General features: G+C 65.5%; 212 protein-coding genes, 5 tRNA genes and 1 riboswitch (2 of these 218 running past the window's edge). Of the genes, 93 read left to right on the top strand and 124 right to left on the bottom strand.

What is annotated here, in order from left to right; translation table 11 throughout:
- From SJY12_RS08320 to SJY12_RS08330, 3 genes are all read left to right on the top strand, one after another.
- Positions 1 to 328: the 3' portion of a phytoene/squalene synthase family protein gene (locus tag SJY12_RS08320; protein WP_397506674.1), read on the top strand. The gene continues 587 nt to the left of window position 1, outside the view; 328 of the gene's 915 nt are visible here — the last part of the coding sequence; its start codon lies beyond the left edge, outside the window; the stop codon is at positions 326 to 328.
- Between the two features lie 75 nt (positions 329 to 403).
- Complete coding sequence (locus tag SJY12_RS08325; protein WP_397505047.1) at positions 404 to 2275, top strand: acetyl/propionyl/methylcrotonyl-CoA carboxylase subunit alpha; 1872 nt, start codon at positions 404 to 406, stop codon at positions 2273 to 2275.
- 108 nt (positions 2276 to 2383) lie between these two features.
- Positions 2384 to 3934, top strand: a complete 1551-nt coding sequence (locus SJY12_RS08330) for an acyl-CoA carboxylase subunit beta (RefSeq protein WP_397505048.1) — start codon at positions 2384 to 2386, stop codon at positions 3932 to 3934.
- Here SJY12_RS08330 and SJY12_RS08335 read toward each other — a convergent pair.
- Positions 3931 to 5202, bottom strand: a complete 1272-nt coding sequence (locus tag SJY12_RS08335) for a multidrug effflux MFS transporter (protein ID WP_348030808.1) — start codon at positions 5200 to 5202, stop codon at positions 3931 to 3933. The two genes, SJY12_RS08330 and SJY12_RS08335, sit on opposite strands and share 4 nt — an antisense overlap.
- Before the next feature lie 65 nt (positions 5203 to 5267).
- Between SJY12_RS08335 and dinB the strand changes: the two genes are divergently transcribed.
- Positions 5268 to 6395 carry a DNA polymerase IV gene (dinB, locus tag SJY12_RS08340; protein ID WP_397505049.1) on the top strand — a complete coding sequence of 376 codons (1128 nt, stop codon included), beginning with the start codon at positions 5268 to 5270 and terminating at the stop codon, positions 6393 to 6395.
- Here the strand turns inward: dinB and SJY12_RS08345 are convergent.
- From SJY12_RS08345 to SJY12_RS08360, 4 genes are all read right to left on the bottom strand, one after another.
- The gene (locus SJY12_RS08345) at positions 6392 to 6862 is read right to left on the bottom strand and encodes an NUDIX domain-containing protein (protein ID WP_063506362.1); all 471 of its coding nucleotides are present in this window, start codon (positions 6860 to 6862) and stop codon (positions 6392 to 6394) included. The two genes, dinB and SJY12_RS08345, sit on opposite strands and share 4 nt — an antisense overlap.
- The gene (locus SJY12_RS08350; RefSeq protein ID WP_348346329.1) at positions 6850 to 7470 is read right to left on the bottom strand and encodes a 6-phosphogluconolactonase; all 621 of its coding nucleotides are present in this window, start codon (positions 7468 to 7470) and stop codon (positions 6850 to 6852) included. Before SJY12_RS08350 ends, SJY12_RS08345 begins: the two co-directional genes overlap by 13 nt.
- A gap of 85 nt (positions 7471 to 7555) precedes the next feature.
- A complete protein-coding gene (locus tag SJY12_RS08355) occupies positions 7556 to 8017 on the bottom strand; it encodes a Dps family protein (protein WP_050600927.1) in 462 nt (153 codons plus the stop codon).
- Between the two features lie 109 nt (positions 8018 to 8126).
- Entirely contained in the window at positions 8127 to 8690 is a 564-nt protein-coding gene (locus SJY12_RS08360; RefSeq protein WP_348346330.1) for a hypothetical protein, read from the bottom strand.
- 79 nt (positions 8691 to 8769) lie between these two features.
- On the opposite strand from SJY12_RS08360, the gene SJY12_RS08365 reads away from it, so the two are divergent.
- The gene (locus tag SJY12_RS08365) at positions 8770 to 9564 is read left to right on the top strand and encodes an SDR family oxidoreductase (RefSeq protein WP_050600929.1); all 795 of its coding nucleotides are present in this window, start codon (positions 8770 to 8772) and stop codon (positions 9562 to 9564) included.
- Between the two features lie 16 nt (positions 9565 to 9580).
- Here SJY12_RS08365 and SJY12_RS08370 read toward each other — a convergent pair.
- A tRNA-Gly gene (locus SJY12_RS08370) sits at positions 9581 to 9654 on the bottom strand.
- A 116-nt stretch (positions 9655 to 9770) separates the two neighbouring features.
- Here SJY12_RS08370 and SJY12_RS08375 point away from each other — a divergent pair.
- The 10 genes from SJY12_RS08375 (at position 9771) to mmsB (ending at position 18952) form a co-directional block, all read left to right on the top strand.
- Positions 9771 to 10841, top strand: a complete 1071-nt coding sequence (locus SJY12_RS08375; RefSeq protein WP_397505050.1) for a PLP-dependent cysteine synthase family protein — start codon at positions 9771 to 9773, stop codon at positions 10839 to 10841.
- A gap of 35 nt (positions 10842 to 10876) precedes the next feature.
- On the top strand, positions 10877 to 12091 hold the full coding sequence (locus tag SJY12_RS08380) for a DUF819 domain-containing protein (RefSeq protein ID WP_397505051.1): 1215 nt from the start codon (positions 10877 to 10879) through the stop codon (positions 12089 to 12091).
- 88 nt (positions 12092 to 12179) lie between these two features.
- Positions 12180 to 13676, top strand: a complete 1497-nt coding sequence (locus SJY12_RS08385; RefSeq protein WP_397505052.1) for a CoA-acylating methylmalonate-semialdehyde dehydrogenase — start codon at positions 12180 to 12182, stop codon at positions 13674 to 13676.
- Positions 13677 to 13708: 32 nt separating this feature from the next.
- Positions 13709 to 14179 (top strand): hypothetical protein, encoded by a 471-nt coding sequence (locus SJY12_RS08390; RefSeq protein WP_397505053.1) that lies wholly within the window; start codon positions 13709 to 13711, stop codon positions 14177 to 14179.
- 11 nt (positions 14180 to 14190) lie between these two features.
- Positions 14191 to 14496 (top strand): I78 family peptidase inhibitor, encoded by a 306-nt coding sequence (locus SJY12_RS08395; RefSeq protein WP_397505054.1) that lies wholly within the window; start codon positions 14191 to 14193, stop codon positions 14494 to 14496.
- Complete coding sequence (locus SJY12_RS08400) at positions 14493 to 14879, top strand: RidA family protein (protein ID WP_397505055.1); 387 nt, start codon at positions 14493 to 14495, stop codon at positions 14877 to 14879. Before SJY12_RS08395 ends, SJY12_RS08400 begins: the two co-directional genes overlap by 4 nt.
- Positions 14880 to 14927: 48 nt before the next feature.
- Complete coding sequence (locus tag SJY12_RS08405; RefSeq protein WP_397505056.1) at positions 14928 to 16073, top strand: acyl-CoA dehydrogenase family protein; 1146 nt, start codon at positions 14928 to 14930, stop codon at positions 16071 to 16073.
- 30 nt (positions 16074 to 16103) lie between these two features.
- The gene (locus SJY12_RS08410) at positions 16104 to 17156 is read left to right on the top strand and encodes an enoyl-CoA hydratase/isomerase family protein (protein ID WP_397505057.1); all 1053 of its coding nucleotides are present in this window, start codon (positions 16104 to 16106) and stop codon (positions 17154 to 17156) included.
- Positions 17157 to 17261: 105 nt separating this feature from the next.
- On the top strand, positions 17262 to 18044 hold the full coding sequence (locus tag SJY12_RS08415; protein ID WP_397505058.1) for an enoyl-CoA hydratase-related protein: 783 nt from the start codon (positions 17262 to 17264) through the stop codon (positions 18042 to 18044).
- Entirely contained in the window at positions 18044 to 18952 is a 909-nt protein-coding gene (gene mmsB, locus SJY12_RS08420; RefSeq protein WP_397506676.1) for a 3-hydroxyisobutyrate dehydrogenase, read from the top strand. The genes SJY12_RS08415 and mmsB overlap by 1 nt, the downstream gene beginning before the upstream one ends.
- Here mmsB and SJY12_RS08425 read toward each other — a convergent pair.
- Complete coding sequence (locus SJY12_RS08425; protein ID WP_397505059.1) at positions 18939 to 19661, bottom strand: hypothetical protein; 723 nt, start codon at positions 19659 to 19661, stop codon at positions 18939 to 18941. The two genes, mmsB and SJY12_RS08425, sit on opposite strands and share 14 nt — an antisense overlap.
- Before the next feature lie 64 nt (positions 19662 to 19725).
- Between SJY12_RS08425 and SJY12_RS08430 the strand changes: the two genes are divergently transcribed.
- Together SJY12_RS08430 and SJY12_RS08435 are read left to right on the top strand one after the other, a co-directional pair.
- Complete coding sequence (locus SJY12_RS08430; protein WP_063513170.1) at positions 19726 to 20535, top strand: NTP transferase domain-containing protein; 810 nt, start codon at positions 19726 to 19728, stop codon at positions 20533 to 20535.
- 13 nt (positions 20536 to 20548) lie between these two features.
- Complete coding sequence (locus SJY12_RS08435; RefSeq protein ID WP_160765992.1) at positions 20549 to 21817, top strand: lipopolysaccharide biosynthesis protein; 1269 nt, start codon at positions 20549 to 20551, stop codon at positions 21815 to 21817.
- A 76-nt stretch (positions 21818 to 21893) separates the two neighbouring features.
- Here SJY12_RS08435 and gcvPB read toward each other — a convergent pair whose 3' ends face one another.
- The 9 genes from gcvPB to SJY12_RS08480 form a co-directional block, all read right to left on the bottom strand.
- Positions 21894 to 23465 carry an aminomethyl-transferring glycine dehydrogenase subunit GcvPB gene (gcvPB, locus tag SJY12_RS08440; protein ID WP_050600942.1) on the bottom strand — a complete coding sequence of 524 codons (1572 nt, stop codon included), beginning with the start codon at positions 23463 to 23465 and terminating at the stop codon, positions 21894 to 21896.
- Positions 23462 to 24829, bottom strand: coding sequence for an aminomethyl-transferring glycine dehydrogenase subunit GcvPA (gcvPA, locus tag SJY12_RS08445; protein ID WP_397505061.1), 1368 nt, complete (start codon positions 24827 to 24829; stop codon positions 23462 to 23464). Before gcvPA ends, gcvPB begins: the two co-directional genes overlap by 4 nt.
- Positions 24830 to 24864: 35 nt before the next feature.
- Positions 24865 to 25236 (bottom strand): glycine cleavage system protein GcvH, encoded by a 372-nt coding sequence (gcvH, locus tag SJY12_RS08450; RefSeq protein ID WP_050601021.1) that lies wholly within the window; start codon positions 25234 to 25236, stop codon positions 24865 to 24867.
- A gap of 5 nt (positions 25237 to 25241) precedes the next feature.
- Positions 25242 to 26417, bottom strand: a complete 1176-nt coding sequence (gene gcvT, locus SJY12_RS08455) for a glycine cleavage system aminomethyltransferase GcvT (protein WP_397505062.1) — start codon at positions 26415 to 26417, stop codon at positions 25242 to 25244.
- Between the two features lie 152 nt (positions 26418 to 26569).
- Positions 26570 to 26666: riboswitch (glycine riboswitch) on the bottom strand.
- A gap of 56 nt (positions 26667 to 26722) precedes the next feature.
- Complete coding sequence (metH, locus tag SJY12_RS08460; protein ID WP_397505064.1) at positions 26723 to 29326, bottom strand: methionine synthase; 2604 nt, start codon at positions 29324 to 29326, stop codon at positions 26723 to 26725.
- A gap of 4 nt (positions 29327 to 29330) precedes the next feature.
- Positions 29331 to 29858: a GNAT family N-acetyltransferase gene (locus SJY12_RS08465; protein ID WP_397505065.1), complete on the bottom strand. Its 528-nt coding sequence runs from the start codon at positions 29856 to 29858 to the stop codon at positions 29331 to 29333.
- Positions 29855 to 30895 carry a homocysteine S-methyltransferase family protein gene (locus SJY12_RS08470; protein WP_160765997.1) on the bottom strand — a complete coding sequence of 347 codons (1041 nt, stop codon included), beginning with the start codon at positions 30893 to 30895 and terminating at the stop codon, positions 29855 to 29857. The genes SJY12_RS08465 and SJY12_RS08470 overlap by 4 nt, the downstream gene beginning before the upstream one ends.
- On the bottom strand, positions 30892 to 31818 hold the full coding sequence (gene metF / locus SJY12_RS08475; protein WP_397505066.1) for a methylenetetrahydrofolate reductase [NAD(P)H]: 927 nt from the start codon (positions 31816 to 31818) through the stop codon (positions 30892 to 30894). The genes SJY12_RS08470 and metF overlap by 4 nt, the downstream gene beginning before the upstream one ends.
- A complete protein-coding gene (locus SJY12_RS08480; RefSeq protein ID WP_348346355.1) occupies positions 31815 to 32786 on the bottom strand; it encodes a metalloregulator ArsR/SmtB family transcription factor in 972 nt (323 codons plus the stop codon). The genes metF and SJY12_RS08480 overlap by 4 nt, the downstream gene beginning before the upstream one ends.
- Positions 32787 to 32913: 127 nt before the next feature.
- Between SJY12_RS08480 and SJY12_RS08485 the strand changes: the two genes are divergently transcribed.
- From SJY12_RS08485 to SJY12_RS08495, 3 genes are all read left to right on the top strand, one after another.
- Complete coding sequence (locus SJY12_RS08485; RefSeq protein WP_397505067.1) at positions 32914 to 34932, top strand: glycoside hydrolase family 3 C-terminal domain-containing protein; 2019 nt, start codon at positions 32914 to 32916, stop codon at positions 34930 to 34932.
- A 64-nt stretch (positions 34933 to 34996) separates the two neighbouring features.
- Positions 34997 to 35974, top strand: coding sequence for a GTP 3',8-cyclase MoaA (gene moaA / locus SJY12_RS08490; RefSeq protein ID WP_397505068.1), 978 nt, complete (start codon positions 34997 to 34999; stop codon positions 35972 to 35974).
- Positions 35975 to 36086: 112 nt separating this feature from the next.
- A complete protein-coding gene (locus tag SJY12_RS08495) occupies positions 36087 to 36884 on the top strand; it encodes a DUF1499 domain-containing protein (RefSeq protein ID WP_397505069.1) in 798 nt (265 codons plus the stop codon).
- Here SJY12_RS08495 and SJY12_RS08500 read toward each other — a convergent pair.
- From SJY12_RS08500 to SJY12_RS08515, 4 genes are all read right to left on the bottom strand, one after another.
- A complete protein-coding gene (locus SJY12_RS08500; protein WP_348346362.1) occupies positions 36874 to 37479 on the bottom strand; it encodes a CDP-alcohol phosphatidyltransferase family protein in 606 nt (201 codons plus the stop codon). The two genes, SJY12_RS08495 and SJY12_RS08500, sit on opposite strands and share 11 nt — an antisense overlap.
- Positions 37480 to 37496: 17 nt before the next feature.
- Positions 37497 to 38771 (bottom strand): NupC/NupG family nucleoside CNT transporter, encoded by a 1275-nt coding sequence (locus tag SJY12_RS08505; protein ID WP_397505070.1) that lies wholly within the window; start codon positions 38769 to 38771, stop codon positions 37497 to 37499.
- Between the two features lie 122 nt (positions 38772 to 38893).
- Positions 38894 to 41032 (bottom strand): FAD-dependent oxidoreductase, encoded by a 2139-nt coding sequence (locus tag SJY12_RS08510; RefSeq protein WP_397505071.1) that lies wholly within the window; start codon positions 41030 to 41032, stop codon positions 38894 to 38896.
- Positions 41033 to 41077: 45 nt separating this feature from the next.
- Entirely contained in the window at positions 41078 to 42232 is a 1155-nt protein-coding gene (locus SJY12_RS08515; RefSeq protein ID WP_397505072.1) for an FAD-dependent oxidoreductase, read from the bottom strand.
- A 267-nt stretch (positions 42233 to 42499) separates the two neighbouring features.
- Here SJY12_RS08515 and SJY12_RS08520 point away from each other — a divergent pair, with 267 nt between their 5' ends.
- The 4 genes from SJY12_RS08520 to SJY12_RS08535 are packed head-to-tail and all read left to right on the top strand — an operon-like array spanning position 42500 to position 44502.
- Positions 42500 to 42682, top strand: a complete 183-nt coding sequence (locus SJY12_RS08520; RefSeq protein WP_050601024.1) for a hypothetical protein — start codon at positions 42500 to 42502, stop codon at positions 42680 to 42682.
- The gene (gene gntA, locus SJY12_RS08525; protein WP_063504965.1) at positions 42679 to 43380 is read left to right on the top strand and encodes a guanitoxin biosynthesis heme-dependent pre-guanitoxin N-hydroxylase GntA; all 702 of its coding nucleotides are present in this window, start codon (positions 42679 to 42681) and stop codon (positions 43378 to 43380) included. The genes SJY12_RS08520 and gntA overlap by 4 nt, the downstream gene beginning before the upstream one ends.
- A complete protein-coding gene (locus SJY12_RS08530; RefSeq protein ID WP_397505074.1) occupies positions 43377 to 43955 on the top strand; it encodes a DUF1989 domain-containing protein in 579 nt (192 codons plus the stop codon). Before gntA ends, SJY12_RS08530 begins: the two co-directional genes overlap by 4 nt.
- 10 nt (positions 43956 to 43965) lie before the next feature.
- Positions 43966 to 44502: a DUF421 domain-containing protein gene (locus tag SJY12_RS08535; RefSeq protein ID WP_397506679.1), complete on the top strand. Its 537-nt coding sequence runs from the start codon at positions 43966 to 43968 to the stop codon at positions 44500 to 44502.
- Here the strand turns inward: SJY12_RS08535 and SJY12_RS08540 are convergent.
- Genes SJY12_RS08540 through SJY12_RS08550 form a run of 3 tightly spaced genes read right to left on the bottom strand, consistent with a single transcriptional unit; the run spans position 44499 to position 46891 of the window.
- The gene (locus SJY12_RS08540) at positions 44499 to 45269 is read right to left on the bottom strand and encodes a Crp/Fnr family transcriptional regulator (protein ID WP_397505075.1); all 771 of its coding nucleotides are present in this window, start codon (positions 45267 to 45269) and stop codon (positions 44499 to 44501) included. The two genes, SJY12_RS08535 and SJY12_RS08540, sit on opposite strands and share 4 nt — an antisense overlap.
- A 33-nt stretch (positions 45270 to 45302) precedes the next feature.
- Positions 45303 to 46133 (bottom strand): sulfotransferase family protein, encoded by an 831-nt coding sequence (locus tag SJY12_RS08545; RefSeq protein ID WP_397505076.1) that lies wholly within the window; start codon positions 46131 to 46133, stop codon positions 45303 to 45305.
- The gene (locus tag SJY12_RS08550) at positions 46130 to 46891 is read right to left on the bottom strand and encodes a Crp/Fnr family transcriptional regulator (protein WP_397505077.1); all 762 of its coding nucleotides are present in this window, start codon (positions 46889 to 46891) and stop codon (positions 46130 to 46132) included. The genes SJY12_RS08545 and SJY12_RS08550 overlap by 4 nt, the downstream gene beginning before the upstream one ends.
- Positions 46892 to 47022: 131 nt before the next feature.
- Here SJY12_RS08550 and SJY12_RS08555 point away from each other — a divergent pair, with 131 nt between their 5' ends.
- Positions 47023 to 48144, top strand: coding sequence for a glycosyltransferase family 4 protein (locus SJY12_RS08555; protein WP_397505078.1), 1122 nt, complete (start codon positions 47023 to 47025; stop codon positions 48142 to 48144).
- On the opposite strand, the gene SJY12_RS08560 is transcribed toward SJY12_RS08555, so the two are convergent.
- The 11 genes from SJY12_RS08560 to SJY12_RS08610 form a co-directional block, all read right to left on the bottom strand.
- Positions 48051 to 48992, bottom strand: coding sequence for a glycosyltransferase family 2 protein (locus SJY12_RS08560; protein WP_397505080.1), 942 nt, complete (start codon positions 48990 to 48992; stop codon positions 48051 to 48053). The two genes, SJY12_RS08555 and SJY12_RS08560, sit on opposite strands and share 94 nt — an antisense overlap.
- Entirely contained in the window at positions 48989 to 50128 is a 1140-nt protein-coding gene (locus tag SJY12_RS08565) for a hypothetical protein (RefSeq protein ID WP_397505081.1), read from the bottom strand. Before SJY12_RS08565 ends, SJY12_RS08560 begins: the two co-directional genes overlap by 4 nt.
- Positions 50125 to 52188: an HAD-IIB family hydrolase gene (locus tag SJY12_RS08570; protein ID WP_397505083.1), complete on the bottom strand. Its 2064-nt coding sequence runs from the start codon at positions 52186 to 52188 to the stop codon at positions 50125 to 50127. Before SJY12_RS08570 ends, SJY12_RS08565 begins: the two co-directional genes overlap by 4 nt.
- Positions 52189 to 52315: 127 nt before the next feature.
- Entirely contained in the window at positions 52316 to 52879 is a 564-nt protein-coding gene (locus tag SJY12_RS08575; protein WP_397505084.1) for an NTP transferase domain-containing protein, read from the bottom strand.
- The gene (locus SJY12_RS08580; protein WP_397505085.1) at positions 52866 to 53732 is read right to left on the bottom strand and encodes an XdhC family protein; all 867 of its coding nucleotides are present in this window, start codon (positions 53730 to 53732) and stop codon (positions 52866 to 52868) included. The genes SJY12_RS08575 and SJY12_RS08580 overlap by 14 nt, the downstream gene beginning before the upstream one ends.
- Positions 53717 to 55906, bottom strand: a complete 2190-nt coding sequence (locus SJY12_RS08585) for a xanthine dehydrogenase family protein molybdopterin-binding subunit (protein ID WP_397505086.1) — start codon at positions 55904 to 55906, stop codon at positions 53717 to 53719. The genes SJY12_RS08580 and SJY12_RS08585 overlap by 16 nt, the downstream gene beginning before the upstream one ends.
- Positions 55903 to 56889 carry an FAD binding domain-containing protein gene (locus tag SJY12_RS08590; protein WP_397505087.1) on the bottom strand — a complete coding sequence of 329 codons (987 nt, stop codon included), beginning with the start codon at positions 56887 to 56889 and terminating at the stop codon, positions 55903 to 55905. Before SJY12_RS08590 ends, SJY12_RS08585 begins: the two co-directional genes overlap by 4 nt.
- Positions 56886 to 57395, bottom strand: coding sequence for a 2Fe-2S iron-sulfur cluster-binding protein (locus SJY12_RS08595; RefSeq protein ID WP_050600968.1), 510 nt, complete (start codon positions 57393 to 57395; stop codon positions 56886 to 56888). The genes SJY12_RS08590 and SJY12_RS08595 overlap by 4 nt, the downstream gene beginning before the upstream one ends.
- Positions 57396 to 57471: 76 nt before the next feature.
- Complete coding sequence (gene ligD, locus SJY12_RS08600) at positions 57472 to 59988, bottom strand: DNA ligase D (protein WP_397505088.1); 2517 nt, start codon at positions 59986 to 59988, stop codon at positions 57472 to 57474.
- A 3-nt stretch (positions 59989 to 59991) separates the two neighbouring features.
- Positions 59992 to 60822, bottom strand: coding sequence for a Ku protein (locus tag SJY12_RS08605; RefSeq protein ID WP_397505089.1), 831 nt, complete (start codon positions 60820 to 60822; stop codon positions 59992 to 59994).
- Positions 60823 to 60892: 70 nt separating this feature from the next.
- Positions 60893 to 61465 (bottom strand): TetR/AcrR family transcriptional regulator, encoded by a 573-nt coding sequence (locus tag SJY12_RS08610; RefSeq protein WP_082835548.1) that lies wholly within the window; start codon positions 61463 to 61465, stop codon positions 60893 to 60895.
- A 114-nt stretch (positions 61466 to 61579) separates the two neighbouring features.
- On the opposite strand from SJY12_RS08610, the gene SJY12_RS08615 reads away from it, so the two are divergent.
- The 3 genes from SJY12_RS08615 to SJY12_RS08625 are packed head-to-tail and all read left to right on the top strand — an operon-like array spanning position 61580 to position 67355.
- Positions 61580 to 62743, top strand: a complete 1164-nt coding sequence (locus SJY12_RS08615) for an efflux RND transporter periplasmic adaptor subunit (RefSeq protein ID WP_397505090.1) — start codon at positions 61580 to 61582, stop codon at positions 62741 to 62743.
- 2 nt (positions 62744 to 62745) lie between these two features.
- The gene (locus SJY12_RS08620) at positions 62746 to 65955 is read left to right on the top strand and encodes a multidrug efflux RND transporter permease subunit (RefSeq protein ID WP_397505091.1); all 3210 of its coding nucleotides are present in this window, start codon (positions 62746 to 62748) and stop codon (positions 65953 to 65955) included.
- The gene (locus SJY12_RS08625; protein ID WP_397506681.1) at positions 65955 to 67355 is read left to right on the top strand and encodes an efflux transporter outer membrane subunit; all 1401 of its coding nucleotides are present in this window, start codon (positions 65955 to 65957) and stop codon (positions 67353 to 67355) included. Before SJY12_RS08620 ends, SJY12_RS08625 begins: the two co-directional genes overlap by 1 nt.
- Positions 67356 to 67541: 186 nt before the next feature.
- On the opposite strand, the gene SJY12_RS08630 is transcribed toward SJY12_RS08625, so the two are convergent.
- The 6 genes from SJY12_RS08630 to SJY12_RS08655 form a co-directional block, all read right to left on the bottom strand.
- Positions 67542 to 67835, bottom strand: coding sequence for a PRC-barrel domain-containing protein (locus SJY12_RS08630; protein WP_397505092.1), 294 nt, complete (start codon positions 67833 to 67835; stop codon positions 67542 to 67544).
- 18 nt (positions 67836 to 67853) lie between these two features.
- Entirely contained in the window at positions 67854 to 68363 is a 510-nt protein-coding gene (locus SJY12_RS08635; RefSeq protein ID WP_397505093.1) for a hypothetical protein, read from the bottom strand.
- Positions 68364 to 68534: 171 nt separating this feature from the next.
- Complete coding sequence (locus tag SJY12_RS08640) at positions 68535 to 69881, bottom strand: efflux transporter outer membrane subunit (protein WP_397505094.1); 1347 nt, start codon at positions 69879 to 69881, stop codon at positions 68535 to 68537.
- Positions 69878 to 72979: an efflux RND transporter permease subunit gene (locus tag SJY12_RS08645; protein ID WP_397505095.1), complete on the bottom strand. Its 3102-nt coding sequence runs from the start codon at positions 72977 to 72979 to the stop codon at positions 69878 to 69880. The genes SJY12_RS08640 and SJY12_RS08645 overlap by 4 nt, the downstream gene beginning before the upstream one ends.
- Positions 72969 to 74042 carry an efflux RND transporter periplasmic adaptor subunit gene (locus tag SJY12_RS08650; RefSeq protein ID WP_397505096.1) on the bottom strand — a complete coding sequence of 358 codons (1074 nt, stop codon included), beginning with the start codon at positions 74040 to 74042 and terminating at the stop codon, positions 72969 to 72971. The genes SJY12_RS08645 and SJY12_RS08650 overlap by 11 nt, the downstream gene beginning before the upstream one ends.
- 70 nt (positions 74043 to 74112) lie before the next feature.
- Positions 74113 to 75987, bottom strand: a complete 1875-nt coding sequence (locus SJY12_RS08655) for an ABC-F family ATP-binding cassette domain-containing protein (RefSeq protein WP_063505970.1) — start codon at positions 75985 to 75987, stop codon at positions 74113 to 74115.
- A gap of 104 nt (positions 75988 to 76091) precedes the next feature.
- Between SJY12_RS08655 and SJY12_RS08660 the strand changes: the two genes are divergently transcribed.
- Complete coding sequence (locus tag SJY12_RS08660) at positions 76092 to 76352, top strand: hypothetical protein (RefSeq protein ID WP_050600979.1); 261 nt, start codon at positions 76092 to 76094, stop codon at positions 76350 to 76352.
- A gap of 80 nt (positions 76353 to 76432) precedes the next feature.
- Here SJY12_RS08660 and SJY12_RS08665 read toward each other — a convergent pair whose 3' ends face one another.
- On the bottom strand, positions 76433 to 78136 hold the full coding sequence (locus SJY12_RS08665; protein ID WP_397505097.1) for a diguanylate cyclase: 1704 nt from the start codon (positions 78134 to 78136) through the stop codon (positions 76433 to 76435).
- Positions 78137 to 78318: 182 nt separating this feature from the next.
- A tRNA-Ser gene (locus tag SJY12_RS08670) sits at positions 78319 to 78409 on the bottom strand.
- A 306-nt stretch (positions 78410 to 78715) separates the two neighbouring features.
- Here SJY12_RS08670 and SJY12_RS08675 point away from each other — a divergent pair.
- Positions 78716 to 79720, top strand: coding sequence for a peptidylprolyl isomerase (locus SJY12_RS08675; RefSeq protein WP_397505098.1), 1005 nt, complete (start codon positions 78716 to 78718; stop codon positions 79718 to 79720).
- Positions 79717 to 80034 (top strand): DUF1905 domain-containing protein, encoded by a 318-nt coding sequence (locus SJY12_RS08680; protein WP_397505099.1) that lies wholly within the window; start codon positions 79717 to 79719, stop codon positions 80032 to 80034. Before SJY12_RS08675 ends, SJY12_RS08680 begins: the two co-directional genes overlap by 4 nt.
- On the opposite strand, the gene SJY12_RS08685 is transcribed toward SJY12_RS08680, so the two are convergent.
- Complete coding sequence (locus tag SJY12_RS08685; protein ID WP_397505100.1) at positions 80031 to 80393, bottom strand: VOC family protein; 363 nt, start codon at positions 80391 to 80393, stop codon at positions 80031 to 80033. The two genes, SJY12_RS08680 and SJY12_RS08685, sit on opposite strands and share 4 nt — an antisense overlap.
- The gene (locus SJY12_RS08690) at positions 80390 to 82480 is read right to left on the bottom strand and encodes a bifunctional (p)ppGpp synthetase/guanosine-3',5'-bis(diphosphate) 3'-pyrophosphohydrolase (RefSeq protein WP_063512120.1); all 2091 of its coding nucleotides are present in this window, start codon (positions 82478 to 82480) and stop codon (positions 80390 to 80392) included. Before SJY12_RS08690 ends, SJY12_RS08685 begins: the two co-directional genes overlap by 4 nt.
- 125 nt (positions 82481 to 82605) lie before the next feature.
- Between SJY12_RS08690 and fumC the strand changes: the two genes are divergently transcribed.
- Entirely contained in the window at positions 82606 to 83991 is a 1386-nt protein-coding gene (gene fumC / locus SJY12_RS08695) for a class II fumarate hydratase (RefSeq protein WP_397505101.1), read from the top strand.
- Between the two features lies 1 nt (position 83992).
- Here the strand turns inward: fumC and SJY12_RS08700 are convergent, their stop codons facing one another.
- On the bottom strand, positions 83993 to 85897 hold the full coding sequence (locus SJY12_RS08700) for a M1 family metallopeptidase (protein ID WP_397505102.1): 1905 nt from the start codon (positions 85895 to 85897) through the stop codon (positions 83993 to 83995).
- 77 nt (positions 85898 to 85974) lie between these two features.
- Positions 85975 to 86847 carry an oxygen-dependent coproporphyrinogen oxidase gene (hemF, locus tag SJY12_RS08705; protein WP_397505104.1) on the bottom strand — a complete coding sequence of 291 codons (873 nt, stop codon included), beginning with the start codon at positions 86845 to 86847 and terminating at the stop codon, positions 85975 to 85977.
- Positions 86848 to 86892: 45 nt separating this feature from the next.
- Here hemF and pdeM point away from each other — a divergent pair, with 45 nt between their 5' ends.
- The 5 genes from pdeM (at position 86893) to SJY12_RS08730 (ending at position 92319) form a co-directional block, all read left to right on the top strand.
- Complete coding sequence (pdeM, locus tag SJY12_RS08710) at positions 86893 to 87597, top strand: ligase-associated DNA damage response endonuclease PdeM (RefSeq protein ID WP_063535019.1); 705 nt, start codon at positions 86893 to 86895, stop codon at positions 87595 to 87597.
- A gap of 155 nt (positions 87598 to 87752) precedes the next feature.
- On the top strand, positions 87753 to 88271 hold the full coding sequence (gene infC / locus SJY12_RS08715) for a translation initiation factor IF-3 (protein ID WP_082835772.1): 519 nt from the start codon (positions 87753 to 87755) through the stop codon (positions 88269 to 88271).
- Between the two features lie 135 nt (positions 88272 to 88406).
- Entirely contained in the window at positions 88407 to 89816 is a 1410-nt protein-coding gene (locus SJY12_RS08720; protein ID WP_397505105.1) for an SLC13 family permease, read from the top strand.
- Positions 89817 to 90118: 302 nt separating this feature from the next.
- The gene (locus SJY12_RS08725; protein ID WP_050600988.1) at positions 90119 to 91426 is read left to right on the top strand and encodes a cystathionine gamma-synthase family protein; all 1308 of its coding nucleotides are present in this window, start codon (positions 90119 to 90121) and stop codon (positions 91424 to 91426) included.
- 182 nt (positions 91427 to 91608) lie between these two features.
- On the top strand, positions 91609 to 92319 hold the full coding sequence (locus tag SJY12_RS08730; RefSeq protein ID WP_397505106.1) for a RimK family alpha-L-glutamate ligase: 711 nt from the start codon (positions 91609 to 91611) through the stop codon (positions 92317 to 92319).
- Positions 92320 to 92367: 48 nt separating this feature from the next.
- On the opposite strand, the gene SJY12_RS08735 is transcribed toward SJY12_RS08730, so the two are convergent.
- A complete protein-coding gene (locus tag SJY12_RS08735; RefSeq protein ID WP_050600989.1) occupies positions 92368 to 92901 on the bottom strand; it encodes a J domain-containing protein in 534 nt (177 codons plus the stop codon).
- A 153-nt stretch (positions 92902 to 93054) separates the two neighbouring features.
- Between SJY12_RS08735 and SJY12_RS08740 the strand changes: the two genes are divergently transcribed.
- Positions 93055 to 93204, top strand: a complete 150-nt coding sequence (locus SJY12_RS08740; RefSeq protein WP_156488666.1) for a hypothetical protein — start codon at positions 93055 to 93057, stop codon at positions 93202 to 93204.
- Between the two features lie 59 nt (positions 93205 to 93263).
- On the opposite strand, the gene pal is transcribed toward SJY12_RS08740, so the two are convergent.
- The 7 genes from pal to galE all read right to left on the bottom strand — a co-directional run bounded on the left by pal (position 93264) and on the right by galE (position 98794).
- Entirely contained in the window at positions 93264 to 93770 is a 507-nt protein-coding gene (pal, locus tag SJY12_RS08745) for a peptidoglycan-associated lipoprotein Pal (RefSeq protein ID WP_063505004.1), read from the bottom strand.
- 76 nt (positions 93771 to 93846) lie between these two features.
- On the bottom strand, positions 93847 to 95235 hold the full coding sequence (tolB, locus tag SJY12_RS08750; RefSeq protein WP_050600991.1) for a Tol-Pal system beta propeller repeat protein TolB: 1389 nt from the start codon (positions 95233 to 95235) through the stop codon (positions 93847 to 93849).
- Positions 95232 to 96047 (bottom strand): energy transducer TonB, encoded by an 816-nt coding sequence (locus SJY12_RS08755; protein WP_397505107.1) that lies wholly within the window; start codon positions 96045 to 96047, stop codon positions 95232 to 95234. The genes tolB and SJY12_RS08755 overlap by 4 nt, the downstream gene beginning before the upstream one ends.
- A gap of 9 nt (positions 96048 to 96056) precedes the next feature.
- Positions 96057 to 96536: an ExbD/TolR family protein gene (locus tag SJY12_RS08760; RefSeq protein ID WP_397505108.1), complete on the bottom strand. Its 480-nt coding sequence runs from the start codon at positions 96534 to 96536 to the stop codon at positions 96057 to 96059.
- Entirely contained in the window at positions 96536 to 97234 is a 699-nt protein-coding gene (tolQ, locus tag SJY12_RS08765) for a protein TolQ (RefSeq protein WP_050599409.1), read from the bottom strand. Before tolQ ends, SJY12_RS08760 begins: the two co-directional genes overlap by 1 nt.
- A complete protein-coding gene (locus SJY12_RS08770; RefSeq protein WP_050599512.1) occupies positions 97231 to 97695 on the bottom strand; it encodes a thioesterase family protein in 465 nt (154 codons plus the stop codon). Before SJY12_RS08770 ends, tolQ begins: the two co-directional genes overlap by 4 nt.
- Positions 97696 to 97783: 88 nt before the next feature.
- Positions 97784 to 98794 (bottom strand): UDP-glucose 4-epimerase GalE, encoded by a 1011-nt coding sequence (gene galE, locus SJY12_RS08775; protein ID WP_397505110.1) that lies wholly within the window; start codon positions 98792 to 98794, stop codon positions 97784 to 97786.
- A 161-nt stretch (positions 98795 to 98955) separates the two neighbouring features.
- On the opposite strand from galE, the gene SJY12_RS08780 reads away from it, so the two are divergent.
- Entirely contained in the window at positions 98956 to 99561 is a 606-nt protein-coding gene (locus tag SJY12_RS08780; protein WP_348032667.1) for a DUF4136 domain-containing protein, read from the top strand.
- Complete coding sequence (locus tag SJY12_RS08785) at positions 99558 to 100697, top strand: M14-type cytosolic carboxypeptidase (RefSeq protein WP_348032666.1); 1140 nt, start codon at positions 99558 to 99560, stop codon at positions 100695 to 100697. The genes SJY12_RS08780 and SJY12_RS08785 overlap by 4 nt, the downstream gene beginning before the upstream one ends.
- Positions 100698 to 100848: 151 nt before the next feature.
- On the opposite strand, the gene SJY12_RS08790 is transcribed toward SJY12_RS08785, so the two are convergent.
- Genes SJY12_RS08790 through SJY12_RS08805 form a run of 4 tightly spaced genes read right to left on the bottom strand, consistent with a single transcriptional unit; the run spans position 100849 to position 103521 of the window.
- On the bottom strand, positions 100849 to 101868 hold the full coding sequence (locus SJY12_RS08790; protein ID WP_397505111.1) for an LD-carboxypeptidase: 1020 nt from the start codon (positions 101866 to 101868) through the stop codon (positions 100849 to 100851).
- Positions 101865 to 102269, bottom strand: a complete 405-nt coding sequence (locus SJY12_RS08795; RefSeq protein ID WP_050599414.1) for a cytidine deaminase — start codon at positions 102267 to 102269, stop codon at positions 101865 to 101867. The genes SJY12_RS08790 and SJY12_RS08795 overlap by 4 nt, the downstream gene beginning before the upstream one ends.
- A gap of 10 nt (positions 102270 to 102279) precedes the next feature.
- The gene (locus SJY12_RS08800) at positions 102280 to 103008 is read right to left on the bottom strand and encodes a glycoside hydrolase family 25 protein (protein WP_397505112.1); all 729 of its coding nucleotides are present in this window, start codon (positions 103006 to 103008) and stop codon (positions 102280 to 102282) included.
- A 9-nt stretch (positions 103009 to 103017) separates the two neighbouring features.
- Positions 103018 to 103521, bottom strand: a complete 504-nt coding sequence (locus SJY12_RS08805; RefSeq protein ID WP_050599416.1) for a UPF0262 family protein — start codon at positions 103519 to 103521, stop codon at positions 103018 to 103020.
- A 128-nt stretch (positions 103522 to 103649) separates the two neighbouring features.
- Here SJY12_RS08805 and SJY12_RS08810 point away from each other — a divergent pair, with 128 nt between their 5' ends.
- Positions 103650 to 105170, top strand: coding sequence for a replicative DNA helicase (locus SJY12_RS08810; RefSeq protein WP_050599513.1), 1521 nt, complete (start codon positions 103650 to 103652; stop codon positions 105168 to 105170).
- Position 105171: 1 nt separating this feature from the next.
- Here the strand turns inward: SJY12_RS08810 and SJY12_RS08815 are convergent, their stop codons facing one another.
- The gene (locus SJY12_RS08815; RefSeq protein ID WP_397505113.1) at positions 105172 to 106359 is read right to left on the bottom strand and encodes a phosphatidylserine/phosphatidylglycerophosphate/cardiolipin synthase family protein; all 1188 of its coding nucleotides are present in this window, start codon (positions 106357 to 106359) and stop codon (positions 105172 to 105174) included.
- A gap of 112 nt (positions 106360 to 106471) precedes the next feature.
- Between SJY12_RS08815 and rpoZ the strand changes: the two genes are divergently transcribed.
- Positions 106472 to 106816, top strand: coding sequence for a DNA-directed RNA polymerase subunit omega (gene rpoZ, locus SJY12_RS08820; RefSeq protein ID WP_050599418.1), 345 nt, complete (start codon positions 106472 to 106474; stop codon positions 106814 to 106816).
- A 107-nt stretch (positions 106817 to 106923) separates the two neighbouring features.
- Entirely contained in the window at positions 106924 to 108105 is a 1182-nt protein-coding gene (locus SJY12_RS08825; RefSeq protein ID WP_397505114.1) for a DUF3667 domain-containing protein, read from the top strand.
- Between the two features lie 63 nt (positions 108106 to 108168).
- On the opposite strand, the gene ftsH is transcribed toward SJY12_RS08825, so the two are convergent.
- The 10 genes from ftsH to SJY12_RS08875 form a co-directional block, all read right to left on the bottom strand.
- Positions 108169 to 110127 carry an ATP-dependent zinc metalloprotease FtsH gene (ftsH, locus tag SJY12_RS08830; protein WP_397505115.1) on the bottom strand — a complete coding sequence of 653 codons (1959 nt, stop codon included), beginning with the start codon at positions 110125 to 110127 and terminating at the stop codon, positions 108169 to 108171.
- An 80-nt stretch (positions 110128 to 110207) separates the two neighbouring features.
- On the bottom strand, positions 110208 to 111179 hold the full coding sequence (locus tag SJY12_RS08835) for a HupE/UreJ family protein (protein WP_397505116.1): 972 nt from the start codon (positions 111177 to 111179) through the stop codon (positions 110208 to 110210).
- Positions 111176 to 111961, bottom strand: coding sequence for a peptidyl-prolyl cis-trans isomerase (locus SJY12_RS08840; RefSeq protein ID WP_397505117.1), 786 nt, complete (start codon positions 111959 to 111961; stop codon positions 111176 to 111178). Before SJY12_RS08840 ends, SJY12_RS08835 begins: the two co-directional genes overlap by 4 nt.
- Positions 111958 to 113901, bottom strand: a complete 1944-nt coding sequence (locus SJY12_RS08845) for a DUF3604 domain-containing protein (RefSeq protein WP_397505118.1) — start codon at positions 113899 to 113901, stop codon at positions 111958 to 111960. The genes SJY12_RS08840 and SJY12_RS08845 overlap by 4 nt, the downstream gene beginning before the upstream one ends.
- Before the next feature lie 85 nt (positions 113902 to 113986).
- The gene (locus SJY12_RS08850) at positions 113987 to 114616 is read right to left on the bottom strand and encodes an exopolysaccharide biosynthesis protein (protein ID WP_397505119.1); all 630 of its coding nucleotides are present in this window, start codon (positions 114614 to 114616) and stop codon (positions 113987 to 113989) included.
- A gap of 68 nt (positions 114617 to 114684) precedes the next feature.
- The gene (locus tag SJY12_RS08855; RefSeq protein WP_397505120.1) at positions 114685 to 115137 is read right to left on the bottom strand and encodes a MaoC family dehydratase; all 453 of its coding nucleotides are present in this window, start codon (positions 115135 to 115137) and stop codon (positions 114685 to 114687) included.
- Positions 115137 to 116555 carry an aldehyde dehydrogenase family protein gene (locus SJY12_RS08860; protein ID WP_397505121.1) on the bottom strand — a complete coding sequence of 473 codons (1419 nt, stop codon included), beginning with the start codon at positions 116553 to 116555 and terminating at the stop codon, positions 115137 to 115139. Before SJY12_RS08860 ends, SJY12_RS08855 begins: the two co-directional genes overlap by 1 nt.
- A gap of 25 nt (positions 116556 to 116580) precedes the next feature.
- Entirely contained in the window at positions 116581 to 117657 is a 1077-nt protein-coding gene (locus tag SJY12_RS08865) for a CaiB/BaiF CoA-transferase family protein (RefSeq protein ID WP_063505329.1), read from the bottom strand.
- A gap of 28 nt (positions 117658 to 117685) precedes the next feature.
- Positions 117686 to 118852, bottom strand: coding sequence for an acyl-CoA dehydrogenase family protein (locus SJY12_RS08870; RefSeq protein ID WP_348346466.1), 1167 nt, complete (start codon positions 118850 to 118852; stop codon positions 117686 to 117688).
- Positions 118853 to 118903: 51 nt separating this feature from the next.
- A tRNA-Gln gene (locus SJY12_RS08875) sits at positions 118904 to 118977 on the bottom strand.
- 193 nt (positions 118978 to 119170) lie between these two features.
- On the opposite strand from SJY12_RS08875, the gene SJY12_RS08880 reads away from it, so the two are divergent.
- Positions 119171 to 120385, top strand: coding sequence for a Ppx/GppA phosphatase family protein (locus SJY12_RS08880; RefSeq protein ID WP_063505073.1), 1215 nt, complete (start codon positions 119171 to 119173; stop codon positions 120383 to 120385).
- A 69-nt stretch (positions 120386 to 120454) separates the two neighbouring features.
- Positions 120455 to 121114, top strand: a complete 660-nt coding sequence (locus SJY12_RS08885; protein ID WP_050599447.1) for an RlmE family RNA methyltransferase — start codon at positions 120455 to 120457, stop codon at positions 121112 to 121114.
- Between the two features lie 63 nt (positions 121115 to 121177).
- Here the strand turns inward: SJY12_RS08885 and SJY12_RS08890 are convergent, their stop codons facing one another.
- A complete protein-coding gene (locus tag SJY12_RS08890) occupies positions 121178 to 121879 on the bottom strand; it encodes a c-type cytochrome (protein ID WP_397505122.1) in 702 nt (233 codons plus the stop codon).
- A gap of 135 nt (positions 121880 to 122014) precedes the next feature.
- On the opposite strand from SJY12_RS08890, the gene SJY12_RS08895 reads away from it, so the two are divergent.
- Complete coding sequence (locus SJY12_RS08895) at positions 122015 to 122908, top strand: prephenate dehydratase (RefSeq protein WP_050599449.1); 894 nt, start codon at positions 122015 to 122017, stop codon at positions 122906 to 122908.
- Positions 122909 to 122950: 42 nt separating this feature from the next.
- Here SJY12_RS08895 and SJY12_RS08900 read toward each other — a convergent pair whose 3' ends face one another.
- Positions 122951 to 124048, bottom strand: coding sequence for an isoaspartyl peptidase/L-asparaginase family protein (locus SJY12_RS08900; protein WP_063511602.1), 1098 nt, complete (start codon positions 124046 to 124048; stop codon positions 122951 to 122953).
- Positions 124049 to 124157: 109 nt separating this feature from the next.
- Between SJY12_RS08900 and SJY12_RS08905 the strand changes: the two genes are divergently transcribed.
- The 4 genes from SJY12_RS08905 (at position 124158) to SJY12_RS08920 (ending at position 128064) form a co-directional block, all read left to right on the top strand.
- Positions 124158 to 125399 carry a mechanosensitive ion channel gene (locus SJY12_RS08905; protein WP_397505123.1) on the top strand — a complete coding sequence of 414 codons (1242 nt, stop codon included), beginning with the start codon at positions 124158 to 124160 and terminating at the stop codon, positions 125397 to 125399.
- A gap of 167 nt (positions 125400 to 125566) precedes the next feature.
- On the top strand, positions 125567 to 126715 hold the full coding sequence (gene ispG / locus SJY12_RS08910) for a flavodoxin-dependent (E)-4-hydroxy-3-methylbut-2-enyl-diphosphate synthase (RefSeq protein WP_063505071.1): 1149 nt from the start codon (positions 125567 to 125569) through the stop codon (positions 126713 to 126715).
- 73 nt (positions 126716 to 126788) lie between these two features.
- Entirely contained in the window at positions 126789 to 127295 is a 507-nt protein-coding gene (locus SJY12_RS08915) for a TIGR02281 family clan AA aspartic protease (RefSeq protein ID WP_397505124.1), read from the top strand.
- A 61-nt stretch (positions 127296 to 127356) separates the two neighbouring features.
- On the top strand, positions 127357 to 128064 hold the full coding sequence (locus tag SJY12_RS08920) for a murein L,D-transpeptidase catalytic domain-containing protein (protein ID WP_341858667.1): 708 nt from the start codon (positions 127357 to 127359) through the stop codon (positions 128062 to 128064).
- A 21-nt stretch (positions 128065 to 128085) separates the two neighbouring features.
- Here the strand turns inward: SJY12_RS08920 and SJY12_RS08925 are convergent, their stop codons facing one another.
- Positions 128086 to 129513: a L,D-transpeptidase family protein gene (locus tag SJY12_RS08925; RefSeq protein ID WP_397505125.1), complete on the bottom strand. Its 1428-nt coding sequence runs from the start codon at positions 129511 to 129513 to the stop codon at positions 128086 to 128088.
- Between the two features lie 175 nt (positions 129514 to 129688).
- Between SJY12_RS08925 and SJY12_RS08930 the strand changes: the two genes are divergently transcribed.
- The 4 genes from SJY12_RS08930 (at position 129689) to SJY12_RS08945 (ending at position 135267) form a co-directional block, all read left to right on the top strand.
- Positions 129689 to 130546: a DMT family transporter gene (locus tag SJY12_RS08930; RefSeq protein ID WP_397505126.1), complete on the top strand. Its 858-nt coding sequence runs from the start codon at positions 129689 to 129691 to the stop codon at positions 130544 to 130546.
- 202 nt (positions 130547 to 130748) lie between these two features.
- Positions 130749 to 133424, top strand: a complete 2676-nt coding sequence (gene acnA, locus SJY12_RS08935) for an aconitate hydratase AcnA (RefSeq protein ID WP_063512958.1) — start codon at positions 130749 to 130751, stop codon at positions 133422 to 133424.
- A 29-nt stretch (positions 133425 to 133453) separates the two neighbouring features.
- Positions 133454 to 134173 (top strand): 2OG-Fe(II) oxygenase, encoded by a 720-nt coding sequence (locus SJY12_RS08940; RefSeq protein WP_397505127.1) that lies wholly within the window; start codon positions 133454 to 133456, stop codon positions 134171 to 134173.
- Positions 134174 to 134247: 74 nt separating this feature from the next.
- Complete coding sequence (locus SJY12_RS08945) at positions 134248 to 135267, top strand: hypothetical protein (protein WP_397505128.1); 1020 nt, start codon at positions 134248 to 134250, stop codon at positions 135265 to 135267.
- 142 nt (positions 135268 to 135409) lie between these two features.
- Here the strand turns inward: SJY12_RS08945 and ruvB are convergent, their stop codons facing one another.
- Entirely contained in the window at positions 135410 to 136435 is a 1026-nt protein-coding gene (gene ruvB / locus SJY12_RS08950; RefSeq protein ID WP_397505129.1) for a Holliday junction branch migration DNA helicase RuvB, read from the bottom strand.
- Positions 136436 to 136497: 62 nt separating this feature from the next.
- Here ruvB and SJY12_RS08955 point away from each other — a divergent pair, with 62 nt between their 5' ends.
- Positions 136498 to 136833, top strand: a complete 336-nt coding sequence (locus SJY12_RS08955) for a GIY-YIG nuclease family protein (protein ID WP_397505130.1) — start codon at positions 136498 to 136500, stop codon at positions 136831 to 136833.
- 41 nt (positions 136834 to 136874) lie between these two features.
- Here SJY12_RS08955 and SJY12_RS08960 read toward each other — a convergent pair whose 3' ends face one another.
- Positions 136875 to 137405: a DsrE family protein gene (locus SJY12_RS08960; protein WP_397505131.1), complete on the bottom strand. Its 531-nt coding sequence runs from the start codon at positions 137403 to 137405 to the stop codon at positions 136875 to 136877.
- A complete protein-coding gene (gene ruvA, locus SJY12_RS08965; protein WP_050599462.1) occupies positions 137402 to 138004 on the bottom strand; it encodes a Holliday junction branch migration protein RuvA in 603 nt (200 codons plus the stop codon). Before ruvA ends, SJY12_RS08960 begins: the two co-directional genes overlap by 4 nt.
- Positions 138005 to 138083: 79 nt before the next feature.
- Here ruvA and aroC point away from each other — a divergent pair, with 79 nt between their 5' ends.
- The 5 genes from aroC (at position 138084) to SJY12_RS08990 (ending at position 146506) form a co-directional block, all read left to right on the top strand.
- Positions 138084 to 139151, top strand: a complete 1068-nt coding sequence (aroC, locus tag SJY12_RS08970; RefSeq protein ID WP_063505786.1) for a chorismate synthase — start codon at positions 138084 to 138086, stop codon at positions 139149 to 139151.
- 336 nt (positions 139152 to 139487) lie between these two features.
- Positions 139488 to 140054, top strand: coding sequence for an alkyl hydroperoxide reductase subunit C (ahpC, locus tag SJY12_RS08975; RefSeq protein WP_050599515.1), 567 nt, complete (start codon positions 139488 to 139490; stop codon positions 140052 to 140054).
- 168 nt (positions 140055 to 140222) lie between these two features.
- Positions 140223 to 141812, top strand: coding sequence for an alkyl hydroperoxide reductase subunit F (gene ahpF, locus SJY12_RS08980; RefSeq protein ID WP_397505132.1), 1590 nt, complete (start codon positions 140223 to 140225; stop codon positions 141810 to 141812).
- Positions 141813 to 142008: 196 nt separating this feature from the next.
- Positions 142009 to 144225: a catalase/peroxidase HPI gene (katG, locus tag SJY12_RS08985; RefSeq protein WP_397505133.1), complete on the top strand. Its 2217-nt coding sequence runs from the start codon at positions 142009 to 142011 to the stop codon at positions 144223 to 144225.
- A gap of 187 nt (positions 144226 to 144412) precedes the next feature.
- Complete coding sequence (locus SJY12_RS08990) at positions 144413 to 146506, top strand: catalase (protein ID WP_397505134.1); 2094 nt, start codon at positions 144413 to 144415, stop codon at positions 146504 to 146506.
- Between the two features lie 92 nt (positions 146507 to 146598).
- Here SJY12_RS08990 and SJY12_RS08995 read toward each other — a convergent pair whose 3' ends face one another.
- The 4 genes from SJY12_RS08995 to SJY12_RS09010 are packed head-to-tail and all read right to left on the bottom strand — an operon-like array spanning position 146599 to position 149691.
- A complete protein-coding gene (locus SJY12_RS08995; protein WP_397505135.1) occupies positions 146599 to 147261 on the bottom strand; it encodes an HAD family hydrolase in 663 nt (220 codons plus the stop codon).
- A 2-nt stretch (positions 147262 to 147263) separates the two neighbouring features.
- Positions 147264 to 147827: a Smr/MutS family protein gene (locus SJY12_RS09000; protein WP_269420639.1), complete on the bottom strand. Its 564-nt coding sequence runs from the start codon at positions 147825 to 147827 to the stop codon at positions 147264 to 147266.
- Positions 147824 to 149008, bottom strand: coding sequence for a murein transglycosylase A (locus SJY12_RS09005; RefSeq protein ID WP_397506683.1), 1185 nt, complete (start codon positions 149006 to 149008; stop codon positions 147824 to 147826). Before SJY12_RS09005 ends, SJY12_RS09000 begins: the two co-directional genes overlap by 4 nt.
- Before the next feature lie 29 nt (positions 149009 to 149037).
- Positions 149038 to 149691: a Tim44/TimA family putative adaptor protein gene (locus SJY12_RS09010; RefSeq protein ID WP_397505136.1), complete on the bottom strand. Its 654-nt coding sequence runs from the start codon at positions 149689 to 149691 to the stop codon at positions 149038 to 149040.
- Between the two features lie 255 nt (positions 149692 to 149946).
- On the opposite strand from SJY12_RS09010, the gene secB reads away from it, so the two are divergent.
- From secB to SJY12_RS09030, 4 genes are all read left to right on the top strand, one after another.
- Positions 149947 to 150480: a protein-export chaperone SecB gene (secB, locus tag SJY12_RS09015; RefSeq protein WP_050599471.1), complete on the top strand. Its 534-nt coding sequence runs from the start codon at positions 149947 to 149949 to the stop codon at positions 150478 to 150480.
- Positions 150481 to 150510: 30 nt separating this feature from the next.
- Entirely contained in the window at positions 150511 to 152076 is a 1566-nt protein-coding gene (gene murJ / locus SJY12_RS09020; protein ID WP_397505137.1) for a murein biosynthesis integral membrane protein MurJ, read from the top strand.
- Between the two features lie 59 nt (positions 152077 to 152135).
- Positions 152136 to 153149 (top strand): tryptophan--tRNA ligase, encoded by a 1014-nt coding sequence (trpS, locus tag SJY12_RS09025; protein WP_160766063.1) that lies wholly within the window; start codon positions 152136 to 152138, stop codon positions 153147 to 153149.
- 163 nt (positions 153150 to 153312) lie between these two features.
- On the top strand, positions 153313 to 153999 hold the full coding sequence (locus SJY12_RS09030) for a DUF4136 domain-containing protein (RefSeq protein ID WP_050599474.1): 687 nt from the start codon (positions 153313 to 153315) through the stop codon (positions 153997 to 153999).
- Between the two features lie 69 nt (positions 154000 to 154068).
- Here the strand turns inward: SJY12_RS09030 and dut are convergent, their stop codons facing one another.
- The gene (gene dut / locus SJY12_RS09035; protein WP_397506685.1) at positions 154069 to 154530 is read right to left on the bottom strand and encodes a dUTP diphosphatase; all 462 of its coding nucleotides are present in this window, start codon (positions 154528 to 154530) and stop codon (positions 154069 to 154071) included.
- Complete coding sequence (locus tag SJY12_RS09040) at positions 154523 to 156229, bottom strand: phosphopantothenoylcysteine decarboxylase (protein ID WP_397505138.1); 1707 nt, start codon at positions 156227 to 156229, stop codon at positions 154523 to 154525. The genes dut and SJY12_RS09040 overlap by 8 nt, the downstream gene beginning before the upstream one ends.
- A 185-nt stretch (positions 156230 to 156414) precedes the next feature.
- Between SJY12_RS09040 and SJY12_RS09045 the strand changes: the two genes are divergently transcribed.
- A complete protein-coding gene (locus SJY12_RS09045) occupies positions 156415 to 156807 on the top strand; it encodes a hypothetical protein (RefSeq protein WP_063506850.1) in 393 nt (130 codons plus the stop codon).
- Here SJY12_RS09045 and SJY12_RS09050 read toward each other — a convergent pair.
- The 4 genes from SJY12_RS09050 to SJY12_RS09065 are packed head-to-tail and all read right to left on the bottom strand — an operon-like array spanning position 156761 to position 161248.
- Positions 156761 to 157801, bottom strand: a complete 1041-nt coding sequence (locus tag SJY12_RS09050) for a hypothetical protein (protein WP_397505140.1) — start codon at positions 157799 to 157801, stop codon at positions 156761 to 156763. The genes SJY12_RS09045 and SJY12_RS09050 overlap by 47 nt on opposite strands.
- A gap of 53 nt (positions 157802 to 157854) precedes the next feature.
- Positions 157855 to 158985 carry a hypothetical protein gene (locus SJY12_RS09055; RefSeq protein ID WP_397505142.1) on the bottom strand — a complete coding sequence of 377 codons (1131 nt, stop codon included), beginning with the start codon at positions 158983 to 158985 and terminating at the stop codon, positions 157855 to 157857.
- On the bottom strand, positions 158952 to 160514 hold the full coding sequence (gene ubiB, locus SJY12_RS09060; protein ID WP_397505143.1) for a 2-polyprenylphenol 6-hydroxylase: 1563 nt from the start codon (positions 160512 to 160514) through the stop codon (positions 158952 to 158954). The genes SJY12_RS09055 and ubiB overlap by 34 nt, the downstream gene beginning before the upstream one ends.
- 2 nt (positions 160515 to 160516) lie before the next feature.
- On the bottom strand, positions 160517 to 161248 hold the full coding sequence (locus tag SJY12_RS09065) for a class I SAM-dependent methyltransferase (protein ID WP_397505144.1): 732 nt from the start codon (positions 161246 to 161248) through the stop codon (positions 160517 to 160519).
- 123 nt (positions 161249 to 161371) lie between these two features.
- On the opposite strand from SJY12_RS09065, the gene mutM reads away from it, so the two are divergent.
- Positions 161372 to 162187 carry a bifunctional DNA-formamidopyrimidine glycosylase/DNA-(apurinic or apyrimidinic site) lyase gene (gene mutM, locus SJY12_RS09070; protein ID WP_397505145.1) on the top strand — a complete coding sequence of 272 codons (816 nt, stop codon included), beginning with the start codon at positions 161372 to 161374 and terminating at the stop codon, positions 162185 to 162187.
- A gap of 4 nt (positions 162188 to 162191) precedes the next feature.
- On the opposite strand, the gene SJY12_RS09075 is transcribed toward mutM, so the two are convergent.
- Together SJY12_RS09075 and SJY12_RS09080 are read right to left on the bottom strand one after the other, a co-directional pair.
- Positions 162192 to 162863, bottom strand: a complete 672-nt coding sequence (locus SJY12_RS09075) for a glutathione S-transferase family protein (RefSeq protein WP_063507133.1) — start codon at positions 162861 to 162863, stop codon at positions 162192 to 162194.
- A gap of 119 nt (positions 162864 to 162982) precedes the next feature.
- Positions 162983 to 163348, bottom strand: a complete 366-nt coding sequence (locus tag SJY12_RS09080) for a hypothetical protein (RefSeq protein WP_397505146.1) — start codon at positions 163346 to 163348, stop codon at positions 162983 to 162985.
- 117 nt (positions 163349 to 163465) lie between these two features.
- Between SJY12_RS09080 and SJY12_RS09085 the strand changes: the two genes are divergently transcribed.
- Positions 163466 to 163858, top strand: a complete 393-nt coding sequence (locus SJY12_RS09085) for a VOC family protein (RefSeq protein ID WP_050599481.1) — start codon at positions 163466 to 163468, stop codon at positions 163856 to 163858.
- A gap of 71 nt (positions 163859 to 163929) precedes the next feature.
- On the opposite strand, the gene metW is transcribed toward SJY12_RS09085, so the two are convergent.
- Both metW and SJY12_RS09095 read right to left on the bottom strand, forming a co-directional pair.
- Positions 163930 to 164514: a methionine biosynthesis protein MetW gene (gene metW, locus SJY12_RS09090; protein WP_397505147.1), complete on the bottom strand. Its 585-nt coding sequence runs from the start codon at positions 164512 to 164514 to the stop codon at positions 163930 to 163932.
- The gene (locus tag SJY12_RS09095) at positions 164511 to 165614 is read right to left on the bottom strand and encodes a homoserine O-acetyltransferase (protein WP_397505148.1); all 1104 of its coding nucleotides are present in this window, start codon (positions 165612 to 165614) and stop codon (positions 164511 to 164513) included. The genes metW and SJY12_RS09095 overlap by 4 nt, the downstream gene beginning before the upstream one ends.
- 95 nt (positions 165615 to 165709) lie before the next feature.
- Between SJY12_RS09095 and hisC the strand changes: the two genes are divergently transcribed.
- Both hisC and SJY12_RS09105 read left to right on the top strand, forming a co-directional pair.
- Positions 165710 to 166828, top strand: a complete 1119-nt coding sequence (hisC, locus tag SJY12_RS09100) for a histidinol-phosphate transaminase (protein WP_397505149.1) — start codon at positions 165710 to 165712, stop codon at positions 166826 to 166828.
- A complete protein-coding gene (locus SJY12_RS09105; RefSeq protein WP_397505150.1) occupies positions 166825 to 167730 on the top strand; it encodes a prephenate/arogenate dehydrogenase family protein in 906 nt (301 codons plus the stop codon). The genes hisC and SJY12_RS09105 overlap by 4 nt, the downstream gene beginning before the upstream one ends.
- Positions 167731 to 167759: 29 nt before the next feature.
- Here SJY12_RS09105 and SJY12_RS09110 read toward each other — a convergent pair whose 3' ends face one another.
- The 5 genes from SJY12_RS09110 to ftsE all read right to left on the bottom strand — a co-directional run bounded on the left by SJY12_RS09110 (position 167760) and on the right by ftsE (position 173334).
- Positions 167760 to 170303 carry an EAL domain-containing protein gene (locus tag SJY12_RS09110; protein ID WP_397505151.1) on the bottom strand — a complete coding sequence of 848 codons (2544 nt, stop codon included), beginning with the start codon at positions 170301 to 170303 and terminating at the stop codon, positions 167760 to 167762.
- A 161-nt stretch (positions 170304 to 170464) separates the two neighbouring features.
- Positions 170465 to 171145: a lysophospholipid acyltransferase family protein gene (locus tag SJY12_RS09115; protein WP_397505152.1), complete on the bottom strand. Its 681-nt coding sequence runs from the start codon at positions 171143 to 171145 to the stop codon at positions 170465 to 170467.
- Positions 171146 to 171152: 7 nt separating this feature from the next.
- Complete coding sequence (locus SJY12_RS09120; protein ID WP_050599487.1) at positions 171153 to 171683, bottom strand: YdcF family protein; 531 nt, start codon at positions 171681 to 171683, stop codon at positions 171153 to 171155.
- The gene (locus SJY12_RS09125) at positions 171680 to 172612 is read right to left on the bottom strand and encodes a cell division protein FtsX (protein ID WP_397505153.1); all 933 of its coding nucleotides are present in this window, start codon (positions 172610 to 172612) and stop codon (positions 171680 to 171682) included. Before SJY12_RS09125 ends, SJY12_RS09120 begins: the two co-directional genes overlap by 4 nt.
- Positions 172609 to 173334, bottom strand: coding sequence for a cell division ATP-binding protein FtsE (gene ftsE, locus SJY12_RS09130; protein ID WP_050599520.1), 726 nt, complete (start codon positions 173332 to 173334; stop codon positions 172609 to 172611). The genes SJY12_RS09125 and ftsE overlap by 4 nt, the downstream gene beginning before the upstream one ends.
- 154 nt (positions 173335 to 173488) lie before the next feature.
- Here ftsE and SJY12_RS09135 point away from each other — a divergent pair, with 154 nt between their 5' ends.
- Both SJY12_RS09135 and SJY12_RS09140 read left to right on the top strand, forming a co-directional pair.
- Positions 173489 to 174355 (top strand): MJ0042-type zinc finger domain-containing protein, encoded by an 867-nt coding sequence (locus tag SJY12_RS09135; protein ID WP_397505154.1) that lies wholly within the window; start codon positions 173489 to 173491, stop codon positions 174353 to 174355.
- A 110-nt stretch (positions 174356 to 174465) separates the two neighbouring features.
- Positions 174466 to 174552: transfer RNA gene (locus SJY12_RS09140), tRNA-Leu, on the top strand.
- A 20-nt stretch (positions 174553 to 174572) separates the two neighbouring features.
- Here SJY12_RS09140 and SJY12_RS09145 read toward each other — a convergent pair.
- Together SJY12_RS09145 and SJY12_RS09150 are read right to left on the bottom strand one after the other, a co-directional pair.
- Complete coding sequence (locus SJY12_RS09145) at positions 174573 to 175919, bottom strand: patatin-like phospholipase family protein (RefSeq protein WP_397505155.1); 1347 nt, start codon at positions 175917 to 175919, stop codon at positions 174573 to 174575.
- Positions 175920 to 175980: 61 nt separating this feature from the next.
- Positions 175981 to 178761 carry a phosphoenolpyruvate carboxylase gene (locus SJY12_RS09150; RefSeq protein WP_397505156.1) on the bottom strand — a complete coding sequence of 927 codons (2781 nt, stop codon included), beginning with the start codon at positions 178759 to 178761 and terminating at the stop codon, positions 175981 to 175983.
- Positions 178762 to 179002: 241 nt separating this feature from the next.
- Here SJY12_RS09150 and mtnP point away from each other — a divergent pair, with 241 nt between their 5' ends.
- The 6 genes from mtnP to SJY12_RS09180 all read left to right on the top strand — a co-directional run bounded on the left by mtnP (position 179003) and on the right by SJY12_RS09180 (position 187230).
- Positions 179003 to 179875, top strand: a complete 873-nt coding sequence (gene mtnP / locus SJY12_RS09155; RefSeq protein ID WP_063506067.1) for an S-methyl-5'-thioadenosine phosphorylase — start codon at positions 179003 to 179005, stop codon at positions 179873 to 179875.
- Positions 179872 to 181359 (top strand): glycerol-3-phosphate dehydrogenase, encoded by a 1488-nt coding sequence (glpD, locus tag SJY12_RS09160; protein ID WP_397505157.1) that lies wholly within the window; start codon positions 179872 to 179874, stop codon positions 181357 to 181359. Before mtnP ends, glpD begins: the two co-directional genes overlap by 4 nt.
- Positions 181360 to 181455: 96 nt before the next feature.
- Positions 181456 to 184593: a bifunctional proline dehydrogenase/L-glutamate gamma-semialdehyde dehydrogenase PutA gene (putA, locus tag SJY12_RS09165; protein WP_397505158.1), complete on the top strand. Its 3138-nt coding sequence runs from the start codon at positions 181456 to 181458 to the stop codon at positions 184591 to 184593.
- A gap of 60 nt (positions 184594 to 184653) precedes the next feature.
- Positions 184654 to 185208 (top strand): dCTP deaminase, encoded by a 555-nt coding sequence (dcd, locus tag SJY12_RS09170; protein WP_050599494.1) that lies wholly within the window; start codon positions 184654 to 184656, stop codon positions 185206 to 185208.
- Positions 185209 to 185218: 10 nt separating this feature from the next.
- Positions 185219 to 186001, top strand: coding sequence for a hypothetical protein (locus SJY12_RS09175; RefSeq protein ID WP_397505159.1), 783 nt, complete (start codon positions 185219 to 185221; stop codon positions 185999 to 186001).
- A gap of 53 nt (positions 186002 to 186054) precedes the next feature.
- On the top strand, positions 186055 to 187230 hold the full coding sequence (locus SJY12_RS09180; protein ID WP_397505161.1) for a saccharopine dehydrogenase family protein: 1176 nt from the start codon (positions 186055 to 186057) through the stop codon (positions 187228 to 187230).
- Between the two features lie 74 nt (positions 187231 to 187304).
- On the opposite strand, the gene SJY12_RS09185 is transcribed toward SJY12_RS09180, so the two are convergent.
- Positions 187305 to 189377: a TonB-dependent receptor gene (locus tag SJY12_RS09185; RefSeq protein WP_397505163.1), complete on the bottom strand. Its 2073-nt coding sequence runs from the start codon at positions 189375 to 189377 to the stop codon at positions 187305 to 187307.
- 295 nt (positions 189378 to 189672) lie between these two features.
- Positions 189673 to 189747 (bottom strand) — tRNA-Gly (locus tag SJY12_RS09190).
- A 196-nt stretch (positions 189748 to 189943) separates the two neighbouring features.
- On the opposite strand from SJY12_RS09190, the gene SJY12_RS09195 reads away from it, so the two are divergent.
- Both SJY12_RS09195 and SJY12_RS09200 read left to right on the top strand, forming a co-directional pair.
- On the top strand, positions 189944 to 190870 hold the full coding sequence (locus tag SJY12_RS09195) for a tetratricopeptide repeat protein (RefSeq protein WP_348031548.1): 927 nt from the start codon (positions 189944 to 189946) through the stop codon (positions 190868 to 190870).
- An 8-nt stretch (positions 190871 to 190878) separates the two neighbouring features.
- Positions 190879 to 191490: an LON peptidase substrate-binding domain-containing protein gene (locus tag SJY12_RS09200; protein WP_397505164.1), complete on the top strand. Its 612-nt coding sequence runs from the start codon at positions 190879 to 190881 to the stop codon at positions 191488 to 191490.
- Positions 191491 to 191513: 23 nt separating this feature from the next.
- Here the strand turns inward: SJY12_RS09200 and SJY12_RS09205 are convergent, their stop codons facing one another.
- From SJY12_RS09205 to argB, 5 genes are all read right to left on the bottom strand, one after another.
- Complete coding sequence (locus tag SJY12_RS09205) at positions 191514 to 192137, bottom strand: MarC family protein (protein ID WP_050601698.1); 624 nt, start codon at positions 192135 to 192137, stop codon at positions 191514 to 191516.
- A 1-nt stretch (position 192138) separates the two neighbouring features.
- Positions 192139 to 192840: a hypothetical protein gene (locus tag SJY12_RS09210; protein WP_397505165.1), complete on the bottom strand. Its 702-nt coding sequence runs from the start codon at positions 192838 to 192840 to the stop codon at positions 192139 to 192141.
- The gene (gene folD, locus SJY12_RS09215) at positions 192837 to 193733 is read right to left on the bottom strand and encodes a bifunctional methylenetetrahydrofolate dehydrogenase/methenyltetrahydrofolate cyclohydrolase FolD (protein ID WP_063511216.1); all 897 of its coding nucleotides are present in this window, start codon (positions 193731 to 193733) and stop codon (positions 192837 to 192839) included. Before folD ends, SJY12_RS09210 begins: the two co-directional genes overlap by 4 nt.
- Positions 193733 to 194023 carry a YggT family protein gene (locus SJY12_RS09220; protein WP_397505166.1) on the bottom strand — a complete coding sequence of 97 codons (291 nt, stop codon included), beginning with the start codon at positions 194021 to 194023 and terminating at the stop codon, positions 193733 to 193735. Before SJY12_RS09220 ends, folD begins: the two co-directional genes overlap by 1 nt.
- 80 nt (positions 194024 to 194103) lie before the next feature.
- Positions 194104 to 195000, bottom strand: coding sequence for an acetylglutamate kinase (argB, locus tag SJY12_RS09225; RefSeq protein ID WP_348347208.1), 897 nt, complete (start codon positions 194998 to 195000; stop codon positions 194104 to 194106).
- A 214-nt stretch (positions 195001 to 195214) separates the two neighbouring features.
- Here argB and SJY12_RS09230 point away from each other — a divergent pair, with 214 nt between their 5' ends.
- Together SJY12_RS09230 and SJY12_RS09235 are read left to right on the top strand one after the other, a co-directional pair.
- Positions 195215 to 195589, top strand: coding sequence for a hypothetical protein (locus tag SJY12_RS09230; RefSeq protein WP_397505167.1), 375 nt, complete (start codon positions 195215 to 195217; stop codon positions 195587 to 195589).
- Between the two features lie 361 nt (positions 195590 to 195950).
- Positions 195951 to 196610: a hypothetical protein gene (locus SJY12_RS09235; RefSeq protein ID WP_397506714.1), complete on the top strand. Its 660-nt coding sequence runs from the start codon at positions 195951 to 195953 to the stop codon at positions 196608 to 196610.
- Positions 196611 to 196676: 66 nt separating this feature from the next.
- Here SJY12_RS09235 and SJY12_RS09240 read toward each other — a convergent pair whose 3' ends face one another.
- Positions 196677 to 196898, bottom strand: coding sequence for a hypothetical protein (locus SJY12_RS09240; RefSeq protein WP_160766096.1), 222 nt, complete (start codon positions 196896 to 196898; stop codon positions 196677 to 196679).
- A gap of 142 nt (positions 196899 to 197040) precedes the next feature.
- On the opposite strand from SJY12_RS09240, the gene SJY12_RS09245 reads away from it, so the two are divergent.
- Positions 197041 to 197628, top strand: coding sequence for a thermonuclease family protein (locus tag SJY12_RS09245; RefSeq protein ID WP_397505168.1), 588 nt, complete (start codon positions 197041 to 197043; stop codon positions 197626 to 197628).
- Between the two features lie 138 nt (positions 197629 to 197766).
- Here SJY12_RS09245 and SJY12_RS09250 read toward each other — a convergent pair whose 3' ends face one another.
- The 3 genes from SJY12_RS09250 to SJY12_RS09260 all read right to left on the bottom strand — a co-directional run bounded on the left by SJY12_RS09250 (position 197767) and on the right by SJY12_RS09260 (position 200023).
- On the bottom strand, positions 197767 to 198390 hold the full coding sequence (locus SJY12_RS09250) for a hypothetical protein (protein ID WP_397505169.1): 624 nt from the start codon (positions 198388 to 198390) through the stop codon (positions 197767 to 197769).
- A 65-nt stretch (positions 198391 to 198455) separates the two neighbouring features.
- Entirely contained in the window at positions 198456 to 198959 is a 504-nt protein-coding gene (locus SJY12_RS09255; protein WP_397505171.1) for a Panacea domain-containing protein, read from the bottom strand.
- A gap of 2 nt (positions 198960 to 198961) precedes the next feature.
- Positions 198962 to 200023, bottom strand: a complete 1062-nt coding sequence (locus SJY12_RS09260; protein WP_397505172.1) for a ribonucleotide-diphosphate reductase subunit beta — start codon at positions 200021 to 200023, stop codon at positions 198962 to 198964.
- Positions 200024 to 200217: 194 nt separating this feature from the next.
- Between SJY12_RS09260 and SJY12_RS09265 the strand changes: the two genes are divergently transcribed.
- Both SJY12_RS09265 and SJY12_RS09270 read left to right on the top strand, forming a co-directional pair.
- Positions 200218 to 200523: a hypothetical protein gene (locus SJY12_RS09265; protein ID WP_397505174.1), complete on the top strand. Its 306-nt coding sequence runs from the start codon at positions 200218 to 200220 to the stop codon at positions 200521 to 200523.
- Between the two features lie 234 nt (positions 200524 to 200757).
- Positions 200758 to 200994 (top strand): DUF2171 domain-containing protein, encoded by a 237-nt coding sequence (locus SJY12_RS09270; RefSeq protein ID WP_050601687.1) that lies wholly within the window; start codon positions 200758 to 200760, stop codon positions 200992 to 200994.
- A 134-nt stretch (positions 200995 to 201128) separates the two neighbouring features.
- On the opposite strand, the gene SJY12_RS09275 is transcribed toward SJY12_RS09270, so the two are convergent.
- A complete protein-coding gene (locus tag SJY12_RS09275) occupies positions 201129 to 203153 on the bottom strand; it encodes a ribonucleoside-diphosphate reductase subunit alpha (RefSeq protein WP_050601837.1) in 2025 nt (674 codons plus the stop codon).
- Between the two features lie 585 nt (positions 203154 to 203738).
- Positions 203739 to 204629 (bottom strand): alpha/beta fold hydrolase, encoded by an 891-nt coding sequence (locus SJY12_RS09280; RefSeq protein ID WP_050601686.1) that lies wholly within the window; start codon positions 204627 to 204629, stop codon positions 203739 to 203741.
- A gap of 254 nt (positions 204630 to 204883) precedes the next feature.
- Here SJY12_RS09280 and SJY12_RS09285 point away from each other — a divergent pair, with 254 nt between their 5' ends.
- Positions 204884 to 205231 (top strand): PilZ domain-containing protein, encoded by a 348-nt coding sequence (locus SJY12_RS09285; protein ID WP_160766102.1) that lies wholly within the window; start codon positions 204884 to 204886, stop codon positions 205229 to 205231.
- A gap of 17 nt (positions 205232 to 205248) precedes the next feature.
- Here SJY12_RS09285 and SJY12_RS09290 read toward each other — a convergent pair whose 3' ends face one another.
- Together SJY12_RS09290 and nadB are read right to left on the bottom strand one after the other, a co-directional pair.
- Positions 205249 to 206088 carry a GGDEF domain-containing protein gene (locus tag SJY12_RS09290; protein WP_397505176.1) on the bottom strand — a complete coding sequence of 280 codons (840 nt, stop codon included), beginning with the start codon at positions 206086 to 206088 and terminating at the stop codon, positions 205249 to 205251.
- Positions 206089 to 206189: 101 nt separating this feature from the next.
- A complete protein-coding gene (gene nadB, locus SJY12_RS09295) occupies positions 206190 to 207776 on the bottom strand; it encodes an L-aspartate oxidase (RefSeq protein ID WP_063511305.1) in 1587 nt (528 codons plus the stop codon).
- Positions 207777 to 207914: 138 nt separating this feature from the next.
- On the opposite strand from nadB, the gene SJY12_RS09300 reads away from it, so the two are divergent.
- Positions 207915 to 208103: a hypothetical protein gene (locus tag SJY12_RS09300; RefSeq protein ID WP_156488705.1), complete on the top strand. Its 189-nt coding sequence runs from the start codon at positions 207915 to 207917 to the stop codon at positions 208101 to 208103.
- 9 nt (positions 208104 to 208112) lie between these two features.
- Here SJY12_RS09300 and SJY12_RS09305 read toward each other — a convergent pair whose 3' ends face one another.
- Positions 208113 to 209051 (bottom strand): ABC transporter ATP-binding protein, encoded by a 939-nt coding sequence (locus SJY12_RS09305; RefSeq protein ID WP_050601681.1) that lies wholly within the window; start codon positions 209049 to 209051, stop codon positions 208113 to 208115.
- A gap of 84 nt (positions 209052 to 209135) precedes the next feature.
- On the opposite strand from SJY12_RS09305, the gene SJY12_RS09310 reads away from it, so the two are divergent.
- The 4 genes from SJY12_RS09310 to SJY12_RS09325 all read left to right on the top strand — a co-directional run bounded on the left by SJY12_RS09310 (position 209136) and on the right by SJY12_RS09325 (position 212441).
- A complete protein-coding gene (locus tag SJY12_RS09310) occupies positions 209136 to 209396 on the top strand; it encodes a zinc-finger domain-containing protein (RefSeq protein WP_063505437.1) in 261 nt (86 codons plus the stop codon).
- A gap of 98 nt (positions 209397 to 209494) precedes the next feature.
- Positions 209495 to 210916 (top strand): metalloprotease TldD, encoded by a 1422-nt coding sequence (gene tldD / locus SJY12_RS09315; protein WP_397505177.1) that lies wholly within the window; start codon positions 209495 to 209497, stop codon positions 210914 to 210916.
- Positions 210917 to 210972: 56 nt separating this feature from the next.
- Positions 210973 to 211380 (top strand): hypothetical protein, encoded by a 408-nt coding sequence (locus tag SJY12_RS09320; RefSeq protein WP_397505178.1) that lies wholly within the window; start codon positions 210973 to 210975, stop codon positions 211378 to 211380.
- Positions 211381 to 211475: 95 nt separating this feature from the next.
- Positions 211476 to 212441, top strand: a complete 966-nt coding sequence (locus SJY12_RS09325) for an oxidoreductase (RefSeq protein ID WP_397505179.1) — start codon at positions 211476 to 211478, stop codon at positions 212439 to 212441.
- Here the strand turns inward: SJY12_RS09325 and nth (SJY12_RS09330) are convergent.
- The 5 genes from nth (SJY12_RS09330) to guaA are packed head-to-tail and all read right to left on the bottom strand — an operon-like array spanning position 212425 to position 217561.
- On the bottom strand, positions 212425 to 213087 hold the full coding sequence (gene nth / locus SJY12_RS09330) for an endonuclease III domain-containing protein (protein WP_397505180.1): 663 nt from the start codon (positions 213085 to 213087) through the stop codon (positions 212425 to 212427). The two genes, SJY12_RS09325 and nth (SJY12_RS09330), sit on opposite strands and share 17 nt — an antisense overlap.
- On the bottom strand, positions 213084 to 214376 hold the full coding sequence (locus SJY12_RS09335) for an NRAMP family divalent metal transporter (RefSeq protein ID WP_397505182.1): 1293 nt from the start codon (positions 214374 to 214376) through the stop codon (positions 213084 to 213086). The genes nth (SJY12_RS09330) and SJY12_RS09335 overlap by 4 nt, the downstream gene beginning before the upstream one ends.
- 37 nt (positions 214377 to 214413) lie before the next feature.
- Positions 214414 to 215118 carry an endonuclease III domain-containing protein gene (nth, locus tag SJY12_RS09340; protein WP_397505183.1) on the bottom strand — a complete coding sequence of 235 codons (705 nt, stop codon included), beginning with the start codon at positions 215116 to 215118 and terminating at the stop codon, positions 214414 to 214416.
- A gap of 11 nt (positions 215119 to 215129) precedes the next feature.
- Positions 215130 to 215996, bottom strand: coding sequence for a DMT family transporter (locus tag SJY12_RS09345; protein ID WP_397505184.1), 867 nt, complete (start codon positions 215994 to 215996; stop codon positions 215130 to 215132).
- Entirely contained in the window at positions 215987 to 217561 is a 1575-nt protein-coding gene (gene guaA / locus SJY12_RS09350; RefSeq protein WP_397505185.1) for a glutamine-hydrolyzing GMP synthase, read from the bottom strand. Before guaA ends, SJY12_RS09345 begins: the two co-directional genes overlap by 10 nt.
- A gap of 211 nt (positions 217562 to 217772) precedes the next feature.
- Between guaA and SJY12_RS09355 the strand changes: the two genes are divergently transcribed.
- Positions 217773 to 218084, top strand: coding sequence for a UrcA family protein (locus tag SJY12_RS09355; RefSeq protein ID WP_050601673.1), 312 nt, complete (start codon positions 217773 to 217775; stop codon positions 218082 to 218084).
- A gap of 448 nt (positions 218085 to 218532) precedes the next feature.
- Here the strand turns inward: SJY12_RS09355 and SJY12_RS09360 are convergent, their stop codons facing one another.
- The 3 genes from SJY12_RS09360 to SJY12_RS09370 are packed head-to-tail and all read right to left on the bottom strand — an operon-like array spanning position 218533 to position 222202.
- A complete protein-coding gene (locus SJY12_RS09360; RefSeq protein WP_230832108.1) occupies positions 218533 to 220086 on the bottom strand; it encodes a class I adenylate-forming enzyme family protein in 1554 nt (517 codons plus the stop codon).
- Positions 220087 to 220118: 32 nt separating this feature from the next.
- A complete protein-coding gene (locus SJY12_RS09365) occupies positions 220119 to 220823 on the bottom strand; it encodes a ZIP family metal transporter (protein ID WP_050601671.1) in 705 nt (234 codons plus the stop codon).
- Positions 220817 to 222202 carry an L-serine ammonia-lyase gene (locus SJY12_RS09370; RefSeq protein WP_397505186.1) on the bottom strand — a complete coding sequence of 462 codons (1386 nt, stop codon included), beginning with the start codon at positions 222200 to 222202 and terminating at the stop codon, positions 220817 to 220819. The genes SJY12_RS09365 and SJY12_RS09370 overlap by 7 nt, the downstream gene beginning before the upstream one ends.
- A 119-nt stretch (positions 222203 to 222321) precedes the next feature.
- Here SJY12_RS09370 and gyrB point away from each other — a divergent pair, with 119 nt between their 5' ends.
- Positions 222322 to 224862, top strand: a complete 2541-nt coding sequence (gene gyrB, locus SJY12_RS09375) for a DNA topoisomerase (ATP-hydrolyzing) subunit B (RefSeq protein WP_397505187.1) — start codon at positions 222322 to 222324, stop codon at positions 224860 to 224862.
- A 5-nt stretch (positions 224863 to 224867) separates the two neighbouring features.
- Positions 224868 to 225935, top strand: a complete 1068-nt coding sequence (locus SJY12_RS09380) for an AI-2E family transporter (protein ID WP_397505188.1) — start codon at positions 224868 to 224870, stop codon at positions 225933 to 225935.
- 15 nt (positions 225936 to 225950) lie between these two features.
- Here SJY12_RS09380 and SJY12_RS09385 read toward each other — a convergent pair whose 3' ends face one another.
- From SJY12_RS09385 to SJY12_RS09400, 4 genes are all read right to left on the bottom strand, one after another.
- Positions 225951 to 226577, bottom strand: coding sequence for a hypothetical protein (locus tag SJY12_RS09385; protein WP_397505189.1), 627 nt, complete (start codon positions 226575 to 226577; stop codon positions 225951 to 225953).
- A gap of 72 nt (positions 226578 to 226649) precedes the next feature.
- Positions 226650 to 227453, bottom strand: a complete 804-nt coding sequence (locus SJY12_RS09390) for a DUF1295 domain-containing protein (RefSeq protein WP_341859002.1) — start codon at positions 227451 to 227453, stop codon at positions 226650 to 226652.
- Positions 227443 to 228069, bottom strand: coding sequence for a lysophospholipid acyltransferase family protein (locus tag SJY12_RS09395; protein ID WP_063506235.1), 627 nt, complete (start codon positions 228067 to 228069; stop codon positions 227443 to 227445). Before SJY12_RS09395 ends, SJY12_RS09390 begins: the two co-directional genes overlap by 11 nt.
- A gap of 46 nt (positions 228070 to 228115) precedes the next feature.
- A protein-coding gene (locus tag SJY12_RS09400; RefSeq protein ID WP_397505190.1) for a carboxyl transferase domain-containing protein crosses the window boundary here: on the bottom strand, positions 228116 to 228139 show its final stretch. The gene runs 1587 nt beyond the window's last position; the window shows 24 of its 1611 coding nt (coding positions 1588-1611); the start codon falls outside the window, past its right edge; it ends in the stop codon at positions 228116 to 228118.

Consider the following 228139-nt stretch of genomic DNA (forward strand, 5'->3'; position numbering starts at 1 on the left):
CGAAAACCGCTTTCGCCTCGCCAGCCTGATGCCGCGCCTTATCGAACTGATGGAGAAGCACGAGGCGGCGGCCAAGCTCGGCGCGCGGAAATTGCGCTTCCGCCAGCGCTGGGCGGTGCTGTCCGCCGCGCGGATCTACGGCGCGATCGGCCGCAAGGTCTTGAACCGGGGCCAGCTGGCGTGGGATACTCGCACGCGCGTTTCGGCCGCCGAAAAGACCTGGCACATGGTCGCCGCGTTCTTCGAAGCGGTCCGCAACCGCCCGCCCCCGCTCGCGGAGCCGATCACCTGGAGCCGGCACGACTTCAAGCCGCTGGCCGGCTGGTAGAGGCCTTCGCTCGTCCTTGCCAATCGGCAGTTACGGGAGTTTCCTTTTCCCCCGGCGGAAGCTAATCCCCGCCGCATGATTGCAAAGCTCCTCATCGCCAATCGCGGCGAAATCGCCTGCCGCATCATCCGCACCGCGCGCGCAATGGGTATTGCCACGGTCGCGGTCTATTCGGACGCCGACGCCCGCGCACTGCACGTGCGGCAAGCCGATGAGGCGGTGCATATCGGCCCCTCACCCGCCGCCGAAAGCTATTTGCTCGGCGAAAAGATCATCGCTGCGGCCAAGCAGACCGGAGCGGAAGCCATCCACCCGGGCTACGGCTTCCTGTCCGAAAATGCCGGTTTCGCGCAGGCCGTGATTGATGCCGGGCTGATCTGGGTGGGCCCCAAGCCGTCGAGCATCGAGGCGATGGGGCTCAAGGATGCTGCCAAGACGCTGATGATGGAAGCGGGCGTCCCGGTTACGCCCGGCTATCTGGGCGCAGACCAGTCGGCCGAACGGCTGAAGAAGGAAGCCGACGCCATCGGCTACCCCGTGTTGATCAAGGCGGTTGCGGGCGGCGGCGGCAAGGGTATGCGGAAGGTCGACAAGGCCGAAGATTTCGAAGCGGACCTGCAAAGTTGCCGCCGCGAAGCCAAGGCCAGCTTTTCCAACGATGAAGTGCTGCTGGAAAAATGGATCACCTCGCCCCGCCATATCGAGGTGCAGGTGTTCGGCGACAGCCACGGCAATGTCGTCCACCTGTTCGAGCGCGATTGCAGCCTCCAGCGCCGCCACCAGAAGGTGATCGAGGAAGCCCCCGCCCCCGGCATGGACGAGGCGACGCGCGAGGAAATCTGCGCCGCTGCCGTGCGCGCCGCAAAGGCAGTCGACTACGAGGGTGCGGGCACGATCGAATTCATCGCCGATGCCAGCGAAGGCCTGCGCGCCGATCGCATTTTCTTCATGGAAATGAACACCCGCCTTCAGGTCGAGCATCCGGTGACCGAGGAAATTACCGGGGTCGATCTGGTCGAGTGGCAACTGCGCGTCGCGAGCGGCGAGCCGATCCCGCTTAAGCAGGGTGAACTGCGCATCGACGGCCACGCCATCGAAGCGCGGCTCTATGCCGAGGACCCGGCCAGCGGCTTTCTCCCCTCGACCGGCCCGCTCGACCATTTCGACCTCGGCAGCACGGGACGGATCGAAACGGGTGTCGCCGAAGGCGATATGATTTCCCCGCATTACGATCCCATGGTCGCCAAGCTCGTCGTGTGGGAAAAGACCCGGGCGGACGCGATCGAGGCCCTGGCCGATATCGCCGAAAGCGTCGAGGTCTGGCCGGTGAAGACTAACGCCGCCTTCCTCGCCAACGCCCTGCTGGAAGACGATTTCGTCGAAGCCCAGCTCGACACCGGATTCATCGAACGCAAGCTCGAACGGCTGGTCGGCAACGATGCGCCAGATGATGCGATCTGGCAGGCTGCCGCCGACTTTACGGTCCTCGACGCGATCGAGGAGAACGCCCCCCGCCCGATCGGTTTCCGGCTCAATGCGGATCCGCGGGTCGCCGCGACCCTGTTCCACAAGGGCGAAAGCCGCACGGTCGACGTCATCGGCGAAAGCGAGGCCGCGCATGCCACAGGTTTCGTCGAAGATGCGCGCACGGTGGTTTTTGCCGATGGCCAGGGTTTCGAGTTCGCGCTGGAAAGCCGCGGCAGCGGCGCGGCGGCGGCCGGTAGCGGTGCTATCCTCGCCCCCATGCCGGGCAAGGTCATCGCGGTCGATGTGGCCGAGGGCGACCGGGTGACTGCGGGACAGCGGCTGATGGTGCTCGAGGCGATGAAGATGGAACACGCGCTGACCGCCCCGTTCGACGGGACCGTGACCGAGCTTTCGGCCGCGACCGGCGGACAGGTGCAGGTCGAAGCCGTGCTGTGTTTGGTAGTGCCTGCAGAGGAATAGTCTCCTTCCGTCACCCTGAACTTGTTTCAGGGTCCATTTCGCCGCATGCATCTTCGCACGAAGCCGAAGAATGGATGCTGAAACAAGTTCAGCATGACGGGAGTGTTTTTGAGCTGGGAAGCTGAACTCGAGGAACTGCGCCGGCGCGAGGCGCTGGCCGAGCAGATGGGCGGTGAGGAAAAGGTCGCCCGCCAGCATGGCCGGGGCAAGATGGATGCCCGCGCCCGGCTCGCCGCGCTGTGCGACGACGGCACCTTCCGCGAGATCGGCAAGATTGCGGGCAAGGGCAGCTACGACGAGGACGGCAATCTCGAAACCGTCCTTCCTGCCCCCTTCCTGTTCGGCAAGGCCCGGATCAACGGCCGCCCGGTGGTTGCCACCGCCGATGATTTCACCATTCGCGGCGGCGCGGCGGATGCCGGGATCAGCCGCAAGATGGTGCAGGCCGAGAAAATGGCGCATGAGCTCAAGCTGCCGATCATCCGCATGATCGACGGCACTGGCGGCGGCGGATCGGTCAAGACGCTCGAACAGATCGGCGCGACCTATATCCCCGCGGTCCCCGGCTGGGGCGACGTGGTGACCAATCTCGACACCGTGCCCGTGGTCGCGCTTGCTCTCGGACCCACCGCGGGCCTTGGTGCGGCGCGCGTGGTAGCGAGCCATTATTCGGTCATGGTCAAGGGCCTCAGCCAGATCTTTGCCGCGGGCCCCGCGGTGGTCGATGGGCTCGGCGAAGGCTACAAGGGTTCGGCCGACCACCAGCAGGCCAAGGAAGACCTCGGCGGCAGCGCCATCCATACGCGCAACGGCGTGGTCGACGACGAGGTTGCCAGCGAGGCGGAGGCTTTCGCGCGCGCACGGCATTTCCTGGCGTTCATGCCCGAACATGTCGGCCAGCTCGCCCGCCGGTCCAATTGCACCGATCCGGTCCACCGGCGCGAGGAGGCGCTGCTGGACCTCGTCCCGCGCGATCCCAAGGCGGTCTATTCGATGCGTCGCTGCATGGAGATGGTGTTCGACCAGGGCACCGTGTTCGAAATCGGCCGCATGTGGGGCCGCGCCTGCATCACCGCGCTCGCCCGGCTTGACGGCTGGCCGGTGGCGGTGCTTGCCAGCGACCCGTCCTATCTCGGCGGCTCATGGGATGCGAAATCGAGCGAGAAGGTCGAGCGCTTCGTCAAGCTGGCGGAGCAGTTCCGCCTGCCGATCGTCCATCTGGTCGACAATCCCGGCTTCATGATCGGGCGCGAAGCCGAAATGGCGGGGACGATCCGTTACGGGGTGCAGGCAATGAACGCAGTCTACAAGGCCAGCGTCCCGCTCGCCTCGGTCGTCCTGCGCCGCGCCTACGGGATTGCGGGCAGCGCCATGTCGAATGCCGAGACCTACCAGTACCGGTTCTGCTGGCCTTCGGGTGACTGGGGCAGCCTGCCCATCGCGGGCGGTCTGGAAGTGGCCTATAAATCCGAGCTCGAAGCCGCCGCCGACCCGGAAGCCGAACTCGCCGCAATTCGCGCGCGGCTCGACCAGGTCACCTCGCCCTTCCGCAGCGCCGAACGCTTCAATGTCGAGGACATCATCGACCCGCGCGACACCCGTCCCTTGCTGTGTGAATATGCCGAGCTTGCGTGGCGCAGGCTGGCCAGCGAAGCCTAGGTTTCCTCGACATCCGGATCGGGCGGCCCGAACAGCGCACCGCGTTCGGAAAAGAGCACCAGCAGCAGGCTGACGGTGGCCGTGACCAGCAGCGCCAGCGCCAGCGGACGCGCGGTGCCGTCATAGGCATAGCCGATACCCGCGCCCAGCAGCGCCCCGGTGGTCATGCGCAGGAAGCTCTGTGCACTCGACGCGGCGCCCGCAATGTGCGGGAACGGCTGCATCGCGATCGAACCGAAATTGGCCCCGATAAAGCCGAGCAGGCTCATGTTCGCCGCCATCAGCGGAATGAAGGTCCACAGGCTTTCGTTCGGCTGATAGGCGAACCACAATTGCAGGCCGGCGACGAAGATGAACACGAACAGCGCGGTATGGCTGACGCGGCGCGCGCCAAGCCGTTCGACGATGCGGCTGTTCGACCAGTTCGCCAGCGCCATACACCCCGCGCACAGCGCGAACAGCAGCGGGAACATGTCGCCCGCCCCGAAAGCCTCGCCGATGAGCTGCTGCGAGGAATTGATGAAGCCGAACAACCCGCCGAACACCAGTGCACTTGCCAAGGTGTAGCCCATGGTCGAGCGCAGCGTGACAGCGCTGCGCATGTTGCGCGCGATGACCGCGATATCGATCCGCTGCCGGTCGCTTTCATGCAGCGTTTCGGGCAGGCGGATATAAACCCAGACCGACATCAGCGACCCGAACACCGCCATCGTCACGAAGATCCAGCGCCAATCGCCCAGCAACAACAGCACGCCCTGCCCGATGCTCGGCGCCACGGCGGGGACCAGCAGGAAGATGACAAAGATCAGGCTCATCATCCGCGCCATCTTGTCGCCGCCGACGCGGTCGCGAATGATGGCCGGCGGCAACGCGATGATGCCCGCAGCAAAGAAGCCCTGCAGGGCCCGCAACGCGATCATGGAGGTGAAATCGGTGACCAGCGCGCAGGCCAGCGACAGCACGATGTAGAAGCCCAGCGCGGTGAACAGCACCGGCCGGCGACCGAAGCGATCGGCGAAAGCCCCCGGAATCAGCGTCCCGATGCCGGCCGCGAGCAAATAGACCCCGACGATGAACTGGCGATCGTTGCCCACGGCGCCCAATGACAGGGCGAGATCGTCTAGCGCGGGGAGGATCGCATCGATGCCGAAGGCATTGCAGGCCATCAGTAAGGCCATCATCGCGATAAGTTCACGCTCGCCGATGCGTTTTACCGGGGCCGCCCCGGCTATCGGGCGTTCGCCGCCGGCAAGGGGATCGCTTCGCATCTGCACAAAATGTCAGGTGGCGGACAAGGTTCCGCTTTGCAACCCGCAGGGCTATCTAATCGCGCATGAGCGAAGGCGAAGCGGGTACGGATGACACAGCGGGCGAGGCCGACGGCCTGCGCAAGATCATCCATGTCGACATGGATGCGTTTTTCGCCAGCGTCGAACAGCGCGACAATCCCGAATTGCGCGGCAAGCCGGTGGCAGTGGGCGGTTCCAGCGGCCGCGGCGTGGTTGCTGCCGCCAGTTACGAGGCGCGCCGGTTCGGCGTGCGTAGCGCGATGCCCTCGGTCACTGCGCGGCGGCTGTGTCCCGACCTGATCTTCTGCAAGAGCCGCTTCGACGTCTATCGCGAAGTCAGCCAGCAGATCCGCGCGATCTTCCGCCACCACACCGACCTGGTCGAACCGCTCAGCCTCGACGAAGCCTATCTCGACGTGACCGAGGACAAGCTCGGCATCGGCAGCGCGACCCGCATTGCCGAGCTAATCCGGCAGGAAATCCGCGCCAAGACCCGGCTGACCGCGAGTGCGGGGGTGAGCTACAACAAGTTTCTCGCCAAGATCGCCAGCGATCAGAACAAGCCCGACGGGCTGTGCGTGATCCGGCCCGGCGAAGGCGCGCGCTTCGTGGCCGAGCTGCCGATCCGACGGTTCCACGGCGTGGGTCCGAAGGGCGCGGAAAAGATGGCCCGGCTGGGTATCGAGACCGGCGGCGATCTGGCCGCCAGGGATATCGCCTGGCTCCGCGCGCATTTCGGCAGCTTTGCCGAATATCTGTTCCGCGCGGCGCGGGGGATCGACCTGCGCCCGGTGCGTTCCAGCCGCATCCGCAAGTCGGTGGGCGGCGAACGGACCTTCAGCCGCGACCTGTCGTCGGGCGGCGAACTGCGCGAAACGCTGGAGGACATCATCGACATCGTGTGGACCTCGATCGAACGCGCGGAGGCCCGCGGCCGGACGGTCACGCTCAAGCTGAAATACACCGATTTCCAGATCTTCAGCCGGGCGAAAACGGTCGATGTCGCAATTGCCGAGAAGGCCCAGTTCGCAACGCTTGCGCGCGCGCTGCTGGAAGAGGTGCTGCCGCTGCCCATGCCGATCCGGCTGATGGGGCTGACCTTGTCCAAGCTCGAGCAGCAGGGCGGCGAGACGCAGTCTGCCCGTCCCGACGCGCAGCTATCGCTGCTCTAGCAGCTGCGCGCCTGCCACAGCGCGAAGCGCGCCCGGGTCCGCTTGCTCAGCGGTTCGGGCAGCGAATGCGTCGGGAAGAAACGCGCCTCGACGATCTCGCGCCCGTCGGGCTGCGGCACGGCATCGACCACTCCGTCGAAAACATGCGCGCGATGAGGCGCACCGGCAAGCTCCTCGTCGATGATCCCGACGCCCACCAGGCCCGACACCGTGCAGCCGGTTTCCTCTTTTATCTCGCGCAAGGCCGCCTGTTCGGGCGTCTCGCTGCGCCGCTTGCCGCCGCCGGGGAAGTACCACCCCTCGGGCCCGTAACTGTGGCGCACCAGCAGCACCCGCCCGTTGAGATCGCGGGCAACGATGCTCACCCCCACTCCCGTCCGTCCGCTGACCCGGCGCCAGTGATGGCGCAGACGGTGCCCGATTTTCAGCGCCTGCCGGTGTAACGGCTTGGGGATCAGGTAAAGCATGTGACCGGCTGTGTAGCTGCGCGCAGCAGCCGCGCAACCGGAAAATCATGTGTTCCTGCAATAGCTTGGTTAAGAATTTCGCGCTTGTCGTCGCCGCGTATGACGAACACCAGCGCATCGCTGGCAAGCAGTGCCGGCAGCGTCAGGCTGATCCGGTCGAACGGTGCTTCGGGCGGCAGCGGATCGGGGGTCAGCCGCACGACTTGCCGCGGATCGTCCACCTGTGGATCGGTGTTGGGGAACAGCGAGGCGATGTGCCCGTCGGTGCCCATCCCCAGCCATGCGAGCGCGAAATGCGGGACGGCTTCCATCTCGGTCAGCGTGACCACTTCGGCACCTGCCGGTTCGAACAGGTCGCGCAGCTTGCCGGTGTTGGACGCAGCGTGGTCTTCGGGAACCACGCGGTCATCACCCGGCCAGACGACCAGCCGCGTCCAGTCGAGATCGTGTTTCAGCAGCGCGGCCATGATCGGGAACGGGGTCGATCCGCCTGGCACGGTGATCGTCACGGGGCCACCTTGTGCTTCCATCGCCTCGCTCAGCCGCGCTGCAATCCAGTCGGCGATGGCGGCGTCGCTGCGCCCTTCGATGATCGTGGGAGTGTTCATGACCCCCTGATACACCAAGGCCGCCCTTCCCCAACAGGAAAGGCGGCCCGATCATGTGCCCGTTGCCGGGTCAACGTTGGCGCGGTTACTTGCTCGTCTGGTTGAGGAACCAGACACGCTCCTCGCACTCGTCGATCCAGTCGTCGACGACACCACTGGTGGCGTTGTCGCCCGCTTCTTCGGCGGCTTCCTTCACTTCGAGCAGACGCCCGTGCAGCGTCTTGTTGTCGTCGCGCAGTTCCTTGACCATCGCATCGGCGGTCAGCGACACATCGTCCTGGTCCTTGATACGGGTCGCCTTGGCAACACTGCCGATCGACGTGAGCGTGTATTCATCGTTCTTGCGCACGCGCTCGCCCAGATCGTCGACCGTGCCGACCAGCTGCGCGGCCTGCTCGTCGAACAGCACGTGGAGATCGCGGAACCGCGGGCCCGCCACATGCCAGTGGAAGTTCTTGGTCTTGAAATAGAGTGCCACGGTGTCGGCAAGCGCCCCGTTGAGTGCGCTGACGAGACCGGCTTTCGAATTGTCGCCTGCTTCGGCCATAAGATTTACCCCTTTTGCTGAGATGATATCGACCCGATTGGGATGTTCACTACACCAACACGCGAGATGCTGTAGGGTTTCTCGATTATAGCCGACCAGACTAATCGCTTCATCCGATTATCCCGCGCGCGCTCAATCCCGTGATCGCCGCCAGAACGAACAGGATGATGGCCAGCGCGATCCGGATACCGCGCAGCGGCAGCCGCTCGTCCAGCTGCGCCCCCAGCATCCAGCCCAGCGCTACCGCAGCGCCGCCGCCCAGCGCGCCGCCCATCCCGGCGAGCGGCCAGGATGCGAAAACCACCGCAAAGGCCGCGACCATGAACCGCGAGGCATCGGTCAATTGCCGAACGAACAAGACGATGGCGATCGCCCCCAGCGAACGGGTCGGTTCGCGGGGCGTTTTCTCGCGATTGGGCCAGCCGCATTCGAAACTGGCCAGCAACAGCGCGATGGCCACGAACATGGTCGCGGCATTCACCGACATCGTCTGCGCCAGTTGCGCGCCGAACCACGCGGCAATGCCTGCGGTCAGCGCGGAACTGGCAAGCGCCACGGCGAGGAGCGCTGGCGAAGCGCCGAGACTGCCCGCCAGCCGTGCGACGAGGATCTGGTCGCGCGCGCCGGTCGCCGCCAGAAAGCTGGCGACCATGGCAAACAGCAGCGGTGTCACGGCGCGATGCCCTCCCCCTTCCTAAGCTTCGCGGCTTGCGATAGCACGCGCCGCAACGAAACACAGGGGGAGAGCAGACATGGAACTCACGCAGGGTATGGCAGCGGTTGTCACGGGCGGCGCTTCGGGCCTGGGCAAGGCGAGCGCGCAGGCGCTGGCCGACCTCGGCCTCAAGGTCACCATCTTCGACGTCAACGAGGAAGCCGGTGAAGCGCATGCGCAGGCCATCGGCGGGACCTTTGCCCGTGTCGATATCACCGACGAGCAATCGGTCGTCGACGGGTTTGCCGCAGCGCGCGCCGCGCATGGGCAGGAACGCGTGACCGTCCACTGCGCGATGACCAGCCGGCGCGGCAAGACGCTCGGCTGGGACAAGCAGAACAATTGCTACAAGCGGCTATCGACCGAGGACTACGCCTTCGGGGCCGAGGGCATTCTCGTCTCGTCCTACCGCGTGGCCAGCCTGTCCGCGCTGGGCATGGCCAATGCCCAGCCGGTCAACGAGGATGGCGAACGCGGCTGCATCACGCTGACCGCCAGCGTCGCGGCGCAGGACGGGCAGATCGGCCAGACCATCTACGGCAGTTGCAAGGCCGGGGTGAACGGGCTGGTGCTGCCGATGGCGCGCGACCTGATGGATCTCGGCATCCGGATCAATTCGGTGATGCCCGGTATCTTCGCCACCCCGCTGATGCTCGGGATGAAGGATCGCAACCCGCAAATGTGGGACCAGCTCAACGCCAGCGTGCCCTTCCCCAAGCGGCTCGGCCATCCGGAGGAATTCGCCTCGCTGATCTGCGAGATCGCCCGCAACAGCTATATCAACGCGCACCAGTTCCGGCTCGACGGCGCCATAAGGATGCCACCGCGATAGATGCCGAACGTGACGGTGGAGCGGGTGAAGGGAATCGAACCCTCGTCGTCAGCTTGGGAAGCTGCTGCTCTACCATTGAGCTACACCCGCGAGGCGGCGCGGCGCTTGCCACGGAACGCGCGTGGCGGTCAATACAAACCGGCGGCCACGGCGGAAAACGGCGTGCGCGCCCTTCCCCCGCGGGCAGCACGCCCTACAAGGCCCGCATGACGAACAAGCGCGCATGGGTGAACTGGGCGATCGGCCGGATAGAGGCCGACTTCAACCGTTCGGCCGACACGCATCTGATCCCGCTGCCGGTCCCCGCGCTGCCTGATATCGCGATCTATCTCAAGGACGAATCGAGCCATCCGACCGGCAGTCTCAAGCACCGGCTGGCGCGATCGCTGTTTCTCTATGGCCTGTGCAACGGCTGGATCTGCGAGAACACCCCAGTGGTCGAGGCATCGAGCGGATCGACCGCGGTTTCCGAAGCCTATTTCGCGCGCATGCTGGGGCTGCGGTTCATCGCCGTGGTGCCGCGCAGCACCGCGCAGGCCAAGATCGATGCCATCGCATTCTACGGCGGCGAATGCCATTTCGTCGGCGCGCCCGGCGAAGTCTACGCAGCGGCGCAGTCGCTCGCCGACGAATTGGGCGGCCATTATATCGACCAGTTCACCTATGCCGAACGCGCGACCGACTGGCGCAGCAACAACAATATCGCCGAATCGATTTTCGCGCAGATGGCGCGCGAGCCGCATCCGGTGCCGCGCTGGGTCGTCTGCGGTGCGGGAACGGGCGGCACCTCCGCCACCATCGGCCGCTTTGCGCGCTACAATCGCCATGACACCGGCGTCTGCGTCGCCGATCCCGCGGGATCGGTGTTCCATCGCCACTGGGCCGAGCGCAGCGTGGGGCGCGTCGATCATTCGGCCGGATGCATCGAAGGCATCGGCCGGCAGCGGGTCGAACCCAGTTTCCTGCCCGATATCGTCGACCGGATGGAAGTGGTGGCAGACGCCGCCTCGATCGCCGCCGCCCATGAAGTCAGCGCCCGCCTGGGGCGGCGCTGCGGGGGTTCGACCGGGACCAATGTGTGGGCCTGCGCGCGCATCGCCGCCGAAATGGCCGCGCGCGGCGAAACGGGCTCGATCGTGTCGATCCTGTGCGACGACGGCGCGCGGTATGCCGACACCATCTTCGACCCGGAGTGGCTGGCGGCGCGCGACCTCGATGTCGCGGCACCGCGACAGGCGATCTCCGACTTCTTCGAAACCGGCCGCTTCGCCGGCTAGACACTGCATCTCCAGAACAAGGGCTGCCGCATCACATGATCAGCGACGACAGGATTATTCTCGGGCTGCTTGCCCTGGTGCTCGGCTTTGTATTCGCCACGCGCGACCGGCCCGGCTGGCAGCGCTTCTACGTCTTCGTGCCGATCATCCTGGTCTGCTATCTCGTCCCCAGCCTGATGACGACCTTCGGCCTGATCGACGTATCCGAAAGCAATCTGTGGCCGGTGGCGAAGGATTATTTCCTGCCCGCCGCGCTGTTCCTGATGACGCTGTCGATCGATATCAAGGGGATCCTCGGCCTCGGCAACAAGGCGATCGTCATGTTCCTGACCGCCACGATGGGCATCGTCCTCGGCGGGCCGCTGGCGCTGTGGATCGTGGCGCAGTTCGAACCTTCGATCATCGGTTCGGGCGACACCGCCGCATGGCGCGGGCTGGCGACGCTGGCGGGAAGCTGGATCGGCGGCGGCGCCAACCAGACCGCCATGCTCGAAGTCTATGGCTACCCGCTCGAAGGCTTTGCCGCGCTGCTGGCGGTCGACATCATCGTCGCCGAGATCTGGATGGTGTTCCTGCTCTATGGCGCGGGCGCGCACGAGCGCGTCGACAAATGGCTGGGCGCGGACAGTTCGTCGATTGCCCGACTGCGCGACACGATGGCCGATTACACCGCGAGCATCGAACGCGTCGCCAAGGCGAACGACTACGTGCTGTTGTTCGGCGTCACCTTCGCCATCGTCGGGCTCGCGCATCTGCTCGGCGGCTGGCTGGGCGGCTGGTTCGCCGCGATGCAGGGCGAAGACGCCACGCTGGCGAGCGAATTCTTCTGGGTCGTGGTCATCGCCACCACTGCAGGCCTCGCCGCCAGCTTCACCCGCGCCCGCGAGCTCGAAGGTATTGGTGCCAGCAAGTTCGGCGTGCTGTTCATCTTCCTGCTGGTGGCGGTGATCGGCACGCGGATGGATGTGACCAAGATTGCCGATGCGCCCGCTTTCATGGCGATCGGCTTCATCTGGATGCTGTTCCACGTCATCCTGCTGCTGGGCGTGGCCAAGATCATCAAGGCGCCGTTCTTCTTCGTCGCGGTGGGCAGCAAGGCGAATATCGGCGGCGCGGCGTCGGCGCCGGTGGTGGCGGCGGCGTTCCACCCCGCGCTTGCCCCCGTCGGCGTGCTGCTGGCCGTGCTGGGCTATGCACTGGGGACCTATGGCGCGATCCTGTGCGCGCAGATGATGGCGGCGGTCGGCTAGCCGCGCGCGGCAAAGGTTTCACCCGATACCGGTTGCTTTCGGACCTTGCGCGCGTATGGGCCGTTGCAAAGAAAAGAGAGGAACTTTCATGCGTCAGCTTGACCATTTCATCGTCGGCGGAGCGAGCGCTCCCGCGGCCCGCACCCACCAGATCTGGAACCCCTCGACGGGCGAAGTCCAGGCCGAGGTTCCACTGGGCAATGCCGCCTTGCTCGACCGCGCGGTCGCCGCCGCCAAGAAGGTCCAGCCCGAATGGGCGGCGACCAATCCCCAGCGCCGCGCGCGGGTGATGTTCGAATTCAAACAGCTGGTCGAAGCCAACAAGCAGGAACTGGCCGAACTGCTCGCCAGCGAACACGGCAAGGTCGTGGACGATGCGCATGGCGACGTGCAGCGCGGGCTCGAGGTCATCGAATATGCCTGCGGCATCCCGCAGGCCCTGAAGGGCGAATATTCGCAAGGCGCGGGCCCCGGCATCGATGTCTATTCGATGCGCCAGCCGCTAGGTATCGGCGCGGGCATCACCCCGTTCAACTTCCCCGCCATGATCCCGATGTGGATGTTCGGCATGGCGATCGCGGTGGGCAACGCCTTCATCCTCAAGCCGTCCGAACGCGATCCCAGCGTGCCGATCCGGCTGGCCGAACTGTTCGTCGAGGCCGGCGCGCCCGAGGGGCTGCTGCAGGTGGTCCACGGCGACAAGGAAATGGTCGATGCGATCCTCGATCACGAGGACATCGCCGCGGTCAGCTTCGTCGGGTCGAGCGATATCGCGCATTACGTCTACAAGCGCGGCGTCGCTGCGGGCAAGCGCGTCCAGGCGATGGGCGGCGCGAAGAACCACGGCATCGTCATGCCCGATGCCGATCTCGACCAGGTGGTGGGCGATCTCGCCGGCGCCGCCTTCGGTTCCGCAGGTGAACGCTGCATGGCGCTGCCGGTGGTCGTGCCCGTGGGCGAAGACACCGCCGAGAGGCTGCGCGAAAAGCTGATCCCCGCGATCAATGCGCTGCGCATCGGCGTTTCGACCGATCCCGACGCGCATTACGGCCCCGTCGTCACGCCCGAACACAAGGCGCGGATCGAACAGTGGATCGACACCGCCGAACAGGAAGGCGCCGAAGTCGTCATCGACGGCCGCGGGTTTACGCTGCAGGGCCACGAGAAGGGCTTTTTCGTCGGCCCGACGCTGCTCGACCGCGTGACCCCCGACATGGAAAGCTACAAGGAAGAGATTTTCGGACCCGTCCTGCAGATCGTGCGCGCCGACGATTTCGAGCATGCACTCCGGCTGCCGAGCGAGCACCAATACGGAAACGGTGTCGCCATCTTCACGCGCAACGGCCATGCGGCGCGCGAATTCGCCCACCGCGTCAATGTCGGCATGGTCGGGATCAACGTTCCGATTCCCGTCCCCGTCAGCTATCACAGCTTCGGCGGATGGAAACGTTCGGGCTTCGGCGACACCGACCAGTACGGCCAGGAAGGCCTGAAGTTCTGGACCAAGGCCAAGAAGGTCACCCAGCGCTGGCCCGATGGCGGCGGTGACGGATCCAACGCCTTCGTCATCCCCACGATGGGGTAAGCGCCGCGGCAGGCGGTAGGGAGAGAGACACGATGAAACGATCACTGCTTACCGCCGCCCTGCCGCTGGCACTGCTGGCTGCCGCCTGTTCGGACGGGCCGGACGAGGCGGCTGCGCCCGAGCCGGCCGAAACGATGATGCCGGTCGAACCCGATGGCGGGATTGGTGACGGCGCCGGACCGCCGGGCCCCGTCACTGCCGAAACCATTCCCGCCGCGTTTCGGGGCGTGTGGGACTATGTCGAGGGCAGCTGCGATCCGGCTTCCGATCTGCGCGTCGAGATCGGGCCCGAGACCATGCAGTTCTACGAATTGTTCGGCGAAGTGACACGGATCGAAGTCGCAGGCCCGCAGGACATCGTCGTTTCGCTGGCGATGGAAGGTGAAGGCGAGACATGGGAGATGGCGCGCCGCTTCACGCTGTCCGACGACGGGCGCAGGCTGACCCCGGCGGCGGTTGGCGACGACCAGTTCGAGCCCATGCCGCTCAAGAAATGCGAATAGGAGTGTTGCCCATGCGTATCCTGGCCCTTTCCGTCCTGGCGCTGCCGCTGGCCGCCTGCGCGGGATATTCCGAACCCGCGCCCTCCCCGTCGAATCCCGGCGATGCGATGCGCGGCAGCTGCAATGCCGAACCGGCACAGGCCCATGTCGGCCAGCAGGCGACCGAGCGGACCGGCGCAGCCATCCTTGCCGAAAGCGGCGCCGAGGTGCTCCGCTGGGGGCCGCCGAACTCGGCCTGGACGATGGACTACCGCACCGACCGAGTGAACGTGCGCTATGACGAGGCGCGGCAGATCACCGAGATCACCTGCGGGTGAAGCGCCGCCACACCTCCAGCGGATCGCCCTTCGAAGCGCAGTTCGGCTTCGCCCGCGCGGTGCGCCAAGGCGATCGCATCCTGGTGGCCGGCACCGGCCCGATCGAGGATGACGGCACCTCGACACCGGGCAATGCCGCGGCTCAGGCCGAACGCTGCTTCACGCTGATCCTGCGCGCCATCGAAGACCTGGGCGGCAGCGCGAAGGATGTCGTGCGCACGCGCATGCTGCTGACCGATCCGGCCGACCAGCAGGCGATCGGCGAAGTCCACGCGCGGTTCTTCGGCGAGGCCCGCCCCGCCGCAACGATGGCAGGCGTGGCATGGCTCTGCCGACCGGAATGGAAAGTCGAGATCGAGGCCGAAGCAATCATCGAAGGCTGACCGCCGCAGCCCTTTTCACCTCCCCCCACCACCGCTAGGTCACCCGCCATGACAGGACAATTTCAGCTTACCGACGAGCAGCTCGCGATCCAGGAAGTGGCGCAGCGCTTCACCGCCGACAACATCACTCCGCATGCGGGCGAATGGGACGAGAAATCGCATTTCCCGCGCGACGTGATCAAGAGCACGGCCGAACTCGGTTTCGGCGCGATCTACGTTTCGGAAGAAAGCGGCGGGATCGGGCTCGGCCGGCTGGAGGCTGCGCTGATCATGGAGGCGATGGCCTATGGCTGCCCCACCACCAGCGCCTTCATCTCGATCCACAACATGGCCAGCTGGATGATCGACAGCTTCGGCAGCCAGGACGTGAAGGACCGTTATCTTCCCGACCTCGTCAGCATGGACAAGATCGCCAGCTACTGCCTGACCGAACCGGGCAGCGGTTCGGATGCCGCAGGCCTCAAGGCCAACGCGGTGCGCGACGGCGATCACTACGTTCTCAACGGGACCAAGCAGTTCATTTCGGGCGGGGGCGTCAACGATGTCTACGTCACCATGGTCCGCACGGGAGAACACAAGACCAAGGGCATCACCTGCCTCGTCATCGACAAGGACACGCCGGGCGTTTCCTTCGGCAAGCCGGAGAAGAAGCTCGGCTGGAACGCCTCCCCCACCGCGCAGGTCATTTTCGAGGATGCGCGCGTACCGGTTGCCAATCGTGTTGGCGACGAAGGCGAGGGGTTCCGCTTTGCGATGATGGGCCTCGACGGCGGGCGGCTCAACATCGGGGCCTGTTCACTGGGCGGGGCGCAGCGCTGCCTCGACGAAGCGGTGGCCTACACCAAGGACCGCAAGCAGTTCGACACACCCATTGCGGATTTCCAGAACACGCAGTTCATGCTTGCCGACATGGCGACGGACCTCGAAGCGGCGCGCGCGCTGCTGTATCTCGCAGCGGCCAAGGTGACCGACAACGCACCCGACAAGTCGCGTTTTTCCGCGATGGCCAAACGGCTCGCGACCGACAATGGCAGCAAGATCGTCAACGATGCGCTGCAGCTGTTCGGCGGCTATGGCTATCTCAAGGAATACCCCATCGAACGCTTCTGGCGCGATCTGCGCGTGCATTCGATCCTCGAAGGCACCAACCAGGTCATGCGCATGATCGTGGGCCGCGATTTGCTGCGCCAGTGACCGCGACCGGCGGCAGAATGAGAAGACCCCATGACTGAGAACCTCAACATCCACGCGCATGGCCGCACCGGCCATATCTCGCTCAACCGCCCCAAGGCGCTGCATGCCCTGACGCTCGACATGTGCCATGGCATAAGCGCCGCGCTGGCAGGCTGGGCCGAAGATGACGCGGTCGAGGCCGTCATCCTCGACCACGCCGAAGGGCGCGGCTTCTGCGCGGGGGGCGACATCAATCTGCTGCGCCATTCCGCGCTCAACGATGGCGGAAAAAGCGGGCGCGAATTCTTCCACGACGAATACCGGCTCAACCACCAGATGTTCGAATACGGCAAGCCCATCGTCGCCTTCATGGACGGCATCACCATGGGTGGCGGCGTCGGTATCGCGCTGCCGTGCAAATATCGCGTCGCGACCGAGAACACGCGCTTTGCCATGCCCGAAAGCGGCATCGGCCTATTCCCCGACGTCGGCGGCGGCTGGCACTTGTCGCGGCTGGGCGGGCGGCTCGGCCAGTTCCTCGCACTGACCGGTGCGCGGCTCGACGGTGCGGAATGCGTCTGGGCGGGTATCGCCACGCATTACCTGCCGGCTGAGAAACTCGCCGAAGCCAAGGCCCGGATTATCGAACATCCCGACCGGATCGGCGGGATCCTGTCCGAACTTTCCACCACCCCGCCGCCCGCGCGGCTGGAAGAGAATGCCGCGCTGATCAAGAAACACTTCGCCTCGGATCGCTATGAGGACATCCTCCGCAGCCTCGAGGCAGACGACAGCGAATGGGCGGCGAAGGAGCTCGCCACGCTGCGCGGCAAGAGCCCGCAGACCTGCAAGGTCGCGCTGCGCCAGCTGAGCGAGAGCGAACAGCTCGGCAGCTTCGCCGACAACATGCGCATGGAATATCGCATCGCCAGCCGGGTGCTGACCCGCCCCGACTTCGCCGAAGGCGTGCGCGCAGTGATCGTCGACAAGACGAACGACCCGCAATGGGACCCCGCAGCGCCCGAGGACGTCAGCGAAGGGCTGATCGACAGCATCTTCGCCCCGCTTCCCGAGGGCGCGGAATGGACGCCGCTGGAGCCGTGAAATCCGTCGCCCCTGCGCAGGCAGGGGCCCATACGCCGTTGCGGTTCCGCGCGGCCGACAAGTCATCTAGGCTCCTGCCTTCGCAGGAGCGACGTGGAGAGAACATTGGCTTACGAAACCATCACCGTCGAAAAACGTGACGCGGTCACGCTGATCACGCTCAACCGTCCCAAGGCGCTCAACGCGCTCAACAGCACGATCCTTGCGGAATTGACCGAGGCCTTCGCCGCCTATGAAGCGGACAAGAGCCAGCTTTGTGCAGTCCTGACCGGTTCGGGCGACAAGGCCTTTGCCGCAGGCGCGGACATCAAGGAAATGAGCGAGAAGGCCGCGGCCGATTTCTACCTCGAGGATTTCTTCAGCCCCTGGACCAGCGAGATCGTCAAGAAGACGCGCAAGCCGTGGATCGCGGCGGTCAACGGCTTCGCGCTGGGTGGCGGCTGCGAGCTCGCCATGATGGCCGATTTCATCATCGCGAGCGAAAACGCCAAGTTCGGCCAGCCCGAGATCAAGCTGGGCGTCGCGCCGGGCATGGGCGGATCGCAGCGTCTGACCAGGGCGGTCGGCAAGTCGAAGGCGATGGAAATGTGCCTGACCGGCCGGATGATGGATGCCGAGGAAGCCGAGCGCAGCAATCTGGTCGCGCGCGTCGTGCCGCATGACACGCTGCTCGACGAAGCGCTGAAAACCGCCGCGCAGATCGCCAGCATGCCGCCGATGGCCGCGATCGCGAACAAGGAAATGGTCAATGCGGCCTTCGAAACCAGCCTCGATCAGGGCCTGATCATCGAACGGCGCATCTTCCAGATCCTGGCCGCGAGCGAGGACAAGGCCGAGGGCATGGCCGCCTTCGTCGAGAAGCGCGAGGGCAAGTGGAAGGGGAAATAATCCCTCCTGTCACGAGAAAAGAATACGCGGAGAGAGAGAACATGAAAATCGCCTTCATCGGCCTCGGCAATATGGGCGGCGGGATGGCCGCCAACCTCGTGAAGGCGGGGCATGCCGTGAATGCCTTCGACCTTTCGGAAGGAGCACTCGCGACAGCCAAGGACAACGGTTGCACGCCCTTCACCGATGCTTCCGAGGCCGTGCAAGACGTCGATGCGGTGGTTTCAATGCTGCCCAATGGCGGGATCGTGAAGTCGGTCTACGAAGGCAACGTGATCGGCAAGGCGCCCGCAGGCGCGGTGCTGCTCGACTGCTCGACCATCGATGTCGCCACCGCGAAAGAGGTGATCGCCCAGGCCGAGGCCGCCGGTTACGACATGGTCGACGCCCCCGTTTCGGGCGGGATCGCGGCCGCGAATGGCGGCACGCTGACCTTCATGGTTGGTGGCACCGAAAAGGCCTTCGCCCGCGCCGAGGAGGTGCTGCAGGCCATGGGCAAGGCCGTGATCCACGCGGGCGACGCAGGCGCCGGCCAGACCGCCAAGATCTGCAACAACATGCTGCTCGCCATCTCGATGATCGGCACGGCCGAGGCAATGAAAATGGCCGAGAAGCTCGGGCTCGATCCGCAGAAGTTCTACGAGATCAGTTCGCAGTCCTCGGGCTATTGCTGGTCGCTCAATGCCTACACCCCCCTGCCCGGCGTCGGCGTCGAAAGCCCGGCGGACAAGGATTACCAGAGCGGTTTCGCCACCGGCCTGATGCTCAAGGATCTCAAGCTGGCGATGGAAGCCGCCGAGACCGCCGATGCCTCGACCCCGCTCGGTCGCCACGCGAAGGAGCTTTACGAGCAATTCGCCGAGGACAATGCCGGGCTCGATTTCAGCGCAATCATCAAGTCGCTCTGATCTCTTCCAGCACCCGCGCGAGCCATTCGCGCGGGGCCTTGCGGCGGCCGATATCGGCCACGAATTCCTGCCCACGCGCCACGCTCTTGAGCCGTCCGCCACGCAGCCAGCGGTCGGCGCGGTCGTGATAGCTCAGCCCGCCGCGCTTCAACCATGCGGGGCGATCCCATAAGGATGGTGGGCCTTCGGGCACCGTCAGCCGCAGCGCATCGCTCGCTTGCCGGGCTTCCACGCCGGGGCCTGCGTAGATCACGTCGTTGCGCGCATGGAGCGCCAGCGCATGCGGATGGCCGCGCTCGACCAGATAGTCGGGTGCGCCACGTGTAAGATCGACGATCTCCGCGACTTCGAGATAGCCGAAAATCCGGTGGTGGAGATCGCCGCCTTCCTCGCGGAAGAGGCCGAAGAACAGGAACACGTCCCCCGGCCCCACCCCCCGGTTCGCCAGATGCGTCTGCGCCGCACCGCATTGGCCGAACAGGCAGGTGCGATCGGCAAGGAACATCGGGTCGTGGTGGCACAGCGTGCCCGCATCGACCCGCCCCCGGCTGGCACGTGCGGCATGTTCGCCCAGCCCGAGATCGCCATAGGTGGTGCGCGAGGCGGTGCCTGCGGGGATCGGCAGGCTGACCGGCCGACTCTCCACGATCGGCGACGCTCCGCCACCCGAAGCGCTGTCGAACCCCTTGCGAGAGAAGATAATTCGCACGCCAACCCCGTGCCTTAAGCGCGCGGCAGTGACAACCGCGCCATTCGGCCCTATCTGCGCGCCCATGACACACGACAACAATGGCAAGGTCACCGCGCTGATCATGGCAGGCAAGCGTTCGGGCGTGCTCGATCCGCTCGCCGAGCGCGCTGGTGTCGCGCAGAAATGCGTCGTTCCCGTCGGCGGCATGCCGATGATCGAACGCGTTGTGATGAATGTCGCCGCCAGCCCGCGCATCGGCGAGATCCGCGTCGTGGCGCATGAGGCGGACGAAATCGCCGCCATTCCCTCGATCGCCAAGCTCCAGGCCGAGGGCCGGCTGGTGTTCAAACCGGGTGCGTTCAATCTGGTCGACAGCGTTTTTGCCGGGGCCGAGGGTGCGGACTATCCGCTGCTGATCACCACCGCGGACAACTGCCTGTGGCTGCCCGAGGACTTCACCGAGTTTGCCGATAAGTCAATTGCCAGCAAGGCAGGCGCTGCGGCTGCACTGGCGCATAAGGAAGACGTCCGTGCCGCCGATCCGCAGGGCCAGTCGCGGTTCTACGAATTTTCCGATGGCGGATATTCGAACTGCAATGCCTATTGGATCGGTACCCCGCAGGCGCTCGCGGCAGCCGAAATCATGCGCGGCGGCGGGCAGTTCGTGAAATTCCCGCGCCGGATTGCCAAGGCGTTCGGCGTGATCAACCTGATCCGCTTCTTCCTCGGCTGGGGAACGAAGGAAAAGCTCTTCGCGCAGGTTTCGCGCCGCTTCGGGTTCTCGATGGTGCCGATCGAGATGAGCCATGGCCACTGCGCCATCGACGTCGACAACGAGCGCACGTTCCAGGTTACCGAAAAGCTGCTGGCGAAGCGGCTCGCAGCCGCCTGACACCGGCCGCACGATGCATCGTCTGCTGCGCAATATCGGCTGGCTCCTGACGGGGCGCGGTCTCAACGCCCTGCTGAGCCTCGTCTACCTCGCGCTCGCCACGCGCACGCTCGGACTCGACAATTTCGGCTATTTCGCGATCATCCTCGCGCTGGGCCAGACGGTCACCGGCATAGCCAACTTCCAGACCTGGCAATTCGTCGTGCGGTGGGGCGCCGATGGCGACGGGCCGGCCGATGCGACCGGTTTCGCCATCGCGCTCGACTTGCTGTCGATTGCGCTCGGCCTGGTGCTGGCCGCCGTGCTGGTCGGCACCGCGCCGCTGTGGCTCCCGCTGCCCGACGAGCTGCTCCCCGTCGCCTTCGGCTATTGCGTCGTTTCGCTGCTCGCCATCCGTACCACACCGACCGGCCTGCTGCGCCTGCGGTTTGCCTATGCCCGCACGACCGCCGCCGAAGCGGTGCAGCCGGTGGTCCGGGCCGCAGGCGCCGCAGCAGCAGCCATTGCCATGCCGACGGTGACCGGCTTCATCCTCGCCTGGGCGGCGGCGGAAGTAGCGGTGGCCGCCGCGCTGTGGATTGCCGCCGGACGGCTGGAACGCATCAATTTGTCGCGGATCAGCCTGCGCCATATTCCGCGGGCGCACCCAGGTGCCTGGCGCTTCGTCTGGTCGACCAATCTGTCGGGCAGCCTCAATGTCGGATCCAAGCAGGTGCTGATCCTGCTGATCGGCGCCATCGGGGGCGAAACCGCCGCGGGCGGCTATCGCGTCGCGAGCCAGCTGGGGCAGGCGCTCGTCAGCCTTGCACAAACCGTGTCCAAGGCGATCTATCCCGAACTGGTCCACGCCAAGGAAACGGCCCACGCCATGGCCCGGCGAATGGCAAACATCGCGCTGATCGCCGGCGTTCTGGCCGTGCTCGGCACGCTGTTCCTGGGGCGGCCGGCGCTGGCACTGATCGCGGGCCCCGAATTCCGGGTGTTCTGGACGATGGTGATCCTGGCGATTGCCGGGGCGATAGAGCTGGTCGGGGCCAGCCTCGAATCCCTACTGGTCAGCGCGGGCCGCGCGGGCACCGCCTTTTTGATCCGCGCGATCCCGACCGTGATCGGGCTCTCGCTGCTCGAAGTGGCGATGGGCTGGAACGGGCTGAAGGGCGCAGCCTTCACGGTCATGGGCGCATCCGCCTTGTCGGTGCTGGGTTTCTGGGTCGCGATCATCTCGCTGTCGCAGATCACGATCACGGTCAAACCCAAACCCGAGGTACCGCCCGAACGCTAGCGCGGGCACCGGACCGCAGGTCCGACCCGGCAAGGCGCTGCTGCACCCCGGCCGGGTCGGCAGACAGCATACAGGGTCAGGTCAGATTGGCGTCGTTCCAGGCCAGCACGGGCTTGCGCGCGGCCTGCGTTTCGTCGAGCCGCTGGCGCGGCGCGTAATAGGGCGCGGCCTTGAGTGTCTCGTCGCCCGCAATCGCCCGCTCGGCCACGCTGCGCAGCGCGAGGATGAACTGGTCGAGCGCCGCCTTGCTTTCGGTCTCGGTCGGTTCGACCAGCATCGCGCCGTGCACCACCAGCGGGAAATACATCGTCATCGGGTGATAGCCCTCGTCGATCAGGGCCTTGGCCAGATCGAGCGTCGAGACATCGTCGGCGAAGCCTTTGTCGCTGAACAGCGCTTCATGCATGCACGGCCCGCTGTGGCCGAAGGGTGCATCGAGCACGTCTTCGAGGCTGCGCAGGATGTAATTGGCATTGAGCACGGCGTCTTCGGACACTTGCTTGAGGCCATCGGCACCGTGGCTGAGGATATAGGCCAGCGCGCGGGTGAACATGCCCATCTGACCGTGGAACGCAGTCATCCGGCCGAAGGCCTTGGTGTGGTCGAATTCGGCGGCGTTTTCTTCCTCGACCAGGTGGACCACGCCATCCCTGGTCCGCGCGGTAAACGGCAGCGGGCCATAGGGGCAGAGCGCTTCGGACAGCACGACCGGGCCCGAACCCGGGCCGCCGCCGCCATGCGGGGTGGAGAAGGTCTTGTGCAGGTTGATATGCATCGCGTCGACGCCGAGGTCGCCGGGGCGCACCTTGCCGACGATGGCGTTGAAATTCGCGCCGTCGCAATAGACGAAGCCGCCGGCCTCGTGCACCGCGTCGGAAATCGCCTTCATGTCGCGTTCGAACAGGCCGCAGGTGTTGGGATTGGTGATCATCACCCCCGCGACATCGGGGCCGAGGCGTGCTTTCAGCGCTTCGAGATCGACCCTCCCGTCGGAATTGGCCGGAATGTCTTCGACCCGGTAGCCGGCGAAGGCCGCGGTGGCTGGGTTGGTGCCATGCGCGCTTTCGGGGACGAGGATGACCTCGCGCGCATCGCCGCGCGCTTCGAGCGCGGCGCGGATGCACAGGATGCCGCATAACTCGCCATGCGCCCCGGCCTTGGGGCTCATGGCAACGCCCTGCATGCCGGTAAGCTCGATCAGCCAGTGCGCCAGTTCGTTGATCACTTCCAGCGCGCCGCGCACCGTATCGACCGGCTGCAGCGGATGGACATCGGCGAAGCCGGGCATGCGCGCGACCTTTTCGTTGAGCCGCGGATTATGCTTCATCGTGCACGAACCGAGCGGGAACAGCCCGAGATCGATTGCGTAGTTCTGCCGGCTCAGGCGCGTGTAGTGGCGCACGGTCTCAGGCTCGGACAGGCCGGGCAAGCCGATCGGATCCTTGCGGTCGAACCCGCCGAGGCGATTGGCGCCCGCTTGCGGTTCGGGCAGGTCCACCCCGGTGGTTTCGGCATGGCCGATCTCGAACAGCAGCGGTTCCTCGAGCATCAGCGCGCGGTTGCCGGTGGCGGTATCGGGGCCGCTCATCGCGTTGTGTCCTTCGACGGGGGTGCCGGGCTTCCAGCCCGAAGCGTTGGGAGCGTTCATGCCAGCACCTCCTCGAGTGCGGAGGCGAGCGTTTCCACGTCCTCCTCGGTAGTGGTTTCGGTAACCGCGACGAGCAGCCCGTTGGACAGCGCATCATGGCCGGGGAACAGCCGTGCGAGCGATACGCCCGCGAGGATATCCTGCTGCGTCAGTTCACGCACGATACTGCGCGCATCGCCATCGAGCAGCAGCGTGAATTCATTGAAGAACGCGTCGTTGAGCAGCTTCACGCCCGGCACCTTAGCCAAGCGGTCGGCGGCAAAGCAGGCGAGCCGGTGGTTCTCCATCGCCAGCCGGCGCAGCCCTTTCTCGCCGAGCAGCGTCATATGGACATTGAACGCCAGCGCGCAGAGCCCCGAATTGGTGCAGATGTTCGAGGTCGCCTTTTCGCGGCGGATATGCTGTTCGCGCGTCGACAGCGTCAGCACGAAGCCGCGCTTGCCCCCGGCATCGACCGTCTCGCCGCACAGGCGGCCCGGCATCATCCGCACGTGCTTTTCATCGCGTACGGCGAACAGCCCGAGATAGGGTCCGCCGAATTGCAGGCCGACGCCGATCGACTGGCCTTCGCCGACGACGATGTCCGCCCCCAGCTCACCCGGCGATGCGATCGCGCCCAGCGCTACGGGTTCGGTATTGACCGCGATCAGCAGCGCGCCCTTGTCATGCGCGGCCTCGGCGATTTTCGCGAGGTCGGGCAGGCGGCCGAGGATATCGGGATATTGCACTACGACGCAGCTGGTGTCCCCGTCGATCCGCGCAATCAGCCCGTCATCGTCGGGCCTAGCGGTCAGGCTGGGCGGCGCACCGGCGATCTCGTCGTCGGTGAACTTGGCCATCGTCCGCACCACTTCGGCATAGTGCGGGTGCAGCGCGCCCGAGAGCACGACCTTGCGCTTCTTCCCACGGGCGACCCGGCCCGCCATGGCCACCGCTTCCCAGCACGCGGTCGAGCCGTCGTACATCGACGCATTGGCGACCGCGCAGCCATAGATCCGCGCGACTTGCGTCTGGAATTCGAACAGCATCTGGAGCGTGCCCTGCGCGATTTCGGGCTGGTAGGGCGTATAGGCGGTCAGGAACTCGCCGCGCTGGATGATGTGATCGACGCTGGCCGGGATATGGTGCTTGTACGCTCCTGCCCCGAGAAAGAACGCCGCGTCGGATGCGGCAAGGTTCTTCTTGCTCAGCCGCCGCATATGCTTTTCGACCGCCATTTCGCTGGCGTGCATCGGCAGGCCTTCAATCGGGCCGGAAAGCCGCGCTGCCTCGGGTACATCGGCGAACAGCGCATCGATATCCGGCGCGCCGATCGTATCGAGCATGTCCGAACGGTCGGTATCGGTCAGGGGTAGGTAACGCATCTTGGTTCCTTCAGGCCCCGCAGGGCGTCAGAAAATCAAAGCCCGTCGCAGAAGCTCTTGTAAGCGGCCTGGTCCATCAGACCGTCGAACTGCGACTTGTCGCCGATGGTCATCTTGAAGAACCAGCCGTCTTCTTCGGGCGAGGTGTTCACCAGCGCCGGGTCGTCTTCCAGCGCCTCGTTGGTTTCCATGATCTCGCCGCTGATCGGCGCGTAGACGTCGCTGGCCGCCTTGACGCTTTCGACCACGGCAGCGTCCTTGCCCTTGTCGATCACGCTGCCGACATCGGGCAGCTCGACAAAGACGATGTCGCCCAGTTGGCCTTGTGCGAAATCGGTGATCCCGACGGTGGCGGTGTCGCCCTCGACGTCGATCCATTCATGTTCATCGGTAAAATAGCGGGCCATTTCGATCATTTCCCTCTGTGGTAGCGATGGGGGACGAAGGGGAGCGAGGCGACCGTGGCGGGCAGCCTTTTCTTCCGCACCTCGACTTCGAGTTCGGTGCCTTCGGCGGCAAACGCGGTGTCGACATAGCCCATGGCGATGGGCCGTTCGAGCGTGGGCGAGAAGCCGCCGCTGGTGATACGGCCGACCTGCGTATCACCCGAATAGACCAGCGCGCCTTCGCGGGCGGGCATCCGGCCGTCGATGGCGAGGCCGACGCGCTTCTGCGCGGGTCCCTCGGCGAAAGCCTGCATTACCGGCGCATGGCCCATCCAGCCGCCCTCCTCGCGCCGCCGCTTGGTCATCGCAAAGCCGAGATCGGCAGACACCGGATCGGTTTCGGTGGTGATGTCGTGCCCGTAGAGCGGCAGGCCCGCTTCGAGCCGCAGGCTGTCGCGTGCCCCCAAGCCGACGGGACGCACTTCGATTTCGGCGCACAGGCGGTCGGCAAAGCTTTCGGCGAATTCGGCCGGCAGCGAAATTTCGAACCCGTCTTCGCCGGTATAGCCGGCGCGGGTGATGCGCAGCGGCCATTCGCCGAAGTCATGGACCACGCTTTCCATGAAGACCATGTCGTCGATGACGTTGCGCATCACGCGGTTGAGCGCGGTCGCTGCGCTGGGGCCCTGCAGCGCGATCAGCGCGTGTTCGTCCATATGCGTCAGAGTGACATCATCGTCGAGATGCTCGCGCAGATGGGCGATATCGTCCCATTTCATCGCACCGTTGACGACGAGGTAATAGGCCGGTTCGCCCCAGCGTCCCTCGGTGCCGGCTTCCTCGTCGCCCTCTATCCACGGCGTGGCATTGGTGACCATCAGATCGTCGAGGATACCGCCGTCATCGTCGAGCAGCAGCGAATAGCGCACCTTACCCGGCTTGAGCGAAGCGATCGCCCCGGGGAGCAGTTTCTCGAGCTCGGCCGCAGCCTTGTCGCCGGTGACCATGAGCTGGCCCATATGGCTGACATCGAACAGGCCCGCCTGGTTGCGGGTCCAGTTGTGTTCGGTGACGATGCCTTCGTACTGGATCGGCATGTGGTACCCCGCAAAGGGCACCATCCGCGCGCCCTTGCGGCGATGCCACGCATCGAGCGGCAGCGTTTCGGTTTCGGCAATCGTGTCTTCGGTGTCGTCGCTCAAGTCCCGTCCTTCGCAAGCATGGGGGCGCCCCTTCGCGGTGCGCCGAAAACCCATGCCCCCTCTGTCGGGAAACCTGAGAGACTGGCGCACGGATGGGTGCGCTTACCCCTTCGGTGGCCACGCGCAGGCGCGCGGCGCTTTCCAGAGTGCCGATGGAGCGCACGGTCCGTTTAGCCTGAGAGTTTCCGGGGCGGTTGCTCCTTCGGCGCCGGGTGGACGCCGCCACCCGAACTCTCCCGTGCGCGCCTGCCGCAGAATTGCTTCCGCAGCCGACGTGAGTGCCCTGCGCGATAAGCGCCGCCCGGTCAATCCAGGTTCGGGCGCAGCCAGCGTTCGGCAGTGGCAATATCCACATTACGACGCGTGGCATAATCCTCGAGCTGGTCGCGTCCGACACGCGCCACGCCGAAATACTCCGCCTGCGGGTGGCCGAAATAGAACCCGCTCACTGCAGCGGTGGGATACATGGCGAAGCTTTCGGTCAGCGTGATCCCGGTGTTGGCTTCGGCGTCGAGCAGGTCGAACAGGATCGGCTTGAGGCTGTGGTCGGGACAGGCGGGGTAGCCGGGCGCGGGACGGATGCCGCGGTATTCTTCCTTGATCAGCGCGGCATTCGTCAGCTGTTCCTGCGGCGCGTAGCCCCACAGATCGGTGCGCACGTGCTGGTGCAGCCGTTCGGCAAAGGCCTCGGCGAAGCGGTCCGCCAGCGCCTTGAGCAGGATGTCTGAATAATCGTCCTTGTCGGCGAGGAAGCGTCGCGAATGTTCCTCGATACCGTGGATGCCCACGGCGAAGCCGCCCAGCCAGTCGCCCGCCGGATCGATGAAATCGGCCAGACACATATTGGGGCGGCTGCGCGATTTCTTCACCTGCTGGCGCAGGAACGCCATCACCGTAGGCGATGCGCCCGCCGGATCGGCGATCACGACATCGTCGCCGTCACGGGTGCAGGGCCACAGCCCCGCCACTCCGCGCGCGGTGAACCATTGTTCGGCGACGATCCGGTCGAGCATGGCGTCGGCATCCGCCTTGAGGCTGCGGGCGCTTTCGCCGACGACCTCGTCATCGAGGATCTTGGGATAGGTGCCGTGCAGTTCCCACGCCCGGAAGAACGGGGTCCAGTCGATATATTCGCGCAGTTCCGCGAGGTCCCAGCCATCGAACACATGCAGCCCGGGCTGCAGCGGCGCGGCGGGCTTTTCGGCCATGCTGGCTACGAAACCGTTCGCGCGCGCATCGGCCAGCGGCATCAGTTCGCTCTGCCCCTTGCCAGCGCGCGTGTCGCGGACCTGGACATATTCCGCCGCGGTCCGGTCGACGAATTCATCGCGCTGCGTGTCGGACAGCAGGCGGCTGGCGACGCCCACCGCCCGGCTGGCATCGAGCACGTGGATAACCGGCCCGTCATAGGCAGGATCGATCCGCAGCGCGGTATGGACCTTGCTGGTCGTCGCCCCGCCGATCAGCAGCGGCATGGTCATCCCGGCGGTTTTCATCTCTTCGGCAACGGTGACCATTTCATCGAGCGAGGGCGTAATCAGGCCCGACAGGCCGATGATGTCGGCATCGTTCTCGTTCGCGGCTTCGAGGATTTTCGACCACGGCACCATGACCCCGAGATCGATCACCTCGTAGCCATTGCATTGCAGCACCACCCCGACGATGTTCTTGCCGATGTCGTGGACGTCGCCCTTCACGGTGGCCATCACGATCTTGCCCTTCGCGCGGGCGCCCGCTTCCTTCTGCGCCTCGATGTAGGGGATCAGGTGGGCGACCGCCTTTTTCATGACGCGCGCGGACTTGACCACCTGCGGCAGGAACATCTTGCCGCTGCCGAACAGGTCGCCGACAACGTTCATGCCGTCCATCAGCGGGCCTTCAATGACCTCGATCGGGCGGTCGAACTGCTGGCGCGCCTCCTCGGTGTCGGCCACGACATGCGCGTCGATGCCCTTGACCAGCGCGTGTTCGAGCCGGCGGCGCACGTCCCAGCCGCGCCATTCCTCGGCGGCCTTTTCGTCGGCCGCACTCTTGCCCTTGTAGCTTTCGGCAAGGTCGATCAACCGCTCGGTGGCATCCGGCCGCCGCATCAGGATCACGTCTTCGCAGGCTTCGCGCAGCTGCGGATCGATCTGGTCGTAAACGTCGAGCTGGCCGGCGTTGACGATCGCCATGTCGAGCCCCGCGGGGATCGTGTGATAGAGGAAGATCGAATGCATCGCGCGGCGTACGGTTTCATTGCCGCGGAAGCTGAAGCTGAGGTTGGACAGACCGCCGCTGGTCTTCGCCTGCGGACACGCCGCCTTGATCTCCGCCACCGCCTCGATGAAATCGAGACCATAGCGATCGTGTTCCTCGATCCCCGTCGCCACCGCGAAGATATTGGGGTCGAAGATGATATCCTCGGGCGGGAAGCCGATCCCGGTCAGCAATGCATAGGCGCGCTTGCAGATTTCGACCTTGCGCTCCTTGTTGTCCGCCTGCCCGGTCTCGTCGAACGCCATGACCACCACCGCGGCGCCGTAATCCATGCATTTGCGCGCATGATCGAGAAAAGCGTCCTCGCCTTCCTTCATGCTGATCGAATTGACGATCGGCTTGCCCGAAACGCATTTGAGGCCGGCCTCGATGACCTCCCATTTGGAACTGTCGATCATCACCGGGACACGCGCGATGTCGGGTTCGGCCGCGATCAGCTTGAGGAAAGTGGTCATGGCCTGCTCGGCATCGAGCAGGCCTTCGTCCATGTTGACGTCGATCACCTGCGCGCCGTTTTCGACCTGCTGGCGCGCGACTTCGACCGCGGTGTCGTAATCGTCCGCCATGATCAGTTTCTTGAACCGCGCCGAGCCGGTCACATTGGTGCGCTCGCCGATATTGACGAAACGGGCGGTGGTCAGATTGCTCATGGATTCAATTCCGGTCGAGGTCGCGCGCCAGCACGACATCGTCATAAAGGGTTCCGCCGACATCGAAACGGCGCGTGGCGATCTGCCGGAAACCCTGTTTGGTATAGAAGGCGATGGCGCGGTGGTTGTCGTCTTTCACGCCCAGCAGCAGCCGGCGATGGCTCTGCGCCCCGAGTAATACGGCATCGAACAGTGCGGCGGCGATACCGCTGCCGTGGAAGCGCGACAGCAGGTAGATCTTCTTGAGTTCGATATCGCCGTCCTGCGCGGCATCGAGTTCGGGCCGGGTGAGCAGCGCGTAGCCGATCGGCGCCCGGTCGATTTCGGCAAGCCAGGCACGGGCACCAGCAGCCAGCAGCCCGGCGAGATGATCGGGTGCATGCTTGGCCGCGCAATGCGCGACGAGTGCCTCGCCGCTGATCATCCCGGCGAAGGTCTCGAGGAAGGTGGCATCCGACACCAGCGCGAGCGCGCGCACGTCCGCTGCCCCCGCCTCGCGGATTACCGCCCCATGGAGGCCCCCGCCGCTCATGCCGCGATCGTGAACGGTTCGAGCCCCGCCAGATGCATGTCCGGGTCAGGCTTGGGCAGCACGCGCGGCGCGCAGTTTTCGACCGCCTTGGCCATCGCGGCGATATGCGCGGGCGTCGAGCCGCAGCAGCCGCCCAGCGCGTTGATCCGGCCATTCTGCGCCCAGACCTGCGTCAGCGACGCAGTCGTTTCCGGCTGTTCGTCATACTCGCCGAGATCGTTGGGCAGGCCGGCATTGGGATAGGCCATCAGCCAGGTATCGGCGATATCGGACAGCAATTGCACATGCGGACGCAGCTGTTCGGCACCGAAGCTGCAGTTGAGGCCGATCGTCAGCGGCTTGGCATGGCGCACGGTGTACCAGAACGCTTCCACCGTATGGCCCGACAGATTGCGGCCCGACAGGTCGGTCAGCGTCAGCGAGATCATCAGCGGTATGTCGCGGTCAAGTTCGCGCGCCAGCTGCTTCACGGCCATGATAGCAGCCTTGCAGTTGAGCGTGTCGAATACCGTCTCGACCAGGATGAAATCGGCCCCGCCAGCGACAAGCGCGCGGCATTGTTCGACATAGACGGCGACGATTTCGTCGAATGTCACTTCGCGAAACCCGGGGTCTTCGACATCGGGCGAAAGCGACAGCGTCTTGTTGGTCGGCCCGACAGCGCCCGCCACGAACCGCGCAATGCCGTCGTTCCGCGCATCGACCGCTTCACGGATGATTCGCGCCGCGGCGACATTGATCTCATGAACCAGGTGTTCGGCACCATAATCGGCCTGACTGATGCGATTGGCGTTGAAGGTGTTGGTGGCGAGGATATGCGCGCCCGCATCGATGTAGCTGTCACAGATCCGGCGGATAACCTGCGGCTGCGTCAGATTGACGAGGTCGTTATTGCCCTTCTGCTCCTGCGCGAGATCGGTGCCCGCGGCATAGTCTTCGGGCGTTAGCCCGGCCTGCTGGATCGCGGTACCGTAGGGGCCGTCCTTGATCAGGATCCGCTGGGCTGCGGCGGCTTCGAATTCTTCGCGCTTGGTCATTGGCCTGCCTTCGCGCGCAGCCCGAGCATGTGGCAAATCGCATAGCTCAGTTCGGCGCGGTTGAGAGTGTAGAAATGGAATTGCCGCACCCCGCCTGCATATAGCCGGCGACACAGTTCGGCCGCGATGGTCGCGCTGACGAGCTGACGGGCGGCGGGGCGATCGTCGAGCCCGTCGAACAGACCTTCCATCCACGGCGGGATGGCTGTGCCGCACAGCCCCGACATCCGGCGCACCGCCGCGAAGCTGAGCACGGGCATGATCCCGGGTACGATCTCGCCGTCAATTCCCGCCGCTGCGGCCCGGTCGCGAAAGTCGAAGAAACATTGCGGATCGAAGAAGAACTGCGTGATCGCCCGGGTCGCCCCGGCGTCGAACTTGGCCTTGAGATTGTCCAGATCGGCCTGGCGATCGGGCGAATCGGGATGGACCTCGGGATAGGCGGCGACCGATATCTCGAAATCGGCGACCTTCTTCAGTCCCGCGATCAGCTCGACTGCGTTGGCATAGCCGCCCGGATGCGGCGCATATTGCGATTGCCCGTCGGGCGCGTCGCCGCGCAGCGCCACGATATGGCGGATGCCCTCATCCCAGTAATGGCGCGCCACCTCGTCGACCTCTTCGCGGGTCGCCTCGACGCAGGTCAGGTGCGCGGCAGCAGGAATGCGCGCTTCGTTCTGGATGCGGACGACCTGCTGGTGCGTCCGCTCGCGGGTCGACCCGCCCGCGCCATATGTGACGCTGGCAAAACGCGGCCCGAGCGGGGCCAGCGTCTCGACGCTTTGCCACAGCGTCTCGCTCATGGCCGCATTCTTGGGCGGGAAGAATTCGAAGCTGACGTCGATATCGCCCGGCAGCCCTGAAAACAGCGGCGCTTCGAGTGCGCGCTGCGCTTCGCGCATCTGGTCCATCGTCGGGCTCATGACGCGGCCTTCCGGTCATCGACGCGCCGCGGCGCGATCCAGATCTTCACCACCAGTTCTCCATCTTCCAGTGCCGTCGGCGCGGCCGGGTCGAACCCGGCATCGCTGAGCAGGCCCATCATCTGTGCATCGTCGAACCCCAGCCGGGCATGCGCATGGCGATTGCGCAGTTCCTCGCGCTGGTGCGCTGCGAAATCGACGATTGCGATCCGTCCGCCCGGACGCAGCACGCGGGCGGCCTCCGCCAGCGCGGCACCGGGCATCTGCGCGAAATGCAGCACCTGGTGGAACAGCACGCTGTCGAAACTCGCCGCGGCAAATGGCAGCGCCCCGAAGTCGCCCTGCACCAGTTCCACTCGCTCGGTCGGGAGGTGCTGCAGCTTGGCGCGTGCGACCCGCAGCATCGCCAGGCTCTTGTCGAGTGCAACGATCCGCTCTGCCCGCTCGGCAAACAGTTCGGCCATGCGCCCCGTGCCCGTGCCGATATCGAGCAGGCGCCCGAGCGGTTCGGGCCCCAGCGCACGCGCCAGTTCGGCCTCCACGGCCTCGTCCGAGGAATGCAGCCGGCGCAATTCGTCCCAATCGTCCGCATGCGCCGAGAAATAGGCCTGTGCCTCGCTTTCCCGGTGCTGGCGGATCGCGGCCAGCTTGCGCCGGTCCTGTTCGCACTGTTCCGCAAAGGCGGCGTCGGCAGCCTCCGCATCGACCAGCAGATCGCCGATAGCCGCGCAAAGCGGCGGCGCCTCGCTCGAATCGGCGCAGGCGCGCAGGAATACCCAGCTGCCTTCGCGCCGTCGTTCGGCCAGACCCGCGTCGCACAGGATGCCGATGTGCCGCGACACGCGCGGTTGGCTCTGCCCCAGCACCTGCGCGACTTCACCCACTGCCAGCTCCATCGAGCCAAGCAGGCGCATGATCCTGAGCCGGGTCGGATCGGCAAGGGCGCGGAAGAGGTGTTCGGTTCGCATTACGAAGAGGATATAAAGATATTTTTATATCTGTAAATCCGCCTTGCGGTGCAGTTCAGCAACAGCCCCTGACCAATCGGTGCATCCACACCGGATGTTTACCTCTAAGGACCACGCTGCCGCCCAAATGGTCCGCCATCCGCCCGATCACGCCGCCGAACGCGAGCGTTTCGTCGAAGACCTGCTCGCCATCATGTCGGTGGCGGAGAAGGCCGGGCAGCTTGTCCTGTTGCCCATTCCGGAAGCCGGCGGCGATAGCGAAGGTGCCCCGCTGCGCGCAGAAATGTTGCAGGGCCGTGTAGGCGGGCTTCTCGGTTCGGGCGCCGCAGACCAGCTTGCCGCCTTGCAACGCCTGGCCGTCGAGGAAACGCGGCTCGGCATTCCGCTGCTGATGGCCAATGTTCCCGGCCGCGGCACCTCGGTCACCATGCCCGCCCCGCTTGCACTGGCCGCGACATGGTCGCCGCACATCGTGGAACGCGCTGCCCAGATCGTGGCGGGGGAAGCGCGAACGCACGGGATGAACTGGCTCATGGGGCCCCAGGTCGCCCTGACGAGCGATACCGAAACGGAGGAACTGGCTGAAAGCTGGGGCACTTCAGTACATTTGGCGCGCGCCCTGGCCGCGGCCACCGTGCGCGGCCTGCAATTCGAGGGGCAGGATGGCGACGGCGTGCTGGCTTGCCTGCGCACCGACGCGCCTGGCTGGATCGAGCGGCGCGATCCCGACATACTGACCGACAAGCTCCGGCTGGTGGCCGGCGTGCTGCGCGAATCGCCCCCGGCGAGCATCGCGCTGGGTCTACTCGCGCAGGGGGTGCGTGACCGCGAGGAGACTGCGGATGGCGACCTGCCGATCGGCGGCCCCGCCAGCTTCGACGGGATCGACCTGGCCGAATGGGTCGCGATCGGCCGGGCTGCGGGACAGGAGGCCGGTGAAACGCCTTACCAAATGCTGCCAGTGGACAGCATCGTGAAAGCGGTGGGCGACGGGCGGGTCGGCATGCGCCAGCTCGACGACGCGGTGCGCAAGGTACTCGGCGCGAAATACGATCTGGGCCTGTTCCGCGCCGATCTGCGCGATATCGCCCCTGCCACCGACTGGTCGGCGGATCACGCGCGAACGGTCGCGCTGGACACTGCGCGCCACGCGATCGTCCTGCTGCGCAACGATCCCGCGCTGTTGCCGCTCGATATCGCGTCGGGCGAAATCCTCGTTGTCGGGCATGCCGCAACCGACCGGGCGCTTCCGACTGGCGGAGCGCAGGGTGACGCCGCCAACCTGCTCGACGGGTTCGACGCACTGGGCCTCGCGCACAGTTTCGTCCCCGGCCTGGCGGTCCGCGCCGATGCCAGACCTGCCGGACTGCTCGACGCCGACCACATGGCAATCGGCATGGCCTGCAATGCCGCGCGGCGGGTGGGCACGGTGATCGTCACGCTCGGCGACTGCGAGCGTGTGGGAGAAGCGGAACAAACGCTCCTTGATTCGCTCCATGCGGTCAATCCGAACATCGTCCTGATCAGCCTCGGCTCGCAGCCGCTCGACCCCGACGCGCGCGGGACCAAGCTGCCTTGCGTGCTGCATGCCGGGCAACTCGGCACCATGTCGGGCCATGCGCTGGCCGAAGTGCTGACCGGCGAATTCGCGCCACGGGGCCGCCTGCCACTGCCGCTGACGGAGAAGGGGCAAGCGGGTTTCACCTTGGGACACGGGCTGGGCTATTCCGATTTCGGCCTCGGCGAAACCGCGGTCGAACTGAGCCACGACCGGATTATCGTCAGCGCCACGCTGTACAATGTCGGCAAGCGCGAAGGCACCGAGACGGTCCAGCTCTATGTGCGCAGCCCGGGACAGAACGGAGCGCAGGCGCGCAGGTTGGCCGACTTCCAGCGCGTCTCGCTGCTGGCAGGCGAAACGCGGAGCCTGCTGTTCGAAGTCGGCGGCAACCAGCTGGGCCATTTCAGATCCGATGGCAGCTTCGTGATCGAAGCAGGCACTTACGAGATCGCGGTCGGCCTCAGCGACGATCGCGCGCATGTTTCGAAGATCACCGTATCGACCACGCTTGCCCGGACCTTGGAGCGGGCGCTTTCTTCCGAACCCCTGCCCGCGCTGTTCGGCCGCTTGCGCAACGCGGGCTGACCGCCTGCCGGCACGACGCCCGATTTCGGTTTGGGCCTCGGCCCGCCTCGTGTAGGGGGCCCGCATGCGCGACGCCCACGGCCGTCAGATTGACTATATCCGCCTCTCGGTCACCGACCGCTGCAACCTTCGCTGCACCTATTGCATGGCCGAGGAGATGGAATTCCTCCCGCGCCGCGACCTTCTGACATTCGAGGAAATCGAAACGCTGGCGCATCATCTGGTGGTCCGCGGCGTTCGCCGGATCCGCCTGACCGGCGGCGAACCGCTGGTGCGCAAGGGTGTGCTCGAACTTGTCGAGCGGCTGGCACGGTTGCGCACGCACGGGCTCAACGAACTCACGCTCACCACCAATGGGACGCGCCTGCCCGAAATGGCGCAGGACCTGTTCGATGTCGGGGTGCGGCGTATAAACATCAGTCTCGACACGCTCAGGCGCGACCGGTTTGCCGAGCTCACCCGCCGCGACGAGTTCGAGCGGGTGGTTAGCGGCATCGACGCGGCGCGCGATGCCGACCTGGCAGTGCGCATCAACGCCGTGGCGATGCGCGGTACGAATGACGACGAGATGCGCGACTTGCTTGCATGGTGCGGCGCGCGTGGGCTCGACCTCGCGCTCATCGAAGCCATGCCGCTGGGCGAGGTCTCGGTCGATCGTTCCGCCGCGCACCTGCCGCTCGACGCTGTGCGCGAGGAACTCGAACGCCATTTCACGCTCGTCCCCTCGCTCCACCGCACCGGCGGGCCCGCACGCTACTTCGACGTCGCAGAGACGGGCACTCGGATCGGGCTCATCACTCCGCTCAGCAACAATTTCTGCGCCGGGTGCAATCGCATCCGTATTTCAGCGACCGGGACCGTCTATGGCTGCCTGGGCCATGACCAGAAGGTCGAACTGCGCGATATCGTGCGCGCAGGTGGCGAAGCCGCGCTCGACGAGGCGCTCGAACGCCTGCTCGCGGGCAAGCCGCTGCGCCATGCCTTCGATGCCGCGCAAAGCGAACCTGCCCTGGCGCGCCACATGAGCGTGACGGGCGGCTGACACGCCCCGCCCTACGGCGGCGCGTGCCTTCCATGACCCCATTGCCGCGGTGCTGTTGCATATCCAGCGATTAGCATGATTGCAGCGCCGCGACTTGGCGCTACGATGCGGCATGACCAAAACGCCCTGGCACAGCCGCCTCGCCTTCGCCCTTGCACTCGCGCTACCAGTGTATTTCGCCATCGCCGCGCTGGGGACCAAGTTCGGCCTGTGGGATTGGCGGACCGGCCTGCTTACCCTTACCATCAAGGCCGGGCCGATCCTGCTGGGCATCGTGGCGCTTATCGGTCTGATCTCGCTGATCGTCGTCCTGCTGCGCAAGCCCCGCAAGGGCTGGCTGCTGTCGCTGATCGCGCTGCTGGTCCCGGTCGGCATCTTTGCCGTTCTGGGCGCCATTCGCAGCCAGGCGGCCGACATCCCGCCGATCCACGACATTGCGACCGATAGCGCCAACCCGCCTGTCTTCTCGCAAACCGTGCTCGATCAACGTGCCGCTGCGGGTGCCAATCCACTGAATAACTACGCCACGCCGCTGGGCGAGCTCGAAATGTGGTCGGAATCCGAGCCGCCGCTGGCCGATCGGTCGCATGCGCAGGTTATTGCCGCCGCCTATCCCGATCTCGCGCCGCTGCCGCTGGGTTCGACCAGCCCGGCCGAAGCCTCGGAACTGGTGGTATCCGCGATGGAGGAAATGGGGTTCGACCAGGTGACCGCCGATGCCGAAACCGGCCGGATCGAAGGGGTCGCGGAAACATTCTGGTTCGGCTTCAAGGACGATATGGTCGTGCGAATTGCCGATGGTGCGATCGATTTTCGCTCGGTTTCTCGCGTGGGCGTGAGCGATCTGGGTGCTAATGCGGCGCGCATTGCCGCCTTGCGCGATGCCATTGCCGAACGGCTCAATCGCTGAATTGGACGATCGCCAGCGCGCTACGCTGGAACACGGTCAGCACGCATAGCGCGGCATATGCGTAGGCCAGCGGGACGAACCACGCAGGAAACAGCGCGAAGGCGATGAAGACGGCGATTGTTTCGCCGCCTTCGGCCAGCCCGGTCGAATAAAAGAAGCTCTTCCTGCCATGCGCATCGGTCCGCGCGCCGCGTTCCGCCGCGATCACGGCGTAGGCGAGGAAGCTGACGCCGGTCAGGACGAAGCTGGCAACCAGCACCAGTGCAGCCTGCGTGTTGGCCGGATCGACCAGCCCGAAGCCGAGCGGCACCGACACGTAGAAGGCGAAATCGGCGACGATATCGAAATAACCGCCCAGCGCGGTCGGGCCGTTCGCCCGCGCGACCGCGCCGTCGAGCCCGTCGAGCAGGCGGTTGGCGAGGATGAGGCCCAATCCGGCGCCGAAGTAGCCGCCGGAAATCGCCGCCGCGCCGGCCAGCCCCAGTGCAAGGCCGAGAAAGGTGATCGCGTTGGCAGTCACTCCCCGCCGCGCCAGCGCGCTGCCCAACCGGTTGAGCGGCGGGTCGATCAGCGGGCGCAGTTTCGCATCGAACATGGCCATATCCTATCCGCTCAAACCCAGGTGATCAGCCCGATCCATGCGCCGGTCATCGCCGTCGCCATATTGCCGGCGATCCAGCTGCGCACACCCAGTCCCGCGACTTCGGCGCGCCGTTCGGGACACAGCGTGCCGATGGTCGACACCAGCAGCCCGATGCTGGCCAGGTTCGCGACCCCGCACAGCGCATAGGTGACGATCAGCAGGCTTCGCGGCGCGAATGTGCTGGGCGGCAGTGCGGCAAGCTCAAGATAGGCGACATATTCGTTGAGGATCGCCTTGGTGCCCATCAGGCTGCCGGCGGCCTGCGCTTCGACCCAGGGTACGCCGATCAACCACATCAGCGGCGAAAACAGCCAGCCGAAGGTCCGCTTCAGGCTCAGCGGCTCGCCATCGACCATGGGCAGCAGCGCCAGCAGTTGGTCGGCCAGCGACACCAGCGCAAACACCACGATGATCACTGCGATCACGGCAAGGAACAGCTGCATGCCGTCCATCGTCCCCTTGATGATCGCATCGATGCTCGATTCGAACTTGAGCCCCTGGCTGCCGGCATCGGGCCCCTCGCCTTCCGCGCTCGCTTCGCCGGGCACCATCAGCTTGGCGATCAGCAGGGCTGCGGGAAGCGATATCAACGAGGCGGAAATCATGTGCCCCACCGCATCGGGCACGGTGCGCGACAGGGTGGTGGCGTAGAGGATCAGGATCGCACCGCTGATCGTCGCCATGGCCAGCACCATGACCTGGAACAGGTCAGCCCGGCTCATCCCCGCAAAATAGGCGCGCACCACCAGCGGGCTTTCCACCACGCCGAGAAACATGTTCGCCCCGCCCGACAGACCGACCACGCCGCTTACCCTAAGCGTGCGCCGCAGCAGGAAGGACAGGCCATCGACCAGCCAGCGCAGCACCCCCCAGTGCCACAGCAGCGCGGCCAGCGCTGAAAAGACGATGACCAGCGGGAGAATCTGGAAGGCGACGATCACCGGCGCCTCCGCGCCCTGCGCCAATTCGAAGGGCAGCGGCGCACCCCCGAGATAGCCGAACATGTAGGACGACCCGTCGAGCGTTGCGCGTTCGATCGCGGCGACCGCCTCGTTGGCCAGCGTCACGGCATCCCAGACGAACGGCACGCGGACGATCAGCAGTGCGAGGCCCGCCTGCAGCGCCAGCGCGCCCGCGATCCAGCGCCATGTCGGCCTTGCGCTGCGGTCTTCCGAAATGACCCAGGCGAACAGCACCATCAGCGCAATGCCCAGCAGCCCGCGAAACTGGTCGAAAAACTCCATGCGCTTCCCCGTTGGGCCTCAGCCCGTGCGGCCCGGCAGCGAGCCCAGCATCCGCCTGTCATGTTCGCGAAAGGTCGGCAGCGCAAGAGCGCCGCAGCGCGCAGCGGGAACCCGCCCCGGCGCTAGCCACGACGCCAGGTGTGATACCTCTCCACCAGCGATAGCAGCGTTTCGGGCTTGTGCTTCTTCTTCCATTCGCCCGCGGCGAATTTGTTCGCTTCCGCCAGCGTCGGATAGGAGTGGATCGTGCCGAGGATCTTGTTCAGGCCGAGCTTATGCTTCATCGCTAGGACGTATTCGACAAGCAGTTCGCCGGCATGCGCACCGACGATCGTCGCCCCGAGAATGGTGTCCTTGCCCGGCGGGGTCAGCACCTTGACGAAGCCCTGCGTCTCGCTCTCGGCGATAGCGCGGTCCAGCCCGCCGAGCTCGTAGCGTGTGACCTCGTAGGCCACGCCCTGCGCTTCCGCCTCGGTTTCGTTCAAGCCCACCCGGGCGATTTCAGGATCGAGGAACGTCACGGCGGGGATCACGCGGTAATCCGCCTTGAACCGCTTGAGTTGGCCGAACAGGGCATTCACGCTGGCAAACCAGGCCTGATGACTGGCCGTATGCGTGAACTGGAACGGACCGGCGACATCCCCCGCGGCGTAAATGTTCGGGAATTTGGTCGCGAGGAATTCATCGGTCACCACGGTCTTGGCCGTGTCGATCCCGATATCCTCCAGTCCGTAGCCCGAAAGGCGCGCCGCACGGCCCACGGCGACGATCAGCGTATCGAAGGCGATCTCGACTTCCGCGCCACCATGCTCGGCGATCAGCTTGCCAGTCTCGACCCGCAGCGCGCGGTGAGCGGTCAGCACGTTCACTCCCGAGCTTTCGAGCGCCGCCTGCGCCTCGAGCGACACGTCGGGATCCTCGCGCCCGAGAACACGATCGGCCATTTCGACCTGCGTCACCTGCGAACCGAGCCGGGCAAGCGCCTGCGACAGTTCGCACCCGATCGGCCCGCCGCCCAGCACCGCGACGCGCGCCGGGGCATGGTCCATTGTCGCAAGCGCGTCCCACATCGTGTCGCTGGTCAGATAGCCGCTGGTTTCCAGCCCCGGGATCGACGGGATCAGCGGACCGGCACCCGCGGCGATCACGATCGCGCGCGTGGTCAGCCGCTGCACGCCGCCATCCTTGCGCGCGATTTCGACGGTCCATGGATCGACCACCCGGCCGTAGCCTTCGACCACATCGACACCGAGCCCGGTGTAGCGTTCGACGCTGTCATGCGGCTCGATTGTCCGGATCGCGCCCATCACGCGTTCGATAGTCGCGCGAAACGGCACTTCGGGTTCGACCGGTTTCAAACCATATCTATCGGCATGGCGCATCTGCTCGGCAACCTTGGCGCTCTTGATCAGCGCCTTGGACGGCACGCAGCCAGTGTTGAGGCAATCGCCCCCCATCTTGTTCGCTTCGATTAGTGTGACCTTGGCCTTCACCGTCGCCGCGATCAGCGCGGACACCAGCCCGGCCGATCCCGCCCCGATCACCACCAGATTGCGGTCGAAGGATTTGGGCCGGGTGAACCCGGAATAGACCTTGCGCCGCTTGATCCAGCCGATGATCGCCTTGGCGATCCACGGTGCGATTCCGAGCAGTGCGAAGGACACCAGCACGGCCGGCAACGCGATCCCCGCCAGGCTGTCGATCTGCGCCAGCTGGGTGCCCGCATTCACATAGACGATCGTCCCCAGCAGCATGCCCACCTGGCTGACCCAGGCGTAGGTCCACAGCCTGATCCGCGTCAGTCCCATCACCAGATTGACCACGAAGAAAGGGAACAGCGGGATCATGCGGATGGTGAAAAGGTAGAACGCCCCGTCGCGTTCGAGCCCGGCATTGACCGTGCGCAGCCGTTCGCCGAAGCGCGTTTCGATCGCGTCGCGCAGGACGTAGCGCGAGGCAAGAAACGCCAGCGTGGCGCCCAGCGTCGAGGCGAAGGACACCACGACCGTACCGAGCAGCACGCCGAACAGCGCGCCCGCCGCAAGTGTCATCACCGCCGCACCGGGCAGCGAGGCCGCAGTCACCGCAACATAGGTCAGGAAGAACAGCCCGACGACCTGGACGGGATGACGCTGGTAATAGCCATCGACCTCGCCCGCGACGCGCTTGATTCCATCGACGGTCAGATAGTCTCCGACCCCGAAGAACACATAGGCTGCGATCAGGGCCGCCAGCGCCAGTATGATGAGAAGCTTTTTCATGATGTCCCTGTATCGTGCGCCGGATCGCCGCCTGTCCGCAGCCGGTTACACCGACTGCGCCAGCTTTGCGAAGCTTTCGACCCAGCGCCGGTCGATCCAGCGCTTGAGTGCACCCGGCCATCGCCCGCGCAAGGTGATCGGACCATAGATAGCGATGGCCGTGCGGGGGCCGGTCGACAACAGGTAAAGGCTCGCGGGCCGCGGACGATAGGAGCGCAATTGCCCTCGCCCCGTCGCCAGATGGCGCAGATTGGCCGCCAGAACCTTCCCGCTGTGCACGGCATGGACCCCCGAACGCGCGACCAGCATGTCCTGCCGCACGGCTACATCGCCTGCCGCGAGCACATGCGGGTGCGACAAGGATCGCTGGTGGCGATCGACCGCAATAAAGCCGTCCGGATCGACCGCCAGCCCGCCTTGCGCAGGCCATTCGGGCGCAGCAGCGCCAAGCGAAGCAATCACGATGTCGAGCGGTTCGAGGGACTGGCCGCCGGCGTAGCACGTGCCCCGTTCAGCACGCGCATTGTCCGCCACTGCGCCGATAGCATGTCGGACAAGCTCGCGTTCCAGCAATGCACGGGCACGGTTGCCGAAACCGGGCAAGGCGCCATCTGCGCCGGTTACCAGCGTAATCCGCGGCGCGCTGCCGAAGCGCCGTCTCAGCGCGAAAGCGAGCTCGACCCCTCCCGCGCCGCCGCCGACGACCGCCAGATGGCGCGGGCGGTGCGCCACACCGGCGATCCGTTCGTCAATTCGCGCCAGGAACGTGCCGATCGGTCGCACATCGACAATCCGCGGGTCTTCGCCGATGGTGCCGGTCGCCTGCCCCACGCCGCCGGTGTCGATCGAGCAGTAATCGAATGCGATGCGCTGTCCCGACGCGGTGGCGAGAGTTCGCCCGGCGGGATCTATCGCGACGCATCGGTCCTCGACGAATTCGGCCCCGGCGCGCCCTGCCAACGCAGCGACATCGATCAATCCTTCTTCCCGGCCATATTCACCCGCGAGGGTGCCGGGGATCATGCCCGAATACCGCGCCTGGCGCTGCGGAGAGACCATGATCGTCCGCGCTTCCGGCGACCCGCGCCGTATCCAGTCCGCCAGCACCCCGAGGTGCGCGTGCCCGCCCCCGACGAGCACTATGGTGGGTGAGGCTTTCGGCATGATGCAGGCGATGTCGCGCAGCGAAAGCGATGTCAATCAGGGGCCGCGCAAGCCGTCCGCAAGCCCCGCAACCGAGCCGCGCCGCATGCGCCAAGCTAACCGATGTCAGTCGGGAAACCATCGTATCGGCTCCGCGTTCTCTCCCCGACCGACGCCTGCAGCTCCGACTGCGTGCGTCGTTCATTGCACAGCCGACCATGACGGTCCGCACTGCAATCCGTTTCGGCCCTATCGCGAGGTTTCTCTGTGTTCACGCAACTCAATCCTCCGCTCCCGGTTCTGGTGACCGACAAGGGCACCGGCATGGCTTTCGCAGTCATCGACTATGGCGCGGAACACAATCTGCTCTGGGTCACCGCGCTCGACCAGTCGGGCGAGATATGGTGTGCGCCAAACCCGAAGGTCCGCATGCAGGCGAACTGGTCGATGGGCCGCGTACCCGACAGCGCTCTCGTCTGCAGCGCCGAGAGGGGGGCGACGCAATGAAACCGGGTCTTCTCGCCGTCGACGAAGCGAAGTCGGCAGACATCACCGAACAATTCCGGGCGCATGTCGCGCATGCGGATTTCCCCTGCGTGGGCGCCAAGTCAGCACAGGCCCGCAATATGCTCGACGTGGTCATCGCCCACGACATGCGCAGCGGATGGGACGATTTGCGGATCCACGACCGCCTGCTTGAATGGGCCGATCGCTATCGCAATGACCCTGAAGGGCTGCGCAGCATGGCGGTAATTTTCCAGCAGCCAGACGAGATCGACGAGCCGACCTTCGAGCGGCTGCTGTGGCAGCGCCTGCAATCCTTTGCCGAGAAGGACAACTGGCTGGGCCAGTCCTACGATACCAGCGTCAGCGCGGATCCGACGGACCCGCATTTCTCGTTGAGCTTCGGCGGCGAAGCCTATTTCGTGGTCGGGCTCAACCCGTCTGCCTCACGACCGGCCCGTCGTTTCGCCTATCCCACGATGGTCTTCAACCTGCACGACCAGTTCGAAACGCTGCGCGAGGACGGGCGCTACGAACGCATGCGCGATGCCATTCTCGAGCGCGACCGCGACCTTGCCGGCGACATCAACCCCATGCTCGCGCGCCACGGCGAAAGCAGCGAAGCGCGGCAGTACAGTGGCCGCGCGGTCGACGAGGGCTGGGAATGCCCCTTCCGCGATCCCCGACTGGAGGAAAAATGAACCGTATAGAACCGCGCAGCGGCGTGGCTTTCAAGCTGCCCAGGGGCGCCGAACTGACCGTCTGCGATCCCGAGGGCCGTCAGGTTTCGGACTTGCTGGCGTACAATGCGCAGGACGTACGCGAAGTGATCTCGAACGGCCGCACCTTCGATTACGAGGAAACCTTGCGGCTGGGCAAGGGCAACAGGCTGTGGTCCAACCGGTCGAACCCGATGCTGACGATCATCGAGGATACGGTGAAGCAGCACGACTTCCTGCTGACCCCGTGTTCCGAAGACACATTCCGCCATTTCTACGCCGACAAGCCCGTGCACCGCGGGTGTTTCGGCAATCTGGCCGAAGCGCTGAAGCCTTTCGGCATCGAACCCGATGCCATTCCCACGGCGTTCAACATCTTCATGAACGTGCCCGTCGATGGCGACAGCGGGCTGATCGCGGTGAAGCCGCCGGAAAGCCGGCCGGGCGACCGGATCGTGCTGCGCGCCGAAATGGATCTGGTGATCGGGCTGACCGCCTGTTCCGCCTACGATTCGAACGGTGGAACCTTCAAGCCGATCGATTACGAGGTGAATTGAGTTGGCCGAGGTGCTGAATATCTGGTCCGGATGGCCGCGGATCGTCGAAATCGCGGGCAATGCCTTCCTGTTCTACGCGCTGATCATTGTCATGGTCCGGATGGTGGGCAAACGCACAACTAGCGAGCTCAACAATTTCGACTGGATCATCAACGTAATGATCGGCAGCCTGGCGGCCAGCGGCGTTCTGCTGCGCAATGTCGCCACCGCCGATGCGATCGCCGCGATCGTGGTCCTCGCAGCCTGCCAGTACATCACGACCAAGCTCGTCCAGCGCAGCCGGACCATCGCCAATATCGTCAAGGCCGAACCCACCTTGCTGACGCACAAGGGGGAGTATCTGCGCGATGCCATGTTGCGCACACGTATTTCCGAAGAAGAGATCAAGACCGCGCTGCGGCAGAACGGGATCACGCACAACGCCGATGCCAACTGGGTCGTGCTGGAGACCAATGGCCAGCTGTCGGTCATCCCGCGGCAGGAGGTCGCGTGGGCCGAAGCCGAGGCGCTGTCCGATGTCCACGCTCCGAAAGAACTGAAGGGCTAGTCCCAGTCCTCTTCGACTTTCAACGGACCGTCGCCGTAGAGGTAGTCCGGATCAAATTGCGCATAGCGTTTCAGCGCCGCCCAGTCGGCGGTGTAGAGATCGCCGCGGCGGATTTCGGCAATTCCCAGCTCGCGCAGCTTGCCCACTGCCCGGTTGGCATGGATCGCACTGACACCGCACATGTCGGCCATGTCGAACTGCGTGAAGGGCGTGCGCAGGGCGCGCGTGACATTGCGGCCCACCAGTTCCAGCCGCGTGTGCAGTTCAGCATAGAGATGCGCGATCCGCCGCGGCGCGTCGAGCTGTTCGAGCATCTGGATCCACTTGCGGTGAATTGCCGCGTCGAGCAGCGTCGCAAACCACATGGCCCGCGCGACGCCAGGGCGGTCGCGCATGACCCTGCGCAGCGTGTCGTGGCTGACCGAACCCACCGTTACCCGGCCCGCAGCATCGATATTGTGATCGAGCCGCTTCAGTGCGAACCCGTGCAGATCGACGAAATCCCCGGGGACGTGGATCCCGGTTATGAACCGCTTGCCCGCGCTTTCGATCGTGCGGAAGATATAGCCTTCGATCAGGATCGTGCTGCGGTCGGTTTTCGTACCCCGCGCAAGCAGGCGCGCGGTATCGCCATATTCGGCGACCGTATCGACCAGCCCTTCGATATATTTCAGATCATCGAGGCTGAGGTTCTGCCGCAGGCGCCCGGCAAGAAAATCGCCGGTCAGGGGGAACGCTGGAGCCTCCGAACTTGCAGTCAGAATCATGGCCGACAGTTAAGCTAGCCGATCAGAACGCGTCTATTGACGGATGTTAGCTTTCTGTTCTTTCTGTTCGCTTTCCAATTCTTGCTCCAGCGCAGCCGATACCGCATCGCGCACGCTGCGCAGCGGGTGCGCAATGCGCAGCGCGAAATCGTGCACCTCCCCGCCCGGCGCATACCCCCAGCGCGCCATGCGGCGGACCGCGTCTTCCTCCGCCGGTTGGCCGACCCGGTAGTCGCGATTGCCGTCACGCAGTTCGATCTGCGGATCGTGGTCTTCCAGCGACAGGAAAGCGAACACCGCCCGGCGCACCGCGTCGGGGCGCGACACCAGATCCTCATAGCGCAAGACCAGCGACGCATGCAGTATGGGGAGGTCCTGCGCCACCGTGTCGTAGGCGTCGATGCCGTACCGCAGGAGCGCTGCGGGATCGTCCGTGACCCATTTGCCGAGTGCTGCGGCCATCAACTGCGGGTGGCGCAGGATGACGATGAACTGCGCGGTCGGGAAAAGCTGCTGGTACAGGCGCATACGGGTGAGGTTGACTGGCGACTTTTCGAGCCACCAGGGCTTGTCCGGGTCGAACCATCCGCCCCAGTCCGACAGGAGGCGGTGCTGCGTCTCGAGCGTGTTCCACAGCGATTGTTCGGTGTGGTGCTGCAGGGGATCGGTGGCATAGTGTCCCGGCCGACCGTCCAGCGCGGTGTGCGGGATCGCACCCTGGAGATAGCAGCCCTCGTTCTCCGGCACGGGAGCGTTCTCTATCGCGCTGATGGCGGGATGCGCGGCGATGATGCGGGCGAGCAGGCTGGTGCCGGTCCGATGCAGCCCGGCAACGAATACGAAACGGCTGCGCGGCGGGCTCATGCCGTTTTTCTCAACGCCAGCGCGCCATCGGAATAGAGGTAGGCAGGATCGAAATCGGCGTAGGCTTCGAGCTTCCTGCGATCCGCGATGCGGACCTTGCCTCGCTGGAAATCGGCGAGGCCGTTGCGCCGCAGGTCCGCCAGCGCGCGATTGGTGTGAATGGCAGTGGCGCCGCACATTTCCGCGATGTCGGTCTGCCGCAGCGGCGTTTCGAAGCCGTCGGGGTAACCCAAGCCGACCATGTCGAGCCTTCGCCAGATTTCGGCGAAGACATGCGCAATGCGCTTGGGCGCGGTCAGTTGTTCAAGCTTCATGATCCATTCGCGGTGCATCGCCGCATCTAGGAGGGTGGAGAACCAGAACAGGCGTGCTAGATGCGGCCGTTCGGCCATCACCCGCGTGATCGCCGAATGCGGAACCTGGCCGATCGTGGCCCGGCCGACGCAATCGATATTGTGATCGAGCCGCTTCAGCGCGAAACAATGCAGATCGACGAAATCGCCCGGCACGTGGAAACTGACCGCATAGCGCCGCTCGCCACTGTCGAGCGTCCGCAGGACGAAACCGTCGATCAGGATGGTCGACCACTCGCAGGCATCGCCGCGCGCGATCAGCCGTTCGCCATCCTCCAGCGTGCTGGTCCGCACGACCAGCTGCTCCAGTTCGGTCTTCTCGGCATCGGTCAGTTCATGCCGTAGCCGTCCGGCGAGAAACCGCCCCGTCAGGGGATAGCGATCGAACTCTGCGCTGAACGCCATCACGTCCTCCTGCGAAAACAAATGCAATTCGCAACCGGGCGTTCCGGCCATGCTTTGCATTAATGTTAGCTTTCGGGAACAGGCCCGCACCCGCGCGTTTCTCGAGGATATATCTCCAGGGTCCCCCATTCATGAAAATCGCCGTTCTCGCCCATATTCGCCATGCCATCGCCGAACCCTTCGGAGGTGGAATGGAAGCGCATTGCGACATGCTGTGCCGGGGGCTGCGGGCCGCGGGCCACCAGGTCGACCTTTTTGCCGCCGATGGTTCGCAGGACGAAAGCCTCGTGCCGATCTGTGCCGCCCCTTATGACGAAGTACTCCCATGGCGCGTGTTCCGCGGGACCAGCGAACTGGCCGCCTATCAACGCGACGCCTTCGAGCGCGTCCTGCTCGCCGTCGGCGCGGGCGCCTATGACGTGGTGCACAACAATTCGCTGTTTCCGGAAATCATTGAATGGTGCGCGCGGGCGGGGATCCCCTGCGTGACGTCGCAGCATGTCCCCCCGTTCGGGGCGATGTTCGACGCGGTCGCCGCCACGCGCGAACGGCCGAATGTCGGGTTCACCGTAACCTCGCAGGACCAGCAGGCGCTGTGGGCCGATCGCGGCTGCGCGGGGCTCGACGTCGTCCCGAACGGGATCGACACGGATCGCTGGGTGCCCCTTGGCGAGCCGCAGGATTATCTGACCTGGGTGGGCCGCATCGTGCCGAACAAGGGGCTGGCCGAAGCGATCCAGGCCGCGCGCAAGGCGCGCGTCAGGCTGAGGATCTTCGGACCGGTCGAAGATGCCGGCTATTTCACCGAAAAGGTCGAGCCCTTCCTTAGCGAGGGAATTGAATTTCACGGGCACCGTTCGGGCGATCGCCTGCGCGCCGAAGTGGCCGGGGCGCAAGCAGCGCTGGTAACCCCGCTGTGGGACGAGCCCTTCGGACTGGTCGCGGCCGAGGCGCTGGCCTGCGGCACGCCGGTCGCTGGTTTCGATCGCGGTGCGCTATCCGAAGTGGTCGGCGACTGCGGCGTCCTGGTGCCCGGCGGCGATATCGGCGCGCTGGCGCACGCTATCCGCAAGGTACGCAGGATCGACCGCGCGGCCTGCCGTGCACGCGCGGTCGAGAAGCTGTCGATTGCGGCGATGATCGCCGGTTACGAGCGCTGCTATGCAGGCGCCATCGCCGGAGCCCGGCTGGCGTCGCTTCCGCGCCTGGCCTGGGATTCAAGCTGTTCGAGGACCAGCGAGCTGCTGGCATAGGGTTGATGTTCCTGCTGGCGGGTCAGCGCCAGGTGGCTTTCATCGGGATCCTGCAGCTTGGTCCAGCCGCCCGCCGGATCGGGCTCGATCAGTCCCATCAGGCGGAACGCGCGCAGCCAGTGCTGCATCGTCGGCTCACCCCATTTGTCGGCGAAGACCTGCGCATTGGCGAGGACGCTGTCGAGGTGATGGACCGGGGGCATGTGGTGCTTGTGATACTGGTGATAGGCCTTCGCGCCGCGCACCCACCACAGCGGCAAGTCATGGGCGGCGATCGTCCGACCGAAATCGGTATCTTCGCCGCCATAGCCGACATAGCGCTGGTCGAACCCGCCCACCTCTTGGAAGGTCCGGGCCGAAAGCGCAAAATTGAGCGACCAGAAGCAACGGTAATCGCCGCAGCGCCCGACCATGTCGCGCGGCGGCCCGGCCCGGTCGGCGTGTTTGACGGCAAGCCGTTCGAACGCTTCGTAATCGATGCCTGACGCGGTTGCGCCTTTTGGCAGATAGCCGACCTCTCCCATCAGCACGCCGTCGTTGGCCTCGGCAGCGGCCGCATAATCCTCGATCAGCGAAGACGCGGGGATGCAGTCGACATCGAGGAACACCAGCAGTTCGCCGTTTGCATGCTCGGCGGCAGTGTTCCGCGCCTCTGCCAGGCAGATGTCGCCGCTGCCCAGCATCACCTGCCGAACGGGAAACCCCGTTTCGGGCAGTTCGTATCGCTGGTCCTGCATTACCGCGACCACCAGTTCGCAAGGCGGGCGATGGGACCGGTTGAGACCGCGAACGAGGTTGCACAAATGGTCTTCGCGCCCATGCGCGAGCGTACAAACGGAAATCTTCATGCCACTATCTCCAGCGCGGGGCGGTTTTCAGTGCCCTGCCACAGCTCGCGAACGAGCCCGTCGAGCCATTCGGCCGCTTCCTCGGAAGGGTTGGTAGCGATGATCGAGCGCTGGTTTTCGACATCGATCATGCGCGCCGCGGCCCAGAGGCGCTCCCATGCAGCGGGATGCGAGGGCCAGTGGCGCGAAACCGCCGCCAGCCCTTCGCGGTCGAGCACTTCCGCCTTGCAGAACTGTTCGTCGAAATACCGCCACTCGGGAATGACGACCCATGGTTTGCCGGCAGCCAGGACCATTTGCACCGTGGTGTTCCCGCAGGACGACACGACGCGGTCGGCAGCTGCGATCCAGTCGCGCGGATTGTCGACCCAGCCGCGATGATCGAGATTGCCGGGCGGCGTCTCATGCCATTCGCTGCGCACCTGGCCGATGCTGATCCAGCGGCTCCCCGGCTCGGCGCGCGCGCCGAGCGTCAGCGGTGCAGAAGGTGTGCCCTCCCCGCCGCCGCCGGCAAGCACGAGCACGAGATCCTCCTGCAGATCGATGCCCAGTTTCGCGCGCGCCTCCGCCCGATCGGGAAAACCGGAACAATCGATCCCCACTCCCGAAGCATAATGCGTCTTGCGGCGCATGGCCGCCGGACGATCATACTGCTCGAGCCGCTCCGAATAAGGCGCCAACAGGCCGACGGCACTGTCATAAGCCGCCATGTGCCCGGGATCGCTGCGCTCGCCATGCTGCAGAACCGCGACATGCGGGACCGAGCACAATCGCGCGAGCTGGCCGAGTTCGGCAGACACGTCAGTAATGAACAGCGCCAGCTGAGCTTCCGCGAACCATTGCGCGATTGCGGCGAAGGCCTGCGTTATCGATGGCCAGCCGAGCGGCGCGCAGTGGACGGTATCGGGGGCCGGCAGTGCGGCCATGGCCGGTGCCTCCTGCCCGGTGGGTTCGAACAGCGATGGAATGGTTTGCACCACTATACGCTCGTCGAGCGCGGCGAAGATGTCGTCCCGGGCGCAGAACAAAGTCACGCCGCGCGTTTCGATCAACGCGTTGGCAATCGCGGCCGCGCGTTCGGCGTGGCCCCGCCCCTGATGGTGAACGAAATATCCGATCGGGCCGTGCTCGCTCATGCCGGCACCCTCCCCGCCTGGCGTCCACGTACGCGCTGCGCCCGGTGATGCGCGAGTATCCCTTCCAGCGTCCCCGACGCGTGGCTTCGCCGCGCAAGGTAGACATTGGGCCGCGATGCGAGCGCCGCGACTTCCTCGGCATGATTGCCGACGAGGATGGCGTTGCGGCACGCGGTCAGCATATCGGCATCATTGCCGCTGTCGCCGGCAGCGAAGACACGGTCGAGCGGAATACCCAGCATCGCCGCGACATGGCGCATGGCTGCCGCCTTGCCCGCCTGCCGAGGCATGATGTCGAGCAAACGGTCATGGCTGAACACCACCCGCGCCGGGATGTCGCATTGCCGCAGCCGTTCCTCGACCCGCTTGGCGAGGCCCGGACACTCGGCATAATAGCTGCGCTTGTATGCCCGCTGGTCATAATCGGGCTGGGGCACGAGGCCCGGCAGCCCGGCCAGCGCGCGTTCGATCGCGCCGGGATGCCATTGGTGCCGGATCCGCTCGGCGAAACCCTGGTCGAGCGCCAGTTCGCCATCGCGTTCGACATAGATCTCGGTGCCGACCGCGGTGATCCATGCCAGCGGCAGCGGCAGTTTCCAATCGCGCACCAGCCGCCGCGCTTCCACGATCGAACGCCCGGTGGCAATCACGAAACCGAAGTCCCGCTGCCGCCGGAAAAACTGCCCGATCCGGGTCACCCCGTGATCGCAACCGGTCAGAGTGTTGTCGAGATCGCTGACCAGCAGGCTGGCCGGCGCGATGCAGCGGGCGGGCGTCGCTGCGACGATATCGCGCGCAATCGCGAGAAAACCCGCGGCATAGGCATCCCAGTTCACGCCGAGACTGTTGGTCCGCGCGTTGCGAGCGCAGCGCTTCCACAGCGCGGTGTCGGTGACCAGTCGCTCGATCGCTCCTCCGATCGCCGTCTCGTCCTGCGGGTCGACCAGCAGTCCATGCTCGAGTTCGCCGATGATATCCTGCGGGCCGCCGATCTTGGTCGCCACGACCGGAAGGCCATGCGCCGCAGCTTCCACCAGCGTAAGCCCATAGGGCTCCATCAGCGCCGGATTGACGAAGACCCCGCCCGTCCGCGCGGCGAGTTCGTAAAGCGCGCCGACCTGTTCGCGCGTATGGGCTTTGGGATAGGCGACCCGTCCGTATAGATCGTGCCGGTCGACCGCGTCGACAAGACCCTGCAGCACCTGCTGCTGCTCGACCTCGCCCGATGACAGGTCGTCGCGTAGGCCCGCGAGGACCACCAGGTTGCAGCGCTCACGCAGCACCGCATTGGTACCGAAGGAATTGATCAGCCGGACGAGGTTCTTCTTGTGCACCGGGCGCGCGATCGCCAGCACGATCGGCTTGGACGGATCGCGCAGGAACGGCGAGACGAGTTCGCGCGCCGGGGTATCGTCATAGCCGCCGCGTCGCGAGACGCCGGGAACCAGCCGATGGATTTTGCCGATGCGGGAAGAGGGATAGGCGGTCAGCTGCCGTTCGCATTCATCGCGCGACGAACCGATGACCGCACGTGCATGCGCGATTGCACGGTCTTCCTCCTCGATCCTCGCATCGATCGCCGCGCTTGGGCTGGCAAGAGCGCGGCGCTTGTCCATGCCGAGCGAATGCGCCGTGTAGACGAACGGTATGCCCAAGGCATCTTCCACTCGCCGCGCGACATCGGCAGCGTCAGCGAAATGCGCATGGATGAGGTCGGGAAGCCGCTCGCGCTGCGCAAGTTCGGCAATCAGCGCTTCGGCAAAAGCGTCGCGGTCCGCGCTGAGCGCTTCCTTGGCGAGGTACCGGCGGTCACCGCTGTCGATTTGCCGGATGACGAGCTTGGCACCCAGCCATTCTTCCGGCTGCGCATGCGCTGTCCCCAGACGAGGATCGTCGAACCGCCGCGTGACGATCTCGGCCATTTCGACATCGTCGCGGCGCGCCAGCGCTTCCATCTCGCCGAGGATGTAGGTGATATGTCCACCAGTATCCTCTGTGACCCCATAGCGGACGGGTTCACCCTTCAGGCAGCCACCAAGCGCGACCGATACAATATGCACAACACGTTCCTTAATGACCCTGCGTGCCTAACGGTCGCGGTGCAGTCCGGGTCCCCCAACCAACCAATGTTTATGCTGGATACGCAGCGGCGGCCGGGTGTTTGCCAATGCCGCGAACGGCGCGTGGCTATCGGGAAAGCGCGTCGAGTGCAGCAGGCGTGTCGACATCGGCCAGCATGTGACCATTCGCAGGCACCAGCGTGGCGGTTTCGCTCAGGTTGAGATGCTTGGCACCGCGTTCGCCGGTAAGCGTCTGCAGCGCGGCGAATGCTTTCTTGGGGAATGCCGCCGGAGGCCCTTCCGCCCCGTCGTCATAACGCGTGAACACGGTTCCCCTAAGCCGGGCAAGATCACGAAAGTGACCGGGTTCGACCAGCGGCATGTCTGCAAGGGCAATCACCAAGCGTTCGCACTTCGGTGCTGCAGCGGCGACACCGGCCGCGATCGAACTGCCCATGCCTTCATCGGCATGGTGGTTAATCACTGCCTCCCACCCCGCGCGCGGGCACAGCGACGAATCCGGCCGGCACACGAGATAACGCTGAGAGAAACCCGCCTTTTCGGCGGCCCGGGCCGCCCAGTTCCACAGCGGCTTGCCGCGCAGGTCCCAGGAGAGCTTGTCGCCGCCGAAACGCGTACCGCGCCCGGCAGCGAGCAGGATGATGCCGATCCCTCGATCAAGCGGCGGCACGCAACTGCTCGTACTCACCGACGATTTCCGCGAGCGCCGAGAGCGCGAGCGCAGTGGGATTCTTGCAGCCGGGAATGAGTTCGATCGGGCTGCGGATGCGGGCACGGCCTTCTTCGCTCACGCCCCTTGCCGCCAGAGCCATCGCGCGTTCGACCCGGGCATTCTCGCCCCCCTGCGCGCCAATGTAGAACATTTGCGAAGCAAGTGCCTGCTCGAGCAGCGCCGCTTCCCATTCGTGGTCGTGGAACAGCAGCAAACCCGCGGTCCAGCGGTCGCCCGTCAGTCCGCGCGCAGCTTGCCCAATGACCAGATCGGCGCGGCTGAACGGCCGGCACCGCACGCCCATCGCAGCGCAGAGCCCCGTGACGGCGGCAAGTTCCGGGCCTTCACCCAGTACGTTGAGCTGCATGCGCGGAATATAGCTACGGCGTGCCAGCGGCGATGTTGCGGGCAGGACCAGGGAGGCGGGGTCGCGCTGCTCCAGAGCATCCACCGCGGCACGGATGGCGTTCCGGTCGGGCGCGGGATCGAGCAGTATATCGAGCCCCCCGCCGCACGGCAGGCGGAAATCGATCTTCGGCGATCCGCGTCCATAGCGGACCACTTCGGGGGAATGCAGCGCGGATACATCCGTCGCCAGCTGCGCTTCGAGACATCCGTCCGAAAGGCTTCCGACAGTGGAACCGTCGGCGCGAATTGCCAGCTGCGCCCCCACGCGCCGCGAAAAACTGCCTTCGATCCCTACGATCGTACACAAGGCTGTTCCCGGTTCGCACGCGGCGTAAAGCGCGGCATGGTCCTCGTCGGCGGAAAGATGGAGAGCCGGGTCGGCCAGCATCAATCGGGCATGCACGCCAGCACGCGGTCGGGCGTCATCGGGTAATCGAAAAGCCGCGCACCGCAGGCGTTGTAGATCGCATTGCCGATCGCCGCGGCGCCGCCGCACATTCCCAATTCGCCGATCCCCTTGGCCTGGATCGGGCTGGCCGCAGGATCGCGTTCCTCGACCATGATCACTTCCAGATCGGGCACGTCGCGGTGCACCGGGACATGGTATTCGGCAAGATCGCAGTTCACCAAATGCCCATCGCGCGGATCGAATTCGAGCGCCTCGGTCAGCGCGGCGCCGATGCTCCAGGTAATCCCGCCGAGGCACTGCGAACGCGCCGTCTTGCGGTTGAGCACGCGGCCGAAGCCGAATGCGCCCAGCATCCGGTCGACCCGGCTCTCGCCAGTGAAGTGGTTGACGCGGACCTGGGCAAAGAATGCCCCGAAGCCCGCTGCAGTGAAATCGTCGGCGATGGCGCCGGGCTCGTAATGCCCTTCGCGCGCCAGCGGTTCACCCGCCAGCACCTGCGCCAGCGATTGTCCGCCCACGACCTTGCCGTCGGCAAGATCGAGCTCGGTTTCGGTAACGCCGACCCGATCGGCCAGCTCTTCGCGCAGCGCCTTGCACGCGACGTAAACCGCCGAGCCGCTGGACGATGCGCCCCAGCTACCGCCCGAACCGGGACCACGCGGATGGCGCGTGTCACCCAGGTCGACCAGCACGTTTTCGGGATCGAGTCCGAGCATTTCGCCCGCGATCTGTGCGAGGATCGTATAAGTCCCGGTGCCGATATCGGTCATGTCGGTTTCGACCAGCGCAGTGCCATCGGGCTTGAGCGTGACGCGCGCCTTGGCTTCGCCGACATTGTGAACCCGGGCAGCGCTGGCCATCCCGGTCCCGACCCACCATTCGCCTTCGCGCTTCTGCCGCGGTTTGCGCGGGCCGCTATCCCAGCCGAACGCCTCCGCCCCTTCGCGCAGGCATTCGGCCAGCTTGTGCGAGGAGAACGGCAAGCCTTCTTCGGGGTTTTCCTTGGGTATGTTGCGCAGGCGCAATTCGACCGGATCAATGCCAGCCCGTTCGGCGAGGACATCCATGGCGCCTTCGAGCGCGGGCATGCCCACCGCTTCACCCGGCGCACGGACCGAGCCCGCGGTCATACGGTGGATCCGTGCGACTTCGAGCATCAGCTTGCGGTTCTGCGCTGCATACAGGAAGTGCGAGGACTGCAGCACCGGTTCGGCGAAGGTTTCGCCGGGCAGGTTCGAGACCAGCGCCTCGTGGCCGAAACCGATAAGCCGGCCTTTCTGGTCGGCGGCGAGACGCAGCCGCTGCGTGGTTTCGGACCGGCGCATGATGCACTGGAATACCTGCTGGCGCGACATCACCACGCGCACCGGCCGTTCAAGCTGCATGGCGGCGATGGCCGCGGCTACCGTTTCCTCGCTCACCCCCAGCTTCGATCCGAAGCCGCCGCCGACGAAACGCGACACCAGCCGCACCTTTTCTTCGGGCAGGTCGATCGCATCGGCCAGCTCCGAAATATTGTAATTGAGCATTTGCAGCGACGCATGAACCGTCAGCTGATCGCCGTCCCACTCCGCGATCGCGGCATGCGGCTCCATCGCCGCCGAGGCGTGGCCCTTGGTTGTGAAAGTGACATCGACGCTGTGCGCAGCTTCGCTCATTGCATGGACGAGATCGCCCTGCCGGACGGTTTCGTCTTCCTGTTCCTCGGGCTGGACTGCGTCCGGCGACAGCGGCGCGTCATCGTCTGGGCGGTATTCCACTGCCAGGTGCTTCGCCGCATCGCGCGCCTGTTCGAAGGTTTCCGCGACCACGAGTGCGATCGGCTGCCCCCAGTAGCAAACCGTGCGCGGCGATTGCTGCGGGGCTTCGTCGGCAGTGCCCTGCGCCGCGCGCGTGGTCAGCCGCGGATCGTCTATGACCGCGATGACCCCGGGCATGCCGAGGACACTGTCCTTGTCGATGTTCAGGATTTCGCCGCGCGTGATCGTCGCTGTGGCAAGGACGCCTTCGACGCAGCCTTCGATCGGGTATTCGGCCGCATAGGGCGCCGTACCGGTAACCTTGGCGAGGCCTTCGACACGCGAAATCGGCTGCCCGATCACGCCCTGTTTCATCCCGTCGAGGCGGTTCGAGGTATCGGGCTCGTCCTGCTTGAGGTGCACCGTCATGCCGCGTCCTCCACCGCCTGGGCCAGCACCGCGTGGAGCGTGCGGCGCGCCAGCGGTATCTTGAAATCGTTCTCGCCGTAACCGCGGGCATCTTCGAGCAGCAAATCGGCGGCCGCGTCGTAAAGCTGTGCCGACGGGGCGGCACCTTCGAGCAAATCGCTGATCCGCGGATCGTGCCAAGGCTTGTGCGCCAGACCGCCGAAGGAAAGGTCCGCGCGGGCAATCACCCCGTCACGCATTTCGACGATCGCTGCAATCGATACGAGCGCAAAGGCATAGGACGAGCGTTCGCGCACCTTGCGATAGAGCTGCACGCCCGCGACCGGAGCCGGCAGCGTGACTGCAGTGATGACTTCACCGTCCTCGAGCACGTTTTCGCGCCACGGGGTATCCCCTGGCAGGCAATGGAAATCGCGGACGGGGACCGAACGTTCGGCGCCATCGACCGAAGCGATCTGCACTGTCCCATCGAGCGCACTGAGCGCGACCGCCATATCACCCGGATAGGTGGCAATGCATTCGTCGCTGGTGCCGAGCACGGCGTGCAGTTTGGCCACCCCGTCGATCGCGCCGCAGCCGCTGCCCGGTTCGCGCTTGTTGCAGGGCTGGTCGATATTCATGAAATAGAAGCAGCGGGTGCGCTGGCACAAATTGCCGCCGGTGGTCGCCTTGTTCCGCAGTTGCTGCGTCGCGCCGGCAAGGATCGCCCGCGCCAGCACCGGATAGTCGGACCGCACGCGCGGGTGAACCGCAGTCGCAGTATTGGTAGCAAGTGCGCCGATCCGCAGTCCGCCATCGTCGGTATCTTCGATTTCGGCAAAACCGGCGCGGTTGATGTCGACGAGTTCGCCGGGGGTTTCGACCTGCAGCTTCATCAGGTCGAGCAAGTTGGTGCCGCCCGCAATCGCCATCGCATCCGCACCGGCGACCAGCCTGGCGGCATCGCCCAAGGTGCGGGCACGTTCGTACTGGAAGGGCCTCATGCGCTCGTCTCCGTCGCCGCGTCGCGGATCGCAGCGACGATGTTGGCATAGGCACCGCAGCGGCACAGATTGCCGCTCATCCGCTCGCGGATTTCTTCGCCCGATATCTCGATTTTTCCTTCGAGATCGTCGCTCGCATCGCTCGGCCAGTCATTGGCGAGTTCTTCGAGCATGGCGGTGGCGGAACAGATCTGACCGGGCGTGCAATAACCGCATTGGAAGCCGTCATGGTCCACGAAGGCACGCTGCAACGGCGATGGATCCTCGGGCGTGCCAAGCCCTTCGATCGTCGTCACGCTATCGCCTTCGTGCATCGCCGCCAGCGTCAGGCAGCTGTTGATGCGGATGCCGTTGACGATGACCGTGCAGGCCCCGCACTGGCCGTGGTCGCAGCCCTTTTTCGAGCCGGTCAGGCCGAGATCGCGGCGCAGGAAATCGAGCAGGGTGATCCGCGGATCGTCGGGAAGGGAACGCTGGGTTCCGTTTACGGAAATGGTCTCGCCCAAGAAGGCCTCCTTTTATCCGACAAAGCCCCAAACTGCGAAAGGTGCCCGCATTTCTGGCGCGCACAAAGCACTGCAACTAAAGATCGGGCAGCCGCTGCTCGGCAAAACCCCATCCCTGCAATGATTTAGAAGCTGCCCGGTCGAGCAGGGTCTTGGCATCATCGATCGAATAGGGATGCGCGTTCTCCATCGCCTTGAGCTCGTTCCATGCCAGCGGGATCGCTACCGGCGCACCCGAACGCGCCCGCGCCGAATAGGGCACCACTGCCGTCGCCCCGCGCTGGTTGCGCAGCCAGTCGATGAAGATCCGCCCCTTGCGCTTGGCCTTGCTCATGGTGGCGGTGAAGCGGTCGGGCTCGGCCATGCTCAGCGCCTCGGCGAACCGGCGGGCGAAATCCTTGTGCGCCTCCCAGTCATGGCCGGGCGTCAGCGGCACCACCACATGGACGCCCTTGCCGCCCGTCAGCATGGCAAAGCTGGTCAGGCCGAGATCGGCCAGCTGGGCGCGAATGTCGCGTGCCGCCAGTTTGACCTCGTCGAACCCCAGCCCCTCGTCGGGATCGAGGTCGAAGATCATCCGGTCGGGCCGTTCGACCGCATCCGAGCGCGCGCACCAGGCGTGGAACTCGATCGTCCCCATCTGCACGCATTGCAGCAGCCCGCGCGCATCGTCGACGAACAGGTAATCCTCGTGCCCGCCATCCTTCTCGCGGATCGGCACCGGGTGCACCGCATCGCCAAAGCTGCCGCTGTCATGCTTCTGGAAGAAACACTTCTTCGCCCGGCCCGAAGGGCAGCGCACCAAGCTGATCGGGCGCCGCGCGGCGAAGGGCAGCATGATCGCCGCCACCGCTTCGTAATAGTCGGCCAGCGCGCCCTTCGTCTGGCCGCTGTCGGGAAAGATCACCCGGTCGCGGCTGGAAATCTTGACCACGTCGCTGGTTTCGGCCGATTTGGCCGGCTTCTCCGGCTGCACACTGCTCGCATCCTTGTCGCCGCGCAGCCCCAGATAGCTGCCGTGTCGGACATTCCCGTCGGCGGTAAACTCGGCAAAGGCGATTTCCGCGACCAGCTTGGGCGTGACCCAGGTGACCCCGCGCGACGAGGCCCGGTCGACTTCCGCCGGCGGGGTCTTGCGCGCCAGCCGCTTCATCTTGCCCGCCAGTTCGTCGAGATCGTCGGCGGAAAATCCGGTGCCGACATTGCCTTTGTAGACGAGGTCGTCACCCTCGTGCTGCGCGACCAGCAGCGAAGCGAACGGGCGCCCCTTCGCGCTCGATTTTTTCCACCCGATAATCACGAATTCCTGCCGCCGCGTGCATTTGACCTTCACCCAGGCCTTGCTGCGGCGCCCGGCATATTTACCATCGACGGTCTTGGAGATAATCCCTTCCTGTCCCGCATCGCACATCGCGCGGTAGAGGTGTTCGCCCGCGCCCAACACGTGTTCGGCGACATGGATCGGCGGATCGGCGGAATTGAGCAGCGCTTCGAGCCGCTCCTTGCGTTCGATATTGGGCAGGCCGGTCAGATCCTCGCCATCGAGTTCGAGCAGGTCGAAGGCATGCAGGGCAAGCTTGTCCTCCTTGCCCTGCGATCCGTGCCCGCGCTTGAGCACCTGTTGCAGGGTGGAGAAATCGGGATTGCCCTTGCCGTCGTAAGCGACGACTTCGCCGTCGATCAGGCACGAGGGTAGGTCGAGCGCGGCAATCGCCTCGACCAGCGGGCCGAACTTGTCGGTCCAGTCCTTGCCGTTGCGGGTGAACACGCGGACAGTATCGCCCTTGACCGCCACCAGTGTGCGATAGCCGTCGAACTTGATCTCGTGCATCCAGCGATTGCCGGCGGGCACGTCGTCGACCAGCGTCGCGAGCTGCGGCTTGCGGTAATCGGGCAGCGGGGCCGCCTTGCGGCGTTTGGGCCTGGATTTGCCGGCATTGCGCGCAGAGGCTTTCTGCATCTGCGCAAGGAAGGCTTCGTCCTTCTTTCCTGCCAGCGGGTATTCGCCCTGCTTGTCGCTGGCGATCTCCGCCATCGAACGCCCGGTCAGCACGCTGGTCAATTCGCGCTGGACCAGCCCGTCGCCCGCTTCGGCATTGTCGTCCTGCAATTTGCGCAGCAGCCAGTTCTCGCGTTTCTCGCCGGGTTTCTGCTTGAGCCGGATCAGCAGCCATTCGCCCTTCATCCGCTCGCCTTCGAGACAGAAGTGCAAATGCCCTTCCTCCAGGTCGCTCGCGCTCTTGCCCTCGATCGGCTGCCACGTCCCGCGGTCCCACAGCATCACCGTGCCGCCGCCATATTCGCCCTTGGGGATCACGCCTTCGAAATCGGCATAGGACATAGGGTGGTCTTCGGTCCGCACCGCCAGCCGCTTGATATCGGGATCGGGGGAGGGCCCCTTGGTCACCGCCCAGCTCTTGAGCACGCCATCGACCTCGAGCCGCAAGTCCCAGTGCAGGCGGGTCGCATCATGTTTCTGGACGATGAAGCGATTGCCGGTCTCGCTGGCGAGCGGCTTGCCCGCCGGTTCGGGGGTCAGCGAGAAATCCCGCTTGGCGTTGTATTCGGCCAAGGGGTTCTTGCGCGCAGCCATAGCCTAGGCGGACTTCTTACGCCGCGAGGTCTTCTTGGGCTTCTCCTCCCCAACCGACTTCTTGAGCGCTGCCATCAGGTCGATGACGTTGGAGCCGCCACCGGCATCGGGATCGTCGACATCCTCGATCGCCGCGGTCTTGCTCTTCGACTTCGCTTTCTTGTCGATCAGCTTGCGCAGCGCCTGACCATAGCGATCCTCGAATTCACTCGCATCGAAGGGCGCGCTCTTCTGCTCGATCAGCGTGTTCGCCAGCTCGAGCAGTTCCTTCTTCGGCTTGGCATCGTCGATATCGTCGAAAAACGCCTGCCCTGCGCGCACTTCATCGGCATAGCGCAGCGTTTCGAGCAGCAGTCCCTTGCCGCATGGCTTCACCGCGACCAGTTTTTCGCTGCCACGCACCGACAGCTGGCCCAGCGCGACCTTCTTCGCCTTGCGCAGCGCCTCGCGCAGCACGATGAACGCTTCCTCGGCAAGTTCGTCCTGCGGCGCGACGTAATAGGGCTTCTCGAAATAGAGCGGGTCGATTTCGCACGCATCGACGAACTGCACCAGTTCCAGCGTCCGCTTGCTTTCGATCCTGACCGCGTCGATCTCGTCCTCGTCGAGCAGGACGTAATTGCCCTTCGAAACCTCGTAGCCCTTGATGATCTCGTCGCGGTCGACGGGGCCGATCCCGGGCACGACCTTCTCGTAGGAGATGCGCTTGCCGCTGGGTTCGTGGATCTGGTTGAACCGGATCTTCGCCCCCGATTTGGTTGCCGAGTAGATTTCGACCGGGATCGAAACCAGTGCCAGCCTGATCTGCCCCTGCCAATATGCGCGTGCTGCCATGTGCCTTCCCTTCAGGCGAAACAGCGCTCCATGCCCCTATGCGTTCCGGAGCGCAGCCCGCTGGACGAGGTCACGCAGGCTGAACAGGGGCGGTCAAGGCCATCAGGCAGGCATGCATCGTGGCCACGACGGATTCAATTTCCGCGCGCGTCGTCGTACTGAGTTTCAGGCCCACGATCGAATGGTGCAGCATCTCGCCAAGGCCGCGCGGGGTGATCGAACGGCGTTCGAGATCGGCCTCGTAAGGCAGCAGGAATTCACACAGATTGCGCCGCGCGCCGAGGTGGACCTCGGTCAGTTCCTGCTTGAGCGTCGTGGCCAGTTCGAGCTCGAGCTCATCGGCATGCGGCATCGCCTGGATCGATTCCCACGATTCCAGAACCAGCTTCTCGAGCAAGAGCCGGAACCGGGCATCGCGGGGCGCGTCGTCGTCGCAGCCTTCCCGGATCGCGTTCCATTTCGATGCGAAGTGATACCGCGACACCGCGACCAGCAACGCCTCGCGGTTGGGGAAGATATTGTATATTGTCTGGCGCGAAACCCCCGCCGCTGCGGCGATGTCGCTCATTGTCGCACGGCGGACACCATATTGGCTTATGACTGCGTATCCCGCCGCCGCGATTTTGCAGGCTCTCTCTTCCATGCAGGTTATTTCGACATCCAATGCAAAAATGTCAATTTACAGTTGTACCGAAAATGTAAAAACGCGCCAGTAGCCGAACGCCGTCGCAGGGTGATTCGCATGTAAGGAATTCCAATGACGCACCTTCGCACTCTGCTCCTGTTCGTTCTCGGTCTGGCCGCCGCCGCATGCTCGTCACCCGATCAGTTGCCGCAGGGCCAGGCAATCCCGGTCCGCACCATCACCGTCGCGCAGGCGGATATCGACAATGTCCTCGAACTGCCTGGCCGGGTGGAACCGGTCCGCGTCGCCGAAGTGCGTGCGCGCGTCACCGGCATCGTCCAGCAGCGCCTGTATGAAGAAGGCACCGACGTCGGACAGGGACAGCCACTGTTCCGCATCGATCCGGCCGAATTGCGCGCCAGCTACGCGCAGACGCAGGCCAGCCTCGAACGTGCGAAGGCTACGGCGGCCAATGCCAATGCCGTAGTGCAGCGCTATCGCCCGCTGGTAGAGGAAAACGCCATCAGCGGCCAGGAATTCGACGCCGCACAGGCCGCCGCGCGCGAGGCGAATGCCAATGTCGCGCAGATCCAGGCCCAGCTGAAATCGGCATCGCTCCAACTGGGCTACACCACCGTGCGCGCGCCGATCGCCGGGCGCGCGGGGCGTGCCGCAGTGACCGAAGGCGCGCTCGTCTCGCAGCCGGAAGGCACGCTGATGACGCGGATCGAGCAGGTTTCGCCGATCTACGTATCCTTTTCGCAGTCCGCTACCGAAGTGCTGCAGATCCGCCGCGCGATTGCCGCTGGCGAGCTGGCACTGTCGGCCGATGACGCCGTCGAGGTCCGGCTGGTGTTCCCCGACGGGACCGAATACGAGATTCCCGGGCTGATCGAATTCCTCGACTTTACCGTCGACGAAGCCACCGGCACCATCGAATTGCGCGCCGAATTTCCCAATCCCGACGGGCTGCTGCTGTCGGGCGAATTCGTCAATGCGCGTATTTATGCGGGCAAGGCGACCGACGTCATCGCGATCCCGCAGGCGGCGGTTACCGTGGCCGATTCCGGTGGTACGGTGATGATCGTCGACAAGGACGGCAAGGCCGCGCTGCGGCCGATCAAGCTGGGCCGGCTAGTGGGTGACAAATGGGTCGTGGAAAGCGGCCTCCAGCCGGGCGACAGGGTCATCGTGTCGAACCTGCAAAAGTTGCAGCCGGGCATGCCGGTGCAGATCGCCAACACTCCCAATGGCCGCGCCGTCGCTCCTGCCGCACCCGCCGCGAAGGCTGACTGATCATGGCTCGCTTTTTCATCGATCGGCCCATCTTCGCATGGGTCGTCTCGCTCGGCATCCTGCTCGCCGGTTTCATCTCGCTGCGCGCGCTGCCGATCGAGCAATATCCGGAAGTCGCGCCGCCTTCGCTGGCGATCAGCGTCGTCTATCCCGGCGCCGACGCCGCCACGCTCGAGACCAATGTCACGCAGGTGATCGAGCAGCAGCTCAACGGGGTCGAGGGCTTTCTTTACATGTCCTCCTCCAGCCTCTCCAACGGCACGGCGTCGATCACGCTGACCTTCGAGGCCGGGACCGATATCGATATCGCGCAGACCGAAGTGCAGAACCGGCTGAGCACGGTCGAAGCCCGCCTGCCCGAGGAAGTCAGACGCCAGGGCATCACCGTCCGGCAGGCCAATGCCGGCTTCCTGATGATCGTAGCGCTGACGTCGAAATCGGGCGCGCTGGATTCGACCGACCTCGGCAATATCGCCTCGACGCAGGTGATCGATGAATTGCGCCGCGTGGCGGGTGTGGGCGACGTCACGCTGTTCGGTTCGGAATACGCCATGCGTATCTGGCTCGATCCGGACAAGCTGGCCTCCTACAACCTTTCCCCCAGCGCCGTCGTCGCCGCGATCCGCGAACAGAATGCGCAGACTGCAGGCGGTTCGCTGGGCGCTCTTCCGCTGCAGGAAGGCCAGCAGATCACGGCCACCATCACCACTGCCAACCGCTTCGAGACCGAGGAGGAATTCCGGCGGGTGATCCTGCGCGCGGACGAAGGCGGGGCAAGCGTCCGGCTGGGCGATGTCGCCCGCGTCGAGATCGGCGCGCAGACCTATGCCACCTCGACCACGCTCGATGGCCAGCCGATGGCCGGCATGGCGGTCCAGCTGGCCACCGGCGCCAACGCGCTGGCGACGGCCGAAGGGATCGAGACGCGGATGGAGGAACTCGGTGCCGGCCTGCCGCAGGATGTCGCCTGGTCGATCCCCTACGACACCACTCCCTTCGTCGAGGTTTCGGTCGAGGAAGTGGTCAAGACGCTGGTCGAAGCCATGGCGCTGGTCTTCCTCGTCATGTTCCTGTTCCTGCAGAACTGGCGCGCGACGCTGATCCCGACGCTGGTCGTGCCGATCGCGCTGGCGGGGGCGTGCCTCGGCCTGTGGCTGTTCGGCTTCTCGATCAACGTGCTGTCGCTGTTCGGCATGGTCCTCGCAATCGGGATCCTCGTCGACGACGCCATTGTCGTGATCGAGAATGTCGAGCGGATCATGCGCGAGGAAGGGCTCGGTCCGCTCGAGGCGACCCGCAAGGCAATGGACCAGATCACCGGCGCGATCGTCGGCATCACGCTGGTGCTGATCGCGGTGTTCGTGCCTATGGCCTTCTTCCCCGGATCGACCGGCGGGATCTATCGCCAGTTCTCGGTCACGCTGGCCATTTCGATTTTCTTCTCTGCCGTGCTGGCCCTGTCGCTGACCCCGGCGCTGTGCGCCACCTTCCTGCGGAAGGAAGACGTCCAGGATCACGACGGTGCAGCTACGCCCGACGATGCCGATCAACCGCTGCGCGATGGCTGGCGCGGGCAGCTGGATCGGGCCCGCACGGTATCAGGGCGGTTCTTCCACCGCTTCAATCAGTGGTTTGCGCGGATGACCGAGAAATACGGTCGCACCAACGAGGCGATCCTTGCCCGGCCGATCCGCGGCCTGGCGGTGTTCCTCTTGCTGGCCGCGATCACCGGCCTGCTGTTCGCGCGCCTGCCGGGCGGGTTCCTGCCCACCGAGGACCAGGGTTATGTCATCACCGTGGTCCAGTCGCCCGCGGGGTCGACCCGCGAACGGCTGGAAGAGGCAATCGAACCCGTCGAAGGCTTCTGGCAGTCGCGCGAAGAGGTCGCGCGGACGGTGGTCGTGCGCGGCTTCAGCTTCTTCGGCCAGGGTCAGAACAACGCGATGATGTTCACCCCGCTCGAGGACTGGAGCGAACGCAGCGCCCCGGAAAGTTCGGCCGGTGCCCTGGTCGGACAGGCCATGGGCACTTTCATGGGGCTGGACAATGCGCTGGCCTTTGCCATCCAGCCGCCCGCCATCCAGTCGCTCGGCCAGGCCAGCGGTTTCACGATGAAGCTGCAGGACCGCGGCGGCGTGGGCCGCGATGCGCTGGTCGATGCACGCAACCAATTGCTCGGCATGGCGTCGCAAAGCGCGCTGCTGGCCAATTTGCGGCCCGAGGACCAGCCACCGGCCCCGCAATTGCATGTCGAGGTCGACCGCGTCCAGGCGCGTGCGATGGGCCTGTCGATGGACGATGTGAACAACGCGCTGTCGATCAATTTCGGCTCTGCCTATGCCAATGACTTCAACCGCCAGGGCCGCGTGCTGCAGGTCCTCGTCCAGGCCGACGCGCCCCACCGGATGGAGCCGGAGGACGTGCTGTCGCTGCGGATCCCCAATGCGCAGGGGGGGCTGGTTCCGTTCAGTTCCTTCGCCACTGCCGAATGGACCGCGGGTCCGCCCAGCCTGTCGCGCTACAATGGCTATCCGGCGATGACCTTGTCGGGCACTGCGGCTCCGGGCGAATCCTCGGGCGCCGCGCTCGAAGAAATGGAACGGTTCGCGAGCCAGCTGCCCGACGGCATCGGCTTCGAATGGACCGGCATCAGCTACGAAGAAAAACAGGCCGGCGGCCAGATCGGGCTGCTGCTCGGACTGTCGGTGGTGATCGTCTTCCTCGTGCTTGCTGCCTTGTACGAAAGCTGGTCGGTGCCGCTGTCGGTGCTGCTGATCGTGCCGATGGGCGTGCTGGGAGCCGTGCTCTTCACCATGCTGCGCGGCCTGTCCGCCGACATCTACTTCAACGTCGGGCTGATCACGATCATCGGCTTGGCAGCGAAGAACGCCATCCTCATCGTCGAATTCGCAATCGAGCAGGAGGCCGAAGGCAAGAGCCCGCTCGAGGCGGTAAAGGCCGCCGCGCGCCTGCGGTTGCGGCCGATCATCATGACCTCGCTCGCCTTCATTCTGGGCATGGTTCCGCTGGTTCTGTCTTCGGGCGCCGGCGCCGCCAGCCGCATCGCGGTCGGCACGGGCGTGATGGGCGGCATGATCGCGGCCACGGCAATCGGCATCTTCGCCATCCCGCTGCTTTACCTGCTGGTCCGAACCCGACTGGCGAAGGGCAAGCCCACCCCGCCCGGCGAAGCCGAAGGAGAACCCGCATGATGCGTCCGCTATCCGCCAGCATGCTGGCGCTGGCCCTTGCCGGCTGCGTGAACATGGCACCCGCGCACGAGCGTCCGTCGCTGGCGAGCGCTCCTGCCTATGACGGCGAGTACCGTCCCGATGGGACTGTGGTCGCCAGCACGCTGTCTTACGGCGAATGGTTCGACGACGCCCGGCTGGTCGCGCTGATCGATACTGCGGTTGCCAACAATCGCGACCTGGTGGCGGCGACCGCGCGCATCGAACAGGCGCGCGCCCAATACCGGGTCCAGGATAGCCGAAGGTTGCCCGCCCCCGTGGCCAGTGCCGCTGCCGGACGCAGCCGCACCCCGACCGGGGCGGCAATAGCCGGCGCGGCGCCGACCGTGACGGCGGACCGTTTCGAAGTCGGCGTGGGCGTGACCTCGTTCGAACTCGATTTCTGGGGCCGGGTGGCCAATCTTTCCGAAGCTGCGCGCGCCCGTTATCTTGCGACCGAAGCGAACCAGCGGGCGTTCTATCTTTCGCTCGTCGCCGATGTCGCCTCGACCTATTTCGAAATCCTCGAAACCGATGCGCAGATAGACCTAGCACAGGCGACGCTGGAGAGCCGCCAGGAAGGGCTGCGGATCGCGCGGTTGCGGCTCGATGCCGGGGTCACCTCGGCCCTGCCCTACCGTCAGGCCGAAACGCTGCTGACGACAGCGGAACAGCAGCTGGCAGCGCAGCGTCTCGACCGGGCACGGCTGAACAACCAGCTTGCCGTGCTGGTGGGCGGCGCCGTTCCCGCAAACCTGCCGCAGCCGCTTGCAATGCAGGCGCAGGACGATGCCATGATGCTCGACGCCGGGCTGCCGTCGGACCTGCTGTTGGTGCGCCCCGACATTACCGCCGCCGAAGAACAGCTGCGTGCCGCGCGCGCCGACATCGGTGCCGCCCGGGCGGCTTTTTTCCCGACGATCTCGCTCACCGGCAATGCGGGTTTCGCCTCCAGCGACCTGGCTAACCTGTTCGGTTCGGACGGGTTCACATGGTCTTTCGGCCCGTCGATTTCGCTACCCATCTTCGATTGGGGAGCGCGCGAGGCAGATCTCGATCTGGCCCGGGCGCGGGAGACCGAACAGGTCGCACTGTACGAAAAAGCGGTCCAGACGGCATTCCGCGAAGTGTCCGACGGCCTCGCCGGGCGGCGCTGGCTGGCCCAGCAGGTTGCCGCGCAGGAGCAGGGTGTTGCCGCGCAGGAACGCATCGCGCGGCTCGCCCGGCTGCGCTACCGCGAGGGCGTGGCCGATTATCTCGAAGTGCTCGATGCCGAGCGCAATCTGTTCTCCGCCCAGCAGCAATTGCTCACCACGCAGCGGGCCTATCTGCAGAACGGCGCGACGCTGTTCGTCGCGCTGGGCGGCGGCCTCCCGCGCTGAGCGGAGCCGCGCATGAGGCAGATATCTTTCGGGCAGTCTGTTCTCCGCAAAGCCTGAACGCGAAGACCCCCATCCTGGCGGACGGGGGTCTTCAAGCGTGCCGAACAATCGTGATGGCTCGACCTTCTGGCGGGTCCGGGAACGGGGGAACCGCGCATCGCGATCCCCCGCTATGCGGCCTGAAAATCAGACGGCCGGCCGGCGTACCTTGGTGTAATTCACCCGGGACGCGGCGAGGTCGTCGTGATAGATCACGTCCCGGCCCCTGATTTCGAGATTGTCGGCGGCAACAATCCGGCCATCGTCGAGCCGTACGGCTGCGACATGTTCCTTTTCCTTGTCCACCAGCATATCCTCGATTGTTCCGTAATGCGTCCCCGTGACCGAGGCCACGGTGCAACCACGGATGTCCTGCTCGTCATGGACGAGTTGCCAGGAATTGAGGGCTTCGAGTTCGCCGAAGCGATCATCGTTCTTCATAATAGGTCCTTTCTAGTCTTACGGACGCTCGAGGATCTCGACATTGTCCTCGTCGACAATCAGGAACACGTCCTGATCGGCAAGAACCGCGAGAGTGTCGTCATCGAGCGGAACACCCTCGACATCGGAGACTTCGCCGCCTTCGCGGATCATGCCGTCCGAAATGCGCAGTTCCTGTCCGGGATTGATGTCGATCTCGACTTCGCGGGGTTCGTCGATGATCAACGCGAACATCCGCGCGCCGTCGTTCTCAACCCAGAAGCCCCGGTCGGTCAGCGGTCCGGCAACGCTCACCTCGCCTGCGAATTCCTGTCCGATATACGACTGGGGATTGGCCAAGATGGCAGCCAGCGTCATCGGCATCGGATCGGCACCTGCGTCGGCTTCGATGGGGGTCTCGGCGAGCACGGGATCGGCATCGTCTTCGTCGGCGGTGATCCACCAGATCAGCAACGCTGCGAGTATTGCTGCCAGTAGCAGCCAGAGCCACGTCATCGATGATTTCTTCTCGACTGGAATTTCAGCCATAAGTTTCCTCCTGTTGCCTGCGCGGGATGAGCGCAGTCTATCAGCGAGCAGCCAAGCCGTTCGTTCCGAAAGAGAATTTCTTCACCGGATACGGTGGCTCCAACCCGGTGACTTTAAGGACGCGGGGGATTTAGGATACGGCAGCCGCAGCGCGAGTAATGCGGGCGGCGTTTACTGCGATCCGATAGCCGAATGAAAAGCGACGAAGGAACTGGCCAGTGCCGCCTCGCTGTCGATCAGCGCCTGCCTGCTGGCGATCAGCTGGCGCTGCGCATCGAGCACATCGAACAGGGAGGCCAGGCCCTCGCGGTACAGCGCGTTCGACTGTGCGAGCGCGGTCTCGCTCTGGTCGATCGCTTCGGTGAGCGCGGCATTGCGCTGGCGATAGGCCTCGATCGATACCAGCGCATTCTCGACCTGGCCCAGCGCGTTGAGGAACGTGGCGCGATATTCGGCCACGCGTGCCTCGGCCACGGCCTCGGCCGCAGCGACTTCGGCACGGCGGCGTCCGCCGTCGAAGATCGGAATGTCGATCGCGGTGGCTATCCCGATCAGGAAATCGCCGAACAGCCCGCTCAGCAGCCCGTCGCCGATGCCGATTTCACCGGGTATCGTCAGCGACGGGCGCAGATCCGCCTGTTCGATTCCGATCTCGGCGGCCGCCCGCGCGAGCCGCGCTTCGGCAGCGAGGATATCGGTCCGCCGGCGAAGCAGGTCGGCGGGCACGCCCGCTGGCGGCCCCGCGCCATATCCGGGTATCCGGGATCCATCGGCGAGCGGCTCGATCGCGAAGGCCCCGGGGGGCTCTGCCAGCAGGATCGCGAGCGCGCTGAGCGCATTGGCGCGGGCAATCTCGACCAATCCCCGGCGAGCCCGGGTCTGGGCGAGGTCCGCTGCCGCGCGGCGCACGTCCAGATTGGCAGCCAGTCCGGCCTCGAACCGCAGGGTGACGATGCGCAGCGTCTGGTCCTGCAGGTCGGTCGATTGTTCGAGCAGGTCGAGTTGCGTCTGCGTCCGGCGGTATTCGATATACTGGCTGGCGATCGCAGCAGCGACCAGCCGGCGCTGCTCGGCCAGCAGATAGTTCGTCTCGGCGTAATCGGCCACGGCGGCGCGCACCTCGGCTGCCAGCCGCCCATTCAGATCGGGTTCGAACAGGGCGAACAGGCCGGCCGCCGCCGTATCCTCTCCCTCGCCCACCAGCGTGGTTCCGATTTCGGCCGATCCGTCGAGCCCCGGCAGCCGGTCCGCCCGTTCCGCGCGCAACAGGGCGGCCGCGGCGGCGAGCCGTCCGGACGCGGCATCGATATCGAGATTAGCTTCCAGACCGCGCCGGATCAGCCGGTCGAGCACCGGGTCACCGAAGCCGAGCCACCATTCTTCCTGCAACCCGGCAGCGGGCAGATCGGTCGCATAGACAGCCGGGGCAGCGATGGGCGGCGCGATTGCGACCGGTTCGCTACCGGCGCAGCCGGACATCGCCAGCGCGAGGGGCAGAATTGCACCGGGGTGCTTCATAGCTGCGCCACGGAAAGATCCTCGTCGACCTCGTCGATTTCCTTGTGCAGGCGGGCGAGGTCGACATTGCGCGGGTTCCCGTAGCGCGCGATGGCCAGATAGATGACCGGGGTCAGGAACAGCGTGAAGATGCCCGCGATACCCAGTCCGCCGAAAATCACCCAGCCGATCGACTGGCGTGCTTCGGAACCCGCGCCGCTGGCGAGGATCAACGGCAGGGCGCCCAACACGGTCGAGATCAGCGTCATCACGATCGGCCGCAGGCGGATCGCGGCGGCTTCCTCTACCGCTTCGCGGACGCTGTGCCCCTGGTGCCGCAACTGGTCGGCGAATTCGACGATCAGGATGCCGTTCTTCGCCATCAGCCCGATCAGCATCACCAGCCCGATCTGCGAATAGATGTTCAGCGAGACCCCCGACAGGAACAGCGCGAATACTGCCGCGGCAAGCGCGAAGGGAATGGTCAGCAGTACCACCAATGCGCTGGTCACGCTTTCGAATTGCGCCACCAGCACCAGGAACACGATCACCAGCGCGAAGATATAGGTCAGCAGCAGATCGCTCGACGCTTCCTCGAGGCTCGCCGCATCGCCCTGCAGCAGCATGTCGATCCCCGGCCCCAGCGCTTCCTCGCCCAACCGCTCAATCTCGTCGACCGCATCGCGCAGCGGCGTACCGGCTGCAATATCCGCGGAGACCTCGATTGCACGCCGTTGTTCGGTGCGGTCGAGTTCGGCGGCGATGCCCTGCTCTTCGATCACGGTGACGCTGGACAGCGGGATCAACGCCCCGCCCGACCCGCGGACGTAGAGATTGCGCAGGTCCGACGGATTGGTGACACTCACGGCCTGGGCGGTGAGGAAGATCGGGACCGCCTGGTCGCCGACGTTGAGATCCACCAGATCGTCGCCGCCGACCATCGCGCGCAGCGTCTGCGCCAGGTCGTCCAGCTCGACGCCGAGATCCGAAGCGCGCTGGCGATCGATCTGTACCGAGAGCTGCGGCTGTGTCGGCTGGTACGAAATGTCGGGATTGAAAAGGATTTCGGAGCGGGTGTCGATCGCCGTGGCAAGCGCCTGCGCGGACGCGTAGATCGTCGGGTATTCGGCGCCGGTCAGCGCCACCTCGATACCGTCGCCCCCGCCGCCGAAACTCAGCGTGCCGCGGCCCCGGGCATTGGTGCGCGATCCGGGAATTTCCTGCAGCGGCGGGTTGAGTTCCTCGACAATCTCGGTCTGGCTGCGGTCGCGCTCGCTCCAGTCGGCGAGTTGTGCAGTCACCCGGACACGATTGGGATCGTAGCGGCCGACGATCGAGAAGGTGCTTTCGATCTCGCCGCTGGCAAGATACGGCGCGATGACCTGCTCCACCTCGTCGAGCTCGCCATCCATGAAATCGATGCCGACCCCGTCGGGGCCCGTCGCGTCGATCGTGATGACGCCGCGATCCTCGTCGGGGACCAGTTCGTTATCGAGCTGGGTGTAAAGCAGCGCTGCCAGCACCGCGAGCGCGACCGACACCGCCCCAACCAGCTTGGGCCGGTCGAGACACCGGCGCAGCGCGCTTTCATAGCGGTGGTTCGCCGCATGACCCCAGCCCGCCAGCCTGCCCGGCGCGCTGTCGTCAGTCGCCAGGTCGAATTTCGCCGCCAGTGCCGGGACCAGCGACAGCGCGACGAAACTGGAAATGATCACCGACACGGCCAGCACGAAGCCGAATTCGCGAAACAGCCGCCCCGCTTCGGACGGCAGGAAGCTGATCGGGACGAACACCGAAACCAGCACCGCCGTGGTCGCCACGACGGCGAAGAAGACCTGCCGCGTACCCAGCACCGCCGCCGCGCGCCGGCCCAGCCCCTTGTTCTGCAACCGCTGCGCGTTTTCCAGTACCACGATGGCATCGTCGACGATCAGCCCGGTCGCCAGCACTAGCGCCAGCAGCGTGAGCAAGTTGATTGAAAAGCCCATCAGCCAGATGCCCGCGATCACCCCGACCAGCGCGACCGGGATGGTGGCGCTGGGCACGACGGTGGGTCGCCAGGCGCGGAAGAACACCAGCATGGTGCCGATGACCACAGCGATGGTGAAGGCCAGCGTGATCAGCACTTCGCGGACCGAAATGCGGATGAACTGCGCATCGTCCGACACCACGTCGATCCGGACATCGTCGAACCGCGCGTTCAGGCGTTCGACATCCGCGCGAATGGCGCTGGATATCTCGATCGTGTTCGAGCTGGCCTGCCGCACCACGCCCAGCCCGACGATCGGCTGTCCGTCGAGGCGGACAAAGTTGGTCGCATTGGCGGGGGCGAAATCCGCCTGCGCGACGTCGCCGACGCGAGTGGTGCCTGAAATGACGACATTCTCGATCTGCGCGGGATCGACTGCGCTGGCTTCGGCGCGCACCACCAGTTCCTGCGCGTCCGAGCGGAACGAGCCGACCGGCACGTCGAAGGGGGCCCCCCGCAGTGCCGCGGCGACATCGGTCATCGTCAGCCCGAAGCGGTTGAGCCGTGCCGGGTCGACCGACACGCGCATCTGCCGGGCGCGGGTGCCGAACTGTTCGATGCTGGCGACCCCTTCGGCGGCGAGCAGTTCGGGCACGATGTCGTTTTCCACCAGCCGCGTCAGCGAGGCCTGGTCGTAGCTGTCCGACAGCACGGCCAGCGTCATGATCGGCTGCGCGTCCTGGTCCGCCTTGACCACCGTCACCTGCTCGACGCGCTCGGGCAGGTCGCGGGTCGTCCGGCTGACCGCCTCGCGCACGTCGGAGGCAGCGGTATCGAGATCGGTGCCGGGATTGAATTCGACACGGATGCGGCTGTTGTTCTCCTCGCTCGACGCGCGGATCTGGCGCACGCCCGAAACCCGCGCGACGGCATCTTCGAGAAGGCTCGTGACCTCGGAATCCATGGTCTCGGGTGCAGCGCCGGGCAGGCTGGCGGTGACCGACACGACCGGCCGGTCGACATTGGGGAGCTCGCGAACCTCGACGCCCATCAGCGCAGCGATACCCGCAATCACGATCAGCAGGTTGAGCACGCCGATCAGCAGCGGCCGCTTCACCGCCAGCATGGGGAGGTCGGCCCTATCCTTCATCGGCGGCTACAGCAGCGCCCGATCGGGGCTGGCGGACCTCGACATCCTGCCGGTCCGCATTCCCGCTGCCCACCACGCGGATGGCCTGCCCATCGCGCACCTTCTGCACCCCTTCGACGATCACCCGGTCGGTCCGCTCGAATTCGCCATCCACGAAGACCTCGCCTTCGCGCCGCGAGGTGATCGTCACCGGGACGCGCCTGGCTGCGCCTTCGCGAATGACGAACAGGTGCGATCCATCCCCGCCCCATACGATGGCCTCCTCGGGGACCACCGGACGTGCTTCGCCATTGCGGGTGAATACCACGCGGAAGCTCATCCCGGGGCGCAGGCGGTCGCCCTCGTTAGGGATGGCGGTGCGCACGATGAAATCGCGGCTGTCCTGCGATATCCGGTTGTCGGTCGCCACCACGCGGGCGTCGATGGTCCGCGTCGTATCGGAAAAAGGCACGACCTGGACAACCTGACCGGGACGCAGCGCATTGAAGACCGATTCAGGCGCGGGGAAATCGACATAGAGCGTGCCGCGCTGGTCGATCTGCGTGATCGGCGTGGAATCGTTGACGCGGTCACCGGGATCGACTTCGGTCAGGCCGACGTGGCCCGAGAACGGCGCGCGGACTGTCCGGTCGGCCAGCGCCGTCTGCGCCTGTTCCAGCGCCACGCGCGCCGAAGCGAGCGCGGTCACGCCGGCTTCGATCTGGCTTTCGGACAGCGCACCGGTATCCTCGATGCGGCGATACCGGCCCAGCAACTGGTCGGCTTCCTGCACCTGCACCTGTGCCGCTTCGACCGCGAGGCGTTCCTGCCGCGCGTCGAGCCGGACCAGCGCCTCGCCCTTGCGCACGAAATCGCCCGCCGCGAACAGCACTGCGGTCACTCGCCCCGCCGTTTCGGCGAAAATCTCCGCCGATGTTGCCGCGCGGGCCGAGCCGATGGCTTCGATCTCGATCTGTTCGGGAAGCACGCTGATGTCCTGCGCAACGACCGGCACCGCCTCGCGCGCAGGATCGCGTTCTGCTTCACCGCAGGCGGTGACAAGCAGCAGTGCGGCGCAAGCCATTGTACGGAAAGACGCGGCGGACACGCTGCGCAGGTAACGAATAAGGCCTCGGGGGGGAAGCGCTTCTGTGTCAGCCCTGTTCGATGGCTTCCAGTTCGGTCCCGGCGGCCAGCCATGCCGCTTCGGCTTCGGCGAGAGCATCGGCCGCTTCCGCGCGCTGGGCGAGGAGGCTTTCGATGCTCGCCCCGCCGCCCGGTCTCGCCCCGGCCGTCCCCTGTTCGAGGATGGCACTGTCGAGCCGCTCGACATCGGCGGTCAGCCGCGCCATCGCCTGTTCGGCCTTCGCCAGTTCCGCCTTGGCCGTGCGCGTCCGGGCAATGATATTGGTGCCATTGCTGCCGCGCGCCTTGCTGGCCGCATCGCCGCGGCCGTTCTTCGCCGGTTTGCGGCCCAGCACCAGATCGATGTAATCTTCCATGCTGCCGGAATATTCGCGCGCGGTGCCATCATCCACCAGCACCAGACGGTCCGCCGTCAGTTCGACCATGTGGCGATCATGGCTGATGAGGATGACCGCGCCCGAGTAATCGTTCAGCGCCTGGATCAAGGCTTCGCGCGCATCGACATCGAGGTGGTTGGTCGGCTCGTCCAGGATCAGCAGGTGCGGCGCATCGCGGGTGATCAGGGCCAGTGCCAGACGCGCCCGTTCGCCGCCCGACAGCTTGTCGACCCGCGTTTGCGCCCGCGCGCCCGAAAAGCCGAACCGCCCCAGCTGCGCGCGAACGGCGCCCTGCGCCGCGCCCTCCATCGCGCGGTTCATCAGGTCGAGCGGCGTGTCCTCACCGGCCAGTTCCTCGACCTGGTACTGGGTGAAATAGCCTACCTTCAGCCGCCCCGGGGCGTTCACTTCGCCTTCCACCGGGTCGAGCTGCGAAGCCAGCAGCCGTGCCAGCGTGGTCTTGCCGTTGCCGTTGCGACCCAGCAGCGCGATGCGATCGTCGGCATCGATCCGGAAATTCAGCCGCTTCAGGATCGGCGGGGCATCGCCATAGCCCACGGCCGCCTGTTCAAGCGTGATCATGGGGGATTTGAGTTCCGCCGGATCGGGAAATCCGAAAGTGAGCGTCGGGTCTTCCATCATCGCGGCGACGGGCTGCATCTTGGCCAGCATCTTGGCACGCGACTGCGCCTGTTTGGCAGTCGATGCACGCGCGCTGTTGCGGGCGACGTAATCCTGCAATCGCGCGCGCTGTGCATCCTGCGAAGCCTTGGCCGCCGCCAGCTGGGCCGCCCGCTCGGCGCGCTGCTTTTCGAACGCGTCGTATCCGCCATTGTACAGCGTCAGCGCCCCGCCCTGCAGATGCAGGATATGGTCGACCACCTTGTTCAGCAGGTCGCGTTCATGGCTGATCACCAGCAGCGTGGCAGGATAGGACTTGAGGAAGTTCTCGAGCCACAAGGTCGCTTCGAGATCGAGGTGGTTCGACGGTTCGTCGAGCAGCAGGATATCGGGTTCGGAAAACAGCAGCGCGCCGAGCGCGATGCGCATCTTCCAGCCGCCGGAAAAGCTTTCCACCGGACGTTGCTGCATCTCCTCGTCGAAGCCTAGCCCGTTGAGGATCTTCGCTGCGCGCGCCGGCGCGCTGTAGGCATCGATGGCGAGCAGGCGATCATGGACATCGCCCATCCGGTACATATCGGTACATGTTTCCAGTTCGGCCAGCAGCTCGGCGCGTTCGGTGGCCGAAGCCAGTACCACTTCCTCGGGCGTCATCGTCCCGCTGGGGGCTTCCTGCGCGATATAGCCGATCCGCGCGCGCGACGGTTTGGCGATCTCGCCCTCGTCGGGTTCGATTTCGCCGATCAGCGCTTTCATCAGCGTCGACTTGCCGGCGCCGTTGCGCCCGATCAGCCCGACACGCGCGCCCACCGGCACGGCAGCGCTGGCGCGATCGAGAATGGTCCGGCCGCCAAGCCGCACTGTGACACCGTCGATGGTAAGCATGCGCGGCCCCTAACAGCCTATTGCCGTTCCCCAAAGCAATTCTGCCGCCGTGCAGCGGGGTGCAAGCGCCTTGCACGATCCGCCCGGTCCGCTAGCGCGGTGGAATGAAGATGGAAGACCTGCTGCAACGCTATTTCGGCACCCAGGACCTGGCCGAGGTCGATCCGGCCGCGCTCCCCGCCGGGGTCGAGCGAATGCGCGTCGATTTCGGGCTCGAACGCGATCGTGGCCACCGCTTCGCGCTGTGGACCCTGCTCTACATGCTCGATGCCGCACCGGATCTGGACGTCGCCTTCGAAGACCCCGCCGACCGCGATGCCGCGCGCACTATGATGGATATGCTCGCGGCGCAGGCTCCCGAGTAGCGCGGAGGCCGTAGCGGTGTGGACGTTGCCGCAGCACTACCACACCCTTGAGCCAGTGCAGCCGCGCGCTGAAAAACCAGTCAGGACACCTGCTGCAACGCCGGTGCGTGGTCGCTATCGATATCGCGATCGGCGCAGACCACCCGGTTGCGGCCTTCGCGCTTGGCGGCATAGAGTGCTTCGTCGGCTTTCCGGTACAGCGCCTGGAACGGCCGGTCGGCCGCGCCCTGCGCCACGCCGATGCTGACGCTGATCCGATGCCCCGGCGCGGTTACGCCGAAATCGCATTCCGCCAGTTCGGACCGCACCGTTTCCGCAAGCTCGACCAGCCCGCCATCGGCAACCCCGCTCACCCCCAGAACGAATTCCTCGCCGCCCAGCCTGCCCGCGCGGCAGCCGAAACGGTCCTCGAACGATGCCAGCCGGCGCCCGAGCGTCACGAGCACCTCGTCGCCCGCCTGATGCCCGAACTCGTCGTTGACGGCCTTGAACTTGTCAACGTCGATGAGCAGCAGGCCGACGGGCCTGCCGGCCGCGCCGCCGAATGCCTCGGCGTATTTGCCGAGGAAGCCTCTGCGGTTCAGCAGGCCGGTAAGCGGATCGCGTTCGGCAAGTTCGGCCAGGGCCTTGCCGATCTCCACCGCCCGATCGCGCTGCATCCGCAGGGCGCGCAGCCGCACGGTCGCGAAACCGGTCAGGCACACGACCTGCAGCGCCGAAGCATACAGCATCAGGACCTTGTCGCCCCCGCCCCACAGGATCGCGTCGAGATCGACGATCTGGGTCATCGCCAGCGTCACCATGGGGATCGCCCAGCTGATCGCCAGATCGCGGGCGGCGCCGTGGCCCTTCCTCCACCCCGCGGCAATACAGGCGGTGGCCAGAGCAAGCGATGACAATGTGCCGATCATCAGCACCGGCGCGAATTGGCCGATATCGACGCCGGGCAGACCGCTGGCGAGGCCTGCCGCGAGGACAAGCACCCCGAGCGCGCCCAGCAGACGCAGCGGCCAGCGGGGCAGCGCGTCGCGCAAGGCGGATGCGGTGGCGAAGGTCGCGAACATGATCGCCAGGCAGGCAAGCACCGTTGCCAGCCGCGCCGACACCGTGCCCGCGGCTGCAGGAAAGACCGCCAGTCCGGCCTGGGACCAGACCAGGCCCCAGACCATCACGGTCGCAGCCCAGCCGCCATGCCACAGGAAGAAGCTGCGCCGCATGCTGGCGGCGAGGCCGATGTTGAACAGGGCGGCTATGCCCAGCAGCGCCAACGCGGCGCCGATGGCAAATGCCGTCAGCTCGAACTGACGCTGGGCAGCCTGCGCGGACACTATGCGCAGCGACAGCAGGTTGTAATCCTCCAGCCCCGCGATCCGCAGCCAGACCGCCGATGCGGGCTGGTCGCCGCGCGCGCGAAAAGCGACCTGCCCGCCAATATGCCAGCTGTCGGCGAAATCCCCCCGGCCGATCGCCTGCCGCGGACCGAGCGTATCGGCATATTCGAACATCACGCTCATTCGCTCGAACCGCGTGGTGTGCATCGCCAGCGACGCATCGCGGGACTGGCTGGCGGGAACCGGCAGCCGCAGCCACAGGACGCTGCCGCGATAGCCGGCCGGCGCCCCGGCGCACTGCAGATCGGACCGATCGGGCGCGGCGACCGAAGAAGTGACGGCGAAGCAGGTGCCGGCCGGTGGCTGCGCGGCCAGGCGGGGTCCCGCGATCAGGGCGCAGGCCACCGCCATGACCCATAGCGTGCGCCGCAGACTGCCCAGCCCTGCCTTCATTCCGCCCCCCGAACCAAAGCCATCGCGGCGATCCAGACGCCGAACGACACGCAGCGACCCCGCGCCGTTTCTAGTTAACAGATACGGAGCGAATGCAATCACCGAGGCGGAATTTCCCCGATTGTCCCGCCGAACTGCGGCTGATCGGCACCACTGGGCGCCATTCCGCTCGAAAAAGTGGGTGGCGGAGCAGGAGGGATTCGAACCCTCGATACGGGGTTACCGTATACACACTTTCCAGGCGTGCGCCTTCGACCACTCGGCCACTGCTCCGCATTCTCCTTGGCTACCCTACCGCTTCGCTGCTCGAGGACGATGGGCAAAACCCGATCGGCGCTCAAGCGCACAGCGCGGTAGCGCCGCAAAAGAGCCGCGCGTCTAGCGGCGCCCGATGCGAATCGCAAGCCAATGCGCGGGCAGTATGGCGCCAAGGCCCGATTTCGTGCTATGATCCATTTGCGCGTCGGTGCTGCGCGGATCAGGCATCCCCTGCGAACACCGCCACGAGGCCCCCTCCCGTCCGTACAATGCGCGAGAGGGGGCTTTCGTTTTGCCGGAGCGGGTGGCACTCCCCTGCAGATGACCAAATCGCTTTTTCCGTTCGCCGCGCTGCTCGCGCTTGCTGCTCCCGCGCAGGCGCAGGACGAGGCCGCGCCGCCTTCGCCGGGCGAAATCGTCGCGCAGGCACCTGCGGCGGAATGGACCACCATTGCCCCGGAGGACTTGCTTGTAATGACGCTGGCCTCCGCGCCAGACGGCACCGCGCGCGAGGTGGTGATCCAGCTGATGCCCGCACCTTTCAGCCAAGGCTGGGTCGGGAACATCCGCACGCTCGCCCGCACCGAATGGTACGACGGCACAGCGGTCAACCGCGTGCAGGACAATTATGTCGTCCAGTGGGGCGATCCGAACTACGACAATCCCGAGGCCGGGGGCGAGGCGAAAGCTTTGCCGGCCAACCTCGCCGCCGTACCCGAAAACGAATATTCGGCGAGGCTGGACGAACCTGCGATCGCTAAGATCCGCACCAATTTCGAAACCGCTGCTTCCCGCGTGGCCCCCAGCGACCCCAACACCCTCTACCGGGCCGATCCCTATGCGAGGGCACATGCCTTTTTCGACGGCTGGCCGATCGCGATGACGGATGACGAACCGGTCGCCTGGCCGGTCCATTGCTACGGCACGGTCGGCGTCGGACGTGGCTATTCGCCCGATACCGGCAGCGGCGCAGAGCTTTATACCGTTATCGGCCATGCACCGCGCCACCTCGACCGCAACATCGCACTGGTCGGGCGCGTGGTGGAAGGGATGGAGCACTTGTCTTCGCTGCCGCGCGGTTCGGGCGCGCTGGGCTTCTACACTGCCGAGGAAGCGGACAAGCGCACGCCCATCGTCTCGGTGCGCGTCGCCAGCGACCTGCCCGATAGTGAGCGGCCTGCGTTCGAATATCTGTCCACCGAAGGCGAAACCTTCGCGCGCTATGCCGATGCGCGCGCCAACCGCCGCGACCCGTTCTTCATCCATCCCGCAGGCGGCGCGGATATCTGCAACATCCCGGTGCCCGTGCGCCGGGTGGCCGATTGAGCGAGAGCGTATCCGTCACCGCGCCGCTCTGGCGCTGGTCCGCGAAGAACGGCGTCAGCTGGTTCTTCGTGACAATCGAGGGCGAAGCGGGCGAGAGCCTGTCGGCAACCGAAGCGATGTGGCGGCTCGAACTGGGCGGCAAACGCGGGTTCCGCTCGCTCAAGGTCGAGGCATGCATCGGTGAAACCATCTGGCAGACATCCTGCTTTCCACGCGACGAGGGCGGCTGGATGCTGCCGGTCAAGGCACCGGTGCGCAAGGCCGAGAAACTCGCCGAGGGCGACCCGGTCGCGGTCACGCTGCGACCCGTCTAGAGCTTCTGCATCAACTCGATACGGTTGCCGAAAGGGTCTTCGGTAAAGCAGCGATGATACCCCGCCATCGGCTTGTCTTCCCTGATGATTGCTCCCGCTTGCGCAAGCCTGGCGCGAAACTCTGCCAGATCGGCGACCAGCAGCGCCGGATGCGCCTTGCGCGCCGGGCGGAAATCGGGGTCGACCCCCAGGTGCAGCTGCAGCGCGCCGCATTCGAACCAGCACCCGGCCGGGGAAAGGTTGGACGGCTTGGCCAATTGACGCAAGCCGAGCAGATCGGTGTAGAACGCGCGGGCCCGGTCTTCGCCGCCCTCCGGCATCGCCAGCTGGACATGGTCGATGCCCAGCGGCGCGCTCACACCCGTTCGGCCTGCGCGATCGAATCGCTGGCCCGCAGGGCGCTGAGGATGCGCGACAGATGGGGCACGTCCTGCACTTCCAGGTCGATCTCGTAAGTGGTGAACGGGTGATCGAGCTGGGTCTGGTCGAGGCTCGTCACATTCACGTGGTTCTGCGCGAAGATGCCTGCCATTTCCGCGAGCGTCCCGGGCCGGTCGTAGAGCGTGACGCGCATGCGGCCGACTGCCCCGCGCGAACGCTTGCCCCAGGACAGATCCAGCCAGTCGCTGTCGATCCCGTTGGCAAGGTGTGCGCAGTCGATCGTGTGCACTTCGACCCCTTCGTTGGGCCGCCGCACGCCGACGATCCGGTCGCCCGGAACCGGGTGGCAGCAATGGGCCAGCTGGAAGCCCATGCCGGGCGTCAGGCCGCGGATCGACAGCGCCTTGCCGCTCTTGGCCCAGTCGGGCTCGTTCTCGAGCTCTGCGGTGCAGCCGGGGACCAGTGCCTCCATCACCGCGCGATCCTCGATCTTGGCCGACCCGATTGCGTAATAGAGGTCTTCCTCGTCCTCCATCTCGAGCCGCTTGATCGCTTCGCGCAGCGCCTTCTTGCCGATCTTCGCGGGCACGCGCAGCGCGATCTCGTCGAACAGCTTCTGCCCGATTTCCGCCACTTCGGCGCGTTCCTTGAGCCGCACCGCGCGGCGGATCGAAGCGCGCGCCTTGCCGGTCACGACAAAGCCCAGCCACGACAGCTGCGGATCGGCATTGTCGCTCTTGATGATCTCGACCACGTCGCCATTGTTGAGCTGCGTGCGCAGCGGCATGTGCCGCCCGTTGATCTTGGCCCCCACCGTCTGCGCCCCCAGATCGGTGTGCACGGCAAAGGCGAAATCAACCGGGGTGGCGCCCTTGGGCAACTGGAACAGCGCCCCCTTGGGAGTGAAGGCAAAGATGCGATCCTGGTAGATCGCCATCCGCGTGTGCTCGAGCAGCTCTTCGGGATCGTGGCTGGCATCGACGATCTCGATCAGGTCGCGCAGCCAGCCGACCTGCCCGTCGGGCCGGCCATCCTGCTTGTAGGCCCAGTGCGCGGCGAAGCCGAATTCGTTCACCCGGTGCATCTCGCGCGTGCGGATCTGCACTTCGACGCGCATCGACTTGCCGTAGATCAGCGAAGTGTGGAGCGAGCGGTAACCGTTGTTCTTCGGAGTGGAGATGTAATCCTTGAACTTGCCCGGGAGAAACTGCCACGTCGTGTGCAGCACCCCCAGCGCGCGGTAGCAGTCGGCCACGTCCTCGCAGATGATGCGAAAGGCCATGATGTCAGTGACCTGTTCGAACGAGACATGGCGTTCGGCCATCTTACGCCAGATCGAATAGGGGTGCTTTTCGCGGCCCGAAACCTCGGTGGTTATGCCGGCTTCGAGCAAGGCGTGTTTCATGTCGAGCGCGATCGCATCGACCTGCCCGCCATCCTCGCTGCGGATCTGGTCGAGCCGCTGGGTGATGGTGGCGAAGGCTTCGGGTTCGATCTGCTCGAAGGCGAGCATCTGCATCTCGCGCATATATTCATACAGCCCGATGCGCTCGGCCAGCGGGGCGTAGATATCCATCGTCTCGCGCGCGATCCGCTGGCGCTTCTCGGGCTTCTTGATGAAATGCAGCGTCCGCATGTTGTGCAGTCGGTCGCCCAGCTTGACCAGCAGCACGCGGATATCCTCGCTCATCGCCAGCAAGAACTTGCGCAGGTTTTCCGCCGCGCGCTCGTTCTCGGGCATCTGCTCGATCTTCGACAGCTTGGTCACCCCGTCGACCAGCCGCGCGACATCCTTGCCGAAATGCTGCTCGATATCGTCGATCGTCGCCAGCGTGTCTTCGACCGTATCGTGGAGCAGCGCGGTGGCGATGGTTTCCTGGTCGAGCTTGAGATCGGTCATCAGGCCGGCGACTTCGACCGGGTGGCTGAAATAGGGATCGCCACTGGCGCGGGTCTGCGTGCCGTGCTTCTGCACGGTATAGACATAGGCGCGGTTGAGCATCGCCTCGTCGGCGTCGGGATCGTATTCCTTGACCCGTTCAACGAGTTCGTACTGGCGCAGCATGTGTTCGAGATAGGTGCGCTTCACCCGCCTGAACAGATGGAATCTTCACGCAGGGCCGCTGCGGGTGGCATGCGCCGTGCAGCGATCCTACCTGTGGCATCGCATCATCCGGAGAGAGACAGGCCATGACCCAGACGCGCACCGAAACCGATTCCATCGGCCCCATCGAAGTCCCTGCCGACGCCTATTGGGGCGCGCAGACGCAGCGCAGCCTGACCAACTTCCCCTTCCCCGCGCACCAGCGCATGCCGATCCAGATCGTCCACGCGCAGGCGGCGGTCAAGCAGGCGGCGGCACGGATCAACCGCCAGCACGGACTGGAGGCACCGCTCGCCGAGGCGATCGAAAGTGCCGCCACCGCGATCCGGGCTGGCGAATATGACGACCAGTTCCCGCTGACCATTTTCCAGACGGGCAGCGGCACGCAGACCAATATGAACGTCAACGAAGTGATCGCCGGAATCGCCAATGAAGCGCTGGCGGGCACGCGCGGCGGCAAGGAGCCGGTCCATCCCAACGACCATGTAAACCGCTCGCAAAGCTCGAACGACAGCTTCCCCACCGCGCTGCATGTCGCCGCCGCGCTGGCGTCGCGCGATGCGCTGCTGCCCGCACTCGACCGACTGGTGGCAGCGCTCGATGCCAAGGCGCGGGCCTTTGCCGATATCGTCAAGATCGGCCGCACGCATACGCAGGACGCCACCCCGCTGACGCTGGGCCAGGAATTTTCCGGCTATGTCTCGCAGTTGAAGAGCTGCCGGGCGCGGATCGAAAGCGCATTGGAGAACGACATCCGCAAGCTCGCGATCGGCGGCACCGCGGTCGGCACCGGGCTCAATGCGCCCGATGGCTGGGCCGCGGATATGGCCCGCGCGATCAGCGATATCACCGACTTTGCTTTCGAGCCTGCGCCCAACACCTTCGAACAGCTCGCTGCGAAGGACGGGCTGGTGTCCTTCTCGGGCGCGCTCAACTCGCTTGCAGTGGCGCTCAACAAGATCGCCAACGATATCCGCTTCCTCGCATCGGGTCCGCGCTCGGGCCTTGGCGAACTGTCGCTACCCGCGAACGAACCGGGCAGCTCGATCATGCCGGGCAAGGTCAACCCGACCCAGTGCGAGATGCTGACGATGGTCGCGGGCCAGGTGATCGGCAATCACCAGGCAGTAACGGTGGGCGGAATGCAGGGCCATTTCGAGCTCAACGTGTTCATGCCGCTGATCGGGTCGAACGTGCTCCGCTCGGTCGAATTGCTCGCAATCGGGATGGAAGGTTTTGCCACCCGCTGCGTCGAGGGGATCGAGGCGAACACTGAACAGATCGCCGCGCTGGTCGAACGGTCCTTGATGCTGGTGACGGCATTGGCGCCCGAGATCGGCTACGACAATGCCGCCAAGATTGCCAAGCATGCACACCAGACCGGCCAGACGCTCAAGCAGGCGGGCCTCGAGCTGGGGCTGGTGGACGAGCCGACCTTCGACCGCCTCGTCCGCCCCGCCGATATGGTGTGACCTAGCCCTCGGTCCCGAGAATGCGGTCGACCCCGCCGCGCGTTACCGCGTGGTAGCTATCGCGGGTCTCGGCATAGATGCGCTGCGCGATCGGCCGGCCCCATTCGTCCTGGCCCCACAGCACCTGGAACAGCGGGCGCACGAATTTCGCGCGGCCGACCTCGGCGAGGAATTCCTCCGCCTGCGGCACCGCGGGTTCGTAGCGATTGGCGAGCGCCAGTTCGAGCCACAGGAACAGCTCCTCGTTATTGCCCGTGCCCGACAGGCCCAGCGCCTCGTTCAGCGCGGCGAGTTGCTGGGCAGTGCGCTGCTCTGGGATATTGTCGAGGAAGCGCTGGCGCTCGGCGCTGCTCCACTGCGCATAGCCCGCCGGGATCGTGCCCTCGGCGCCATAGGCCGACACCGCGGCATCGACCGCGGCGAATGCCGCCGGGTCGGGCTTGGCCACATTCGCGGGCAGGCCCGGCTCGAAGATCCATTCGCGCAGCATCAGCGCATCGGCTTCGGCCCCGCCCCGCACGAGGTTTTCCATCATGTCCGCGAGGAACAGTTCGCTGGTGGCGGGCTGGAAGGCATGGTTGTCGAACCACTGGCGCAGCCATGCATCGAAACGCTCGCGGCCGACCACGCTTTCGACCGTGCGCAGGAAGAACGCGCCCTTGTCATAGGCGATCGCGCTGCCGAGCTGGTAGCCACCATCGGTGCTCAGCGCGGTGCCCGGGGCATCCTCGCCAACCTCGGCCAGCGTTTCCTCGATATTGGCAAACATCAGCGCGGCTTCCTGCTCGGCGCGCTGCTTGCCATAGACCGCCTCGACGATGCGGTTCTCGAAATAGGTGGTCACGCCCTCGTTGAGCCAGCTGTCGCCCCACACCGCATTGGTGACGAGATTGCCCGACCAGCTATGCGCCAGTTCGTGCGCGACGAGCCCGTTGTTCGACCGGTCGCCCGCGATGAAGGTCGGGGTGAGGAAGGTCATGACGGGGTTTTCCATCCCGCCATAGGGGAAGGCTGGCGGCAGCACGATCATATCGTAGCGACCCCAGCGGTATTCGCCGTAGAGCTCCTCCGCCGCGACGACCATTTCCTCGGTGTCGTTCACTTCGCGCCATGCCCGGTCGAGCGTGGCGGGTTCGGCCCAGACGCCGGTGCGCGGGCCAATCGCGCGGAAATCGATATCGCCCGCCGCGATCGCGATGAGATAGGGCGGCACTGGCTTGTCCATCACGAAGGTGAAGGCACGGCGGCCGTTGCCGAGATCCTCGGGCTCACCCTGGCGCACGCCGCTCATCACCACGTCGAGCGGCGCGGGCGCGGTGATGCGCGCTTCCCATGTCTGCCGGATGCCGGGGCTGTCCTGCGTCGGGATCCAGCTGCGATTGAGGATCGCCTGTCCCTGGCTGAAGAGGAAGGGATGCACCCCGCCCTTGGTCTGTTCGGGGCTGAGCCATTGCAGCGCGCTGGCATCGGCGGGCGCGCGATAGGCGATGCGCAGCGTCTCCGCGCCGTCGAGGCGGATCGTCAGCGCCGCGCCCTTGCCGCCTTCGGCCACCGGCTCGCCCACCGTATGGGACAGCGCGCGGCCCTGCCCGTCGGTGACCTGCGCGATCTCGAGCCCGTTGGTGTCGAGCACGATTTCCTCGGCCCCCGGCGCGGCCAGCACGCTCAGTTCCGCCGTCCCGCCGACACGCTTGGCGTCGAAATCGAGGTCGAGATCGAGCGCGACATGCGTGACCCGCGCGACCTGGGGCTGCGCATGGGTCAGCGTGTCGACTGCCTCGGGCGAGGTCAAGATCGGCGAGACCATGCGGTCCGCTGCCGCAGCGACCGGCGCGGGCGCCGCTTCCATCGTGGTACAGGCGGTACTGGTGAGCAACAAGGCGAGCGGTGCGGCGAATTTACGCATGAAAGGTCTCCGTGAAGGGCCGGATACGCGACCCGGCTATCTGTCTGTTATTGCAGCGGCTTGGACGGGTGGCCGGTTCAGCTCCAGACCGCCTCGGGCGGAAGGCTCATCAAGATCGCGTCGATATTGCCGCCGGTCTTGAGGCCGAACAGCGTGCCGCGGTCGTAGACCAGGTTGAACTCGGCATAGCGCCCGCGCCATTCGAGCTGGGTCTGCTTGTCCTGTGCCGTGAACGCGCTGTCCATGCGGCGGCGCACCAGCCGCGGGAAGATATCGAGGAAAGCCTCGCCCACGTCCTTGGTGAAAGCGAGATTGCGGTCGAACGCGGCCCCTTCGTCGACGGCGGGATCCTCGCATTCGAGGTGGTCGTAGAAGATCCCGCCCACCCCGCGGTGCACGCCGCGGTGGGGGATGTAGAAATAGTCGTCGGCCCACTTCTTGAAGCGTTCGTAATAGGTCGGGTTGTGCGCCGCGCAGGCCGCGCGGAAACAGGCGTGGAATTCGTCCGTGTCCTCGGCATAGGGGATCGGCGGATTGAGATCGGCCCCGCCGCCGAACCACGCCTTGCCGGTGGTCAGGAACCGCGTGTTCATATGCACGGCGGGCACATGCGGATTGGCCATATGCGCGACCAGGCTGATGCCGGTGGCAGTAAAGCCCGGGCTGTCCGCGCTGGCGCCATTGATCGTGGCGGCGAATTCCTTCGCGAAATTGCCGCGCACGGTCGAAACGTTGACCCCGACCTTTTCGAACACCTTGCCCTTCATCAAGCCGCGCGTCCCGCCGCCGGGATCGGCATTGCCTTCCTCTTCGCGGTTCCAGCTGTCGTACCGGAAGCCGGCGTCGCTGCCCGCCTCGCGCTCGATGGCTTCGAATTCGGCGCAGATGCGGTCGCGCAGGCTTTCGAACCAGGTACGGGCGGTCTCGGTCTGCTGGGTCCAGTCGGTCATGGCAAAAGCCTTGCCATCCCCACTTCGCTACGGCAATAGCGAGCCATGGTTCCCCTTTCGTTCGCAGGCGAGGAATGGCTCCTCACCGAAGGCCGCGCGCTGTACTGGCCGCGCGAACGCGCGTTGCTGGTGGCCGACCTGCATCTGGAAAAAGGCAGTTTCTTCGCGCGGCACGGGCAGCTGATCCCGCCCTATGACAGCCGCGAAACGCTGGAACGCGTGGCACTGGCGATCCGCGAAACGGGCGCGCGGCGGGTCATCACGCTGGGCGACAATTTCCACGATTCGGCCGGGTCCACCCGGCTCGAAGAACATGCCGCGGGGATGCTTCACGCGCTGACCCGCACGGTCGACTGGGTCTGGATCACCGGCAATCACGATCCCGAAATGGAAGCCCGCTGCGGCGGCACGCTGGCGGAAGAACTCGAGCTCGGCGGGCTGATCCTGCGCCACCGCGCCAAGGCGGGCGAAATCCGCCCGGAACTGTCGGGCCACTACCACCCCCGCCTCCAGCTCAAGGTGCGCCAGCGCCATATCCGCCGCCCCTGCGCGGTGGTCAGCGCCAACGATGGCCCCGGCGGCAAGCCGGGCGGACGCATGATCCTGCCCGCCTTCGGCGCCTTTACCGGGGGGATGGATGCCGCCGATCCGGCGATCCTGAAGGCGCTCCAGCCAGCGCAGCGGATCGATGCGGTGGTCCCGGCAAAGGGCCAGCTGGCGCGCTTCAACCTGTGGAACCGCGCTGCCTGAGGGCAACAACAGCGCGCAAATATGCGCCCCATTCGCATAACACACTTCCGAATCCCCGGAACAATGCCTACATGCTGGCTTTCCGAATACCGCAACCAGTTCCGAATACGGCCACCAAAGGAGAGTGCCCCATAGCCCGTCCACCCCGGCGCAGCATGCAAATGCCCGTGAAAAGCGGCCCGCGCTACGATAACATGATCAATGTGCCGAAAGTCCGCGTGATCGACCACGAAGGCGAAAACATCGGCGTTATGTTCACCCGCGAAGCGGTCGAGCAGGCCAATGAACTCGGTCTCAATCTCGTCGAAGTGTCCCCCAATGCGGACCCGCCGGTGTGCAAGTTCCTCGATGTCGGCAAGCACCGCTACGAGGCGCAGAAAAAGGCCAACCTTGCCCGCAAGACGCAGAAGACCCAGGAAATCAAAGAGGTCAAGATGCGCCCGAATATCGACACCCACGATTACGAGGTGAAGATGCGCAATGTCGTCAAGTTCCTCGAGAACGGCGACAAGGTGAAGTGCACGCTGCGGTTCCGCGGCCGCGAAATGGCGCACCAGCAGCTCGGCATGGATCTCCTCAACCGCGTCCGCGACGATGTCGAGGAAATCGCCAAGGTCGAAGCCTTCCCGCGCCTCGAAGGGCGTCAGATGATCATGGTGCTCGCGCCCAAGTAAGGCGCACGCCACACTGCATTGCGAAAGGGCGGCGCTTCGGGGCCGCCCTTTTCGTATCGGGCATCCATGCGCCTGGCGCGTTGCCCCGCCCGCGCGGCGCTGTTAGCAGTTCGCGCCAAGGGGGGATCGCAGCACATGGCGGCCAGACATATCGGATTGCTGGTGGGCGCTGCGGCGCTACTGGCCAGCATTTTCCTGCCCACGCCCGCGGGTATGCAGCGCGAGGCATTCATCGTCGCCGGGCTGGTGGTGCTGATGGCCGCCTGGTGGATGACCGAGGCGCTGCCGCTGACGGCAACCGCGCTGATGCCGTTCATCGTGCTGCCCTTTGCCGGGGTGATGAGCGCCAAGGAAACCGCCAGCGCCTATTATTCCGACATCCTGTTCCTGCTGCTGGGCGGCGGCTTCATCGCGCTGGCGATCGAACGCACCGGCCTGCACCGGCGGCTTGCGCTGGGGATCCTCAGCCTGCTTGGCGGGCGCGGCGGACAGGCCGGCCTGCTGCTGGCCTTTATGATCGCCGCCGCGATCCTGTCGATGCTGATTTCGAACACCTCCACCACCCTCATCATGATGCCCATGGCCGTCGCCGTCCTCGCGGGCGGCGGGGTGCTGGCCGGGGACCGCGACGGGCTGGCGGGCGCTCTGCCCATGGGGATCGCGTTTGCGGCCAGCATCGGCGGGCTCGGCACGCTGGTCGGATCGCCGACCAACGCGATCTCGGTGGGGCTGCTGGACACGATGATCGGCACACAGATCAGCTTTGCCGAATGGTCGTTCTACGGCTTCCCCATCGTGCTGCTCGGCGTTCCGCTCGCGGCTTTCCTCGTCGCGCGGGTCCAGCGCGTCTCGGCGCATCCCTTCGATGTCGCTGCGGCGCGCGCCGCGGTGGCCAATGAACAGCCGATGGGCCCCGCCGAACGGCGGCTGATGATCGTCGTCGCGCTGACCTTTGCCGCCTGGATGACGCGGCTGGTACTGGGACCCTACCTGCCGGAAGGGTCGTGGACCGATGGCACCATCGCCATCATCGCCAGCCTGGCGCTGTTCCTGCTGCCCGATGGCACCGGGCGGCCGCTGCTGGTGTGGGAAGAGGCCAACCGCGCGCCGTGGGGTGTCATCATGATGTTCGGCGGCGGGCTGGCGCTGGCAGCAGGGATGAGCGCGAGCGGGCTGGCCGACTGGCTGGGCAACGCCCTCCTCCCGCTGGAGGCTTTCCCGCTGCTGCTGGTGGCGCTGGCGGTGGTGGCGATGGTGGTGCTGATCACCGAGTTTGCCAGCAATGTCGCCACCGCCACCGGGATCATCCCGGTGATCGCCGCGCTGGTGGTGGCGCTGGGCGTCGATCCGATCCTGCTCGCTATGCCCGCCGCGCTTGCCGCGAGCTGGGGGTTCATGCTGCCCGCGGGCACCGGCCCCAATGCGATCGCATGGTCGACCGGGCACATCCGCATCGACCGCATGGTCAAGGCGGGGCTGCTGCTGGACATAGCCGGCATACTCATGATCGTCGCCGTGGTGTGGGGAATGGCCGGGCTGGTCTAGAGGGCAGGCACTCCGCCGCGCGCGGCACGCCGGGACCCGGGTGACGACCGCCGCACCGCAAAACTCGGGCCGCACTGCACCCATTCGGCGTTCTGGTGCATTTTGTCGGCAGGGCCGTGATCCATGTGTCGCACCTTGCGGGACTCGTCGCAGTTGAAACCAACAGCGGTCCACCATAAGGATTGAGCCGACAGCGGCGGTCGGCGGAGAAGCGTTCCTGCGGAGGTTAGGAACGGGCGCCGCGGACGATCCGACTTGGCTCCCGCCTTCCTGGGAGCGCTGATCAGGAAGGAGGTTCGCCGATGAGCGACCACGATATCGACCCTACCTCGCCGCGTATGGCGCCCAAGCCCGAAGTCACCAAGATCGACGGGCGCGAACTCAAGCCCAGCACGCTGATGATGGGCTATGGCTATGACCCGGTGCTGTCCGAAGGCAGCCTCAAGCCGCCGATCTTCCTTACCTCGACCTTCGCCTTCCCCAGCGCCGCCGACGGCAAGCGCCATTTCGAAGGCATCACCGGCAAGCGCCCGGGCGGCGCGGACGGTCTCGTCTATTCGCGCTTCAATGCCCCCAACCAGGAAATCCTCGAAGATCGGCTGTCGGTGTGGGACGGCGCCGAAGACGCGCTCAGTTTCTCCAGCGGGATGACCGCGATCTGCGTGCTGATGCTCGCCTATGCCAGCCAGAACGACGTGATCGTCCACTCGGGCCCGCTCTACGCCGCCTCCGAAGGCTTCGTCGCCAAGGTGCTCGCCAAGTTCGGCGTCACCTATGTCGACTTCCCCGCCGGTGCCACCCGCGAGGAGATCGACGCCGTGATCGAGAAGGCGCAGGCGCAGGCCGACGAGCAAGGCGGCAAGGTCTGCATGGTCTATCTCGAAAGCCCGGGTAACCCGACCAATGCGCTGGTCGACATCGAAGCGGTCCGCGCGTCGGTCGATGCGGCGCAGCTCGACTGCCCGATCGCGATCGACAACACTTTCCTCGGCCCGCTGTGGCAGCGCCCGCTCGACCAGGGCGCGGACATTGTCGTCTATTCGCTGACCAAATATGTCGGCGGCCATTCGGACCTCGTCGCGGGCAGCATTGCCGGGGCGAAGAAATGGATGGAACCGGTGCGCATGCTGCGCAACACCATGGGCGGCATTTGCGATCCGAACACCGCGTGGATGCTGATGCGCAGCCTCGAGACGGTCGAACTGCGGATGAACCGCGCGGGCGAGAACGCCGCCAAGGTCTGCGAATTCCTGGCGCAGCATCCCAAGGTCGAAGGGCTCGGCTATCTCGGCATGATCAAGGATGCGCGCCAGCAGGACATCTACGATCGTCACTGCAAGGGCGCGGGCAGCACCTTTTCGCTGCTGCTCAAGGGCGGCGAGGCCGAATGCTTCCGCTTCCTCGACGCGCTCAAGATCGCCAAGCTGGCGGTCAGCCTCGGCGGGACCGAGACGCTGGCGAGCCATCCCGCCTCGATGACGCACCTGTCGGTGGCCGAGGGACGCCGCGCGGAACTGGGCATTTCCGACAATCTGGTGCGCATCTCGATCGGTATCGAGGATCCCGACGATCTGATCGCCGACTTCACGCAAGCACTGGAGAGAGTCTGACCCGGATCGGCTTTCTCGCCTGTGCCGACACGCTCCCCGGCGATGGCCCGCGCCGGGGAGACGCGTTCGAACACGATCTCGAAGTCGCCGCGCTGCGACCGGCGCTGGCGGCGCAGGGCCTCGAACTGGAAGAGATCGACTGGCGCGCGCCGATCGCTGCCTTCGACGGCATAGCGCTGGTGATGCTGGGCACGGCGTGGGACTATCAGGACTATCCCGACGAATTCATCGCCAAGCTGGCGGCGATCGAGGAGCGCGGCGTGACCGTCTGCAATCCGCCCGCCGTGGTGCGGTGGAACGCGGACAAGCGCTATCTCGACGAACTGGCGCAGCAGGGGGCCGCGATCGTCCCGACGCTGTGGCGCAGGGACCTCGGCCGCGCCGGTGTGCAGGACGCGATGGCGCATTTCGCGACCGATCGCGTGGTGGTGAAACGGCAGGTCGGCGCAGGCGGTATCGGGCAGCACAGCTTCGCGCGCGACTCGCTGCCCGATGACAGCTGGACCATGGGCTGCCCCTGCATGGTCCAGCCCTTCCTGCCCAGCGTGGTGGAGGAAGGCGAGTTCACCTATGTCTTCATCGACGGCGCCTTCAGTCACGGCGTCTGCAAGCGCGCCGGGCCGGACGATTACCGTATCCAGTCGCTCTACGGCGGATACGAGACCCCCTATACGCCCGACGCGCGCGACCTGGCCGCGGCGCAGGCGGTGGTGGCGGCGCTGCCGTTCGAACCGCTGCTCTACGCCCGGATCGACATGGTGCGGCTGCCATCGGGCACGCTGGCAGTGATGGAAGCCGAGTTGATCGAACCCTATCTCTACCCCGAGCAGGCGGACGATCTGGGCGAATTGGTAGCGCGCGCCGTGCGCGCAAGGTTGCCGAGCGGAAGCTAGGGCCGTCCCCTATCGTTCCGGGCGCCCTCGTCCTTCAGCGGGACGCCCTTACCCGCGCCATTCGCGCCGGTCTTCGGCGGCCTTGAGCACTTCATAAGCAAGTTGCAGCTTCTGGAACTCGGCTGCGGCTTCCTTGTCGCCTGGCTTGACGTCGGGATGCACCGTCTTGGCCTTGTCGCGCCAGGCCTTCTTGATCGCCGTGAAATCGGCGTCGGCGTCCAGTTCGAGCACTTCCAGCGCGCGCATTTCGTCGGCGCTACGCGAGCCGTCGCCGCTGCCGCTCCAGCCGTAATGCTGCGCCTCTGCGTAACCGGCATTCTCGCTGCGTTCGGCCGACGCGCGGGCTTCCTTCTCGGCCTTGTCGAGCCCTTCGAAATAGTCCCACTTGCGATTGTATTCGGCCGCATGCTTCTGGCAGAACATCCACCGCTCGGGACTGTTCGGCGCCTTGGGCGCGGGGCATTCGCCGGGCTCTTCGCAGCCGTGCCGGTCGCACAGGCGCACGGTCGTCGCCTCGCGCGAGGAACCGTAGCCACGCCAGCGGGGGAAGCCCCAGTCGTTCGAACGGCGCGCCTTAGCCACGGGGCGAAAAAGTCGATTGTCGGGAAAACATCGCGGTTAATCTAGGCGCGCTGGCAAAAGGTGCAACCGCCGGGAACAGGTTTCAATACGAAATGTTGCATTGCAACGTTCGCTAAACCCTTTGGCCGTAGAGCGCCATGCATGAGACCTGAGATGAGCAAACAGCTGACCTTCTCCGCCTGCGTCGCGGTCCTGACGATGGCGTCGTTCGCGATTGCCGCCGGCCATGGCGGGTTCGATGCCGGGCGCGGCGGGCAGATCAGCCCGGGCATGCCTTTCGCGAGCATCAGCGCCGCGCGCTGACCATCGTCAATGCCCCATAGGGAAAGGGCCCCCGCCTGGCGGGAGCCCTCTGGTACGGTTCAACCGATAGTCACGGTCGCAGCGCGGCGGTTCTGCGCCCACGCCGCTTCGTTCGAACCCAGCGCGACCGGGCGTTCCTTCCCGTAGCTCACTGTCCGGATCCGGTTGGCCGGAATACCGATCGAGACGAGATAGTTTTTCGCGGCATTGGCGCGGCGTTCGCCCAGCGCGAGGTTGTAGTCGCGCGTGCCGCGTTCGTCGCAATGCCCTTCGACAGTGAAGGTCACGCCAGAATACTGGTTGAAGTACTGCGCCTGGCGCTGCAGCTTCGCTTGGTCCTCGGCATCAATGTTGAAGCGGTCGGTATCGAAATAGACGACCGTGTTTTCCTGCCCGACGGCGTCGACGAAGTGCTGCTGCGAGCCAACCGTGGGGCCGCTCGGCGCAGGCGCCGGCGCGGGCGTGGCCGTCGGCGGCGGCGGCAGTTCCTCGGGCGCCTTCTTCTGGCACGCGGCAAGCGCAATGGTCGATGCGAGCATCAGGCCGGTAGCAATACGAGTATTCATAGGCTGTCCCCTTATAAACAGCGTGGTGAAGTCGTTTTCGTCGCCGAAAGGCGATCCTTGTTCCTAATCAATGCAGTCAGGGCAGGATCGGTCCCCAGGCTGGGTCCGAGGCATCGACCGGCGTCGGCAGGCGGCGCAGGTTCTCACCCGTCAGGTCGACCTGCCACAGGCCGGTCTTGCCGCTGTTGCGTTCGGTGCGGAAGAACTGGAGGATGCGGCCGTTGGGTGCCCAGGTGGGCGCTTCGTCCTGCCAGCCATTGGTCAGCGTGCGCATGTTGCGGCCGTTGGGGCTCATCACCGCGACATTGAAGTCGCCGGCAATATGCGTGAACGCGATCTGATCGCCGCGCGGGCTCCATTCGGGCGTCGCTGCGCGGCCACCGAAGAAGGACAATCGGCGCTGGCCGGTGCCATCGGCGTTCATGATGTAAATCTGCTGGCTGCCCGAACGGTCGCTCTCGAACACGATCTGGCTGCCATCGGGCGAATAGGATCCGCCGATGTCGATACCGGGCGTATCGGTCAGCCGGATGCTTTCGCCGCCGCTGGCGGATACGCGGTAGATATCGGTGTTGCCGCCCACGGCCATCGAATAGAGAATCCAGCGCCCGTCGGGGCTCCAGCGCGGCGCAAAGGTTGGATTGCTGCTCTGGCTGATCAGCGTCTGCCGGCCGGTACCGATGTCGTAGACATAGATGCGCGGATTGCCGTCGACATAGCTGAGATAGACCAGCTGCTTGTAATCGGGTGAATAGCGCGGCGTCAGCGCGGTCGACCGCCCCGTGGTGATGAACCGGTGATTGGCCCCGTCGCTGTCCATGATCGCGAGCCGCTTGGTCCGGTTATCCTTGGGCCCGGTTTCGGCGATATAGGCGATCCGGCTATCGAAGAACGGGCTTTCGCCGGTCAGCCGCGAATAGACGATATCGGCGCATTTGTGCGCGGCGCGCCGCCAGTCCGCCGGCGGCACGACCCAGCCCTCGCGGACCAGTTCCTGCTGCAACGCCATGTCGTAGAGGTAGCAGCCGACCGTCAGCCGGTCGTCGCTGCGCGCGCGGACATAGCCGTGAACGAGCATCTCGGCGCCACGGTTCGACCAAGTCGGCCAGTTGGGTGCAGTGATCTCGCCGAAGCTGGGCTGCGGCAATGCGTCGGGGCCGGTCGGCTTGAACAGGCCGTTGTTGCGCAGGTCGGCCGTGATGACCCGGGCAAGTTCCTTGCCCAGCGCGGCAGTGCCCGAGGAGTTCGCCGGCGTTGCGACATCGCGGTCGGTGGCGAAGCCGGGGATGGCGATCCCGAGATCGTCGAGATTGCCGTCGAAACTCACGGTCCCCGAAAGGCCTTCGCCTTCGTCGATCGTCTCGACCTCGCCCCCTTCGGGCACGGGCTGCCCCAAATCCTGGTTCTGGGCCGCGAGCGGCGAGGCGATCATGAGCGCGAGGACGAACAGGGCGGGTTGCTTCATCGGGACAGGTTCCAATCGAAATCGACGGTTACGGTCTTCCACGCCTCGTAATATTCGGGCGGGAGGTCGAAGGGGGCGGCGAGTTGGACCGCCCTGATAGCATTTTCGGCATGCCGCGGCGCCTGCGCGCGGTTGGCTTCGGTCTCGCCGCGCTGGCCGACGAGGCTGGGCGCACCCGCCAGCGTTCCATCGGGATTGAGCCGGAAACGGATTTTCGAAACCAGCTTTTCTCGGTCCGCGCCATCGACGGGCCGCCAGTGCGGTCGCAATTGCCGCGCCACGGCCTGGAACAGCGAAGCCTTGGCGCTCGCGCCGATCTGCGACGCGGGCACCCGCGTTTCATTGGTGCGCGTGCTGTCGCCAGAACCTTCGAGGAAATTGTCGCCGAGGCGCGAGCCCCCGCTGCGTTGGCTGGCTTGCGGCTGGCTTTGCGTGCGCGGCGGATCGGGCCGCGTCGCTGGGCGGGGTTCGGGCCGCGCCTGGGGACGCGCAGCCGGTTGCGCGGCCTGCGTGCGCGCGGGCGGAACCGGCCGTTCGGCCTGCGGCGGGACTGGCAGCTCTTGTGCCGGCGCGGGCGCGGGATTGATGTCGAGCGTGGGTGCTGCCGATGCCCGGCTCTCGGTAACCGGGTCGGGCGCGGTTGCCTGCATGCCGACATCTTCGGCGAGGCTGACCGTCATGCGCTGCGGCGGATCGATGGTGGGCGCGGGGAACAGCCCCTGGACGAACAGCATGGCGAACAGCGCGAGGTGCAGGATGACCGCGACCGCCAGCCCGGTCCGCTCCTCTGCCCTGATTGCCGTTCTCTCCATGACGTGCGGCTATTCCGCTGCCGATGAACCGGCGTTGACCGGCGCCGGCGCCGCGCTGTTGGTAATCAGCGAAATGCGATTGAGCCCGGCCCGGTTGAGTTCGCCCATGACCGCCATCACGCGGCCGTAATCGAGCGCACGGTCGGCGCGCAGCGTTATGTCGGGTCCTTCACCGCCGGCGCGCGGAAGGCTTTCCAGCGCCTGCGGCAGGCCGCCAAGCGGGACTTCGACATCGTCGATATAGACATAGCCCGCCTGATCGATGCTGATCGTGACCTGCTGCTGTTCGTTCGGCAGCTGCGCCGCGCGGCTGTCGGGCAGGTCGATCGGCACCCCTGCGGTCATCAGCGGCGCGGTGACCATGAAAATGATCAGCAGCACCAGCATGACATCGACGAAGGGGGTAACGTTGATCTCGCTCATCGGCCGGCGGCGAGAACCGCGGCCGCGCCGCCCGCCGACACGCGCAGAGGCAAGACCCATCGCCATCAGCGGGTTTCCAGCTGGCGGCTGAAGGTCGCGTTCAGCTTGTCGGCGAAACGCTGCAGCCGCGCTTCGTAGCGATCCACGCGGTGGCCGAAGCGGTTGTAGGCGATAACCGCGGGGATCGCGGCGAACAGGCCGATCGCAGTGGCGAAGAGCGCTTCGGAGATACCCGGTGCGACAACGGCGAGCGAGGAGCTTTCCTGTGCGCCGATCTGGAAGAAGCTGTTCATGATGCCCCAGACGGTACCGAACAGGCCGACGAAGGGCGCCACCGAACCGACCGTGGCAAGGAAGTTGAGGCGTTCGGCGATATCGTCCGCCTCGAGCGCGATCTGGCTGTCCATCGCCACCGCGATCCGCCCGCGCAGGGCTTCGGGATCGCGCACCGCGGTCTTGGTCGAACGGCGATATTCGGACACCGCCGCCTGCGCGACGCGCGCTGCGGGGATGTCCTTGCTGCCGCGCTCGGACGTGAAGCGGTCGAAGCTCTCCGCCTGCCAGAACTCGCTTTCATACTCGATCGTGCGGCTACGCAGCTTGCGCATGCGCAGGCTGAAGCTGACGATGATCATCCACACCCAGATGCTGGCCAGCAGCAGGCCGGCCATGACCAGCTGCACGACGATGTCGGCATCGAGGAACAGGCGGATCGGGTCGAGCCGGGTCGGTGCCGCGGCGGCGAGAAAAGTAAGCGAGCTCATGAGTCCCCTTGCTCGACAAAATGCGCGAAAGCCGCGCGCCATTCTTCGGGCTGGCGCTTGGGCCGGCCCTCGGGTGAAACGAAGCCGACGCGCAAATGTGCCTCGGCCAGAAGTTCGCGCTTTTCATCCGCCAACCTGAACGCAAGCTGGTGCATCCGGCACGATGCCGCTTTGAGTTCGGTGCAGCGCGTTTCTATCAGCACATCGTCGTCGAGCCTGGCGGGCCGCAGGTATTTCAGATTGACCTCGGAGACCGCATAGGCGCCGCCCCCGGTTTCGATCGCTGCCCGCTGGTCGATCTTCAGCTGGCGCAGCAGATCGCTGCGCGCGCGTTCGAACCAGCGCAGGTAGTTGGCGTGATACGTGATCCCCGACAGGTCCGTGTCTTCGTAATAGACGCGCACCGCATAGAAGTGACGGCCGGCGTCGAGCGTTCCATCGGGGAAGGAGGGCAAAGTCATGGTCAAGCGCGCCCTTTAGACGAGGCGCCGATGGCCGGGCAATCCAGAACGACGAGCCGACCTTTTCGAGCGACCAGCGGGACGCCGGTCACTCGCCGCGCAGATCGGACAGCTTGCGTTCCCATTGCAATGCATGCGCGATGATCTGCTCCAGGTCGGCATGGCGCGGCTGCCATGGCAGCGTTTCCCTTATCCGCGAGGGATCCGACACCAGCTCCGCCGGGTCGCCCGCGCGGCGCGGTTCGAGCCGGCGCGTGATGGTCTGGTTGGTCACCCGGTCGACCGCGTCGAGCACCTCGGTGACCGAAAAGCCGCGGCCATAGCCGCAGTTCATCGTCAGCGACCGGCTCGGCTGTTCGACCAGCGCTTCGAGCGCGAGCAGGTGCGCCTGTGCCAGATCGCTGACGTGGATGTAGTCGCGCACGCCGGTGCCGTCGGGCGTATCGTAATCGGTGCCGAAAACGGCCACGCCGTCGCGTTTGCCCGTGGCTGCCTCGCAGGCGACCTTGATCAGATGCGTAGCACCCGCGGTCGACTGGCCCGTGCGCGCCTGCGGATCGGCGCCCGCGACATTGAAATAGCGCAGGGCGCAGAAATTGAAGCCGTGCGCCGCGCTGGCGTCGGCCAGCATCTGTTCGGTCATCAGCTTGGACCAGCCATACGGATTGATCGGCTGCTTGGGGCTGTCTTCGGTCACCGGCGAATGTTCGGGCGTGCCGTAAGTCGCCGCGGTCGAGCTGAAGATGAAATGCGCAACGCCGCCTTCCACCGCCGCCTCGATCAGCGCGCGGCTCTTGACCGTGTTGTTGTCGTAATAGCCCAGCGGGTCCTCGACCGATTCCGGGACGACGATCGATCCGGCAAAATGCATGATCGCTTCGGTGCCCTGCTCGGCGAAGATCTGTTCGAGCAGGATGGAATCGGAAATATCGCCTTCGTACAGCGGAACATCCTCGGGCACGGCGAAGGCAAAGCCGGTCGACAAATTGTCGATCACGGCCACCGGCCACCCGGCATCGCGTAGCGCGAGCACTGCATGACTGCCGATATAGCCTGCCCCACCGGTGACCAGCACGGGGACCTTCGTCGTCTCGTTCATGGAGCGAAGGACTAGCACACCCGCCGGTTACGGCAACGCCGCAGATTTTCGCGCGCGAAGGGCAAGTTCTGCGGAAATTCAGCAGCGATGGTGCAAATCCGCCGTGCCATGCGTTGCAGCTCCAGTCAGACATACTCGAAAGTCGCAGAGGATCGCACACGATGAAAGCCACCCCCCTAGCCCTGGCCATGGCGTCCGCCCTGTCGCTTGCGGCCTGCACCACCCCGTCCGGCCCCGTCGAAGTGACCCGCTTCGTCGCCCCCGACCGCGTGACCGAACTGGGCAGCGGACCGATCTTCGTCGAAAGCGCCCCGGGCGGCGAAAGCGACAGCCTGGCGCTTGCCCCTTACAAGGCTGCTGTTGCCGAGGAACTGCGCCGGCTCGGCTATAGCGAAAGCGACCGCGCGGGCGCCGGCCAGATCGCGCGGGTGTCGCTGGTGCGGTACGTGGTCGGCAGCGGCGGCAAGCGCAGCCCGGTAAGCGTCGGCGTCGGCGGTTCGACCGGCAGCTACGGTTCGGGTGTGGGGCTGGGCATCGGCATCAATCTGGGCGGCGGCGCGAAAGACCGGCTCGGCACCGAACTGTCTGTTGCGATCACCGATGCGGCGAGCGGCACCAGCCTGTGGGAGGGCCGCGCCGATTTCCAGCCGCCCGAGGATTCCCCCCTTGCACGCGGAACGGCGAACGCCCAGACGGTCGCCTCTGCCTTGTTCAGGGAATTCCCCGGCAACAATGGCGAAACGATAGAAGTAGAGGTTACCGAGTGAGCGATATCCGGATCGATTCCGCCTTCGACAGTGGCAATATCGAAGTGCTGTCGGTGAGCGGCGCCAGCGCCATGCTGGCGATCCCGAAGGACACGAACAGCGAATTCAAGCAGTGGTTCCACTTTCGCGTCGCGGGCTCTGCGGGCCGCGAGCTCGAGCTGCGGATCACCGGACTGGAAGACAGCGCCTACCCCGGCGGCTGGCCCGACTACGACGCCTGCGTTTCGGAAGACCGCGATTACTGGGGCCGTGCATCTTCCTCCTATGACAAGGACATCGGCGGGGGCACGCTGACCATTCGCTACACCCCCGCCAGCGATATCGCCTGGTTTGCCTATTTCGCGCCCTATTCGATGGAACGCCATCACGATCTGGTGTCCGAGGCGGCCGCCGCCGAAGGCGTCGATCACGTGCATCTTGGCACCACGCTCGATGGCCAGCCGATCGACTGCCTCGAAATGGGCGAGGGCGACACCAAAGTGTGGTTCTACGCGCGCCAGCACCCGGGCGAAACGCAGGCCGAATGGTGGATGGAAGGCGCGCTCGAAGTGCTGACCGATCCCGCCGACAGCGTCGGCCGCGAACTGCGCAAGCGGTGCCGCCTGCACCTCGTCCCCAACTGCAACCCCGATGGATCGAAGCGGGGCAATCTGCGTGTCAATGCAGCGGGCACCAACCTCAACCGCGAATGGGACAACCCGACCCTCGAAAAGTCGCCCGAAGTGCTCGCCATCCGCAACCGGATGGACGAAACCGGCGTCGATTTCGCGATGGACGTCCATGGCGACGAAGCGATCCCGGTCGCCTTTCTCGCCGGCTACGAGGGCATCCCCAGCTGGACCGATGCGCAGGGCGACCGCTATTATCGCTACGAGGCGATCCTCGACCGGCGCACGCCCGACTTCCAGACCGAGCTGGGTTATACCAAGGCCCCGCGCGGAAAGGCCAATCTGGCGATGAGCACCAACCAGGTCGCCGAACGCTTCGGCGCCACCGCGATGACGCTCGAAATGCCCTACAAGGACAACAAGGCCAATCCCGAACCCGAACAGGGCTGGAGCCCCGAACGGTGCAAGATGCTGGCGCGCGATTGCCTCGCGGCACTGCTCGAATATCTCGACACGCCCGACGCCTGACCAGAATGCTGGACGGCGGGCGCTAGCGAACCTCGCGGCGCGCAATGCGCGGCGCCTGCCGTCATTCCTGCGCGTCGCAACATGCTTCCGGTCTTGAAAATCTCTCTCGGCGCAGGGTCTTAGGCCGCCGCGCCGAGTTAAGCCGAGCGTGTCAGGCCACGGCAGGCTCGAGCATCCGCAGCGTCCGCGCGCTGGCATCCAGTTCGACCGGGACATTGACCGGCAGGCACAGCTGGTTGCGCACGTGACCGCTGTTGAAGCCGGTTACCACCGGGATGCCCAGCGCGGCGAGATGAGCGCCAAGCACGTCGTCCAGCGTGAACGTCCGCGCATCGGCATCGCCCGCGCTGCAGCGGGTGCATTGGCCGAACACGACACCCGCCAGCCGGTCAAGCACGCCTGCCAGCTGCAATTGCTGAAGCATGCGGTCGATCCGGTAGGGTTCTTCGTTGATGTCTTCGAGAAACAGGATCGCCCCGTCGAAGTCAGGCAGCCAGCCGGTACCCATCATGGTCGACAGGATGGTGAGATTGCCCCCGAGCAGCCGGCCCCGCGCGACCCCGGGGACGAGCGAGCGGGCGGGCCGGCCCGCGGCATCCTCGGCCGCCGCGCCGCCGAGCACGGGCGCCGTGCCCGCAAAGGCGATCCGCCACAGGCTCTCCCAGCTTGCGTGGTCCCACCGGCTCGCCGCATTGGGGCCATGGAGCGTCGCAAACCCGGCGCGCGCGGCAATCGCCATGTGCAGCGCCGTCGTGTCGCTATACCCGATCAGCAGTTTCGGATTGGCGCGAATGGTCGCCCAGTCGAGCAGCGGCAGGATCCGCGCCCCGCCCCAGCCGCCACGCACCGCGAAGATCGCGCGCACCTCCGCGTCGGCGAACATCGTATCGAGATCCGCGGCGCGGTCGGCGTCGGTCCCGGCCAGATAGCCATGCTGGTCGCCCACATGCCTGCCGAGTTTGGGAACCAGCCCCATGCCGGAGATCCAGTGAACGGCCCGGTCGAGTTCTGCGGGCAATGTGACCGCGCTAGCGGGGGCGACCAGGCCGACCGTATCCCCCGGCCGCAGCCGGGGCGGCATAGCGCTGGCCCGCGCCGCCAGTCCCGATGGCATCAGTGCCGTTCCCGCGAGCCCGCCAAGCAGGCCGAGCGCGCCGCGCCGTCCGATCATGTCAGGCTGGCGGGGCCGAAAGCATGGGGCAGCAGGGCCGACAGTTTCACCCGCACCACCTCGTCGGCGCCCACGCACAGAATGTCGGGGTCGGTCCCGCCCAGCTGCGCCAGTTCGTTGAGCACTTGCCGGCAGCGCCCGCAGGGCGTGATCGGGTCTGCCGCAGGGCCGGTCACCGCGACGGCCTGAAGCCCGCCGCGCAGCCCGTCGGCCATCGCTTTCGATACCGCGATGGTTTCGGCGCACAGCGCCAGGCCATAGCTGGCATTCTCGACATTGGTCCCGGTGACCACGCTGCCATCGGCAAACCGCAGCGCGGCGCCCACCGCGAAACCGGAATAGGGGGAATAGGAATGGCGCGCGGCTGCGCGTGCGGCTGCGATCAGGTCGTCGTCGGTCATCTCGTCATCCTCATGGCCGCACGATCACCCAGCGCAGCGGCTGCTGTGCGGCCTCGGTCTTGTACCAGCGGTTGGCCGTCCACATCAGCCACGGTCGCATCGCATAGTCGGGTTCGAACCAGCTGCGGGTGAGCCACAATTGCCGGTCGAACCGCCGCGAGGGCGCATAGGCCTGCTCGAATTCCTCGTCCGGGCCGAGGATCGCCGGCTTCCCGCTGTGCGCTTCGATCTGGTTGACCAGCGTCGTCAGCTCGCTCTGCACCGCCGCGTCCGAAACGCGCGCCGGACAGTCCTCCGCGGTCGTCTCCAACAGGATCGCGGGAGGCAGCAGGTCGCCGTCGCGCGGCACCATGGTGACGAAATTGGCCGATTGCCCGTCGGCCACGGTACAGGGGTCGAAACGATGCGCCGCGCCGACCGCCAGGCCGGCGTTGCGCGCGCGGGCGAAGTTCTGTGCGAAGGCGATATCGCCCCGCCCCGCCCCATCGCTCGCCTCGAGATAGACGAACCGCGCGCCCAGACCCGCCAGAGTGTCGAAATCCACCGCCCCGTCGGCTGCGCTGACCAGCGCGCCCTGGTCGGGCCAGGCGCTCTCGTCGGGACGCCAGCTGCGCGCTTCGTACCACGCATAGCCGGCTGCGATTGCCGCGACCAGCAGCGCGACCAGCCACGCCTTGCCAGCAGCGGAAAACCCGCGGGACCTGCGCGGCGAACGGCGCCGGCGCGGGGATTTGCCCACCGCCATCCCTCAGCCCTTGATATGCAGGACGCAGATCAGTGTGAACAACCGCCGCGCAGTGGCGAAATCGGTCTCGATCTTGCCCTCCAGCCGTTCGATCAGCAGTTCTGCGGCGCTGTTGTGGACCCCGCGGCGGGCCATATCGATGGTTTCGATTTCAGCCGGAGTCGCCTTGCGGATCGCCTGGTAATAACTGTCGCAAATCGCGAAATATTCGCGGATCGGCCGGCGGAAACGGGCGAGGCCAAGCAGCAGCTCCTCCACCAGGCGCTCCTCCTCGTCGGCGATTTCCATCAGCAGGCGGCCGTCGCGCACGGCCAGCTTGAGGCGATAGGGCCCGCTGGCCCCGCGCTCGACCGCGCGCAGCGGCTTGAAGCTGTTTTCCTCGATCAGGTCGAAGATCGCAATCCGGCGTTCCTGCTCGATATCGGCATTGCGCCAGATGATCGTTTCCTCATCGAGCTCGATATGCGCGATGCGATGAGTGTCCGGAGAGGGTGCGGAATCGGTCATGCTTGCACCCGCTTTCGCAGAGATAGGCGGGGTGCGGCAAGGGGTTGGCGCAGTGTCCCCACTATCCACAGCCGCCGTGACCCCTTTGCAACTTGCCAGCAGGGTGCGCGGCCATGCATCAGGGGGCGATGGCCGAAACCGATCTTCTTTTCCCCGCCGACGATTCGACTGACACGAAACCGGCGAAGGGCCCCGTCCTGCCCGCCAACCTCGAAGCCGAAGCCGCGTTCCTCGGGGCGGTGCTGATCGACAACAAGGTGATCGAGGAACTGACCACGCCGCTCATGGCGGAGCATTTCCACGAACCTGTCCACCAGCGCATCTACGAACGCGTGCTGCGGCTGCTCGATCGCAATTCGGTGGCCACTCCGGTTACGCTCAAGCCCTATTTCGAAAGCGACGAAGCGCTCAAGCAGCTCGGCGGGGTGACCTATCTCGCGCAGCTGACCGCCGACGGGCAGGGCCTGCTGCATCCGCGCGAACTGGCCGAGCAAATCTACGACCTCGCGCTGCTGCGGCAATTGGTCAGCGTGGGACGCAATCTGGTCGAGGGCGCGCTCGATACCTCGGACGAAGTCGAGCCACTGCGCAAGATCGAGCAGGCCGAAGCCGATCTCTACCGGGTAGCGGAAGGCGCCACCACCGGCAGCGAGGCGCAGTCGTTCCGCAAGGCGGCCTTCGGCGCGCTCGAAGTCGTGCAGGCGGCGATGAATTCGGGCGGACGGTTTTCGGGCAAGACCACCGGGCTCGACACGATCAACGACAAGACCTCGGGCCTGCACAACTCGGACCTCGTGATCCTTGCCGGGCGTCCGGCGATGGGCAAGACCTCGCTCGCCACCAACATCGCCTTCAATGCCGCGCGCCGGCTGATGGACGACCAGAAGGCGGGTATCGAGGTGGGCAAGTCGCCCGGCGCGGGCGTCGCCTTCTTCAGCCTCGAAATGAGCGCCGACCAGCTGGCGACGCGTATCCTTGCCGAACAGGCCGAGATCTCGAGCGAGAAGCTGCGTTCGGGCAAGCTCAGCCGCGAAGAGTTCCAGCGTCTAAGCTTTGCCAGCCAGGAACTGACCGATCTTCCGCTGTATATCGACGACACCCCCGCGCTGACCATCGGCGCGCTGCGCACGCGCGCCCGGCGGCTCAAACGGCGGCACGACATCGGGCTGGTCATCGTCGACTATCTGCAATTGCTGCAGGGTTCGGGCCGCGCCAGCGACAACCGCGTGAACGAAATCTCGGAAATCAGCCGGGGCCTGAAGACGCTGGCGAAGGAACTGCACGTCCCCGTCATCGCGCTGTCGCAGCTCAGCCGTCAGGTCGAACAGCGCGACGACAAGCGTCCGCAGCTGTCCGATCTGCGCGAATCGGGATCGATCGAGCAGGATGCCGACATGGTGTGGTTCATCTTCCGTGCCGAATATTATCACAACGCGCTCAAGCCCGACACGCCCGACGAAACATCGTCGGAAGAAGTGCGGATGAAATATGCCGAATGGGAAGCCCGGCACCTGGAACTGGTCAACAAGGCGACGCTGATCGTGGCCAAACAGCGGCATGGCTCGACCGGGAATGTCCCGCTGCTGTTCCACAGCGAGTTCACCAAGTTCTCCAGCCCCGAGATCCGTCACTACGAGGATTACGAGTAGATCAGATCCCGAGGTTGAGCCGCCGGGTCACGGTATAGTCCAGGACCGACACGAGCACCCAGCCCGCGCCCCAGCGAATGCGGTTGAACAGCGTGCTGCGCTGGGCGTGCAGCGCGGGCGTGATCTCCTCGGAAGCGGCGATCTGGTGCGCTATGAATTCGCGCATCCGTTCGGCCAGCGCGGCGTCTTCGATCCGCAGCATGATTTCCAGATTGATGTAGAGGCTGCGCATGTCGAAATTGGCGCTGCCAAGGTAAACCGCATCGTCCAGTACCAGCAGCTTGGTGTGCAGCTTGCAGGGGGAAAATTCCCAGATCCGCGCCTTGCGCTTGAGCAGGTAGCGATACAGCGAACGGGTTGCGCCCAGCGTCGCGCCATTGTCGCTCTTGGCCGCCATCAGCAGCCGCGCCCGCCCCGTCTTCGCGACCCGCGCGATCCGCCGCAGCAGCGTGTAGGGCGGCGAGAAATAGGCCATGAAGATGTCCAGCTTCCGCGCCTGAGAAAGGTCGCGGGTGACGCTGCGGGCCCAGCTCGACAGCCCGCGCGTGGGCCCACCGACCAGCCAGCGGACGGCTCCCTCCCCGTCACGCCATTCCCATTGCGAAACCGCCCGGCGAATGGCGCGGAAATGCGGCGCGTCGTCATCGGTCCAGTCGACCAGCCGCGCAAACCAGTCGTTGAGGCCGGCAACCGCGTCCCCTTCGAGCGCGATGGCAAGATCGTTCCACCCGTTCTGTTCGGGGGGGGCGAAATAGTCGTCCTCGATATTGAAACCGCCGAACAGTGCGCGCTCGCCATCAGCGATCACCATCTTCTGATGGTTGCGGATGAGATAGCGCAGCCCGATCCGCGGGCTGAAGCAGAAATAGCGTCCCCCGGCATCGACCAGCGGCTGGAGGAAGCGGTCCGATGCCGACGCGCCGAAGCTGTCGAGGATGAGCGTAACCGCCACCCCGCGCCGCGCCGCCGCACACAGCGCATCGCGCAGCTCGGACGAAACCTCGTCTTCGGCGAAGATGTAGAAGCAGATATCGAGCGTGGTGGTGGCGGAGCCGACGAGATCCATCAGCGCGCGGCGGCGGTCGTCGCCGCCGGGATAGAACACCAGCGAATGTCCCTGCGCCTCGAGCGCAAACGGCTCCGGATCGCGATAGACCGCCGTGGTTTCGGAAACGCTTGCCTCAGCCATTGGGGATGCGCCTTAGCGCGCCCCGCGGTCGGCGCAAATCCTTGACTGCCGGCAGGCAAAAGCCTAAGAGCCGCGCTTTCCCGGAATCACTTGATTTGCATCGGAGTGCCCCATGGCGCGCGTTACTGTCGAAGACTGCGTAGACAAGGTCCCCAACCGTTTCGACCTCGTCCTGCTGGCTGCCCAGCGGGCCCGCGAGATTTCCGGCGGTGCGGAACTGACTGTCGATCGCGATCGCGACAAGAACCCGGTCGTCGCGCTGCGCGAAATCGCCGAACAGACGGTCAAGCCGAAGGAACTGCACGAAGCTGCGGTTACCAATCTGCAGAAGATCCTGCCCGACGACGATGACGAGATGGACGAAGTCGGCTCGCTCAGCCAGTCGGCCGAAGCGCTGCGGATCACCGCCTCGGCGCCGACGCGTTCGACCTCGATCGGGGCCGATTACGAGGGCTGACACGCCGGCAGTATTGGCGAATTGTGGAAAGGCCGCCCCGGGGGCGGCCTTTTTGCGTTGCGGCATGGCTTATGCCGCCTGTAGCCTGCGCCGCGACAGGAGGCGTGATGAGCGACGTGGTTGAAGGCGTGGGAACCGGGGTCGAAGGGGGTCTGTTCGCCAAGGCGGTTTCGCCCCGCACGGGCGGCGAAGCGCCGACCGCCAAGGGCCATTTCGCCGAAGGGGCGTGCCTCAATTGCGGCACGCAGCTGGTGGGCAGCCATTGCCATCAATGCGGCCAGCAGGCTCATCTCCACCGGACGCTGAGCGCCTTTGCCCACGATATCGCCCATGGGGCGATCCATTTCGACGGCAAAACCTGGCGGACGCTGCCGATGCTGGTGTTCAAGCCGGGCGAGCTGACGCGCCGCTATATCGATGGCGAGCGAACCCGATTCGTCAGCCCGATGGCGCTGTTCCTGTTCACCATTTTCCTGATGTTCGCCGTATTCCAGATCGCGGGGATCAGCGCCCCTACCGATCTCACCGGCGACAAGAGCCTGCAGCTGAGCGAGCTCACCGAAGAACAGGCCGAGCGGCTCGAATCCCGGCGCGACACGCTGGCCGAGCGGGCGGCGGACCCGGACGCCACCGAAGCGCAGCGCAATCGCGCCGAAGAGGCGCTGGCCGAAGTCGAAGCGCAGCTCGAAGCGCTGGAGCAGGCCCGCACCGAACTACCTTTCCTGGCTGACGGGACCGAACGAACCGGCGCCGAGGCGGGTTCGGAGGAAGTTGCGAACGAGACCCCCGGCAGCGAGAGGGACGCGGAAATCGCCGTGGATGCAAGCGACATCCGCAATTGGGAAGGCGATCTGGAGAACACCGACTGGTTCCGGGCGGGGGTCGAAAAGTGGCGCAAGAACCCGGGCCTGATGCTCTACAAGTTGCAGACCAATTTCTACAAGTTCAGCTGGTTGCTGATCCCGCTGTCGATCCCGTTCGTATGGCTCATCTTCGCCTGGAAGCGCGGTTTCCGCGCGTATGACCATGCCATTTTCGTCACCTATTCGCTCAGCTTCATGACAATGCTGATCCTGGCGATCGTGCTTGCCGGCATGGCTGGTCTGTCGCCCGGCTATGTCGCGCTGGCATCGCTGCTGATCCCGCCGATCCATATCTACAAGCACTTGCGCGGCACTTACGCGCTGTCGCGCTTCTCGGCCCTTTGGCGGCTGGGGGTGATGAGCTTCCTGATCGTCGTCATCCTCGGATTGTTCGCCATGTTGCTGATGCTGCTCGGCCTGTCCTGAGAAACGAAAAGGGCCGCCCGGTCATACCGGACGGCCCTTGTCTGCGGATGGGTTTCGCCTGCGTCAGGCGCCTTGCGGTGCCGGGCCTCCGCCGAGCTTGCGCCCTGCCTTGGGGACAGCGACACCCGACGCGGGCTTGACCGCGACAGGGCCCTTGGGCTCGTCTGGCCGGTCGATCTTGCCGTCCTTCATCAACTGGTTGATCTCTTCACCCGTCAGCGTTTCGTATTCGAGCATCGCCTGTGCCAGCAGGTGGAGCTTGTCCTCCTGCTCGCTGAGGATGTCCTGCGCGCGCTTGAGCCCGCCTTCGACCAGTTCCTTGATTTCGGCGTCGATCAGCTTGTTGGTTTCCGCGCCGCCCATGGTGCGCGCGGTCTGGCCCATGCCGAGATAGCCTTCTTGGCTTTCCTCGTACTGCAGCGGGCCCAGCTTGTCGCTCATGCCCCATTTGGTGACCATGTTGCGCGCGAGATCGGTGGCATACTGGATATCGCCCGACGCCCCGCTCGAAACCTTGTCGTGCCCGAAGATGATTTCCTCCGCCACGCGCCCGCCCATCGCAACCGCGAGGTTCGCATGCATCTTGTCACGATGGTAGGAATAGCTGTCGCGTTCGGGCAGGCGCATCACCATGCCCAGCGCGCGGCCGCGCGGAATGATGGTCGCCTTGTGGATCGGGTCCGACGCCGGCTCGTTGAGGCTGACCAGCGCGTGGCCCGCTTCGTGATAGGCGGTCATCTTCTTCTCGTCCTCGGTCATGACCATGCTGCGCCGTTCGGCACCCATCATGACCTTGTCCTTGGCGTCTTCGAATTCCTGCATCGCGACCAGGCGCTTGTTGCGGCGCGCCGCCAGCAGGGCGGCCTCGTTGCACAGGTTCGCCAGATCCGCGCCCGAGAAGCCCGGCGTGCCGCGCGCGATGGTGCGCGGGTTGACGTCGGGCGCCAGCGGCAGCTTCTTCATGTGCACTGCGAGGATTTTCTCGCGCCCGTCGATATCGGGCACGGGGACCACAACCTGACGGTCGAACCGGCCCGGACGCAGCAGCGCGGGGTCGAGAACGTCGGGGCGGTTGGTCGCCGCGATGATGATGATGCCTTCATTGGCTTCGAAGCCGTCCATCTCGACCAGCAGCTGGTTGAGCGTCTGCTCGCGCTCGTCGTTCGAATTGCCCAGCCCGTGGCCACGGCTGCGCCCGACGGCATCGATTTCGTCGATAAACAGGATGCACGGCGCGTTCTTCTTCGCCTGTTCGAACATGTCGCGCACGCGACTGGCGCCGACACCGACGAACATCTCGACGAAGTCCGAACCGGAGATGGTGAAGAAGGGCACGCCCGCTTCGCCGGCAATGGCCCGTGCAAGCAAGGTTTTACCCGTACCAGGCGAACCGACCAGCAGCGCGCCCTTGGGGATCTGGCCGCCAAGCTTGGAGAAGCGCTGCGGGTCCTTGAGGAATTCGACGATTTCCTCGAGCTCTTCGCGCGCTTCGTCGATCCCGGCGACATCGTCGAACGTCACCTTGCCCTGCCGCTCGGTCAGCAGTTTGGCCTTCGACTTGCCGAAGCCCATCGCGCCGCCCGCACCGCCGCCTTTCTGGACCTGCCGCAGGGCGAAGAAGGCGATGCCGAGGATCAGCACGAACGGCAGCATCTGGATCAGCGCATAGAGGAGGATGTTGCCATTGTCGGCTTCCACACCCGAATAACGCACGCCATTGTCTTCGAGCAGCTGCGGCAGAGTGGTGTCGTTGGCGACGGGGATGGTCGAGAACTGCTCGCCATTCTTCATCTCGCCGACGATCGACAATTCGGAAATCTCGACGCTGGCGACCGAGCCTTCGGCAACCTTGTCGCGGAAATCGGAATAGAGGATCTGTGCGCCGGGAGCGCTCGATCCGCCCCCGAACAGCGACACAACCATCAGCAGTGCAAGGAAAATCCCGCCCCAGATCATCAGGCTCTTCACCCAGGGGTTGGGGCCGTTGCCCTCGGGCTCGGGCGGAGAATTCTGGTCGCTCATGCGCGGGTTCCTTTCATCCCGGTCAATGTAGGATGCCGCGGGTGAATGGCAAGTTGACCCGATGCGCGGAATTTCCGCTATCAGGCAGCAATTCGCTCGATCAGCCAATAGGCCCCGACGATGCCGACCGGATAGGCGGCGGCGCGCAGGACCAACGGTTCGTCCGCCGGCCGAATACGGCGCAGCAGCGCGAGGGCGGCGAGCACCGCCGTGACGACCAGCAATTGCCCGGCCTCCACGCCGATGTTGAAGCTGACCAGCGCGGCGGGCACCTCGCCTTCGGGCAGCCCGATTTCGCGCAGGGCGCCAGCGAACCCGAAACCGTGCAGCAGGCCGAAGGCGAATGCCACGAGCCAGGGCAGGCGCTGGGTGAGCGTGCCGCGCGCCCCCCGGGCGATTTCGACCGCGAGCAACACGATCGACAGGGCAATCAACGCCTCCACGACATCCTGCCGAATCCCGGCAAAGCCCAAAGTGACCGCCGCCAGCGTCAGCGAATGCGCGAGCGTGAAGGCCGTGGCGGCCTTGACCACCGGCCACGGCCGCCTGACCAGCAGGACCAGCGCGATGACGAACAGCAGATGGTCCCATCCGGCCAGGATGTGATCCACCCCGATCGCGAAATAGCTGCGCCACACCTGCGCCGCGCCCGGTCTGGCCGTGATCGTCGCATAGGGCTCTTCCGGCGTGAGACGGTGGACCTGCACCGGCCGTTCGCGCGGGGCGACGCGCAGGATCGCTTCGCCCTGCCCGGGAAAGGCCGGCCAGCCGAGCCGCTGCCCCGCAACGCTGCCGGTGCAGACCACCGGTGCACGGCCGACCACGGCAAGCGGAGCCATGTCGCGCTCTACCGGCCCCGCCAGCGCACAAGCCGCGGGCAGCTGCGGCACGGCGCCGCGTTCGTCGGCCGCGCTTGCGATCGGCTGCCGCCAGCCGAGCCGCCAGTTCGTCTCGTCGAGCTGCTCGAACTGGATCGCGACGGGACGCATTTCGTCGGCCAGCGCGGGGCTGGCCGCCAGCAGCAGGGCCAGCGCCGCAATCAGCCGGATCATTCGATAGCGACCGTATAGGCCCCGCGCAGCACGGCGTAGGCCCGCTGGCGCCGCTCGGCGATGGTAGCCGCTCGCCAGTCGGCCTCGATCCGGTCGCGGACCGCGCTCAGTTGCGGTGTCTTGCCCGCGTTATGGGTTTCCAAGCGGACGAGGTGCCAGCCATAGCCCGACGCGACCGGTCCCCGCCATTCGCTCGAGGGTTCAAGCTCCGCCAGCCGCGCGGTGAACGCCTCGCCATAGGTGCCGCGTATCTGCGCGAGCGGCATCGCGACCGCCTCCGCGGGCAGGTTGATCGGCTCGCCCGCCGGATCGCGCGATGCCAGAGCGCGGGCGGCAGCGGATTCGCTGGAGTAATAGACCTGCTTGAAGGTCAACCTGTCGCCCTCGCGGTATTTATCCGGATGCTTCGCGAGCCAGCGCTCAAGGTCCGCTTCGCTCGGTCGGGCCAAGGCGGCCTCCGCGCCAGCGAGTTCGTCCATCTTGGTGGCCAGGCGCCGCCGGACGACCGTGTCGCCTTCGTCGAGCCCCAGACGCAGCGCTTCGCGGTAGAGGACCTCTTCGCGCACCCAGCGCTCGATCGCACTGTCCATTTCGGCATCGGTGGGTGCGCGGCCCATCATTCTCTCGAAACCGAAAGCGATACCGGCCTGCCGCTCGCGCGAGAGTTCGATCGACCGGCTGGCCGGATCGACCGGTTCGCCCGCCAGTGCCAGCCCTGCCCAGATCACCGCACCGGCGATCAGGAAATGCGCCAGCGGGTCCCGCAGCCAATGCCGGATCATTCACGCCCCGCCGGAGACGCCGCAGCGCCGGGCGATCGGCCCGGCTTCAGCCAGACCGGAGAGGAATAGGCGCGTTCCTGGATCACATTCGCTTCGACAACCTCTGCCGGCAGGTCGATTCCGAAGCGTTTCGCATCGAACAGGACCCAGCTCGGCGTGGGGATTTCGATCGCGCGGACATAATAGAAGGCGCGCTGACCCGGACGGTAATCGGGATCGCGCCAGGTCGCTCGCAATTCGGGTGCGCCGATCGTATTGGTGTAGCTCGCCTCGCGCCGTACTACCGTGTCGCCCACGGCGGGTATCGCGCCGCCCACGCGGCGGCGGACGCCAGCCATGTCCGACCATGCGAGATCATAGATACGTTCGCGTGCGACGCCATTCGCATCGACCCAGCCCTTGACCATCTGGATCCGGTCGAGATTGGCGCCCTCGGGATCCTTGAGCGCGGAAACCAGGAACACGGGCGCGCGGCCGCGATCGACCAGATCACCGCCCATCGGGACCCCGCGGGCGTAACCGGCGCGTACCCAGTTGCCGTCCCAATCGCTGTCTGCAAAATCATGCCCGGCAAACAGCCGCAGCACCATGCGCGGACCGGTGGTGGCGTAGACTTCGCGCCGCATGAAGGCATCGAAGATCTCGGCGCGCGTATTGCCCCTTGCCCAGGCAGCCGCATAGCCCCCGGCGAGATAGTGCCAGCCGAAGCGCCCCTGGCGCGTGCCGAGGTTCTGCGACGCGAGCGCGCGTCCGGCACGCGGTTCGACATTGGTCTGCTTGCCGAAAAAATTGTCCTCGTCCCCCGTCGCCAGCGCGGTGTGGCTGTCGGTGGAGCCGATCAGGCCGAATGCATAGGGATTGACGCCCATCTGCTGTTCGAGCGTCAGGCCGCGCAGCAAGGCGCTGCGAACATAGCTGCCGGCATACATGTCGGGCGTTGCTTCGCGCGTCAGCGGCAGATTGCCCAGCTCCCACCCGGCCACGCCGAATTCAGCGAATTCGTCATTCGGCGAGAGGAAGGGGTGGGTCTCGCTGTCGCCCTTGATCTGGGTGGCTTCGACCACCGGCTCGAAGCGCGCTCGCTGGCGGGCGTAATCGGCGCTCATCGCGCCGCCATCGGGCCCGACCAGATCGAACATCATCCCGTTCGACAGGTTCGAATTGTGCGGGATCGCCAGCACGCGTCCGCCGGTGTTGGCCTCATAGGCGGCCATGTAATCCCACAGCTGCTCGGGCTGTGTATCGATACCGGGAAACGGCACCACCTGACCGGTCTTGACGCTGCCGTCCCGGAACATGACGACCCGGTGCAAATTGTTGCCATCGGGCATCAGGGTCCATTCGAAACCCGCAAAGGCAGTGAATTCACCCGGGCGGTTGTACCGGTCCAGCAGGGCGAGATGGCTGTCCCACAATTCGCGTGTGGCGACAGCCTGCCGCTCGGGATCCATCAGCGCTTCGGGGATCGTGTCATTGGCCGCCGCAGTGATGAGTTCGGCCACCGCCATGGTCGACTGGTTCGTGCTTTCGTGCATCATGTCGTACCAGCGCCGAAGCGTGGGATCGCGCACCAGGATCCGCGGCGTGTCGTAGAGCCGGCGCGTGGCGCCCATGGCATCCGAATGGTCCGAGATGACGAGGAAATCGAGCGGGCGGTCGAGCTGCGCATCCATCCCCATCGTCGAACGCACCCGGTCGCCGCGTGCGAATTTGAGCGCCTCTTCCGCGCCCAGCCTGACGCCGAAGCCGAAGGCGTCGACCGAAAGGTCGGTGTGCAGATGCGTATCGCCCCAATACGGCCGGTCGGGAAATTCGGCGAGTTCGATCGTCGCGGTCCCGTCACCACGCTGGTCTTCGGTCGGCTCGCCCGTATCCATGGAATCGCAGCCCGACAGCGCCAGGGCCGCCAGTGCGACCCAGCACCCCAAGGTCTTCGTCATCGGCTCTCCCCTCCCGATTGCCAATTGCAACCGAATGTCTGCGACATGCCGGGCGGGGTCAAGGCCTCAGGGGATTTGCGATGCGCTAGAGGAAGGGGATCGCGCTGCCTTCGCCCAACGAGCCGAAGTAGGTCGCAAGGCCGAGCGCCGTCGCCAGACCGGCGAACAGCAATGATCCGAGCAGCAAGGCGCCGTCGCGAACCGTCAGCGCCAGCCCCAGGACAGCGATCGCCAGCATCGGGATGGTACTGGCGAAAGGCAGGAATTCGAGCGGCGGAACCGTGCAGCACAGGGCAATGATGACCGCCGCGACCAGCTTGATCGCAGTGCCCTTGGTCAGCCCTTCGAGCCGGCCCTTGCTGTGCCGGTCGAGGAAATTCGCCATTCCCTTGAGCTTGCCCACTGCCTTGTGCAGCTTTTTCGAACCGACCGCACGCCGCTGGACGAATTGCGGCATCCAGACATGGTCGCGGCCGATGAGCAGCTGGACCGCGATCAGCGCGATGAACAGCGCGAGCACGGTGGGGACGCCCGGGATGCCGCCGACCGGCGTGATCTCGAGCACGGCGGGGATCATGATGAACGGGCCGAAGCTGCGTGCGCCGAAATCGTCGAGCACATCGGCGACACGCACTTCGTCGTGATTGGCCGCAAGCTCGTCGAGTTCGCCGAGGACATCGCCCATGCTGTGGGGTTCATGTGACACTGCAGACATCTCCCTTGGCGGCCAAACGCACGGGGAGCCGAAAGGTTACGCGGCGCGGGATACCGGTCCTGCGCCGGTCACCCCGCCTTCTTCTTGAGCAGCGCCGAACGTTCGCAGCGGCATACCACTTCGCCGCGCTGGTTCATCGCTTCGTGGAGGAAGGTGACGATGCCTGCATCGGGGCGCGACTTGCTTTCGCGCAGGCCGATTACCTCGCTGGTGGCATGCAGCGTATCGCCGATGAAGACGGGCTTGGGCATGACCAGCTTGTCGTAACCGAGGTTGGCCACAAGGGTACCCAGAGTGGTGTCACCGACACTGAGCCCCACCATCAGCGAGAAGGTGAAGGTCCCGTTGACGAGGATCTGCCCGAACTCGCTCGCCTTGGCCGCTTCCGCGTCGAGATGGAGCGGCTGCGGATTGTGCGTCATGGTGGTGAAGAACAGATTGTCGGTCTCGGTCACCGTGCGGCGGATGTCGTGCGTCAGCGTATCGCCGACCTGCCATTCGTCGAAATACTTCCCCGCCATCAGCCGTGTCCCATGACGGCTTTGACCTCGAGGAAGTCGTGGAAGCCCCATTCGCCCCATTCGCGGCCATTGCCCGACTTCTTGTAGCCCCCGAAGGCAGCGCCGAGATCGTAGCCGCCATTGATCGCCACGCGGCCCGCGCGAATGCGCTTGGCAAGGCTGCGGGCGAGTTCGATGTCCTCGCCGGTGATCGCGCTGGCAAGGCCGTATTCGGTGTCATTGGCGATGCGGATGGCGTCGTCGTAATCCTCATAGCCGAGGATACACAGCACCGGGCCGAAGATTTCCTCGCGCGCGATGGTCATGTCGTTGGTGACATCGGCGAAGACGGTCGGCTTGACGTAGTGACCAGTCTCCAGCCCCTCGGGCTTGCCGGGGCCGCCCGCAACCAGCGTCGCGCCTTCCTCGACGCCCTTCTCGATCAGGCCCTGGATCTTGTCCCACTGCGCGCGGCTGACGACCGGGCCGATCGCGGCATTGCCCTTCGGATCGCCGGGAATGACGCCTTCGGCAGCTTCCTTCGCTGCGGCCTTGGCTTCCGCCATCCGCGCATGCGGCACCAGCATCCGGCTGGGCGCGGTGCAGGTCTGGCCCGAATTGCCCATCATCGCCACCGTGCCCTTGGCAACCGACTTGGTGAAAGCGGAATCGTCGAGCACGATATTGGGGCTCTTGCCGCCCAGTTCCTGCGCCACGCGCTTGACGGTATCGGCGGCATTCTTGGCGATCGCGATGCCCGCGCGGGTCGAACCGGTGAAGCTGACCATGTCGATATCGGGATGGCCGCTGATCGCTTCGCCGACGCCCGGCCCGTCGCCATTGACCAGGTTGAACACGCCCGCTGGAACACCCGCCGCATGCATGATCTCGGCAAAGATATAGGCGTTGAAGGGCGCGATCTCGCTGGGCTTGAGCACCATGGTATTGCCCGTCGCCAGCGCGGGGAAGACCTTGCAGGCGATCTGGTTGAGCGGCCAGTTCCACGGGGTGATCATGCCGACCACTCCGACCGGCTCCCATACATGCAAGGTGGGACCGTCGAGCCGTTCGAACGCGAAGCCTTCGAGTACTTCGATGGCCTTCTGGCAATGGCCCGCAAGCAGGCCGACATGCGGCCCGTTGGCGAGGCTCAGCGGCGCGCCCATTTCGTCGCTGACCGCAGTCGCGAGCTCTTCCTTGCGGGTCTCGATCTCCGCCTGGATCGCGCGCAGCAGGGTCAGCCGTTCTTCCTTGCTGGTCTGGCTGAAGCTCTCGAAAGCCCTGCGCGCGGCGACCACGGCCTTGTCGACATCGGCCGCGGTGCCGAAGCTGATGTGGCCGATGGTCTGCTCGGTGGCGGGGTTCTCCACCGCAACGGTGTTTTCCTCGACCGGGTCGACCCACTGGCCGTCGATGTAGAACTGGGTGGAATCGCGCATCGGAAACTCTCCTTTGCGCGCGCCTCTAGCTCTCCTGACGCCAGCGCGCCACCACCTCTTCGCCATCGCTGGCGCTGTCGCGGATCGTGTTGGGCGTGCGGTCGAACCGCGGTGCGGGGGCGGTGTGCCAGCGCCCGCCGTGTTCGACGAAAGCCCCGCGCGCCTTCATATGCGGATGGTCCTTGGCGTGATCGAGCGGAACGACCGGCGAGAAACAGGCGTCGGTGCCTTCGAGCAATTCGCACCATTCGTCCTGCGTCTTCGTCACGAATAGCGCGGCCAGATCCTCGGCATAGCTGTCCCAATTGGCCGGGTTCATCTGCGCCTCGCGCAAATGCTCGGGCGCATCGGCGCGCTGGAGCAATTCGGCGTAGAATTGCGGTTCGATCGCGCCGACGCTGATTTCCCTGCCATCCTTGCAGGTATAGCAGCGATAGAAATGCGCCGCCCCGCCAAGCAGGCCGGCGCCGCGATCCACCGTGCGCAGCGCGCTGTGCGGCTGGCCGTAGAAGAAGCTCATCAGGCTGGTCACGCCGTCGACGATCGCGGCATCGACTACCTGCCCCTTGCCGCTGCGTTCGCGTTCGAACAGCGCCGCGAGGATGCCCATCGCGCAATACATCGATCCGCCGCCGAAATCGCCGACGAGGTTCTGCGGCGGCACCGGCAGTTCGCCGCGCTTGCCGATCGCGTCGAGCGCACCGGTGATGGCGATGTAGTTGAGATCGTGGCCGGCCGCCTGTGCCAGCGGGCCGTCCTGTCCCCAGCCGGTCATCCGCGCATAGACCAGCCGCGGATTGGCCTCGAGCAATTCCTGCGGGCCCAGCCCCAGCCGCTCCATCACGCCGGGACGAAAACCTTCAACCAGCACATCGGCATGCGCCAGCGCCTGCTTGACGAATGCCTGGCCTTCGGCGCTTTTGAGATCGACTTCCGCGCGGTGCCGCGCGCGTTCGACCACGGGGTTCATCGGCTGGTGACCGGCGCGTTCGATGCGCACGACTTCCGCGCCCATATCGGCCAGCATCATGCAGACATGCGGGCCGGGGCCGATGCCCTGGAATTCGACGACCCTGAGGCCGGTCAGCGGACCGTTCGACATTTCTCTCTCCTCGGAAAATTTATATGTTCTAGAAGCTCTTGGGCAGGTCGAGGACATGCGTGGCGACATGGCTCAGGATCAGGTTCGTGCTGATCGGCGCGACCTGGTAGAGCCGGGTTTCGCGGAACTTGCGCTCGATGTCGTATTCCTCGGCAAAGCCGAACCCACCATGCGTCTGGATGCACATGTCGGCGGCAAACCAGCTGGCCTCGCTCGCCAACATCTTGGACATGTTCGCTTCGGTTCCGCCGGTTTCGCCCGCATCGAACATGCGCGCCGCCTTGGTCACCATTTCGGCCGCCGCGGATAGCTGGACATAGGCGCGCGCGATGGGGAACTGGACGCCCTGGTTTTCCCCGATTGCGCGGCCGAACACGCTGCGGTCCTTCGCATAGGCAGCCGCGCGGTCGATGAAGAAACGTCCGTCGCCGATGCATTCGCTGGCGATCAGGATGCGCTCGGCATTCATCCCCGAAAGGATGTAGCGGAACCCCTTGCCCTCCTCGCCGATCAGCGCGCTGGCGGGCACGCGCAAGTCATCGAAGAACAGTTCGGTGGTCGCATGGTTGAGCATGGTGCGCACCGGCCGGATGGTCAGCCCGTTGCCTACCGCCTCGCGCATGTCGACCAGCAGCACGCTCATCCCGTCGGACGGCTTGGCGCATTCCTCGCGCGGAGTCGTGCGGCACAACAGCACCATCAGGTCCGAATGCTCCGCGCGGCTGATCCAGATCTTCTGACCGTTGACCACGTAATCGTCGCCGTCGCGGCGCGCGAAGGTGCTGATCCGCGTCGTATCGGTGCCCGCACCGGGTTCGGTCACGCCAAAGGCCTGCAGCCGTAATTCGCCGCTGGCGATCTTGGGCAGGTATTCGCGCTTCTGCTGGTCCGATCCGTGCTTCAGCAGCGTACCCATGGTGTACATCTGCGCATGGCAGGCACCGCCGTTGGAACCCGACCGGTGAATTTCCTCGAGCACGGCGCAGGCCGCCTCCAGCCCCAGGCCCGAGCCGTCATATTCTTCAGGGATGAGGACCGAGAGGAAGCCAGCCTCGGTCAGAGCGGCGACGAATTCGCTCGGATAGGCGCGCTCGCGATCGAGTTCGCGCCAGTATTCGCCGGGGAAGCGCGCGCACAAACGCCGCACCGCTTCGCGGATTTCCGGAAAGGTCTCGCTCAAATGTCCGTCTCCCATTGCAACCTATTTGCCGCGCATCGCGCGCTTTGGCAACGGGTGTTGGGAGAATGGATGCCCCGTGAGGATTCGAACCTCAATTGACGGAGTCAGAGTCCGCAGTCTTACCATTAGACGACGGGGCATCAGCTGTCCGGACAGGCGAGAATCGCGGGCTGCGCCGGAAGAGAGGCCGCGCATCTAGTTTCGTGTGGAGGCAAGGTCAACCCCGCAGCCGGCAGCGCCACTTGCCCCGTCTGCGCAACGCGGCTAGCGTTGGCGCCAAGTCCCCGTGCACAACGGTTTGCGCGGGAGGAAGAACAAAAGAAAGCTCCAGTTATGGCGGATCATCCTCCGCCGGACACCAAAAGGGGGCCTGGGAAGAAACGGGGCGGCAAGTCCGGCAAGGTAGCCGATTTCCGCTACAAACGCCCCTCCAGGCCCGATGGCAAGCGCAGCGACCGGCGCAATCCGCCCCGTCGCGACGCAGGCTTCGCGGCGCGCGCGCCAGCGGTTTCCGCGACGCATAGCCCGCAGCCGCACCGGCAGGCCTATGCCGCGCTCGATCTCGGCACCAACAATTGCCGCCTGCTGATTGCCCGCCCCTCGGGCGAGAATTTCACTGTCATCGACGCATTCAGCCGCGTGGTCCGCCTTGGCGAAGGGCTGGCGGCAAGCGGGCGCCTGTCCGACGAATCCATGGAACGCACGCTGGCAGCGCTGCATGTCTGCGCCGAGAAACTGCGGCGGCGCAACGTCCGGCTGGCGCGATCTGTCGCTACCGAAGCGTGCCGCCGCGCCTGCAACGGCCCGGCCTTTATCGAGCGCGTCCGCCGCGAGACGGGGATCATGCTCGACATCATCTCCGCGCAGGAGGAAGCGCGGCTGGCGGTGCTGGGCTGCCATATCCTGCTCGAAGAGGGCGACGGGCCGGCGATCATCTTCGACATCGGTGGCGGATCGACCGAACTGGTCCTGGTCCAGCCGGGCGACAAGGTCCCGCGAATCGTCGACTGGCTCAGCGTGCCGTGGGGCGTCGTGTCGCTGACCGATACGGTGCAGGGTTCGGACGCCAGCGAGGCGAGCCGGCTCGAACGTTACGCGGGCATGCGGCAGACCGTAAGCGCGAGCTTTGCCGAATTCGCCGAGCGAATCCGCAAGCACACGCAGTCGCGCGAACCGATCCGCCTGCTGGGCACCAGCGGCACCGTAACCACGCTGGCCAGCCTGCATCTCGAACTGCCGCAATACGACCGGCGCGCGGTCGACGGGCTGATCGTGCCATCTCAGGCCATGCGCGACATCTCCACCCGCCTGTCGCGGATGTCCGCCGGCGATCGCAAGTGCCTGCCGTGCATCGGTGACGACCGCGCCAACCTGGTGATTGCCGGCTGCGCGATCCTCGAATCGATTCTCGACATCTGGCCCGCGGAACAGCTGGGTGTGGCCGATCGCGGAATCCGCGAAGGCATCCTGCGCAGCCTGATCGCTGCGGATGCCGAAGGCGAACGCAGCCGCGCGGCGCTCCAGCGCATGCGAGAACAGGATGTCTGACCAGATCCACGCGTGCGAACGAGGCGGCGGCCCCGTCAGTCCAGCACCGAACGCAATGAGGAATAAATAATGTCACGTTCGGGCAAGGATCGCGATACGCGCGTGCGCACGTCGAAGAAGCGGACGGCCAGTTCGACCCGCTGGCTGCAGCGCCAGCTCAACGATCCCTATGTGAAGCAGGCCAAGGCCGATGGATACCGCAGCCGCGCCGCCTACAAGCTGATCGAGCTGGACGAGAAATTCAGCCTGCTCAACGGCGTCACCCGGGTCGTCGACCTCGGCATAGCGCCAGGCGGGTGGAGCCAGGTGGTGCGCAAGCGCAAGCCCAGGGCGCATGTCGTGGGGATCGACCTGCTCGAGGTCGAACCGATCGAAGGCGTCACGATCCTGCAAATGGATTTCATGGCCGACGACGCGCCGCGGGCACTCGAGGAAGCGCTGGGCGGCAAGGCCGAACTGGTGCTCAGCGACATGGCCGCCAATACGGTCGGTCACAAGCAGACCGACCATCTGCGCACCATGGGTCTGGTGGAAGCGGGCGCCTGGTTCGCCATTGAAAACCTCGCGCCGGGGGGCACCTACCTCGCCAAGGTCCTGGCGGGCGGTACCGACACCGACCTGCTCACGCTGCTCAAGCAGCATTTCCGCACCGTGAAACATGCCAAGCCGCCCGCGAGCCGCAAGGATTCAAGCGAGTGGTATGTGATCGCGCAGGGCTTCAAGGGCTGATCGTCCCACAAAAAAGCCCCGCCGAAGCGGGGCTTTCCTGAAGCAGTCAGCCTGCCGGACGGCTTATTCGTCGACCTTGGTCGCGCCATCGGTGTTGGTGGCGGCATTTGCAGTAGCGACCGGCTGGTCGGCGCTCATGCCAGCGGCCAATTCCGCAGCGCCGGCTTCGGCACCCTCGACCGGGCCGAGGCCGTCGCCGGGGAAGTCTTCGCTGACTTCTTCGGTTTCAGCCGGAGCCGGTTCGGGCTTGGCCGGGGCCCCGCCATAGGTCGACATGAATTCCATCACATTGGCGCGGTCTTCAGGCTTGCTAAGACCGGCAAAGCTCATCTTGGTGCCGCTGGCGAAAGCACGCGGGCTGGTCAGCCATTCGTCCATCGCTTCCCAGGTCCAGTCGCCGCCCTTCTCGGACAGGGCCGAGCTGTAGGCGAAGCCCGCGGCATGCGCGCCGATCGACGCGCCCATCACGCCATAGAGATTCGGACCGATGCCATTGGCCCCGCCCTGATCGATCGTGTGGCACGCGGTGCATTTGGCGAAGACCTTTTCGCCGGCCGCGGCATCGGCGCTGGCCAGCAGCGTGCCGAGATCCGGGCCCTCGTCGGCGCCGCCTTCCTCGGCTGCGCCCTCGATGAAATAACCAGCTTCTTCGGGATGCTCGGCGCTATCGGCATGGAAATACATGCCCGAAACGATGGAGGCGCCCAGCGCCACGATAGCAGCGCCAAGGACCCAGCCAGCAGCGGTGTTGAAACGATCGTCCATTGCGTAAAATACCCGGCGAAAATCGGTTGGTCAGATGGTTGCGCGCCGCTCTAGTGCGCAGCGCCGCCTTTCGCAAGGGTGCAGGCCGCAATAGCGCTTGATGCCGCGCGAACGCGACCGTAACGCCCGCAGACCATGCGCCAGTTCGCCAAACCTGCCCTCGCCCTTGTCGATTCGATGCGCGCGGCCGCGGCCGCCGACCCGGCGCGGGCGATCGCGTTCGGCGGCGCCCCCGGATCCAATTCGCACCAGGCCGCGATGCAGTTCGCGCCCGAAGCGCTGCCGCTGCCCTGCTTCAGTTTCGAAGATGCGCTGGCCGCAGTCGAAAGCGGCGCGGCGGGCTGTGCAATGATCCCGATCGAGAACAGCCAGCACGGCCGCGTGGCCGACATCCACTTCCTGCTTCCGGCCAGCGGGCTGTCGATCGTGGCCGAGCATTTCATGCGCATCACGCATTGTCTGATGGCCTTGGGGCCGGGCCCGTTCGAAGCCGCTTACAGCCATCCGCAGGCGCTCGGCCAGTCGCACCGCTTTCTGGGTGAGCGCGGGATCGTGGGGCTGAGCCATGCCGATACCGCAGGGGCCGCCGCCTTCGTCGCGGAAAGCGGCAAGCCCGACATCGCCGCCATCGCGCCGGCGCTGGCCGCAGATCTCTACGGGCTCGAAATCATCGAACGCGAGGTGGAGGACGCGCCCGACAACACCACCCGCTTCGTGGTGCTGGCGAAAGACCCGCTCGACCCCGCGCTGCTCGAAGGGTCGCGGGCGATGACCACCTTCATCTTCGAAGTGAAGAACATTCCCGCCGCGCTGTACAAGGCGCTGGGCTGCTTCGCGACCAATGGCGTGAACATGACCAAGCTGGAAAGCTACCAGAAGGGGGCAAGCTTCGCGGCAACGCAGTTCTTCGCCGATATCGAGGGCGCGCCGGGGGATGCCCGCGTGGACCTGGCGCTGGAGGAGCTGGCCTTCCAGACCAATGGCGTACGGCTGCTCGGCAGCTACGCGCAAGCCCGCCGCCGCGGCTGACCGGATCGGGACCGCGCAACGCCGCCGGCCGGGGGCGCTCGCCTATTCGTCGTCGTAGATCGCGACTTCGTTCATCCCAGCACTGGTCGCACGCCCGCGGTACATGCCGGAGGTGTTCATGCTGAACAACGGATGGCCTTCGCGCGTGACGACGATCACCCCACCATCGCCGCCGAGACTGCCGACATCCGCGATGACCGCATCGATCTCTTCCTGCGCCTGCGCTGCTTCTAGACCGAATTCGCTGGCATGGACGAGATAGGTCGGAATGCCTTCCTCATCGAGCGGTACGCGCGCCTGGGCAGCGTCGATCTCCGCACGGAAGCGATAGCGCAGCCGGGTGCAGATTTCCTGCGCGACACCGACCCGGATAAAGAATTCTCCCCACCCGGTGGCGGAAACCGCGCAGCTGCGATTGTCGGCATAGGTGCCGGCACCGATGATCGGCGCATCGCCGATCCGGCCCCAGCGCTTGCCGGTCATCCCGCCGGTCGACGTGCCCGCCGCCATGTTCCCATCGGCGTCGAGCGCGACCGCACCGACCGTGCCGAACTTGATGTCGACATCGAGCGCGCTGAGCTGTTCGGCCTTCATCCGCTCCAGCGCTTCCCTGCGGCGCGTGGTTTCGAACCATTCGGGCGGCATCGTTTCAAGCTGGTGGCTGGCGGCAAAGGCTTCCGCCCCGGTGCCGGCCAGCATCACATGCGGACTGTCGGTCATGACCTTGCGCGCCAGATCGATCGGATGGCGGATACCGGTCACGCCGGCCACCGCACCTGCATCGCGCGTCCGCCCGTCCATGATCGATGCGTCGAGTTCGATATCGCCGTCCCAGGTCAGCACGGCACCCCGCCCGGCATTGAACAGCGCATCGTCTTCCATCGGTTCGATCGCCGCCTGGATCGCATCCATCGCGCTGCCCCCGTCACGTAGCACTGCCGCACCTGCATCGAGCGCGCGCTGCAGCGCCGCGCGATAGGCGGCATCCTGTTCGGGCGTCATGTTCTCGCGCGCGATCGTGCCCGCGCCGCCATGGATGGCGATCGACCAGCCGGGCGTGTCCTGTGCGGTTGCAGGGGCCGCGAACAGCGCGAGAAGCGCAACCGACGCGGCGGCGATGGGGGCGAAAAATCCTCTCATGCCAGAGCGGTAGCACGGCTGCTTATCCACTTCACCCGGGAAAGCATTTTGTGGATTCGCGCCATGCATGGTAGCCCTTCCGTAACGTAAACCAATGGGGAGAGGTTTCGTGATTTTCGACCGTTATCGTTTCAACGAACAGGTGGCGATGGAGCTGGGGGAAAAGATCCTTCTGGCAATCGTCGCGCTGATCGTGACCTGGCTCATCGCGCGCGCTGCCAAATGGGCCTTCGCAAAACTCGTCGATGCCGTCGACTTCTTCAAGCGGGGGACCGGCAGCGGGCAATCGCTGGGCGAATCGCTGGGCAAGATCGTCAGCCTGCTGATCTGGCTGTTCGGCCTGCTGATCATTCTCAACATTCTCGAACTCGGCGGGGTCGCCGGGCCGATCGACAGCCTGCTCGAAAACGTCGTCGCATTCCTGCCCAATCTGCTGTGGGCGGGACTGATCTTCTTCATCGGCATGATGGTGGCACGGATCGTGCGCGACTTGGTCGTCACCACGCTGCAGACGGCCGATCTGGATAAATGGGCCAATCGCGGCGGGGTCGACAGCGTCACCGGGAACAGCACCATCAGCCGGACCATCGGCACCATCGTCTACGTTCTGATCGCGATCCCGGTGGCGATCGCCGCGCTCGAACAGCTGGGCATCGATTCGATCAGCGCACCGGCCAGCGAAATGCTGCGGATGATCTTTGCCGCGATCCCGAACATCATTGCCGCGGCCGTGCTGCTGGGGATCGGCTATCTCATCAGCCGCTTCGTGGTGCAGATCGTCAAGGAAATCCTGCCCGGCCTGGGCGTCGATCGCGCCATGGCCGAAAGCGGGCTGGTCACCGAAGGCACGACCGTGTCGGGCATCATCGCCCGCGTCGCGCAGGTGGCCATCATCCTGTTCTTCGCGATTGCCGCGACGAGGCTGCTCGGGTTTCCCGAACTGACCGCGATTCTCGACCAATTGCTCGAACTGGGCGGCCGGGTGATCTTCGGCGCGGTGGTGATCGCCTTCGGTTTCCTGATCGCCAACCTGCTCGCGCGGCTGATCGCAGGCGATGCGGGCGGGTCGACCGCGGGCACTATCGTGCGCTGGGCGACGATCATCCTGTTCGTGTTCATGGGCCTGCAGTTCACTGGTATCGGCGGGATGATCCCGGCCAATGCGCTGACGATCCTGATCGCCGGCGTCGCGGTGGCGGGTGCGCTCGCCTTCGGTCTCGGCGGCCGCGACTGGGCGGCACGCAAGCTCGAACAGATGGACAGCGATCTCGGCGGGACCGCAGCACCCACGCCGAAACCCAAGCGCGGCGCTGCCGCCAAATCGACCGACCCGCTGCCGCCGGGCGCCTAGGCCCCGCAGCAGGCGAATTCGCCGGAAGGGGCGCGGGGGGCATCCTCCCCGCGCCCTTTTTCATGGGCGATCCGGCTTGCGGGGCCCGTCCGCTCGTAGAGAAAGCGGATGCCGCCTGCCGCAGCGCGTCATTGCCCCTTCATCCCAAGGGCTCTATATCGCCGGGCATGTCTTCCATCCGTCCCTGGCGCACGATCGAGCGCCGCCCGTCCCGCCAGATCATGGTCGGCAACGTCCCCGTCGGCGGCGATGCGCCGATAACCGTCCAGACCATGACCAACACGCCGACCGAGGATGTCGGTGCGACGATCGACCAGATCCGTCGCTGCGAGGATGCGGGCGCGGACATCATTCGCGTGTCGTGCCCCACCGCCGAGGCGACCGAACATTTCGACCGTATCACCAAGGCAGCGAATGTCCCGATCGTCGCCGACATCCACTTCCATTACAAACGCGCGCTCGAAGCGGCGGACAAGGGCGCGGCCTGCCTGCGCATCAACCCGGGCAACATCGGAAGCAGTCAGCGCGTGGCCGAAGTGGTCCGCGCCGCCAAAGCGAACGGCTGCGCGATCCGGATCGGGGTCAATGCGGGCAGTCTCGAGAAGGATCTGCTCGAAAAATATGGCGAGCCCTGCCCCGAGGCGCTGATCGAGAGCGCGCTCGACCATATCAAGCTGCTGCAGGACCACGACTTTCACGAATACAAGGTGGCAGTGAAGGCAAGCGACGTGTTCCTTGCCGTCGCGGCCTACCACGGCCTCGCCGACGCGGTGGACTGCCCGCTGCATCTGGGCATCACCGAAGCGGGCGGATTGATCGGCGGTACGGTCAAGAGCTCGATCGGCATGGGCAGCCTGCTGTGGGCCGGTATCGGGGACACAATCCGCGTGTCGCTGTCGGCCGAGCCCGAACAGGAAGTGAAGGTCGGTTACGAGATGCTCAAGGCGCTCGGCTTGCGCACCCGCGGTGTCCGCGTCGTGTCGTGCCCGAGTTGTTCGCGCCAGGGTTTCGACGTCATTCGCACGGTCGAAACGCTCGAGAAACGGCTCGAGCACATCAAGACCCCGATGAGCCTCTCGGTGCTCGGCTGCGTGGTCAATGGCCCCGGCGAGGCGCGCGAGACCGACATCGGCATCACCGGCGGCGGCAATGGCAAGCACATGGTCTATCTGTCGGGGGTGACCGATCACCATGTGCAGAGCGGCGACATGCTCGACCATATCGTTGCGCTGGTCGAAGCCAAGGCCGCCCAGATCGAAGCGGGCGAGGCAGTGGCCTTCGATCCGCATGCCGCTCCTGCGCAGGCCGCCGAATAGCGCCTTTACGCCGTTTTAAGCCAAAGCGGTGCACGGTGCCGCGATGCGCATCGCGGTTCTCCTTGCCATAGCCGTGGCAGCCTTCCTCGGCGCAACGCTGGTGCCCGGCGACGGGCCCGAGCCAGCAACCGGTGATGACGGACCGCATGCCCCGCAGCCGGCGAAGGCAGAAACCTCCGGTGGATCCAGCGACAGCTACGCGGCATGGGTCGCCGGGACCACCGAACTTCCCCGCGCTGCCGACGGGCATTTCTACGCCGAAACGCAGGTCAACGGCGCACAGATCGACATGCTGGTGGACACCGGGGCCAGCGTGGTGGCGCTGACCGGTGCCGATGCGCGCGCAGCAGGGTTGATGTGGTCCGCCGCCGATATCCGGCCGATAGCGCAGGGCGCTTCCGGTCCCGTGGCGGGAATGGCCATCACACTCGACCGGGTTACGCTTGGCGGTCACGAAGCGCGCAACGTTCGCGCGATCATTGTGCCGGAAGGACTCGGCGTATCGCTGCTCGGCCAGAGCTTTCTTGCCTCGGTGCAACCGGTCCGGATCGAGCAGGACCGGATGGTGTTGGGCGAATGAACCGCGCGGTCCGCCGCAATCCCGTTGTCGCCTGCCGCACCGCACTGTTAGGTTCCCGCGCATGAATCGCCGCGATCTTATCAAGGGCTCATTGGCAGCGACCGCTGCCGCCGCCCTGCCCGCCCGCCTGTTCGCGCAGGTCAATCCCACCGCCGCCCGCGATGCGAAGCTGATGGTGATCGCGCGCGACGAACTGGCCCGGGCGGGTACCAGCATCTGGCGCAGGGACATTGTCGGCATCGCGGATTTCGGCCTGCATTCTTCGCAGAAGCGGTTTCACTTCGTCGATCTCGAGAACGAACGGGTAACCAGCTATCACGTCAGCCATGGTACGGGTTCGGACGGCGAACACGATGGCTGGCTCAAGCGCTATTCGAATATCGAGGGGAGCGAAGCGTCCAGCCGCGGGGCCTTCATGACCCGCAGCTGGTATGTCGGGCGCTATGGCACTTCGCTGCGACTCGACGGGCTCGATTCGACCAATTCCAACGCCCTGCCCCGCGCCATCGTGATGCACCCGGCGAGCTATGCCACGCCCGGACATGTCGATCGCTGGGGCCGGCTCGGCCGCTCGAACGGCTGCTTCGCCATGGGGCCCGAACAGTTCGACCGCGCGCTGATCGACCTGTCGGGTGGGCGCCTGCTGGTTTCGGGCAGCTACGGGATCGCGCAGGACGGCAGCGCCGTCAGCCCGCCGATCGCCCAATACGACCTGCTGCGCCGCCCGGACGGAACGACGTTCAGCCGCACCAGCCCGAGCGCTTACTGACCGACGCCCGGTCGGGCGACCTCAGCTCGTCTGCAGATCGTCGACGATCTCGACCGCTTCCTCGCTCGTCTCGCGGGCCCGGTCGTCCTGGCGCGGCGCATCGAGCGCGGCCAGTACGGGGGCGTCGCGGCCATAAATGTCGTCGAACTGGCGCAGCTCGCCGTTCACATCCACACCGTAGGTGAAATAGGTGATGTAGGCGGGCCACTGCTTTTCCATCGGGTAGCGCGTGTACTTGCCCGACGCGGTGATTTCGGAAACCTCCTGCTGGATCGCAGGCAGGTCCTCGCGGCTCTTGGCATTGCCAAGCATGGCCATCGTCATCGCCAGTTCGCGGGCACCCTGAACGCGAATGCACCCGTGGCTAAGCGCGCGGACGTCACGCGCGAACAGCGATTTCGCGGGCGTGTCGTGGAAGAAGATCGCGTGCGGGTTGGGCATGTCGAGCTTCATCAGGCCGAGCGAATTGCCCGGCCCGGGCTGCTGGACCACGGTGATCCAGCCGTTGGCGCCCTTGGTCGCCGTGTAGTTGTTGGCACGCGCCCAGCCGGGATTGTTGAGCACTTTCGCGCCCAGCCCTTCGCCCTTCACGATCGATTGCGGCACGGTCCAGGTCGGGTTGAAGATCACCGCCTCGACCATTTCGGAAAGCTGCGGCGTCGCGGTGCGGCCGGGCTTGCCCACCACCACGCGGTAGTGCTTGATGATCTTGTCGTTGACCGTCAGCCGCAGCTGGTATTCGGGCACATTGGCAAGCAGATATTGCTTGCCGAGATCCCGGGCGAGCCAGCGCCACCGGTCCATATTGGCGCGGATCAGCTTGCGCTTGGCGGGGTCGCTCGTGCGGGCGAGCTCTTCCTTCAAACGCGCGTAATCGGGCGAAACCGGATTGAGCGCGCGCAGCGTTCCGGCGATGTCGCCCGTCTCGACGGCCGTCTCCAGCAGGCGGTGCGAGGGCAGCACGTCCGGGTCGGGATCGACCACGAACCACTGGCGCCGTGCATCCATCGGCGTGCGCCCATCGCGCAGATCCTCGACCAGCCAGATGAAGATCTCGCTCGCCACAGCGTCGAGCGCCGGGCCCCGGCCCTGCGCGATTGCGGCGGCCAGCGCTTCAGCGCGGTAGTCACCGGGGACGAGCCCCTCGTCGGCCACCGTGGGAATGAAGGCGAGCAGCTTCTCAGCCTGCGCGAGCGTCCACTCGCGTTCGAGCACGGGCAATTGCTGGACCACTTCGCCCGACGACATGCGGATATCGTCGAAACTTTCCTCTACGCTGGGCTGCGCGGCGGGTTGCGGCGCGTCACGGGTATAATCGGGCAGTGGCTCGGTAACCCGGGCCGGTTCGGGCGGCAGCAGGTCTTCGGGCGCACTGTCCTGCGCGAAGACCGAGGTCGCGCACAGCGCGGCGCCCATTGCGGAACCGATAATCAGACGAAAACGTGTCATATGTCCTACCAGATGCGCCCACGCACCGGTGCGGCGCGTGTGGCTTGATAATTGCCCAATGCCCCAAGCTAATCCAATATCCCGGCTTTCACGAGGCTGAATTGTCCGTGACGGCTCGCTTGCCCCCGGATAGGAATTGGCAGTGCGCACCGATCACGCCCTCTTGCCCATGCTGATGGCAGCGCTGGCCGTCGCCAGCCTGGCTTTGATGGACGCTTACATGAAAAGCGCGGCGCTGGCCGTGGGCGCGCTGAGCGCGGCCTGGCTGCGCTCGCTGATCGCCACGGGAATCGCGCTGCCGCTGTGGCTGGCGCGCGGCGGGCGCTGGCCGCAGCGAGCAGTGCTCACGCTGCATCTGCAACGCTCGGTCGTGGCGACTTTCATGGCACTGACCTTCTTCTATGCGATTACCAAGCTGCCGCTGGCCGAAGCCATCGCCATCAGTTTCGTCGCGCCGCTGATCGCGCTCTATCTCGCGCGGCTGATGCTGGGCGAGATCATTCGCCGCGAGGCGATCGCCGCTTCGCTGCTGGGTTTCGCCGGCACGCTGGTGATCATCGGCGGCAAGGTGGGCCAGGCCGAATTCGACCGCGATACCGCGCTCGGGCTGGCCGCGATCCTGACTTCCGCCATGCTCTACGCCTACAGCTTCATCCTGATCCGGCGGCAATCGCAGGTTGCCGGCCCGGCCGAGATCGCGACCTTCCATTCGGGCGTGTCGGTGCTGCTGCTCGGCATGGCAGCCCCCTTCCTGTTCGAGATGCCGGACAGCGACACGCTGCGCGACCTCGCCGTGGCGGCGGTGCTCACGGTTATCGGGGCGATGGCTTTCGCCTGGGCCTACGCCCGCGCCGAGGCGCAGGTGCTGGTCCCACTCGAATATTCGGGCTTCCTGTGGGCTTCGGTGTTCGGCTGGCTGTTCTTCGCCGAACGGCTGACCCTGCCGACCCTGGCGGGCACCGCGATCATCGTCGGCGCGTGCTGGCTGGCGGCGCGCGGCAGGCGCCCGGCCCCGCCGCCCGATACGATCTGAACGATCTGTCGAACCGCCAAGCGTGCAGGCTGGCGCGGATGCACGAAACCGTAGCGGCAGGCGAAGCCCGCGCCGCCGATCGACGCTTGCCGCAATGCCGCACACTTGATTTTTTCCCCGTTCCGGCGCAGGGGCGCGGCACATTCTGCGGCCCCGCCCATTGGTCGGGTAACGGCTTACAAACGAAAGGATCAACGCGCGCATGACCCAGGTCGGCAAGGACACGCTCGGAACCCGCTCCACTCTGACAGTGAACGGCAAGGACTACGCCTATTACTCCTTCGCCAAGGCGGCGGAAAAGCTGGGCGATGTTTCGAAGCTGCCTTTCAGCCTCAAGGTGCTGCTGGAGAACATGCTGCGGTTCGAAGACGGTGGTTTCACCGTCAGCACCGACGATGCCCAGGCGATCGTCGACTGGCAGAAGAACCCGGCCACGGGCAAGGAAATCCAGTACCGCCCGGCGCGCGTGCTCCTGCAGGATTTCACCGGCGTGCCCTGCGTGGTCGACCTTGCTGCCATGCGCGATGCGATCAGCAAGCTCGGCGGCGATACCGCCAAGATCAACCCGCAGGTTCCCGTGAACCTCGTGATCGATCACTCGGTGATGGTCGATGAATTCGGCCACCCCAAGGCTTTCGAAAAGAACGTCGAACTCGAATATGCCCGCAATGCGGAGCGTTACGACTTCCTCAAGTGGGGTTCGAAGAGCTTCGAGAACTTCTCCGCCGTGCCTCCGGGCACCGGCATCTGCCACCAGGTGAACCTGGAATATATCGGCAAGGGCGTGTGGTCGACCAATGACCCCGAAGGCGAAGCGGTTGCCTATCCCGACACCTGCGTGGGCACCGACAGCCATACCACCATGATCAACGGCCTCGGCGTGCTTGGCTGGGGTGTCGGCGGGATCGAGGCCGAAGCCGCAATGCTCGGCCAGCCAATCTCGATGCTGATCCCCGAAGTGGTCGGATTCAAGCTGACCGGCGCGATGGCCGAAGGCGTGACCGCCACCGACCTCGTGCTGACCTGCGTGCAGATGCTGCGCGAAGTCGGCGTGGTCGGCCGGTTCGTCGAATTCTACGGCGAAGGCGTTGCGGGGCTGACCCTCGCCGACCGTGCGACCATCGCCAACATGGCCCCCGAATACGGCGCAACCTGCGGCTTCTTCGGCATCGACGACAAAACGCTCGAATACATGCGCCTCACTGGCCGCGACGAAGAAACCATCGCGCTGGTCGAAGCCTATTCCAAAGAACAGGGCATGTGGTTCACCCCCGAGGCCGAGCCCGTCTTCACCAAGACGCTCGAGCTCGACCTGTCGAAGGTCGTACCGAGCCTCGCCGGTCCCAAGCGTCCGCAGGACCGCGTCGCGCTGCCCGAGGTCGACGAGCTGTTCAACACCGACCTCAAGTCGATCTACGGCAAGGACAAGCCGCTGCGCGTCGACGTCGAAGACACGCATCACGATGTCGGCGATGGCGACGTCGTGATTGCCGCCATCACCAGCTGCACCAACACGTCAAACCCCGATGTGCTGATCGCTGCCGGCCTCGTCGCCAAGAAGGCGCATGAAAAGGGCCTCAAGCCCAAGCCGTGGGTCAAGACCAGCCTCGCTCCCGGCAGCCAGGTCGTGACCGACTATCTCGTCAAGTCGGGCCTCCAGGACGATCTCAACGCCATGGGCTTCGATCTCGTCGGCTATGGCTGCACCACCTGCATCGGCAACTCGGGCCCGCTCGCGCCGCCGATTTCCAAAGCCATCAACGGCAATGACATCGTCGCTGCCTCGGTGCTGTCGGGCAACCGCAATTTCGAAGGCCGCGTATCGCCCGATGTGCGCGCCAACTTCCTCGCCAGCCCGCCGCTCGTGGTGGCCTACTCCATCCTTGGCACGGTCACGAAGGACATCACCGAAACCCCGCTCGGCCAGGACCAGCAGGGCAATGACGTGATGCTTGCCGATGTCTGGCCGACCAACGAGGAAATCGCCCAGCACCGCGCGGCCAATATCGACCGCCAGATGTTCGAAACCCGCTACGCCGATGTCTACAAGGGCGATGAGCACTGGCAGGGGATCAAGGTCGAGGCCAGCGACACCTATCGCTGGAACCCGACCAGCACCTATGTCGCCAGCCCGCCCTTCTTCGAAGGCATGGAAATGACGCCCGCCCCGGTGACCGACATCACCGACGCAAAGCCGCTGGCGATCCTTGGCGATTCGGTCACCACGGACCACATCTCGCCTGCCGGTTCGATCAAGGAAGACAGCCCTGCGGGTTCCTATCTGCAGAGCCACCAGGTCGCCAAGCAGGACTTCAACTCCTACGGCTCGCGCCGCGGCAACCACGATGTGATGATGCGCGGCACCTTCGCCAACATCCGCATCAAGAACGAGATGGTCCCCGGCGTCGAAGGCGGCGTGACGACCTACAATGGCGAACAGATGCCGATCTACGATGCGGCAATGAAGCACAAGGAAGACGGCACCCCGCTGGTGGTCGTTGCCGGCAAGGAATACGGCACGGGTTCGAGCCGCGACTGGGCCGCTAAGGGCACCATCCTGCTTGGCGTCAAGGCCGTGATCGTCGAAAGCTACGAGCGTATTCACCGCTCGAACCTGATCGGCATGGGCGTGCTGCCGCTGCAGTTCAAGGATGGCGATACGCGCAACAGCCTCGGCCTGACGGGAAGCGACAGCTTCACGATCAAGGGCCTCGCCGATCTCAGCCCGAGCCAGGACGTCGAAGTCGAGGTGACCCGCGAGGACGGTTCGACCTTCAGCTTCACCGCGCTGTGCCGCATCGATACTGCGAACGAGATGGAATATTACCGCAACGGCGGCATCCTCCACTACGTTCTGCGCAAGCTCGCGGCCGCCTGATCCCGTCCGACCGGAAGCGGTAGGCGCCGATGACGCTTATCGGTCGCCTGTCGCGGTTTCTGGGGCGAACCCCAACCGAACCTGAAGCCGATCCCGCCATCATGCGCGGGATCGGCGACCGCGTCCGCCGGAAGCTGCGGGCAGACCCCCGCATCGAACCGCGTGGCGGCAAAAAAGCCGACCTGTTCCTCCTGCGCGGTTTTCTCGACGAAGCGGAGTGCCGCCGGCTGATCGCAATCATCGACAGCCGTATTCAGCCCTCCGTACTGTTTACCGACAAGGCTTCACCGCGCGGACGGACGAGTTCGACGCATTTCTTCGCGAAGGAAATGCCCGAAACGCGTGCGCTGGCCGAACGCATTGCCGCGGTTACGGGGATAGGGCTACGCCATGCCGAACCGCTGCAGGGGCAACGCTATCGCCGGGGCGAGGAATACCGGCACCACCGCGACCATTTCCTGCTTGATCGCCCGCACTGGCAGACCGAACGAAATCGCGGTGGCCAGCGAAGCTGGACCGCGATGGTCTATCTGAACACACCCGAGGCCGGCGGTGCGACCGCGTTTCCCGCGCTCGACCTGACCATTGCGCCCGAACCGGGGATGCTGGTTGTGTGGGACAATATGGATCGCAAGGGCCGCCCCAACCGCGCGACACTGCATGCCGCGCTGCCGGTCGAAGCAGGCGTTAAATACGTCGTTACCCAGTGGTACCGGCAGGGCGAATGGAGCCTGCGCGGGCGCGATTGACCGCTGCCGCTATCGGCGCTCAGGCCGCTCGCTTGATCCGGAACTTGCGCCGCCCGAGAATCGCGGCCGCGGCCATGCCGAACAGCGCCATCATCGGCGGGGCGGGTACATCGGTGCCGCTGCTGCTGCCCGAAGTCGACGAGCTGGTCGAGGACGAGGACGAGGTCGAGCTTGATGTCGAAGTCGAGGACGACGTGGAAGTCGAGCTCGACGTGCTCGTCGAGGACGACGAACTGGTGCTGGTGGTGACGTTGCCGCTCGAGGTCGAAACTTCGCCGGTGGAGGTGCTGACCGAACCGGTCGAAGTGGAGACTTCGCCCGTCGAGGTGCTGACCGAACCCGTCGAGGTGGAGACTTCGCCGGTCGAGGTGCTGACCGAACCGGTAGAAGTGGAGACTTCGCCCGTGCTCGAACTGGAACTCGTCGTCGTCGAGACTTCACCGGTCGAGGTAGAGGTGCCGCCGGTCGAGGTCGAAGTCGAGGATCCACCGGTCGAACTGGTCGTCGACACGTCGACATTCACCACCGGAGGCTCGCCGCCGCTGGTGGTGGTCGAATTGACGATCACGCTGCCGCCGCCGCTCGATCCGGAGAAGAAGCCGCCGAAGAAGCCGCCGCCGAAACCACCACCGAAGCCGCCGCCGCCGCTTCCGCCGGCAATCGACCGCGATGCGCCACCACCGCCAACGGGAGCCGATGCGGGCAGCGGCGGAACGGGGACGGGCGCCATCGCCTGGCGATACACCGGCGGGCAGATGTTGTTCGGATTGTTCGCTGCAGCCGCCGAATCGGCGGGAACGCATTCGACCTGCCGCGGGATCGTGCGGCCACGCGGTACGGTCGGCCGCGGCACGGCGCGCGGGGTCGCCTGCTTGACGTATTTGGCCTGCTTGACCGATTTCGACTTGTACTGCGGATTGTCGGTAATCGGGCGCTCGGCGACGTGGACCGCCCCGCCTGCGAGCAGCGCACCACCCGCCGCCGTGGCCGAGAGTTTAGCGAGAGCTGATTTGACCGACATTATAAAACTTCCTGTTGCGACCGAAAAAGGGAAGCAATTTGCGTCCCTTAAGGCGATCCTTGAGTTGTTTTAACGAATCACCCCCCGGCGAATCGCGTGTATTCAGGATCGCAATTACCGCCAGAAAGTAAATTTTTCGCGGAATTGCGAGGCTTTCGCAAGCTTCGTCCCGTTTCGGGACCTTCCGTGCCACGGTTCTTACCGCAGCGCTAACCTCATTCGTCGAACATGTCGCTCTGCGGCCCCGAGGGCGGCGCCAGCCCGAGATGACTCCAGCCGCCATCGTTGAGGCAGCGCCCGCGCGCGGTTCGCGCGATCAGGCCGAGCTGGATGAGATAGGGCTCGATCACCTCCTCGACCGTGTCGCGAGGCTCGCTGAGACCTGCCGCCAGCGTTTCCACCCCGACCGGCCCGCCTTTGTAGGTGGTGGCGATCATGGTGAGATAGCGCCGGTCCATCGCATCGAGACCGAGGCTGTCGACTTCGAGCCGGGTCAGCGCCTCGTCGGCCACGCGGCTGGTCACCACCGCCTCGCCCAGCACGCTGGCGAAATCGCGCACTCGGCGCATCAGCCTGCCCGCCACGCGCGGCGTCCCGCGGCTGCGGCGGGCGATCTCGCGCGCCCCGCCCTCATCGATCCCCATGCCGAGCAGCCCCGCACCGCGCGTGACCACGCGGAGCAGCTCGTCCTCGGTGTAGAAGTTCAGCCGCACGGGGATACCGAACCGGTCGCGCAGCGGCGTGGTCAGCAAGCCCTGCCGCGTGGTCGCGCCGACCAGCGTGAACGGCGGCAGGTCGATCCGCACGCTGCGCGCGGATGGCCCTTCGCCGATGATGATATCGAGCGCCCGGTCTTCCATTGCCGGGTAAAGCACTTCCTCGACCACCGGATTGAGCCGGTGGATCTCGTCGATGAAGAGCACATCGTTGGGCTCGAGATTGGTTAGCAGCGCGGCGAGGTCGCCCGCCTTGGCGATCACCGGCCCGCTGGTGGCGCGAAAGCCGACGCCCAGTTCCTTGGCGACGATCTGCGCCAGCGTGGTCTTGCCGAGACCGGGCGGGCCGAAGAACAGCACATGGTCCATCGCCTCGCCGCGGCCCTTGGCGGCCTCGACGAAGACGCGCAGATTCTCGCGCGCCGCCTTCTGCCCGACAAATTCGGCAAGGCTCTTGGGGCGCAGCGCGGCATCGGGGTCCTCGGGCTGGCGCTCGGCCGAATGGAGGGGAACGGGTTCGGTCACACTGCCCCCATACCGTCATGCTGAACTTGTTTCAGCATCCAATGCGCGGCAATCACCGGAGGATGCCGTTCGAACGCGAACCCTGCGTCTACATCCTCGCGAGCCAGCCGCGTGGAACGCTGTATATCGGGGTCACATCCGACCTTGCGAAGCGGCTCTGGCAACACCGCGAAGGCGTTACCGGCGGCTTCGTCGCACGGTACAAGGTCCATCGCCTCGTGCGCTTCGAAATGTTCGGCGGCATGGAGGCGGCGATCCTGCGCGAAAAGCAGCTGAAGCGCTGGCACCGTCAATGGAAGATCAATCTGGTCGAGCGAGACAATCCGCATTGGGTCGATTTTGCGATCGACCTTGGGTTTGATCCGCTTGCTTCGAGAAGGGCGAAAGATGGATCCTGAAACGAGTTCAGAATGACGGGGGCTTGAGGTTTCCTCTTTCCTCAAAACGGGCTCACCGTGTAGCCTGCCTGTTGCAATTGCGCATGCGCGGTCATGGCGGACAGCGCGAGTTCGACGCCGGGGATGAAGTCCGCCTTGGCCACGCCATGGGCCGCCGCGCTCTGGCCGCAGACGATGAAGCGCACGCCGTAGTCGAGCAATTGCGTGACCATCGCGCGCGAGTGGTTGTCCTCGGCGTCGAGCAAATCCTTGACCGCGCCGCCGTGCACAACCACCGCGATCCGCATGTTCGCCGGGTCGACCGCGTGCGAGGCGTGCATGTTGATGAAGCGTGCGGCGCTTTCGAACCCGCGGTTGCGCGTGCCCGCATCGGCCTGTCCGGCAACGTCGAAGGCAATCGCGAATTCGGTATCGGGAGCGAAGGTGTCGATACCTTCGACCGGGGCATGGGCACCGAACTCCTCGAAGATCGGACCGGTCCGAAACGCGCTCATGTCCTGTGCGCTGGCCGCGCCTGCGAACAGCGCGGCAGCGGCCGCCAGTATCGTGTAGCGTTTCGCCGTCACCGTCATCCCGCTGCTTTCTTCAAGGCGACGCGGATCAGCTCGCCCTCGCTTGCACTCTCGCCCAGCTCGCCCTGCGCCGAGGCGACCGCGCGCGCGGCGACCGCGGGCTTGAAGCCGAGGTTTTCCAGCGCGCTCACCGCATCGGCGCTGGCCCCGCCCCTTGGCAGTGCGGCTGCGCCCACGCCGGCAGCAACGCCGGGCAGCGCGCCCGCCTTGTCCTTGAGTTCGTTCACGATCCGCGCGGCGAGCTTGGGGCCAACGCCATTGGCGCGTGCAATCATTGCGGCATCGCCCTGCGCACAGGCCGTCTGCACTTCCCCCGTCGACAGCGCCGAGAGGATCGCCAGCGCGACCTTGCTGCCCACCCCCTGGACCTGCGTCAGCAGGCGGAACCAGTCGCGCTCCGCCGCATCGGCAAAGCCGAGCAGGCGCATGTCGGTCTCGCTCACCTGCAGATCGGTATAGACGGTGCAGGCCTCGCCGCGCTCGCCCAGCTGGCTGAGCGTGCGCGCCGAACAATGGACCAGATAGCCCACGCCCGCGACATCGATCACCGCCCAGTCGGTGCCGGTTTCGTCGAGCAGGCCCTTCAGCTTCGCAATCATGGTTTGTTCTTGGCCCTCAAGAAGGATTTGGTCCAGCGAGAATGGACAGGCGCCCACAGTTGCGGGCATGAGATGTGGCATGAGCTGGAACACCTTCGGACGGACGCTGCGCTTCACCACCTGGGGCGAAAGCCACGGGCCCGCGATCGGGGCAGTGGTCGACGGTTGCCCGCCGGGGCTGCCGCTGGCCGAAGAAGACATCCAGCCCTTCCTCGATGCGCGCAAGCCGGGGCAGAACAAGTTCACCACCCAGCGCAAGGAACCCGATGCGGTCCGCATCCTGTCAGGCGTGTTCGAAGGCACCACCACGGGCACGCCGATCTCGCTGCTGATCGAGAACACCGACCAGCGGTCGAAGGATTATTCCGAGATCGCCAACACCTACCGCCCCGGCCATGCCGATTACGCCTATGATGCCAAATACGGGCTGCGTGACTATCGCGGCGGCGGGCGTAGCAGCGCACGCGAAACCGCAATGCGCGTGGCCGCGGGCGCGGTGGCGAGGCTGGTGATCCCCGAGGTGTCGATCCTCGCCTATGTCGCCGAGATCGGCGGCGACAGGATCGATCCGGCGAATTTCGATACCGAGGAAATTGCGCGCAATCCCTTCTGGTGCCCCGATGCCGCGGCGGCGAAACGCTGGGAGGCAATGGTCGACGAAGCACGCAAGGCCGGCTCTTCGCTGGGCGCAGTGGTCGAATGCGTCGCCACCGGCGTGCCTGCGGGATGGGGCGCCCCGATCTATGCCAAGCTCGACAGCGATCTGGCGGCAGGGATGATGAGCATCAATGCGGTCAAGGGTGTCGAGATCGGTGACGGCTTCGATGCCGCCCGGCTGACCGGCGAACAGAACGCCGATGCGATGTCGCCGGGCGACGACGGACCCGAATTCGCGGCCAATCACGCGGGCGGCATCGCCGGCGGCATCTCGACCGGCCAGCCGGTCGTCTGCCGGGTGGCGTTCAAGCCGACCAGTTCGATCCTGACCCCGGTCGACAGCATCGACCGCCAGGGGCAGGCAGCGCAGGTCCGCACGAAGGGCCGCCACGACCCCTGTGTGGGCATCCGCGGCACACCGGTGGTAGAAGCGATGATGGCGCTCGTCCTGGCTGACCACAGGCTGTTGCACCGTGCGCAGTGCGGGTAGGCACGGCAGGCCGTCGCATACCTCCCCATTCCAGCGCGCCGAGCACGCTAGCCCTTGACGATCGGTCGCCGATCCGTGGGATATGCCAGCGTCTCGAACCCCGCCGCATGTGCCCCGACGCTACCAGACTTCGGGTAGAGAAAGGGGCCTTGATTGCGGGAAACGCAACCAACTCAGTCGAGTCGTTGCGCTTTACGAAAGTTCCATCGGATTGATCGATTATTCCGATACGGGCAATCGCATCATATCGCTTTTGTGCATCGCAACAGCGCCTATCTGGGGGTCACGAGTTACCACCCGAACCGTTTCAACCCGAACACACGGAGAACCACCACCATGGGTATCATCGGAAGCCAGATCAAACCGTTCACCGCCACCGCCTTCCAGGCCGGCAAGGACTTCTTCGACGTCACTGACGAAGACGTGAAGGGCAAGTGGGCCGTATTCTTCTTCTATCCGGCCGACTTCACCTTCGTCTGCCCGACCGAGCTCGAAGACCTCGGCGAACAGTATGCCATGCTCCAGAAGATGGACGTCGAAGTCTACGGCGTGTCGACCGACACCCACTTCAGCCACAAGGCATGGCACGACACTTCGGAAAAGATCGGCAAGCTTCAGTTCCCGTTCCTGGGTGACCAGAACCACGTTCTCGCGCGCAACTTCGACGTGCTGCGCGAAGGCGTCGGCCTGGCCGATCGTGCCACCTTCGTGGTCGATCCCGATGGCGTGATCCAGATCATGGAACAGACCTGCGAAGGCGTCGGCCGCAATGCCAACGAACTCGCGCGCAAGATCAAGGCGGCACAGTACGTCCGCGCCAATCCCGGCCAGGTCTGCCCGGCAGCCTGGGAAGAAGGCAGCGACACGCTGGCTCCCTCGCTCGACCTCGTCGGCAAGATCTAAGCGTTCATCCGCTGGAAAGTTCGGGCGCCGTAACGGCGCCCGTACAAAAGCCCGAGCCTGACTCGGGTCGCTGGAAGGCCCGGGGCACCCTCCCCCTCCCCCCGCCCCGGGCCTTTTCACCCCCCTCGATTTTCTGCACCGTTTCCTCTCGAAACCCGGAGTCCGCCCATGCTCGACGCAACGATGACCCAGCAACTGAAGACCTATCTCGCCAATCTGCGCGAGCCGGTCGAGCTCGTCGCCTCGCTCGGGGATGACGACAAGAGCGCGCAGACGCGCGAACTGCTCGAAGAGATCGCCGCGCTGCACGACCTCGTCAGCGCCAGCTTCGACGGCACCGACAGCCGCAAGCCCAGCTTCGTGATCCGCCGCGCCAGCGATGCGGAAAAGTGGGTCCGCTTTGCCGGACTGCCGATGGGGCATGAGTTCACCTCGCTGGTGCTCGCGCTGCTGTGGGCCGGCGGCCATCCGCCCAAGGTCGATGCCGACCTGCTAGAACAGGTCCGCGGGCTCGAGGACGACTTCAATTTCGAGATGTATTTCTCGCTGTCGTGCCACAACTGCCCCGACGTGGTGCAGGCGCTGACGCTGATGGCGCTCGAAAATCCGCGCATCACCGCCACGTTGATCGAAGGCGGCACCTTCCAGGACGAGGTCGACAGCCGCGACATCATGGCGGTGCCCGCAACCTTCCTCAACGGCGAACCGTTCTATAACGGCAAGATGGAACTGGCCGAGATTCTCGCCAAGATCGATACCGGCAGCGAAGCCAAGGCGGCCGAGAAGCTTGCCGCGAAGGACCCGTTCGAAGTGCTGGTGGTGGGCGGCGGCCCGGCCGGTGCGGCGACCGCGATCTACACTGCGCGCAAGGGCTTTCGCACCGGCGTCGCAGCCGAACGCTTCGGCGGGCAGCTGCATGACACGCTGGGGATCGAGAACCTGCCCGGCACGCCCTATACCGAAGGGCCGAAGCTGGCCGGCGAACTCAAGCGGCATGTCGGCGACTACGATATCGACCTGATGGATCTGGCGCAGGCGGTCAAACTGGTTCCGGCTAGCGAAAAGGGCGGCCTGCACACGGTCGAACTGGGCAACGGGGCCAGCCTCAAGGCCCGCAGCCTGATCCTCGCCACCGGGGCCCGCTGGCGCAACATGGGCGTCCCCGGCGAAGCCGAATACCGCAACAAGGGCGTGGCCTATTGCCCGCATTGCGACGGGCCGTTGTTCAGGGGCAAGCGCATTGCGGTCATCGGCGGCGGCAATTCGGGCGTCGAAGCGGCGATCGACCTGGCCAAGACCGTCGGCCATGTCACACTGATCGAATTCGATACCAAGCTGCGCGCCGACGAAGTGCTGCAGGCCAAGCTCCGCTCGCTGCCCAATGTCGAGATCGTCACCAATGGCCAGACGACCGAGATCACCGGCGCCAACGGCAAGGTCAACGGCCTGCGCGTGAAGGACCGCGCAAGCGGCGATGAGCGCACGATCGAGCTCGAAGGCGTGTTCGTACAGATCGGCCTGGTGCCCAACACCGAATGGCTCGAGGACAGCGGGCTCACGCTGACCAAGCACGGCGAGATCGCCACCGACGAGGAAGGCCGCACCAATCTGCACGGCGTGTTCGCCGCCGGCGATGTCACCGATGTGCCGTACAAGCAGATCGTGGTGGCAATGGGCGAAGGATCGAAAGCAGGTCTGTCGGCCTTCGACTACCTCATCCGCAATGAGCCTGCACAGGAAGTGGCACAGGCCGCCTGACCGGCGTCCTCAGTCATTTGCAAGGCGCCGTCATCCTCACCGGATGGCGGCGCTTTTCGCATGTGCTGCACGGCCTGCCGTATCATCGGCAAATCCAATCCGAGAGACGCAATTAATCGATTGGACGAATTACCGGGAAAGGCCCATCCCTTACTCCGAGACATATTTCGAGTCATAATAAGCGGAGAAACGGACAATGGATGCCAAGACCGGTGAAATGAGCGGCTGCCCCTTCCATGGCAATGGCGGCACGCGTGACCTGCTCGGGCGGACCAATCGCGACTGGTGGCCCGACCAGCTGCAGATCGACATCCTCCAGACCGAGGGCCGCAATCCCGACCCGATGGGCGAGAACTTCGATTATTGCGAAGCCTTCAACGCGCTCGATTACGGTGCGCTGAAGGAGGACCTGAAGGCGCTGATGACCGATAGCCAGGAATGGTGGCCGGCCGATTACGGGCATTACGGCCCGTTCTTCATCCGCATGGCGTGGCACGCTGCGGGCACCTATCGCACCGGCGACGGCCGCGGCGGGGCTTCGAGCGGGCAGCAGCGCTTCGCTCCCCTGAACAGCTGGCCCGACAACGGCAATCTCGACAAGGCACGGCGCCTGCTGTGGCCGATCAAGCAGAAATACGGCAAGCACATCAGCTGGGCCGACCTCTTCGTCCTCACCGGCAATGTCGCGATCGAATCGATGGGCGGTCCGGTGTTCGGCTTCGGGGGCGGCCGCAAGGACGTGTTCGAACCCGAGATGGTCTATTGGGGTTCGGAAGAGCAGTGGGTCGACCAGGGCGTCGAAACGCGCATCATCCCCGATGAAGGCAAGGCGCTCGAAAATCCGCTCGCCGCGATCCAGATGGGCCTGATCTACGTCAATCCCGAAGGCCCCGGCGGCAACCCGCACGACGCCGAAGGCATGGCGCGCGACATGCGCGAAACCTTCGCCCGTATGGCGATGAACGACGAGGAAACCGTCGCGCTGACCGCGGGCGGTCACGCCTTCGGCAAGTGCCACGGCGCGGCCCCGTCGGACACGTTCGGCACCGGTCCCGAAGGCGAAGGCCTGCACCGCATGGGCTTCGGCTGGCTGACCGATCCCGAGGAAATCGGCAAGGGTCATATCACCACCAGCGGGATCGAGGGCGCGTGGACGCCCAATCCGACGCAGTGGGGCAATGACTATTTCCGCCTGCTGTTCAAATATGATTACGAGCTCACCCAGAGCCCTGCAGGCGCGAACCAGTGGACCCCGATCGATCCCGATCCGGAAGACATGGCACCCGATGCCCGGGACCCGGACAAGAAGGTTCCGACGATCATGACCACGGCCGACATGGCGTTGAAGCGCGACCCCGAATATCGCAAGATTTCGGAGCGTTTCCTCAACGACCAAGCCGCGCTCGACGATGCATTCGCCCGCGCCTGGTTCAAACTTACGCACCGCGACATGGGTCCCAAGGTCCGGTACCTCGGTTCGGAAGTCCCCGCCGAAGACCTGATCTGGCAGGATCCGATCCCCGCCGGCACCACGCCGTCGGACAGCGCGGTGGCCGACTTCAAGAAAGCGGTCCTCGATAGCGGACTGTCGGTCAGCGAACTGGTCAAGGCGGCCTGGGCCTCGGCCTCGACCTACCGCAATTCGGACCACCGCGGCGGTGCCAATGGCGCGCATATCCGCTTCGATGCGCTGCGCAACTGGGCGGTCAACGATCCGGATGAACTGGGCAAGGTGCTGGCCAAGCTCGACGAGCTGCGCGGCGACATCTCGATGGCCGATGCCATCGTGCTGGGCGGCGCGGCAGCGATCGAGAAGGCGGCCAAGGACGGCGGCTTCGACGTCAGCGTCGATGTCACCACCGGCCGCGGCGATGCGCGCGAAGATCAGTTCGATGCCGAAAGCTGGGAGCCGCTCGAACCGTTTGCCGACGGCTTCCGCAACTACCTAAAGACCAAGGCTTCGGTGAAGACCGAAGACATGCTGGTCGACAAGGCGCATCTGCTCGGCCTTTCGACGCCTGAAATGACCGTGCTGCTGGGCGGGATGCGTGCGCTGGGCGCCGTGTCCAAGCACACCCAGCACGGCAACAGCATCGGTGTTCTCACCGACCGTCCGGGCGTGCTGTCGAACGACTTCTTCGTCAACTTGCTCGAAATGGGCACGGTGTGGGAAGTCATCGACGAGAGCGGCGACGAGGAGTTCGTCGGCAAGTGCCGCCTGAAGGGCGATGTCAAATGGCACGCCACGCGCACCGACCTCGTCTTCGGTTCGAATTCGCAGCTGCGTGCAGTTGCCGAGGTCTACGCCGAAAACGGCCACGAACAGAAGTTCGTCGACGATTTCGTCAGCGCATGGACCAAGGTGATGGACGCCGACCGGTTCGATATCGGCTATGCCAAATACCACGACTGATTAACCGGCGACCCTTGGTCATCCACCGAGAACCCCCGGCGCATGCGCCGGGGGTTTTTCATGCGCAGCTGATGTTTGTTTGATTGCGTCGCTTTTGCACCGAAATGCGGAACGAAGCGCGCCAGGGTCCGTAGGCCAGTGGGTGGCCGTTTTATGGCGGCCGGGAAACCAGATGGAGCAAGCAGGCATGGCCAAGGAATTCGAACTGTCGGAAGGCGGCGCCAACCACCAGAAGCCGCAGGATGACGACCACGTGATGACCACCGCGCAGGGTCACCCGGTCGCCGACGACCAGAACTGGCTGAGCGCGGGTCCGCGCGGGCCGCAGCTGCTCGAAGACCAGATCGCGCGCGAGAAGATCTTCCACTTCGACCACGAACGGATTCCCGAGCGCGTGGTCCATGCGCGCGGCTACGGAGTGCACGGCCATTTCGAGCTGAAGAAGGCGATCCCGCAATATTCGCGGGCGGCGATCTTCAACCAGGAAGGCGTAAAGGTGCCGACCTTCACGCGCTTCTCCACCGTGGCGGGCAACAAGGGTTCGCCCGACCTCGCGCGCGACGTGCGCGGCTTCGCCACCAAGTTCTACACCAGCGAGGGCAATTGGGACCTCGTCGGCAACAATATCCCGGTGTTCTTCATCCAGGACGCGATCAAGTTCCCCGATCTGATCCACGCCGCCAAGCCCGCGCCCGACCGCGGCTTCCCGCAGGCGCAGACCGCGCATGACAATTTCTGGGACTTCATCTCGCTCAGCCCCGAAGCGATGAATATGGTCATGTGGATCATGTCCGACCGCACGATCCCGCGTAGCTTCCGCTTCATGGAAGGCTTCGGCGTGCATACCTTCCGGCTGGTCAATGCCGAGGGCAAGGCGCATTTCGTCAAGTTCCACTGGAAGCCCTCGCTCGGGCTGCAGTCGGTGGTCTGGAACGAGGCGCTCAAGGTCAACGGGATGGACCCCGACTTCCATCGCCGCGACATGTGGGACGCGATCGATGCGGGCGACTATCCGCAGTGGGACCTCGGCATCCAGGTGTTCGACGAGGAGTTCGCCGAGAAGTTCGAGTTCGACGTGCTCGACGCGACCAAGATCATTCCGGAAGAACAGGTCCCGGTCGAGATCATCGGCACGCTGACGCTCGACGCCAATGTCGACAATTTCTTCGCCGAGACCGAGCAGGTCGCCTTCTGCACGCAGAACATCGTGCCCGGCATCGACCATTCGGACGATCCGCTGCTGCAGGGCCGCAATTTCAGCTATCTCGACACGCAGCTCAAGCGGCTCGGCGGACCCAACTTCACGCACCTGCCGATCAATGCGCCCAAATGCCCGGTGCGGCATTTCCAGCAGGACGGGCACATGGCGATGCACAATCCCAAGGGCCGCGTGAATTACGAACCCAACAGCTGGGGCAGCGGCGACGGCGCAGACGTGGATCCCGGTCCGCGCGCGTCGGCCGAACGCGGCTTCCAGTCCTATCCGGCCGAGATCAGCGGCGCCAAGGTGCGCGAGCGCAGCCCGACCTTTGCCGATCATTACAGCCAGGCGCGGCAGTTCTACATCTCGCAGACCCCGGTCGAGCAGACCCATATGGGCAATGCGCTGACCTTCGAACTGTCGAAAGTGCAGCGCATGGATATCCGCAAGCGCATGGTCGGCCATCTGCGGCATATCGACGAAGGACTGGCGCAGGACGTCGCCGACGGCATCGGCCTGACCGAACTGCCCGACAAGGTGCCCTTCGCGCGCAAGCCGATCAGCGACCTGCCCGAAAGCCCCGCGCTGTCGATCCTCAAGAACGGCCCCGACAGCTTCAAGGGCCGCAAGCTGGGTATCTATATTGCCGAGGGCGCTGATGCGGGTGTCGTGAAGGCGCTGCAGCAGGCGGCCAAGGATGCCGGCGCGATGGCGGAAATCATTGCCCCGCATGTCGCGGGCGCCAAGCTGTCCGACGGCAACATGATGGAAGCCGACGAGAAGATCGATGGCGGCCCCTCGGTGGTCTATGACGCGGTCGCGGTGGTGATGGGCGAGGACAGCGGCAAGCGCTACGCCGAGGACAAGCCGAGCATCGACTTCGTCAACGATGCCTTCGCGCATGCCAAGTTCGTGGCCTATGTCCCCGCGGTCCAGCCGCTGTTCGAAAATGCAGGCGTGTGGAGCCGCCGCGACGACGGCTTCTTCGATGTATCGTCGGGCGAGGACGCCGCGGCAAGTTTCATCGAGACCTGCGGCAAGCTGCGCTTCTGGGACCGCGAGAGCGTCAAGCAGGACTAGGCGCGATGTGAATCGGCGCGAATGACCCGTGCTTTATGCCGGGCGTCTTATAGGAGGCGCCCGGCATTTCGCGTTTGGGAGCGCGGCTGTGCCTAGTCGAGCTGGACGAACCGTTCCGGCACCAGCCGGGTCAAACTGCCGAAATCACCGATTGCCGCTTGCGCACCTGCGGCCAGCAAACGATCACCATAGGCGGGCGTCAGATGGCTGGCGCCCGTAAAGCCGATCACGTCCATGCCCGCGGCGACGGCTGCCTTGACCCCGTTCACGCTGTCTTCGATCACCAGACATTCCGCCGGGTCGACGCGCATCGCGCGGGCGGCGTAAAGGAAGATATCGGGCGCCGGCTTGCCCGCGGCGACAACATCTGCGCTGAAGACACTGCCGGAAAAGCATGGCGCGAGGCCGGTGGCATCCAGCTTGAACTCGAGCTCGGCCTGCGCACTGCTCGATGCGACACAGCATGGTCCGTGTAAACGACGCAGTGCTGCGGCAGCACCGGGCACTGCGCGCAACTCGCGCTCGCCGCGCCTGCGAAGCTCGGCCTTGACTTCGCGGTCGTAGTCATCGGGAAACGGTGCGCCGAGGTCTGCCTCGAGCGCGGCATGCATCGCGCGGTCGGTTACCCCGAGAAAGCGTTCGGTCAGTTCGGCATGCGTGATGTTCAGCCCCAGCTTCCGTAACTGGGTCACGTGCACGTCGGCCAGCAGTACTTCGCTGTCTACCAAAACCCCGTCGCAGTCGAAGATGACCACCGCTAACGTTCGCGCTTGAGCACGATGTAGAGCGCGCCGTCGCCGCCATGGCGCTGGTGCGCGCGGCGAACGGCGGCAATCGCGGGATGGTGGCTCGAGGCGGCCAGCCAGTCGAGCACCTTGGCGCGAATGGCACCGCGCTGCGTGCCGCGGTCGGCCGCTGCCACCGGGCGCGGCTTGCCGGTCACCAGCAATATGCTGCGCGCGCCGATGGCGCGGGCCTGCGCTACGCCGCTCATCAGCCGGTCATAGGCACCGTCGAGCGTGTGGCCGTGCAGGTCGATGGTCACTTCGGGCTGCAACTGCCCGCCCTTGAGCCGCCGGTCCCAATGCGAATCGAGCCCGCGATCGGGCGCTGCGATGTTCCGCGGCGGGGGCGCGGGGACCGGGCGGGGCCTTGCGGGGGACACCTGTTTCTTCGCCTGCTTTTTCGGCGGGGCCGGCGCCTTGGCCTCATGCGCGGGTTGCGGCTGGACGGGGCGCAGCGGATGCAGGGGTTCGACTGTCGCAGCGAGCTTTTCCCACGCAGCAGCTTCTTCGTCGGACAGTCCGCGCGGGGAGCTCACCGCCGCGTTTCGAGACGGTCGAGCGTACCCACCGGCAGCAGGACGAGAGCCGATCCGCTGGCGCTCATGCTGCCGGCGATTTCGCGGGCATCGCCGCCGTTGCCCCAGAAGGTGTCGAAGCGATTGGTGCCCTTGATCGCCCCGCCGGTGTCCTGCGCGATCCAGAGCCCGTCGGCCTCGTCGCGTTCCATGTCGAGAAAGACCGGCGCCCCATAGGGGACGAAATTGGGATCGACCGCGACCGATGCTTCGCGCCGGACGGGCACCCCGAGCGACCCGAGCGGGCCGTCACTGTTCAGTTCACGGAAGAAAATCCAGCTCTTGTTGAGGCGCATGATATCGCGCCCCTGCGCGGGATTGTCGCGGATGAACGCCATGATGCCCTGCATCGAAGTGGCGTAATCGGTGCCTTCGCCGATCAGTCCGCGTTCGCGCATCACGCGGCCGATGCCGACATATTCGCGGCCGTTCTGCCCGGCATAGCCGATCCGCATCAGCGAGCCGTCGGGCAGGCGCAGCAGACCCGAACCCTGGATCTGCAGGAAGAACAGCTCGACCGGATCGGCAGCCCAGGCGATCTCGAGCCCGCGCCCTTCGAGCGCGCCGAGTTCGATCGCAGTGCGATCGTGGAACTGGACGAAGCGCCCGCTGGCGTCATACCGGCCCAGCGGCGGGCGCCCGCTCCGCTCGCTCGCAGGCATATCGTCGGGCCATGCGCGCACCAGTTCGGGAGGCATGGCATAGACGGGCACGTCATATCCCGGCGCGCGCGTCCGGCTGCCGCGGATCTCGGGCTCGTAATAGCCGGTGGCGAAGGCTGCCCCATCGCCCACGCGGGCGGTTTCGAAATAGCTGGCGAAGAACCGGCGCGCGTCCGAGACCGGCCAGGTGGCGGCGGCCTCGCAGGCGGGGCGCCAGTCGTCGGCAAAGGTCAGACCGCTCTGGTCCTCGCGGCGCAGGATAGCGGGACAGGATTCGAGAAACGAGACGAGCGCGGTACCCGCATCATCGGCGCCGATGCCCAGTTCGGTTACCTTAAGGCCGCGAGAAACGGGTGCGAAGGCGGCGCTGGAGACGGTGCCGGGCGGCATGGCGACCGGGGTCTGCGGGCGCATCTCGGGCACGACGCGGACGCAGGCAGCCAGCGCCAGCGTGGCCGCGATTACCAGCAGGTAGCGCATCATCCCTCCCCCCCGGATCGAGCGGCGCGTCAGCCTTCGTCGGTTTCGTCGAGAACCCAGTTGGGATCGGCGGCATCGACATTGCGGCGGAAGGTCCAGACGTCGCGGCTTTCGATCGCGTCGTCGAGCGAACCGGCCACGACATTGCCTTCCGCGCTACGGGTCACTGCGGCGATATCGGCCACGAAGAGCACCGCAATGCGCGCGATGCGGCCATCGAGATCGGCCGAACGCACGGTCGCGTCCTCGATCCTGATCAGCCGGTTGTCGAGCGTTTCGCCCGCTTCTTCGCGCGCGTCGATGGCCTGCGCAAAGCTTTCGTAGACGTCGCCATCGGTCAGTTCGCGCAGCGTATCCTTGTCGCCTTTCCAGAAGGCCTCCAGAATCATCGCGTAAGCGCCCTTGGCACCTTCGAGGAAACCCAGCAGGTCGAAGCCCGGCGAGGCCGCGGCGATGGCGCGCACGCCTGCCTCGCTGGCCGGAGCCGCATTGTCGTTCCCGCGCAGCACCACCGGCTGGCGGGCGGGACGCGGTGCATTCTCGGCCTGCGCAGGCGTATCCGCGCGCTCGAACCGATGCGGCACCACCTCTTCTTCATGCTCCGACCGACGGCCGAGCACCGAATAGAGCCGCAACCCCAGAAAGGCGGCGATCATGGCGAGGATGACGATCTCGGTGATCACGTGATTAACCTGCTTCCCAACTTCATTCGCGAAGGCAACGCGCCTCCGGCAGTCCAACATCTGTCCTGCCCTAGATAGGAAGGAAATACAAACCGACAATGGTCCTGCGGCCCCGCCGCCGCGCCGCGCACCACCGGGCCGGGTCGCGGATTGCTAAACTCGTCCGACAGTGCTAGGCGCGCGCACCGAAGGCCCGCTGCGCCCGGAAATGGCGCGCGCGGGCGGCATTATCGGATAAATGGAAAGCGAATGCACATGGCCGACGAAGGCGACGTTCTCACCGACCTGAACAATCCCGCAGCGGGCGCCAACGGGGCCGACAACCAGCCCAGCGCGGGCGTGATCTCGCAATATATCAAGGACCTTTCGGTCGAGAACCCCAGCGCGCCGCAGTGCTACCAGTGGAACGAGCAGCCGCAGCTCGACGTCCAGGTCAACATCGCCGCCGACAAGATCGCCGAAGACGTTCACGAAGTGACGCTGAAGGTTACCTGCAGCGCCAAGACCAGCCAGGGCACGCTCTATCTGATCGATCTGGACTATTGCGGGCTGATGGGCATGCGCAATCTGCCCGACGAGCAGGCGCACGCTTTCCTGTTCGCCGAAGCCCCGCGAATTCTGTTCCCCTTCGCGCGCCGCGTCATTGCCGATGCCAGCCGCGATGCGGGCTTCCCACCGCTGATGCTCGATCCGATGGATTTCGGCGCGCTCTACCAGCAGCAGCTGGCTGCGCGCGCGCAGGAACAGCAGCAGGGCGCCGCGGCGACCCCGCCCGCCGGCGAAGCCTGAGCCGCTGATTCGCCCGGGAGGCTCTGACAGGTGAGCCTGCTCAAGAACGTCGGGACCATCGGCGGACTGACCGCGGTCAGCCGCGTCTTCGGCTTCGTGCGCGACATCCTGGTCGCGCGCGTGCTCGGCGCAACGCCGATGGGCGACGCGTGGCAGCTGGCCTTCATGCTGCCCAACATCTTCCGCCGCCTGTTCGCCGAAGGCGCCTTTGCCAGCGCCTTCGTGCCGCTTTTCAACCGGCGGATGGTCGAAGGGCAGAGCGAGGCCCAGCGCTTCGCCGAAAGCGTATTGTCGCTGCTGCTGCCGATCCTGATCGTATTTGGCGGGCTGGCGATGGTGGCGATGCCGTGGGTGGTCGCCTATTTCGCACCCGACGGCCTCGAAAGCGATCCCGAAGCCTTGCCGATCGCGGTGATGATGGCACGGATTACCTTCCCCTACCTCCTGTTCATGAGCCTTGCGACGCTAGTCGCCGCCGTGCTCAACTCGCTGTCGCGCTTCGCTGCCGCGGCGGCGGCACCGGTGCTGCTCAACCTCTGCCTGATCGCAGCGCTGCTATACGGCGCATCGCTGGGCGAAGGGGTGATGGCGCGCCGCGAAAGTGCGTTCTGGCAATCGGTCGCGCTCAGCGCCTCGGGCCTGCTGCAACTGGTGTGGCTGGCGTTCTGGATGCACCGCGCGGGCTTTCGGATCCGCCTGCTGCTGCCGCGGGTCTCGCCCGGGGTAAAGGAACTGGGTGTGCTGATCGTCCCTGCGGTGTTCGGTGCGGGCATCTACCAGATCAGCCGCTTCGTCGACCTGTTCTTCCTCTCTACGCTGGAGGTCGGCAGCTACACCTATCTCGCAATGGCTGACCGCTGGAACCAGCTGCCGCTGGGGATCATCGGGATCGCGCTGGGCACCGCCATCCTCCCCGCCCTGTCGCGCTACCTCTCGCGCGAGGAGAACGACGAGGCGCAGCGGCTGCAATCGAACGCGATCGAGCTGGCGATGCTGCTGACCGTGCCCGCGGCTGCGGCATTGTTCGTATCGGGCAGCGCCTTCACCCGCGTGTTCTTCGCTGGCGGCGCGTTCAGCGTCGAAGATGCCCTGAATACCGGCACGGTGGTCAGCGGGCTGGTGATCGGCCTGCCCGCCTATGTGCTGATCAAGGTGCTGACGCCCAATTTCTTTGCCCGGAAAGACACGCGCACCCCGGTGTTCACCGCTGCGGCGTCGCTGGTGGTCACGGTGGGGCTGAATATCCTGTTGGTCCCGCGCCTGGGCGTGCTGGCGCTGGCCGTGGCAGGGTCGATCGGCGCGTGGTGCAATGTCATGCTGCTTTACGCGATCCTGGTCAGGCGCGGGTATTTCCGCCTGCCGTCACGGATCGCGGGGCGGATCGTGCGAATCTTCATCGCCGCGCTGGCGATGGCGCTCGCGCTGTGGGCGCTGATGGGTCCGCTGGACCCGTGGTTCGACGGCACGATACTCCAGCGTGCGGGCGGGATCGCCGCGGTGACATTGACGGGCACTGCGGTCTACGGCATCGCGGCGATCCTCCTCGGGGTGCTCGACCGGGCGACGATCGCCCGGCTGCTGCGCCGCCAGACCTGAACCCGACGGGCCGATCCTGGCCGGCCCGAACCTGATTGAGAGAATTCATGCGTCCTGACATGCGGGTAGTTTCCGGCATCCAGCCCACCGGCAATCTCCACCTCGGCAATTACCTCGGGGCGATCCGCAACTGGGTGCGCATGCAGGACGATATGCAGGACGGCGAGCAATGCCTGTTCTTCCTCGCCGACCTGCATGCCATTTCGATGCCGCACGATCCGGCCGAACTGCACCGCGGCACGCTGGAAATGGCCGCGGCCGTGGTCGCCTGCGGGATCGATCCGCACCGGAGCATCCTGTTCAACCAGGCGCAGGTCCCCGCGCATGCGGAAATGCAGTGGCTGCTCAATGGAACCGCACGAATGGGCTGGCTCAACCGCATGACGCAGTGGAAGGACAAGGCGGGCAAGAACCGCGAAGGCCAATCGGTCGCGCTGTTCGCCTATCCGGTGCTGCAGGCCGCCGATGTACTGCTCTACCAGACAACGCATGTTCCCGTCGGCGAAGACCAGAAACAGCATCTCGAACTGGCACGCGACATCGCGCAGAAGTTCAACAACGATTTCGCTGGTGAGGATACGCCGGTCTTCACCCTGCCCGAAGCGATCACACCGCCGCAGGCCGCCCGGATCATGAGCCTGCGCGACGGGTCCAAGAAGATGAGCAAGTCCGACCCGTCCGAGATGAGCCGGATCGAACTGGCCGACGATGCCGATACGGTGATGAAGAAGGTCAAAAAGGCCAAGACCGATCCCGAACCGCTGCCGAGCGAGGCAGGCGGGCTGGTCGGCCGGGCGGAAGCGCTGAACCTCGTCACGATCTATGCTGCGGTTGCCGACACCACGGTCGAGGCCGTGCTGGGCGAATACGGCGGCGAGGGTTTCGGCAAGTTCAAGCCCGCGCTGGGCGAACTGCTGGTCGAAACGCTGCGACCGATCTCCACCCGGTTCAACGAGCTGCTCGACGACCGCGAGGCGCTCGATGCGATACTGGCGCGCGGCGCCAGCCAAGCCCGCGAACTAGCGCGCCCCACGCTCGACGCGACATATTCTGCGCTTGGGCTGGTGCGTTAAGCGCGCGGTCATCGCATCAAATGTGAATCCGGACATTCAATCCGGGTTAATCGCCATTCGTCCATAGCCATGCACAGCTAATGGCAGTGTGCCTCGGGCAAGCGGTGGGCTGCGCACGATCGCGTTTCCGTGTAAGAAACGCCAACAGTACAAAGGACTGAGCATGACCAACCTGAACCAGGGTTGGGGGCGCAAACTCAAGCTCGCCTCCGTTCCCGTCATCCTTGCAGGCCTCGCAGCCTGTGCCACCCCGTTCAAGGCGGATGTCTCGCGTTTCCAGACGCAGTTGCCCGCCCCGCAGGGGGAAACCTATTTCGTCGTGGCCGATGATCCGGCGCTCGCCGGCGGGCTAGAGTTCGCGCAATATGCCGACCTCGTCGAAGCGCAGATGTCGAGCCTCGGCTATGCCCAGGCTGCATCGCCCGAAGACGCTTCGCTGCTCGTCCGTTTCGACTACGAGGTCGACAAGGGCCGCGAACGCGTGCGGTCGACCGGCTTCAGCGACCCGTTCTATTCGCCGTGGTACGGCTACCGTGCGCGGACCGGCTATTACCGCCCGCGCTATGTCGGCAGCCGCTGGGGCTATGGCTATTACGACCCGTGGTTCGGCGGGCAGGAAGTCCGCAGCTACACCGTCTACACCAGCGAGATCGACATGAAGATCGACCGCGCCGCGACGGGCGAACGCTTGTTCGAAGGCCAGGCGCAGGCGATTTCGACCTCGAACCGGCTGCAGTATCTGGTGCCCAACCTCGTCGAAGCGATGTTTACCGATTTCCCCGGCAATTCGGGCGAAACGCTGCGTATCTCGATCGCGCCCGAAAAAACCACCGTGCGCAAGATCGACTGATCCGCGCGGGTGAAAATTCAGCCAAGCGAAGGGCGGTCCGCGAGCGGGCCGCCTTTTTCGTACCGGCGCTCAGCCCAGTTTCGCGTGGCCGCCTGTCGAGCCGAAGCCGCCTTCACCGCGAACGGTCGCATCGAGCTCGCCCACCTCGTGCCACGCGGCCTGCGTGACCGGGGCCAGCACCAGCTGTGCGATCCGGTCGCCCCGGGCGATCGCGAAATCTTCCGTCCCGTGGTTGATCATGATGACCTTGATCTCGCCGCGGTAATCGCTGTCGATCGTCCCTGGCGTGTTGGGCACGGTTATCCCGTGCTTGAGCGCGAGGCCCGATCGCGGGCGGACCTGGATTTCGAAACCCTGCGGAATTGCGACCGCGAGACCGGTAGCGACAGCACGCCGCTGTCCCGGCGCCAGCGTCAGGTCTTCGGCGGCAAGCACGTCCATCCCCGCCGCGCCATCGGTGGCATAGGCGGGTAGCGCCAGTCCTTCGCCATGCGGCAGCCGCTTGACCTGCACGCCCACCGGATCAGTCATCGGCGTCATCCCCCGGCACCAGCGCTTCCGCGGCACGCAGCACCAGTTCGCGCGCGACGTCTTCCTTGGCCATCTCGGGCAGGCTCTCAACCCCGCGCGCGGTGACGATATGGACCTGGTTGAGGTCGCCCCCCATCACGCTTTCGCCGATATCGCCTGCGACATTGTTGGCCACGATCCAGTCGGCGCCTTTTCGCTTGCGCTTGGACTTGGCATTTTCGACCACGTTCTCGGTTTCGGCGGCGAAGCCGATCAGCAAGGTCGGGCGCTTGCGACCCGCCGCCGTGCTGGCAAGAATATCGGGGTTTTCCGCGAGGATCAGCGCGGGCGGCGCCGAGCCGCGTTTCTTCATCTTCTCGCCCGCGACATGCCGGCTCTTCCAGTCCGCAACCGCGGCGACCATGAAGGCGATATCCACCGGCAGTGCGCGGCGCACTTCCTCGGCCATGTCCTCGGCGGTCTCGACGTCGATGCGGTCGACCCCGACCGGGGTGGGCAGGTGCACAGGTCCGGCGATCAGAGTAACGCGGGCCCCTGCCGCTGCGGCCATCGCGGCGATGGCAAAGCCCTGCTTCCCGCTGGACCGGTTGGCAATATAGCGCACCGGGTCGATCGGTTCGCGCGTCGGGCCCGCGGTGATGAGCACATGCTTGCCATAGAGCGGCCGGTGTTCGGGATCGGGATCGAACGCCGCCTGTCCCGCCAGCGGCGAAGCGTCGAAGGCTGCGGCCTCCGTCTGGAAGGCGTCGGCCATGGCCTGCGGCATCGCGTGGCCATCGTCGCCGTAAGCCAACGCCCCGGGATCGGTCGGCGGGGCTGCCGAAGCCTTGCCCTTGGTCGCCAGGATCGGTCCTGCGGCGGGATCGGGTTCGGACGGTTCGGGTAGTTCCGCGCCCTCGAAGCCGGCTTCATCGCCCGCTTCGGGCAGCTCTTCGAGTTCGGCCTCGATTTCCTCGTGGGTGCGGGTTTCCGTCGTCCGCGGAATGATCATCGACAGCAAGCCGCCCAGCCCGCCGCCGCTGGGGGTATCGTCTTCTTCCTCCCCGTCATCCTCGAACATAAGCTCCGAAGGTTCGAGCGTCTCGCCGAGCGGCACGCTTTGCGCGGGCGCGGCAAGCTGCGCAGGCACCGGAGCGCCGAGTTCGGGCAAATCGAGGTCGAGATCGAGCTCCTGCGCTATCCGCGCGAGGATGGACGGCGGTTCGGGCATCCGCCCGGCGCCAAATTCGCCGCAGGCCATCGCGCCCTCGTCGGGGTCCATCACTGCGACACCCGCCTGGCGCAACCAGTCGGCGTTGCGCTGGGTCGCCGAATGCTCCCACATGCGCACGTTCATGGCCGGCACGGTCAGCACCGGCTTGTCGGTCGCCAGTATCAGCGTGGTGGCGAGGTCGTCGGCGATCCCGGCGGCCATCTTGGCCAAGAGGTCGGCGGTTGCCGGACACACCACCACCAGGTCGGCTTCGCGGCTCAGCTGGATATGCCCCATCTCGACCTCGTCCTTGAGATCGAACAGCGAAGTGTAGACCTTGTTCTCGCTCAGCGCGGCAAGCGCCATGGGCGTGACGAATTGCTGGCCGCCCTTCGTCAGCACGCAGGTCACTTCGCCGCCGGCCTTGCGGATCAGGCGCACGAGTTCGCACGACTTATAGGCCGCTATGCCGCCGCCAATGACGAGCAGGATCTTCGGGCCGTTCACGCCGGGACTGCGCCTTGCAGCGGTGGCTCCGGACGCGCCGGTACGGTTCGGCAAATGCATAGCCAGTGTGTCATTGCCGCGCTTGCTAGCGCCCCCCGTTTGGTATTGCCAGCGTGTAGCACTGGCGTTTTACGCGATACTCCTTAACCTTGTATGGTGAAAGAAAAGGAAACGGGGAGGTTTCGATGCATGTGATCCTGAGCGCGATTTTGTTGGCCCTTGCGATACTCGACCTGGTGCTGGGTACCAGTTTCCTCGTCGATCCCGCCAGCGCGGCGAGCGACTTCGGCCTGACGATCGCCTCGACCCACGGCGAATCGACATTGCGGGGCGACATGACCGCCTTCTTCTATGTCACCGCGCTGTCGCTGGCGTGGGGCGCATGGAAACGGCGGGGCGAGGTGTTGCTGCCGGCGCTCGGCCTGTTCGGCATCGCCTTCATCGGACGCTTCATCAATGTCGTGGCGCAGGGGCCCTATGAAGGGTGGATGGTGCCGATGGCGGTGGAAGGGTTCCACTGCATCGTGATCATCATTGCGATACGCGCGTGGGGCTCCGGGCAAGCCGCTGCTGCCTGACCGCCCTTGCAAGGTCGGCCAGGGCGCGAGGAACCAGCGCGAGACCCACGCCGTAAGCAGGGACGAACAGCCCCATCCAGTAGAAGTTCTCCTGCCGCGCGAACAGCGCTACGGCAGTGATGAAGCCTGCGAACCACAGCGCCGCGAACATGCCCAGCCGGCCACCCGCCCCGAGCCAGCCGAGCAAGGCAAGCACTCCGAGCGTCCCTGCAAGCCAGCTCGGCAATGTCTGCAGTAATGTGGTCACATGAATGCCGTATAGCGGCAGCGCGGGTCCCAACAGGCCGCTCCATCCTATCGAGACGAGATCGCCCGGCGCGCGAACCGCATCCACCATCGCAGCGTGCACGGTGAAGCCGACCAGCAAAGCAAGCAGCGCACCCGCAATTGCCAGCGCCTTGCCTCGCTCGCCCGCAAGGCAGGCAACCACACCCCAGGCCCCCAGAAACGGCAGTGCGAGTTCGCGCAGCGCGATCGCACAGGTCGCCATGAGCAAACCTGCAAGCCAGCCGGGGCCCGCCGACAGCGCAAGCGCGAGCGACAGCATCATCCCGGCAAGCAGTTCGTGGCTGAAGGCAATGTCGGGGATAAAGCCGACCATGCCAAACGCTGCAGCCAGAGCAGCTGCTGCCAATGCGGTCGAACGGCCGCTTCTACGCAATGCACCGTACCAGGCGAGGATATTGGCTGCCCATAACAGGACAGCGATGATCCGCCAGCCATCCGCGCCCCACAGGGCGGTGGTCCATGCCAGGACGGGCGTGCGCATCGTCACGAATGGTGCGGTCGGCATGCCAAAGACGCGGTGCTCAGTTGCCGCGGCGGTGTAATAGCTTTCGCCTGCGGCAACCCGGCCGTTGATTGCACGGTAGAGATCCATATCGAGACGCTCGCCGCGTTCGAGACGCTCCGCGATGTCGCCCGTATGAGCCGCATCCCGCATCTCGAGCGCAAACCCGTTCCACACGCAGGCAAGCAGGGCGATGACAGCCAACAACAGTGCCATCCTCGGGGACAGCCCAGCAAGCGGATGTTCGGGAAGTCTCATCAGCGCCCCCGCGCCGCTCGAAGCAGGGACGCTCCTGCCATCGGAAGAAAGGCAAGACCGACAAAAATGGCTGGCGCGACCACCGCGCCCCAGTAGAAATTGTTGGCGCGTCCGGCGAGCATGAAGGCAATCCCGTATCCGAGATAAAGCAGGGTGCCGGTGGTGCCTGCTGCGGATTTCCACCCTGCCCAGCCCAGCAATGCCAGGAGTACGATCGGCCCGGCGATACCATGCGGTAGGAACCGGAGGTTCGAGCTCAGAACCACGTTGCCGAGCCATCCAGCAAGTCCGCGCAGGGCTAGCCAGCCCGGGCCTTGCGGATCGCTCGCCAGTATCTGCGGCGACAGCAGCGCCAGATGCGCGCCTATTCCCACGAGAAACAGGAGGACGAGCCCGGCCCAGGCGGCTGCCTCCGTCCAGTCGCGCCGCCATGCCGCCATCGCTGCGAGCAGCAGCACAAAGGGCAGGACATGTTCGCGAATGGCGAGCGCCAACGCGGTCACCGCCAGTGCCCAGCCCCAACGGCCCGGCCGATGCAGGCCGAACGCCAGCGCGATCAGCATCCCCGCCCATAATTCGTGCAAGACGAAAAACCATCGGTTGAGACCGAGCGTTGCGCTTGCCGCCAGCAGCGCGATGGCGACGACCCGGTGACGCTCACCACCCGGCTCATCCCCCAAGCGGTGCCACCAGGCAGCAAGAGTGGCAGCCAGCAAAACCGCCGCCAGTGCGGTCATCCACAACTCGCCCAGTATGGCATGGAGATAAGCAAGTGTTGGCAGACGGACAGTAATCCCCGGGCGAACCGGATAATCGCGTGCGCGCTGCTCTTCGACAATGAAGTCGTAATAGGATTCGCCGCCAGCGATCCGCTCGATCACGCGATCATAGAAGGCCAGATCGTCGTCACGCGTGGGCTGGACGAGGGCGGTATGCGTATCGCGTGCCAACGGCGGTACGGTGTGTTCGCGGTCGAGCGGCGTCAGCGCAGCAAGCAGCAGCAGTGCCGCGACCAGCGCGAGGAGCGCCCGGGCCGGCCAGCGACCCCAGCGAGCGAAACGGTCCCAGCGCGGGGCATAGCCCGCGCCGGTGCCGGTCAGCCGATCCACCCCTGTGTTGTCGCTGCCCATGCGGCGAGCCCCCCTGCCACTGCCGCGAAAGCATAGCCCAGCATTCCGCGACCGCGCGCCTTGCGGCGGCGCCTTTCCCACATCAATTCAACCTTGGGCAGCGGCGGCGCTTCGGGGGCGCCACCCTTGGGGGGAAAGCGTTCCTCTATACGGCGGACAAGTTCGGGAATCCGCAGCAGCGTTCCGGTGTCTTCGCGGATGCGATCGGCGAGCGCGGCCTCGGGGCCGAGTTCATCGCGGATCCAGCTGCGCACGTAGGGCGCACTGACATCCCACATGTTGATTGCGGGATCGAGCTGCGTTGCGATGCCTTCGACCATCACCATGGTTTTCTGCAGCAGCAGCAGGTGCGGCTGCGTCTGCATGTCGAAATCGCGGGTAATCGCGAACAGCCCATCGAGCATCTGTCCGACCGACAGTTCGCTGACCGGTTTGCCACGCATCGGTTCGCCCACCGCCCGCAGCGCTGTCGCGAACTCGTCGACATCGTGATAGCTGGGCACGTATTGCGCTTCGAAATGGATTTCGGCGACGCGTTTGTAATTGCCCGTCGTCAGCCCGTAGAGGATTTCCGCCAACCACATACGCGCGCGGCGATCGATCCGCCCCATGATGCCGAAGTCGATCGCCGCGATCGTGCTGTCGGCTTTGACGAACAGGTTGCCCTGGTGCATGTCGGCGTGGAAAAAGCCCGCCGCGATCGCCTGCTTGAGGAAAGCGAGCACCAGCCGGCTGGCCAGTTCCGCCGTGTCGTGCCCTGCTGCGCGGATCGCCTCGGTGTTGCTGATCTTGATTCCGTCGATCCAGTCGACCGTCATCACGCGGCCGTTGGTCCGGTCCCAGTCGATCCCGGGGATTTCATAGCCAGCCGTGCCGACCATGTGCTGGGCCAGTTCGGAGGCGCTTGCCGCCTCGCGCCGCAAGTCGAGCTCGCGATTGGTCCAGCGCTTGAAATTGGCGATGATCAGACGGGGCCGCAACCGCGCGGCCTCGCCGCCGAAGCTCTCGAGATGCGCCGCTGCCCACTCATAGGTACTGATGTCGCGGGCGAACTGTTCGCGCACGCCGGGACGCAGCACCTTGACCGCGACCTGCCGGCCTTCGGTGGTAACCGCGCGGTGGACCTGCGCGATCGACGCCGCGCCGATTGGCACCGGGTCGAATTCGGCCCACAGCGCCTCGATCGGTTGCTCGAAACTGGCTTCGATGCTGGCCCGGATCTCGGCGAAATCCACCGGCGGCAGGTTGTCCTGCAGCATGAGCAGATTGCGGGCTGCCTCTTCTCCGACCAGATCGGGGCGGGTGGCGAGTGTCTGGCCCAGCTTGATCGCGGCGGGGCCGATGTCACGGAACGCTCCGGCGTAGTCGGGGGTGTCGGGTTGCCGGGTGCCGAAACGCGCAATGCGTGCCAGCCGCTTGATCGGTGCGGGCGTGTTGGGATCGCTTTCGATCCCCCGCAGCGCTCCGTGGCGCGCCAGCGTGCGCCCCCATTTGAGCAGGCGCCAGATATGCGTCGAGGGCCGTGCCACCCCTAGACCTTCCATCCCGAATGGATCGCGACGAGCCCGCCGAGAATCGGTTCGACGCGGGTGTTTTCGAAACCCGCCGCGCGGATCATGCGTTCGAAGCCGGGCATGTCGGGGAAGCGGCGGATCGATTCGACGAGATAGCGATAGCTGTCCTCGTCATTGGCAATCGCCTTGCCGATCTGCGGCACCAGCTTGTGCGAATAGAGGTCGTAGGCTTCCTTGAAGCCGGGCCATTCGACAGTGCTGAATTCGAGGCAGAAGAAGCGCCCGCCATATTTCAGCACGCGATGCGCTTCCTTCAGCGCCCGGTCGATATGCGTGACATTCCTGATCCCGAACGCAATCGTGTAGGCATCGAAGATACGGCTCGAAAAGCTCAGTTCCTCGGCATTCTGGCGCGACCATACCAGCCCGTCGATCCCGCGCTCCATCGCGCGCTCGATCCCGACATCGAGCATGTCCTGGTTGATGTCCGAGACAGTGATGCTCGCGCCCTTTTCGGCCATGCGGAAAGCGATGTCGCCGGTGCCGCCCGCCATGTCGAGAATGGCTTCGCCCGGCTGCGGTTTGACGCATTTGACGAAGCGGTCCTTCCACAAGCGGTGCATGCCCACGCTCATCGCGTCGTTCATCACGTCGTATTTGGCGGCGACATTGGAAAAAACCTCGCCCACGCGGCCGGTCTTTTCCGCAGCATCGATATCTTCGTAGCCGAAGGAAACGGTTTCGCTCATGCGGGGGCCTTAGGGGGAATTGCGGCCGCGGCAAAGGCCTTGAATTAGCCCGTCATCCCAGCGAAAGCTGGGATCGCCCTCCGACAACAACCCCAGCTTTCGCCGGGGTGACGAGATTTTCAGATGCCCGAGCTTCCCGAAGTCGAAACCACCGTCCGCGGGCTTGCCAGATTTCTCGAGGGCGAGCGGATCACCAGCGTGCGGGTGAACCGGCCCGACATGCGGCGCCCCTTCCCGCCCGATCTGGTGCAGGCGCTGACCGGGGCGACCGTCTCGGGCCTGTCGCGCCGCGCGAAATACGGCATCCTCCATACCGACCGTGACCATGCGATGGTGTTCCATCTCGGCATGAGCGGGCGCTGGCGGATCGATCCCGAAGCAGCGGACAAGCACGATCATTTGGTGCTGGAGACCGAGGGCCATGTCTTCGCGCTCAACGATCCGCGCCGTTTCGGCTCGGTCGACCTGCTGCTCGCCCCCGAACTCGATCTATGGCCGCCCTTTGCCGCGCTTGGCCCCGAACCGCTGGGCGCCGATTTGACGCCCGAGCATTTGCGCGAGGCGACACGCGGCCGCAAGCAGGCGATCAAGCTGCTGCTGCTCGACCAGCGGATCGTGGCGGGCCTGGGCAATATCTATGTGTGCGAAGCGCTGTGGCAGGCGGGCATTCACCCGCGCAAGGCCGGCGGCAAGGTAACCATGCCGCAGCTCAGGCGGCTCATCCCGGCGATCAAGGATGTGCTCACGCGCTCGATCGAAGACGGCGGCTCGACGCTGCGCGATTTCGCGCAGCCCGATGGCAATCTCGGCTATTTCGCTACCCGCTTCCATGTCTATGGCCGCGAAGGCGACGCCTGCCACCGCGATGACGGCGGGACCGTGCGGCGGATCGTGCAGGGCGGGCGCAGCACGTGGTTCTGCCCCCTGTGCCAGAAATAGCCGGTCAGGCGTCGACCAGCGCGTAATGCGGGGGCGGCGGCAGCCCTTCCATCTTCTCGCTGAGCAGCGGCCGGAAGCTGGGGCGGCTCTTCATCACCGAATACCAGTGCCGCGTCTGTTCGTGGCCCTTCCAGTCGATCCCGCCGAGGTAATCCGCCACCGACAATTGTGCTGCGCAGGCGAGATCGGCGAGGCCGAGCGTCGGCCCGGCAAGCCACTGGCGGGTATCCACCAGCCAGTCGATATAGTCGAGATGTGCATGCGCGTTCTTCATCGCTTCACGCAGGACGCGCGAATCGGGCGGCTGGCGCAACACGAGCCGCTTCTTCATCCGTTCGTGCAGCAAGGGCCCTGAAACATCGGCATAGAGGTTCTCGTCGAACAGCGCGACGAGCCGGCGGATCTCGGCGCGTTGCAGCGCGGAACCGTTGATCATCGGGTTGCGCTCGACCGTTTCCTCGAGAAATTCGCAGATCGCCTGGCTGTCCGACAGGCTGACGCCGCGGCCCGCATCGTGCAGCACCGGCGTGCGTCCGGCCGGGTTCAGATGCCAGAATTCGTCGCGCCCTTCCCACGGGTGTTCGCGCACCAGTTCGTAGGCAATGTTCTTCTCGCCCATCAGCAGGCGCAGCTTGCGGCTGAACGGGCACAGGGGGAATTGGTAGAGCTGCCACATGGATTGATTGCCTTGCCACAAGCCCGGGGCATGCGTCCACTGGGCCGCGGTACTCTACGCATAAAATTGCGCGCATTCCGGCCGCGGCGAATGCTGTGCCGGAATGCCCAGCGAAGCGATCAGAGCCCCGCGGCGTCGAGCAGCATCAGGCAGGCAGGCATGACCTCGTCCAATTGCTCGGGAGTTTCGGCCAGCGCCGTGTGTTCGCGCATCACCAGCCCCATGATCGTCCTGCGATCCGCGCCGAGTTCGTCCATCAGCCGTGCAGTCGTGCGCACGAAGAATTCCTGTCCGCGCTCGGCCATCACGGGATAGCCGACTGCCCCGTCCTCGCCCGCGCGCTGCGCCTTGTGGACCAGCCCGAAGGCGACCGAACAGCGCAGCGCGCCCGACTGTTCGAGCGTCAGATCGGGCAACGGAGCGGCCGGTGCGGCCGAGGCAACCTGCATGAAGGAAAGGGCGAGCGGTGCGAGAAGCATGGTCATGTCCTGCTTCTAGACCCGCACGGATGAACCGCAAGCTACTCCGGATGCCGATCGTCGCTTGTCTCGCCACTGCGCACGGTTAAGGTGGCGAAACGAAACTCAAAGGAGAGAGATGCGATGTTCAACCACATCATGATCGGCACCAACGATATCGAGAAATCCAAGGCGTTCTATGAAAAGGTGCTCAAGGTGATCGGTGTCGAAGGGGCGATGGACAACACGCTCGACAGCGGGATCAAGCGCGTCTTCTTCATGCATGGCGGCAATGTGCTGGCGCTGTCGCAGCCGATCGACGGCGAACCCGCGACCTGCGCCAATGGCATGACCATCGGCTTTAAATGCGATTCGCCCGAACAGGTGAAGGAACTGCACGATGCCGCGATCGCCGCGGGCGGCACCAGCATCGAAGACCCGCCGGGCCTGCGCGAAAGCGCTATGGGGGCGATGCACCTGTGCTATTTCCGCGATCTCGACGGACACAAGATCTGCGGCCTGCACCGCGCCGGGTGATCGCCGCACCGGGGGGATGCACGACCGAATTTCCGTCATCCCCCGCCTGCGCGTCCGAGCACGCGCAATTCTCAGCGTGAAAGTTCGAACACGGCAAATTCGGCGCGCGCATTGGCGCCCCTCCGGCCGATCGGGCCACGGCTGGCGAAATACCAGTCGCGTTCGATCGTCGCTGCCTTCTCACGCGCCAGATCGCGGAAATCGCTGATGGTAACGTGGTGGATGTTCTGCGTTTCGTACCAGCTTACCGGGATGCTTCGTGTCACTGGCATGCGCCCACCGAACATCAGCGCGGCGCGCGTGCGCCAGTGCGCGAAATTTGGGAAGCTGACGAAGGCCCGCGTGCCCACCCGCAGCAATTCGTCGAGCATGCGGTCGGGCCGCACCGCGGTCTGCAGCGTCTGGCTGAGCACCGCGTAATCGAACCCCTTGTCGGGATAATCGCGCAGGTCGCGATCGGCGTCGCCCTGTACGACCGACAGGCCCTGTGCAACGCAGCGCTCGACACTGGCGCCATCGATTTCGATCCCGCGGACGTCGCACTGCTTTTCGCGCAGCGCCAGCATCAGCGCACCGTCACCGCAGCCGATATCGAGCACGCGGCTGCCAGGCGTGACATGGTTGGCGATCACGGCAAGATCGGCGCGCAGGGTCATCCGAGAAAACCTTCCACGACCCGGTCGAGCGCGGGGACATCGAGGAGGAAGCTGTCATGGCCATGCGGGGCCGATAGTTCAACAAAACTGACCGCAGCACCCGCTGCATTGAGCGCGTGGACCACATGCCGGCTTTCGGCCGTGGGATAGAGCCAGTCGCTGTCGAAGCTCACAAGGCAGAAGCGTGCCGTGGTGCCAGCGAAAGCATCTGCCAGCCGCCCGCCATGTTCTTCTGCCAGATCGAAATAGTCCATCGCGCGGGTGATATAGAGGTAGCTGTTGGCATCGAAGCGGCGGCTGAACCCGCTGCCCTGATAGCGCAAATAGCTTTCGACTTGGAAATCGGCGTCGAACCCGAATGTCTTGGCGCCTTTCGACCCATCGGGGCGATCCTGCAGATTGCGCCCGAACTTTGCGGTCAGCGCTTCTTCCGACAGGTATGTGATATGCGCCGCCATCCGTGCGACAGCGAGCCCGTTTTCGGGCGCCTCGCCGCCGTAGTAATCGCCGCCCTGCCAGCGCGGATCGGCCATGATCGCCTGCCGCCCCAGTTCATGAAAGCCGATGTTCTGTGCCGAATGGCGGCTGGTCGAGGCAATCACCAGCACGCGCTCGGCGCGCTCGGGCCAGTTCGCCGCCAGGCTCAGCGCCTGCATCCCGCCCATCGATCCGCCGACCACCGCATGCAGCCGAACAATCCCCAGCGTGTCGAGCAGCCCGACATGCGCGCGCACCATGTCGCGGATCGTGATGACCGGGAAGCGCATCGCATGCGGGTTGCCATCGCCCGCGTCGCTGGCCGGCCCGGTCGAGCCCATGCAGCTGCCGATCACATTGGCGCAGATGACGTGGAAGCGGTCGGTATCGATCGGCTTGCCCGGTCCCACCATGCGCTGCCACCAGCCGGGCTTGCCGGTCACCGGATGCGGCGAGGCGACATGCTGGTTGCCGGTCAGCGCGTGACACAGCAGAATGGCGTTCGATCGGTCCGCATCGAGCGTGCCATAGGTTTCGTAGGCAATCTCGACACGCCCCAGTTCGCCGCCGCCATCGAGCGGCAGGGCATGAGGCAGGACAAGGGTTTGCGAGGCGGTGGACACAATCGGACCTTGGACGGAAACAATCAAAGCCTGCCTCTAACCACAAGCCTGCCGCTTGTCGAAGGGCCGATATTCTTCCATGCGACAAAGCCGCTATGGCAGAGAACGATACACGCGCGGGAAAACCCGTGATGAAGCCCTGGATTGCGGGCATCCACGCCTATGTTCCGGGCAAGTCCACCGGCGCGGACGGGCGCAGGCTGACCAAGCTGTCCGCCAACGAAAACCCGCTGGGTTGCAGCGCCGCAGCGCTGGCGGCGCTGGCGCGCGATCACGCCCCCGCAGAATATCCCGATCCGGACGCCAGCGCATTGCGCGCGGCGCTGGGCCGCGAACACGGCATCGATCCAGCGCGGATCGTCTGCGGCACCGGATCGGACGAATTGCTCAACCTTGCCGCGCAGGGATTTGCCGGGCCGGGCGACGAAGTGCTGTTCAGCCGTTACAGCTTCGCGGTCTACGATATTGCCGCACGCCGTTGCGGTGCGACACCGGTCGAAGTCGGGGATGCCGATTTCGGCGCCGATGTCGATGCGATGCTGGCTGCGGTGACCGATCGCACGCGGGTGGTCTTCCTCGCCAATCCGAACAATCCCACGGGCACGTACCTGCCGCGTAGCGAAATCGGGCGCCTGCACGCCGGCCTGCCCACCGACGTCCTGTTCGTGCTCGATCAGGCCTATGCCGAATATCTCGAACCCGAGGAGGCCGATGGCGGGTTCGCGCTTGCTGCTAATGCCGCAAACGTACTGGTCACGCGGACCTTCTCCAAGATCTATGGCCTGGCAGGAGAGCGGATCGGCTGGGCGACGGGCGCCCCCGAGCTGATCGACGTTCTCAACCGCATCCGCGGCCCCTTCAATGTCACCGCAGGCGGACAGCGCGCTGCGATCGCCGCGGTAAACGACCACGGATTTGTTACCCGTTCGCGCGAGGCCAACCGCGAAGAGCGCAAGCGCTTTACACAGGTGATCGAAGCGCTCGGCAATCACGGGCTGCGTGCGGTCCCCAGCAAGGCGAATTTCGTGCTGGTCCTGTTCGAAGGCGCGCTGCAGGCGGAAACCGCGCTGAAGGCGATTGCCGAAGCGGGCTATGCGGTGCGTCATCTGCCGGGCCAGGGTCTGCCGCAGGCGCTGCGCATCACCATCGGCACAGCCAGCCAGATGGACGATATCGCCGGCGTGTTGCAGCGCCTGTGCGGGAACGCGGCATGACCATCCGCCGTGTCGCGATCATCGGCCTGGGACTGATCGGCGGGTCGATCGGCCTCGCAGTACGCGAAAACCTGCCCGACCTGACCACCACGGGCTGGGATGCCGATGGCGACGTCCGCGCGCAGGCGGCGGCGCGGGGCCTGGTCGATACGGTCGGGCAAACGCCGGCCGACGCCGTTCGCGATGCGGATCTCGTCATCCTGTGCGTGCCGGTGGGCGCGATGGCAGCCGCCGCGCAGGCGATTGCGGCGCATATCACGCCCGGCACCATCGTCAGCGACGTGGGCTCGTCGAAACGCAGCGTGTGCGAAGCGCTGGGCGCAGCCCTCCCCGAGGCCATCGTCATTCCCGCACATCCGGTTGCCGGGACCGAGAACAGCGGTCCGGATGCAGGCTTTGCCACGCTGTTCCGGCAGCGCTGGTGCATCGTGACGCCGGCCGAGGATACGCCGCAGACCGCGGTCGATGCGCTGGCGGATTTCTGGGTCGGGCTCGGCGCCACGGTCGAGGTCATGGATGCGCGGCACCATGATCTCGTGCTGGCGGTGACCAGCCACATTCCGCATCTGATCGCCTATACCATCGTCGGGACCGCATCCGACCTGGAAGAGGTCACCCGCGGCGAAGTCATCAAATATTCGGCGGGCGGGTTTCGCGATTTCACGCGTATCGCGGCCAGCAATCCGACGATGTGGCGCGATGTCTTCCTGTCGAACCGCGATGCCGTGCTCGAGGTGCTCGGGCGGTTCACCGAGGATCTCAGCCTGCTCCAGCGGGCAATTCGCAACGGCGATGGGGATACGCTGTTCGACCTGTTCGACCGTACCCGCACCATCCGTCGGTCGATCATCGATGAAGGCCAGGATGATGCGCGCCCCGATTTCGGGCGCAAGGACCACTAAGCGCCGAAGCTCAGACGGCTGGATCCAGATCAGGCCGGCAACAGCGCTGCTTCGGAAATCACCATGGCGCTGATCGCACTGGCTGAGACGGGGCGACTGATAAGATAGCCCTGAAGATGGCTGCAGCCGAGGTCTTCGAGCATCTGGCGCTGCAACGGCGTTTCCACCCCTTCGGCCACTACGGACATCGAGAGCTGCGTGGCCAATCCGACCACCGCCTGGACGATTGCCTTCGCGGCCTTGGAATGGTCGAGTTCGGACACGAACGATTTGTCGATCTTCACCTTGTTGAAGCTGAACGACTGGAAGTAGCTCAGCGAGGAATAGCCGATGCCGAAGTCGTCGATCGAGATCCCGATCCCGTGGCTCTTGAGCTCCTCCAGTTGCGAGAACGCTTCCGCCGCGTTTTGAATGACGAGGTTCTCGGTAATCTCGAACTGGAGACGGTGGGCGGGGAAACCCGTTTCCTCGACCACGCGCAGTACGGTATCGGTAAGCATTCCCGAATAGAACTGGCGCGGCGAGAGATTGACCGCGACCTTGAGCTTCTCCGGCCAGGCCAGACCGTCGATGCAGGCGCGGCGAAGGATCTGTTCGCCCAGTTCGTCGATCAGCCCGCAGTCCTCCGCAAGTGCGATGAAAATGTCGGGCGGGATTGCGCCGCGATCGGGTTCGCTCCACCGCGCGAGCGCCTCGACACTGGTTATCTCCCCGGTCGCAACGCAGACGATCGGCTGGTAGGCGATGTCGATCCGGCCTTCTTCGATCGCCGTGCGCAGGTCGCGCTCGAGCGTGCGGCGATCGCGCTCCGCGGCATCCATCTCGTCATCGAAGAAACACGGTTCGCCCTTCGCCTCGTTCTTGGCGCGGTACATGGCGAGGTCGGAGTTCTGCCGCAGCAATTCGACGCAGCGGCCATCGTCGGGGTAGAGCACCACACCGATCGAAGCCCCGAGATGCGCGGTAATGCCCCGCGTCTTGATCGGTTGCCGGAGCCCGCCGATGATCATCTCCGCGCACCGCGCCGCGCGTTCCCGCAGCCGCTCGCCGGTCATCAGGCAGACGAATTCGTCGCCGCCGATGCGGGCGATCTGGGTGTTCTCGTCGGACAGGTCGGCAAGGCGGGCGCCGACCACCTTGAGCACTTCGTCCCCGGTCACATGGCCGAACTGGTCGTTCACCGATTTGAACCGGTCGAGGTCGATGTTCAAAATGGCGAAGCGGTGCTCCGCCTCGATCAGACGTTCGATCTGGGCGAGCATGCTGCCGCGGTTCAGCAAGCCGGTCAGCGTATCGTAATTGGCCAGGCGCCAGCGCGCGGCCTCGGTCTTACGCATGCTGGTGATGTCTTCGGACAATCCCAGCAGATACTGGTTGGGCCGGTCGGGACCATCGATCAGCACCCGCGTCGTCCTAATATGGACGCGCGTGGCATCATCGCGTTCGAATTCAGCTTCGGTCTGGCTCGATCCCCCCTGGGTGATCACTTTAAGATCATTGTGTTCGAAGGTCTGGCCCGCTCCCGGGAACAGTTCCGCATCCGATTTTCCCTTCATCGACTCGGCGGAACGACCAATGACCTCTTCGGCCTTGCGATTGACCAGCAGGTAGCGGCGCGTGTCGGTGTCCTTGACGAACAGCATCGACGGCAGATTGGACACCACCGCGTCGAGGAACTGCTTGTTGCGGTCGCGTTCGGCGCGCAATTTCATCTGGTCGGTCGTATCGCGAATGACTGCGGCGAACCCGCCCATGTCCTGGCTGCCCCATGGTGCCAACGACAGTTCCACCGGGAAAACCGTGCCGTCGGCATGGCGCGCTTCGAGTTCGACGAACGTCCCTACCAGGCGCGTCGGCCCCCCTTCTGCGGCTGCTTCGAAGCGTTCCTGGTGACCATGGTGAAACTTCTTCGGGATGATGGTCATGACATTGCGCCCGATGGCCTTGGCCGCGGGCAGTCCGAACATCTTCTCGGCGGCAGTATTCCAGTAGACGATCTCGGCGCGGTGGTTGGCGGCCATGACCGCATGCGGCGTGGCCGAAACGATCTTGGCGGCGATCTCGCCGCGCAATCGGCGCCCCCTCGCCTCGAGCAACTCGGATGCCAGTGTCGCGAGATCGCGCAACCGGTCGAGTTTCTCGATGGGGAAATCGGGATGCGGCACCGTATCGAGCGCACACAGGCTGCCGACACACTCGCCCGAGTCGAGCATCAGCGGCGCGCCGGCGTAGAACCGGAGCCTGGGATGTCCGGTGACCAGCGGGTTGGCGGCGAACTCTTCGGACTCGAGCGTATCCGCGATCAGCAGCGCCTCGCCGCGAGCCACCACCTGATCGCAAAAGGCGATATCGCGCGGCGTTTCCCCGATCTCGATCCCGTGCGAGGCCTTGAACCACTGGCGATCGGCATCGACCAGGCTGATCCCGGCATTGGGTACGCCCATGATCGAGGCCGTAACCCGCGCGAGTGCGTCGAACTCGCGCTCGGCCTCGGTGTCGAGCACGCCCAGCTCGCCCAGCGCAGCCAGGCGCAGTTGTTCCGGTTTCGGATTGGGGACGGACGGCGAATCCATCCGCTCGCGATAGACAGGAGAAGGTTATCGACCCGTTTACGATAAGACCGGGCAGACGCGTATGCGCAATTTAGTGTTACAGAGACCACTCCATAGCGTCATAAATGACTGCACAGCATGCCTTTTTCGCAAGATCGAAAACGTCGCGCCGGGTGGCGTCCTCAGGGATTCAGCGTGTTGATCGCCTCGCGCACCCTGGTTTCCACCTCGGCCCGGGGCAGGCCCGGCGGGATCGGTTCGGCGAAGCGATAAGTGATCCGTCCGGGCTGCTTGTAGAGCCGGTGATAGACCGGCCCGCTGTCCACCGCGACCGGGACCACCGGCAGGCCGAGCATCTTGTACAGGCCGGCAAAGCCGGATTGCAGTTCACGCTTTTCGCCATGCGGCACCCGCGTCCCTTCGGGGAAAATCACCAGGGGGCGTCCATCCGCCGCGAGCGCCTTGGCCGAACGGATCATGGTCATCAGCGCGCGGGCCCCGGCATTGCGTTCCACCGGCACCAGCCCGAACGCCGCTGCCGCGCGCCCCCACAACGGGATGCTGAACAATTCCTGCTTGGCGAAGACGCTGGGGCAATTGAACAGTGCGGGCGTATCGATCGCCTCGAAAAAGCTTTCGTGCTTCATCGCATAGAGCACCGGTTCGGCCAGCGGCGCGCCTTCGAGCACGATCTCGCAGCCGAGCAGATGCGTGAGGCACCAGCGTTGCCACTGCGACCAGTTGCGCACCTGCCGGCGGAACGCTTCCACGCTGAACGGCAGAACCGCCAGCGATGCCGAGGTAATCAGCAGGCTCCCCAGATAGAAAGCGAAGTAGAAGGCAAGGTTACGCAACAATCGCATAGGCGGATCAGTCTGGCAGACCTTGCGAAATCGCCGCTGCGAGCAGCTTGTTGTATTCTAGGAACAGCGTCGGCAGGTTCGGATGCGAGGGCACTGCGTCCTTCAGAACATCGATCTGCGGCGGCAGCGTGCCGGCGAATTCGGAGGCCGCCCGCGCCATGTGCCAGTCGGTGGTTACCAGGCGCACGCTCGTATAATCGTGTTCCTTGAGCCACTGCGCGGCCTCGCCCGCATTGCTGCGCGTATCGACGGCGAGATATCCGAGCTTGACGCAGCATTCCATTGTCCGGCGCGGAACGTCGAACTCGCTGGCGAATTCGGCCGGGGTCACTTCGGGATCGACGCCGGAAACGAACATCTGCTCGGCCAGCCCCTCGTCGACCACTTCCAGCCCGCGCGCGATGCGGCCCGGACCGCCGGTCAGCACGATAACGGCATCGGTGCGCTGCCCACTCACCGGCTTGGGCAGCGAGACGGCAAAGGCAAGGAAGCCGAACGCATAGACCAGCACAGCTGCAGCGAAGAGGCGGAGGATCACAGCATTTTCCTGAGCGAAGCGAGCACGGTAAACCGTGCTGTCAGCACCGCTAGAGCAACCGCCCCCACGGGGACAAGGGCCAAGACCAGCCAATCGCTGCCCTGTAGCCCCCCGCTGGATACGAGGCCCGAATCGAGCGCGGCGAACTGTGCCCCCATCAGCCACACGGCGGCCATCCCGATTACCAGACCCAGCGCGCCGCCGATCACGGCATCGGCCAGGATCGAACGTTGGAATATCCGCGCGATCTGCGCGTCGCTGCCGCCCAGCAGGTGCACGATCTCGATCGTGTCGCGATTGCCCCCCAGTGCATTCCGCGCGGCCAGCCACACAGCCGCCGCGCTGGTGAAGGCAAGCAGGCCGATCAGTCCGAACGCCATCCAGCCGAGCGCCGACAGGGCATCGAGGACCGGCGCCAGCCACTGCGCCTGCGCATCGATTCGCGCAGCGGGTGCCGCATCCGCCAGCAGGCTGCGCAGCCGGTCCAGCGTGGCGCCATCGGCGCCGTCCCGCAGCCGCAGGTCGATCAGCGCGGGCAGCGGCACCGCCTGTTCCGGATCGTCAGTGCCCAGCCACGGTTCGAGCAAATCCGCAACGCTTTCGGGCGGGACGATCGCCAGCCCGGCGACCGCGGGGTCCTGGACCAGCAGGGTGGCCGCTGCATCGGCTTGCTGCGAGCGCGATTGCGGGTCGGGATCGACGATCTGCACGGTTGCGCTGCCCGCCAGTTCGCCGCGCGCCCGATCGGCGAGATTGGCGAGCGCAAGTCCCCCCCCTGCGGCAAGCACCGTAAGGGCAACCATGATGGCGATCACCCACGGCATCGGCCCACCCAGCCGCGCCTGGGGCAAGAGATGCGCGGCGCGGCGTCCGCGAAAAGGTGACAGTCCACGCTCGGCAGCACCGGCAAGAACGGGAGGCTTCTTCATTCCCCCGCCCCGATCCGGCGCGGGGGATAGCGCAATGCGCCAGTGGGGTCCGACAGCACCCCCTTGTCCAGACGCATGATCAGCGAATCGGGCACCTTGCTCAGCAAGTGCACGTCATGCGTTGCCACCACCACCGTGGTTCCAAGGCGGTTGAGCGCTTCGAACAGGCGGATTAGCTTGAGCGCCATTTCGGGATCGACGTTGCCGGTCGGCTCGTCCGCCACCAGCATGTCGGGCCGGCCGATGACCGCCCGCGCGATCGCCACGCGCTGCTGTTCCCCGCCCGACAGGGTTGCGGGGCGGGCATCGGCGCGATGCGCCAAGCCGACCCATTCGAGCATGTCGGCCACCGGGCCCTGTAAATCGGCCTCGCGCACGCCCGAGACGCGCAAGGGCAAGGCGACGTTGTCGAAGGCGGAAAGGTGGTCGACCAGGCGGAAGTCCTGGAAGACCACGCCCATGCGGCGGCGATAGGCGGGCAGCCGTTCGCGGGGCAGGGTGATCACATCGGTGCCGAACATGCGGATCGCCCCGCGCGAAGGCCGCTGCGCAAGATAAAGCAGCCTCAGCAAGGACGTCTTGCCCGCACCGCTTGCACCGGTGAGGAAATAGAACCGCCCGGGAAACAGCGTGAAGGACACGTTGGACAGAATTTCGCGGTCGGTACCGTAACGCAATCCGACATTGTCGAAACTGACGATCTCCTGCTCGGCCACGCTCATCGCGCAGCCCGGTCGATCGAGAAGAAAAAGGCGCCCATCATCGTCGGGCACAGCCTATAACCGCGCTTGCATGTGGAAAAAAGCGCCCATGGGGGTTTGCGAACAGTACAGTCGCTTGTCGGGATTCGCGCACCGGCCTAAGCCTTGGGTCACCATGATTATCGCCTGCCCAGCTTGCTCCACGCGCTATGTCGTGCCCGACAGTGCGATCGGGATCGACGGACGCACCGTCCGCTGCGCCAAATGCAAGCACAGCTGGTTCCAGGACGGGCCCGACGCGGACCGGCTGACGCCCGGCGACATGGGGCCCGTCTCGCGACCGGTACCGGCGGCTGCACCCGCTCCGCCGCCGCCCCCGCCCCCGCCCCCGCCCGCAGCGAGCGCGGCAGATACGCAGGAACAACCGGATCCGGCAGCGAAACCCGGGTTCACCTTTGCCGAAACCCCGGACCGGCCCGTGCCGGCAGATGGTCCCGATTTCGACGAAACCGCCCCGCCCTATGGCGAAGTGCAGGATGACCTGCCCCCCGCGCCTGCCGCCGAAATCGATGAAGGCCCCTCGCGGTTCGAGCACGCGCCGCCGTTCCGCCCGCGGCGCAACATCGCCAAGCTGTGGACCTGGGCAGCGGCGATCTTCGCCGCCATCGCGCTCGCCACGATTGCCGCGGTCAATTACGTCGGCCTGCCCGAATGGGTACCGGTTTCGCGCCCGCTATTCGGTGTTGCCGAACCCGACCTGGAACTCGCCTTCCCGGTGGAGGAACAGGAACGCCGCACGCTGCCCAACGGGACCGAATTCTTCGGCGCGCGCATCATCGTCACCAATACCGCGCGCGAATCCCGCCCGATCCCGCCGATCCTGATCGTGCTGCGCGACCAGCGCGAACGGCAGGTGTACAGCTGGGTGGTCCAGCCGCCGCAATCGACGCTGGCCCCGGGCGAGGAACTAACGATCAACGAAGCGGTCACCGATGTGCCGAAATCGGCGGTGTTCGCGGATATCGGCTGGGCTCCGCGCTAACCGGCGCTACCATGCGATAAAGGTGCTTGCGGCAGCGCAGCCTCGCTGCTAGTGGCGCGCTCCTACCGGCGGGGGCCGTCCTTGTGATGGGCCTCCGATGCAGACTGTGTGCGGTCGTGGCGGAACTGGTAGACGCGCAACGTTGAGGTCGTTGTGGCCGCAAGGCCGTGGAAGTTCGAGTCTTCTCGACCGCACCAACAGTCCCGAAAGATTTCTCTCAGACCTGTTCGATCCTGCTGAGGGGCCACCAGGGCCCTTCGGGGCGTTCCGCCTTGTGCCGGCCGAGGTCGCGAAGCCGCGCCATGAAGGCGGGCTTGAACATTTCGTCGTCCTTGAAATTCTCGCCCACGTCGCTGGGGAAAGTGTCGTAGCGGTCGGCGCTGGTCAGCATGATCCGTCCGTAGGGATTGTTCAGGCGCAGGCCCGCAATGGCCCCGATCTCGCTTTCATTGACCAGCAGATCGTACCCGCGCTGGCCGTTCTTGAGCGGACCGGAGCTGGTGTTGAAAGCGGCATCGCGCTTGCGCACGGTGGGGCCGTTGCGCACGACATAGACCGTGGGCGCAGTATCTTCGTAATCCTGCGCGATCGCAGCCTGCGTCGCACCGCCGGCGATCTTGGCCAGCGCATGGCCCTTCATCTGTTCGCGCACTTCCCGGTCGACCGCCGCCATCGCGCGGTCGAAGAAGACCGAACGGCGCACCCCGCCATCGTAGAGCGCCAGCGCTTCGCCATCGCTTCCCGCGACGCGCAGTTGCTGGTGGAACACCGGCATGGCGGAGGAGGCCATGGTCGCCGCCGCCAGCGCTTCCGCTGCCGCCGCGGCCGTGGGGGCGGCATTCACCAATTCCTTGATATCGGCATAGCGGAACACCCCGCGCTCGGCTTCGACGAAGCCGGCGAAAGCCTCGATGCTGGATTGCCCGATCGCCTCGATCAGCCGTTCGTCGCCGCCCGGCATGAGCGCTTCGATGATGCGCTGGCGCAGCCGCCGCGTGCCTGCCGCCGAACCGAACAGCGGAACGCCGATCAGCCCGGTGCGCCTAACCACATCGCTTTCCCGCTCCGGCGCGTAACCCCAGACGAGCCGGTCGAGCGCGAAGCGGCGCATATCCGGGGTCTGCTTCGGATCGAGCGCGACCATCAGCATCAGCGCCTGCAACGAGCCGGTGGAAATGCCGGTGATGACGCCCACGCCACCAAGGGCGAGTTCGTTGCCGCTGTTGCGACTGAGCGTGTCGAACAGCCCCGCACCGAAGGCGCCCCACTGGCCGCCGCCCGACAGCAGCAGCACGTCGCAATCGGGGCGACCGGCTTCATTGTGGCATTGCACCGCGTCGCGGATCGAACAGGACATGCGGTCGTCGAGCCTGCACACCGCGGCATCGGGGACGTCCGCCTGCACGTCGCGGATCAGGGGGCCGACATCGCCATCGGCAACGTGGGTGTAAAACCCGTCGATCTGGAACGTCAGCGGCCCGCGCCGAAACATCGTGAACGCGAAAAAGGCGAGCGCCGCAACGCCCAGCACCCCGGCGGCCACACCCCACAGGAAATTGTCCATCGATTCGTCCTCCCCCCAGCTGACAGGGCAGGACAATGCGCGCGAACCGCAGCGAATTCAATCAGCCGTGCGCGCCGAACTCGTTCGCGATGGCAGTCGAAATTCGCAGGCACAGTTCGTAGGCCTGTTCGATCGGATCGATGTGATCGCGCCGGATCGCGGCATAACCTTCGCCCTCGCCGCGCGGATATTCGCCCGGCTCGTTGAGCGCGAAATCGTCCTTGCGCGGGAAGCTGGTCGGAAAGGCGCGGCGCAATTGGGCAAGCGCATCGTCGATGCGCAGGGTGAAGACCATTTCCAACACATCGGTCCGGCTGATGTCGTTGGCACGGCTGAATGCCGGAACCGAGATCGCCTTGAGGAACATGTGCTGCAACAGCGCCAGGCGCACGGCCTGGAGCACGCCGATTGCCCGGCGCACGCTTTCGCGTTCGGGATGCGGATCGTCGTCGGGCACCAGCTCGAACAATCGGTGCAGCTTCAACGCATCGACGCGCAAGCGCGATGCCAGCCGGCGAAACACGCCATTGCGATCGTCCTTGATAAGATATTCGGCCAAGGCCTCGCAGGCCGCGCCCAGATGCTGTTCGGTCCCGCGATAGGGGCGGCTGGCCCAATAGGCGGAGTTGAACAGTTCGCCGAAGGCCGCAACCGTCTTGATGCTGGCCAGTGCATTCGACGCGCGCACCAGCCGCATGATCTGCCGGCCACGCGGGCTTTCGGACAGGAGCGTACCGATCTCCTCGATATTGCTTTCCGCCGCGCTGCCGACCCCGGCGATGATGTTCACCGGATAGCCAAGCTGCTGCAGGATGGCGTTGTGCGGGATCGCCCGGATCTGCCGCAGGCTCATCTCGCGATCGGCAGACAGATCGCTTTGCCGGCGCGACTTGCGGCTGCCGGTCTGGTTGAGCAAGCCGAGGCCGAAGGCGGTGATCGCGCGGCTGTAGGTCCGGCTTTCCAGGTGATCGCGCTGGTGATCCTTGATCGCGCGATAGAAATCGAGACTGAGGTCGGTCCGCCGGTAAAAGGGATCGGTGGGGACATCGGCGTCGGTATGCGCCGGGCTGTTCGCGGCGATCTGCGTCAGCGTCGCCAGCGCGATATCGGGGGTGGCGAACAGCAGGTAGCCGTCGCCGCCCTGAAAGCTCGCTTCGGGTTCGAGCGTGATCCCCGCGCGGGCGAAGCGGCGCTGCGTCCAGGCGCTGAGGGCCCATTCGATGCGGTCTTCGAAGCCGGAAGGGTGCGCGCCGCGCCCCATCCCTTCGCCATGCGTGTTGAAAATCAGCGCGGCGACATCGCCGAGACCGTTGGCATCCATTGCCTCGGCCAGCCGGCCCTGCAGCCGCTCGATCGCGAGGCTGGCAGGGATTTGGCCGACGAAGCGCCCGGCGTCGGAGAACCCGGTCTGGATCGCAATCCGGCCGCGGGTCTTGGCATAGGCGCGGTAGTCGGGCTCGGCCAGCAGCAGGTCGAGGAACCGCCCGCCGTGTTCAAGCGCGGTCTCGGTCTCGAACAGCGGGGAGACATCGACCTTGTCGGCAATCCCGAACAGCTTGGCGAAATAGAGCGCGGCGAGCACGGTCGAGGGCTGTTCGCATTCGGCCACCAGCATGCGGATCGGCGCATCGGCATCCACATGCTTGAGGATCTGAGTCATCACCAGGAACTGCCGCACCGCGGTCGAGCTTTCGACTGCGAGGCTGGCGAAATTGGCGCTTTGCGGTTCGACCCCGGCCAGCAGTTCGCGCAAGGCGGCGATTGCGCCGCGGCTCGACAGGTCGATATCCGCCGCATCACCCAGCCTGGTGCGGATCGCATTGTGGAGCTGCTTGGCATTCACGCGGAAGTGAATCCAGCTCATCCCCAGCCCGTCGGCGCGCATCGCGGAAACGAGCGTGCGCAGCGCAACCGCCCGTTCGGCCGCACAATCGCGCGCTTCGGTTTCCAGCCGGTCGATCAGCGGTTCGAGCGAAAGCAGCTTGTCGGCGTGGTCTGCGGTCAGCCGGTTGGCCGCTGCCGAAAGATCGGCGGGATCGGACAGATCGCCGGCAAATTCGTCGGCACTGGCGGCGGCATGTTCAGCGGCGCTGCGCAATTTGGCGATAAGCGGATGCGCTTCGTCGATCGCCGCGAGCGAGGCGGCATAGCGTTCGAGCCGCTGCGCCTTTTCCGACAGACGAAATGCAATCGAGGTGTACCACTTGATGTCGGTCCGCCCGTCCATGTCATAGCCGACCCAGCTCGCGAAACGGAACGGAAGGGGTTGCAATTCACACCAGCGCCCGGGAAATTCGGCCTGCGCCCGGTCGAACACCGCACTCACCATCCGGTCACGCGCGTCCTGCGCATTGGCGAGCGCGGCCATCGCGCATTGGTGTTCGTAGCGCAGCGTGATTTCCGGCGCCTCACTTCCGGCCTCGGGCCGAACGTCACCTCCGTTTGCTACTGCCTGCGCGACCGCATCGCTTTGCTGCGGGGACAGCAGGAAAGTCGGATGCGCGGTGAAGACCACATGCATGTGCGGCTGTTCCCAGAACGCGCGATAGCTATCGAACGCCGCGCCGCTCGACGCGAGCGATGCGAGACGCCCGCCCGCGTCGGCCGGTGCCAGCAGGTTGCGCAGCCGATTGGCCCGCGCATCGAGCGATTGCGCTTCCAGCTCGTCGACCAGACCGCCCAGGTCCGCGATCCCCAACTCGCCGCTTTCGAGCTTGCGCGAAATATCCAGGGACAACTGGAACACCGGGTTGAACAGCGGCGTCTCGCGTGTCTGCCGGTGCAGGACGCGCAGGCGTTCGCTCAGGCTTGCCAGTGTCGGTTCGATATTCGTTTCGGCCATCATCTTTCCCTATGCCCCGCCTAGGCGGTGTTTGCGCGGTAAACGCGGCTGGCTGTCAAGCGCACCGCCGCGCCCGGCACGATGAATACGGATGCGGGCGCCACGAGTGCCCGATTACAACTCGCCTCTGGACTTGCCGCTTGCCACACGCCACCGCTCAGGCACAAATTAACCGCAAACGGCAAGCTCCCGTAGGGTAGAAGCTGCGACAAGCGATCGGCCGGCAACGCAGAGGGGATATATGAGCGACTGGACCATCGGCATCATCGGCGGGTCGGGGCTTTATGCCATCGATGCGCTGGAGGATCCGCAATGGATTGCGGTACAGTCGCCCTGGGGCGATCCCTCCGACGAGATCCTGTGCGGCACCATCGGGCACGTTCGCGTGCGGTTCCTGCCGCGCCATGGACGCGGTCATCGCATCGCCCCCTCGACGCTCGATTCACGCGCCAATATCGATGCGCTCAAGCGCGCTGGCTGCACCGATATCCTCGCGGTCAGCGCGGTCGGTTCGCTGTCGGAAGAGCTGGCACCGGGCAGGTTCGTCACCGTCGACCAGTTCATCGACAACACCAAGGGTCGCCCATCGAGCTTTTTCGGGGACGGGTTCGTTGCGCATGTCTCCATGGCCGATCCGGTGTGCGACCGCCTGTCCAGACACGCTGCGAAAGCCGTCGCCGCAGCAGGGGGCGAATGCACCGAGGGCGCGACCTATCTCGCCATGGAGGGGCCGCAGTTTTCCACCCGCGCCGAAAGCCGGCTCTATCGCCATTGGGGCGCCGAAGTGATCGGCATGACCGGAATGCCCGAGGCCCGGCTGGCCCGCGAAGCGGAGCTGCCCTATGCCCTGCTGGCGATGGTGACCGATTACGATTGCTGGCGTGACGAGACCGAAGCGGTCGATGTCGGTCAGGTCCTCGACCGGATGCAGGACAATGCCCGGCTGGCGCGCGAAACGATCGAGGCGTTCTGCAAGGCCCTGCCGCGCAAACGCACGCCATCGCCCATCGACCATGCGCTGGACAATGCCGTGGTGACCGCGCCCGAGGCCCGCGACAAGGCGCTGATGACCAGGCTTGATGCCGTCGTCGGCCGCGTGATCCGCCAGCAATGAACGAAGCCTACGACCTCCTTGTTATCGGCGGCGGGATCAACGGCGCAGGCATTGCCCGCGATGCCGCGGGCCGCGGCCTGCGGGTCCTGCTGGTCGAGAAGAACGATCTGGCCTCGCATACCTCCTCGGCCAGCACCAAGCTGGTCCATGGCGGGCTGCGCTATCTTGAGAATTACGAATTTCGCCTCGTTGCCGAAAGCCTCCGCGAACGCGAAGTGCTGCTGCGCAACGCCCCGCACATCATCTGGCCGCTGCGCTTCGTCATGCCGCATGAACCGAGCATGCGGCCCAAGTGGATGCTGTGGCTGGGCCTCGCGCTATACGACCGCATCGGCGGACGGATGAGCCTGCCCAAGAGCAAGCGCGTCAAGCTGCGCGTGGCCCCGCACCGCACGATCCTGCAAGACCGGCTGACCAGCGGTTTCGAATATTCGGACTGCTGGGTCGAAGACGCGCGATTGGTCGTGCTGACCGCACGCGACGCGGAGGAACGCGGCGCGGAGATATGCGTGCGTACCGAATGCACCGCGCTGGAGCGAAGCGCGGATGGCTGGAGCGCGACACTGCGGAGTGCTGCTTGCGAACGATCCGTGACGGCGCGCGCAGTGATCAATGCGGCGGGTCCGTTCGTCGACCGGGTGGCCAAGATCGCGCTGGGGGCCGGTACACCGGCCCATCTGCGGCTGGTCAAGGGCAGCCACATCATCGTGTCGCGGCGGTTTTCGGGCGAGCATGCCTATATCTTCCAGCAACCCGACGGGCGAATCATTTTCGCTATCCCCTATGAGCGCGACTACACGCTGATCGGCACGACCGACCTGCTATACGAAGGCGATCTCGACGCCGTCACGATCGCGCCCGAGGAGACCCGCTATCTGTGCGAAGCCGCCTCGCGCTATTTCACCAGCGCGGTAACGGAAGAGGAAATCGTGTCCTCCTATGCTGGCGTGCGCCCGCTGTACGAAGACGATGCCGCAAGCAATTCGACCGTGACCCGCGACTACGTGTTCGAACTCGACGCGCAGGACGGGGCGCCCATCCTGTCGGTCTATGGCGGCAAGATCACCACCTACCGCAAGCTGGCCGAACATGCGCTGGAAAAGCTGGGCGAGGTGATGCCGCTGCCGGGGCGCGACTGGACCGCCCATGCGCCGCTTCCGGGCGGCGACATGCCCGATGCCGATTTCGCCGGTTTCCTGTGGGAGGCGGGTGAACGCTATGCCTGGATACCGCCCGAAATGCTGCTGCGGCTGGCGCGCGCCTATGGCACGCGGATCGACCGTGTGCTGGGCGGGGCAACTGCGCTGGCCGATCTCGGCCGGCACTTCGGCGGTACGCTGTACGAGGCTGAGCTGCGCCACCTCGTCGACCACGAATATGCGCGCACCGCGCAGGATGTGCTGTGGCGGCGCAGCAAGCTGGGTCTGCACCTGCCTGACGAAGCACAGCAGGCAGTCGCCGACTGGTTTGCCGCGCGCGACTGACACGACGCTACGGAACCAGCGCGCTCCGCAAAGCTTGAAAGGGATACACCGCAGGTCCAATGGGCCTGCTTTATCCCTCCTTCTGTCCGGAGTCGTATGGCCCTGCACGATCCTGCCCGCCTGTCCCCCATTTCCCGCCAAGCGCTCCGCGAGGCCTACCGCGCGGAAGAGAACGCCTGCGTCGCCGAGCGCATGGCACAAGCCAGCGCGGCGAGCGCCAAGCACGAGGAAGCCGCCGAGATCGCCACCCGGCTGATCGAGGAGGCGCGCAAGCGCAAGGCCAGCGGGATCGATGCCTTCCTGCACCAGTATGGCCTCGCCACCGAGGAAGGCGTGGCGCTGATGTGTCTCGCCGAAGCGCTGCTGCGGGTGCCCGATGCGGCGACCGCCGACGCGCTGATCCGCGACAAGATCGGCGATATCGACTGGGCCGAACACATGGGCGAAAGCTCATCCACCTTCGTCAACGCCGCGACCTTCTCGCTGATGCTGACGGGCGAAGTGCTCGAACGTCCCGAGGAAGCGCAGAAGGGCATGGGCAAGACGCTCAAGCGCGCGGTCAACCGACTGGGCGAACCCGTGATCCGCACCGCGACGCTGCAGGCCATGCGCATCCTCGGCGGACAGTTCGTCTATGGCCGCACGATCAATGAATCGCTCAAGCGCGCGGCCCCCGAACGCGCGCGCGGGCTGACGCACAGCTTCGACATGCTTGGCGAAGCCGCGATGAGCTTCGCCGATGCCGAACGCTACCGGGTGAATTACCACGAAGCGATCGAACGCCTGGTGCGCGAATCGACCGGCGACGTGCGGACCGCCCCGGGCATCTCGGTGAAGCTGTCCGCGCTGCATCCGAAATACACTTTCCTGCATGCCGATCTGGCGATCGCCGACCTGTTGCCGATCGTGCGCGATCTCGCGACCGCTGCGCGCGATGCGAATATCCATTTCACCATCGATGCCGAAGAAGCCGACCGGCTCGAGCTGTCGATGGATCTGATCGAGGCCCTCGCGCGCGACGACAGCCTGTTCACACGGCCCGACGGCAGCCGCTGGGAAGGGTTCGGGCTGGCCATCCAGGCCTATCAGAAACGCGGCGTGCCGATGGTCGAATGGACCGCGCGGCTGGCCCGCAAATACGACCGCAAGTTCTTCGTCCGGCTGGTCAAGGGCGCCTATTGGGATACCGAGATCAAGCTTAGCCATGTTGGCGGGTTCAAGGATTTCCCCGTCTTCACCCGCAAGCTGGCCACCGACGTGAGCTATCTCGCCTGCGCGGAGAAGATGCTGGCCGCAGACGATGCCATCTATCCCGCCTTTGCCACGCATAACGCCTACACCATCGGCGCGATCAAGGCGCTGGCGGGCGGCAAGCCACTCGAATTCCAGCGCCTTCATGGCATGGGCGAGGACATCTACGGCGCGCTCGCGCAGATGGAAGGCAACGACCGCACCAATGTGCGGATCTATGCCCCCACCGGCACGCACAAGGACTTGCTGGCCTATCTGGTCCGGCGGCTGCTCGAAAACGGCGCGAACAGCTCTTTCGTCAACCGCATGGCGGACGCCGAAGTGCCCGCTTCCGATCTGGCGACCGATCCGGTGGCCGACATGGCGCAGCTTGATCCCTATCGCAATCCGACCATCCCGCTGCCGGAAGACATTTTCCCGGGCCGCAAGAATTCGGCCGGGATCGACCTGTCCGATCCGCTGGTGCTCGAACCGCTGCAGGAACGCCTCGCCGCGCTTGAGAGCCGGCACTGGACGGCAGAGCCGACCTTCATGTCGGGTGCCGATGCCGAAATCGCCCCGATCAACAAGCCGCACGACCTGTCGGCTGAAGTCGGCACGCGCCGCGACACACTCGATTTCGAAGTCGAGGAAGCGATCACGCGCGCCGAAGCGATCCAGCCGGGCTGGGACCGGCTGGGCGGCGAGAAACGCGCGGTGCTGCTCGAAGCGGCGGCCGATCTGTTCGAGGAACATACCGACGAATTCCTCAGCCTGTGCCAGCGCGAGGCGGGCAAGACGCTGATGGACGCAGTGCTCGAGCTGCGCGAAGCGGTCGATTTCCTGCGCTTCTACGCCAATGAGGCGCGGCGCCAGTTTACCGGCCCGATCCCGCTGCCCGGGCCAACGGGCGAAGAAAACCGGCTCAGCCTGCATGGCCGCGGCGTGTTCGCCTGCATCAGCCCGTGGAATTTCCCGCTGGCGATCTTCATCGGGACACCCGCCGCTGCGCTCGCCGCGGGCAATACGGTCGTCGCCAAGCCGGCCGAGCAGACGCCGCTGATCGCGGCGCTGGCGGTGCGCCTGTGCCACCAGGCGGGCATCCCCGAAGAGGCTTTTCAGCTGCTGCCGGGTGCGGGCGAAGTGGGCGAGATGATCACTTCCGATCCGCGCATTGCGGGCGTCGCCTTTACCGGATCGACGCAGACTGCGCAGGCGATCAACCGCGGCCTCGCCGCGCGCGAGGGTCCGATCGCCACGCTGATCGCCGAAACCGGCGGACAGAACGCGATGATCGTCAATTCGACCGCGCTGCCCGAGCAGGTGACCCGCGACGTCGTCGCCAGCGCGTTCCAGAGTGCGGGCCAGCGCTGCTCGGCGCTGCGCGTGCTCTATATTCAGGACGACGTTTACGACGAGATGCTGAAGATGATCCGCGGCGGTTTCGAGGCGCTGACGATCGGCAATCCAGAGCACCTGGCCACCGATGTCGGCCCGGTGATCGACATGGACGCCAAATCCTCGCTCGAACGGCATGTCGCCCGGCGCAAGAAGGGCGGTTTCCCCGTATGGCGCCGCCGCCTTCATCGCGGTGCCAATGCCGGGTGCTTCGTCGCGCCGACGATCGTGGAAATGGATTCGATCCTCGACCTCAAACGCGAGAACTTCGGCCCCATCCTCCATGTCGTACGTTACCGCGCCGCCGATCTCGGCCGCGTGGTCGAGGATATCAACGCGACCGGCTACGGGCTGACCATGGGGCTTCACAGCCGCAATGACGACACGCGCGCCTTTGTCGAGGCGCGCGCCAAGGTCGGCAATTTCTATGTCAACCGCAACCAGATCGGTGCCGTGGTCGAAAGCCAGCCGTTCGGCGGCGAAGGCTTGTCGGGCACCGGCCCCAAGGCGGGCGGGCCGCACTACGTCGCGCGGTTCGCAACCGAACGCGTGGTGTGCATCGACACGACCGCAGCCGGCGGCAACGCCACGCTACTGGCGAGCTAAAGGGCGGATAAGATTCCCGGGCCGCTTGCCCCAGTGGCGCGGCTCGGGAATCGTCCTCCCATGGCGATTCTTTCCGACAAGTGGATCCGCGACAAGGCGCAGAACGAGGGCATGATCGAGCCCTTCGTGGAGGCGCAGCGCCGCGAAGGGGTGATCAGTTACGGGCTGTCGAGCTATGGCTATGACGCGCGCGTCGCGCCCGAGTTCAAGATCTTCACCAATGTGAACAGCGCGGTGGTCGATCCGAAGAACTTCGACGGCGACAGCCTGGTCGACCGCGAAACCGACATCTGCGTGATCCCGCCCAACAGCTTCGCGCTGGCACGGACGGTCGAATATTTCCGCGTGCCCGAAGACGTGCTGGTGATCTGCCTCGGCAAGAGCACCTATGCACGCTGCGGGATCATCGTGAACGTCACCCCTCTCGAACCCGGCTGGGAAGGCCATGTGACGCTGGAATTTTCCAACACCACCCCGCTGCCGGCGAAAATCTACGCCAATGAAGGCGCGTGCCAGTTCCTGTTCCTGCAGGGCAACGAGCGCTGCGAAACAAGCTACCGTGACCGCGCGGGCAAATACATGGGTCAGCGCGGCGTGACGCTGCCGCGGCTGTGACCGCGATCGGGTGAGCGTTTCACGCTTTCCCTTCTGGCGTGTCGCGCCGGGCGAGCGCGAGGGCGAATACGTCCTGCCGGTCATGCCGCCTGCCACGGTTGGGCCCGAAGGCGCACCGCATGTGATGGGCGGGGTCGCACTGGCGGCAGCGGTCGACGCGCTCGAACTGGCGAGCGGGCAGACGCTGCTATGGTCGAACATCCAGTTCCTCGCCCCGACCACGCATGCGGAGGAGCTGGTCGTTTCCTGCGAGCAGTGCGGCGGCGGCCAGTCGGTGGGCCAATGGCAGGCGGAAATTCGCAGCAACAGCCGGCTGACCCACCGCGTCAGTGCGGCGCTGGGTGCGCGCGAGCCGAGCGAGCAGCGCATCTTCGCCGCAATGCCCGACGTCCCGTCCCCCGCTGAATGCGAAAGCGGCGATCGCAGCTGGGGCGTGCCCGGCACGCTGGGCGATCAGCTCGAGACCCGCGTGGCGTTGCAGGACGACGCGCGCGGCATCCAGGCGCTGTGGTCGCGTTCGCAGGCGGGCTTTCCCGTGAACTCGGGCTGGCTGGCGATCGTCTCGGACTTCTTCCTCGGCGCGCATCACGCCGCGCGCGGCGGCTCCAGCCTCGACGATACCTATCGCCATATCCAGTCGGCGGACGATGGCTGGGTGCTTTCGGTGACCGAGCTTGCCGCCTTCGATCGCGGCGTGGTTCACGGCAGTGCCCGGCACTTCGCTGAAGACGGGCGCTTGCTGGCCATTTCGAGCCAGTCGGGCGTCCTCCCGCGCATTCCGCGCACGCCGTAACGTCTTTGACTCTCCTGCCCGCCACGCGCATTCAGGCGGCAAAGGAGACTGACATGGCCGACACCGAATTCGACATCATCGTCTATGGCGCCACCGGGTACACCGGGCGTCTCGTCGCCGAGCATTTCGTGCGCGAATATGGCGATGCCGCCAATGCCCCGAAATGGGCAATGGCGGGGCGCAGCATGGACAAGCTCGAAGCGGTCCGCGACGAAATCGGCGCACCGGCGAGCACGCCGCTGGTCGTGGCCGACGCTGACGATCCCGCCAGCCTCGACACTATGTGCGCGCGGACCAAGGTCGTTCTCAGCACGGTCGGTCCCTACCAGCTCTATGGCGACGCACTGGTCGCTGCCTGCGTAAAGAGCGGGACGGACTACGCCGACCTGTGCGGCGAGCCGGGCTGGATGCGCGAACAGATCGACCTGCATCACGAGGCAGCCAAGAACAGTGGGTCGCGGATCTGTTTCTCGAGCGGGTTCGATTCGATACCCTTCGATCTCGGCGTGCTGATGCTGCAGCAGGAGGCGGTGAAGCGCCACGGTTCGCCCGCTCCGCGCGTCAAGGGCCGCGTCCGCGCGATGCAGGGGACCTTTTCGGGCGGCACTGCGGCCAGCCTCACCGCAACGATGAAGAACGCGGCCAAGAACCCCGGGATCATCAAGGTACTCAACGATCCCTTCGGCCTGACGCCGGGTTTCACCGGCCCCGATCAACCTTCGGGCATGATGCCGCACTACGAGGACGAACTGGGCAAATGGGCCGCGCCGTTCATTATGGCGACGATCAACACCAAGAACGTCCACCGCACAAATTTCCTGCGCGGCCATCCCTATGGCGAAGACTTCCGCTATGACGAGATGATGCTGACCAGCCCCGGCGAGGCCGGCAAGGCTGCGGCCGACGCGGTCGTCTCGATGCTCAAGAACCCGTTCGGTGCCAAGCCCCCCAAGCCGGGCGAAGGCCCGACCAAGGAGGAGCGGGAGAACGGCTTCTACGATGTCCTGTTCGTGGGCGAATGGGAAGACGGCGAGCGGCTGCACTATGCCGTGAAGGGCAAGTACGACCCGGGATACGGTTCGACCAGCCGGATGCTGGCGGAAACCGGCATGGGCCTGCTCGAAAGCGATGCCGAAGGCGGGGTCGGTACTCCGGGCTCGTTCCTCGGCGAAGCGCTGGTCACGCGGCTGCAGGAACGTGCCGAACTGACCTTCGCCGTCGAACAGTAGGCACGGCAGAACCGATACGGTGACCGCCAAGGCTGGCCATGGCGGTCACCGAAAACCCGGGTGGGCGGACCGGTTCAGAAACTGGCGCGCAGGCTGGCGCTGAAATTGCGCCCGGCCAGCGGGACGAAATCCTTGGTGAAGCTGGTGTGGCGGCGGCCCGAGACGTCGAAAATGTTGTCCGCCTTGAGCAACAGGGTGACCGAATTGGTCCCCCGCAACGGGCGCCACGCGATCGATGCGTTGACGAAGGTGTAGCCGTCGGTCGCGGTTTCGAACGGCGCGATGTCGTTCTGTTTGTCATACCATTCGACCTCGCCGCGCACGTCGAAGTCACCCGTCGACGCCTTGAGCGCGGCGGCCAGGTGCAACGGCGGAATCCGCGGGACGAAGGTATCGTCGTCGAGCTTGGCGTGGACGTATTCGCCCAGCAGTTCGGTCCCCAGCGTGAAACTGTCCGTCTCGAGCAGATCGAAGGCAACTTCCCCCTCGATCCCGGAATAGGTCGCATCCTGCTGCAGGAAGACGAAGACCGGCAGGTCGTCCTCTTCGGCGCCCGTCTGCGACAGGTAGATGAAGTCGTCGAACCAGGTGCGGTACGCCGCGAGGCTGAACGTCGCGCCGGCGAGGCTCCCGCGGGCGAACAGTTCGGCGCCCCAGGCCTTTTCCTGCTTCAGGTTGGGATCGCCGATCTCGAATGCCTGCGTCGCGATATGCGGCCCGTTCGAGAACAGTTCCTCGGCGGCGGGCGCGCGCGCCACCCGTGACAGGTTGATACCGGTACGGATGGCAGGCGTCGCTTCGTAGGACAGCCCCACCGCGCCCGAGAAGGTGTCGAAATCGCGCGTAATGCCGAGCGTATTGGCTTCGGTATGCGTGTTTTCGTAGCGCAGCGAGCCCTCGACCTGCAGCGGACCGGTGCCATATTCCTGCAAGGCGAACATGGCGAACTGGTCCGTCCGGTTCGGCGCGACGAAGGCCTCGGCCCCGATCGCTTCGAAATCGCGGAAATAATACTGCATACCGATCGAACCGCGCCACGGGCCGCTGTCGTTCTGGATCAGCTCGGCGCGGGCCTCGATCCCCTGCACATCGAACACCGTACCGATTTCGTCGCCCTCGAATTCGGTATGCGTATAGTCGGAATAGCCGGCGCGCAGGCGCAGCCGTTCGAACAGGCCTTCGCCGAGATAGATGTCGCCGCGCAGATCCGCGCGGTACTGGCGCAGGCCGATGCTTACGGCTTCTTCGCCCTCTTCCTCTTCGGCGCCGTGGTCTTCATCATGCTCCTCGCCTTCTTCCTCGCCGTGATGGTGGCCCGCACCGGGGCGACCCGGCACGCCGTATTGGGTATCGTAAACCCCGAAGGAGAACCCAAGGCTGCTATCGTTCCTGAAGAACGCGAGCCCGGCGTTCGCAGTCCATGTCTCGGTGCCGGTGTTGGGAACGAAACCGCGCTGGTCGGCGGCTTCGCGCAATTCCTCGGCTTCTTCGAGATTGCCTTCCTCGGTCTCTTCGGCAGCATCGGCCAGCAGGTCGGCGCGCAGCGAAGGCGCGACGGTATAGCCGGGGACTTCGAGATCGTCGGTCTCGCGCCATGATCCATCGGCATGGAAGACGAAGCCGCTATTGCCCAGCCGCATATCGACCGATCCGCCGATTTCACGCTGGTCGGCGGCGGTGTCGCCGCCAGCAAGGAAGTCGAAATGCACGCTTTCGCTCGGCAGCCGCAGCGGAATCCGCTTGTCGATGACGTTGACCGCGCCGCCGATCGCCTGGCTGCCGAACAGCAGGACTGCGGGGCCGCGCAGCACCTCGATCCGTTCGGCGGTCAGCGGATCGATCGAGACCGCGTGATCGTCCGAGGTGTTCGAGGCATCGATCGCGCCGATTCCGTCGATCAGCACCTTGACCCGTTCACCGGAAAAACCGCGCAGGATGGGGCGCGATGCCCCGGGCGCGAACCCGCTTGCCGATACGCCCGGCTGGCTGTCGAGCACGTCGCCGATCTGGCCCGCGAGATTGCGCTGCAATTCCTCGCCCTCGACCACGTCGGTCCCGGCGAGCAGATCGAGATCGCGTATCCCCTGCGCGCTGACGACGATCTGGCCCTGATAGTTGATCCGCCGATCGTGCAGATCGTCGGTCAAAGGGGGACTTTCGGCGTCCCGTGCGGGATCTGCCGGTTCGGCGGACTGGGCGTAGGCCTGACTGCCCACGGCCAATGCCGCGAGCGAGACGGTGGAGCCGACGAGACGAAGCGAGTTAGCAAGACGATACAACATATCGTAGCCGTTAGCGGGCTCAGCCTGTGGCGCAACCTCTTTTTGGCCCAATTGCCTTGCCGCTCGACGAATTGGCCCGGCAAAGCGACCAACTACCGCGCGCGCCGCAGGGCGCGCAGGCCTTTCATCGGCCAACAGATATCCGGATTATCGAGGAAAATGGAGCGGGCGAGGCGATTCGAACGCCCGACCCCAACCTTGGCAAGGTTGTGCTCTACCCCTGAGCTACGCCCGCTCACTGGCGCTACCGGAACTGGGTGGTCCCGGTGGGGAGGCGGCCAACTAGCAGCGGCCTTCGAGTCTCGCAAGCCGAAAATTGCAGATTTTTTGCGACCCTTGCGAGCGTGCCGGCGCTCCTTCACATTGCCGTGCGAATGCCCACATGGGGCATACCGGAATTTTGAGATGAAAGGTGGACTTACGTGGCGAGCATGGGGCTGAGCATTGACGAACAGAAAGCGGTCGAGCGCTTCAAGACCGACGTCGTCGAACCGTCGATGTCGAAGCTCGTCATCCTCGATTTCCACGCCGAGTGGTGCGGCCCCTGCAAGGCGCTGGCACCGATGCTCGAAAAGGTCGCGGCCGAATATGCCGACAAGGGCGTGGTGCTGAAGAAGGTCGATGTCGACGCGGAAAAGTTCATCGCCGCGCAGTTCCAGGTGCAGTCGATCCCGACGGTCTATGCGATGTTCCAGGGCCAGCCGGTGGCCGATCTTACCAATGCGCGCAGCGAATCGCAGCTCAAGCAGACGCTCGACCAGATCCTCGCCCAGCTGCCGCTCGACGGCGGCGGCGACAATGGTGCGGCAGGCGGCCAACAGCAGCAGCAACAGGACGTCTCGCAATTCGTCACCATGGCCGAACAGGTCCTGGCCGAAGGCGACGCCGAGCGCGCGGCAGGTGTTTTCGGACAGGTGGTGCAGATGGCGCCCGACAATGCCGCGGCGCATGCCGGGCTGGTCCGCGCGCTCGTGCAGGCGGGCCATGTCGAACAGGCGCAGGCGGCGCTGAGCGCGGCCGAAGCCAATCCGGCGGTGGCTGCCGATCCGCAGATCGAACAGGCGAAAACCGCGCTCGAACTGGCTGGCAACAAGGTCGATGACGGGCAACTCGCCGCGCTCAGGCAGCAGGCCGAAGGCGGCGATATGCAGGCGCGCTACGATTACGCCGAGGCCGCCTTCGCTGCGGGCGATCGCGATGCCGCGGCCGACGAACTGCTGGCGATGGTCGAAACCGACCGCGAATGGAACGAGGGCGCAGCGCGCGCCAAATTGCTGCAGATGTTCGAAGCCGTCGGTCTCGAGGATCCGTGGGTGGTAGCGACACGGCGGCGCCTCTCGCGCCTGTTGTTCGGATAGGGCGGCCGTTGAGCCAGCGTCTTTCCATCTTCCCGCTTGCGGGGGCGATCCTCTTCCCGGGGTTACAACTGCCCCTGCATGTGTTCGAGCCGCGCTACCGCGAACTGATCGGCAGTGCTTTGGCCAAGGACCGGCTGATCGGGATCATCCAACCCCAGAAGCCGAGCGATCGCGCACCGCTCTATACGGTCGGCTGCGTCGGCCGGATCGGCGATGTCGAGGCTTTGGAAGACGGACGCTACAACATCGTGCTCGACGGCGAATCGCGGTTTCGCGTGCTCCGCGAACTCGAGGTGGCGACCGCCTTCAGGCAGGTCGAAGCCGAAATGATCGAGGATCCGTCCGGACAGACGCTGTCGACGGTCGAACGCGCCGGCTTCGAATTCGAAGCCCGGCGGTTCGCCGACATGCAGGGCTATTCGGTCGACTGGGATTCGGTTGATCAGCTCGATGACGAAACGCTGATCAACGGCGTTGCGCAGATCGCGCCCTTCGATTCGGCTTCCAAGCAAGCACTGCTCGAAGCGCCCGACCTGCACAAGCGGTGCGACCTGATGATCCAGCTGATGCAGTTCTTCGCCTTGCGCGACGACGGCAACGAGATCGTCACGCTGCAATAGCGCGCGGCGCGGGCCAGGCCGCCCTAGCCGAAGAAGCTGCCGCGCAGCCCATCGATGACATATTGCGCCGCCAGCGCGGCCAACAGCACGCCGAGAACGCGCGTTATCGCGGCTTCGACCTTGTCGCCGAACAGCCGCATGATCGGCCCTGCGGCGATCAGCGCGGCCATGGTTATCAGGATGACCGCCACCAGCGCGCCGAGCACGATGAGGTTCTGCTCGATCCCCTGCGCCTCGTTCATCAGCAGCATGATCGCTGCAATCGCCCCGGGCCCGGCCAGCATGGGAATGGCCATGGGAAAGACCGACACGTCTTCGACCTCGGGCGTCGCGGCCACCTTCTCGGCCCGTTCCTCGCGCCGCTGGGTGCGCTTTTCGAAAACCATCTCGAAGGCGATCCAGAACAGCATCAGGCCGCCGGCGATGCGGAAGCTGTCGAGTTCGATATGCAACGCCCCGAGCAAGTCCTCGCCGAACAGCGCGAAGACCAGCAGGATGACCAGCGCGATCCCCGATGCGCGGATCGCCATGTTGCGGCGCTGGGCCGCCGAGGCACCCTTGGTCAATCCGGCATAGATCGGCGCGCAGCCCGGCGGGTCGATGACGACGAACAGGGTGATGAATGCGGACAGGAACAGGGCGGTCATGCTACTCCTCCACCGGCGCCGCGACGCTGCCCGCCATGGCATCGACCATGCGGCCATCGCGGTGCAGCATCAGTTTCCAGTGACGCGACAGATCGGGTGCGACCACGAAGGTCAGGAACAGGCTGCTGTCGCCGCTGACCTGGTCGAAATAGGTGCCGCCATCGACCGGTCGCGACTGCGTGGCCTGTTCGCGCAGCTCCGCCGCCAGACCGCGTGCCGGGCATTCGGCGACATCGGTGCCGACGAATTCCGGCGCCCCGCGCGGGGTATCTTGCGCGATGCGCTGATGCAGTGTCCAGCGGTAGTCGCCATCCGGGCGGCGTTGCCATACCGTGGTGAACTCGCCCTGCGCGCCATCCGGATGCTGCCAGGCCCCGCGGGTGACCGCCAGCGACCCGTCGCAGCTCGACCAAATGTGATGCGGCTGCCATCGCAGCGCCGCTGCAGGATCGGCGCGGCCCTGCAACCAGTCGCGTGCTGCCACCGGCTCGGGCACGAACAGCACCGCGTCGCCGGCGGAGAAATCACGGAAGGCGGACCATTGCCCGTCTTCCTGCGCCGCGCGGGCAAGTTCCAGTTCGGCGGCCACCACCTTGGAAGGATTGGCAGCGGGCGCCAGCAGCCGCGCGTAGCGATCGCGCGAACCGGGCCCGGCGGTGCAGGCGGCAAGCGCCAGCGCCAGCAGGGCGATGGCGAGCCTCACAGCGCGCCTTCGGGCAGGTCGAGCGCTTCGTTGCGATAGGCGGCGACCAGCGTGTTGCGCAGCAGCACCGCGATAGTCATCGGCCCGACCCCGCCGGGCACCGGGGTAATCGCGGCGGCAACGCCCTGCGCGCCCGCATAGTCGACATCGCCGACCAGTCGGCCCTTGTCCGCGCCGGGTTCTGCCGGCAGGCGGTTGATCCCGACATCGATCACCGTCGCTTGCGGCTTGAGCCATTCCGCCTTGACCATTTCGGCGCGGCCCACTGCGGCCACGACGATGTCGGCGCGCCTCACCACTGCGGGCAGATCCTTGGTGCGGCTATGCGCGATGGTCACCGTGGCATTGGCGTCGAGCAGCAGCTGCGCCATCGGCTTGCCGACGATGTTCGACCGGCCGATCACCACCGCCTCGAGCCCCGAGAGATCGCCCAGCCGGTCGGTCAGCAGCATCATGCAGCCGAGCGGCGTGCAGGGGACGAAACCGCTCTGGCCGACCGCCAGTCGCCCGGCGTTGGTGACGTGGAAGCCATCGACGTCCTTGTCGGGACTGATAGCGGCGATCACCGCCTGTTCGTCGAGGTGGCCGGGCAATGGCAGCTGGACGAGGATGCCGTCGACCGCCGGATCGGCGTTGAGGCGTTCGACCAGCGCGAGCAGTTCGGCTTCGCCAGCATCCGCCGGCAGGCGATGCTCGAAGCTCTCCATGTTCGCAGCCACGGTCGCCTTGTGCTTGCTGCGTACGTAGACCTGGCTGGCCGGGTCCTCGCCCACCAGCACCACCGCGAGCCCCGCCTTGCGCCCCGCCGCCTGTTCGAACTGCGCCGCCTGCCGGCCGACGCGCTCGCGCAGCTTGGCAGCGAACGCCTTCCCGTCGATGACCTGCGCGGCCATCAGCCGTAGATCACATTGCCGAGGACGATCAGGACGATGTTGAGCAGGATGATCAGCACCAGCGGCGAGAAATCGATCGCGCCCGTATTGGGCAGCAGGTTGCGGATCGGCCCCAGCACCGGTTCGAGCAGGCGGTTGATCGCCATGTAGAAGCCCGCGAGGAAATCGTTCGACCGGTTGACCACGTTGAAGGCGAACAACAGGCCGATGACGAACTGGATGATGATGAGCATCACCAGCACGTTGGTGAGCATGGAGATGATCTGGTAGATCGTGCTGAGCGCCTGCATGTGGTGGTGCGTTCCCTTGAAGCTGTCCTGTTGCGCGTCCTACAAGCGCGCCGCGCCGCGCGCCACCCCCGACCGACCGATTACCGCCCCCTGGCGACCAGCGTACCCGCGCCGCGCGCGGTGAAGAACTCGAGCAGCATGGCATGCGGGACGCGCCCGTCGAGCACCACCGCCGCCTCGCAGCCCGATTCCACTGCCTGGACGCAGGTTTCGAGCTTGGGGATCATCCCGCCCGAGATCGTCCCGTCGTCGCGCAGCCGGCGGATGTCGGCGGGCGTGAGGTCGGTCAGCAGGCCGCCCTGCTTGTCGAGCACGCCCGCGACATCGGTCAGCAGCAGCAGCCGCGCCGCGCCCAGCGCCGCCGCCAGCGCGCCCGCCATGGTGTCGGCGTTGATGTTGTAGGTATGCCCGTCCTCGCCCACGCCGATCGGCGCGACCACGGGGATCATGCCCGCACCGGTCGCGGTCTCGATGATCGTGGTGTCGACCTTCGAGGGTTCGCCGACGAAGCCCAGGTCGAGCACTTTCTCGATATTGCTGTCGGGGTCCTTGTGCGTGCGCTGCAGCTTGGTCGCGGTGACGAGCCCGCCATCCTTGCCCGAGATGCCGATCGCTTTGCCCCCGGCGCGCGCGATCGAGCCGACGATCGCCTTGTTGATCGCGCCCGACAGCACCATTTCGGCGACCTCGGCGGTCTGCTTGTCGGTCACGCGCAGGCCATCGACGAAGGTGGTCTCGACGCCCAGCTTTTCCAGCATCGCGCCGATCTGCGGGCCGCCGCCATGGACCACCACCGGGTTGATCCCCACCGCGCGCAGCAACACCACGTCTTCGGCGAATTCGCGCGCCGCGCGCTCGTCGCCCATGGCATTGCCGCCGTACTTCACGACGAAGCTGCGCCCGGCATAGCGCTGGAAGTAGGGCAGCGCCTCGATCAGCGTTTCGGCCTTGGCGTGGATATCGGGTCTGGTGGTCATCGGCGGCGAAATAGCGATGCTGCGCGCCCGAGGCAAAGGTTTGTGCGTCCGCGCCCGCAGCACCGCCTGCATGAACGCCGGCTAAACCTGCGATAAACCGCCGATGAACCGGCTCGTTTCGCCAATCAGGGCGCACGGATGGGCGCATTTGCGGGGGCCGGCGGCGCGGCTGCGGCGTATCCCCAGTCCCGATAACGAGAATGGGATACGCATCATGACCAAGTTCACTGCCCTTGCCGCCGCGCTTATCGCCGCCACCGGCGCCACCGCCGCCAGCGCGCAGGTGACCGGTCCCGTGACCGGCCCCGTCACCGGCCCGGTCACTGGCACGGTCGATACGGCTGCCGAAGCGCGCGTCGATACCGCCCCCGCGACCGATCCGGTGGTGGATGACACCACCACCGCCGCCGACCGCGCGCTGATGACCGCCGAGGAACGCGCACAGGCGGTCGAGGACCGGCTCGGCGACCCTGTCGCGGTCGATGGCGACCTCGAGACCGATACCGATGCCGAACTGGACACGCCCGGCGCGGATACGGAGGTCGACGCCGACACCGACACCGAGCTCGACACGCAGCCCGAGCTGTAAGTCACAGGCCGACCGGCCGCGCGGGGCACCCCCTCCCTGCCCCGCGCGGCCGCCCCGGAGGCGGCAGGCGATCCTGCCGCCCCCTTGCGTTTCCGCACCGCGGCCCGGCACGCCCTGGCGTGTTGGACTCTTGTAGGCTTCCCCCTCGGCCAGTCTGATGACATGGACCGCATGGACCACGGTCCAAACGCAAAAACCGCGCCTAGCCGCAGATTGCCCCGCACGGGCTGGCTCGGGCGAAGGAGAGGGGCGACAGGCATGGCCCCGCGATAGCCGCTGTGCCCCCGCGTAGGAAAGCGCGCGCAGCGGGCGGCCGCGCGGCAACGCTTCCCTTTCGCCGCGCGCGGTCTAGGGTCGCGCAATGACCCGCACCCAGATCCTGACCGCCCTGATTGCCGCCGCTCCGCTAGCAGGGTGCGCCATGCCCGCCCCGGCAAGCGCACCGCCATCCGCCGCGGCCCCGCAGGAAGCGTTCTGGCAGGCGCTGTCGAGCCATTGCGGCAAGGCCTACGCGGGCGGCCTCGCCAGCACGGACGCGCGCGATGCGGACTGGGCGGGCAAACGCATGGTCGCGCATTGGGCCGCATGCGACGAAGCCCGCGTGGCGATCGCCTTCCATGTCGCAGACCCGGAGGCCCCCGCCGGTTGGAACCGCAGCCGGACCTGGATCGTGACGCGCGAGGGTGAAGGCGCAGCCACGCGCGTCACGATCCAGCACGACCACCGCCATGCCGATGGCGAGGCCGATGCCGTGACCTTCTATGGCGGCACCAGTACCGACGCGGGCACAGCGCGGGCGCAGGACTTCCCGGTCGACGGCGAAAGCGTGGCGCTGTTCACGCGCGAGGGGCTGGACGCCTCGCTGACCAATGTCTGGCGGGTGGAGGTCGATCCGGCAGCGCAGCCGGATGCGCATTTCGTCTACCAGCTTACCCGGCGGAACGATCCGACACGGCTGTTCCGCGTGGAATTCGACGCGAGCACGCCGATCGCCGCGCCGCCCGCCGCCTGGGGCTGGTAGGACGCAGACCCTTTCGCCCCGCGCAGCGATGCCCCGCCCCGCTCCGGCGGGTGGGGCCGCCGCCCGTTATTCGGCCGGGACTTCCGCGTCCTCTTCGGGGACATTGGTCATCGGCGTGTCGGGCGTGTCGACCTCGACCGCATCGGGCTGCTGCTCGGCCACGATCAGCTCGCCGCCGCCCTCGTCGGTGGCATCGACTTCATAGGCGGTGTCTTCGGACTCGGCGCAGGCGGCAAGCGCCAGCGCGGCGGCCAGCGGAAGGGCGAAATTTGCAAGACGGGTGGTCATCGGCAGGTCTCCTGTAAGCGGAAGGTTGCTCGGCCGCGATGCTTGCACTCCCGCCGCTGCGAAGCAAGGGCCCTGCGCAGCGGCGCATGCACGCAGGCCTGCACGATTGCACCCGCGGGGCGCGGGGCTATCCTTGCGCGTCATGGGCAGGAAAACGCGCTTCAAACCGAAACGGCGAACGCGCGCAGGCAGGCGCACGGTCCGGCCTGCGCGTTTCAAGCGGCGGCAGCCGACCTGGCGCGAGGCATGGGTCTCGATGCGTCCGCTGCTGCTGCTGATCGCGCTGGCGACGCTGGCCTATGTCTTCGCGCTGCCCGGCGTCCTTCCCGCCCCCGGCTGGCTGTCGAGCGAGCCGCAGGTGATCGAGGGGCGCTTCACCCGCTGCGGGCGTGGCCGCGGTTATTACTGCGTGGTCGATGGCGACACGTTCAAGCTGGGCGAGCGCAGCGTGCGCGTGGTCGGGATCGACACGGCGGAGAAGGATGCCGGATGCCCGGCGGAGGCGGTGCAGGCCGAGGCTTCGACCCGTGCGCTGCAAGGCTGGCTCAACCGCGGCCCCTTCCGCATGACGCACCGGCTGGACGAACCCATCGACCGCTACGGCCGCGGCCTGCGAACCATCTACCGCTTGCGCCCCGACGGCAGCGAGGACCGGTTGGCGGATTTCATGCGCCGCGAGGGTGGTGCGCGGGGTTATTGGGGTGGGGGTAGAGGGGGTTGGTGTTTATGAGAATCTAGAATTTAAGTTCTCATCTCACCTGACTAGCACTTTCCAGTATAGCTGCAAATTTTCCAACCAAATGGAATATAAAAATCGCGAAATGGGGTTTGAAAACGATTAATTATGCCCAAGCGGCCGCTTTAATTATTAACCCAAACTCTCGATCAACATTTTTTCGGCGTCATTCATCGCGCCGGCATAGCGGTCAAAAAGTTCCTGCTTTTCATCGTCAGAAAGCGTTTCCAGTTTACTTACCCGCCATTCGAAAACTGTTCGCTCCTTTTTACAATACGGCGCAACCGGCGTGCACACAATCACCGCATCAGAACCTTGAAATTCTTCCAAAGTCAAAATGGCTTCGTGAATGATCGTGGCGAGAATTCTAATTTGGTATGGGCTCAGATCCATTCGCGACCAGGCAATCACAAAATAAGGAACCAATTTCCCGTCTTCATTCAGAACAAACGTGGGCTTAACTGGAACTTTAACGCCAGCTGAAACATGGTAGAATTCGACCATGTCACGAAAGACTTGAATGCCTGACCACCCTCTCGCCTTTGCGTACGCGCAGAAGGCCCGGACGATCCATCTCGCCCTTTCTCGGTCCCCTTCTTTTTTGATCCGATTAACGGACTTAAGGGCCTGTTCCTCAGAGATGCCGTCGACGACATATTGGACGCAAATTCCAATAGCGCCCAAAAGGCTTGTGCGCGGAGGGTTAATGGCGAAGTCGTGAAGCGCCTTGGCGGTGCTGTCACGCCGCCCCTTCATGCTTTTGACCCAGTTGTGCGCAGCCGGAGGCCGGCGCAACTTATGTATTAACTTTTCAACTCTCGTCATCTTGCCAACCTCGAAGTCGGTAGGCTCTCCAATATGAGAGCATCAGTAATGTGCATCCCCGGATTAGATGATTCAGTGTGGTTCCACACCTTCCACCAAGGACCGTCTCCATCATGCGAAATCTCACGCAAGATGTATGCAGGAAGCCGAATCATAGGCTCTAATGCCTCTAGAATGACCCGTGCATCTTCTGCCGCAAGGTCCCCAGGCACCGTTTCCACCGAATTCGTTCCCGTATTGTACCTAGTCGCGCGATCGGTAATCGGCTCGGAACCAAACTTTTTGAACGAGCTATAAATTTCGCGAAATACTGGTCCATGGTCCCACGCCTCAATCTTGGCGTCAGTTAGCTTTCGACCTTCACTCACCAGCGCGTATTCGTAAGCGAAGTAAACGAGTTTATTCAGCGACATATTGGTTATTGGCTGACCAAGCTCGTCTGCATAGTCCAGTATCCAATTAGCAATTTCCTTGACGCTATATTTCGATACGGAACGCACAACTACTCCGCCGCCTGCACCCCAGCCTCATCGCCAAACAGTCCGGGGCCGTCATCCTGCGCGGCGCCTTCCTCGTTCGCGGCCTTGGCCTTGTTGCGGCTGTCGAAGCTCGACCAGACGGTGTTCCAGTCGCCGGTGGTGGCGCCCTTGGAATATTCGGTGGCGCGCTGTTCGAAGAAGTTGGCGTGCTCCACGCCGTTGAGCAGCGGGGCGAGCCAGGGCAGCGGGTGATCGTCGATCATGTAGATCGGCTGGAGGCCCAGCTGGCCCAGCCGCCAGTCGGCGATGTAGCGGATGTACTTCTTGATTTCCTTGGGCGTCATGCCCGCGACCGGGCCCATTTCGAAGGCGAGGTCGATGAAATTGTCTTCCAGCCGCACCGACTTCTGGCAGATGTCGATGATGTCTTCCTTGACCGCCTTGGTCAGGCAATCACGCTCGCGCACGAATTCGTGGAACATGCGGATGATGCCTTCGCAGTGCAGCGATTCGTCGCGCACCGACCAGCTGACGATCTGGCCCATGCCCTTCATCTTGTTGAAACGCGGGAAGTTCATCAGCATGGCGAAGCTGGCGAACAGCTGCATGCCTTCGGTGAAGCCGCCGAACATTGCCAGCGTGCGCGCGATATCCTCGTCATTGTCGACGCCGAACTGCTGCATGTAATTGTGCTTGTCGGCCATTTCCTCATATTCGAGGAAGGCGGAATATTCGCTTTCGGGCATGCCGATGGTGTCGAGCAGGTGCGAATAGGCGGCGATGTGCACCGTCTCCATGTTGGAGAAGGCGGTCAGCATCATCTTGACCTCGGTCGGCTTGAACACGCGCGCGTATTTGTCGTGGTAGCAATCCTGCACCTCGACATCGGCCTGGGTGAAGAAGCGGAAGATCTGCGTGAGCAGATTGCGCTCGTGCTCGGACAGCTTCTGCGCCCAGTCGCGGCAGTCTTCGCCGAGCGGCACTTCCTCGGGCATCCAGTGAATCTGCTGCTGGCGTTTCCAGAAGTCGTAGGCCCAGGGGTACTCGAAGGGCTTGTAGGTCTTGCGGGCTTCGAGCAACGACATTCTGGTGGTTCTCCGGTTTTCAGCGTGAACGTCCCATATAGTGAATCAGACCCGGGATTCGAAGGCAAGCGGGAATGATTCGGCGGGGATAAAACGGTTTCTGCGGGGTTTGTGCGGCCCGCCGCGTCGCGCATGCGGCGAATGGCGGAACGCCGGGGCCTGCCCCGCCGTTGGTCGGGTGAAGGAGACACACCATGGGTGAATACGCCCCCGACGACCAACGCGACGTCCACAGCAATACCACTGCCGAATGGCGGGAGGCCGAAGCGTCGCAGGATGCTGCCGGCAAGCCCGCGGCCAAGCCGCAAGCGGATGCCGAGCAGGGCGAAGCGCGGATGGGCTATGGCAATGCGCGCGATGCGAATGGCGCGATGGAACAGGACACGGCGCGCGACGCCAGCACGGACGCGTCCGATACCGCCACCGCCGCGGATGGCGATGATGCGCGGCCCGACGTGCGGGCGCGCGCCGATGCCGCCCGGCCGCTAGGCGGCGCCTGACCGCAGGCACACACATTCGGGGATTTGCGACATCGTTCGGTTTCCCCTTTTGCGGGCGATGTCCGCAAGCCCCAGGCGCCCCGCCTCTCACCCAGCGGCGGGGCGCCATTGTTTGTGTGGGCCAGCATTTCCAAGCCTCGCGGCTCTGCCGTGCATGAGCTTCGACGAAGCGTGGACCGATCGCGCAGGCCGCCCGTTGGTATGGTGTAAGCAAACGAAAACAAAGGGAAATTTATGTTCGAGAAGATTCGCATCAAGGAACACATGGAAGTCGCCGATTGCAAGGGACAGCATGTCGGGACCGTCGATGAAGTCGAAGGCGACGCGATCAAGCTGACCAAGTCGGACAGCGCCGATTCGATGCACCACTTCCTCGCGCTTGGCGACGTCGAGAAGATCGACGACAACCGCATCTACCTGAAGGAAACCGCACGGATTCCCGAAGGCCTGGGCAACAAGGCAGTCGCCTGACCCGCCCGCCTCCGACGACCCTTGCAAGGGTCGCAGAAAACCCCGCCCCGGATGTCCGGCGGCGGGGTTTCTCTTGTCCTGTGTGCAGGTGACGCTGCAGGGGGCGATCCCTGCGGCTTGCCGGCATCACGGGCCTACTGGCAGGCGAGGCATTCCTCGTAATCGGTCTGCTCGGCGCCCGCGGCCAGTTCGAACTTCGCGGCATCGGCGGTGTTGTCCGCCTCTACGCCGCCCGCGAAACCGGCGCGCTGCACGCTCTTCGAGCGGAGGTAGTAGAGCGACTTGATGCCCTTTTCCCACGCCTGGAAGTGCAGCATCATCAGGTCCCACTTGTCGACATCGGCCGGGATGAACAGGTTCAGCGACTGCGCCTGGTCGATGAAGGGGGCCCGGTCGCCGGCGAATTCGAGCAGCCAGCGCTGGTCGATTTCGAAGCTGGTCTTGAAGGTCGCCTTTTCCTCGGGCGTCAGGAAGTCGAGATGCTGGACGCTGCCGCCCCGCTCGAGGATCGAATTCCAGACATTGGTCGAGTTCTTGCTCTTCCGGTCGAGGATCTTCTCGAGATAGGGGTTCTTGACGATGAACGAGCCCGACAGCGTCTTGTGCGTGTAGATGTTGGCCGGGATCGGTTCGATGCAGGCGCTGGTCCCGCCGCAGATGATGCTGATCGACGCGGTCGGCGCGATCGCCATCTTGCAGCTGAAGCGTTCCATCGCGCCGGTTTCGGCAGCGTCGGGGCACGGCCCGCGTTCCTGCGCCAGCACCAGCGAGGCTTCTTCCGCCTTGGCGCTGATATGCTTGAACATCTTGAGGTTCCACACCTTGGCCATCGGGCTTTCGAAGCCGATGCTCTTGGCCTGGAGGAAGGAGTGGAAGCCCATCACGCCGAGGCCCACGCTGCGTTCGCGCATGGCCGAATATTTCGCGCGCGCCATCTGGTCGGGCGCCCGGTCGATATAGTCCTGCAGGACGTTGTCGAGGAAGCGCATGATGTCCTCGATGAACTGCTTGTCGCCGCTCCATTCGTCCCATTTCTCGAGATTGAGCGAGGACAGGCAGCACACTGCAGTGCGATCGTTGCCGAGATGGTCGATGCCGGTGGGCAGCGTGATTTCGGCGCACAGGTTCGAGGTCGAGACCTTGAGCCCCAGTTCGCGGTGATGCTTGGGCATCATGCGGTTCACCGTGTCGGAGAACACGATGTAGGGTTCGCCCGTGGCGAGCCGGGTTTCGACCAGCTTCTGGAACAGGCCGCGCGCGTCGATGGTCTTGCGCACCGATCCGTCGCGCGGGGACACGAGGTCGAATTCCTCGCCCGCGCGCACCGCTTCCATGAAGGCATCGGTGACCAGCACGCCGTGGTGCAGGTTCAGCGCCTTGCGGTTGAAGTCGCCGCTCGGCTTGCGGATCTCGAGGAACTCCTCGATCTCGGGGTGCGAAACGTCGATATAGCAGGCGGCCGAACCGCGGCGCAGCGAGCCTTGCGAAATTGCGAGCGTGAGCGAATCCATCACCCGCACGAAGGGGATGATGCCGCTGGTCTTGCCATTGAGGCCGACCGGTTCGCCGATCCCGCGGACATTGCCCCAATAGGTGCCGATGCCGCCGCCCTTCGAGGCGAGCCAGACGTTCTCGTTCCAAGTGTTGACGATGCCGTCGAGGCTGTCCGACACGCTGTTGAGATAGCAGGAAATCGGCAGCCCGCGCGTGGTGCCGCCGTTCGACAGCACGGGCGTGGCGGGCATGAACCACAGGTTCGAGATATAGTCGTAAAGCCGCTGCGCATGTTCGGCATCGTCGGCGAAATAATCGGCCACACGCGCAAACAGGTCCTGGTAGCCTTCACCCGGCAGCAGGTAACGATCAGTCAGCGTTTCCTTGCCGAATTCGGTCAGCAGCGCATCGCGGCTCTCGTCGGTCTTCACGTCGAACCGGCGATCGAGCACCTTCTTGCTGTCATGTTCGGCCGCTTCCGAGGTCGCGCTGGCGACCGCGCCGGCCAGCGCCTGGCCAGCGGCATCCTGCACCAGATCTTCGCTGCCCTTGTCCGTCCTGTCCATGGCGACCGCTTTCTCATCCGTGGTGGGTTCGGTGGCGGTGTCGTCCTGTGTTTCGATATCCAGTGTCATCGCCGTGTCGTCCCCGCTTTTGAAATCCATCGTCAGCCCCGCCATTGTGGTGCGCCACCGGTCTGCCGATGCAGCCCGGATGTTCCGCTTGTGTTCGAGTCGGCAAGACGTGCGTCCCACCTAGCAAAATTGCGTCGGTCGAGGGCGGAAACTTATCCCGTATTTCCCCACAACCCCGGCCTGGGCGGCACCCACCCGATATGGGGAGCTTTGCCGCCGAAAGCTAGGTCTTGTGGGTTAACCCCGCAGACCAACCACTAGATACTGAATCAGTGAGTCCCTGCGCGCAAGGGGGCTCGCGGCGAATTGGCGCGCTGCGGGGCCGCCCGGACAGGGTGCGTTAGACAAGTGCAACGCTGCGACGCGTGGACCAAGCTGGACTTGCCGCGGACGCAAGGGGCAAAATGAATCCGGGAAAAAAATTTTGCGGGCAAAAATCATCGTTCCGGCTTGAGAATCATTCGAATCCGGACGCGCAATTTTGGAATCGGGCAGCTCCCCCCACGCCGCCGCCGAACGCGCCGTGTCAGGCCCGCGAAGGCCCTGCAGCGGCAGCCGAATCGGGCGCGCGGGGTAAGACCCCCGCGCCCAAACCGGAGTTCCGGTCCGCTGGCGCTATTCCGCAGCCGAACGGGCGTGGGTGGCCACCGCATCGGCGATGTCGTCGACGAGTTCGACCGGGAGGTCGTGGCCCCATCCGGGAATCGTCCTGATCCGAGCACCGGGGATGGTGGCGGCCGTGTCGCGCCCGCCTTCGCACGGGACCAGCGGATCGTCTTCGCCATGCAGCACCAGCGTGGGCACTGCGATCTGCTTGAGCATTTCGCGCCGGTCGCCATCGGCGACGATCGCCGAGAGATGCCGCGTTGGCCCTTCGGGATAGAAGCTGCGCTGAACGCTGGCGCGGGTGCGCTCGCGCAAGTGGTCTTCGGCAGCGGGATAGCCCGGCGAGCCGATCGTGCGCGCGAGCATCATCCCGTGGTCGACCAATGCGTCCTCGTCGCTGCTGGCGGGCCGCGTGATCAGCGCCTTCATCGCCTCGGGCTTGGCAGCGGGCAGCTTGGGATTGCCCGTGGTCGAGAAGATCGAGGTGAGCGAGAGGCATTTGTCCGCATGGCGCGCGGCGAAATGCTGCGCGATCATCCCGCCCATGCTGGCACCGACGATATGCGCTTTGTCGATCCCCAGTGCGTCGAGCAGCCCGGCACCATCATCCGCCATGTCGGCCAGCGTGTAAGGCACTTTGGGCTTCAGGCCGATCTTCGACAGCAACGTCATCTTGACGATCCCGGGCGCTTTGACCCCGTCGAATTTCTGGCTCAGCCCGACATCGCGATTGTCGTAGCGGATGACGCGAAATCCGCGTTCGACCAAGGCGTCCACCAGCTCTTCGGGCCACAGCGTCAATTGCGCGCCGAAGCCCATGATCAAAAGCATCGGCGGATTGGCCGCATCGCCCCGCTCTTCGTAGTGAATTTCGATCCCGTTCGCCGTCGCTTTAGGCAATGCCGTCTCCCCGTCCGATGGTTGCAGGGCCGACCTCACCGCATCCACCCACGCTTGTCCAGCGCAATCGGGCGGCGCGGCTCGCCGCGCGAAGGCACCGGCAATGGCGTGTGCATACAATCGGAAACCGCCGGAAAGTGGCATCCCTCCCTGCAGGCCGGGAAAGCGCGCGAGGCCGCCGGTGAAGCAGACCGTGCAGGCCTCGCGCTCGATCGGGTGCCGCGCGGGCGGCGTGAGGATGGAGGGCCTGCGGGATGAGTGAGAGGACGATGGAGCGACGCGGAGAGGATCGCAGCGGCACGCTGGACGACCTGCGCATCACCATCGGCGGCCACGGGCTGCGCTGCGCCATGCGCAATCTGTCCCCCTCTGGCTGCATGGTCGAATGCCAGGATATCGTGGCCGAAGTGGGCACCCGGGTCGAAGTCGTGCTGCTGCCCGGCCAGGTGGCGGCGGGGGAAGTCGCCTGGCAGCTGGGCGAGAGCATCGGGATCTTCTTCCTCGAACCCGTCAGCCAGCGAGTCGTGCGCCACTATGCCATGGACGACTGGATGCTGCGCAGCGACTGGTCGATGGCGACCTGGCGATCGGCGTCCGACTGACGCGGCGCGGCGCGCGCTTACGCGCCGGCCATGCGCTCTTCCCGCTTGCGGCTGTACATTTCGCGGTCGGCTTCCTTCACCGCGGCCTCGATCGCTTCCGCCGACATCGCAGATATTTCCGCATAGCCCGCGCTGAAAGTGACCGGTATCCCGTCTAGCCGGGCGATCGGGCGGCGGCGGAGCGATAGCTGGACGCGTTTCAGCACCCGCCGCGCTTCTTCGATCGACATGTCCTTGAGGAACACCACGAATTCATCGCCGCCCCAGCGTGCAGCGACATCCTGCGACCGTGTGCGGTCCTTGAGCCGATCGGCGATCGAGCGCAGCAAGCGGTCACCCTCGGCATGGCCCAACTGGTCGTTGACCTGCTTGAACCGGTTGCCGTCGAGCAGCGCGAGCGTGCCGCGCGCCGAGGGGTCCTGTTCGAGCAGTTCGGCGAAACCGCGCCGGTTGAACAGGCCTGTAAGCGGGTCGGTTACCGCCATATCCTTGAGTTCATCGAACCGCTCGCTGGTCGAGCGCAGCGCGTGCGCCACGGATTCGAGCAATTCGCCCGCCATGTCGGGCCCGCCCGCGGGAATGTCCTGCACCGGGGTTCCGTCACGCAGCGCGCGCATGCCGCGGGTCGCGACGGAAACCGGGCGAAGCAGCCCGGCCAGTCCGGCGATGGCAAAGCCGCTGCCGATCACCGTCGCAATCAGCAGCACGGTGAAGGTCGGCCAGTCCCAATGTCCCCGGATCGCTTCGAGTACGAGATAGGTGATCAGCGGGATATGCACCGCCCCGAAGCTGATGGTGAAGATACGGGCAGTGTAGTGGCGGGGGAAGATAAAGGAGGTCGCTCGGTAGAAACGCATGAAGCTGCTGGCCCTCGTGCCGTATGTTTGTCGTTGTTCCAGCACGGTAATCCGTACCGGCGAGCGCGGTTCCGTGCCGGGATCGCGGCGCAGCGCGCGTGCTAGGGGATGAGCACGGTGTCGCGGGCCACCGGATCGGTCACGGGGTAATCGGTGATGAAATGCAGCCCGCGGCTTTCCTTCCGGCTGAGCGCGCTCTGCACGATCAGATTGGCGCATTCGAGCAGGTTGCGCAGTTCGATCAGGTCGGTGGTGACGCGGAAGTGGCCGTAATAATCCTCGACCTCCTCGCGCAGCAGGCGGATGCGGTGCGCCGCGCGCTCCAGCCGCTTGGTGGTCCGCACGATGCCGACGTAATTCCACATGAAGCGGCGGATCTCGGTCCAGTTCTGCTTGATCACCACCTCCTCGTCCGAATCGGTCACCCGGCTTTCGTCCCAGGCAAGGATTGCGGGCGGATCATCGAGCGTGTCCCAGCATTCGAGGATGTCCTTTGCCGCCGCCTCGCCGAAGACAAAGCATTCGAGAAGGCTGTTCGACGCGAGGCGGTTGGCGCCGTGCAGGCCGCTTTCGGTGCATTCGCCCGCCGCCCACAGGCCCGGCAGGTCGGTCTTCGCATCGAGCCCGATCTTGATGCCGCCGCAGGTGTAGTGCTGCGCCGGGACGACCGGGATCGGGCCCTTGGTCATGTCGATGCCCAGCCCGAGCAGTTTCTCGTGGATCGTCGGAAAGTGCTGGCGCACGAATTCGGGCGGCTGGTGGCTGATGTCGAGATGGACGTAATCGAGCCCGTAGCGCTTGATCTGGTCGTCATTGGCGCGTGCGACGATGTCGCGCGGCGCCAGTTCCATCCGCTCGGGATCGTATTTTTCCATATACCGCTCGCCGGTATCGGGATTGACCAGCCGGCCGCCCTCGCCGCGCACCGCCTCGGTGATGAGGAAATTCTTGACCTCGAGATTGTAGAGGCAGGTCGGGTGGAACTGCATCATTTCCATGTTCGACACCCGCGCCCCCGCCCGCCAGGCCATCGCGATCCCGTCGCCCGTGGCCCCGCGCGGCGCGGTGGAAAAGAGATAGACGCGCCCTGCGCCGCCCGCTGCCATGACCGTGGCGCGCGCGACATGCGCGACGACCTTGCCGCTGCCTTCGTCCAGCGCATAGGCGCCCCAGACCCGGCCCGATCCCGAATAGGCGACCTGGTTGCGGCCGGTGATCAGATCGACGCAGCTTTGCCCCGGCAGCAGCGTGATATTGGGGTTTTCCTCCGCCGCCTTGAGCAGCGCGGCCTGCACCGCCCAGCCGGTCGCATCGTTCACATGGACAATCCGGCGATGCGAATGCCCGCCTTCGCGGGTGAGGTGCAGGTCATCCTCTTCGCGGTTGAACGGGACCCCCAGTTCGCACAGGCGGTCGATCGAGGCGGGGGCGCGCTCGATCACGAATTCGACCGTTTCGCGGTCGTTGAGCCCCGCGCCGGCAACCATCGTGTCGCGGATGTGGTTGTCGAACGTATCGCCCGCATCGAGCACCGCGGCGATGCCGCCCTGCGCCCATGCGGTGGAGCCACTGTCGAGCCTGCCCTTGGCTAGGACCAGGACCTTCTTGGTTTCGGCCAGCGCGAGCGCGGCGGTGAGACCGGCGGCGCCCGAACCGATCACGAGGACGTCGTGCGGGGTGTCTGTCATGCGCGCGTCATGCCGATCCAATCACTACGCGGCAAGCAAGGAACGATTCGGCGCAGCAAGCTTATTGTCGGCCGATCTTCGGCCTAGGGGGCGCGGCAACAGGGGACATACATAACGGGACTGGAGGGTCGCGACATCATGACTATGGGACGTATCGGCTGTGCCCTGGGCCGGCACAGCATCGACCGCGAGAAGATCACGCGCGTCAGCGGGCAGCAGGTCGGGCGCTGCCGCAATTGCAAGGCACCGATGGAAGAAGTCGAACCGCATTCGTGGGCGGTACAGAAGGTCCGCGATGCGGGCCTGGGCCCACGCGCGTTCATGTAATCGGGGCGATCACCCCGCGCCGGTCAGCTGGACGAAGACATCTTCCAGGTCGGCTTCGCGGGTGGTGACATCCTCGATCGCATAGCCGTGCGACTGGACGAGCGCGAGCACCTGCCCCGCGCTCGTCCGGTCGCGATCATAGGTAATCTCCAGCCGCCGCGGTTCGATCACTTCGGCCTTGGTGAAGGCGGGCTCCATGATCGGGCCGCCCAGATCCTTGTCGACGGTGATCGAGACGATCTTTTCGCGCGCCATGTCGACCAGTTCGCGGGTCGGCTTGTCGGCGATCAGCTCGCCGTGGTTGATGATCGCAATGCGGTCGCACAGCTGCTCGGCTTCCTCGAGATAATGCGTGGTCAGCACCACGGTCACGCCCTCGCGGTTGAGTTCGGTCACCAGTTCCCACAGCTGGCGGCGCAGTTCGACATCGACCCCGGCGGTCGGCTCGTCGAGCACCAGGATCGGCGGTGAATGGACCATCGCCTTGGCAATCAGCAGGCGCCGTTTCATCCCGCCCGACAGCGTGCGCGCATAGGCATCGCGCTTGTCCCACAGATGGACCGCCTTGAGCAGTTCCTCGCTGCGCCGCTCGGCCTTGGGGATGCCGTAGAACCCGGCCTGGTTCTCCAGCACTTCGAACGGGGTGAAGAACGGATCGAAGACGATTTCCTGCGGCACGATGCCGATCGAACGCTTGGCATTGCGCGGATTGTCGTCGGTATCGAATCCCCAGATCTCGGCATTGCCGCCCGTCTTGCGCACCAGCCCCGCAAGGATGTTGATCAGCGTCGACTTGCCCGCGCCATTGGGGCCGAGCAGGCCGAAGATCCCGCCCTGCGGCACGTCGAAGCTCACCCCCTTGAGCGCCAGCTTTGGCGGTTCGCCCGGGCCGGGCGAGGCGTATTCCTTGACCAGATTGTCGATACGGATAGCTGGGGGTGTCTGCATGGTGGGTGACCTAGGGGTGCGGCCATGGCGCGACAAGCGGCGAATGCTTGCACCAAGGCAAAGCACATATTATCGGCCTATCGCATGAGCCTGCCTCCTCCCGAAGTCTCCAAGGTCACCACGCGGCGCGTGTGGTGCGATGGCGCGACCGATATCCGCACCGGCAAGAACTATCGTTCCGCCGCGCTGGGGCATCCCAAGATCTATCTCGAAATTGACGAGCACGGCTATGTCGACTGCGGCTATTGCGATCGCCGTTTCGTGCTCGAAGGCGGCCCGGCCGACGGGGTCGACCAGTCGCAGCTGATGGACATTTCCGAAGGCGCCGACCCGGGCCACCGGTAGCTGCCATTCCGGCCGCAGCCGGAATCCGCCGCGGCGGGCGCGGCGGCGCAGGCGATCGCGGCTTTCGCTGGGACGGCGCAGCCCCTACATAGCAGGGCATGACGCCAGCAAACGATCCGCACGCCCTGCTCTACACCCAGCTCGATCCCGAGGAAGCCAAGGCGCTGACCACGCGGCTGCTCGCGCCCTGCGACGATGGCGAGCTCTATCTGCAATTCATGGCGAGCGAGAGTTTCGCCTTCGATGACGGGCGCTTGAAAACCGCCGATTACAGCCGCGATTCGGGGTTCGGCCTGCGCGGCGTATCGGGCGAGACCACCGGCTTTGCGCATGCCAATGAAATCAGCGCCAGGGCAATCGCGCGCGCGGGCGAAACGCTGCGCCTGCTCGATCCCGCCACGGCCGCCAAAGCCGCCCCGCCCGAGCGCACCAACCGGCATCTCTACACCGATGCCAGCCCGCTCGATCTCGTGCCCTTTGCCGAGAAGGTCGCGCTGCTGGAGAAGATCGACGCCGTGGCCCGCGCCAAGGACCCGCGCGTGGCGCAGGTCAGCGCCAGCCTGTCGGGCAGCTGGAGCGCGATCGACATCATCCGTGCCGATGGCTTCACCGCGCGCGACATCCGCCCGCTGGTGCGGCTGAACGTCAGCATCGTAGCCCAAGCCAACGGCCGCCGCGAAACCGGCAGCTTCGGCTTCGGCGGCCGCTATCTTTACGACGATCTGTTCGACGAGGGACGCTGGATGCGGGCGGTCGACGAAGCGGTCCGTCAGGCCATGGTGAACCTCGAAAGCGTCGAGGCCCCGGCGGGCGAGACGAGCGTCCTGCTCGGCCCCGGCTGGCCCGGCATCCTGCTGCACGAAGCGGTCGGGCACGGGCTCGAGGGCGATTTCAACCGCAAGGGCACCAGCGCCTTTGCGGGCCGCATCGGCGAACGCGTGGCGGCCCCCGGCGTCACCGTGATCGACGATGGCAGCATGGCCGATCGCCGCGGGTCGCTGAGCATCGACGACGAAGGCACGCCGACCCGCGAAACCGTGCTGATCGAGGACGGCATTCTCAGGGGCTACATGCAGGACCGCCTCAATGCGCGGCTGATGGGGGTCGAGGCGACCGGCAACGGTCGCCGCCAGTCCTACCAGCACGCGCCGATGCCGCGCATGACCAACACCTTCATGCGGGGTGGCAGCGACGATCCGGCGGAACTGCTAAGCCGGATGAACGACGGCATCTATGCCACCAGCTTCGGCGGGGGGCAGGTCGATATCGTCAGCGGCAAGTTCGTGTTTGCCTGCACCGAGGCCTACAAGGTCGAGAAGGGCAAGGTCGTGGCACCGATCAAGGGCGCGACGCTGATCGGGGACGGCCCGACCGTGCTGACCAAGGTGCGCGGCATCGGCAACGACATGGCGCTCGACGAGGGCGTGGGCATGTGCGGCAAGGGGGGGCAGAGCGTGCCCGCGGGAGTCGGCCAGCCGACCCTGCTGGTCGACGGGATCACGGTGGGCGGAACCGCATGACTCAGCGCAGGTTCAGCCTGCGCGATACACTGTCCCTTTTCCTGAGGAGACCTGTCATGCTCAAGCCACTGATTTTCGCCGCTGCCGCTGCCGGCCTGATGGCCGTTCCCGCCCAGGCGGACGAAGCCGAACCCACTCGCGGCGAAGCGAAGCTCGCCAAGCTGCTCGACGGCCGCATTGCCGGCGAACCGCAGAACTGCATCAGCACCACCGGCAGCCGCAGCCTCAAGCAGATCGACGGCACCGCGCTGACCTATCGCTCGGGCGATACGGTCTGGGTCAACTACACGCGCAACCCGCAAAGCATCGACGACAGCGACATCATGGTGATCAAGCGGTTCAGCGGATCGCGGCTGTGCCGCAGCGACCAGGTCCATCTGGTCGACCGGACCGTGGGCTTTCTGTCCGATGTGCTGATGCTGGACGATTTCGTGCCCTATACGATGCCCGACACCGAAGGCTGAGCCGCAACCGGCCCCGCTGCGCGCCGGCCGCTGAACTGGGGGCTGGCCAAGGCAGTGCGGGCAACGCATAGTTGGGCAGAGGAGAGGACACAGCCATGCCCAGCCACCAGGAACCGGTCAATTCGCCCTTCGGATATCGCTCGACTGCCGGGGAAGTCATCGACGGGATAGACCTGTCGGGCCGCTGCGTCGTCGTAACCGGCGGCTATTCGGGGATCGGCACCGAAACCGTCCGCGCGATTGCCGCAGCCGGTGCGCAGGTCATCGTCGGCGCGCGGCGGACCGGCCAGGCGCATGACGTGCTCGACGCGCTGGACGGCGATATCGCGATCCTTCCGCTCGACTTGGCCGATCCGGCTTCGATCGATGCCTTCGCCGAAGCGGTCGCGGGCCGCACCGACACGATCGACATCCTGATCAACAATGCCGCGATCATGGCCAGCCCGCTTGGTCGCGACGCGCGCGGCTATGAAATGCAGTTCGCCACCAATCACCTGGGCCATTTCCAGCTGACCGCACGGCTGTGGTCGCTGCTGCTGACCGGCGGCGGGGCCCGCGTCGTGGCGTTGTCCTCGATCGGGCACCGGCTCCACGGGCTCGATCTCGACGATCCCCATTTCGAGCGCCGCGACTACGACAAGTGGCTTGCTTACGGACAGGCCAAGTCGGCCAACGCCCTGTTCGCGCTGCAACTCGACAAGCTCGGCGAAAGCCGGGGCGTGCGCGCCTTCGCGGTGCACCCGGGCGGTATCGCTACGCCGCTCCAGCGGCACCTGACGATGGAAGAACAGCGCGCGATGGGCTGGTACGACGAGGACGGCAACGTCCACGAGGCCTTCAAATCGACCGAGGAAGGCGCCGCGACCACCGTGTGGTGCGCGGTTTCGCCGCTGCTCGAAGGCAAGGGCGGCGTCTATTGCGAGGATTGCGAGGTGGCGGTTGCCGCCGATCCCGAGAAACCGCGCGCGGGCGGCTATTACCCGTATATCCGCGACCAGGACCTCGCCGGGAAGCTGTGGACCAAGTCCGAAGCGATGACCGGCGTCAGCTTCCCCGCGTAACGCGGTAGAAGAGGCACAGGTCGGCCACCGGGCACCGCTCGCATTCGGGCGCGCGGGCCCTACAGATGCGCTTGCCCAACTGGATCAGCCAGAAGTGCCCGTCGCGCAGCGCCCATCCCGGCGAGCGTTCCTCGAGCTGCGCCGCGGTCTTGTCCGCCGCCCGTGCCTGCGTGAGGCCGATGCGGTTGCACACGCGGTGGACATGGGTGTCGACTGCGATCACGTCCCGCCCGAAGGTGAAGCTCAGCACGATGTCCGCACATTTGCGTCCGATCCCCGGCAGCGCCATCAGCGCCTCGCGCGCGTCGGGCACCGCACCGCCATGCTCGGCCAGCAGCGCAGTGCAGAAGGCGCGGATATTGCGGGTCTTCATATTGTAGAGCCCGCAGGGCTTGATCGCGCGGGCGATTCTTTCATCGTCCAGCGCGAGCATCGCTTGCGGGGTCCTGGCAAGCGCGAAGAGCGCGCGCGTGGCGGCGGCGGTGTTGCGATCGCGCGACTGGGCCGACAGCATGCAGGAAACACACGACCGGAACGCGTCGGGCTGCCCCTTGGGGCCTTTCGCGCCGGGGGTGCGCCCCGGCATGGCACGGCTGAGACGGCGATAGACTTGCGCCACCTCGTCCGGGGCCAGCACTTCCTTCACCGCATCTCGCGCCGGGTGACCGCGCGCGCGGCAAACACGCCGATGACGGCGAAGGCCGGCAGGATGATCCCCGGCGCGGGCAGGCCGAACCCGAACAGCGTGCCCGCCGCGCGGGTCAGCGCGGTCAGTCCGAGCATGGTCGCCACCCCGACGACCAGCATCCCGAAAGCATTGGCGAGCAGGCCGTTGGCATGCCCGCCCAGTGCAGCCGCGTCATTCATCGCTGCCAGCAGGAACAGCGCCACCAGCGGAAGCAGTGCGCCATTGAACGCCTGCGCCGCGAGGATCGCGGGGGCCGGCCGGATGTCGGCTAGCCCCAAACCGAGCCCCACGAGCAAGATGCCCGCCCAAACCGCGCGGAAGCGCCAGCCGTCCGCCTGCCACTGCTGATCACCGGGCGCGCCGAACAGGCCGCGCGCGGTCAGCGCCGCGGCCAGCGGCGCCGTCACCGCAGAGGATACGCCCGCGGCAAGCAAGCCGATGCCCACGCCGGTCCGCGCCCACGGGCCCAGCCGGTCGGCCAGCACGTCGCCCAGCGCCGGGAAAGAGAATTCGCCAACGAGCGCCGTGCCCACGACCAGCACGGCAGCGGTGATGAGTACCCCGATCGCCACTGCCACTGCCAGGCCGAAGCGCATGTCGCCCAGCCCCTGGCCGCGCGCGAGGGCCGCGCCCAGGAACAGGTTGTAGGGGACGACAGTCGTCCCGACGAGCGCGAGCACTGCCAGCAGCGCAGCGGAGTCGTCGGCGAAACCCGGTTCCGGCACCAGGCCGGCGACCAAGGTTCCGATGGCCGGGGCCAGCGACACTGCGACGAGCAGGAAACCCGCCCCCATCAGAGCCACAAATGCGGCCATCAGGCGCGCTACGAATTGCGGCGAACCCGCCAGCAGCAGCGCGCCTGCAGCGAGCGCGAGGCCCAGCGTCACCGCGCCGCGCGGCGCGTCGAGCGCCAGCATCGCCCCCGCTGCCCCGCCGAGGATATTCCCGGCTTCATAGGCCGCGCAGCCGAGCAGGATCGCGCCGCCGACCAGGGTCACCGTCGCCACCCGCGCGAAACCGGTCGGGTAGCGGCGCCGTAACACCGTCGCCAGATCGTCGCCCGTGGTCACCGCGAGCCGTCCGGCGAATTCCTGCAGCGTGAAGGTTGCAATGCCCGAGAACAGGATGGCCCACAGCAGCGCCGGGCCAAGCGAGGCACCCGTGCTGGCCGCGACGGTCACCGTGCCGGGACCGATGAACGCAGCCGCGATCGCGGACCACAGGAGGATCGAGCCAAGACGTTTCATGCGCAGCGCTTGTGGCGCAAGCGGGCGCGCGCTGCAATCAGGCGCGGTGCCGCCCGGTTTCGCACAGCGCCTGCGCCGGGCATTCGGGGCAGGCGGGCGCCGCCGGGCGGCACCAGGTCTGGCCGAGCTTCTTCATCAGCAGGTGATGCTCATCATATTCCGCCCCCGACCAATCGGCCGGCATCGCCGGCATGATCGCGGCGAAAGCCCGCGCGGTGCTCGCCTTGGGCGGCACCAGCCCCATGCGCTGGAGAATGCGCGTGTGGTGTCCGTCAAGCACGATCGCGCGGCGGTCGAGCGTGCTGGCATTCATCACTCCGGCGGCGATCTTGCGGCCCACGCCGGGCAGCTGTTCGAGCCAGTCCATCGCTGCGGCAGTGCCCATCTCGGCCAGATGCGCGAGGTCGACGCCGCCGCGAAGGTCGATGAGCGCGGCCAGGCTCGCCTGCAATCGCTCCGCAGCGACATTGGGATAGGTCTGCGTCGCCAGCTCGGCCTGCACATCGGCCAGCGGCGCGGTGGCCACCGCCTCCCAGCAGCCCCAGCGGCGAAGCAAGCGATCGGTTGCGGCGTTCGAGATTTCGGACTTGGTCCGCGCCCCGATCACGCCCTGCACCAGCACCCATTCGGGCTGGCGCCATTCGGCCGCCGCGCGCTCGATATGGCCGAACCGCTGGACCAGCAGCGCCTGCAGGCGGCGGATGGTTGCCGTGCGCGGATCGGGGCCGAGCGGCAGTTCCATCGCTCAGCGGCTCACCGTTTCAGCGTCATGGCGATGCCGGACAGGATCAACGCGCCGGCCACGAGCAATTCGCTCGTGACAAGTTCGCCGAGCAGCGCCGCCCCGCCCATGGCGGCGACCAGCGGTGTCGCCAGTTGGACGGTCGCCAGCGTCGCGAGCCCGAGCGAGGGCGACACGCGGTTCCACACGACATAGCCGAGCCCCGAGGTGAGCGCGCCCGAGAGGACGGCCAGCAGCGCCCCGGTGGCGCTGGGCATGCTGCCGGCAAAGGCAAGCAACGGTAACGCCAGCACTGCGCCGATGGCGAAGCTGCGCGCGGTATGGACACCCGCACCCACGGCAACCGCGCGGCCGATCATCGTATAGGCGCCCCAGGCCATGCCCGAGATTGCCATGAATACGGTCGGCAGCACCCGGCCACTTTCGACCTGCGGGACCAGCAGCACGGCGAGCCCCCCGAGCGACAGCAGCAGCCCAGCCCAGCCCAGCAGCCGCATCGGTTCGCCGCGCAGCATGCCCGCCAGCACCACGGTCGCCTGCACCACGGTGAACAGGATCAGCGCGCCGGTGGCGGTCGGCAGATCGACATAGGCGAAGGAGAACATCGCCACGTAAACGAACAGGCTGATTCCGCCCAACAGGCTCCAGCGGCCGGTGCCGCGCAGCAATAGCGGCGCCAGCACGATCGCGCCGGCGCCCAGCCGCACGAGTGAGAAGGTTGCGGCGTCGATCCCGCCGGCGGCGAGCGCATAGCGCGCAATTACCGAATTGCCCGCAAAGGCGAGGATCGCGATGCCGGCCAGCAGCACGATCGCGCCGGGCCCGAAACGTCGCGGCTGCGCAGGCCGGGGCCCGGCCTGCAGGGAGGCTATTCCCACTCGATCGTACCGGGGGGCTTCGAGGTGTAGTCGTAGACCACGCGGTTGATGCCCTGCACTTCGTTGATGATGCGCGTGGCCACCCGGCTGAGGAAGGCGCTGTCGAAGGGATAGACATCGGCCGTCATGCCATCGGTGCTGGTCACCGCGCGCAGGCCGCAGACACTGTCATAGGTGCGGCTATCGCCCATCACGCCAACGGTCTTGACCGGCAGCAGCACCGCGAAGGCCTGCCAGATCGCGTCGTAGAGGCCCGCATTGCGGATTTCCTCGAGGTAGATCGCATCGGCCTTGCGCAGGATGTCGCAGCGCTCCTTGGTGACTTCGCCGGGAATGCGGATCGCAAGGCCCGGGCCGGGGAAGGGATGCCGCCCGACGAAAATCTCGGGCAGGCCCAATTCGCGGCCCAGTTCGCGCACCTCGTCCTTGAACAGTTCGCGCAAGGGTTCGACCAGCTTCATGTTCATGCGTTCGGGCAGGCCGCCGACATTGTGGTGGCTCTTGATCGTGACCGAGGGCCCGCCGGTGAAACTGACGCTTTCGATGACATCGGGATAAAGCGTGCCCTGCGCGAGGAAATCGGCCCCGCCGATCTTCTTCGCTTCCGCCTCGAACAGGTCGATGAACGCGCCGCCGATGAACTTGCGCTTCTTTTCCGGATCGGTCTGGCCCGCCAGACCGCCGAGGAACCGCTCCTCCGCATTCACATGCACAAGCGGGATATTGTAATGGTCGCGGAACAGCGTCACGACCTGTTCGGCCTCGTTCATCCGCATCAGCCCGTGATCGACGAAGACGCAGGTCAGCTGGTCGCCGATGGCTTCGTGGATGAGGACCGCGGCCACTGCCGAATTGACCCCGCCCGACAGGCCGCAGATGACCTTGCCGTCGCCGACCTGTTCGCGGATTTCCGCGATCTTGGTCTTGCGGAACTCGGCCATGGTCCAGTCGCCGGCGAGCCCGCAGACATGGCGCACGAAATTGGCCAGCAGCTTGCCGCCATCGGGCGTATGCGCCACTTCGGGGTGGAACTGGGTGCCGTAATACTTGCGCTTTTCATCGGCGATCACGGCGAAGGGCGCGCCATCGCTGGTGGCGACGATCCGGAAGCCGGGCGCGAACTGGGTGACCTTGTCGCCATGGCTCATCCACACCTGGTGGCGTTCGCCGTTCTGCCACATGCCATCGAACAATGCGCATTGTTCGGTCACGGTCAGATAGGCGCGGCCGAATTCACCGCCCTCGCCGGTCTCGTGCCCGGGACGGACCTCGCCGCCAAGCTGCTGGGTCATGACCTGCTGGCCATAGCAGATGCCGAGGATCGGCAGGCCGCTGTCGAACAGCACCTGCGGGGCGCGCGGGCTGCCCTCGTCGCACACGCTGGCGGGCGAGCCCGACAGGATGATGCCCTTGGGCTTGAGCCGCTCGAACGCCTCTTCCGCCTGGGTGAAGGGCGCGATTTCGGAATAGACCCCTGCCTCGCGCACGCGGCGCGCGATGAGCTGGGTGACCTGGCTGCCGAAATCGACGATCAGGATGGAATCGGGGAGGTGTTCTGCCTGCATGGCGTTCCCGTTAAGGCCAGCGTGCGCCGCCTGTCCAGCATTCGCCTGCGGAGCATCGCAGACGGCCACCGGCCGATGCACAGGTGCATCGCTTTCAACACTATCCTGCGTATTTTGCACTTGCGAAGAGAAATGGTGCGGCGCACAACGATAAACGAGAACAAACCACAGGATGTTTGAAGAGCGACAATACCTTCAACAGGAGACGCTCGTGAAAATTATCAACCTTCTCGCCGCCGGCCTCGCTGCTACCGCCCTGCTGGGTGCCCCCGCACAGGCGCTTTCAAAGCGCACCGAAGTCAGCATCGCGGTCGATTTCAATGACCTCGACCTGCGCGACCCCTCGCAGCTCGCCGAACTGCGCGACCGCGTCGATGCCGCAGCGCAAGCCGCCTGCACGCACCCCGAAGCGCTGTCGGTTAACGCTTTCTCCTACGATCGTCGCTGCAAGGCCTCGCTGGTTGCTTCGGCACAGCAGATGATCCGCCAGAAGGCCACCGCCACGCTCGCCAGCGCACGCTGAGCCAGCCGCTGGATGAAGACCCGGTGTCGCCCGCCCGGCGGCACCGGGTTTCTCATGCCCGGAAGGCAGTGCGCATCGCACGCAGGGGCCGAGCTCGTATATTTTTGCAATGAGACAGTTGGCGATTAGCGTTGCGCAATTCGCAACATGTTTCAACGTTTTCTCACTTTCGTTCGCAGCCGCGCACGATTATTACCAGCTTCACAGCCGGACGGTGACCCCTGACACTCCCGTCCCGGACGAGTTACAGTTGCAGCGGTCCCCCAAGCAACCGCTGCTTCTGGCCTTCCTCGCCACCCGCGGCCGGCCTTCCAGGCCCCCCGCACCGGCGAGGCGATATGGCAGCGAGTAGAGACGCGGCCGCCGACATTCCTCTCCCTCCCCCCAAGAAGTCGGTGCCGCGTCTCGAAACGCTGCGCCCCGCCGCAGCAAAGGGACCGGGCGCCGCCTAGTCGGGCGCACCGCGCCGTGCGGCTTCCTCGCGCAGATCGGTCTTGAGCAGTTTGCCGATATGGCTGCGGGGCATTTCGTCGATCGCATGCAGCTGCGCCAGCCGCTGGGTCTTGCCCAGCCGCGCATTGACCGCTTCGCGAATCGCCTCGCAGCCGCGCGCCTGCGGCGTCAGCGTGACGAAGCCGACCGGCGTTTCGCCCCAGCGTTCGCTCGGCATGCCGATCACCGCGGCTTCCACCACGTCGGGTTCCTTCGCCAGTTCGTCCTCGAGATCGACGGGGAAAATATTGAACCCGCCCGAAATGATCATGTCCTTCGCGCGGCCGACCAGTTCGACGAAACCGTCGGCATCGACGCGGCCGATATCGCCCATCCGCTGCCAGGTCTCGCCGGTTTCCGGGTCGGTCCAATAGCCTTCGCGCGTCTTGTCGGGCTGGTTCTTGTAGCCGGCCATCATGGTCTGGCTGCGCCCGATCAGATTGCCCGCTTCGCCCGCCGCCACCGGCCTGTCGTCATCGTCGAGCACGCGGAGCTCGCTGCCCGGCGCCGGGCGTCCGACCGTATGCAGCTTGTCGGGAAACTTGTGCGCTTCGAGCAGGCAGACCACGCCGCCTTCGGTCATCGAATAGATCTCGATCAACGCGCCGGGCATCCGCGCCAGAACCTCGCGCTTGAGGTCCGCCGGGAACGGCGCCGAGGTGCAGTATTTCAACTGCAGCGCGGACAGGTCGAATTCGTCGAAGCGCGGTTCCTGCATCAGCCGGCGGTATTGCACCGGCACCAGCATGGTGACGGTGGTGCGGTCGTCCTGCGCCCATTCGAGCCAGCGCAGCACGTCGAACTTGCGCATGACGCGCACCGTCCCGCCTGCCAGCAGCGCGGGCAGGAAGGCCACCATCGTGGTGTTCGAATAGAGCGGCGTCGAGGCCAGCGTCCGTGCGGGTAGGCCGTTCTCGCGCCAGCTGGCCGCGGTCGCCGCGAACTGGCGCCAGCGCATCTGGTGCGAATGGACGATGCCCTTGGGCGTACCCGTCGTGCCCGAGGAATAGATGATGTTGAACGGATCGCCGGGCTGCGGATCGCAAGCGGGAGCCTGCGTGCCGGCGGGGGCCATCCACGCGTCGAGTTCTTCGTCAAGCACGATGCGGCGCATCCCGGGGAAACTGTCTTCGCCCAGTTCGGCCAGCTTGGCCCGGTCGATGAAGATATGCGCCGCGCCCGAATCGCGCGCCATCCCGGCAAGTTGCGCGGCGCTTGCGCTGGTGGTCAGCGGCGCGGCCACGCCGCCGGCGCGCACCGCGGCCAGGAACACCAGCGCATAGGGAATCGAGGAATAGCCGAGGATCGCGACCGATTGCCCGCGTTCCAGCCCGTCGGCCACCAGCCGTGCGGCCAGCCGTTCGACCCGGTCCCCCAGTGCCGCCCAGCTCAGCTCGCCGGTATCGTCGCGCAAGGCGATCTGGTCGCCCAGCGCCGCGGCATTGCTGCCGATGATTTGCGCAAAGCTGCCGAAAGGCGCGGCCAGCGCGCCATCTTGTGTCTCTCCCATGCGCGGCACCCTATCGCCGCGCGCGCGGCTGTCTAGCCGCCCGTGAGGCTGCCGAGCGAAAAGGCGAGGATGACGCCCAGCGCCGTGGCGATGCCCGCCCAGTGCCGATCCTCGCGGAAGGCCTGCGGGAAGACCTCGGTCGCAAGGCTGGCGACCACCGCGCCGGCGGCGAAGCAGCGAATGACCGCAAGGGCATCCTCGCCCACACCTGCAAGCGCCAGATTGCCCACGATCGCGGCGAGCGACAGCAGGATCGCGGTTCCCAGCCACAGCAGCATGACCTTGCCCCGCCCATGCCCGCCCGACACCATCGCGCGCGCACCGCCGGCCGCTTCGGGCAGGTTGGACAGCAGGATGGAGCCCGCCAGCGCGGCAACTTCGGCCCCGCCCACGCCGATCAGCGCGACACCGAGCGCGAGGTTCTCGGGGATCCCGTCGAGCGTGATCGCGGCCAGCAGGCCCCCGCCATCGTCGGGGCCCCATCTCTCGTCGATCAGATAGTCGGCGAAAGCGAATACGACGGCCCCGGCGGCAACCCCGAGCATGGCATGGAACACGCTTGCCGTCTCGATCGAGGGTTCGATCAGTTCGGTGGTGACCGACAACAGCAGCGCGCCGCCGGCCAGCGCGACCAGAAAACCTTCGAGCCGTTCGGGCAGCTTGCCGTAGATGCCCCAGGCGGCGCCGGCGACCAGCGCGCCCGACACCACCAGCACCACGGCCAGCAGCATCAGCATTCGATCACATTGACCGCCAGCCCGCCCTGGCTGGTTTCCTTGTACTTGCTCGACATGTCGAGCCCGGTCTGGCGCATCGTCTCGATCACTTGGTCGAGGCTGACGCGCGCATCGGTTTCGGGCCGGTGCAGCGCCAGCCGCGCGGCGTTGACCGCCTTGACCGCACCGATGGCATTGCGCTCGATGCACGGGACCTGGACCAGCCCGCCGACGGGATCGCAGGTCAGTCCGAGATTGTGCTCCATGCCGATTTCCGCTGCACTGGCGACCTGCGCGGGCGATGCGCCCCACAGCGCGGCGAGCCCGCCCGCCGCCATCGAGCACGCCACGCCGACTTCGCCCTGGCAGCCCATTTCGGCGCCCGAAATGCTGGCGCGCTGCTTGTAGAGCAGGCCGATCGCGCCCGCGGTCAGCAGGAAGGTCCGGCGGCTTTCGCCGCAGGCATCGTCTTCCGCGGTGACGCAATAGAAGCGGATCACCGCGGGAATGATCCCCGCGGCGCCATTGGTCGGCGCAGTGACCACGCGCCCGCCCGCGGCGTTTTCCTCGTTCACTGCCATGGCGTAGCAATTGAGCCAGTCGAACAATTGCTCGCGCTCGTTCGATTGCGGATTGGCCGACAGCTTGTCCCACAGATCGGGTGCCCGCCGCGCCACCTTGAGACCGCCGGGAAGGATGCCCCGCTGGTGCAGGCCGCGATCGACGCACTGGTCCATCGCGGTAGCGATCCGGTCGAGCCCTTCGAGAGTCCGCTCGCGCGGGCGGAAGGCATCCTCATTGGCGAGGATCAGCTCGGCGATCGAAAGATCGGTCCGCGCGCATTCGGCCAGCAGCTCTTCGGCCGAGCCGAAATCGTGCGGCACCCGTGTGCCCGTGTTGATCCGGTCGTCCTTCGGCTTGCGGCGGAGCTGCGCTTCGGAAGCGACGAAGCCGCCACCGGTCGAATAATAGGTCCGCCGCGACAGTGGCGCGCCGTCGGCATCGAACGCCTCCAGCTGCATGCCGTTGGGATGCAAGTCCGGAATGACATGCCCCGCGAGATCGATATCCGTAGCGGGATCGAACGCGATGTCCTGCCTGCCGCCGAGCATCAACCGGCCGTGCGTGCGCACGCGTTCCAGCGCGGCAGCGGCCTTGTCGGGGCAGGTCGTGTCGGGCGCGAAACCGATCAGCCCCAGGATGCTGGCATCGACAGTGCCGTGCCCCACTCCGGTAAGCGCCAGCGATCCCTGCAGTTCGACCGCAATCCGGGCAGTGCGCTCCAGCTTGCCGGCCTTGGCCAGCGCCCGCACGAAAGTGCGCGCGATGCGCATCGGCCCGACCGTGTGCGAGGAGGACGGGCCGATCCCGATCCGGAAGATGTCGAGCACCGAAAGCATGGCCGCGAGATGCGCTTTCCCCGCCGGTAAATCAACCGGTTGCAGACGAAACCGGGTGCGCGGCAAACTGTGGGTAAAATCGCTGCCGAAACTTTGGCAATCCGCCCGCTACCGCCTATATGATCACTATGGATGAAACCCCTGAAATGACGGGCGCCGAAGCGCCGAAAAAACCCGGCTACGGCGCAGATTCGATCAAGGTGCTCAAGGGCCTCGACGCGGTCCGCAAGCGGCCCGGCATGTATATCGGCGATACCGACGATGGATCGGGCCTGCACCACATGGTGTTCGAGGTGTCGGACAACGCCATCGACGAAGCGCTGGCCGGGCATTGCGACCTCGTCCTGATCGAACTCAATGCCGATGGCTCGGTCTCGGTCGAAGACAATGGCCGCGGCATCCCGGTCGACATGCACAAGGGCGAAGGCGTGTCCGCGGCCGAGGTTATCATGACCCAGCTTCACGCGGGCGGTAAGTTCGAGAACACCAGCGACGACAATGCCTACAAGGTGTCGGGCGGCCTGCACGGTGTCGGCGTATCGGTGGTCAACGCGCTGTCCGAATGGCTCGAACTGACGATCTGGCGCGACGGCAAGGAACACTGGATGCGTTTCGAGCATGGCGATGCGGTCGAAAGCCTGCGTGTCGTCGGCGATGCCCCCAAGGTCGAACAGAACCCCGACGAGAACGGGTTCAAGAAGGGCACGCGTGTCACCTTCAAGGCGTCGGAAGACACTTTCAAGAACGTGATCGAGTTCGATTTCGACAAGCTCGAGCACCGTTATCGCGAACTGGCCTTCCTCAATTCGGGCGTGCGGATCCTGCTGCGCGACAAGCGCCACGAGGAAATGCTCGAGCACGACCTCTATTACGAAGGCGGGATTGCGGCCTTCGTCAAATATCTCGACCGCAACAAGCAGCCGCTGGTCGCCGAACCGATCGCGGTGAGCGCGGAAAAGGACGGCATCGGCATCGACGTCTCGCTCGAGTGGAACGACAGCTATTACGAGAACGTCCTCACCTTCACCAACAACATCCCGCAGCGCGACGGCGGCACGCACCTCGCCGCGTTCCGCACCGCGCTGACGCGCACGCTGAACAATTACGCCAGCGCCAGCGGAATGCTGAAGAAAGAGAAGGTCTCGCTGTCGGGCGAAGACATGCGCGAAGGCCTGACCGCGATCGTTTCGGTCAAGCTGCCCGATCCCAAGTTCTCCTCGCAGACCAAGGACAAGCTGGTCAGTTCCGAAGTGCGTTCGCCGCTGGAAAGCCTGATGGGCGAGAAGATGAGCGAATGGCTGGAGGAAAACCCCGCCGAAGCGAAGGCGATCATCCAGAAGGTGATCGACGCCGCCGCCGCGCGCGAAGCCGCCCGCCGCGCCCGCGAGATGAGCCGCAAGGGCGCGATGAGCATCGCCTCGCTGCCGGGCAAGCTGGCCGACTGCCAGGACCGCAACCCCGCGAACTGCGAACTCTTCCTGGTCGAGGGCGATTCGGCAGGGGGCAGCGCCAAGCAGGGCCGCGACCGCAAGACACAGGCGATCCTGCCGCTCAAGGGCAAAATCCTCAACGTCGAGCGTGCGCGCTTCGACCGGATCATTTCCTCGAAGGAAGTGGGCACGCTGATCCAGGCGATGGGCACCGGGCTGCGCGACGAATTCGATCTCGAGAAGCTGCGCTATCACAAGATCGTGATCATGACCGACGCCGATGTCGACGGCGCGCATATCCGCACCCTGCTGCTCACCTTCTTCCACCGGCAGATGCCCGAGATCGTCAAGGCCGGGCACCTCTTCATCGCGCAGCCGCCGCTGTACAAGGTCTCGCGCGGGAAGAGCGAAGTCTATCTCAAGGACCAGCCGGCCTTCGATCGCTACCTGATCGCTCAGGGCCTCGATGCGCGCGTGCTCGAAACGCAAGGCGGAGGCGCGGTGCGCGGCGGCGGCGAGCTTGAAGCGCTGGTCGCGCATGGCCTGCGCATCCGCAACCTGCTGGCTTTCGTCCCGCGCAAGTACAACACCGACCTGATCGAGGCGATGGCGTTGGCCGGCGCGCTCGATCCGTCGGGCGATCGCGGCGCCGCGCTCGACCGTGCAGCCGCGCATCTGCAGATGGGCGACCCCGAAGCGCGCTGGCGCGCCGAAACCGGGGACGACGGCAAGGTCCGCCTGTTCCGCGTGTGGCGCGGCGTGACTGATGTCCACGAAATCGACCCGGCCTTCCTCGACAGCGCCGAAGCCCGCAAGCTCAACCGCGTCGCGCAGGAATTCGCCGATGTCTACACCGCGCCCATGCGGCTCGTCCGCAGCGGTGCGGCGGAGCCGGAAGAGGCGGACAGCGACAGCGAGAGCGACAGCGAAGAGGCCGCACCGATCTTTGCCGATGACGCGATTACTCTGCCGACGCAGCTGCTCGACGCAGTGCTGGCCGCGGGGCGCAAGGGTCAGAAGATCCAGCGCTACAAGGGTCTTGGCGAAATGAACGCCGAGCAATTGTGGGAGACCACGCTCGATCCGGACAATCGCGCGCTGTTGCAGGTCAAGGTCGAGGATGCCGACGTGACCGACGAGATCTTCACCCGCCTGATGGGCGACGTGGTCGAACCGCGCCGTGAATTCATCCAGGACAATGCGCTGAACGTCGCCAATCTGGACGTCTGATCGAGATGGGCGGGGGGCGTCCGACCGGATCGCTCGAGCAGGGGGGCTTCCTGCTCTTCCTCGCGCTCGTGTCGGCCGCGCTGATCGCGATCGTGCTGCCCTTTGCCCGTTCACTGCTGTGGGCGGCGCTGGCAGCGATCATGTTCCAGCCGCTCTACCGCTGGTTCCTCGCAAAGCGGCCCGACAAGGATAGCCAGGCTGCGCTGGCGAGCCTGGTGGTGATCCTGTTCGCCGTCGTCCTGCCCGCGCTGTGGATCGGCAGCGCGGTGGTCAACGAAGCGGCGGGGCTGTTCGTCGCCTTGCGCGACGGCGATATCGATGTGGCGCTCTATTTCGAAGAGGTGTTCGACGCGCTCCCGGCCAATATGCAGGCCACGCTGGCGCGCGCCGGACTGGGCGACCTGGGCGCTGTCCAGGCACGCGCGACCGCCTTTGTCCAGGCCAGCCTCGGCATCATCGCGGCGCAGGCCCTCGCAATCGGGGGCAGCGTTTTCGGTTTCGCGATCGGTTTCGCGATCGCGCTCTATGTTGGCTTCTTCCTGCTGCGAGACGGGCGGGCGATCGGCGAGACGATCCTCGCCGCGCTGCCGATGGAACGCGGCGTCGCCGACCGGCTCGCAGAACGCTTTCTCGTCATCGTGCGCGCCACGATCAAGGGATCGGTCGTCGTCGGGCTTGTCCAGGGCGCCCTCGGCGCGCTGACATTCTGGATCGTGGGGATCCCATCGGTCCTGCTGCTCGGCGTGGTTATGGCAATCGCCTCGCTGCTTCCCGCGCTCGGCCCGGCGATCGTATGGGTGCCCGCCGCGATCTACCTGCTGGCGACCGGCGCGATCTGGCAGGGCGTGGTGGTGATCGTCTCGGGGGTCGCGCTGATCGGCATGATCGACAACATCCTGCGCCCGATCCTCGTCGGACGCGACACCGGCATTCCCGACTGGTTGATCCTTGTCACCACGCTGGGCGGTATCGCGCTGATCGGCCTGTCGGGGATCGTGGTCGGGCCGCTGGTCTGCGGGCTGTTCCTCGCCGCCTGGGGGATCTTCGCCGAACAGCGCGCTGCCCGCGGCTAGCGCCCGCGCAGCGGGTCAGGCCGCGCGAATATCCTGCGTACCGCGCGCGCCGCCATCGCGGCTGTCGAGCCCGTCGAAGATCGCGCCGACGATCAGGCCCAGTTTCTCCTCGCTCAGCCGGTCGTCGACCACCGCGATGAGATAGGGCTGCAGATAGCAGCTCACCATCTGGTTGATGATCGACATGGCAGTATCGACCTCGAGCCCTTTGAGATAGCCTTCGGCCTGCGCTTCGGCGATCAGTTCGCACAGATAGTGGTCGGCCAGGTCGATATAGCTGCGGGCATAGTCGAAATAGCGTTCGCCCATCTCGACATAGAGGTTGAACGTCGCCGGGTCGTCGCGGAAATTGCGGTGCAGCAGCCGATAGCGGCGGGCGAAGAATTCGTACATCTTGCGCGGCGGCGGCAGGTCGGACGCCATCACGTCGTCCATCACTGCCAGCTTGGGGGCGAACCATTCGGCGGTTACCGCTTCGAGCAGGTCGCTTTCCTCGGGGAACACCGCGTCGATCCGCGCCCGCGCCACGCTCAGCTCGGCCGCCAGCCGCGTGCGCGAAACCTCTTCGCCCTTGCGTTCCATCAGCGCCATCGCTTCGCGCGCAAAGCGGCGACGCAATTCGTCGATTTCGTTCTCGCTCATGCCGGCGCGTTCCCTACTCCGCTCATCCCGCAAATTAGGCATGGACGTGCCGGGGTTAAACCCCCCATGCGGCTAGCCGGCGGATTTCTTCGGCGGGAGCGGGAAGAAGGCCGACGTCCGCGCCTTGTAGGCCGCATAGCCCGGCCGCGATTTCTTCATCCCGCCTTCGAGCAGCGGGGCGCCCGACCAGCGGGTGAGCGTGAAGGTCAGGAACAGCGGCCCGATCACGGTCGCCGCGGCCACCCACCAGCCCGCCGAAGCGGCCGCGATCCAGATGCCCCACCAGACGCAGGCATCGCCGAAATAATTGGGGTGGCGGGTGTAGCGCCACAGCCCGCGGTCCATCACCTTGCCTGCATTGGCCGGATCCGCCTTGAACCGCGCAAGCTGCCAATCGCCGACCCATTCGAAGAGGATCCCCACCAGCCACAGCGCGGCGCCGACCAGCGCCAGCCCGCTGAGCGGCGTGAGCGAGCCGGCTTCGAGAATGCCGTATTGCGCGGGGCTGGAGACGATGAACAGCAGCACCGACTGGCCGAGGAAGACCTTGGTCAGCGCCGCCACCGCGAACCGGCCCTGTTCGCGGTCCTTCGCCAGCATGCGCCGATAGCGCTTGTCCTCGCCCTCGCGGCGCCAGCGGATCAGCAGGTGGAGCGCGAGCCGGGCGCCCCAGATCACCGCCATCGCCATCAGCAGCGTGGCCAGTGCGCCGGGTTCGTAGAGCCGCAGCCAGCTGACCAGCGCCAGCAGGGCCATCCCGCCTCCCCAGAACGCATCGACGAAACTGACATCGCCGATCTGCACCGCGACCACCCACAGGATCAGGGCCAGACCAAGCAGGATCACGAAATTCGCGAGCAGCGATTCAACTATCACGCGTCTTCTCCTTCAGCGTAAGGGCGTGGTTTTCCAGCGCGGCGAACCGGTCGCAATCGGGGCGCTTCTCGCGGTAGAAGGCCGCCAGCCGGGCGAGGTCTGCCGCATAGTCGCCGGTCGGCACGATCGCTTCGCCGATGCCGCCGCGCATGGTGGCATTGTCGACCCAGGCGGGCACGATCGGCACGCCCGCCGCCATGGCGATATGGTAGAAACCGGTTTTCCATTCGCCCCTGAAGGTCCGCGATCCCTCGGGCGCGATGACCAGCGCCAGATCGTCTGACCGCGCGAATGCCGCTGCCACCTGTTCGACGTAATTGCCGCTTTTCGAGCGTTCGACCGGGACCCCGCCCATATCGAGCATGAACCGGGTCATCGGCCATTTGAACAGGCTCGACTTGCCGATGAAATTGGGCCGTATGCCCAGCTCGTGCGTCGCGCCGAGGAAGAAGATGAAATCCCAGTTCGACGTGTGCGGCGCGCCGAGAATGATGAATTTGTCGCAGTCCGGGCGACGGCCTTCGAGGGTCCAGCCCTTCCAGCGATACAGGGCGAGCAGAATGCGCCGCACCAGACGGCTCAGCAGCGAGGGCCGGCGGTTCGGATCGGTCGGCATGGTCTCTCCCCGCTTCCGCCTAGCACAAGCCCGGCGGATTGCGAGACTACATCCGGAACACGCCGAATTG

It is taken from the genome of Qipengyuania sp. R86523, from assembly GCF_044596365.1.
Taxonomy (GTDB): domain Bacteria; phylum Pseudomonadota; class Alphaproteobacteria; order Sphingomonadales; family Sphingomonadaceae; genus Qipengyuania; species Qipengyuania citrea.

Coding starts and splice junctions, on each gene's coding strand:
- SJY12_RS08500 (WP_348346362.1), bottom strand. CDS start 37,479: ATGTTCGATGCGAAACTGCGCCCGCTGATCGACCCGCCGCTCAACCGG.
- ispG (WP_063505071.1), top strand. CDS start 125,567: ATGTCTTCCATCCGTCCCTGGCGCACGATCGAGCGCCGCCCGTCCCGC.
- ahpC (WP_050599515.1), top strand. CDS start 139,488: ATGGGTATCATCGGAAGCCAGATCAAACCGTTCACCGCCACCGCCTTC.
- hemF (WP_397505104.1), bottom strand. CDS start 86,847: ATGACCGACTGGACCCAGCAGACCGAGACCGCCCGTACCTGGTTCGAA.
- SJY12_RS08560 (WP_397505080.1), bottom strand. CDS start 48,992: ATGAAGATTTCCGTTTGTACGCTCGCGCATGGGCGCGAAGACCATTTG.
- SJY12_RS08900 (WP_063511602.1), bottom strand. CDS start 124,048: ATGAGAGGATTTTTCGCCCCCATCGCCGCCGCGTCGGTTGCGCTTCTC.
- dut (WP_397506685.1), bottom strand. CDS start 154,530: ATGACTGATCCGGTGGGCGTGCAGGTCAAGCGGCTGCCGCATGGCGAA.
- SJY12_RS08585 (WP_397505086.1), bottom strand. CDS start 55,906: ATGACGGTGCACCTCAAGCAGGACGAGCCCGATACCTCGAACCGCCTC.
- SJY12_RS08605 (WP_397505089.1), bottom strand. CDS start 60,822: ATGGCAGCACGCGCATATTGGCAGGGGCAGATCAGGCTGGCACTGGTT.
- SJY12_RS08650 (WP_397505096.1), bottom strand. CDS start 74,042: ATGGCTTGCGCCGCACTGCTGCTTGTCACCGCCTGCGGTGAAGCAGAA.
- SJY12_RS08635 (WP_397505093.1), bottom strand. CDS start 68,363: ATGGCTGAAATTCCAGTCGAGAAGAAATCATCGATGACGTGGCTCTGG.
- SJY12_RS09250 (WP_397505169.1), bottom strand. CDS start 198,390: ATGAAGGGGCGGCGTGACAGCACCGCCAAGGCGCTTCACGACTTCGCC.
- SJY12_RS08470 (WP_160765997.1), bottom strand. CDS start 30,895: ATGACCAAGCGCGAAGAATTCGAAGCCGCCGCAGCCCAGCGGATCCTG.
- nadB (WP_063511305.1), bottom strand. CDS start 207,776: ATGACAGACACCCCGCACGACGTCCTCGTGATCGGTTCGGGCGCCGCC.
- SJY12_RS08815 (WP_397505113.1), bottom strand. CDS start 106,359: ATGGCTGAGGCAAGCGTTTCCGAAACCACGGCGGTCTATCGCGATCCG.
- SJY12_RS08530 (WP_397505074.1), top strand. CDS start 43,377: ATGAACCGTATAGAACCGCGCAGCGGCGTGGCTTTCAAGCTGCCCAGG.
- SJY12_RS09365 (WP_050601671.1), bottom strand. CDS start 220,823: ATGCTGATGCTGCTGGCCGTGGTGCTGGTGGTGTCGGGCGCGCTGGTC.
- SJY12_RS08755 (WP_397505107.1), bottom strand. CDS start 96,047: ATGGAGAGAACGGCAATCAGGGCAGAGGAGCGGACCGGGCTGGCGGTC.
- SJY12_RS08825 (WP_397505114.1), top strand. CDS start 106,924: ATGAGCGACGTGGTTGAAGGCGTGGGAACCGGGGTCGAAGGGGGTCTG.
- SJY12_RS08625 (WP_397506681.1), top strand. CDS start 65,955: ATGCGTCCGCTATCCGCCAGCATGCTGGCGCTGGCCCTTGCCGGCTGC.
- ftsE (WP_050599520.1), bottom strand. CDS start 173,334: ATGAGCGTGGCCGAGCAGGAGATCGTCAGTTTCGACAATGTCGGATTG.
- dcd (WP_050599494.1), top strand. CDS start 184,654: ATGGCGATTCTTTCCGACAAGTGGATCCGCGACAAGGCGCAGAACGAG.
- SJY12_RS08690 (WP_063512120.1), bottom strand. CDS start 82,480: ATGCTGCGCCAGTACGAACTCGTTGAACGGGTCAAGGAATACGATCCC.
- SJY12_RS09370 (WP_397505186.1), bottom strand. CDS start 222,202: ATGCTTTCGGTGCTCGACATCTTCCGGATCGGGATCGGCCCGTCCTCC.
- SJY12_RS08590 (WP_397505087.1), bottom strand. CDS start 56,889: ATGAGGCCCTTCCAGTACGAACGTGCCCGCACCTTGGGCGATGCCGCC.
- SJY12_RS08645 (WP_397505095.1), bottom strand. CDS start 72,979: ATGAAGGATAGGGCCGACCTCCCCATGCTGGCGGTGAAGCGGCCGCTG.
- SJY12_RS08855 (WP_397505120.1), bottom strand. CDS start 115,137: ATGGCGGGGAAGTATTTCGACGAATGGCAGGTCGGCGATACGCTGACG.
- SJY12_RS09285 (WP_160766102.1), top strand. CDS start 204,884: ATGAGTGAGAGGACGATGGAGCGACGCGGAGAGGATCGCAGCGGCACG.
- metH (WP_397505064.1), bottom strand. CDS start 29,326: ATGAGCAATCTGACCACCGCCCGTTTCGTCAATATCGGCGAGCGCACC.
- SJY12_RS08555 (WP_397505078.1), top strand. CDS start 47,023: ATGAAAATCGCCGTTCTCGCCCATATTCGCCATGCCATCGCCGAACCC.
- rpoZ (WP_050599418.1), top strand. CDS start 106,472: ATGGCGCGCGTTACTGTCGAAGACTGCGTAGACAAGGTCCCCAACCGT.
- secB (WP_050599471.1), top strand. CDS start 149,947: ATGGCCGACGAAGGCGACGTTCTCACCGACCTGAACAATCCCGCAGCG.
- SJY12_RS09115 (WP_397505152.1), bottom strand. CDS start 171,145: ATGCGATTGTTGCGTAACCTTGCCTTCTACTTCGCTTTCTATCTGGGG.
- SJY12_RS08375 (WP_397505050.1), top strand. CDS start 9,771: ATGACGAACAAGCGCGCATGGGTGAACTGGGCGATCGGCCGGATAGAG.
- SJY12_RS09380 (WP_397505188.1), top strand. CDS start 224,868: ATGGGCGGGGGGCGTCCGACCGGATCGCTCGAGCAGGGGGGCTTCCTG.
- SJY12_RS08365 (WP_050600929.1), top strand. CDS start 8,770: ATGGAACTCACGCAGGGTATGGCAGCGGTTGTCACGGGCGGCGCTTCG.
- SJY12_RS08780 (WP_348032667.1), top strand. CDS start 98,956: ATGAAAGCCACCCCCCTAGCCCTGGCCATGGCGTCCGCCCTGTCGCTT.
- SJY12_RS09300 (WP_156488705.1), top strand. CDS start 207,915: ATGACTATGGGACGTATCGGCTGTGCCCTGGGCCGGCACAGCATCGAC.
- SJY12_RS09240 (WP_160766096.1), bottom strand. CDS start 196,898: ATGACCACCCGTCTTGCAAATTTCGCCCTTCCGCTGGCCGCCGCGCTG.
- SJY12_RS08620 (WP_397505091.1), top strand. CDS start 62,746: ATGGCTCGCTTTTTCATCGATCGGCCCATCTTCGCATGGGTCGTCTCG.
- SJY12_RS08565 (WP_397505081.1), bottom strand. CDS start 50,128: ATGAGCGAGCACGGCCCGATCGGATATTTCGTTCACCATCAGGGGCGG.
- SJY12_RS09325 (WP_397505179.1), top strand. CDS start 211,476: ATGCCCAGCCACCAGGAACCGGTCAATTCGCCCTTCGGATATCGCTCG.
- SJY12_RS08325 (WP_397505047.1), top strand. CDS start 404: ATGATTGCAAAGCTCCTCATCGCCAATCGCGGCGAAATCGCCTGCCGC.
- SJY12_RS09110 (WP_397505151.1), bottom strand. CDS start 170,303: ATGGATTCGCCGTCCGTCCCCAATCCGAAACCGGAACAACTGCGCCTG.
- SJY12_RS09085 (WP_050599481.1), top strand. CDS start 163,466: ATGTTCAACCACATCATGATCGGCACCAACGATATCGAGAAATCCAAG.
- SJY12_RS09145 (WP_397505155.1), bottom strand. CDS start 175,919: ATGGACAATTTCCTGTGGGGTGTGGCCGCCGGGGTGCTGGGCGTTGCG.
- aroC (WP_063505786.1), top strand. CDS start 138,084: ATGAGCTGGAACACCTTCGGACGGACGCTGCGCTTCACCACCTGGGGC.
- SJY12_RS08860 (WP_397505121.1), bottom strand. CDS start 116,555: ATGCGCGATTCCACCCAGTTCTACATCGACGGCCAGTGGGTCGACCCG.
- SJY12_RS08725 (WP_050600988.1), top strand. CDS start 90,119: ATGAGCGACCACGATATCGACCCTACCTCGCCGCGTATGGCGCCCAAG.
- pdeM (WP_063535019.1), top strand. CDS start 86,893: ATGGTTCCCCTTTCGTTCGCAGGCGAGGAATGGCTCCTCACCGAAGGC.
- SJY12_RS08520 (WP_050601024.1), top strand. CDS start 42,500: ATGGCTTTCGCAGTCATCGACTATGGCGCGGAACACAATCTGCTCTGG.
- SJY12_RS08850 (WP_397505119.1), bottom strand. CDS start 114,616: ATGTCTGCAGTGTCACATGAACCCCACAGCATGGGCGATGTCCTCGGC.
- ruvA (WP_050599462.1), bottom strand. CDS start 138,004: ATGATTGCGAAGCTGAAGGGCCTGCTCGACGAAACCGGCACCGACTGG.
- folD (WP_063511216.1), bottom strand. CDS start 193,733: ATGGCCGCGCAGGTCATCGACGGGAAGGCGTTCGCTGCCAAGCTGCGC.
- SJY12_RS08925 (WP_397505125.1), bottom strand. CDS start 129,513: ATGACACGTTTTCGTCTGATTATCGGTTCCGCAATGGGCGCCGCGCTG.
- SJY12_RS09265 (WP_397505174.1), top strand. CDS start 200,218: ATGGGTGAATACGCCCCCGACGACCAACGCGACGTCCACAGCAATACC.
- moaA (WP_397505068.1), top strand. CDS start 34,997: ATGCGCGACGCCCACGGCCGTCAGATTGACTATATCCGCCTCTCGGTC.
- SJY12_RS08380 (WP_397505051.1), top strand. CDS start 10,877: ATGATCAGCGACGACAGGATTATTCTCGGGCTGCTTGCCCTGGTGCTC.
- SJY12_RS09005 (WP_397506683.1), bottom strand. CDS start 149,008: ATGCGCTACCTGCTGGTAATCGCGGCCACGCTGGCGCTGGCTGCCTGC.
- SJY12_RS09395 (WP_063506235.1), bottom strand. CDS start 228,069: ATGCCGACCGATCCGAACCGCCGGCCCTCGCTGCTGAGCCGTCTGGTG.
- SJY12_RS08795 (WP_050599414.1), bottom strand. CDS start 102,269: ATGACCGACGACGACCTGATCGCAGCCGCACGCGCAGCCGCGCGCCAT.
- gcvPB (WP_050600942.1), bottom strand. CDS start 23,465: ATGAACGCTCCCAACGCTTCGGGCTGGAAGCCCGGCACCCCCGTCGAA.
- hisC (WP_397505149.1), top strand. CDS start 165,710: ATGGCAGAGAACGATACACGCGCGGGAAAACCCGTGATGAAGCCCTGG.
- SJY12_RS08845 (WP_397505118.1), bottom strand. CDS start 113,901: ATGACGAAGACCTTGGGGTGCTGGGTCGCACTGGCGGCCCTGGCGCTG.
- SJY12_RS08880 (WP_063505073.1), top strand. CDS start 119,171: ATGGCGGATCATCCTCCGCCGGACACCAAAAGGGGGCCTGGGAAGAAA.
- SJY12_RS08660 (WP_050600979.1), top strand. CDS start 76,092: ATGAAGATGGAAGACCTGCTGCAACGCTATTTCGGCACCCAGGACCTG.
- SJY12_RS09205 (WP_050601698.1), bottom strand. CDS start 192,137: ATGACCGCCCTGTTCCTGTCCGCATTCATCACCCTGTTCGTCGTCATC.
- putA (WP_397505158.1), top strand. CDS start 181,456: ATGGCCCTGCACGATCCTGCCCGCCTGTCCCCCATTTCCCGCCAAGCG.
- SJY12_RS08895 (WP_050599449.1), top strand. CDS start 122,015: ATGCGCCAGTTCGCCAAACCTGCCCTCGCCCTTGTCGATTCGATGCGC.
- fumC (WP_397505101.1), top strand. CDS start 82,606: ATGACCCAGACGCGCACCGAAACCGATTCCATCGGCCCCATCGAAGTC.
- SJY12_RS09195 (WP_348031548.1), top strand. CDS start 189,944: ATGGGGCTGAGCATTGACGAACAGAAAGCGGTCGAGCGCTTCAAGACC.
- SJY12_RS08435 (WP_160765992.1), top strand. CDS start 20,549: ATGCATCGTCTGCTGCGCAATATCGGCTGGCTCCTGACGGGGCGCGGT.
- SJY12_RS08480 (WP_348346355.1), bottom strand. CDS start 32,786: ATGCGAACCGAACACCTCTTCCGCGCCCTTGCCGATCCGACCCGGCTC.
- SJY12_RS08675 (WP_397505098.1), top strand. CDS start 78,716: ATGACCAAATCGCTTTTTCCGTTCGCCGCGCTGCTCGCGCTTGCTGCT.
- SJY12_RS09305 (WP_050601681.1), bottom strand. CDS start 209,051: ATGCAGACACCCCCAGCTATCCGTATCGACAATCTGGTCAAGGAATAC.
- SJY12_RS08930 (WP_397505126.1), top strand. CDS start 129,689: ATGGCAGCGCTGGCCGTCGCCAGCCTGGCTTTGATGGACGCTTACATG.
- SJY12_RS09055 (WP_397505142.1), bottom strand. CDS start 158,985: ATGGGCAGCGACAACACAGGGGTGGATCGGCTGACCGGCACCGGCGCG.
- SJY12_RS08510 (WP_397505071.1), bottom strand. CDS start 41,032: ATGAAAAAGCTTCTCATCATACTGGCGCTGGCGGCCCTGATCGCAGCC.
- SJY12_RS08960 (WP_397505131.1), bottom strand. CDS start 137,405: ATGACGGTGACGGCGAAACGCTACACGATACTGGCGGCCGCTGCCGCG.
- SJY12_RS08550 (WP_397505077.1), bottom strand. CDS start 46,891: ATGGCGTTCAGCGCAGAGTTCGATCGCTATCCCCTGACGGGGCGGTTT.
- SJY12_RS09235 (WP_397506714.1), top strand. CDS start 195,951: ATGACCCGCACCCAGATCCTGACCGCCCTGATTGCCGCCGCTCCGCTA.
- SJY12_RS09245 (WP_397505168.1), top strand. CDS start 197,041: ATGGGCAGGAAAACGCGCTTCAAACCGAAACGGCGAACGCGCGCAGGC.
- SJY12_RS08505 (WP_397505070.1), bottom strand. CDS start 38,771: ATGGAGTTTTTCGACCAGTTTCGCGGGCTGCTGGGCATTGCGCTGATG.
- ahpF (WP_397505132.1), top strand. CDS start 140,223: ATGCTCGACGCAACGATGACCCAGCAACTGAAGACCTATCTCGCCAAT.
- SJY12_RS08945 (WP_397505128.1), top strand. CDS start 134,248: ATGCCGAACAGCGCCATCATCGGCGGGGCGGGTACATCGGTGCCGCTG.
- SJY12_RS08395 (WP_397505054.1), top strand. CDS start 14,191: ATGCGTATCCTGGCCCTTTCCGTCCTGGCGCTGCCGCTGGCCGCCTGC.
- SJY12_RS09230 (WP_397505167.1), top strand. CDS start 195,215: ATGACCAAGTTCACTGCCCTTGCCGCCGCGCTTATCGCCGCCACCGGC.
- trpS (WP_160766063.1), top strand. CDS start 152,136: ATGCGGGTAGTTTCCGGCATCCAGCCCACCGGCAATCTCCACCTCGGC.
- SJY12_RS08385 (WP_397505052.1), top strand. CDS start 12,180: ATGCGTCAGCTTGACCATTTCATCGTCGGCGGAGCGAGCGCTCCCGCG.
- SJY12_RS08610 (WP_082835548.1), bottom strand. CDS start 61,465: ATGGAAGAGAGAGCCTGCAAAATCGCGGCGGCGGGATACGCAGTCATA.
- SJY12_RS09075 (WP_063507133.1), bottom strand. CDS start 162,863: ATGTGGCAGCTCTACCAATTCCCCCTGTGCCCGTTCAGCCGCAAGCTG.
- SJY12_RS08350 (WP_348346329.1), bottom strand. CDS start 7,470: ATGAACACTCCCACGATCATCGAAGGGCGCAGCGACGCCGCCATCGCC.
- SJY12_RS08655 (WP_063505970.1), bottom strand. CDS start 75,987: ATGCTTACCATCGACGGTGTCACAGTGCGGCTTGGCGGCCGGACCATT.
- SJY12_RS08760 (WP_397505108.1), bottom strand. CDS start 96,536: ATGGCGATGGGTCTTGCCTCTGCGCGTGTCGGCGGGCGGCGCGGCCGC.
- nth (WP_397505183.1), bottom strand. CDS start 215,118: ATGGAACTGCCGCTCGGCCCCGATCCGCGCACGGCAACCATCCGCCGC.
- SJY12_RS09150 (WP_397505156.1), bottom strand. CDS start 178,761: ATGGCCGAAACGAATATCGAACCGACACTGGCAAGCCTGAGCGAACGC.
- SJY12_RS08940 (WP_397505127.1), top strand. CDS start 133,454: ATGACGCTTATCGGTCGCCTGTCGCGGTTTCTGGGGCGAACCCCAACC.
- SJY12_RS08810 (WP_050599513.1), top strand. CDS start 103,650: ATGGCCGAAACCGATCTTCTTTTCCCCGCCGACGATTCGACTGACACG.
- SJY12_RS09080 (WP_397505146.1), bottom strand. CDS start 163,348: ATGACCATGCTTCTCGCACCGCTCGCCCTTTCCTTCATGCAGGTTGCC.
- tolB (WP_050600991.1), bottom strand. CDS start 95,235: ATGAAGCAACCCGCCCTGTTCGTCCTCGCGCTCATGATCGCCTCGCCG.
- gcvH (WP_050601021.1), bottom strand. CDS start 25,236: ATGGCCCGCTATTTTACCGATGAACATGAATGGATCGACGTCGAGGGC.
- SJY12_RS08790 (WP_397505111.1), bottom strand. CDS start 101,868: ATGATCGGACGGCGCGGCGCGCTCGGCCTGCTTGGCGGGCTCGCGGGA.
- SJY12_RS09270 (WP_050601687.1), top strand. CDS start 200,758: ATGTTCGAGAAGATTCGCATCAAGGAACACATGGAAGTCGCCGATTGC.
- gyrB (WP_397505187.1), top strand. CDS start 222,322: ATGATCACTATGGATGAAACCCCTGAAATGACGGGCGCCGAAGCGCCG.
- SJY12_RS09335 (WP_397505182.1), bottom strand. CDS start 214,376: ATGAAACGTCTTGGCTCGATCCTCCTGTGGTCCGCGATCGCGGCTGCG.
- SJY12_RS08890 (WP_397505122.1), bottom strand. CDS start 121,879: ATGGACGATCGTTTCAACACCGCTGCTGGCTGGGTCCTTGGCGCTGCT.
- SJY12_RS08920 (WP_341858667.1), top strand. CDS start 127,357: ATGAATCGCCGCGATCTTATCAAGGGCTCATTGGCAGCGACCGCTGCC.
- SJY12_RS08835 (WP_397505116.1), bottom strand. CDS start 111,179: ATGATCCGGCTGATTGCGGCGCTGGCCCTGCTGCTGGCGGCCAGCCCC.
- SJY12_RS08430 (WP_063513170.1), top strand. CDS start 19,726: ATGACACACGACAACAATGGCAAGGTCACCGCGCTGATCATGGCAGGC.
- metF (WP_397505066.1), bottom strand. CDS start 31,818: ATGAGCCCGACGATGGACCAGATGCGCGAAGCGCAGCGCGCACTCGAA.
- SJY12_RS09290 (WP_397505176.1), bottom strand. CDS start 206,088: ATGCGTTTCTACCGAGCGACCTCCTTTATCTTCCCCCGCCACTACACT.
- gcvPA (WP_397505061.1), bottom strand. CDS start 24,829: ATGCGTTACCTACCCCTGACCGATACCGACCGTTCGGACATGCTCGAT.
- SJY12_RS08870 (WP_348346466.1), bottom strand. CDS start 118,852: ATGGGAGACGGACATTTGAGCGAGACCTTTCCGGAAATCCGCGAAGCG.
- SJY12_RS08700 (WP_397505102.1), bottom strand. CDS start 85,897: ATGCGTAAATTCGCCGCACCGCTCGCCTTGTTGCTCACCAGTACCGCC.
- SJY12_RS09385 (WP_397505189.1), bottom strand. CDS start 226,577: ATGAGCGAGAACGAAATCGACGAATTGCGTCGCCGCTTTGCGCGCGAA.
- SJY12_RS09105 (WP_397505150.1), top strand. CDS start 166,825: ATGACCATCCGCCGTGTCGCGATCATCGGCCTGGGACTGATCGGCGGG.
- infC (WP_082835772.1), top strand. CDS start 87,753: ATGCAAATGCCCGTGAAAAGCGGCCCGCGCTACGATAACATGATCAAT.
- ftsH (WP_397505115.1), bottom strand. CDS start 110,127: ATGAGCGACCAGAATTCTCCGCCCGAGCCCGAGGGCAACGGCCCCAAC.
- SJY12_RS08865 (WP_063505329.1), bottom strand. CDS start 117,657: ATGTCGAACGGTCCGCTGACCGGCCTCAGGGTCGTCGAATTCCAGGGC.
- SJY12_RS08465 (WP_397505065.1), bottom strand. CDS start 29,858: ATGAGCGGCGGGGGCCTCCATGGGGCGGTAATCCGCGAGGCGGGGGCA.
- mutM (WP_397505145.1), top strand. CDS start 161,372: ATGCCCGAGCTTCCCGAAGTCGAAACCACCGTCCGCGGGCTTGCCAGA.
- SJY12_RS09180 (WP_397505161.1), top strand. CDS start 186,055: ATGGCCGACACCGAATTCGACATCATCGTCTATGGCGCCACCGGGTAC.
- SJY12_RS08390 (WP_397505053.1), top strand. CDS start 13,709: ATGAAACGATCACTGCTTACCGCCGCCCTGCCGCTGGCACTGCTGGCT.
- SJY12_RS08545 (WP_397505076.1), bottom strand. CDS start 46,133: ATGAGCCCGCCGCGCAGCCGTTTCGTATTCGTTGCCGGGCTGCATCGG.
- SJY12_RS08540 (WP_397505075.1), bottom strand. CDS start 45,269: ATGATTCTGACTGCAAGTTCGGAGGCTCCAGCGTTCCCCCTGACCGGC.
- SJY12_RS08485 (WP_397505067.1), top strand. CDS start 32,914: ATGGTCCGCCATCCGCCCGATCACGCCGCCGAACGCGAGCGTTTCGTC.
- mtnP (WP_063506067.1), top strand. CDS start 179,003: ATGAGCGACTGGACCATCGGCATCATCGGCGGGTCGGGGCTTTATGCC.
- SJY12_RS08770 (WP_050599512.1), bottom strand. CDS start 97,695: ATGACTTTGCCCTCCTTCCCCGATGGAACGCTCGACGCCGGCCGTCAC.
- SJY12_RS08495 (WP_397505069.1), top strand. CDS start 36,087: ATGACCAAAACGCCCTGGCACAGCCGCCTCGCCTTCGCCCTTGCACTC.
- SJY12_RS08885 (WP_050599447.1), top strand. CDS start 120,455: ATGTCACGTTCGGGCAAGGATCGCGATACGCGCGTGCGCACGTCGAAG.
- SJY12_RS08630 (WP_397505092.1), bottom strand. CDS start 67,835: ATGAAGAACGATGATCGCTTCGGCGAACTCGAAGCCCTCAATTCCTGG.
- argB (WP_348347208.1), bottom strand. CDS start 195,000: ATGACCACCAGACCCGATATCCACGCCAAGGCCGAAACGCTGATCGAG.
- SJY12_RS08840 (WP_397505117.1), bottom strand. CDS start 111,961: ATGATCCGGCATTGGCTGCGGGACCCGCTGGCGCATTTCCTGATCGCC.
- SJY12_RS08405 (WP_397505056.1), top strand. CDS start 14,928: ATGACAGGACAATTTCAGCTTACCGACGAGCAGCTCGCGATCCAGGAA.
- SJY12_RS09065 (WP_397505144.1), bottom strand. CDS start 161,248: ATGAGCGAAACCGTTTCCTTCGGCTACGAAGATATCGATGCTGCGGAA.
- SJY12_RS09275 (WP_050601837.1), bottom strand. CDS start 203,153: ATGGATTTCAAAAGCGGGGACGACACGGCGATGACACTGGATATCGAA.
- SJY12_RS08740 (WP_156488666.1), top strand. CDS start 93,055: ATGAGCAAACAGCTGACCTTCTCCGCCTGCGTCGCGGTCCTGACGATG.
- SJY12_RS09260 (WP_397505172.1), bottom strand. CDS start 200,023: ATGTCGTTGCTCGAAGCCCGCAAGACCTACAAGCCCTTCGAGTACCCC.
- guaA (WP_397505185.1), bottom strand. CDS start 217,561: ATGCAGGCAGAACACCTCCCCGATTCCATCCTGATCGTCGATTTCGGC.
- galE (WP_397505110.1), bottom strand. CDS start 98,794: ATGAACGAGACGACGAAGGTCCCCGTGCTGGTCACCGGTGGGGCAGGC.
- SJY12_RS08355 (WP_050600927.1), bottom strand. CDS start 8,017: ATGGCCGAAGCAGGCGACAATTCGAAAGCCGGTCTCGTCAGCGCACTC.
- SJY12_RS08955 (WP_397505130.1), top strand. CDS start 136,498: ATGCCGTTCGAACGCGAACCCTGCGTCTACATCCTCGCGAGCCAGCCG.
- SJY12_RS08410 (WP_397505057.1), top strand. CDS start 16,104: ATGACTGAGAACCTCAACATCCACGCGCATGGCCGCACCGGCCATATC.
- SJY12_RS09360 (WP_230832108.1), bottom strand. CDS start 220,086: ATGGGAGAGACACAAGATGGCGCGCTGGCCGCGCCTTTCGGCAGCTTT.
- SJY12_RS08615 (WP_397505090.1), top strand. CDS start 61,580: ATGACGCACCTTCGCACTCTGCTCCTGTTCGTTCTCGGTCTGGCCGCC.
- SJY12_RS08335 (WP_348030808.1), bottom strand. CDS start 5,202: ATGCGAAGCGATCCCCTTGCCGGCGGCGAACGCCCGATAGCCGGGGCG.
- tldD (WP_397505177.1), top strand. CDS start 209,495: ATGACGCCAGCAAACGATCCGCACGCCCTGCTCTACACCCAGCTCGAT.
- tolQ (WP_050599409.1), bottom strand. CDS start 97,234: ATGAGCTCGCTTACTTTTCTCGCCGCCGCGGCACCGACCCGGCTCGAC.
- SJY12_RS08720 (WP_397505105.1), top strand. CDS start 88,407: ATGGCGGCCAGACATATCGGATTGCTGGTGGGCGCTGCGGCGCTACTG.
- glpD (WP_397505157.1), top strand. CDS start 179,872: ATGAACGAAGCCTACGACCTCCTTGTTATCGGCGGCGGGATCAACGGC.
- SJY12_RS08345 (WP_063506362.1), bottom strand. CDS start 6,862: ATGCTTTACCTGATCCCCAAGCCGTTACACCGGCAGGCGCTGAAAATC.
- dinB (WP_397505049.1), top strand. CDS start 5,268: ATGAGCGAAGGCGAAGCGGGTACGGATGACACAGCGGGCGAGGCCGAC.
- metW (WP_397505147.1), bottom strand. CDS start 164,514: ATGACCCTGCGCGCCGATCTTGCCGTGATCGCCAACCATGTCACGCCT.
- acnA (WP_063512958.1), top strand. CDS start 130,749: ATGACCCAGGTCGGCAAGGACACGCTCGGAACCCGCTCCACTCTGACA.
- SJY12_RS09125 (WP_397505153.1), bottom strand. CDS start 172,612: ATGAAGAAGCCTCCCGTTCTTGCCGGTGCTGCCGAGCGTGGACTGTCA.
- SJY12_RS09310 (WP_063505437.1), top strand. CDS start 209,136: ATGAGCCTGCCTCCTCCCGAAGTCTCCAAGGTCACCACGCGGCGCGTG.
- SJY12_RS08665 (WP_397505097.1), bottom strand. CDS start 78,136: ATGAAGGCAGGGCTGGGCAGTCTGCGGCGCACGCTATGGGTCATGGCG.
- pal (WP_063505004.1), bottom strand. CDS start 93,770: ATGAATACTCGTATTGCTACCGGCCTGATGCTCGCATCGACCATTGCG.
- gntA (WP_063504965.1), top strand. CDS start 42,679: ATGAAACCGGGTCTTCTCGCCGTCGACGAAGCGAAGTCGGCAGACATC.
- SJY12_RS08730 (WP_397505106.1), top strand. CDS start 91,609: ATGCTGGGCACGGCGTGGGACTATCAGGACTATCCCGACGAATTCATC.
- SJY12_RS08805 (WP_050599416.1), bottom strand. CDS start 103,521: ATGACCGATTCCGCACCCTCTCCGGACACTCATCGCATCGCGCATATC.
- SJY12_RS08640 (WP_397505094.1), bottom strand. CDS start 69,881: ATGAAGCACCCCGGTGCAATTCTGCCCCTCGCGCTGGCGATGTCCGGC.
- SJY12_RS09030 (WP_050599474.1), top strand. CDS start 153,313: ATGACCAACCTGAACCAGGGTTGGGGGCGCAAACTCAAGCTCGCCTCC.
- katG (WP_397505133.1), top strand. CDS start 142,009: ATGGATGCCAAGACCGGTGAAATGAGCGGCTGCCCCTTCCATGGCAAT.
- SJY12_RS09135 (WP_397505154.1), top strand. CDS start 173,489: ATGATTATCGCCTGCCCAGCTTGCTCCACGCGCTATGTCGTGCCCGAC.
- ligD (WP_397505088.1), bottom strand. CDS start 59,988: ATGGCTGCGCGCAAGAACCCCTTGGCCGAATACAACGCCAAGCGGGAT.
- SJY12_RS09320 (WP_397505178.1), top strand. CDS start 210,973: ATGCTCAAGCCACTGATTTTCGCCGCTGCCGCTGCCGGCCTGATGGCC.
- SJY12_RS09220 (WP_397505166.1), bottom strand. CDS start 194,023: ATGCAGGCGCTCAGCACGATCTACCAGATCATCTCCATGCTCACCAAC.
- SJY12_RS09045 (WP_063506850.1), top strand. CDS start 156,415: ATGCATGTGATCCTGAGCGCGATTTTGTTGGCCCTTGCGATACTCGAC.
- SJY12_RS08990 (WP_397505134.1), top strand. CDS start 144,413: ATGGCCAAGGAATTCGAACTGTCGGAAGGCGGCGCCAACCACCAGAAG.